This is a genomic window from Cerasicoccus maritimus, assembly GCA_031296935.1.
In the GTDB taxonomy this organism is placed as follows: domain Bacteria; phylum Verrucomicrobiota; class Verrucomicrobiia; order Opitutales; family Cerasicoccaceae; genus Cerasicoccus; species Cerasicoccus maritimus.
The window spans coordinates 1-230,686 of sequence record JAVDPD010000005.1 but is presented as its reverse complement, the minus strand read 5'-3'; the positions used below and the strand labels follow the sequence as shown (position 1 = coordinate 230,686).

Here is a 230,686-nt window from a genome sequence, read left to right as displayed (position 1 = left end):
AGGACGTTTCTCCGCCACTTCTGCATAATTTGCAAAGATTGTGCTAATATTCTGTTTACCAGCAGGGATGAGGAGTCTCTGTTGCGGTTAATTATTGTCATTGAAAAATCCAGCTGATACTCAATGGTGACAATCACATTACTAGGCAGGCATGAAGCTAAAAAATTTAGTAGCAATCATCATCGTTGGGTCGCTTGGTTACCTCGGCTACACGTATCTGGTGACGAACTTCAGTTCCGAGGCCATGGTTTACAAGCGCTACGCAGACGCCTTACTCGATGGCGAGCCGTCACGAATAAAGCAGCTCGTAACCGGGCAGGATGTGCTATTCCCCTTTCAAGCACGAGAGCAGCGTGAAGACTTCCTCAATGGCGAGGTGCGCTTTACATGGTATAATTTTAAAAACAAAGTCGTCTCGCCAGACGGCAACACCGTCACACTGACTGTGGTGCAGAATGTGCGCGTCGATCCTCCGGGCACGGATAGTTTCTATGGCAAAGAGGTGCGCTCGGATCGCCATGTAGTAACGCTGAAGAAATTTCAGTCTTCCTGGCAAATATCAAGTTTTGCTGATACGCCGACTGCTGAATTCAAGGCCGAGCAAAGCGCCAAACAATGACTTGGTTGCAGCAAAACCTGAAGATTGCTCTCGCGGCGATCGCTTTGGCCGCAGTTGCGTTAGTGTTCATTATTTCCGGTGAGTCAGGACCCGAAGCGGAAGTTTACGCCGTGCTGGACGAAATTTGCGACGGGATTTCCTACGACTCCCCCAAACCAAAATTATCCCAGCTAACCAGCGCCAAGGAACTCTCTGGACACTTTGTCGAAAGCCCGTATCTCGTCGCTTGGCCAGGCCAAGCCGCCGTCACCAACCGCGACGCCGTTACTGGCCTTTTCGTTTACCTGTTTTCCTACGCCACCGAAGCCAAAATTTCGATGTCGAGCCGACAAGCGACTATTGACGGCGACCGCGCCATCGTCACTGCCACCATCACGGGTAAGGCCACGGTTGGAGGCAGCTCAGAGAGACATTCCGGCCGATACCGCATTGCTCTGGAGAAAGTGGATGGCGATTGGCTCATCACCACCTCCGAACCCAGTAACTAACTACTGAGCGGCGATTTTACCCGCTTCAACTTGCACTTCAGCGTAAGACGGGGGCTTGTTGAAATAGAAGCTCAGCATACCAGAATTGCGGCCCACGTAGTCAATGCTCGTCGTGCCTAGAGGCTTGCCGTTAAAGCTTGTTTTAACCGTCATTGGGACGAAGACGCCATCGACGCGCTCATACTCCAGAAATTCCATGACCAGCGGCGCAGCGCCCTGTTCCGGGCGATATTGTCGGCGGTTTTCCAAGAAGGTGTAGGCGTCGATCCAGACATCCATAACGTCATCGTAGCGACTACTAACCAGCTGCACGTGATGCTCAGGCTCCCCTTCCTCATTCACCTCAATGCCCATATAGACCGGGGTAAAAGCGAAATCATCCGGGTCTTCAAATGGCGTGTAAAACCCGCTGGTCAGCAGGAAAAAGCGCACTTGCCGGTCGGTCAATTTCTGAGCGCCCAGCTCGGGCTTGCCAGAAACCCAGCGCCAGCCGTCCTCGCCATCAAAGACTTGGATCACCAAACCTGCGGGCGTTTCGACTGCATAACGTAGTTCCCCGCTCTCACGGGCAGTCAGTTCAAAGTTCTGCTTTTCGGAGCCAATGGCACTGGTTCCCTTCACCGTAATACTGCGAATATGCAGGTAGGCTGCTGCGTCCGCACGTGCCTCACGGTGACGCTGCTGCAAGTCTTGCAAGTCCTGAGATTGCTGCCCATAAGCAACGCTGGCCAACACCACAAAGAGCATAAACAGCGTTTTCAGCTTGGTGAATAATGGGATCATAAGGGAAATACCTCTACTCTAATGAGAATCACTTAGTAGGCAAAATAAATCACCTGCTTAAGCAAATATTAGGCCCAGGCAATTAACTGATGATGCCCGCTTACGCCTCGCCCAAATCCAGCGCAATTTTGTAGAGGAACGCATCACGCAGCGCTTCCAATGAAGCCTCGATGATGTCGTCTGATGCGCCCACGGTGCCCCAGATGTTGTCGCCGTCGGTGGACTCGATTTGCACGCGGACGATTGCCTTCGACGCCTTTTGGCCGTCCAGCACGCGCACTTTGAAGTCCGTCAAACGAACGTCGTGCACCTTCGGGAAATCCGTTTCCAGCGCCTTGCGGAGCGCGCCGTCGAGTGCGCCGACCGGGCCCGTCGCTTCGTCCACCACGTGGTAAACTTTCTCGCCGATATTGACCTTCATCGTCGCCTCGGCCGTCACGTCGTCTTTCCAGTCGCCGTATTCGTCGTTGAGCTTGAAGTTCTGGATCGTAAACGGCTCGTCCTTGCCATCGATGTAGCGGCGAATCAGCAGCTTGAATGACGCATCGGCGGCTTCGTATTCATAGCCGCGAAACTCGAGTTGCTTGAGCTCGTCGAGGAAGCTCTTCATCGCAGGCGACTTCGACTCTACATCGATGCCCATTTCGTGCGCCTTCATCATGATCGACGCGCGGCCCGACATGTCGGAGACGACCACGCGGGTGCGGTTGCCGATCAGCTCTGGCGCGATGTGCTCGTAGGAATGCTTCACCTTGTTGACCGCATCTGCGTGGACACCGCCCTTGTGGACAAAGGCCGAAGCGCCTACGTAGGGCTGCTTGCTGTCGTGGCGTTGGTTCGCGAGCTCGGCGGTAAAGAGGGACAAGTCGCGTAGGCGGCTGATGTGCTCACCGCAGGCCATCGGGTAGCCCATCTTGAGCGACAAGTTTGGGATGATGGTCGTCAAGTTGGCGTTGCCAATGCGCTCGCCGTAACCGTTCATCGTGCCTTGCACCATTGTGGCACCGGCTTCGACGCCCGCCAGAGAAACCGCGACGCCCAAACCGGCGTCGTTATGGCAATGCATGCCAATGCGGGTGTTCGGAAAATGCTTCACGACACGGCCTACGATCTCATTGACCTCGCCAACGAGTGTGCCGCCGTTGGTGTCGCACAAAGTCAGGAACGACGCGCCGCCGCGTTGGGCCGCTTCCAGAGTCGATAACGCGAACTCGGGGTTGTCCTTAAAGCCGTCGAAAAAGTGCTCGGCGTCGTAAACAACCTCACGGCCATTATCAACGAGATAGCGGGTCGTGTCCTCGATCATGCGGAGGTTTTCATCCGCCGTTGTGCGCAGAACTTCGGTTACGTGCATGAGCCAGGTTTTGCCGAAAAAAGTCACCACCGGGGTCTCCGCTTCGAGGAGCAGCTTGACCTGCGGGTCTTCCTCCACGGCCACATTCGCGCGGCGGGTCGAGCCAAACGCCGCCACCTTGGCGTGCTTAAACTGGACCCTTCGCACCTGCTCGAAAAACGCCATGTCCCGCGGGTTGGAGCCCGGCCAACCGCCTTCGATGTAATCAATGCCAAACGAATCCAGTTTCTCCGCCAAGCGCACTTTGGAGCTTACGGTAAAGGAGATGCCCTCGCCCTGCGTGCCGTCGCGCAAGGTCGTGTCATACATGAAAACGTTGGATTTTTCGGTGCTCATCTTTCGGGAAAAACGGAGCATTGTGCCAGATTCCCCGCCCGCGCCAAGTCTGAATTGGTCTTTCCAAGCGGGTAAACGCATGGCGTTCGCATATGGTTCCATGGCCGGCATCTTGCGTGAGCGCGAGAATCATTTGTCCTATAAAGGCATGTCGTTGACACTACCCCCATGCCGCAGCAGCGGCTCGCGTTACGCCCTTATTTTCCTCGGTTACGGTCTGCTGTTTTCCGCTCAGGCTCAAAGCAATTGGAAGAGCTGGCAGCGGGAGCACGGGCTAGTGGGAGTGTCCGAGCAAGCCATCGTTCCCGGCGCAAAACACAGCGCCTTGATGCAATACTTTCTCGACGAAAATCCACAAAGCACCGCATCGAGCAAACACCCCCGCGGCGCATTTCAAGCAGACGGTAATCTCTCGATCAGCTTTGATGCCTCCCGTGACTTCGTGCCCGATGACCTCTTCGTCCAATTCTACACGACGACCGATTTGACCAACGGCGATTGGGCGGCGCAGCCCTACTCCTTCAGCGCTTCAGAAGACGCCCCCGGCCGATGGAGCCAGACGTTTTCCGCCGACGTTGGCGCGATTAGCGGGCCCATTTTTTATCGGCTGGGCGTTACGCGCGACCCCAGCGACGCCGAAGTCACACCGATTGAAAACCAGACAATCGCGGTCAACAGCGGCGCGCTCAGCCTCCCCTTTTCGATTGAAAACCTGGATTCAAGCGCTACGGGATTCGCCATCTCCGCAACCTCCGGCAACGCGACGCTTTTTCCGGAAACATCGATCAGCATCAGCGGCTCGAGTCCAAATTTCACCCTCAACCTGGCGTCTCCAAACAGCATCGGCATTGCGCTGTTTGAGCTGACGATCACCGACGGCGCGCAAACAGCCAAGCACAGTTTCAGCGTCACGGTGGCAGGCGGTTTGGGCGAGCAACCCGACGGCTACGACATCATTCTGGTCTGGGGGCAATCCAACGAACGCGGCGTCGATGGCGCCATCGACCTCGAGCTCGACACCGACCCAACAGGCCGCATTCAGCAGTTTGCGCTCTCAGGCGAAAACAGCGGAAGCATCATCGACATCGACGACGGCACGATCTACACGCCCATCGCATCGGGCGCCGTCGTGGGCCCTGGCTTCTCGTTCGCCAAGGCTTATGCCGAGACCTTGGCCGCCAACCGCAAGGTGCTGATCGTGCCCGTGTGCGTGGGTGGCACCAGCTACATTGGCAACCCACGCTGGAACCCCTATGGCGACGGCATTGATGAAAATGGCGACTTGTATCTGCTGGCCATTTCCGCCGTCAATGACGCCCTGGCGGCCGCGCAGGCGATCTACCCGGACAGCTGCGTGGTGGGCTTCTACGGCGGCCCCGGTGAGAACGATGCCGGCGCACAAACGTATGCGGATTTCATCGACCGCCACACCGAAGTTATTCGTAGCTTTCGCCAGCAAATAACCGGCGCGGGCAACGCCTGGGCGATCAAGTCCGGCATGGTGCCCGAGTGGGCGCTGTCTGGTGCCTACGGCCGATTGATACTCGACGCCGCGCAGGTTCGTGCCGAGGAAATCCTGCCTTACTACGCGTTTTCCGAAGGCGTCGCCGGCTACCAATACGTCAATGAAAACGATGTGCTCGAAAGCATCCACTACAACGCTGGGGGCAACCGCCTGAAGGGCGCCAACGCCGCAGCGCTGGTCCCCATTGCCAAGAGTCGCAGCACGCCCGTTGACTTCCCCGCAGACGTCTATTCCGGCATCGGCGCGGCTAACGCCACTGACATTGCGCGGCCTGAGTTGGCCGTCGGCCTGCGGCGTTTGGTCAAGGGCTACACCGGCCCCGCGCTCAACCTGCGCAACGACGCCACCGGCGAGACCAGAGACATCTTTTTTCAAGCCAACGGCGAACTGGACGCCAAAAGCATCGAACTCCTTTCGGGCTCCAACCACACCTACATCACGCGCCTGTATGACCAGAGCGGGCATGGCCGCGACCTCACGGCGCCAACCGCCGCACTGCAATCGCAGTTTACGAGTTCGGGGGCCTTGTTTTTCAAAGGTCGGCGTCCGGCCTTTAACCGCGATAAACGCACCGGCTTCTACGCGTGCGCAGACTATGATTCGCCGGCCTTCGCCACGGTCATTGGCCGCATTCCGCTGCGCAACTGCGTGGCGCTCGGCACGAATTCGATCATGCTTTATCGACCCGGAGGCGGCAACCTGGCGATGATGCCCGGTGGCCAGCAAATCATAAACGACTTTGGCGAAAACTACGTGGCAATTGCTGCCGACGCCGCCACTCAGCGCATCTGGGTCGACGGCGTGAGCCAAACGCTGCAAAGCGCATCCACGAGCTCCTACGGCGGCAGCGGCATCTCCTTCATGGCTTTAAACAGTGACGGCACGAAGCCCGTCCGCGGCGAATTTTCCGAGCTCGCCCTCTGGGGAGACGGGCTCACCGAAGCGGAGATTACCCGCATCAACGAAACGCTCGCCGCCTACACCGCCTGGAACTCAATCGAATCCTCCGCCGCCGAGTAGCAGCCCGTGCCGCTAACGCGCGGGAGTAGCGCAATGCACGAAGCCCCTTTATGAAGTGCGCCAGTCCTCTGGCGCTTTCGCATGGAACAATGCCGATACGAACCTGCTCCGTTTGCGCAAAATGCTAAAAGCGCCAGAGGGCTGGCGCACTCCATATCGCAAATTCGCGCACGGTCATTTTTTCGCTTTTCATTCTTCCTCCCAGCGGCCCGCAGGGGGGGGCCGGGGGGGGGGGTAAACCGCCAATATTATTTATCAAAGAACACAGCTCCGCCCGCCTGTTTCGCGGACGACGAAACAAGAGCGGATGAACGCGCCGTTGTGTCGCGCGCAGTGGACGGCGTCGAAAAAATGCGTCAGTCGGGCGCGACCTTAGATTAGGCCAACGCATGGCTGACTATTGTTTTCGACGGCGTCCTAACGCCATTGCCCGGAACGCAAGCTGGCATAATCGGGCGGGAAGTTGGGCTACGCTGAAACGTCGACTCGCGGTCGACACCTCAGGCGGCATTAAAATCTACGGGCGTCGACAGCGCGTCAGTTCGCTACGCTGACTGGGGCTTGCGGCGCAAAACGACGTTTGCCGCTCCACACATTGCCCTGCTGCCGAATAGGCCCGGTTGACGATTCCAACTGCCCGCGCGCGAACGAATGCGTTCCTGGCGGCATTGGCTGGACTCACCACACACTACGGCGGGCGGCGGCTTTCGGTGGGTGGATGTAATGAAGGGTTCATGCCCATCATATTACCAAATCTCCCCTGCCCCGCCAATGACTCAGCTGGCTACACAGGCTCAGTTGGTTCAATTGGCTCAGCGGGGCACTTTTTCGGCACTGCGGCGCATTTCTGGCGCCACTGAAAGCCACTCACTAATAGTGAGAGCCACTGACTATTAAAAATTCGTGCTATGTGGCACCGAAAAGGCCCTCATTCGCCCTCAAATCGAACTGCCTCAAAAACTTTTCCCCTAATAGATTTGCGGCTTTGCGCATTGGTGTGAACCAGCCTCCATCTCTGCGTGTTATCAAAATAGGAAGATCGCGAAGATCAGGCAGCCATCGATTCAAGCGATTCAACTCCCCCTCTGCGCCTCGGGAAATGTAAAAAAATCATAAGACCACAAAGCTGATTGGTCCCATTTCTCAAAACGATTTGCTTATGAGCCTGCCAAGGCATAAGCGTTCATTCTCGGCGCAAGGAACCATACTACGCATTTTGATGCCTGCAAATTTCATTCACTAGGGAGTGTTTTCAAATTAAAGTTGTTGATGGAACGAGGGAAAATGAATGCAACGCTAGGCGGCTTGAGCGAAGCGCACTGGAAGTGCGTGAGTGAAAAGCCAACGCCGCGACCTTTCATTTTGACCGTTCAGGCTCCGGATGGCTTTTTCCCATCAGCTTCGTTGTCTTTTGGCCGAAAGGCTTCCAGCCTATTCGACCTCAGACGCCTCGCTGACTGAAAAAATCCATGCCGCCATCAACAACTTTAATTTGAAAACAGTCCATAGAACCAGTTGTCGCCCGCGCCCAGCTTTTTTTAAATGAGCACATCCCTAGTAGCCATAACCCTCATAAAGGATGAGGGTGACATCATTTTGGCCTCACTCCAAAACCTGTATAACTTCGGCATCAGGTTGTTTGCGATTATGGACAATGACTCCAGCGATGCGACCTTGGATCAGGTCCATAAGTTCCGGCGTCTGCATGACGACGCCAGCGTGTTGATCGTCCAGGATTTCAAGCAGAGCTATCTGCAATCGATGAAGGTCACGGCTTTAGCGCAAATGGCCATCGACTACTTTTCGGCGACCCACGTCTACCCCTTTGATGCGGATGAATTCCTCCAGCCCGTAAACAACTCTGCCTTGCAGTGCCCAGATTTGCTTGCAGAGATGGATAACGACGCGGTTTCCCTGCGCTGGAGGACCTGTATCGTGTGCGACGAAGGCGTCGTTTACCAGTGTTGCAATTGTTCAAACTACAAGAAGACATTGGTCCGTTGGAGCCCCGAATTAACGATCAACTCGGGCAACCACAGCGCCACCCTCGAGTACACTGACTGGCGCGGGCGCATCAAGCGCAAGGAGTGCGAAGGCAAAGAGCTGAGCAATTATGAAGTGCTCCATATTCCAGTGAGGAGCGCCGACCAACTGCGGTCGAAAATCTTGAATGGCGCCCCCGCGAACTTCGTCAATCGCCACGCAGGCATCGGTATCCATTGGACGGCTCTGCATGATCTCTATTTGCAAAATGGGGAAACGTTCTTCCAAGACTTTTTCGACCTGCTGCTACGGGGCGAAGAAAGCGAACTCGCCGCGTATTGCGCTGAGCAAGGCGTCCAGCGAGATAACCTGTGCTACTTCAATGACTATTTTCTGCCACGGCACGCCGCGAATTTGACAATAGCCTTAGGCGCTGAACTCGCTAGGTAGTGTTTTCAAATTAAAGTTGTTGATGGGACGAGGGAAAATGAATGCAGCGCAAGGCGGCATTGATTGAGCGGGCTGGAAGCCCGTGAGTGAAATGCCAACGCCGCGACCTTCCAATCTGGCCCCAAGCCTTTAACCGAGCCATTTCCGTTGCATGGCGGACAAAAGCTCATCTATGATCCGCTCAAACACATGATCGAAACTGACGACCTGAATCCGATGATTAACAGCGCATTCCTGCTGGGGGTGCGTGGTTCACGTATGCCCGAGGGCGAAGCAGAGACGCTGCTCGAAGAGCTCGAAGAACTCGTCTCCAACCTAAACATCGGCGTCGCAGTCAAAAAGGTCGTCAAAGTCCGTGAGCCCAACGCCGCGTTTCTGCTGGGCTCGGGCAAGGTGCAGGAAATTGCCGAGGAGATTAAAGCCCGCGGCTGCGATTCCCTCATCTTCGACGAACCACTCTCGGCTGGCCAACAGCGTAACTGGGAGAAAGAGCTCGGCGGCAAAATCCTCGTGATCGACCGCCAGGAAATCATTTTGGACATCTTCAACAGCCGCGCGACCACCAAGGAAGCCTCGCTCCAAGTCGAGCTCGCGCGCCTGGAGTATGAGCTGCCGCGCATGAAGCGAGCGTGGAGCCACCTGGACCGTCAGCGTGGCGGCGGCGCCGTGCAGCGTGACGCGGGTGAAACGCAGCTCGAAATGGACCAACGGATCATCCGCACGCGCATTTCCCGTCTCAAAAAAGAGCTGACGGAAGTCCTCCAGCACCGCGAAGTGCAGCGCAAAAAACGCCAGCGCGTGCCACTGCCCACGGCATCGATTGTCGGCTACACCAATGCCGGTAAATCCAGCCTGCTCAACCGCGTGACGCTGTCCGACGTGATGGCGGAAGATAAGCTTTTTGCGACGCTCGATCCCACAACACGGCGCGCTGATCTGCCCAACGGCCAGACCCTGCTCATGACCGACACCGTGGGCTTCATCCGCCGCCTGCCCCACCGCCTCGTCGAGGCCTTTAAGGCAACGCTGGAAGAAGCCGTCGTGGCGACATTTCTCATCCACGTGCTCGACGCCTCCAGCCCGGATGTCGCCAAGCATTACGAGACCACGATGAACGTCCTCAAAGAACTGCACGCCGACGAAAAAACGATCATCACCGTCTTCAACAAGATCGACATGGTCGAAGATCGCATGGAGCTCGCCATGCTGCGCCACGATTATCCGGGCGCTTTGTTCATCAGCGTGAAGACCGGCGAAGGCCTCGATCAACTGCTGGACAAATGCCAGGAGTGCATCGGCGAATGGGGCGAAAATGTGGAGCTGCTCATCCCCCACGATCGCTACGACCTCGTGAACAAGCTTCACGAAGCTGGCGCCATTACGAACAAGGAAGTCCAGGACGACGGCGTTTACATCGAGGGCACGGTACCGCAACGGCTGCTTGACCCGGTTAAACCATTTTTAATAAATGGCAGGACGCTTGCTTAGCTCTTACGATGAAAATTCGCCACGCTCTCCTGCTTCTCCTCGCCACGCTCCCACTGGCCGGCTTCCGTACGATCTCGCCAGAGGAACGCGCCAAGGAAATCGTCCAACGCGCCGAAGGCCACTTTTCGATTCAGGAATACGCGGAGCTCTATCGCTACGTGCGCATCACCAACGAAGGGCAGGTATTCGAAGGCAAGATGCTCATCATTTTCCGCTACCAACCGGGCGAAATCAACGGCGTCTTCCGGCTCATTCCCGATGGCGACAACCAGGGCGTGACGCTCCTGAGCAAGCAGGTGGCCAATCAACTGCCGCAGCTGACTTTCTACGATAAGAATAAAAACACCGGCGGCGCAGTCGCCCTGAAAGATGTCCGCCAAAAACTTGGCGATACGGACTGGTATTTCGAAGGCATTTACGACGATGATCACAACCCCTGGTATTACCAAAAGCTCGACTCCAGCTACTACCGTGGCAGCCCGGTGGACGTGATCCAGTCGCGCTACCGCGAGCCGGAGATGCGCGACGCCGTGGGCTACGACTACCGCCGCATCTACATCCGGCAGAAAGACGAGCAGCCGATGTCCATCGAGTTTTTCGACTTTTCCGGTCAACTGGTCTATGCCGTGGACATCCTGAGCAACGAGCACTTTGAATTTCAAGGCGAGCAAAAGTCGCGCGCCAAGCAAATCCAGCTCATTGATTATCAAGCCGGCTCCACCACCGTGCTGACCCGTATCCGCAGCAACTGGAATCCGCAGCTGCCCGACGAAATTTTCGAACTCGATTTCGCTGACGACTGGAATGCGGACACCGACCGCCAAGTCACTTCCAAGCTCCTGCGCGATCTGCCCGAAGCGCATTACTAACCCCCTGCCCCATGCGCCCATCATCCGGCGAAATCATCTCTCGTGGCCTGACCGGCGCTTGCCCGAAGTGTGGTCGGCGGGGACTTTTCCGCCACTGGTTCCGCCTCCAGGACGCCTGCACCCATTGTGGGCTCAAGCTGGGCAAGGAAGACGGTTTTTACCTCGGCACGACCTCCATTGGCTACGTGCTCGCGATCCTCATCGTGCTGATCCCTGTATGCGTTCTGGTCGCATTGGACTGGATCGGTGTGTGGACCGGCGTGGCGATCGGCATCTTGGGCAGCCTCTTTCTGGTGGCTGCTATGTACCCCATCATGCTCTGTGCGCTGATCACGGTTTACTACCTCTGTAAACCGCAGGAGCTCGACGATTCAGCTGAGTAGTTGCGTGCCTCACAAGGGGCTTGTGACAGTAACAAGATCGCATTTCTTCTTTCTGGAGAAATTCCCACCTAGTCTGCGCGTTTAACCACCTCGTTAACCCCCCAACGGCGCTCATTGCCGTGGGTTTAGCCGTATCGTAACCCTATGAAGCAAGTCGCTGCGGAAGACAAAGTTCCGCTTTCCCAGAAAATCGCCTATTCATCCGCCGCCCCCATCGACTGGTGGTCCGTTGGCTTGGCTACGGGTGTCCTCTGGATGCCGATTTGGAACATTGCCTACGGCGTGAGCCCCGCGATTCTCGGGATCATCTTGCTGATTTACCGTGGCTGGGATGCGATTGCGGACCCCGTTATGGGGAACATTTCGGACAACACACGCACGCGCTGGGGCCGCCGCCGTCCGTATATTTTCGTGGGCGCCATTTTCACGGCGCTGCTGGTGCCAGTGCTCTGGAATCCGCCAGAATTCGTCCAAAACTGGACGCCCAATTTACCCTTCCTCGGCGTCGACCATCAGATCAGCGGGCTCGTGATTTACTTGACGGTGGTCGGGCTGCTGCTCTTCACCGCGTTCACGGTTTGGGCGATGCCCTACTACAGCCTCATGCTGGAAATGACGCCCGACTACGACGAGCGCACCCATGTGGCGGGCTATCGCGCCGCCGTCACCAAGCTCGGGGTGTTTGTGGGCGGTTGGGTCCTCGCAATTGCGTCGCTGGATTACTTTATCGACCCGGCAACGGGCGAGCCTGACGTCAAGGCAGGCATGGGCATGGTGAGCTATGGCTTGGCCGCGCTGGTCTTGATCCTCGGTATATTGCCGGCTATTTTCGTTAAAGAACGCTACTACAAGAAAGAGGCCGCGCAGCAGGAGAAAGTGCCCTTCTGGAAAGGCGTTAAGGAGACCATTAAGATCAAGCCGTTCTGGCTGCTCTGCGGCTTCATCTTCCTGTTCATGTTCGGCAACGGCGTCGTGAGTAAGTTGGGCATCTACTTGAACATTTACCTGATCAACGACGGCGAGCTGCAGAAGTCGTTCATCATCGAAGGCTGGAAAGCAACGGTTTCCGCCACGGTTGGCATTTGCACGATTCCGATTTGGACCTGGATTTGCGAGAAGTTCGACAAGAAGTGGGCGATGTTCATCATCCTCATTTCGGGCTTCATCGGCGCGGGGCTCAACTACGTGTGCCTCCAGCCCGCCTACCCGTATCTTCAGTTGGTCCCGGTCGCGTTCAATGCCGGTGTCCTCGGCGCCATGTGGCTCATCGTGCCCTCGATGCAGGCCGACATCGTCGACTACGACGAACGCACCACGCATCAACGTCGCGAAGGCAGCATCAACTCCATCTTCTCCTGGTTCCTGAAAATGGCGTTCACGCTGTCAGCCGGGGTGTCGGGCTTCATCATCGAAGCGACGGGCTTCGACGTCAACGTCGGCAGCGAACAACCGCCCGAAGTGCTGACGCGTATGCTGCTGTTTTTCGTGCTGATCCCCCTCGCGTTCTGGGGCGTCTCGGCATGGCTGATGTGGATCTACCCGCTCAACCGCGAGAAGATGCACGCCATCCGCACGGAGCTGGAAGACCGCCGCGGCAAGCTTTAGACGCGCTTTTCAGAGTTGGTTGACCGACGCCTCTTAGGCGTTAAATAGAGAATATGCCTCAGGCATTATTTTCCGTTGCGCTAAGCGCCTGAGGCGCAAACTATTGATCCCAATGAAGAACGCTGTGATTTTTCTCTGCGTCGCTGGCATTGCGGCGTTGGCTGCATGGCTGCTGATGGGTAAGCGCTCATCGGATGTTGAGCCATTGCCGGCAGCGCCAGTCGTTGAAGCGGCCCCCGTTGAAACTGGTCCTACGCAAGCAGACCTCGACGCCGCCGAAAAACACGCCCAAGAGGAAATTGCCCGCGCCCAGGAGGCCACCCGCTTAGCCGAGCTCGCCGCAGCCCGCATGGACGCCGAGCGCACTGCCCGTATCGAAGAGCTCAACACCCGCCTGGCCAAGGAAGCCAAAGCCCGCGAAAGCGCCGAGCTAGCCGCCGAAAATATGCGCATCAAGATGGCCCGCCTCGAAAAAGAGCGCGCCGAAATGCGCGAACAAGAGGCCCAGCTAGCCGCCCGCGCTGCCGAGGCCGAAAAAAGCACGCAAGCCAGCCAAGCCCTCGTCCGCGAGATGGAGCGCCGCCAGGCCGAGCTCGAGCGCCGCAACGCCGAGATCGAAATGCTTTCCCAAAAGACCGAAGCCCTCGAGTCGCAGTCCGACTCGATCAAGCAACGGCAGATTGAAATCGAAGAAGCCATCATGGCCGCCGGCGGCGATATCACCATCCCCGGCTACAAGATCTGGTCTCCCAACTACCGCCCCTACGGCTTCAAAGAGTAGCGGACGAAGGACGACGATTCAGCCATTTAATGGTCGCCTCGCACGCGCATAAGTCTTTTTTCACGGCATGCATTTGGTGCGCATAGTGCAGCTACTACAGATGGGCCGTAGCAAGGAGGCCGAGGAGATCGCGCGGGACTGGGTCGTCAACGAACCCAACAACCCGGAGACCTTCTATTGGCTTGCGCGCTGCCTGCTCAATCAAAACCGCGGCAAGGAAGCCATGCCCACCATCGACGCCGCTCTGGCCCTGGAGTCCATGGACGCGCGCTTCCACAACATCCGCGCCGAGGCCCTCTACGTGACCGGCAAGCACCGCGCCGCCCTCAAGGCGCTGGAGACCGCCATCGAGCTCGATCCGGACGACGAGGACAACCTCATCCTCATGGGCTACATTCAGCTCAAGCTTAGCCAACGCCCCAAGGCTCTGGAGTCCGTCAACCGCGCCCTCGCCCTCAATCCGCAAAGCACCCGCGCCTTGCAGTTGCGCGCCGCCATCCTCGCGCGCATGAATAAAAAAGACGCCGCTGCAGCCGACATGCAGCAGGTCCTCGCGGCCGACGCGGACGACGATGGCGCCCACCTGACCCAGGGCTGGAACTGCCTCCTCGGCGGCTCCTATCAGCAGGCCAGCATACACTTTGCCGAGGCCCTCCGCATCGACCCAACCAACGAAGGCGCGCGCCAGGGGCTGCTTCAAACGTTCAAGGCCCGCAGCTTTGTTTACCGCATTCTGTTCGGGTTCCTGCTGTGGTACGCCAAGCTGCCGACCATGGGGCAAATCGCGTTTCTCGGCGGCTTCATTTTCTTTGGCGACGAGATCCCCCTGCTCCTGGGCAAACTCACCAACTCATCGACGGTTTACATCCTCGCGGATTTCTCGATCACGGTATTCCTCATTCTGCTGCTGGCCAAGGACGCCATCTTCAACCTCGTGATCTACTGCGATGCCTCGACCCGTATTGCGCTGAGTGACTTGGAAAAGCGCGGCGTATTTTGGTCAAGTTGGTTTCTGGTTGGCATAGCCGGCTTTGCGGTCGCACGCCTGCTGACCGGCGATTATCTGTTTGTGACGCACTCTTTGGCCGCCGCGCTGGCCGCAGGCATTGTGTCCGATATTTACGAGCTGCAATTCGCACAAAGCCGCCGCAAAGCCTGGATCAGCGTCCTCGCCGTGTGTGCGCTGAGTGCGTTTTTCACGGTGGGTTATTACCTGGGCATGCCAGAAGCGCGCACCTTCGTTTCCATGAGTTTTCTGGCGATGATCCTGGTGGCCTTCCGCATCAACCACCTCCGCGATCAGGAGTGAGCGCGCACTCCGTTATAGAGAACTGCTCCTCCAGTTTCGTCGAGGTGAAGAAATGGAATTTCGACCACGAAGACGCTCTCCAACGAAGGTTAATTGAGTTTTTAGACGCCCTCTAAGAGAGCGTTTTTTGTGCCCGAGCGTCACACCCCGAAAAAGCCTACGTAGGAAACTTGAAAAAACCTACGTAGGAAACTCGCAAAAGCCTATACGGTTGTTTCCCAAAAGCCTACGTAGGAAACTCGAAAAGAACCGCTCGGTTCTTTCCCCAGTACAGCATCGATTGTCGACCAAGTACAGCCACTGTTGTTGCTTCAGTACAGCAGCGGTTCTTTTTGAGAACACTGGTGTGGGTTTTGCGAAAAAGCCAACGTCGCTAGTAGGGAAAGACACCCGGTTCGAGCCTTATTTCGTCGAGATGAAGAAATGATATTTTGGCCCCGAAGACGCTCTCCGGCGAAGACCAATTGAGTTTTTAGACGCCCTCTTAGGCCAGTTCATGCAATATGCGGGTAGAAACGCGGTTCGGTGATTTCCCCTTGGAGAACATCGCGCAACACTTGACTGAGTTGAGATATCGACTGCGGCTTCTTGATGATCACGCTAACGCCGGCCTCCCTGGCTTTCTCAAGAGTCAAAGTGCTTGAGTAGCCAGTCGCAATGATGATCTTTTGCTGCGGCAATCGAATGTGAATCTCTTTCGCCAGCTCAAGCCCCGTCATGCGAGGCATGGTCTGATCGGTGATGATCAAGTCAAAGGGATTCGCCGCATTCATGACCACGCTGAGCGCCTCAATCGAATCGGAGCACAACTCGACCTCATACCCCAAGTCTGAGAGCATTTCGCGACCGAGCAGGAGCAGCGTCATCTCATCGTCGACCAATAAAACGCGCTCGCCCTGGCCGGGCAAATCGAGCATAGGGGCGCTCTTCATTTCTGCCCCCCCACAATCGACGATGGGGAAAAAGCAGGAGAATGTCGTCCCGACGCCGACCTCGCTCTCCACTTTGATCGCGCCATGACTTTGCTGCACGATGCCATGAACGGTCGACAGCCCAAGGCCGGTGCCTTTGCCCTGTTCTTTCGTCGTGAAAAATGGCTCAAAGATACGCTCTTTGACGCTTGGCGGAATGCCCGCACCGGTGTCGCTCACTGAAAGGCACAGGTAGGCGCCAGGCGGTATATTCATCGGCAGAGACACCTCTTCCAAAGTAAGATCCACCTTCTTTAGCTCGACGGATAAAGTCCCTAAGCGCTCTTCAAGCGCATGAAACGCATTCGTCCCGAGATTGAGGATAATCTGCTGAATGTGGTCCGGACAGATTTCGATTTGCGAGCGAGTATCCTGTATATCCAGCTGGACGTTGATCGTGGTGGGAATGGTTGCCCGGAGTAAATCCGTGCTTTCCCGAACCATTTCCGCAGGCTGTATGCGGTAGCGCACGTCCGTATGCTTACGCGAGAAAGTGAGGATTTTATCAATCAAACTGGTCGCCCGCTCGGAGGATGAAACAACCCGCTCCAAATAGTCTCGGCTGGCTTGATCACCGGCGCGCCGCAACGCCAACTCAGAGAAGCCGCGAATCGCGCCCATGATGTTATTAAAGTCATGGGCGATCCCTCCGGCCAGTGTCCCAATGGCTTCCATTTTCTGCGCCTGCATGAGCTGCTGCTCCAAGTCTTTGTGCTTAGTTAGGTCAGTAAAAACAAAGATGCTGCTGCATTTCCCCACGCCATCATCTTCATACGAATAGGCATGCACGCCCAGCCAGATGTGTTGTCCCTTGATTTTCAGCTCAAATTGCGATTCCGCATTCTTGCCCAGTGCAATCTGGCGGAAACAGTCCTGGATCTGACTGGCCCCATCCCGGGAGACTAAATCCATGAGCTGCAGGGACATGATTTCTTTGGCTGTGCGATTAAATAGGCTCAAGGTCACTTCGTTCCAATAAATGATCTCATGGTCGGGATTGCAGACGACGATCGCGGAGTGCAGCCGGGAAAGAATTTCGGCGTCTCTTTTGAGCAAGACCTCATTTTTTTTACGCTCGGTGATATCACGCACGACTGCGACCAGATAGGGTTGATCCAGATCAACGTAGCTCACGCTCACTTCAACCGGAAATGCCTCGCCCGATTTCTTGACGTGGACTTCAGTCAGCGTCCGAAACAGCCCTCGCCGATAGGCGCTCTTCAAATCATGCATCCGCTGACGCCACTCATCGTCGGTGAGGGACTCTTCAACATCATGAATGCGCAGATTCCTGATTTCCTCCAATGTATAGCCCAGCCGTTCCAGTCCGGTCTTATTCATGTCGAGGAAGTGGCCATCTTCATCGAGTATTTCCAACGCGTCAGAAGAGTGGTCAATAAGTGTGCGGAATAGCCGTAGTTCCAGGTTGTTGTGCTTACTCTGTGTAATATCGCGCAAGGTTACCAAATAAGCTGGCGCCCTATTCCATTTAATTTCAGACGAAAAAACTTCCAAGTGGCATCTCGACCCATCCTGGCGCTGGATTTGGATCTCCTGGTCGCTATTGCGGACGATTCCCTGCGGCGCGCGTTTGCCCACGAGATCCGCCAAAGAGATCCCCAGCATCGTTTGGAATTTGGGATTCGCGCAAAGCACGGTGTTCTTTTGATCGAGAATCACCACGCCATCCGTAAATGACTTAAAAAGCTGGCAAATAAGATTCTCCAGGCTACCTAGCGGCTGCCCCCCTTCATCCGTAACCTCGGCTTCGTCGCTTTCAGACTGGCACTGATAAGCCATTGCCCGCTGAATCTCAGACCTCAATTGCGCCTCACTGTATGCGCCTTTGCTCAGGTAGGCTCGCTTCTCGCTGCCGATGGCGCGCATTGCCGCTTCCGCTTCCCCAGGCTCAACCAGTATGACAATGGGAATCTGCAACGGCGTCAGGGCTTCCCGGTCTGCCTGGCTGGCAAGTTTCCAGAGGTCGAAGTCTAGCACGACAACATCAGATGAATCATGCTCAATGGTCCTGAGCGCATCAGCCAATGTTTCTGCCACCTCAATCTCAATCAGAGAAGGCTCAAATTCCAGCAACGCTCGCTGTATCCCGCTGCGCTCTGAAGTCCGATCAACCAGGAGTAATATTCTTACTATCGAAACATAATCTTCCCCGTGCTTTAGCATGATTTAAGAATAATGGACGGCCCGACAAAGACAAGTGTATATGAAGCATATTGCCCTTAATCATATCATGAATTAGCGCACCCAAACACTGCCAGATTCCACACATTGCATGAACGTAGATCATGCGCTGGCGGTCAGTCAGTATTTGCGCGCATCATCACGCGAAAGCCCCTCTACTAAAGGCGCACAGCGGCATTAATAACGCCATTACAATCGGACTTCGGCACGAATGCGGTGTGGTTTATGCAGCATCACACGCGCTATGAAGGTAATGGAATCAACATATGGAGAACTTTCGGGAGTGGTCAATTCCCTGAGCTACCCGGACGGTAGCCCCAAGTCGTGCATCTTGAACAAAGAGAACCGCATTCAGACTCCAGTCGGCGAAATCATCCCCAAATACCGTGAGGCGGAGTTTGGCGAACGCCAGAAGAAGCACCGCAGCTCGCTGAGCTTTTATCCAAGCGGCCAACTCAAGAGCGCCGCGCTCGATCAAGCCATGCCGCTGCAAACGCCGATGGGCGAATTTAAAGCGGAGTTCGTCACCTTTTTCGAAGACGGCAAGATCAACCGCCTGTTCCCGCTCAATGGGCAGATCGATGGCTTTTGGTCGGAGCAGCAGGAAGGCCAGCTCGCCGAAGTGCTCGATTTTGATCTGCCGGTGGGCAAGTTTAGCGCAAAAATCATCAGCCTGAACTTCTATCCGAGCGGCGCGCTGAAATCCCTGACCCTCTGGCCGGGCGAACGCATCCGTATCGAAACGCCGGTTGGCCCGATGAATGTCCGCACGGGCTTCTCTCTCTACGAAAACGGCGCTGTGCGCTCGGTCGAGCCCTCGGGCATGGCGGAGCTCATTACGCCCATTGGCATCATTCAAGCCTCCGACCCGGAAATGCTCGGCATGAACGCGGATCAGAATTCTGTGCAGTTCAGCCCGGAGGGCGCCCTGCTCTCGCTGAAAACGGTCCACACCGGCATCTGCGTAGCGTCCGAAGAAGGCGAAACCTACACCAACATCGAGCCCTACGAAGCAGCCAGCCTGATCGACATCGAGCAAATGCGCACCGTGCCGATGCAGATCGATTTTAGCGAAACAGAGATCACCATCACGGCCAAGGAAGTGCATCGCTTCGACATCGACACGCACAACTTCCAGTCATTCGAGCGCCAGCGCGTGCTCCGCGAATGCTGCGGCGGTGGTTGTGGCGGTGGCGAATGCGGCGGTTGCTCCGGCGGCGAAGACTGTTGCCAAAATTAATGCGTAGCGGCGCTTGTGGCTGGTCGAGCCCAAGCGCCGTTTAGTCAGCAAATGCCGTCGATTAAAACGGTCGCGGGCCTAGCCGTTTTCTTCGGCTTCGGCCTCGATGCGCTCGATGTACTCGCTGACGTTACAGGTCAGCAAACGACTGCCCTTGGGGCTGATTTCCAGCACCTTGGTCACTACGGGGTCGAGGAAGTCACGGTCGTGGCTCACGAGGATCATCGTTCCCGGGAAGAGCTTAATCGCGTCCTGGAGCACTTCCTTACTGCGGATGTCCAAGTGGTTAGTCGGCTCGTCAAGAATGATGAAATTCGCAGGCTTCATGAGCATCTTGGCGAGGGCCACACGGTTGCGCTCACCACCGGAAAGCACGCTAATTGACTTCTGCTGTGCCTGCCCGCTGAAGAGCATCGCGCCGAGCGCCGCACGCGGATTCGCGTCCGGGTTCGTCGCGTGATCGATCGATTTTTCGACTTCTTCCTGCACGGTGTTTTTCGGGTCGAGTTCCTCGGCCTGTTGCTGCGCGAAGTAACCGGTGACGGTGTTCACGCCGCGATCGATTTCGCCGGATTCAATCGGCTCTACGCCGGCAAGAATACGCGCCAGGGTGGACTTACCGGCACCGTTCACGCCGACCACTGCAATGCGGTCGCCGCGGTCGATACGAAGGCTCAGGCCCTTGAAGACTTTGATGTCGCCGTAGGACTTAAAGATGTCGTGGATCTCGACCACCTTTTGGCTCGCGGCCGGCGGCTCAGGGAAGCGGAAGAACATCTTCTTCTCCTCGCGCTCGACTTCGACGCGCTCAATCTTGTCGAGCTGCTTCAGGCGGCTTTGCACCATGCTCGCCTTCTTTTGGTTGGAGCGGAAGCGGTTGATGAATTCCTTCTGGCGGGCGATGTCCTTCTTCTGGTTGTCCGCCTTCTTGCGCTGCGTGGCAAGGCGCTGAGCGGACTGCTCCATGTAGAAATCGTAATTGCCCTTGTAGGTGTTCAGGTTGCCGAACTTGAGCTCGTAGGTGTAGTTCGTAACAGCGTTCAAAAACGCCTTGTCGTGCGAAATCACCATCAGCGCGCCGTGGTAGCCGATCAGGTATTTTTCGAGCCAGTTCTGCGAAATGATGTCCAGGTGGTTAGTCGGTTCGTCCAGCAGCAGGAGCGACGGCTTTTTGAGCAATAGCTTGGCCAGCGCGATTCGCATTTGCCAACCGCCGGAGAACTCATCGGTCTGGCGAGCCATGTCGGCCATCGAAAAACCAAGCCCTTGGAGCACGCGCTCGATCTGGGACTTCATCTTGGCTGGCTCGGCCTCTTCGAGCTGTTGCTCCCACTCGCCAATGGCGTCGATCAGGTCGTAGTAAGCCGGGTCCTCGGTGTCCATCGTGTACATCTGCTCTTCGGCTTCGCTGATCTTATCCTGCAGCTTGAGCACGTCGGCAAACGCCGTTTCGACTTCCTCGTAAAGCGTCTTGCCCTTGGCCTCAATGCCGTCCTGCGGCAGGTAGCCGAGGGACACGTAACCGGGCTTTTCGATCTGGCCGCCGTCGAATTCCGTCTGACCAAGGAGCACCTTGATAAAGGTGGATTTGCCCGAGCCATTCACCCCGACCAGGGCAATGCGGTCGCGGGTTCCGATAGTGGCGTTAACTTCGTTGAAAATGACTTTCTCGCCGTATGCGAGTTTGAGATCGTTGAGGACAATCATGGCTGCTGCTTTACGTTTTGGAGCAAGCAGACTGTCAGCTTTCCACGCTCTGGCCAGCGTAGAATTAAGTAATTTCCGCCGCCAGCTCCTCGCAATTTCGGCTACTAAAAGACCCGCATTGACGAATCAATGCGGGCCAGTGGCATTATCCACCCATTGGATAACTCCGGAAATGAAACTTAGAGGACGTCTAAAAACTCAATTGACCTTCGCCGGAGGGCGTCTTCGAGGTCAAAATTCCGTTTCTTCACCTCGACGAAACTGGTTTCGCCTCGCTTCAGAAGCCGAAATTTTTCCTCTCGAATACATCTCGCCGACTCGATCAGACTTTTTAGACGCCCTCTTAGAAACTCGCGCCAAACTGGATGCCCAGCACCGTCGCATTGCTGATGTTGCCCGTGCCGCCCGGGTTGATGACGTATTGCAAGTCAGGCTGAATGTAGGCCGAGTCAGTCACCGCGATGCGGTAGCCGACTTCGAGCACCATCTCGTTGTCCACGCTGCTGCCCCCGGCGGAGACAAGCGAATCCGAGTAGTCGTCACTGAACTGACCATAGGTGAAGAACGTCACGAGGCGGTCGTCGGGACGATTCGGCAGCAGGCCCTTGTAGTGCGCGCCGAAGCTGGACTGGATCGGCATGATCGCCACATCTTCCTGGTCGGTGTAGGCAAAGGTCAGGAACAGCGTCAGCCCCTCGTCGCGGTCCGGCGATTCGCGATAGACCTGGTAATCCACGCCGCCATAAAAGCGGGTAAATTCGTCCGTCGTATTCGTGCTGCCAAACTGCGGCATGTCGAAAGCAAAGGTCTGGTTGAGGCCGGCGAACAAACGGAACGGCTTGCCGTCGAGCTCGGGCGTCCAGTCGTATTGCGCGAAGATCGAAACGCCATCGCCGCTATCGATGCTGAAGTCGATGCCGTGGTTGCTAGGATCCCACATTTCCTGAGTCAGTTGGAAGAGGCCGAGGCGGAAGGTGTGCTCGTCGTCCACAATTCCCTGCACGCGCCCGCCCCAAACGGCGAACGGATACGAGGTCATCACGCCGTCGAACAGCACGGCGCGGATCTGCCCGTTGACGGCGTTGTTCAGCGAGTAGCTGTAAAACGGCGAGCCCACGAAGTCGTCCGTCGCCGTCATGCGCCCCGCCTTGAAAGACAGGTCGCCATCGAAGAAGGTCTTCTCCGCCGTCACGTTGTAGAGGAACGTCGTCTGTCCGCCTACGAGCTGCATAACGCTGTATTGGCTGCCAACCGCGGGGGTGATGTCGCTACCGTGGCGGTCAATGGCCGAGATCTGGAAGTTCCAGTTTTCCCATCCGGCGAGCTTCTCCATATCGAGCTGCATGCCAGCAAACAAGTCGCCCGCGTAGTTAGTTTCACTGCGAATGCCGCCCGAGACATTCGACGCAATGATGGCATTATAATAAGCAAAGAGCTCGACACCGTCGTCGTATAATTCAGTGCGAAGCCCTCCCCAATTGCCGGTCAGACGGTCGTGGTATTGATATGGGTCGTAATCTTCGTAGGCATTCAGCGTCAGCGCCGAAGAAACAGTGATGGAGACAGCACAAGCTAATGTAAACGTTTTCATTTGAGGGTATATTTTTGGAGTTAATTGGGGGTTGGCTCGCCAAGTTAATGAACTCGGCGAGCAAAAGTTTTTTAGGCGGCAGTCGCTTTGCTAACAGGATCAGTATTGGCGACGCGTGCTGGACGCTTTGCGATGCAAAGTGCCAGCGTCGACACCGCTGTGCCGGCGACAATTGCGCCAAGATAAGCGGCCACGTGGTTGATCGCATTCGGGATCACGAGGACAAAAATGCCGCCGTGCGGAACCATCAATTGACAGCCGAGATACATCGACAAGCCGCCCGTTACCGCAGCGCCCAACACCATGCAGGGGATCACGCGCAGTGGGTCCGCCGCCGCGTAGGGAATCGCCCCTTCCGTGATGAAAGATAGCCCGAGCAAGCCAGTCGCTTTCGAGGCTTCGCGCTCTTCCTTGGAGAAGCGATCGCGGACAATATTTGCGGCCAGTGCACAGGCCATCGGAGGCACCATGCCGGCCGCCATCACTGCTGCCATCGGTCCGTAAATCTCAGCCGACAAGAGTCCGATCGAGAACGTGTAAGCCGCCTTGTTGACCGGGCCACCCATGTCGAAGGCCATCATGCCGCCGAGGATCAAGCCCATCGTAAGCGCACTGCCTTGCTGCATGCCGCCCAGCCAAGTGGACATCGTTTCGAGGATCACTTTTACCGGCGGCCCGATCACGTAAATCATCGACAGGCCGACGATCAGCGAGCTCAGTAGCGGTAAGATTAGCACCGGTTTCAAGCCCTCCAAACTCTCGGGCAGCTTGATGCTTTTATTGAGCCACAGCGCGAGGTAGCCGGCAAAGAAACCCGCGGCCAAACCGCCCAGGAAACCCGAGCCAACTTGCACTGCGAGCATCCCGCCAACGAGACCCGGAGTCAGCCCCGGTCGGTCGGCGATGGAAAATGCAATGTAGCCCGCGAGGATCGGAATGAACAACGCGAAGGCCGACGATCCGCCAATCTGCATCAACGCCCAGCCCAGCGAGCCTTCATCATCGCCCGCATAAACACCGCCAATCGCAAAGGCCAACGCAATGGATAAACCACCGGCCACCACGAGCGGCAGCATGTGCGAAACACCCGTCATCAAATGCTTGTAGGCGCCCTTGCGCGGCTTGCGCGCTGGCGTCTTTACGCTCGAACTTTGCGATGCAGAGTATTCCAATGCGAGCGCTTCTTTGATGAGCCCAACGCTGTCTTTAATCGCGGCCTTGGTGCCGGTTTCAAGCAGACGCTTGCCAGCGAAACGCGCGGTTTCCACGTTGGCGTCGGCGGCGACAATCACCGCGTCAGCGCGCGCAATTTCGTCTTCGGTCAGTTCGTTCTTCGCACCGACAGAGCCGCGCGTTTCGACCTTCATTTCGTAGCCGAGTTCTTTCGCGGCGCGGAGCAATGCCTCGGCCGCCATGAAGGTGTGCGCAATGCCGGTCGGGCACGAAGTCACGCCAACCAAAAACTTTTTCGCGGGCACCTGCGCTGTCGTCGCATCTTTAACCGGCGCTGCTGTGCGGGCATGCGAAGGAGCCGCTTTGCGCAAAACTTGCGCGGTCTCGCGGGCGAGGTTTGCCAGGCTCACCGTGGTCAGCGGCGCGCCGAGATCGGTGCTGATTTCAGGGCTGTAAGGCGCGGCGAGCACCACGGCAGACGGGCGCTCGGATTGCTCGGCGAAGACTTCCGCCGGGTCGCGCTCATCGAACACCACGGTGACGTTGAGTTCGTTTTGCGCTGCTTCGGATTCCACCGCCGCCGCCGCCAATCGGGCGACCGGAGATTTCTCCGAAGATTGCAGGATAACCAGAATTGAATTCATGAGGTAAGGAGTTGGGGTTGAGGGGTTGTGATTAATTAAAAACTTGGGCAGCCTTGGATTCAAAGGCGGTCAACGGCTGCACGCTGATGAGGCGCATCTGATCTTCGAGTTCGTCGTGAGACGGCAGGTGTGGCGTCAGCGACTCCAGGCGATTCCAGGCAAACACCGTTGCCAGGCGCGCGCAGTCGGCGGGCGATGCGTTGGCCATGAGGCCCTTTAAAAATCCGGCGAGCAGCGAGTCACCCGCGCCAACAGTGCTGACTACTTTTGCATGCGGCGCACTGGCCATCAGGCGGGCGTTCGGCGTAAGGAACAAGGCGCCTTCCCCGCCCATCGAGACGACGAGATTCGGAATCTTCGAGCGCTGCAGCTCTTGCGCCGCGTCCATCGCTTCGCGGTAGTTGCTCAAGTCGGCGTTTAAATATTCCGCCAGTTCGTCGCGGTTGGGCTTGGCCAAATCGACGCCTTCATCGAGCGCAACGCGCAGGGCTTCGCCACTGGTGTCCACCGCGATGCGGCTACCCGCGCAGCGGAGCGCCTTAATGATTTCGCGGACGTATTCTGGCTCTACACCAGGCGGCAAACTACCAGCCAAAACAAACCAGCGACCGGACAGCGCGATCTTCCGCAGGCGGTCGAGCAAGCGGTCTTGATGCGCTTGGTCGATGATCGGCCCGGGCAGGTTGACGTCGGTATTTTCATCGGCCTGCGTGTCGACAATTTTGATGCCGGTGCGAGTCGCTCCCTGCACGCGAATGAAGTGGTCGTGCAGGCGATGTTTGCGAAAATGGCTTTCAAAAATGTCAACGTTCGCAAGGCCAAGAAAGCCCGTCACCGCGGCGACTGTTCCGCTAAGCGAAAGCATAGTCGCGACGTTGACGCCTTTGCCCCCTGTTTGCAGATGCGACTCCGAGGCGCGGTTGACTTGGCCTACTTGCAAGTCGCGCACGAAGACGGTTTGGTCGATCGCCGGATTGAGCGTGATGGTGGTGATGTCAGATAAATTCATGGTCGGGTAGAGTTGAGCGTTTTAAGTGATCGGGAGCAGGCGCACGGCGACGGCATCTTCTTGCTCAAGCGCGCGCTTAGCCAGCTGCTGCAAGTCGTGGAAGTTTCCGTGACGGAGTTTTTCCTTGATCGCAGGCACTGTCGCAGGCGGCATGCTGAGCTCGTCGACTCCGAGCCCGGCGAGGATTTGCGCGCCGAGCGGATCGGCTGCGACACCACCACAAACGCCAATCCATTTGTCTTCCGCATGTGCGGCTTCGGCGGCTTGGCGGATAAGACGCAGCACGACCGGATGCAGGCTGTCCGCGCGCTTGGCGAGCAGCGGATGGGTACGGTCGACGGCCAGCGCGTATTGCGTGAGGTCGTTCGTGCCCACCGAGAAAAAGTCAGCAACCTTGGCCAGCTCCGTCGCCATGATCACGGCGGACGGCACTTCGATCATCACGCCCAAATCAATGCGCGGGCCATCGACTTCCTTGCGCACGGCTTCGGCAATGTTGCGGATGCGGCGGAAGTCATTGGACGTCGCGATCATCGGGAAAAGCAGCTTGATCGGGCCATGCTTGGCGGCGCGATATACTGCGCGCAGTTGCGTCTTGATAATGTCTGGGCGGGCCAAGCCGATGCGGATGCCACGCAGTCCGAGAAAGGACAAATCGCGCTCGCTCAAACCGAGGTAATCCACCGGCTTATCGCCGCCGATGTCGATTGTGCGGAGCACCATCGGCAGACCGCCAAGGGCGTCCACCATCGCGCGGTAGCATTCGTATTGTTCGTCTTCACTCGGCGCGTGCTCGCGGTCGAGGAAGAGAAATTCCGTGCGGACCAGCCCCACGCCTTCGGCTCCAGCTTGGACGGCTTCTTCGGCTTCAGCGACGCGGGCAATGTTTGCCACAACTTCCGTGCGCATGCCGTCTTGCGTGATAGCCGGCTTAAAGCGATCCGTCCACGCGCGTTGACGCTGCGCATCGAGCGTTTTGATCACTTCGTTGGCGCTCGTGACATCTTCTTCGGTCGGGTGAAGAATCATCCGCGCGCCCGAGGCGTCGAGGACCACTTTGTCTTCCGCCGCAACTTGCTCAAGCGGCCAACCGCAGGCCACGACCATCGGAATGCCGAGCGAACGGGCCACGATGGCGGAGTGCGCATTGGGACTGCCTTCGCGTAGGCAGATGCCGCAAATTTTCGAGCGCGAAAGCTGCGCGGCTTCGGACGGTTCGAGGTCGTCAGCGATGAGGATCGACGGCGTCGTGAGGCTCGCCAACGAAACTTCTTCGGCACCGGACAAGATGCGGCTCACGCGGCGGCCGGCGTCTTTCAAATCAATGCTACGCTGGGCGAGGTGCTTGTCCGCGAGAGACTCAAGTTGGGAAACTTTTTTCGCGAGCACGGTGTTCCAAGCCTGAAGCGCATCGACGCGTTCATTGATCTGCGCGGAAGCTTCAGTCAGCAAAATCTCATCGCTGAGCATCGTGGCGTGCGCTTCGAAAAGATTGCGCTGCACCTTGTTCATCGAAGCGTCTTCAGATAGCTCGCGGAGCGTTTCCTCGGCGCTGGCAATGGCGGCTTTCAAGGCGTCCCGTTCGGACGCCACATCGCCGCGCTTGCGCTCGGACGGCGCGGCCGAAAGCTGGCTCCACAGAAAGGCCGGACCAACCGCGATTCCGGGTGCCGCCATCGTGCCAGTAATCACTTGCGCGTGGCTCAGGTCGGCAGGCTTCCAATCGACCGACGGGCCCTCGTCTTCGACGGCTTCCTGCGGCTCGTCGTTGATGATTTCCACGAGGCGCTTGAGCTGGCGCAAGTGGTCGTCGGCAAAAGGAGAATCCGAGCGGATCTCGATGTCGCTGCCAGCGCGAATGCCCAGGCCCACGATGCTCATTGCGCTGCGGGCGTCGGCTTCGCGGCCATTGGCGACCAGGCGAATGTCGCCGTCCATGCGCTCGGTGGCTTCGGCAATCTGGCTCGCCGGGCGCAGGTGGAAACCACGCGGATTGCTGAACGGCACGATGATGCGCTCGCCATCAAAATTGTCATCCGAGAAGCGCGCGTTCCCCTGCGCTCCGACGGAAATCGCGCGGATAATATCCTGCGGGTCATTAGTATTGGCGAGGTGCTCGGCGAGGACTTCATCTGAAGTAATCGTGGTGATGCGGCCGAGCAGGCTGATGTGCTCATCGCTCTTGGCGGCGATGCCGAAGATGAGCTTGGCGCGCTCGCCGTCCTTCCACGGCACGCCGGCGGGAACCTGGATCAGGACCACGTGGGTGTCGTTGATCAGGTGCGCCTCCTGCGGGCGACCATGCGGGATGGCCACGCCGTTGCCGAGGTAGGTGTTGGCAGTGCGCTCACGGGCGAGCATGCTGTCCGAGTAGTTGGCCTGGACGGCACCCTGCTCGTGAAGGAGTTGCGCAACGGCGCGGATCGCAGCGTCACGCGAGTCAAAGGATTCGCCCAGGCGAATGTCAGCGGGAGATAAATCAAGCATGGGAGATGGGACGGGGGTTGAGGGTAACGCGAACATCATGTAAACGATTTCATACAAACATCAGGGAAACATCAAGAAAAATCGCCTACCGATGCCCAAAACTAACTAAACCGCGCACAATTAAGCGTTTACATTTCAAGAAACAGGCAATATTCATGTTAACGTTTTCACGAATTCGTAATTTTTCCCTATTTTCTGAATATGGCTAGCATCAAAGATGTCGCACAGCGCGCCGGCGTTTCCATCGCCACCGTCTCGCGCATGATGTCGAACAAAACTTTCGTCAAAGAAGAAACCCGCGAGCGCATCCAAGTCGCGATTGACGAGCTCAACTACCGCCCCAATCGCGTGGCCCAACGCCTGCGCGACAGCCAATCCCACATCTTGGCACTGATCGTCTCGGACATCCAGAATCCGTTTTTCAGCGAGCTCGCGCGCGCAGTGGAGACGCTTGCTCGGACGCGCGGCTACAGCGTCTTCATCTGCAACACCGACGAAGATCCTGTGCTGGAGGAGCGCTACCTCGAGCTGATGAGCCAGGAGCAAGTCGCCGGGGTGATCATCTCCCCTTCCCGCAAGGCCGCGCCCAAGCTAAAAGCGCTGCATAAGCTGAACATCCCCATTGTCTCCGTGGACCGGCGCGCTGGCGATGAGTTCGACACGGTATTGATCGATAACACCGAGGCCGCGCAACGACTGACCGAGCACGTCATCGCCGGCGGCCATCAAAAGATTGCCGGGCTATATGGCGAAAACAGCTTCACGGCGGAAGAACGCTTAGTCGGCTTCCAGGAAGCCTTGGCCGCGCACAATCTTTCGGCGCATGAAGTCCGCCGCTGCCCAGCGTTTGAAAACGAAGGCTACGATGCCGCGCTCGCTATGCTTTCGTCCAGCAACCCGCCCGATGCGCTCATCTGCAGCAGCGCGCTGCTCGCCACCGGTGCCTATCGTGCGGTTCAGAAACTAGGGCTCAACATCCCGGATGAAGTCGGCTTTGCCTGCTTCGACGATCCGGTGTGGACGCGCTGCGTGAACCCAGCCGTGACCGTCATTCGCCAGCCCACGCGTCATATCGGCGAGACCGCGGCGGAGCTCTTGCTCAAACGCATAGAGGAGCCCAGCCGCAGCGCATCGCTGATTCGACTGCAAGGCGAGCTTGTGCCGCGAGAATCAGTTCGCGAGCCCGTCGCGTAAGCAATTCAGCTCACTTGCCGGTGGCCTGCGCCAACTGCGCGCTGATTTCTGAGCACCAGGCGGAAAACGCCTCCGTGACTCGGGGAATGCTGGTGCCACCGGTCGGATCGCTCTCGATATCCGCTCCGAAATCGTTGTCCGCAAACTGCGCCAGGAGCTCCCCAGATTCGTTGGAAAACTCGACCTTGGTCTTGACCTTATCGACGAACATGCTGGTGCCCGCGACCTGTAATTGTCGTCGCATCAAGTCTGGATTCATGCCAACTCCTGCGCCCGGACCATAGGAGTTTGAAATATCGGCCGGATTGTTGCTCATCGGGTTAAAGTCTGGCGCTTTACTGATGATCTGAGAGATTGCCACCTTCGCGGTGAGGGTCTTCTCGCCAGGAGCATCGGCCAGCTGCAGTACGTTGCCGATTTGCGATTTGAAGGCCTGCTCGAAGGCAAACTCCAGCGCCTCAACGTCGGATGCGTTTTCAGCAGTCACCCCACTGGCAGGCATGGCGGTCACTGACGCCAAATAGACCGAATCGTAGCCCTTGAGCGCACTCGCATCCTTAATGGTGAAGTCTCCGGCATCACCGAGGGATGTCGTGACGAAGCCAGTCGGCGTAGAGTTTACAGCTTGTTGGCTGCAACCAGCCAACGCCCATGCGCCAAAAGCGACGCCGAAGTAGAGAAGTGTTTTCATAGAAGCCGGTAGATAAGCACCAGCATGACGCCTACTAGTAGCGACGTCAAATGCCATTTGGGGCCAAATGGCAGCATGACGCAGGTTGACAGCGGGCATGGAATCGTCTGTGATCCCCTGCTTTTTCTGAAACGTAAAATCCCAAAAATACCATGAAAGCCCAGATGACTCCGCTCGAAGAGCTGCGGCACAGCGCGTCCCACGTGTTGGCCACGGCAATCCTGCGTCTCTTCCCAGAGACGAAACTCGACATTGGGCCTCCTACCGAAACCGGATTTTACTACGACATCGATCTCGACCAAAAACTGACGGCGGAAGACCTCGAAAAAATCGAGGCCGAGATGAAGAAGGTCATCAAGGAAAACCAGAAGTTTGAGCGCCAGGAAGTCTCCCGCGAAGAAGCCATTGAGATCATCAAGGGCTGCGGACAAGAGCGCTACAAGCTCGGCCGCCTCGACGACATCCCAGAGGGCGAAGCGATTTCCTTCTACCGCAACGGCGAGTTCATCGACCTCTGCGCGGGCTCCCACGTCAACTACACGAAGAAGATTAAGGCTTTCAAGCTACTCTCCATCGCTGGCGCCTACCACCGCGGCGACGAGAAAAACAAGCAGCTCCAGCGTATTTACGGAACGGCTTTCGCCAGCAAGGATGAGCTGGCCAACTACCTAGAAGCGCTTGAGCAAGCCAAGGCCCGCGACCACCGCAAGATCGGCCGCGACCAGCGCCTGTTTGTCATCGATGAAGACGTCGGCCAGGGCCTGATTCTCTGGACGCCCAATGGCTCGATTCTCCGCCAGGAGCTGCAAAACTTTATTGGCGAGGAACTCCGCAAGCAGGGCTACAGCCAGGTCTTCACGCCGCACATCGGCAAGCTGGGGCTCTACAAGACCTCGGGCCACTTCCCGTATTATAAGGAGTCCCAATTCCCGGCGATTCCGATGCCCGACGAGCTTGAGCAGGTCGCCCACGAAGGCTGCGGCTGCGCCGAGCTCACCGCTCGCCTCGAAGCCGTGGCCCCGCATTTCCGCGACGACCTCAACGAGCGCGTTGGCTCAGAAGCCATTGGCGAAGACCGCGTCATGGACCCGACCAAGCTGTTGGACGGCTTCATGCTCAAGCCGATGAATTGCCCGCATCACATTAAGATCTTTGCCTCGCAGCCGCACTCCTACCGCGATTTGCCGGTCCGCCTGGCTGAGTTTGGTACCGTTTACCGCTGGGAGCAGTCCGGCGAGCTCAACGGCATGACCCGCGTGCGCGGCTTTACTCAGGACGACGCCCACCTCTTCTGCACCGAAGATCAGGTCGCGAATGAAGTGCAAGGCTGTCTGGCGCTGGTAAAGACCGTCCTCAACACCTTGGGCATGCAGGACTACCGCGTGCGCGTCGGCCTGCGCGATAAGGATTCCGGCAAATACACCGGCGACAGCGCCGTGTGGGACAAGGCTGAAGAAGCTTGCCGCAACGCCGCCCGCACCCTCGACGTCCCCTTCACCGAAGAGGCCGGCGAAGCTGCATTCTACGGCCCGAAGATCGACTTCGTGGTCAAGGACGTCATCGGCCGCGAGTGGCAGCTGGGCACCGTTCAAGTGGACTACAACCTGCCTGTCCGCTTCGACCTGAGCTACATTGGCCCGGACAACAAACCGCACCGCCCGGTGATGATCCACCGTGCGCCGTTTGGCTCCATGGAGCGCTTCTGTGGCGTGCTCATCGAGCACTTCGCGGGCAACTTCCCGCTATGGCTCTCGCCGGAGCAAATCCGCGTGCTGCCGATCTCGGACAAGTCCGCCGACTACGCCAACGAGCTCCTCGCCAAGCTAACTGCCGCTGGCATCCGCGCTACGGTCGACCGCCACGACGAGAAGTTTGGCGCCAAGGTCCGCCGTGCGGAAATGGATAAAGTCCCGGTCATGTTCGTCTGCGGCGAGAAGGAAGCCGAAGCCGGCAACGTGTCGATCCGCTCGCGCATCGGCAAGAGCATCGAAGGCACATTCTCAGCCGACGAGGCCATTGCCAAGATCACGGCCAACGTCGAAGCCAAGGCCCTGCCCGAAGGCATGTAATTGACGCAATTTTTTCAAAGCCTCCAGTTAGCCACTGGGGGCTTTTTCGTGGGTAAGCCCGCAAATGGCGAGTATGTAGGTTTTTGATTCGCCTCTACTGGGCACAAAAACTCGCAGAAAAATAGGGCAAATAGTCACTCATAAAAAGTTGACCCAATCTTCGAATAACATAACTTATGCCCAATGCGAAAACTCCTACTAACAATTTCTTTATTTATCGCGGGTAACCTTCCTGCCGCTATTGTTCTCAATATGACCGAGGTCGGTGGTGATGTGGTGATGACGATGAGCGGGCAACTGAACTTGCTCGGGCTCACGTCGTCAGGAAGCGGCTCATTTAATGCCGTCGTGGACCCATCGTCACTGGAGCTAAGAACCGTATCTACGGTAAGCGAGTTTTACAGCGGGATTAGCGGGCCAGGCGACATTGGCACAGGAGGAGCGACACTCGCGACATCGGGCGTCGGCGATGCCTTCGGCATCTACACCCCCTCTAGTGAATTTGAAGTGCCGAGCGGCTACGTGAGCAATACATTCATTTCTTCGACAACCACTTGGTCAGCAACAACGGTGGCTGCGCTTGGGGTAACGCCCGGCATCTATGTTTGGACAACGCCCGGTAATCTCGACTCGGTCACTTTAAACGTTAGCGCAGCGTCGGTCATTCCCGAACCATCGACCTACATTGCGCTGGCTGGCTTCGCAGGCTTGGGCTGCATGCTCCTCTACCGTAAGCGCCGTGCATCGAAATCTGCCGACTGCAAAAGTTAGTCGCTTGCAATATTTTCCAAAGCCCTCGGTTAATCGCCGGGGGCTTTTTTGCGCCTGCCTAATGATGCATCAGCCGACGGAAGCCACGCTTGAGGCAGCTCCAGCGATGGAAGTGCTCGGCCTCCTCGGGGTCCAGGCATTGCAAACCGGAGTGGAAGCTGAGCTCGGCAAGTGATATCAGAAGTGCTCCTGAAAAGAGCTTCGAAAGAAAACTGATTTCCGGAATCCACCACGGCAGCGGTGCCAAAAGCCAAAGCGTCGTCGAAACGGCGATCAGGCAATAGCCCGCCAATCCTTGCCTCCAACTGCTTTGTTTCTCAACCACACCTCAGAACTTAACCCATCCTACCGCCAGCGTCAACGCTTTCCCCGAAACATGCAGATGCTTGCCAAAACCAGTTCATCCCGCTAAAGAAATCACCATGTCTCCCTCCCCCACCCGCCTCAGTCTTCTATTCATCAGCTTAGTCATTTTCAGCGCCTCGCTGCATGCGCGTATAGGTGAGAGCCGCTCCACGGTCGAACGCCGCGTCACCAGCGACAATCGTGGTATCATTATCGATGACGAAGATTTGATGCGCCACTACCTCAACCAAGCCAAGTTCAAAAACGCGCTCATGGGCATGAATGACCGAGGCGAAATGGCCGTCCACGAGAACCTGGATTTGACCGTGGGCGTTTACTACAAAGTCGTGGGCGATGATCGTGCATTTGAAAGCCAATTGATCCAGAAAAGTGGACGCCATGCGGGCCAACCGGTCAACAACCCCGCTGGCTGGTTGTATTTCGTGGTTTATCACAAGGGGAAGTCCGTTCTGGAAGCCTATCGCCACATTGGGGGCATCACCGAAGCGGAAGTAAACGGCCTGCTCGCGCGCAATCAGGAAAGCAGCAACTGGGCACGTGGCAAGCTACCCGAAGACCAATACCCAGACAAGGATTACAAGCCATTCCTCCCGCAAAACTTCTACCGAGCCGACGGTAAAGTCCTCGCCAATCAGGATGGCGACACGCTAACCGTCTTCATGCTTGAGGTCGACCGACATCTCAGCAAAACCAAGCAAGAGCGCGAATCGGAAGACGCCCCCGACAGTCTGGCGGGCTTTTAAAGGGCGCTTCAAAAGCGTCTCCATCCGGCGACATTTTGGACTGCCCACCAAAAGCAAACCGGGCACAGAAGGCCGCACCCCTCGAAAATAGGGTATATATTTTGCCTAAACCCTTGTTTACCCGTTGTTTATTTTTGACAAGCACCCGCCAATCGTGCCTAGATCGGTCGTGCTGAACTTTTTCTCTAACGATATCGGGATTGACCTGGGAACGGCAAACTCCCTCGTATTCGTCCGCGACAAGGGCATTGTCCTTCGCGAGCCTTCCGTCGTCGCTGTTTATAACAACACGAAAAAAGTCCGCGCCGTCGGTATTGAAGCGAAGCGCATGCTGGGGAGAACCCCGGGCAACATCACGGCCCTGCGCCCCATGAAAGACGGCGTCATCGCCGACTTCGAGATCACCGAGGCCATGCTGCGCCACTTCATCACGAAGGTCGCGCACAACACCAAATTTGTCCCGCCACGCGTGGTCATCGCCGTCCCAAGCGGCATCACGGAAGTTGAGCGCCGCGCGGTGAAGGAATCCGCCATCCATGCGGGTGCCCGTGAAGTGCTTCTGCTAGAAGAGCCGATGGCTGCCGCAATTGGCGTTGGTTTGCCGATTGAAGAACCGGCCGCCAACATGATTGTGGACATCGGCGGCGGCACCACGGAAGTAGCGATTATTTCTTTGGCCGGTGTGGTCTTTACCCGCTCCCTCCGCGTGGGTGGCGACGAGATGGACAACGCCATCATTGCCTACATGAAGCGCGCCTACAACCTGATGATTGGTGAGCGCACGGCGGAAGAAATCAAAATCCGCGTCGGCTCGGCCTACCCGCTCGAGGAAGAGCTAACCATGGAGGTGAAAGGCCGCGACTCCGTAGCCGGCCTGCCGAAGACTTTGCACATCACCTCGCAGGAAATTCGCGAAGCGTTGGCCGATGTGTTCAACTCGATTATCGAAGTGGTCCGCTCCGCGCTGGAGCGCTGCCCACCGGAACTTTCTGCCGACCTCGTCGACCGCGGCATCGTGCTCGCTGGCGGCGGCTCCATGATCCGCAACCTGGACAAGCTCATTAGCGAAGCCACGGGCCTGCCCGTGATCCTCGCCGAAGACCCACTGTCCGCCGTGGCCAATGGCACGGGAATTGTGTTGCAGGACCTGAGCTGGTGGTTGCGTGATTCGGCCTAGCTGAACCTCGCAAAGATTAAAGGAAAAAGGAAAAAGATTAAAGGGCTTGAGAACTCTAGGGAGTGTTTTCAAATTAAAGTTGTTGATGGGACGAGGGAAAATGAATGCAGCGCCAGGCGGCTTGAGCGAAGCGCACTGGAAGTGCGTGAGTAAAAAGCCAACGCCGCGACCTTTCATTTTAACCGTTCAGGCTCCGGATGGCTTTTTCCCATCAGCTTCGTTGTCTTCTGGCCGAAAGGCTTCCAGCCTATTCGACCTCAGACGCCTCGCTGACTGAAAAAATCCATGCCGCCATCAACAACTTTAATTTGAAAACAGTCCCTAGCCTTCTTCCGCTGACTATTGGCATTATTTGAATGTCCATATAGGCGAGTATCCTATCGGCATCATGATAAAATCATTTTCCTTTAATCTTTTCCCTTTTTCCTCTCCTGAATGAAACTCCTTCGCCAGCTAAAGCCGATCTTGCTGCTTTTGATTTTTCTGGCGATCTGGACGCTGACGCCGGTAGTGGTGAAGCGCTTCACGCAGGATGCGTTCTACGAGTTTCAGGCGCCAATGATCGCCGTGCAGGGCTACGTGAAGGACCTACAAACCTACTGGTCGCTGCGCACCCGCTCGAAAAACGACCTTATTGAAGCCGGACGCGACCTTTCACGCCTCAATTCCCGCTACCAAATCGCCCAGCAGGAAAACCTCACGCAAGAAGCTGAAATCGCACGTCTGGAAAGCTTGCTGGAACTCCCCTCCCGCCCCGAATTTCGCTACGAAGTCGCCCGCGTGGCCCAGCGCGACATATCCGCCTGGTGGCATCAGGTGATCATTCGCAAGGGCGAGAATTACAACATCCCGGTCGGCGCGGCGGTCATTTACAACGGCGGCGTTGTTGGCCGCGTGCGCGAAGTCCATGCCTACACCGCGACCGTCGAGCTCGTCAGCAGCCCGGGGTTTCGCATGGCGGCCAACGTAGTGGGAGAGGCCGCGCCGGTCACCTACATTGGCGTCGTCAACCCGCCCTTCAGCCCGCCGCGCGGTGAGGCGCTCAATGTCCCGCCGACCATTAACGTGACCCCCACCGAGCCGCGCAAGTTGGTCTCATCCGAGCTGGGCGGCATTTTCCCGGCAGGCTTGACCATTGGCGAAATCACCGCGCTTGAGCCGGGGTCCGATGGCTACTTTCAAAAAGGGTCCGTGCGCCTGAGCCCGCAACTGTCAGCCCTGCGCGAAGTGGCGATTGTTATCCCATTTGGACAAGAGCTCGCCATCGAGCGCGCCGAGATGGAGGAGTCGGGTGGAATTTGACCTGCGCTGGCCACTGTTTTTGATCTGCAATTTGCTGCTGATCATTCTGCTGCGCATGGTCAACGATGCGGCCTCAGTGGCCGGTTTTTATATCTGCCTGCCGGCGCTACTCGTCCTGCTGCCCGCGCTTCACACCCCACCACGCTGGGGGCTCCTGCTCTGCTTTGCCACCGCCCTGTTTTATCAAGCACCCTACGGCGGTCCGGCCATGCCCTACCTGATCATCCTAGGCACCGGCTACGTGATTTTTCGAAATTTCAGCAGCCAACTGAGGCGCTTTCGCCGTTTCCAACTGCTCACGACCATTGCGCTGCTCAATGTCCTCCTGGTCTTTGTGCAGGGCATCCTACTGGCACCAGACCTGGCAATCGGCAAATACTACACCGAGCGCATACTTGTCGACGCCCTGATCTCCGCTCTGCTCATCTATCCCGTGGGCAACTGGTTCGTAGAGCTGCAATACAGCCTCATGCACATCTTCGGCTCCGACCCCCACTCCGACGCCCCTCCCCAATAACCCAGCCTCCGGCTGGACCGGTAGATTTTGCTGTGCAAAATGGGGGGACGGCGTTGGCCCTCAGAGCAGCTTTTTCTGCTTATCCATCGCTTCCGCTAGACTTTCGGCAGGAAGTCGTCGAGGTCGTCATCATCCGTGGAAGCCGCAGGATTCGGATTCGACTCCATGTCGAAATCGTCGTCCATCCCGATGTCCGACATGATGTCCTCATCGGTCGATTCGGCGGCAGACTCTGCAAGCTTCTTCAGTTTGGCCATTTCCTCGTCGTCTTCCACTGAGGCCGGCTTTGGCTTGGCGGCGGCGGCTTCCTCAGCTTTTTTGCGGATGTCCAACGCTTCCTGCTCCTTGAGGCGCTCTTCGTCCTCGTGATGCTTCTCTTGCTGCTTTTTAGCAACTTCCTGGTCGGCGGCGGAAATATCGGGCGGCACCGTGCTAACCGCTTCCAGAATAGTGGTCGTGCCCTCAGTTACCTTGAGCATCGAATCCTGGTGCAGCGTATACATCCCGGTCGCCATCGCGATGCGTTTGAGGTCGGCTGTTTCGCGGCCTTCGTTAATCGCGCGAACGAGGTCCTCACTGTTTTGCATGAGCTCGTGAATACCAACACGGCCCTTCATCCCATTGCCACCGCAGGCTTTACAACCACTTTCCGAGGCGCGGAAAATCGGGTGCGGTTCCCAGTCGGGCATGGCGCGCATCATGATCTCCAGCTCGTTGCCCTCGGGCATGTATTCTTCCTTACAACTTTTGCAGACGCGGCGCATCAGACGCTGGGCGCAAACCACGAGCAGCGAGGCGGAGATCATGAACGGCTCGATCTCCATGTCTGTGAAACGAGCCACCGTGGACGGCGCGTCATTGGTGTGGAGCGTGGAGAGGAGCAAGTGACCGGTGAGCGCGGCCTCCACAGCGATTTCCGCCGTTTCCTGGTCACGAATTTCCCCCACCAGAATGATGTCGGGGTCCATACGCAAATAGGCGCGCAAGGCACGGGCAAAGGTCAGCCCGATCTGCTTGTGCATTTGCATTTGGTTGATACCCGGGATGGTGTATTCGATCGGGTCTTCCGCCGTCTGGATGTTGATATCCGGTGTGGCAATTTCACGCAAAGCGGAGAACAGCGTCATCGACTTACCCGAACCGGTAGGGCCGCAGTGCAGAATCATCCCATAAGGCTGGCGGATACAGTCGCGGTATTTGGCCAGGTTATAATCCGAAAAGCCCAGTGCGGTGATCGGCAAGGCGCTCTTCGTCTTATCGAGAATACGCATGACGATCTTTTCGCCAAAGTTCATCGGGCCGGTCGCAACACGCAGGTCGATATCGATGTTTTTCTTCGTGTATTTTTTAAAGACGATACGGCCGTCTTGCGGAAGTCGCTTTTCGGCAATATCCAGCTCAGACATAATCTTGTAGCGCGCGCTCAGGGCGCCGGCTACCTGTTTGGGCAAACGCAGCTTTTCCTGGCAAACACCATCAATGCGGTAGCGCACGATCAGGTCATTCTCCTGCGGCTCCACGTGGATGTCGGACGCGCCCAGCACGTAGGCGTCTTCCACAATGCGGTTAGCCAAGGTAATGATCGGCGCAGAATCCTCGTCTTCGAGGTCACCGCCGCCAGCCCCGGTCGGATCGCCACCGGATTCAAATTCGGCCCCAATCACGTCGACCAGACCAGAGATTTCCTCGTCATCGGAGGTCTTCATTTCCGGCGCGGCGGCGCTCTTGAAATACTCGCCCATCAGGTCGTTGATCAACGACTCCGGCGCGACCATCACCTCTTCCAAATGCAGCTCGGACTCCCGCTCAAACTCCTCACGCGAGTGATAGTCGTAGGGATTGATCATCACCGCCGCGACACTGGTCGGGGTCAACTTCTTGGTCGGCACCACGCCCGTTTTCTTGATCAGGTCTTCGCCCACGACTTCGAGCAGCTTCTCGTCAAGCTCGAGCTCCATCTTGTCGAGCACGAGACGCGAGTCGGTAAACTTGGCAATGTACATTGCCAGCTTCTCGTCCGGCATCTCGTACTTCGGATCGATGAGGCGCTGGATGAGCGGCGCGGTGTATTCGGCAACTTCTTCGAGCACCTTTAAATCATCGCGACGGAACTCCGGGTGGATCGCGTCGGGCTCCTTGTTGAGCACCTGGATCGCGCCAATACACTTGCTGCCAATCAAGGGCACGGTGACCATCGAATTCACGTCAAAGCCGGTGTTTTTGGCCATATTGAACATTGGCCGCGTGTTCTCCTTGGACAGCGAGAAAAACGCCGGCTCACCGCGTTCGATTACCTTGCCAACGATGCCGGTGCCCACTGGCAGTTCCAGCTCTTTGAGCTTCTTTTCCTTCTCGTTAAATTCCTGCTCCTTGGCCTTATTATCGCCCCAAAGCGAGGGCGAATAATACACGTGCTTGAAGCGAATCTTGCTCCCCTGCACCAAGTAAAATGTCATCGACTGAGCCTGGAGCAGCTCCACAATTTTGCTCGAAGTAAGCTCGATCACGTCATCGACGTCGTCCGGTTGCGGCTCCTTATTGGAGATAATTTTCAGCAGTAGTGTACGACGCAGCGGTGCAGAGAGTTCAGTATCAGCCATAGCAGGTAAGAATTTTGAACCGGATTGTAACTGTGCATAAGCGTATGGCAATCGGTTATTTCAGAGCGTGAATCAGTTGGCCCACGGCAAACACATCGCCCGCCCAAAAGCAAAATTGCCCTTCTCAGGGGGCCGGGGGGGGGGGTAAAACCACCTTGTAATAATATCAAAGAACACTGCCCTACCCGCCCGCTCGCCGGAACGAGGCGCAGGTGGGCGCTGGCAGCTCAGGGGCCACCGGCTGGAGCAACGCAAATACGTCTGCTCACACGTCTGACGCTGCGTTGGGCAGGCTGGCATAGGGCGTCCGGCGAGGAGTTGGTTTGCGGCAACATTGGGCGTCGGGCGCCGGGTACTTCACACCTACCCGGCGGCGAATGGGCCCGTTGACGCAAGTCTCACACGCTGGCGACTCGAAAGCCCCCGCATGGCGTCGACTGGGATACCTCGGCGTGCTGGCTAAGGCGGATGGTGCTGGATGGGGAAGTTCATAAGTGTGTAGGTGGGTAAAGTGTATAAGTGTTCAAGTTGGAGTGGAAAGGTGGGGCGCAGTCTCTAGACAAGCAGCCGCAGAGGAGTGGCATTTGCCGACGGCAAATCAATCGGTCCAGCGGGACGCTGGTGATCAATAAAACACTACGACTCTCGTCCTCATTCGCCAAACATAAAGTGAACGCGTGAGCATTTTAATAGTGAGTAGCTCTCACTATTAACTCGAGCTGGCCATCAACGACTTACACATACGAAACACTCATAACGTGAATGAATCTCATTTTCGACTTTCCTTATGAGATTCATTCGCCATGCTGATCGACATGCCAGTAACTGAAGACGCAATTTCTGCAGCCGAGGCCGACTACGCCGAGCTGCTCGCCAACACCCAATCCTTGATCCTCGCCACCGGCGGAGCGTCCCCCACCCCGGAGTCCTCCTACGTGCCGCATGTGCGCGACGCCCAGGGCAACTTCTACGTGTTCGTCAGCGAAATGGCGCGCCACACGATCAACCTGCGCGGCGGCAACACCGCTAGCGTCATGTTGATCGAAGACGAGTCCGCCGCCAAACAGATCTTTGCCCGCCGCCGCGCCACTTACACCGTGAAGCCTGAAGAGCTCCCACGCGACAGCGAGGAATGCAAAGTCCAGATCGATGCCTTCCGCGAAAAATTCGGCGGCATGATCGACATGCTCGCCGGCATGAATGACTTCCACATGATTCGCCTCGTACCCACCAGTGGCCGCGTGGTGCTCGGTTTTGCAGCCGCCTTCCGCGTGACCGGTGAGAACTGGGATAAGCTGGAGCAGCGTGTCGCCACGGGTTCCAAGGGCCACGGCTAAACACAAAGCCGTAGAGCGCCACGTTTTCGCTTAAGTCATCACAAAAAGACTGGGCGCCCGATGCTTTTTGCTGAAAGATCAGCATCGTGCAATTTTTGAAGCGATTTGAAGCCGACATTACACTCGGACTGCCTGAAGCCACGAAGAGCTTTGCCTTATTCAAGGCCAAGAAATGGGATGAACTAGCATCCCTGCTTGAGCCCTTGCATCCAGAGCAACAAATCCTTTGTTGCGACACCATTTGCCAAAAGTCGTTCGATGCCGCTCCAGGCATAAAGGCCTTCCACCAGTCTGCCCCAAACAACCCTACGGCAAATGTAGTCACAGCCTATACACTGAGCCGTCTGGCCATGGATGCGCGAGGTGGAGCCCGTGCACAAGACACCTCCAATAAGCAATACGAGAATTACTACCAGCGCTTTTACGAAACGCGGGAATTCATCGATCACGCAACAGAAGTTGCCCCAAACAGTCCCCTCCCTGCCTATGCGTTGATACTGGGCTGTGAGCCATACGGCATCGGCTTACAGGACGTCTTCGAACTCCATCGGCAAATGCACACCGTGTGCCCGGACTTCCTTACGGGCAGCATCGCACTACTCACTTTAGCCTGCGAAAAGTGGTTTGGCAGCCATGACATCATGTTCGAGATTGCACGGGATTTAGCCGCGCAAACTGAAGACTTCCCATTCGGCGTAACCCTCATCGCCGCCGCCCACATCGAGCGCTGGCTGCATTATGCCGCATTTGAAAACAATCAATACGCAGCGGATGCTTATCTGAAATCGCCTGCCGTCCGTGAAGAGTTAGAAGCTGCCTTCGCGCAAGCAATGCCGCTCAGCCAAGAAGTAGACTCGTGGCAAAACACTTGTTTCTACAACCACTTCGCTATGGCCTTCTATCTGGTCAACGATGCGCCTAAGGCTGCCGGGCTCCTCAAACTGATTCAAAACCGCATTACGATACGCCCTTGGTGCTACTATAACGCCGATCACGTCAAGTGTGCCTTGGATATTCGTCAGCAACTAGGCCTTAAGCGACGCCCCTAGCAATCTACCACGGCTTAACAAGTTAGGGTTGACCGTTAGAGCGGTCCAAGCCAAAGGTGTAATCAAAGAAGATTTAAATCATCTCTGTATGCCCTCGATAGCCCCCGTCAAACTTCGCTGCGCCCATCAATACGCCCCACTTGGCCTGGAAAATGGTCAAGTGGCTTTCAGTTGGCAAGTTCAAGCCTTAAGCCGTAACGCCGCACAATCTGCGTGGCAACTGCAGGTCGCGCCAGCCAATGCATCCTTCGACGCCTGCGTCTGGGACTCCGGAAAAACCACAGGCGCGGACCAGCTTCACATCCAATACGCGGGCGAAGCGCTAGAAGCGCATCAACACTACCAGTGGCGCCTAAAACTGTGGGGCGCTGATGGCGACGAAAGCGACTGGTGCGAGCCTGCTTATTTCGCGATGGGCATCCTCGACCGCGCGGAGTGGAAGCGCGCCAAGTGGATTCGCCACTTCCAGGGCAGCCTGCGCGCATGCCCGCATTTTCGGCGCGAGTTCGCCGTCGAAGGCGAGATCGTGGACGCGCGACTTTACGCGACGGCCAAGGGGCTCGTGGAGTTTGAAATCAACGGCCAAAACGTCACTGGCAACAAATTCCTGCCTGGCTGGACAGACTACAGCATCCGCCTACCCAGCCATTGTTTTGACGTCACTGCGCTTGTGCAAAACGGCGACAACGCCATTGCCTGCACGTTGGCCGAAGGCTGGTATCGCGGCGAAATGACTTGGGAGCACCGTCGCACCAACTGGGGCGCCGAACTCGAAGCGCTGGCCATGCTCCGTCTGGAGCGCGCCGATGGCTCCGTGGAGTGGGTCTGCACCGACGAATCCTGGGTTAGCGCCCCCGGCCCAATCCTTGCGGCCAGTATGCTCAACGGCGAAACCTACGACGCCAATTTACAGCTCAAGGGCTGGAGCCAACCCGGTTTTCAAACCATCAAGCGCACCTACCCCGTCCGCGCCAAAGACGTCGCAGATGAATTAATCGAGCACCATCGCGGTGTGCCCGTCACCGAGCAATACGAGTTCCAGCCCGTGAAACGCTGGCAGCAAAGCCCGGGTAAATGGATCTTTGACCTCGGCCAAAATTTCTCCGGCTACGTCCGCCTGAAAGCCGACATCCCGGGCGGCACGGTCATTCGTCTGCGCTTCGCGGAAGTCCTCACGCCAGACAAGGAAATCTACGTCGACAACCTGCGCACCGCGCTCGCGACCGATACCTACATCGCTGCCGACGACGGTGAAGTTACCTGGACGCCGAAGTTTACCTTCCACGGTTTCCAATACGTCGAGCTCAGCGGCTTCCCCGGCGAACCGCCGGAAGACGTCATCACCGGCGTTTTCGTGGGCAGCTTTTGCCCCGAGGCGGGCAAACTCCGTTGCAGCAACCCCATGCTGGAAAAGCTCGCCAGCAACGCCGTGTGGACCCAGCGCTCGAACTACCTCGAAGCCCCAACCGACTGCCCACAGCGCGACGAGCGCCTCGGCTGGACGGGTGATGCCCAAGCCTACCTGCGCACCGCGATTGCCTTCCACGATGTGGCGGCGTTTTTCGACAAGTGGCTCCAAGATCTGGAGGACGCCTGCGAGCCCGATGGCCGCGCGCCAATGGTCGCCCCCACCGGCTGCCGTGCCGAAGGCAAAAAGCTGATCCCTTCGCCGAACGGCGGCACCGCTGAGGCCGCTTGGGGCGACGCGACCACCATTTGCCCCACGACCATTTACAAGTGCTACGGTGACCAACGCGTGCTCGAAAAGCACTACGGAATGATGACGCGCTACGTCGACTTCTACCGCCGCACCACCGCGCCGGGCACGAAGATCCGCTACGGCTATCCCTTGGATAAGCTGCCGAATGGCGAAACGGTTGACACCCCCACGCTCTTCGGTGACTGGCTAAACGTCAACTCCGACACCGCTGGCGAAATCATCCGCACCGCTTTTTACGCCGAGAGCGTGCGCTGTTGCTGCATTGCCGCCTACGTGCTCGGCAAAGCGGAGGAAGCCGAAACGTTCTCCAAGGAATGGGAGGCAATACGCGCTGATTTCCAACGCGAATTCCGCACCACCGATGGCCGCATTATAGGCCGCTCCAAAGCCATCGAATCACAGACCGGCTACCTGCTCGCGCTCCAATTTGACTTGCTTGAGGAAGACCAACGCCCAGCCGCCGTCAAGCACCTCGTGGCCAACATCCGCGCACACGACACGCACTTAACGACGGGCTTTGTCGGCCTCCCCTACCTGCTACCGGTGCTGTCGCGCTTCGGCCAAACCGAGCTTTGCTACGAGCTATTGCTCAAGCAGGACTACCCGAGCTGGGGCTACGAGATCGCCCACGGCGCCACGTCGATCTGGGAACGCTGGAACGGCTACCACGACAAGGATGGCCCCGGCGACCCCAACATGAACAGCTACGCGCACTATGCCTACGGCGCCGTCTGCGAATGGCTCTTCTCCGACATGGCGGGCATCGATCTGCTCGAGCCAGCCTTTGCCAAGATCCGCATTCGCCCGCGCGTAGGCGGCGGGCTGACCTCGGCTGGCGCGACTCACGAATGCGTGCGCGGCGTCATCCGCAGCGACTGGCAACTTGACGGCGATACGTTCACGCTCGAAGTCGAAATCCCGGGCAACGCCACGGCGGAAATCCACTTGCCGACAACAGACGCCAGCAGCGTCACCAAAGGCGATACCGCCGTCCCAACCACGGAATCCGATGAGCCGGGCTACCGGATGCTAACCGTGGGCGCCGGCAGCTACGTCTTCCAGTGTCAATTCGGTTAAGCGCAAATTCAGCGCTTAGTCGAACACCACGGTCTTGTTATTATAAACGAGGATGCGGTGCTCGAGCTGCCAGCGGATGGCCTGGGCGAAAACCGCCTTTTCCAAGTCCTTGCCGCGGCGAATGAGATCCTTCGGGCCGTTGCGATGCGTCACGCGGGCCACGTCCTGCGCAATGATCGGGCCTTCGTCGAGGTCGGCTGTGGCAAAGTGCGCCGTAGCGCCGATCAGTTTCACGCCGCGCTCGTAGGCTTGGTGGTAGGGACGCCCGCCCGCAAAGGCCGGCAAAAAGCTGTGGTGGATGTTGATGACCGGGCAGCCGATGTTCGCCAGGAAACTCTGCGAGAGCACTTGCATGTAGCGCGCCATCACGACGAGCTCCACGCCCGCTTCCTGCATAATGCGAATTTGCTCGGCCTCGGCCTCGGCCTTGTTAGCCTTGGTCACGGGCACATGGTGAAACGGCAGGCCGTAAGACGCGGCGGCGTCAGCCAGCTCCTCGTGATTCGACACCACAACGACTGCTTGCCCCGGAAATTCGCCCGAACGAAAACGCAGCGCAATGTCGTGGAAGCAGTGATCGATCTTCGAGACCATGATGCCCACGCGCTGACATTCGTTGCCCAGCGAGATATTGCACGACATGCCGAGCTCCTGCCGCGCGTATTGGGCAAACGCCTGGCCCTCGGCCTCGGCATCATTGCCCTCAGCCGGCATCCAGACCACACGCTGAAAGAAGACGCTCGCTTCGTCGTCCCGATGTTGGTCGGCGTGTCGAATATTTCCGCCACGTGCAAAGATCCAGCTCGCGACGTTGGCGACGATACCGGGTTTGTCCGCGCCAAAAAGCAAGGCGGTGATTGGGTTGTCAGATGTGCTGCTGGCCATGATGCAAGCTAGCTATAAAAGCAATCTGGGCGTGGGCTTAAAGACTTTTTATTCGTTCAAACATAAGCCTAATTGATATTCCAAGCAACAGACTTTGATATAGGAAATTACACTCAGAACTCATGGGATTTGTAAAATCCCCGTAAAGGAAAACGCCAGACTAGAATCCTATTGCCAATATGCGATGGATTTGCCCCTGCCTCGTCATAAGGCAAGGACCCCAGTGCCGAAAGTATGAATCTGTAAGGACTAAGTTTAGCCATGCAGAGTCGGAATTTTTTTGATTAAATTTACAACATAACAAACTACCCGTTATGAATGGCACATTTTCCCACTTACTTTCATGCAGTCGCTACTTGATGGCAATTCTGGCCATTAGCACTTTTTCTACAACCGCCCAAGCTGACACCAACGAACATCTACCCATCAAAAATGAACAAGGCCAAGTGGTCGGTGCCATCATCGAACCGCTCAAAACCGAGGCCAACGTTGCTCCCTCGGTGATGATTAAGCTCAATGACGGCACTCAAAGAGCCCTCCTTGCCAGCTCCCTGCAACGGGTAGGCGATGCCTACATTCTCCATCCTGTCAGCACCCCAAAGAGTGAAACCGACGAGGCCATGAACGCCGCCTTCGAAGTCCGCTCGATGACAATGGTGCTCATCATGCAAAGCCACGAGGACACAAAGTTACTCAGTGACATCTCCAACTTGGCCTATGACGTAAAGGACAACAAACTCTACCTCGTTGGCGACTTACCGAACACCTACGGCCTTGAGCGCTTACTCGACGTGACCTCCGAGCTCTGCGAGTTCGAAATCGTGCCGAACATCACAATCAAACCCGCAGAAGCGCGCAGCTAGAGCATCTTTTTACATTTAGCTTGGCTGATCACAGGCCGCAGTAGTTTTTTCGTGTTCAGCAAGGCGGCTTGAGCGCGGTAGGCTGGAAGCCTGTGACCGAAATACCAACGCCGCTGGCGTGGAAAAGTGCTCGGTTACACGCTTGGGGCCAGATTAGGCCAAGCTAAATGAAAAACGCTCTAGCCAGCCACCGATTTACGACAAACGCAGCCGGTTCGCCAACGCTGCGTTTTTTTGTGCAAAAAAGAGTTTGACGCAGTGAACATTAATCTAATACTCATTTGCACAACACAGGAACCACCATGAAAAAACTTACCACCCGTCAGCACGAAATTCTCGGTTTTATTCAACAACAATTCCGCGAGCAGAGCTATTGGCCCAGCATCCGCGAAATCCAGGAACACTTTGGCTTCAAGAGCACCAACGCCGTAATGGGGCACCTCCGCGCCCTTGAGCGCAAGGGCTACATCAGCCGCGCTCCCGGCCAGGCTCGCACCTTCCGCGTCACCTATGACGACGGCACCAACAAGCCCGTTTTCGCCAAGGACGTAGTGGACATTCCGATTTTTGGCACCATCGCCGCCGGCTACCCGGAAGGTGTGGAGTCCGCCGGTGAAATCGGTCGCCTTCAGCTCGATATTTCCACCGCCGGCGTCCGCCGCAACAAGCGTGCCTTCGCACTCAAAGTCCGTGGCGAAAGCATGATCGACGCCGGTATTTTCGATGGCGACGTGGTCGTCCTCGAGCCCGGTCTGCCAAAGGATGGTGACATCGTGGCTGCCCTGATTGACAACGAAACCACGCTCAAGCGCTTCGTGCAGTCCACTGGTCGCGCCCCCTACCTGAAGGCGGAAAACGTCGACTACCCGGAGCTGCATCCCGTTGCCGAGTTGGTCATCCAGGGCATCGCCAAGGCTGTCGTTCGCAGCCTCTAGCACACCGCGCTGATGGCAGAGATCAGTCCGCTGGAGCAGCGCATCGGTCATCAATTCCGCGACCCCGCCTTGCTTACACAGGCGTTGACGCATTCGTCGCGCCTGCAAGATGAGCCGGAAGCCATTGACAACCAGCGCCTTGAGTTTCTGGGCGATTCGGTGCTCGGTGTCTTCCTGGCGGAGGCGCTGTATCAAGCCTATCCCGACGAGCGCGAGGGCCACTTGGCCCGCGCCAAGTCGATCTTGGCCAAAGGCGACTTCCTGGCGCAGCTGGCCCGCGAGCTGGACCTCCCCCCCCTCCTCCGCATGAGCGAGGCCGAACGCTCGATGGATGGTCACCTCCGCGACGCCGCGCTAGAAGACGCGTTTGAAGCGCTCATCGGCGCCGTCTATCTAGACAGCGATTTCCCGACCACGCGCACCTGCCTGCAAGGGCTCTACGGTGACCTCCCCACCCGCCTCGAAAAACGCCTCGCGCACGACAACCCCAAAGGCCGACTCCAGGAATGGACGCAGGCCCAAGGCCAGGAACAGCCGATCTACACAATCGTCAACGAAACTGGCCCTGGCCACGCCCGCGAGTTCACCGCCGAAGTCGCCGTTGCTGGTGAAGTCCAAGGCTCCGGCCAGGGTGCGAGCAAAAAAGAAGCTGAAGAAGTCGCCGCCCGCAGCGCGATCAAGCAGCTAGGGATTTAAGAATTTCGCGGGCTAAAATTGCCTTTCGCCGGAAAACCTCTTTGTTGGAGCGTTTTCCCGCCCCGAACTGCTACCCAATTAATCCATGAAACCCGTCGTCCTGCCAACCGACGCCGATGTCCGCCTTTTGTACGGGGTGGCTGGTCCGGCAGTGCCAGTGGTCAGCGTGGAAGCCTTGGCCAGCAAGCCCAAGGCCCCCACCGGCATCGCGATTCTCGTTGGCCAAGTCGGGCGCACGCTCGAAGCCTGGGCCGAGGACCTCGAGTTTTTCTATCGCCGCAAATTTCCCCAAGCCAAGCTGCGCGTGCTAGCATTGCCGCGTCTGGGCGACGTCGAGGAGGACGACGCCCGCGCCTTCGAGCTCCATTGCGACCGCCTCGCCGCGCTGGCGGCGCTCGTCGAAGCCAAGCCGGATGAGCTCGTCTGCCTCGCCGTTCACCCCGCGGCGTTGATGCAGCCCCTCCCCCCTCCGAAGAAGTTGAGCACCGTGTCCGTGCGCCTGAAAGTCGGCGAGCAGCTTGATTTCCAAGGCCTCGTGGATCAGCTCAACGGCGAGCTTGGCTACGACTCCGAGGCCATTTGCGAAACCCCCGGCCAGTTCGCCGTCCGTGGCGGCTTGATCGACATCTACCCGCTCAACGCCACCGCCCCCCTGCGCATTGATTTCTTTGGCGACGAGATCGAGTCGATCCATGAGTTTGACCCGACAAGCCAACGCTCGACGGATAAAGTCAAAGAAGCCTTCCTTTCCCCCGCGATCGAGGTGGATACTACCCAGTCCGCCACACTGATCGACTACCTGCCCAAGCGCGTCACCTGGCTCATTCGCGAGCCGGCGGAGCTCGCCGAAAGTGAGCCCGAGTTTTTTCAATATCCGGAAAACATCCCCCCCCCTTCGCGCAACCTCAAGCACCTGATGGACGCCCGCGCGGGCAAGCCGGACAAGTGGATCGTCCTGAGCGAAATTGAGATCTCGCCGCCCCTCCTCGGACCAAAACCAAAGAAAGAGGAAATCCTCAGCGAATCGCTGGAGCACTACGCGACCTTTGCCGAGACCACCCAGATGGGTGCCATTCGACACGAGTCCGAGCAGCGTTCGCGGCGTGATTTCTTGCGGCAGATCCTCGCTTGGCAAGAGGCTGGCCACCGCACAATTTTCATCCTCAAAACCAGTGCCGAAGAACGCCGTCTCCGCGAAATGCTGGAGGAAGATCCCTCCGGCCGCAAGCTGGAGGCCGAGTGCACCATCGGCACGCTGAGCGAGGGTTTCCGCCTGACCTCCCCCCAACGGCGCGAGGTATTTGTGACCGAGGCCGAGCTCTTTGGCCGCAAGCGCATCCGTGTGGGGCGCCGCCAGCGCAAGATGCCGCACCGGCAGGCCGTCGATCAGGCGCTCGACTTCTCCGAGCTCGCCGACGGCGACTACCTTGTCCACCTGCAGAACGGCGTGTGCTTGTTCCGCGGTTTGCAAAAGCTGAAGGTTGGCGGGCGCGAGGAAGAAGTCATCTCGCTGGAGTTCGACGAGGGCGTCACCGTCCACCTGCGCCTGCACGAGAGTCATTTGCTCAGCCGCTACGTCGGCCTGACCAAAATGACGCCCAAGCTCGGCAAACTCGGCAGCAACCAGTGGTCGAAAGCCCGCGCCGCCGCCGAACGCGCCACACTGGACTTCGCCGGCGAGCTGCTCCGCCTTCAGGCCGAGCGCGAAACCAACCCCGGCCACGCCTGCTCCCCCGACCACCCCTGGCTGCGCGATTTCGAAGACTCGTTTATCCACGAGGAAACCGTCGACCAAAAGCAGGCTATCGAGGACGCCAAGCGCGACCTTGAGCGCGCGCTGCCGATGGACCGACTCGTCTGCGGTGACGTCGGTTTCGGCAAGACCGAGGTGGCCATCCGCACCGCCTTCAAGATGGCGCTCGAGGGCAAGCAAGTCGCGATGCTCATTCCGACGACGGTGCTTTGCCAGCAGCATTTCCAGACCTTCCGCGACCGCTTTGCAAACTACCCCGTGACCATCGAAATGCTGTCACGTTTTCGCACGCCGCAGCAAAAGCGCGAGATTCTCAAGCAGCTCAAGGAAGGCAAGATCGACATGATCATCGGCACCCACGCCCTGCTCGGTAAGGACGTGAAATACAAGGACCTCGGCCTGCTGATTATCGACGAAGAGCACCGGTTTGGTGTGCGGCAAAAGGAGTCGCTCAAGCAGCTCAAGCGCAGCGTCGATGTGCTGACAATGAGCGCCACACCGATCCCCCGCACCCTGTATTTTGCGCTGGTGGGCGCCCGTGATTTGAGCGTGATCGAGACCGCCCCCCGTGACCGTCGGCCGATCGAAACCCTTGTCAAAAGCTACGACCCGCAGCTCGTCAGAACCGCCATCGAGCGCGAGATCGAACGCGGCGGGCAGGTTTTCTATCTGCACAATCAGGTGCAGACCATCGAGACCGTCGCCAACCATCTGCGCAAGATGTTGCCCAAGCTGAGCATTGGCGTCGGCCACGGGCAGATGTCCGAACGTGGCTTGGAAAAAGTGATGACCGAGTTTGTTGGCGGGCGCTACGATGTGCTCGTCTGCACGACGATTATTGAAAACGGCCTCGATATCCCGAACTGCAATACGATCATTATCGAAGGTGCCGACCGCTTCGGCTTGAGCCAACTTTACCAGCTACGTGGGCGCGTCGGCCGCTTCAACCGGCAGGCGTATTGCTACCTGCTGCTCCACCGCCACAGCCGCCTGCTCGATCTCGCCCGCAAACGCCTGGGTGCGATCCGGCAGTTTAACCAGCTCGGTGCCGGATTCCGCATCGCCATGCGCGACCTGGAGCTCCGCGGCGCGGGCAATTTGATCGGCCTCAAGCAGCACGGCCACATCGCCAACGTCGGCTTCGACCTCTACTGCCAGCTCTTGCGCCAGAGCATTGCCCGCCTCAAGGGCGACGACCATGCCGCCGTCATCCGCGCCAATGTGAAACTGGATTTCGTCTTGGTTGGCCGTTATCTCGGCGAAACCGGCGAAACGGAGGTCAAAATCGGCTACGACGCGTTGAAAAAAGTCGACCGCGACAAGGATGCGGTGCCCAAAGTCGAGGCCTTCCTGCCCGAAAACTACCTGCACGAAGCCCGCCTGAGGATCGATTTTTACCGCCGCCTCGCCCTCGCCTCCAGCCAGAAAGCCGTTCGCGAGATTGGCGACGAGCTGAAAGATCGCTTTGGCAAACCGCCAGAAGAGGTCGCAACCTTGCTTTTATTGACGGAAATTCGCGTTTGCGCTGAACGTTGCGGCATTTCCTCGGTCGAAAGCGATGGAAACAAACTAAAATGCAAACGCGCCAACAGCGGCGGCCCAGACTTTCTAATGGTCGGCAAGCGTTTTCCCCGCTTGACCGCCAAGGGCGCCACAACCAGAATGCGCGAAATTTTGACATTCCTGAAACGACAGGAACCAAAACAGATATGACGAAATACCTGCTCATCACCCTTTCATTAATCTTGGCGCTGAACGCCCAGGCCCAACTCAAGGAGGACTGGGACATCCAATACACCAACGGCATTGCCGCCCAGGTGAATGATGAGATTATCACGCTGGAAGCCCTGCGCAAGGAGGTCGCCCCGCTAGTGCCGGAAGTCCGCCGCAGCTCACGCACTCGCATGGAGTTCGACCGCAACATCCAGCAGATCACCAGTGAAATTCTGCAGAACATGATCGACCAGATCCTGATCATCGCGGAGTTCAACGAAAAGGGCTACCTGATCCCCCAATCCTACCTCGACAACGAGTACGACGACCACATTACCAAGGAATTTAACGGCAACCGATCGGAGTTTCTCGAATATCTCCGCCTACAGGGCAAAACGGACCTCCAGTTCCGCGAAGAGCTGCGCGACCGCATCATCGTTGGCTACATGCGCAGCCAGATGCTGAAGTCCCAAACCGAAGTCAGCCCCCAGAAGATTCAGGAGTATTATGAGAAGAACAAGAGCCAGTTCTTTGAAGACGAAGGCGTCAAGCTGCGCATGATCACGCTCATGCCGATCACCGGCGAAAGCGAAGACTTGATGCAGCAGCAGGCCGCGACCATCATGGAGCAACTGGCGCAAGGTGCTGATTTTGCTGAGCTGGCCACCAAATACAGCCAAGATATGAACGCCGCTAATGGCGGTGACTGGGGCTGGCGCGAATACACCGACCTCCGCGACGAGCTGGGTAATGCTGCGCGCCAACTATCAACCGGTCAGTATAGCCAACCTATTGACCTTGATGGCGTGATCTACATCGTCAAGGTTGACGAAAAGCGTGAATCCGGCGTCAAGCAGCTGGCAGCGGTCCGCCAGGAGATTGAGCAAGCGATTACCAACCGCCTCGCCCGCCAAGCGCAAGAACGCTGGCTCGAGCGCCTCCGCAAAAAGGCCTACATCAAGTTCTTCCTCCGCGAGGCCGGCCCAAGCCCGAAAAATGACGATGGCCCCGTCCAAATGAACATCGGCAAGCAGGAAGCAGAGCCTTCGTCCATCGCGCCGATGCCCTGGGAAGCTGCGCCTAGCAACGACCCAGTGCCAGTACAAGAGACTGAACACGCTCGCGAGCAGATGCCAGCGCGCGGCCCGAGACAGTAAGGCTTTCTTTTTAACGAAACAAAAAAGCCGTCCCGATGTGGGACGGCTTTTGTTTTAAATGATTATGGCGAGTTAGCCGACTGCGGCTTCTTGCTCGAAGAACAAGGCGTCGTCGCGAACCACAACCTTGATCGGCTCGCCGCGCTTGACCTCCTCCCGGAGGATCGCTTCGGCCAGCGGGTCTTCCAAGTGACGCTCGACTGCGCGACGCAGCGGACGCGCGCCGTATTTCTCGTCCCAGCCCCGCTCGATCAGGAAGTCCTTCGCTTCGTCGGTGATCACGAACGAGATGTCGTGGTCCTTCAGACGAACGCTGACCTTCTTGAGCTCGAGGTCGACGATCTTGGTCATGTTTTCCTTGGTCAGCTGGCGGAAGATCACGATCTCCGTCAGGCGGTTCAGGAACTCCGGCTTAAAGGCCTTCTTCGTTTCGTCGAGAATCTTGTCCTTGATGCGCTCGAAGTCGCGGGCGTCGTCCAGTCCGATATCGAAGCCCATCGACGTGTTCTTCTGGAGCACATCGGCGCCAACGTTCGACGTCATGATGAGGATCGTATTGCGGAAGTCCACCGTGCGGCCAAGGCTGTCGGTCAAGCGACCATCTTCCAAGACCTGGAGGAGAATTTGAGCGACATCCGGGTGCGCCTTTTCGATTTCGTCAAAGAGGATCACGCAGTAAGGCTTGCGGCGGACTTGCTCGGTCAGCTGACCACCTTCTTCGTATCCGACGTAACCGGGAGGCGAACCAATCAGGCGGCTGAGCGCGAACTTCTCCATGTATTCAGACATGTCGATTTGAATCAGCGCTTCCTGGTCGCCAAACATCTTTTCGGCAAGCATCTTGGCCAAGTGTGTCTTACCCACACCTGTCGGCCCGAGGAACATGAACGAACCAATCGGACGACGTGGATCCTTGAGGTCGGCGCGTGAGCGGCGGAGCGCCTTCGCAATGACCTTGGTGGCTTCGTCCTGGCCGATAATGTATTCCTGCAGTTCCCCTTCGAGCCCAAGCAGCTTTTGGGTTTCGGTCTGCTCCATGCGGGAGAGCGGGATGCCCGTCCAGTCGGAAACGACCGCGCACATTTGCTCTTCGTCGACCATGATGACCTGCTCTTCACGGCTGGTCTTCCAGTCTTCGATCATCTGCTCGCGCTTGGCGCGCAGTTGCTTTTCCTGGTCGCGGAACTTCGCGGCCTGTTCGAAATGCTGCTTACTGATCGCGTCTTCCTTCTGGGCGCAGACTTCGTCAATCTTGCCTGCGAGGTCTTCGATTTCCGGCGGGCGATTGAGCGAGTCAATGCGGGCGCGGGAACCGGCTTCGTCGAGGACGTCGATTGCCTTGTCCGGCAGGAAGCGGGACGTGATGTAGCGATCGGAAAGCTTCACGGCATATTCGAGCGCGGCGTCGGTGAAGGTCACCTTGTGGTGGTCTTCATACTTGCCGCGGATGCCCTTGAGGATCTGGAGAGTGTCTTCCATGTTCGGCGCTTCCACCTTCACGGATTGGAAACGACGATCCAGCGCGCTATCCTTCTCGATATACTTGCGGTATTCCGCCAGCGTGGTCGCGCCGATGCACTGCAGCTCGCCGCGGCTCAGGGCCGGCTTGAAAATGTTGGAAGCGTCCATCGCCCCCTCAGCGGCACCAGCGCCCACGATCGTGTGGAGCTCGTCGATGAAGATGATGATGTTCTTCGCGCGGCGAATTTCGTCCATGACCGCCTTGATGCGCTCTTCGAACTGGCCACGGTATTTCGTGCCCGCAACCATCAGTGCGAGGTCGAGGGTGATCACCCGCTTGTCGGCCAGAATTTCCGGCACAACGCCCGAGGCGATCTCCATGGCCAAGCCTTCGACGATCGCAGTCTTACCGACACCGGCTTCCCCGATCAACACCGGGTTATTCTTGGTGCGGCGGCAAAGGATCTGGATGACGCGGCGAATTTCCTTTTTACGGCCGATAACCGGGTCCATCTCGCCATTCTTGGCCAGCTCGGTCAGGTCGCGACCAAAGGCCTTGAGCGCCGGCGTCTTGACTTCCTTCTTGTCGTCGCTCGAACCACCGCTTGCGCCTGCGGGCTGCGGTCCACCGAGCGGCGCATCTTCGGATTCGCCAGAAAAATTAGGATCGAGTTCGGACAGGATTTCGTTGCGGCAACGCTCGATATCCACATCCAGGCTCTTCAAAACGCGGGCGGCTACGCCCTCGCCTTCCCGCAGCAGCCCCAGCAGGATGTGCTCAGTGCCGATGTAGGAATGATTCAGGGATTTGGCCTCTTTGCCGGCTAGGGCGAGGACCTTTTTCACACGCGGCGTGTAGGGAATGCTGCCCGTGGGCTTGCTTTCCGGACCGGTGCCAACTTGCTTCTCAACGGCCGCACGCACGGTGTCGAGGTCGAGCCCCATTTTCTGTAGGACGTTGACTGCTACCCCTTGGCCAAGGTTGATCAGACCGAGCAGTAAATGCTCCGTTCCGACGTAATTATGGTGAAACCGGTCTGCCTCCTTGCGTGCGAGGGCTAGGACCTGTTGGGCTCGTGGGGTGAAATTATTCATTGGCTCCATTCAGTTATCAGTTCCTTGGTGTTTGTTAATTACTTAAAATCATGAAAATGCCAGCTTGTCAAAATTGAGAGGCGGCATTCGGACAGTTTCTTCCCGCAACATCCGAGCACGGGCAATATCCCGCCCCTCGCTGTCGATGTTCTCCCGCGCCGCAAATTGAATGTGCCCCGGTTGACATTCGAGGAACAACCGGTCCACTTGCGCCCGCTGCTCACTCGGCAATAGACCGAGGTCGACCGCCAGACGTATGAGCGAGAGAAAATTCATAGCTTCACTTGAGCTTAAAACGTGCCCATGCTGCAGAATTCCGAAGGCACGGCCAATTTTATCCGCCAATTTGAGCGGTTCATTTTCCACGAGGCGCAGGCGCGCGTTGATTTCCTGCTCCTTAATCGTCTCGATGACGCTGCCCAAACGGCGAATGATGTCGGCCTCGCTTTCGCCCAGCGTTTGCTGATTGGAAATCTGAAAAAGACTGCCCGAAGCGTCCGATCCCTCACCAAACAAGCCACGCACGACCATGCCCAGTTGGTTGACCGCACGGACGACTTTTTCCATCTGGCTGGCCAGGACCAGGCCCGGGAGGTGCATCATCACCGAAGCCCGCAATCCCGTTCCCACATTGGTTGGGCAGGCGGTCAGGTAGCCAATTTCTTCGGAAAAGGCGTAGTCGAGTTGGCCCTCCAGGCTGGTGTCAATTGCGTCGATCGCTTCCCAAATATCATTGAAATGATACCCAGACCGGAGCACCTGAATGCGCAGGTGATCTTCTTCATTGATCATGATCGCGACTGCCTGATCCGGGCTGACAACCACGCCGGAACCCACGCCGTGAGCGGACAGCTCGCGGCTGATCAAGTGACGCTCGACCAAGACCTGCTTTTCGAGATCAGAAAGATTTTCAATTTCGAGCACTGCGCCACGCTGCATGGCGTCGAGTGAGGCAATTGCCTGCTCACATGCGGTCAACACGTCCCGCCGCTGCGCCGTTTTGGCCCACCCGGGAAATGGGTGCCCCTGCAGGTTGCGCGCCAGTCGCACGCGGGTGCTGATGACGACTTCCTGCGGCGGTTCGGCCGCATGGGTCAGTTCGCTTTTGCCATCAATGAGCGGTTGTATCTGCATATTTGCGTAAAAAGTTCTGGGCATCGGGGTGGCTGCGCTTCACAGAAGCACATGCGGAAAAAAAGAACAAGTTGGTGAGAGAAAACTCTCTGCTAACCATGAGAGAAATTAGTCGATTCCGGGCTGCTTTGCAAGGCTTTCAGCTCGTCACGCAATTTCGCCGCTTCCTCGTAATTCTCGCTTTCCACCGCAGACTGAAGCGCCTCTTCGGTCTCGCGGACTTTGCGTTGAAAGAGGATGCGTGACACCAAACCATGAGGAAATTTCCCGTTGTGATGCGTGCCACGGTGCATTTTAGCCAGCATCGGCTCGATGAAGTCCTCTAACGACGTGTAACAATCCGGGCAGCCAAGACGACCTAGTTTCTTAAAGTTCTTCGGGCTGAAACCGCAGCTCGGACACTCCGAAACGGCGCTTTGATTACCCGAGAAAGATTCCTCATCACCGGAAGACAGCAAATCCGCCAGCGAGAATCCAGCTGGGTCTGTCACGCCTTTCTGGTGCGGGCAATCTTCACAAAAATCCAGCTTCTTAATCTCGTTGTTGACTATTTGGGTCAGGTGGATGGTGGCCGGCTTTTGGCAGTGACTACAATCTGGGGGCTTTGCCATGTGAAATTCCTCTAAATTCAATTGACGATAGTGTAACTTATCGGCGCCTTTAGGAAAGGCCTTAGCATAACATGCACCAACTCACTGCCGCTCGTCAATAAGCGCCAGCACAAAGTCGATCGTCACCGCCGCCTTGCCGTCAATTTTCACCGATCCGCGCATGAAATTAAAGCCACGGGTCTCTTCCTTGAAAATCGCTTCAATTTCCACCGTGTCACCCGGTTTGACCATGCGCTTAAAGCGGGCGTCCTGGATGCGGGAGAGCACCGGTGTCTTGCCGGTCAGATCCACGCCATTGGCTTCAAGGCGCTTGGCCAGGTAGATGGCACCTGTTTGGAGTACGGATTCACACAAGATCACACCGGGGGTGATCGGGTTCCCCGGGTAATGGCCTTCGTAGAAGTTTTCTTCGGCGCGCCAGGTGCGGCGGCAAATTCCCCGATCTTCGGAGAGCTCAACAATTTCGTCGACAAAGAGAAATGGCGGACGGTGCGGTATGGTACGGAGAATTTCTTCCATGACCGCCATTTATTCGCCCCTCGCCCCGATATTGCAACGGCAATTAGCGTTAATTATCTCTCTCCAACACAAGAAAACGCCCCACTCGTTTGAGCGGGGCGCTGGAGTATAGAAAATCTTAGAGGGCGTCTAAAAAGTCTGATCGAGTCGGCGAGATGTATTCGAGAGGCAAAATTTCGGCTTCTGAATCGAGGCGAAACCAGTTTCGTCGAGATGAAGAAATGATATTTTCACCTCGAAGACGCACTCCGGCGAAGACCACTTGAGTTTTTAGACGCCCTCTTAAAGGACTACTGCTTGCCGTCGGGATCGCCCAGATCGGGGATCGACTGCAGTGCGCCAGCTTCACCCCACTGAGCGAGCTTGCCATTCACGAAGTAAACCAGGTAGCTCGGCTTGTTCTTGTCGCCTGTGTAGCGCCAGCCGGTGACCTTCTTGCCTTCCTTGTTGAGCGAGTTGGCCACGACATCGTAGTCGTCGCCCATTTCCTCGGAGACCTGATCGGGACTCATCCCGAACTTCAGGGCCTTAACGCCGCCTGAGCTGCTCGCGCAGGCAGAGAGAAATAACGAAAGGAACAATAAGGTAATGATTCGCTTCATGCCGCTAAACGTAACCGCACAACATTCAGTGACAAGCAAGTATTTGCAGCGTGAGCCAGATTATACCCTACGATCTTCCGTAGAAGGACACTTTGATTTTACCTCCCACGAGCACAGAACAACAAGGCCGCCGACATCGCCAAACATAATGATTGACGCACATTTAATATTTATTACATTAAGACAATTTCCTCCCATTCTGCCCTCCCCCTAGTATCCCATGAGAAGTAGCCCAGCATTGCCCCAACGTCGCGGCTTCGCACTTGTCATCGCCCTGATTTTAATGGCGATGATGGTGCTGCTAATGACAAGCCTGACCACCCTGACCAGCGTAGAACTGTCCACCACCAGTCAGAATGTAAAAGAGGCCCAGACCCGTGAAGTCACGCGATTTGCGTTACTTGAAGCGATGGGCGAGGCCCAGCAATTTCTGGGACCCGATGCACGCATCAGCGCACGCCATGCAATTTACGACGCCGATCCATCGACACCGGAGCTGGAGTCCCTGAGCAACCAATGGCTGACCGCCATCTGGGACGCATCTCATCCGGACCGCCTCCCTCGCACCCTGATCAGCGGCAATGACCAGACTGCGTTCAACCCGGCTACGGATACCGCCTACCCCAGCGAATACCTAAATCCACTCAGCAGCGCCCTCGCCTCCCCGGATAGTGACGACTCTATCGCCATGATTTACGAAGACACACAAAATCCTGCCAACGATGTCTATGCGCCCAAAGAATCGATTATCAATGCAGACGGCGTGTTAACGGGCCGCTTCGCATGGGCCATTATCGATGAAGGCGTAAAAGCCAATTTAAGCGTCCACACTTCCGCCGATGCGCCGAGCGAGCTTCCCCCGCTCGCCAACCAAGCCCTCGTGTCTCCTGTAACGACCGGCATCGAGCTACTTCCCGGCCTATCTGCTTTAACCATGGACACCGAAGACCGCGCCTCGGTTGAACGTGCCTTCGACATGGCCGTGCTCGAAACCTTGTCACCCGCAGACAGTTCCCTCGCAGCCGACAACTTTCACCACGCTACTTTTAAGAGCGCAGGCGTCCTCTCCAAAACAACTCAAGATGCCGACACCGGCCTTTGGGGCGGCCTAAAATTTGACCTGACCAATGCACTCAGCGCCGATGGCTTGGATGCCACGCTGAGCGGCGAAAGCATTTTTCCGGCCGCGACCAGCCGAGTCGGTGACGACGGCGGACCGTTGTGGGAGCAACTGCATGCCTGGGTCAACCTCGCCCCCTCCAACGGCCTGGCCAACGCCGACGCCACCTACACGCCGATTCCCTATGCAGGCGACACACCGGGCATCACACCCGTGCTGACGCTCGTCCAGCTCCACGTCAACGTGCTGGTGCTGGAAGAACCCACCGCCAACCAATATGCGATCTGGTATTTCCTGCAACCCGCCTTCGTACTCTGGAACCCCTACGACGCCGAGATCGACGCCAGCTCATTCATTGTCGACTCCCAGCTTTCCAACAGCGGCGCACAGGAGCTCAAGTGGCTGCACCGCGTGGAGTGGAGCCCGCATTCCGGCTCCAGCGAACCGCCGATAAACTTTCCGACGAGCGGTGTTACCAAAGACGGCCAGACCTATCAATATATCGGCCTCGATACCCCCGCCTACGGACGCATGGCGTTCAAGCTGAACCTCAATTCCAACCTGCAACCGGGCGAAGCAATCGTCTTCACGCCCCTCACGCCGGACCAGATCATCACCGACGCCACGGCACCCCTCGACCTCTATCCGGGCTATCGCGGCGGCTTCTCCTTCGCATTCAAAGTCCCCAACTCGACCATGACGGTTGATCCCGCGCAGCACGAGTTAACCGCCATCCAAACCATTTCTGAACAACGCGTTTCGGGCGTCGTTCGACTCGCGCGCAATGCAAGCGAGCTTGGCAGTCAACCGCTGCAACACATCGAGCGCCTCAACGCCTCGGGCTTCAATTCCAGCAGCCGCTGGAACCGGCTTTACGCGACTGGCACTCAATTATTGACCTACGGATCGCTCGGCTCGACAACCGGACCACTGATCGAAGACATCCCCGCCAACTTTTCTTACCGCGCCGGCCAGAAGTTCGCGCAAAGTCGGCTTGAAGAACACGAGGCCACCAGCACTTCCGACGCCGAGTATTTCCGCATTCAATGGCTGGAGGACTACAACCCCACCGCACCCTACTCTGGACGTTCGCCGCTGGAGTATGAAGTGGGCTCCAGCAGCAATGGCGGCACGGGTGATAATCCATCCTGGATCGCCGACTTCTTTTACACGACTGAGCTCGCTGCAGCACCCGACGATGCGGAGATACCCAGCAGCGGGGACAACGCCTTTGTAGGCTTCACGGACGACGCCTCCGGCAGCCTCAGCGCTCCGCTCTTTCACCTGCCTCGATCCAGCCGCGAATTTCACTCAATTGGCGACCTGCGGCACGCGCGCCTTGGGTTGGCTCGCAACTACACTCAGGCCCAACAATACTGGAAGTGGAGCAACACGACGTCTGCATATGCCATCGGCAGCAGCAGCGCGAGCCCTTACCTCGAACCCGACACCGTTTACCGCGACCAGTGGCCGGACTTCAGCAGCCCGGATTCCGGGCCACCCGTTTACTATGACCTGCCTTGGAACCTGAACAACGCTCTCTGGGACGACTACTTTTTCTCGACCGTCACGGAGAGCGATGTCCGCGCCGATGGCTACTTGGCCGAGAACCAACGAATATACGCCAAAACGGACCACACCGACGCGAACCTGGACTTCGCCGCCAACGCCGCAGGCGAGCTTTACGTGCATGGCGCCTTCAACGTCAATTCAACCTCGGTTGAGGCATGGAAAGCCCTGCTCGCCGCGAACTTTGGCGCGGAGGTCGCCATTGCCGATGGCTCCAGTGAAACCTACTCCGATCAAGCCCCCTATCTCCGCCATCCCTATCCGCAGAGCAGCGAAGTCGATGGGGAATCGACCAGCCTCCCCGAAGACACCGAAGCCTACAACGGCTACCGCACGCTCAACACCAACGAAATTGATGCGCTCGCCGAGGCCATTGTTAAACAGGTCAAAACCAGGGGGCCATTCACCTCGCTGGCAGAGTTCGTTAACCGCGCCCCGAACCCCACCAGCCACCTTGGCCGCACCATTGCATCGCCGGAAACCTGGCAAGCCAAGGGCGCGCTCCAAGCCGCCATTGATGAGTCCGGCATCAACGACTATTTCTATGATCTCAATGACGCCAGCGACGGCGACGACGACACCTACGCCTACAGCGTCGAAGCCCCCGAAGACCTGTACGAAGACTACATCACGAGCACCCGGTATTTCCGTGAATTCAATCGCGACGCCATGCAGGGCGCTTTTGCGGCCAACGCGGCTGGCTACCTGACTCAGGGCGATTTGCTGGCATCACTTGGCAGCCAGTTGACCGTGCGCTCCGACACCTTCCGCATCCGCGTTTGGGCCGAGTCGTTCAGCCCACTGGGCGAGAGCAATGGCGAGGCTTGGGCCGAAGCAGTGATTCAACGCACCCCCAACAAACTCGACCCAACCGAAGACATCACCACTGGCGACCCCACCGATGGGCAGGGCCGTCGCTTCATCATCACCAGCTTCCGCTGGCTAGACTCTCCCCAGATTCCCTAACGAAACATGATCCGCACGACGATCCTTTGCCTAACTTGGCTCATTGCCTGGTCCGGCCTATCGGCCCAGGAGGCGCCGCCTGCCATCAACTGCAAGATCAGCCTTTACCTGGTCGGCGGCAAAGCCAAGGGCGCGCAAGCAGTTGCCCAAGGCGCCACCCGCAAAGCGGAAAAGCTCTACTACTTTTCGGCTGGCGAGGCCCATGAAGTCACCGTCCGATCCGGCCAGCGAACGCGGGCGTTTCAATACACGGGGCCACCCGATTTTAAACTCTACCGCCTCACCGGCGTGGGCACCGACGGCCTACCTACCTACTCAGTGGCAGCGTCTATTTCCCTCAAACCTGGTGAACAGCACACGCTGCTCACACTGCTCGAACAAGGCGCGCGCTACGCACTGCTGCCCGTTGATCTTAGTCGCGCTGCTCAGGAACGCGACACCGCGCTGATGCTCAACCTCGGCAACCTCACGATTGCGTGCCTCGCCGGCGACCAGAAGTTTACCCTGAAGCCACTTGAGTCCAAGCAAGTGCCGCTCCGGCCGGTCGGCTCGGACTTGCAATTTGAGATCAAATGCGCCGCCCAATTGAAGGACGACTGGACCATCGTTTACTCCGGTTCACAAACCGTTCGTAAAGACAGCCACTACGTCTTCCTGCTTCTCCCCGAAGACGACGGCAGCGTTTACCGCGTCATCCGATTCCGCGTGTAACGAGACGCGCTAATCGATCCGCTTAAGCGTGAAAAAGCGGTTGCCGCCCAAGGCACCGTAGTCCCGATCTGGAATTTTAACGAAGTATCCCTTGGGATGAAACTTTGGCTGGTTGGTCATCCAGGCGTAGGAGCCACCCGTTACCGGAATCGAGCCGATGTATGTCAAGCTCCCAAAGCGATCAACAACACGCAGGGTTCCGGCAAAGTATTGATTGCTAATTTCGACAGCGTAGTTGAGCAAACGTGCAAAGCGCCCCGGCTTCCCCTGCCGCGCGATGTTTTCCAAGTAATCAATACGCTCGTGCACACGTGACTCCATAGCCAACGTCCCGGCAGCATCACGGAAAAAGCCATCAACTTGCCCACGCTGCCCGCCAGCCGTGATCACATCCAAAATATTGGACGAATTGGTGTCCGCGACCTGCATGCGCGTATATGGCTTGGGCAATTGAACGCTGCGCGCATGCAACGTTAGCAAAATCGCCTCCATAGCCGCCTTGGAGTCTGCTTCAGACCGATACCCGAACTCCCCGGGAAAGGGTGCCTCATTGATCAATAAACGCGCAACGTAGCCTTGCGGTGAATGATCAGGCGGCAAGTCCACCGCCCCCAATACTGGCAGCCCCCCGATCAGGACGCTAGCCAACAACAGCAGCTTCCATCTAATTGCAGCAGTGAACATGACGATAATATGCCCACACAGCGCCTTTATCGCAAGCGCAGACAACACAAGACGCTATCAAGACTGCCTCCCTACCCAACTAATCACCGGGCCCGCGACTTCTCGTATTCCGCCTCAATCGCCCTACGAATCCGCCCCATGTTCAGCCCAACTATCACTTCCTCACCGATGATAAAAGCAGGGCCACGAGTTAAATTGTATTTCTGCATTATATCACGACCACGACTGGATTTAAAGGCGTCGTAAACCACATAGTGGAAATCTTGTGCCGTCAGAAAACGCTTAACCTCAGGAGTCTGCTCAATATTCTCTGACACAACGACGATCACACGCACATGATGCTTCGCTTCTTCGTAGTGCTGCAAGGAACCTCTCTCACTTGCCTGATTCTGCTGCCATTGCTCCACCGTCGCTTGGCTTTCCGAATCCAAGCGAGCGACCGGAAAGGTAAATCGCTGCTGGTCAGGCAGGCGGATGATTTCCACGCACGCGTCTTTCACCGACAAAATACGACACGTCAATGAGCGTCCATCAACATCCCTTAACACTACTTCGCCAGACTCCGCTTGGTGCCCAAAACCCTGAAGCCAATTTGGCTCACCATCGGACGATTCCTCTCCTCCACTATCCAGTAGAGAATCTAATACAATACCATGATAACGCATGAGCCCAAAGCCTGCCAATGCGAAGACAACGATTAAGAAAATCCATTTCACGCAAAGCATAATCCCCATGTGAAATCAAAAAGCGAGCAACAACTACATCAAACTTATCACAATCCAAATTTATTAATATAAATCATTAATACCCGCGCGATTAGTCTTACGAATATCACCTAATAAATATTCTAATCCACCAACGGCACATAAGGTATTGTCCCCACCTCTACAACCTACCTACGGTAAATCCCTTAATACTTATCGCACCTCCAACAAACGCAAATAACCTGCGATAGACAACTGCCTGAAAGCTTCATCATACAGCGCACCATGATTACCATAAAACATTGTCAACAAGCATATTAGGATTCCTAACCCCAAATGTCTTTTCAAGCATTCATACAGGGGCAACACTCTCGGGAAACATACAATCCGGCAGTATTTAAAAATATTAAATATACTAAGCCAGCGCATCAATCTAAACATTTTAGCACGCATCAATTAGATTAGGCTACTAACCCTATATACCATAAGCCTCTGCCTCAATACACTCATACATCTCTAAATGTATTTTTTTTGAATTTTTTTCTTAAGCTTCGATTAAAACGCACGTTCTAAAGCTATGTGAATGAGTAGTTGATGCTTAGTTCCAATCAGGAACATGAACAGTTTATTCTGCCTATCCACAAACCCGAACTAATAACACACGCTAACAATATTAATAATGAAAGAAGTAGATCTCAACCCATTAACCGATATTAAGGGATTCATTGGCGCATGCCTCGTAGACTCCGATAGTGGCATGGTCCTCGGCATGGTCGGCGGCGGCGCACTGAACCTCGAAGCAGCCGCAGCAGGCAACACCGAAGTAGTGAAAGCAAAGCGCGCTACGATGGAATCGCTCGGCTTGGACGACAGCATTGAAGACATCCTCATCACCCTGGGAACGCAATATCACATCCTGCGCCCCTTGGCTTCAAACGAAGCAATCTTCCTCTACGTGGCAATGAACCGTGCCCAAGCCAACTTGGCTATGGCCCGCATCTCCCTCTCCACCTTCGAAAAGAAGATCAAGCTTTAAACTCCAACCGTTACTGCACACCTTGCTCAAGCAAGGTGTGCTATTAACATGCCAAACGACGAATTATACGCGCAGTTCATCGAAAAAACTGCCTGCCAACATTTTGTGGTCTATCGTAGGGATACCACTCCACTCCTCATGCTTCCCTACAAGCGCGACCACCGTGGTATGTCGAAGTTTATCAAAAACTTCAAGAAACTCGTGGCTCGCATACCGGATGCTGACGCACAAGACGGCGAACTCGAAGAAGTTGTCATCACTTGGGGCGAAAGTTACTACATCGCTCGCTTTTTCCCTGATGCAACCTCCGTGATCGCAGTTTTTCCTAAAGATATTAATCTCGGACTGGCCATTAACAGATTTAACAAGATCTGCCTAACGGTTCACGCCGATTTTATACCCGTCTAAAGAGAATCCCATGAAAGTAGGCATTGTTCAACTACCGGGCGCCTCTGGTGATCGAGATATGCTCCATGCGCTCATCAGCCATCTACATGTACGCGCACGGCTCTTCTCACACAAATGTTCGAGCTTTGCCGGGGCAGATGCAGTCATCATACCTGGAGGCGCATCTTTTGGCGATTACCTGCGCGCTGGTGCCATTGCAAAGTCCACCCCAATAATCAAAGCGGTCAAGGAGTTTGCAGCCAACGGTGGTCCAGTGCTAGGCATTGGCAATGGCTTCCAAGTTCTTTGCGAAGCCAGCCTTCTGCCTGGGGCTTTCACCGAAAACAATTCACGGGAACACCACTATGGGAACCAGACGCTGACCGTCGAAGACTCGACCAAAAATTTTAATAAAAACCGTTTGGGCGATAACATCTCCCTCCCGGTATCACATCGATTTGGGCGATACTGGGTCGATGATAAAAAGTTGGATTCCATGCAGTCCAACAACCAAATCATGTTTCGTTATGTGAATAATCCTAATGGCTCTGTAGGTGACATTGCCGCTATTCGCAATGCCGAACAAAACGTATTTGGGATGATGCCACATCCAGAGGCTGCCGTTGAAGAATCAGTCCATAACACAACTATCGGCGCTCGAATTTTAAGTGCATTCCTGAAACAACCTCGCGTTGAGCCCCAAAGACCTCAGCTAGACCCCGCTGTCCAGGGTGAAGTTGAGAAAATGCTGATTCACTGCGCCTCAGAAATGACACTGGATAGCATCCACGCCTACCTCCCCCAACAAGAGTTACTGCTTTCGATCAATGGTCAAAGAACTATGCAAAGCAGCGAACCAGATGAAGGTATCGGCGCTTATTTACACAAGCTCTACGCGCAGTCCAGTGGCGAAAACCCACAGAGCATGGCAACCACTATGGCGGAGCATTATGTGGTTACCGATGTTGGTCCTAAGCTCTCACTCATGACCGTGTCCACACGCAAGAAAGTTGCTTTGGTTCGCCTCATGAAAGAAGTCGAAACACTGAACGGTAACTTATCCAAACTTCTGGATTAGGCCACTTCGATGCGTTATCAATAAGTGGTTTATCGTGCCTCTGAGAGGGCGTCTAATAACTCAAGTGGTCTTCGCCGGAGAGCGTCTTCGAGGTCAAAATACCATTTCTTCATCTCGACGAAACTGGTTTCGCCTCGATTCAGAAGCCGAAATTTTGCCTCTCGAATACATCTCGCCGACTTGATCAGACTTTTTAGACGCCCTCTGAGAAAATTGACGCCACTGCTTTAAAGCTCTGCCTCCTGTTCTCACATCTGTAATTGCTCACCTTGCTGTTTTGACAGATCGCGGTATTCGGCTTGCACAACCTCTTCGCCAAACTTGCGCTCCAATCGGCGCATAATGAAGTGGCCGAGCGCCATCTCCTGATAAAAGCCCGTGAAGTAGGTGTTGATAATCGCCCCGCCAACGGCCCCAATTGCGGGCACCATGATGGCGGCGGCCTTATCCGTAACCGTGATGCTGAAGCGCTCGGCAATCTTCGCAATAAACCGCGTCAGCGGCGGTGAGGCTGCATCGAGCACGCCGTTTTGCGCGGCATACTGCGCGGCGTCGCTCACCCGCTGAGCCAGCATCGCGCGAATGGCCAAATAGCTCGCATCAGAGCTCTCCTTCTTGTTGCCCAACGCAAAAACCTCGATGCACGCCAGCCGCGCTTCGGCGTTGTTTAAATCCTCGCCCTGACTGCGGGCGACATCGGCTATCGAGCGCAGCATGATGGTCGTCGAAATCGGTAATTCGACTGGCAGCGACGCCCAACCAAACGCACCCCCCACCCCGCCAGTCGTGGCGGTCGCGAGCTTGTGGATCGTGTTGCGCGCTGTGGCGACGCGGTCTTTTTCCAGCGTCTTCAGCGCCACATCCAGCGCCGCGCGCAGCGCTTTGTCCGTCGCGCCAACGATCACGCCATGCGCCTTGTCGGGCAGCATTTCGAGCCCCTTTTCGATGGGCGCGCCGAGGATATTCACCAGCTGATTGGTAAAGCTCGTCTTCTCCAAAATACGGTGCGCCATGCGCAGATCGGCATGGTCTTGCTCGCTCCAAAGCGGCGCATCCATCGGCGGTAGCAGCGGGTCATCCATAGGCGAAAAGACAGTGACGCGGCAGTATTTGTTCCCAATCGCGGATATACGGTAGTTTCAGCAGATCAACTATCGGACGCCTCATGTACAATTGTCGCCCGACACAACAATCAAAGACGCCCGACATGCTAACCAACTTTCGGACGACATTTGAGAAAAAGACGCCCGACATACTGACTAACTTTCGGGCGACATTTTTGCAGCTGAAGCGAATCCCCCTTCAAAAAGTCATTTAACCAGGACCAATGCCCTCCCCAAGAAAACGTAGAGGAGTCTCAAGAAGTGAAGCGCGGAGCGCGTAACTGAATTGAGACCTCCGGCTGGTTGGACTTTTGGGAGTTAGCGATAATCATCGCCATTCCTTAACCGAAATTAGTGCAAATGCGAAAACTACGCATAACTCTCCCATTAGCGTCACGAGCAATAGTATGAATCGCTGCCATGCAGGATGATTTTCTCCGGTCTTTTCATTCTTTTTTGTGATGCGCCACGACCAGATACTAAACAACAAAACTGGCAGAAGCATGAATATGGCTAGTGCATAATTCAATTCTCTCATTAGGAAGCTGACGAAGCCGCACATCACAGCAAAGGCCATCCAGCCGCCGAAATACTCTAGCCAAAATTTCATTTTTTCATTCGCCCAACCAAGCTTCTAACCACTACACCGGCTTCTCGCCGCTGGCCATGATCGTCTCAAAAAACGGGTCCTGTTCTTCGCGGGAGACCACGTTGACCTGCACGCCGCCAAAACCGGTTTCCTTCAGCCAGTGGTAGAGCGTGTTTTCGGAAAAGCCGAGCCAGCGGTCGGCATACAGCTCGTGGGCCTTTTCAAACTGGTGCTCCTTCAAGTCGAGGATCACCAAGCGGCCGCCGGGCTTCAATATACGGTAAGCCTCGGCAATCGCGCGTGAGGGCTTTTCGGCATGATGAAGCGCCTGGCTCAGCAGCGCGAGCTCCACGCTGTTGTCTTCCAGCGGGACGGTCTCGATGTCGCCAAGCTTGTAATAAAGGTTGTCGATGCCATTCTTGGCGGCCAGTTCGGTGCCGACCTCCACCATGCGAGGCGAGTTGTCGATGCAGTAAACCGCCTCCGCCCGCTGGGCGAGCAGCTGCGACAGCACGCCCTCCCCGGCTCCGAGGTCCGCGATCTTGATCCGCGGTGTCAAGTGCAGCAGGAAGTGCCCAATCGCCTCCCAGGAACGCCCCGGGCAGTAGTTGCGGCCCAGGCGACCGGCAACTTGGTTGAAATACTCCTCCGATGCGCGGCGCCGGCGGTCGAGCACGCGCTCGAGATTTTTGGCGTCCTCGGCAAACTCCGGCTCACCCTTGGCGGCTTCGTAGGAGGCGTCGATCAGGCGCTCGGTCGTCGCGCCGATGTCTTCGCTCAGCGAGTAAAACGTCTTCTTGCCCTCCTTGCGGTCTGTGAGCAAACCACCTTGCCGCAGCAGCGCGAGGTGCGACGAAATGCGCGACTGCCCCATATCGAGCAGCTCCTGGAGCTCGGCCACGGACAACTCCTCCCTGCGCAGCAGTTGAATCAACCGCAGGCGCGTCGGATCGGCGAGAAGCTTTAGCGTATCCCAGGAAGGCATGATCAATTATCAAAGTTCAGTTTCCAGTTATCAATTTTCAATGGATAGGCAACTGATAATGGAAAACTGAAAATCGATAATTGATAATTACCAACGGCTTACAGTTCGCGGCCGGATTCGACCCAGCGCTCGAGGCCTTCGATGGTCCACTGGACGGAGTTGCCGTCGATCTCGGTGGTAACCGTCGTGCCCACGCCCTTGCCCAGCAGAGCTTGGCCCAGCGGAGTCTTGTAGGACAGGATGTTCTTCTCCGGCAGGGAGTCAAAGGCACCCAGAATGGCGTATTCTTCGGACTGGTCGTTGCTGTTGCTGAGCTTGACGATCGAGCCAACGCCCACGGCGTCAGTGCCAGCATCGGTGAAGTCGGTGACGCGTGCGCGGCCGAGATCGCGCTCGAGGTTGGCCTTGCGGGCCATGAGCGTGTCCTGGTCCTGACGGGCCATCTTGTATTCCGAGTTTTCCTTCAAGTCGCCGTGTTCGCGGGCAACCGCGATGGCTTCCTTGTTTTCCGGAATCTTCTTCTCGATGAGGTCGCGGAGTTCGGCGTTGAGCGCATCGTAGCTCTTCTGAGAAACGATAAGGTCTTCGACCTTCTCAGGCTGCGAACCGGAGATGAGCGTCTGGATGCTCGGGAAGGACTTGATGAAGCGGGCCAGCAGCGACTTCTTGGTAAGGTCTTCGAAGCCCTGGTTGAGCAACAGACCTTGCGCCAAGTCGCGTGCTTCTTCTTCGCTCGCATCGGCCAGCATGTCGGTGATCAGCTCCTTGTCGTCGGACAGGATGTCGCCCAGCGGGATGCGGCGGGTGCCGGTGTTTTGCAGCGCTTCGACGTCGATTGCGTAAAGGACGTTGTTGAGGAAGCGTGGGCTGATGAGGCCCTCAACCAGCTTGCGGAACTTGCGGCTGTTACGGTTCTTAATGATCCACAGGAGAACCGGTCCACGCAGGTTTTGCTCGCGGAGCCAGCGCTTGAAGTGATCGGCGACCATTTGCTCGCAGTCGCGCTCTACCAGGAAGGAAATGGTTTCGCTGGTCATCTTGCCCTCGGAGTTGCGCAGGATGTCGATGACGACGGTCTGCCAAGTGTCCGGGTAAGTGCGGGAAAGCAGGTCGAGGAAACGCTTCTGGTAACCGGTCGGGATTTCCGAAGCGAGCTCATTGAGGTCTTCGGTTTCCATGATGAGCGACTTGGAGGTCGGCTCGATGGTTTCCGGGTCGGCGTCGAGGTGGCGGGCCAGGTCGTTACGGACCCAAACGCCGTGCAGACGCTCGGCTTGGCTCAGGCCGTGGGAGGCCTTTTTCACCGCTTCGGTGAGGTGCTCGAAAATGTTCGGCAGGTCGGATTCGACCTCGTTCACATTTTCCGAAATCTGGTAAAGCTTTTCGGCGAGGAGGATCTTCTTCTTGGGCTGCTTGAGCACGTAGAAGTCTTCCAAAATTTCCTGCTCGGGCTTGAGCGGCTCTTCACGCAGCACGTAAGGGTCGATCTTGCGGGATGGCGTCTGGATGCGCGGGTCCTTGACGAGCACCTTCTTGGTCTGCGTCCACCACTTCTTGAACTTGGTGGGGCCGAGGAGACGGGAAAGGATCAGCTCGAGCTCGGTCGGGCCGGCTTCCTGGTCAGGCAGGCGGGAAAGGATTTCAACAATCAGATCGCCGGGACGCTTCTTAATCATCTCCTCAATGACGTCCGGCTCGGTGCGGCGACGCACGAGGATGTTATCGGGCTCAAGGATCTCCAGCTTATCAACGCAGAATGCGGGGGCCATCAGGTGGCCTTCTTTTCCGTCTTCGAAGTCGATGATGAGCTTGGCTTCCGCTTCTTCATAGCCCTTGATGACGCCAAAGCCGAATGAACGGTGCATGCAGAATGCGCCGGCTTGCATAGCTTCCAGCTTGTCGCGAGATCCAGCCAACTTAGGCTGCTTTTGGATGAGCAAATCGATTGCTTCTTGGTTCATGGGATTATTAAGTGATCTGAAATGAGGCACTCTTCGAACTCTTCAAATCGCTCGACCAAGGTCGACCAATCAAAAAAGAAACACGGCGCGTCCACGGATGGCTGGGCCTTGGCAGTCGCGCTGTGTGAAAAGTTTGCCTCGCGCCCCAACCAGAAGGCCGACGCGCTGTTGAATAATTTGTCTGGCGCTATTTCGTCTGAGGAAAGGCGCCGTTGTCAACGCTTGTTTTACGGAGCGATGCGACATAATCGCTTGATAAACCACCTCTTGGACACCCTCATCGAGCGCCCACCCCGCCCCCAACTCCGCGCAATGTTGGCCGTCGCCCTCGCCGAATGGCTCGAAAACATTGCCGCCGGTGCCCACATTCCCAAGCTCAAGAAATCCAAAAAAGATGACGACGGCCTGCCCTCGGCCATTTTCTTTCCCGGGCTCGAAGACGATGACACCCTGCCCAAAATTGCCGACTTCACCGTCGAGCGCGTCAAAAAGGCCCTCACGCCCGGCGAGGCCAAGTTTGCCAACGCCATTCTCCGCCGCTGCCGCACGCTCATGGAGGAAGTCGCCAACAGCGGCTCGCTCGGCCTACGCTCCAGCCACCCGGACTGGCTTGTCCGCCGCTGGATCGCCGAGCACGGCTCCGAGTGGACCGAGAAAACGCTGCTCTATAATCAAATCGCCGCCGAGCCCGCGCTCCGCTGGCGCGCCAAGTCCCCTGCCCCCGTCGACTGGCTGCCGATGACGCTCGACGCGCTCGTCGAATGCACAGAGAGCGATGCCCCGCTGTTTTCGCTGTCCGTGCCGCCGCTCTTTTACCACCTCGGCGAAAACGCACCGTGGTCCGTAGCCCTGGAAAAGCTCAACTCCGGCGAAGCCTATGCTCAGGACCCCGCCACCTGGCTGGCGCCCGCGCTGGCCGACGTCCAACCCGGCGAAGCCGTCTTCGACCTCTGCGCCGCGCCCGGCGGCAAGGCGAGCTACCTGATCGAAGCCCTCGGCGATGACCCCGCTGGCGCGCTCGTGCTCCTCGACCAGCCCGGCAAGCGCATTGACCAGCTCGATGAAAATCTCCGCAAGTGGTCCGGCGAAGGCATCGACGGCCCCGAGCTCCACCTCGTCGCGCTCGACCTCTTCGAAGCGCTGCCCGATGAATTTGGCGCTTACAACTGCGTGCTCCTCGACGCCCCCTGCTCGAACACGGGCGTCATCCGCCGCCGCCCCGACGTCAAAACCCGCCTGGCCCCGCGTGACCTCGCCCAATGCGCCGAGCTACAGCTAAAGCTCCTGACCAAGGCCGCGGAATTCGTCGCCGACGGCGGCCGCCTGATCTACAGCACCTGCTCCCTAGAGCCCGAGGAAAACAGCGGCGTGGTCGAGGCCTTCCTCGAAGCCAACACCGAATGGAAAGTCACCGCCACCGCCCAATCCACCCCTGGCGACACCGCCTTCGACGGCGCCACGGTGTTCCGCCTGGAGCGAGAGTGATTGGCTGAAACGCTTTGAAGCCCATAATCAGAGGAATCAGCATTCGCAGCCCAAACGCCAGGAGCCCTGGGGCTGTCATTGAACTGTTTTCCGCTGCTCAATAAACCTGCGGCACAAACATGCTTTTGGGCACTGGATGGCGCTGATAGTTCGCATTGTGCACGCGCTCGGGCAAGATAATCTCCTCCTTCTCCACACGCTCATAGGGCACTTGTTGAAGCAGGTGGCTGATGCAGTTCAAGCGCGCGCGCTTCTTGTCAATGGCGGCCACGACATTCCATGGCGCGAAGTCGAAATTCGTGCGCGAAAAGGTCTCTTCCTTGGCCGCGGTGTAGTCCTCCCAGCGGATGCGTGACTGCAAATCCATCGGGCTAAGCTTCCATTGTTTCAGTGGGTCTGTTATGCGGCATTGGAAGCGGAACTCCTGCTCCTCATCGGTGATCGAAAACCAGTATTTGATCAACTTAATGCCGGAGTTGACCAGCATTTCCTCGAAGTGCGGCACGTCGTTAAAAAACTGCGCAACGTCCTCTTCCTCACAGAAGCCCATGACGCGCTCCACGCCACTGCGGTTATACCAACTGCGGTCAAAGAGCACCATCTCGCCCGCTGCGGGCAAATGCGGCACATAACGCTGGAAATACCACTGGGTCTTCTCACGCTCGGTCGGCGCTGGCAATGCCACGGTGCGGCAAATGCGGGGATTTGTGCGCTGGGTGATGCGCTTGATCACGCCGCCTTTCCCAGCCGCATCGCGCCCTTCGAAAATCACCACGAGCTTGTATTTATTGGCGACAACCCAATCCTGCATCCGCACGAGCTCGATTTGCAGGCGACGCAGCTCCTTAAAATACAACTGCCGGAAACGCGCACGCTCCTCAGCGCTTGGGAGCGGTTTGCCGACTTTCCCCGCGTGCTGCTCCTCAAACAGATCCTCGAGGTCATATTCCATTTCCTCCTCAAGGTCGTTGAAGATCTCTTCCTCTAATCGAGCCCGGAATTCATCATCCTGTGCCGCGTATTGGATCACGCGCTGGAGTTCGTCTTCGGTCGGTGGCTGGTAGGCGTATTCGTCAGGCATGGCTAGTCGGTTGGCGATTTGGTCCATTGATAAGCAGAACTGAATAAACGTCAAAGCCTACTCATGTGGCAATTCTGCAACACAGCTACACAACGACACCAAACGACATCTGAAAAGCCCTCCTTGGGGGGCTGAGGGGGGGGGTAAGATCGCCCTCGTATCAAGTATCAAAGAACAAGATTCCCGCCCGCTCGCCGCAAATACGGCGCAGGTGGGGGTAATGCAGCTCAGGGGCCACATTAGTCACGTCGATGCTGCGCTGGGCAGGCTGGCATAGAGCGTCCGGCGAGGAGTAGTTTGCGGCAATCTTGGGCGTCGGGCACTGGGCATTTTACACCTACCCAGTGGCGAATGGGCCCGTTGACGCAACGCTCACCCGCAGGCGACTCGAAAGCCCCCGCATGGCGTCGACTGGGATACCTCGGCGTGCTGGCTATGGCGGATGCTGGTGGATGGGGAAGTTCATTGGTGTATAGGTGGGTAAAGTGGATAGGTTTGGGAGCTACGAGGGGTAGCTGGGAGTTGGAGTGGCCGGAGCGCGAAGCTTCAGCGAGTGCTGCGTTTGATGAGCCTGATTCAGAGGGGCAGCATAAACACTCGCTGAAGCTTCGCGTTCCGGCACTGAGGCAGCGCGAGCAGCCAATCAAGTGATCAATAAAACACTATCTTATCCGGTCGCATTCGCCAACCAAAAAGTGAACACACGAGCATTTTAATAGTGAGTGGCTCTCGCTATTAACGCGTGTTGGACAGCAACGACTTACACACCTCAAAAACCACATTTTGCGCCGCCCTCGATGTACCCGCGCACAAAAAAGCCTCCGGTGGAACCGGAGGCTTCGGAAAATATGTAAAGCGCGCTGGGTTGACAGCTGGGTTGCTTACACCCAGTCGCGGGTGCGCCAGCTGAGGGATTGGGCAAGATCCGCCGCAAAGAACGGACCACGGTAGATCATACCGGTGTAAACCTGAATCATCTTGGCGCCAGCGTCGAAGAATGCGCCGGCCGTGCACTCATCGTGAATGCCGCCTACGCCAATGATCGGCAGCTTGTCGCCAACGCTGCGGTAGATGTAATTGACCACGTCGATTGAGCGCTGGTGAATCGGCAGGCCGCTGAGACCGCCGGTCTCATCCTTTTCACCCAGATCGATTGGGCGCGCGATGAGCGTATTGGTGGCGATAATGCCATCTGCGCCAACTTCGAGCGCGCTTTCCAGCACGTCGTCGATTTCGCGGTAGGACAGATCTGGGGCGATTTTCACGAGGATCGGGATACGCCCCTTGCCCAACTTGCGCGCACGTTCGCGGTCGGCGTCGATCACAGCGCCTACCAGCTCGGTCAAGTGCTTGCGCTGCTGAAGCTTGCGTAAGTCCTGCGTATTGGGGCTGCTCACGTTGATCGCAAAATAGTCAGCGTAGTCGGCCAGCTTTTCGTAGGAGGCCAGGTAGTCGCCCACGGCCTGATCGATGGGCGTCACGCGGCTTTTGCCAATGTTGATGCCCAGGGGAATGCGTCGTTTGCGGCTGGAGGGGGCTTTGGAAAGTCGCTTGGCCACGGCCTCAGCGCCATCGTTGGGGAAGCCCATGCGATTGATAACCGCCTCATGCTCCGGATAGCGGAATACGCGGGGCTTCTGGTTACCTGGCTGATCAAGCTTGGTGACGGTGCCAATTTCCACGTGACCAAAACCAAGCGCCGCCATAGCCGGCCAACAATGTGCATTTTTGTCAAATCCGGCAGCCAAGCCCACGGGATTAGGAAAAGTCAGGCCAAAAAGTTCTAAAGGCTCAGTGTGCGCGGGCCGATTATACTTCTCCATCAGGCGGAGGGCCGGGCCCATGCCGGAAAGCATGCGCAGCCAGCCAATGGCGCGCTCGTGCACTTCCTCAGGGTCACTACGGAATAAATAGGGTCGGACAACTGTCTCGTATAAAGCTCCCATAATTTTTAGATAGCTGGTTCTTACTCGTTAAAAACGCTCTAGAAAAAACCCCCAACTGTCCACTTTTAACTTGGAAAGCAAAAAATATCTCCATCAATCCTTGACGACGAGTGAAACTCTCTCAACGTGCATTCACTAACTACAATAAAAGCAGCCCTAGTTATCACGAAAAACGTTTCCCAAGAACAACATGCCAAAATCAGCTCCAAAACTTGAGTGGTGCATCGTCCGACTGGGCGAAGACATGAACTGGTGGGTCGAAGAAATCAGCGACGAAATCCACTGGGATGTCGATGGTCTCAGCATTATTGACCCGCGTCAGATCGGACACCTCATGGACTTGCTCGACCCCCTGCGCGACTACGACTTCCAAGCTTCTGTATTCGAAGACGCCTTCTTCAAGTTCCGCATCGATAAAAAATTGGACGACCAGCGCCTACGCCTGGTGCGCACCAATGAAAGCCTCTTCGAGTCCGAAGAACTCCTCTTCGCACTTCCCGACGTGATCGACGAAGAAAAAGGCCCCTACGCCGACTGCATCGACCACGTCACCAACATGCGCGTGAAACTCCTGAACGACCTCATCGAGTTCGAGCAGAAGTTCACCGTGGAAGAACTCGAAGACGACCTGCGCGAAGAGCAGAACGCTGACTTCATGGAAGGCCGCGCCATCCACGTGTTCCGCGAGCTACTCGACATCCTCGAATTCGTGCCGGATGGCTACGAGCTCGACGGCGATGAAGACTCCACCTCCAGCAAGGAAGACGACATCGAAGAATCCTTCCCCGACCTCGACGAAGAAGACGAAAAGATCGAAGAGGACGAAACCATGAAGTGGGACGAGGACGAAGACGACGAGGAAAGCGAAGGCGAGGAAGGCTACGACGAAGACGGCGACGACCTCGGCGATGATGAAGACGACGAGGACGAAGAAGAGGAGGAAGAAAAGCCTGCTCGCAAGTCCCGCAAGAAGTAACGCTTCTCCGCAAACACCTTTTTAAAAACAAACGCCGCCCTGGAGCTTTCCAAGGCGGCGTTTTTGTGTGTGTTTAAGAACGTCTTCTACTCTGCAGGCTTAACATCCGCAACCGGCGCAGCAACCGGCTGCTTCACCACCACGGGTGCCGGCAGAGCCTCCGCCTCGACCGTGGCGTCCCACTCGTAGGTGAGCCACCACAACGCCGCGCCCACCACCAGTGCGCCAATCCCAAAGCGTGTCCAGAAACGGCGACGACGCGTGCGGCCGTCTTCGCTCAGGTAGGCGTATTCCACGCGCGTGGAGCCCTTGGGGAACTTGCCCACATGCGTCAGGCCGTGCGCGAGCTTGAGATTAATGCGCATGCGGCCGTTGATGGCCCAGCCTGATGCTTCGAGCATCATGCCAATGTCCCGCGCGCGCAGCTTGAAAAAGCCGAGCAGCACCGACGGAGCGACAACAAAAAAGATAATCAGCACCGCAGTGTAGATAAAGTAAACGTCGGGCAACTCCTTGACCTGCTGCGCGATGTAAGCGAACGACGACGACAAGGCCGCAATCGCCACACCGCCGCCAGCCAGCATTCCGCCCATACCCATGCCGCCGCCGCTATTGCTGCTCTGCTTGGCATCGACCTCAGGCGGAGGTTTCGCAGTCACGTTTTTATCCATCTCGGTCATCGTGCCAGTGATTTCCTTTTCGATGGCTTTCTGGCGAGACTGCGTGATTTTCTCGATCTGCGAGGTAATCAGGTCGCCGATCGCCTTAAACGGCGCCCAGGCGGATTCACGCAGGCTGATGGGGTTCACGATGACCTTGGTGACCTTCGCGTCCCAGTCGCGGCCCTTGCGGTCGTAGAACACCGCATTTTTACCCACGCTCATGCGGCCAGCGCTGCGGCTCGTCACCGCGGCGCAGACATGGATCGGCGCCGGCTGATCCTTGCGCTTCGCTTCCAGGTAAATCAGAAAAATGCCGGACTTTTCGGCAATAACCGGGTGCGCCTTCATGTCGAGCACCTCGACGCACATGGTTAACTCGCAACCGTCAATGATCAATGAGCCAGTCTGGAAAATGGCCTGCTTCTCCATGTCGTAAAACTCCGGGAAGCTGACGATATTCTGTAGCAAGCGGAAGAGATTGCAGTGGTAGCGCAAGAGCTTCTCCACCTCCTCCACGGACTTGATTTCGCCCGCGAGCGCGGAATCAACCTGAATCAGCGCTTCGATGGCCTGCTTTTCGGGACCGCCGAGAATGGCACCCAAGCGCGCGGCGCCGAGCTTTTCCACTGCCCCGCCCTTCTTGGCGTTGATCCACGCTTCGTAGGCGGCGAGCTTGCCCAGCAGCGTAGCCCAGTCTTCCACGGTCAGCACATCGCGCTCACCGATGAGGGGCGTCACCGCGCGCATTTTCAGCGCGAGCAAGGCGTCGGCATAAGCCGGATTCACGCCCTTGGTTAAAGGCAGGTCGGAGTCGGCCGTCACATGCGCCAGCGGCAGGCCGAGCATGACTTCACGCAGACTGCCTTCGTCACGCTTGCCGCCGTCGGTCAGGTCGCTGTCGCGGAAGTTAATAAACGTCACCGCACGCGCGTCAAAGGCCGCAATACGTCGCTGGGCAAAGAACTCCTCCACCTTGCTGCGCAGCGCCTGGATCGCGCCGTAGGCCGCCGGGGTGTCCGCGCCAAGGGGGAATATCGCCGCATCGCGCTCGGGCAAGTCCAACACCGGCGCAGGTTTGACTTCGGGCGCGTCTTCAAGCGCAGCCTCGGCCTCGGCGCCTTTGTCGATGGCGTCTTCGAGCGACAGCGGCGTCTCCTCCTGCACCGGCGGCACGTAGCCCGGCTGGTGAATTTTATCTGCCGGATAGCCCTGCACCCACCAATCGAGAAAATCCTGCGCGGCTTGGTAAAACGCATTAACCTTGTCCGTCGTCACACCGACATCGCCGCTGAGGTCAGCCTCGCCGCCCATAGCCGCAATGATGTCGCGAATGACTTGCTTGGTCTCGTCTTTCTCAGCCGCGTTTTCCGGGATAACGCCGTCGCCGTTGCTCTTGACCTGAGAGAAAATGCCGCTGCGGTCGAGTGCGTTGGCCAAGGTAATTCTATCATCTTCCGGACGCCCAAGGTTCGACAAAATGCGCTGAGCGGACTTGAGCAGCGCGGCGCCTTTTTCGCTGTCGGCATTGAGCTGCTTGAGCTCGATCCAGTCGCGGCCTTCAGTCACGGTTGAGTAGTCGGCCAGCACATCCGTAAACCACCGGATCGCCTCCTTGATTTCCGGCGGACGGATGCGGCCATCGCCATCGAAGTCAAACAACTTAAGCGTGTTCTCGTCGATATCCAGCCCCTTAACCGGGCAACTGGAGGCCACCCACAAAGTCTCATCCAAATCCAGTACGAGGCGGATGTCTTCGGCCTTTTCCAGGCATAGCTGATTGAATCCCCCGGCCTTGAAAAACCGTAGCACAGTGTCGTTCGATGCAGTCTCCACACCTCATACTGTGCTCGAAATCAGCATTTTAACAAGTTTTTATGAAAACTTGGCCAGTGCTGCGATTGACACTGCGGGGGGACCTCTTGTTAACTAAGACTGCACATGAAGCGAAACCGCCAGCAAACTGAAAAGCGCATCGTCGACGCCGCAATAGGCCTGTTGGCTGAGGAAGGTTTTCAGAGTTTCGGCGTCAACGCCGTGGCCGCGCGCGCCGGAGTGGACAAGGTTTTGATCTATCGCTACTTCTCCGGACTCGATGGCTTGCTGGAGTTCATTGGCAAGACTGAGGTGCTCTTTCCCTCCGCCGCCGCGATGCTCGACAGCGACCTACCCAGCTTCTACCGCAACTTCTGCCGCGCCCTCGCCGACAACCCGCTCGGCGCCTGCGTGCAAAACTGGGAACGCGTCGCAGACAACCCGCTCACGCAATCCTACCGCCGCCAGCGTGATCAATTTTGGCAGGACGCCCGTGAGCTGCTCAAGCCACAAGACGACGCCGCGGCGTCCCTACTGAGCCTGCTCGCCGCCGTGCCGCTGGGCAGCATTGAGGCAGCCGATGTCACGCCGCTTCTCGCCGCCTCGGCTTTCGATCCGGTCGAAGCACCGCCTGCCCCTGCCGTCGAATCCACCGAAGCTGAACGCCTCGCAGATAATTTGCTGTAGGCCTGCAAAAAGATTCGGCACGACGAAATTATTTTCGTGCGCAGACTTGCACTATTCCGATTTCTGGCAAATGGTGCAGGCTTATGCCTTTCCCCGATGCCCAGACCATCCGCCTGCGCGGTGCCCGCCAAAACAATTTGCAGGGCGTAGACCTCGATTTGCCCCTCGGCAAGCTGATCTGCGTTACGGGCCTCAGTGGCGCGGGGAAAAGCTCGCTCGTGTTCGACACGCTGCACGCCGAGGGCCAGCGCCGCTACGTCGAAACGTTCTCGCCCTACACGCGGCAGTTCCTCGAAATGCTCGACCGCCCCAAGGTCGACTCGATTGAAAACATCCGCCCGTCGATCGCGATTCGTCAAAGCAACACCGTTAAGACTTCGCGCTCGACCGTCGGCACAATGACCGAGCTTTGTGACTATTTCAAAGTCTGGTTCGGCCAGGTCAGTCAGCTCATCGACCCGGCCACCGGCAAGCCCATCCACGACGACAACCCGCAGAGCATTTGGCGCACCGCGCATAAGGAGCACGCCAACGAAAGCGCGCTCGTGATGTTTGAAATCACGCGCCCGGGCAAGCTCAAGTGGAAGCAGATCCTCGACTCAATTTCCGGCCAGGGCTTCACCCGCGTGCTCCACGATGGCGCGGTGGTGCGCGTTAATGAAATTGACGCCGCCAAGGTCCCGGACAACGCCGCCATCGCGGTGATTGTCGACAAGGTGAAGCTCGCCAGCAATCAGCGCGCGCGCTTCATCGACGCCGCGACCACGGCGCTGAAGTTCGGCCAAGGCCAGTTGCTACTAGCAGTCCTGGAAGACGATGCGCCGACCACGATCGAGCGCTACACCGAGGGCCTGCATTCGCCCGCGACCGGTCAGACCTTCAGCCCCGCAACGGCAAATCTGTTTTCCTTCAACTCACCCGTCGGCGCGTGCCCGCGTTGCCGGGGCTTTGGCCGCGTCATCGAGATCGACTACCGCCTCGTCGTGCCCGACGAAACGCTCACTCTGGCCGAAGGCGCGATCAAGCCGTTCCAAGGCGAAGTTTACAGCGAGTCCCTGCGCGACCTCAAAAAAGCCGCCAAGCAATACGGCGTGCCGATGGATGTGCCGTGGCGCGAACTCAGCGACGAGCACCGCGCATTCGTGCTCGAAGGCGAGTCCGGCTATGGCGAAGGCGACCGCGAATGGCCCAAGGCCTGGTACGGCGTGAAGCGCTTTTTCGCGTGGCTCGAAGGCAACACCTACAAGATGCACGTGCGCGTTTTCCTGTCGCGCTTCCGCAGCTACACCGAGTGCCCTGACTGCCACGGCTCGCGTCTCGTCCCCGAGGCGCTCAACTGGAAATGGCGCGGCCACACACTGCCCGAACTTTACCAGATGCCCATTGGCGAGCTCCACGCGCTGATCCAAGACGCGCCTGCGCTCGACGACGAATACAAGCCCGCGAAGCTTGCGCTGGACAACATCCTCACGCGCCTGAATTACCTGACGCAAGTCGGCCTCGAATACCTGACGCTCGACCGCACCAGCCGCACCCTGTCCGGCGGCGAAGCCCAGCGCGTCAACCTCACGTCCTGCCTTGGCGCATCGCTGGTCGACACGTTGTTCGTGCTCGATGAGCCGTCCATCGGCCTGCACGCGCGCGACATCGACCGCCTCGTCCGCATCCTGCGCAACTTGACCGAGCAAGGGAACACCGTGGTCGTCGTCGAGCACGACGAGTCCGTGATGCGCGCGGCGGACTGGCTCGTGGAGATCGGCCCGCAGCCCGGCAGCGGCGGCGGCCGCGTGGTCTATGCCGGCCCGGCGAAGCAAATTGCGACGGCCAGGGAAAGCATCACCGGCCAATACCTTTCCGGCACGGAGACGATTACGCCGCCAACTTTGCGTCGCAAAGTAACCAAGAAGCAACCGGCGCTCGCGATCAAAGGCGCGTGCAAGCACAACCTCGACAAGGTCAATGTGCGGATTCCTCTGAGCCGCTTCGTCGCGCTGACCGGTGTTTCCGGCTCGGGCAAATCTACGCTCATCGACAACGTCATCCACCAGGGCGTGTTAACTTTGCGTGGCAAAGTAAGTGAGAACCCTGCCGCTGTGAAGAGCATCACCGGCGAGGAATTGTTTGGCGACATTGTGCTCGTCGATCAGTCGCCCGTCAGCAAGACACCGCGCTCCAACCCCGCGTTGTTTGCCGACGCGTGGGACGGCATTCGCAACCTTTTTGCCAGCACCGAGCAGGCGCGGCAGGACGGCCTGACCGCCTCGCATTTTTCTTTCAACTCCGGCCAGGGCCGCTGCGAGCATTGCCAAGGCCTCGGCTTCGAGCGCGTGGAAATGCAGTTCCTGTCCGACGTTTACGTGCCCTGCCCCATCTGTGAATCCAAGCGTTTCAAGCCGGAGATTCTCGCCGTGCGCTGGAAGGAAAAATCCGTCGACCAAGTGCTCGCGCTCACGGTCCACGACGCGCGCGCATTTTTCAAAGGCCAGAAGAAGATAGAGAGCAAGCTCGCCGCGCTAACCGATGTGGGCCTCGGCTACCTGCCGCTCGGCCAGCCGCTCAACACGCTCTCCGGTGGTGAGTCACAGCGCCTGAAGCTCGTGAAATACCTGAGCGGCTTCGATGAGAAAAAGGAGCTGCCCGCGCTGCTCCTGCTCGACGAACCGACCACCGGTCTGCATCGCGACGACGTGAAACGCCTGATCGCCGTGCTGCAAAAACTCGTCGACCACGGTCACAGCCTCGTGGTGATCGAGCACCAGCTGGACATGATTCTCGCCGCGGACTGGCTGATCGAGATGGGGCCCGGCGCCGGCGATAAAGGCGGCCAGGTCGTCTTCGAAGGCACGCCGCCGCAAGCCGCGAAGAAGAAAACCGAGACTGCACACTACCTGCGCGAGGCGCTGGATGGCAGCGACAAGATCATCGACTTTGCAGTGCAAAGTAATGCGCTCGAAGCCGCCGAATCCACGCCGACCACGCGCAGCGAAACGTCGGTCATTGTGTCTGGCGCGCGTGAGCACAACCTGCGCAACCTGGACGTGAAGATTCCGCATGGCGTGTTCAACGTGGTGACGGGCGTTTCCGGCTCGGGCAAATCGTCGCTCGCGTTCGACATTATTTTTGCCGAAGGCCAGCGCCGCTTTCTCGAATCCATGTCGTCCTATGCGCGGCAGTTCGTGGAGCAGTTGCCGCGGCCCGACATCGATGACTTGCGCGGCATTCCGCCGACGGTCGCCATCGAGCAGCGCATCACGCGCGGCACGCGTAAATCCACCGTGGCAACGATCACCGAAGTTGCTCAATACCTGCGCCTGCTTTACGCGAAGGTCGGCATCCAGCACAGCCCGACGACCGGCGAACCCGTGGCCGCGCAAAGCCTGGCCTCGATCAAAAAGCGCCTGGCGACAGCAGTGAAATCCCCCGAAGCAAAGAAGGCGAAATCGCTTTACCTCTGCGCGCCACTGATTCGTTCGCGCAAGGGTCACCATCAGCCGCTGGCCAACTGGGCCGAGGACCACGGCTACGAGTTGCTGCGCTGCGACGGCCAGTTGGTAGAGGTCGCGAAGTTTGAAAAGCTCGACCGCTACCGCGAGCACGACATCGAGCTCGCGCTGGATTTGGGCAAAGAGAAGGGAGATGCGAGAAGGGAGAAGGCAGAAGCGTATTTGGGCGAGGCGCTGAAGCTCGGCAAAGGCTCGTGCTTTTTGCTGACCAACGGCGGCGAGATTTTGGCTTGGTTTTCGACCAGCCGCACCGATCCGGCAACGGGCGAAGCGTTCCCCGAGCTGGACCCGAAGCACTTCTCTTGGAACTCGCCCAAGGGCTGGTGCGAGACCTGCCGCGGTCATGGCATGATCCACGATTGGATGCTCGACCACGAAGACTACGAAGAAATTCCGGACGACGTCGAAGGTGGGTCGGAGTGCCCCGATTGTCATGGCGAGCGCTTGAGCTCGATTGCGCGCGCGGTGCGTGTGCCGGTCAAAAAGTCGGCGCTGAAGAAGTTTGTCGACGGCGATGCGGAGAACATTTCTTTGCCCGCGCTGCTGGCGCTACCGCCCTCGGCCTTGTTGGCGATTTTGGACAACCTGAAGCTCGATGCGCGCGGTAAAAAAATCGCGGCGGAGATCGTGCCCGAGGTGACCGAGCGCCTGAAGTTCATGGACCGCGTGGGCTTGAGTTACCTGACGCTCGATCGCGCGACGGCGACCTTGTCTGGCGGCGAGGCGCAGCGCATTCGCTTGGCGGCGCAGCTGGGCTCGAATCTGGCGGGCGTACTCTACGTGCTCGACGAGCCGTCGATCGGCCTGCATGCGCGCGACAACGACGACTTGATCAAATCGCTGCATCAGTTGCGCGACAACGGCAACACGCTGCTCGTGGTGGAGCATGACGACGAGACGATGCGCGCGGCGGACAACATTATCGACCTCGGGCCCGGCGCCGGGGTCAACGGCGGACGACTGCTCGCGCAGGGTGACTACCAAACGATCACCAAGGCCGAGGAAAGTTTGACCGGCCGCCTGCTCCGCGACGGCATTCCGCACCCGCTGCGTGGCAGCTATCGCAAGCTGCCGAAGAAGTGGAGCCCGCGCTCCCGCGCCAAGGAGCCAAGTTGGCTGGTGCTGCGCGATCCGAATTTGCGCAACCTCAAGGGCGGCGAGTTGCGGCTGCCGTTGGAGCGTCTGATCATGGTGTCCGGCGTTTCCGGCGCGGGCAAAAGTACGATGATGCGCGACCTGCTGCACCCGGCGGTCGACGCCGCCATCGCTGCGAACAAGCGCAAGCTCACACCGAAAGATTTGACCAAGAAGTCGTCCCTCGCCGCGACCCCCGATGCGTTTACCGAGCTGTTCGACGGCAACGCGTTCCGCAAGGTGATCGAGGTCGACCAGGCGCCGATTGGCAAGACGCCGCGCTCGACACCGGCGACTTACATTGGCGCATTCGACATTATTCGCGACGTGTTTGCGACGCTGCCCGAGGCGAAGATGCGCGGCCTCACGCCCGGCGCGTTTTCGTTTAACACCAAGGGCGGCCGCTGCGAGACTTGCAAGGGCGCGGGGCGGATTAAGCTGGAGATGGCGTTTCTGCCGAACAGCTACCAGCCCTGCGACGAATGCGGCGGGCTGCGCTATGGCAAGGAGCTGCTCGACTTGCGTTGGAACGGAAAAAACATTGCCGACGTGCTCGACATGACCTTCGAGGAAGCCGCAGAGTTTTTTGATTTTCATTCGCGCCTCGGCGACCTGATGAAGCTCATGGTCGAAACCGGTTTGGGCTACCTGACGCTCGGCCAAAGCAGCCCCACCCTGTCCGGCGGCGAAGCGCAGCGCTTGAAGCTCGTCAGCGAATTGGCGGCGGGCTTACCGAGCTTTAAGGAGAAGTCGCGCAACATCCTGCGGCGTAATTTATACATCCTCGAAGAGCCGACGATTGGCCTGCATTTGAGCGACTGCCAGCGACTGATCGAGCTACTGCATCGGCTCGTGGATCAGCGCCACACGGTGATCGTGATTGAGCACAACCTGGACCTGATTGCTGAGGCGGACTACGCCGTTGAGATCGGACCGCAGGGCGGCGAAGGCGGCGGCAAAATCCTTTACCAAGGCGAAGTTAAGGGGCTTGCGGCGCAGGCGAATTCCCCGACAGCGCCTTACCTGAAGACCTTGGTATGCGGGTGATCGCAAAGGCGTAGGAATCGGCAATCATGTTGCCCTCGGCATCATACGCCGCGATCTTGAACTTGCCGCGGGTAGCCTTTTCAGACTTGGGCATAACGGTGATCGTGTAGTCCGCCATGTCGGTTTCTGCTGGCGCAAGAGTGACGTCAAAATCAGCGGGCGCATCGCCAACCAATTTTACGTCAGCCTGAATTCCCTCCCCGAGCACGACTTGGAATTGCTTGGCTTCAAGCGGCTCCTGGCCAAGGCTCCAAAATAGCACGCGCGGCTTAAGCGTCATGACTTCGGGGATGGTGATTTTTAAGTTTAGCGTGAGGCGCTTGGGCTCACCATCAGTCATCACGGAAATGGATTTCTTTTGTAGGCCAGTGCGTGCATCAAAGCTGAAGACGGCCTCGATCTCGCCGGACTCGCCGGGAGCGTAGGTTTTCTTGGGCAGCTTGGGCACGGTGCATCCGCAGCTAGACTTGGCTTGCAGAATCGTGATGGCCGTGTCGCCCGTGTTTTTAAACGGGAACTTCGCGACGAATTCCTTTTCGCCGGTCTTCGCCGTGCCGCCATCGACGCGCGTGGTTTCAAAAACGAGTTCCGCGCGCAAAGTTAGCGCGGCAAGTAAAAGGAAAATGATGCTTATGTGCTTCATGCGGTATGAGTCTGTGGTTTTCGATCCAATAAACAGATCGCCACGATTGCTGCAAGAAGGAAGATGTCTTGTATCAATGTGTATGTCACCGAGCTACCGCCGGTGCCGGTGCAGCCACACTCGATGTCGAGACCACGCACGAGGGCGGTGATCAACGCCACGATGAACACCAGCAGCATGCCGCCGATCCAGAGCAACCCGCCGCAACGTAGCTTGGGCCAAATAAGCGCTGCGCCCGCCAAGACCTCCAGCCACGGTAGAAACATTGCCACGAGCCACGCCAGCTCAGCGCCGACGAGTTGGTAGTTGAGGATCGATTCAAAAAAATCGACCGGCGCGGCGATCTTGCCGACACCCGCGTAAATGAAAAATCCACCAAGCGCGACCGCGAGGATGTGCGCAATAAGCTTCATCGCAGCGTAAACTCCTCCCAGGCCTGAATGCCGCCTTGCAGCCAGTAAATGTTGTCCGTCGCCAGATCGGCGCGGAGCTTTTCCGCCGTTTCACGGCTCAGCGCGCAGCCTTCGCCGTCGCAATAGACCACGATGTCCTGCTCGGGTGACCAGACAGTGAGCAGTTCTCCGAGGCCGATGTCCCAATCTTGCAGGGAGACGTTCACCGCGCCTTCGATGTGGCCGACATGGTATTGGTCGACATTACGGGCATCGACCCACAGAACTGCGCCCAAGCCAGCAACGTCTTCCGGAGTGCGCATCCAGGCGTCCTGTATGAGCTCTATGGGCTCGGGCCGCTCGTTGGTCAGGTAGCTACCCGCCGCCCCCACCAGCGCGAGGACCAGAATGAGCAGGGTTTGCATCCACCAGGACATCGAGGTAACGCTGCCCGAAATTATTGATCATGCAAGCGCCGTTCGCATAAATCGCTTGCGCCGCCGCGTGTTTGCCCTGATGAATGTTTGGTTTCCCATGCCAGAGCCTGAAGCCATACGTTTACAAAAATACCTGTCCGAGCAGGGTTATTGCTCGCGCCGCAAGGCCGAAACCCTGATCGAGGAAGGCGTTGTGACCATCAACGGCAAGCTCGCCCAGCTGGGCGACAAGGTCGTGACCGGCAAAGACGTCGTCAAAGTCGAGGGCCAGCGAGTTAATGCGCGCAAAATCAAGCGCTGGGTGCTGCTCCTGAACAAGCCCAAGGGCTACATCTGCAGCCATAGTGACCCGCATAACTCGAAGACGATTTATCAGTTGCTGCCGCCCGAGCTCGCGAGCGACAAACTGATCTGCTGCGGCCGTCTCGACAAAGAAAGCGAAGGCATGCTGATCCTAACCTCCGACGGTGACCTCGCCCAGCGCATCACCCACCCTTCCGGCGGCGTCGTAAAGCGCTACCGTGTAAAGCTGAGTCGTAACTTTGACACCGAGCTGATTCCCAAGCTGATCAAGGGCGTGCGCCGCGATGGCGAAATGCTACAGGCCAAAAAGATCGTCATGGCCACCAAGGGTCAGGACCTGGGCCGCAGGTTGGAAGTCCACCTGGAGCAAGGCCGCAAGCGCGAGATTCGCCGCATGTTCGAAGCTTTTGGCTACTTCGTGGACAAGCTGGAGCGCTTCCAAATGGGTAATTTACCCATGAAGGGCATCCCCCGCGGCGGCATTCGCGAGATCACAAAAAAGGAATTGGACTTTCTCTTTTCAAAATAGTTGTTAGACTGAATCACAATGATTTCTATGACCCGCTTGATGATTTTCGTTGGCGCACTGATTGCGTCGATGGCCGCCCATGCCCAAGACAAGATGATGAACATCTACCTCGAGCCGGACATCAACGGCACGGTGTATTTCCAGGAGAGCATGAGCGATCTCAACAAGCTGGAGCCACGCCCACTATTGGACGGAACTGGCGCTGGCCAGGGCTGGATGTTCGTCCAATTTCCGGGCAAATACGTGGGCTACGTTCCGGCAGCTGATGTGTCGGGCAAGAGCGTCCGCAACGGCTCCAAGGCCTTCCTTCGCCCCGACGCCGCCAGCCCCGTGCTCGCCGTGATCCTTGATGGCGACGAAGCCCAAGTCTCCAATGTCAGCGGCAACTGGGCTACGGTTTATTTTCAGGGCGAAGCGCCCGCCTACTTCCGTATGGATTCCACCGGCCCGGCCAGTGTTGCCGCAGTCGCCCCGGCAGCCACCATTGGCAGTGTCCCCTCCGCCAGCCAGTCTACTCCCGCCGGTTCTCCGCCTGTTTTGCAGGAAGTGAAGATGCAGGAAACGGCGATCAGCGCGCCCGTCACCGCAGGCATTCGCCCGATGTCACAAAGCGTAGCACGCTACGTGCAAGGCCGGTTTGAACGCATCTCGAAGTGGGACAGCCTCTTTGGCTCGGATTACAGCTACCGCCTGATCGACGCCAACGACGACACCATCGCCTACGTGAACGTCGACGACACCATCATCTTTGGTAAGCTAGAGAGCTACTTCGGCGAACAAGTTGAAATACAAGGCGTCCTCAAGCGCATTAAGGGCGGCGTCCCGATCGAGATCACAGCGAATAATATTCGCGTACTGCGGTAAGCGACCGCCCACTGCGGGCAAGTAAGTTGCCCTGATTTTGGTTGAGCATCTGGAGCCTTTGTACGGGCATCATCGAGTTCGCGTGAACAGGTTTACGGACTCAAATTGCCAAAATTCGGAATCGCGCTGGGCCTGCCTGCGCCTGTGTGATCTCCTTACTGACTCGCCAGATCGTATCTACAGTCCATTGACCTTCGTCAGAATACATTGGCACACATACCCTAGGGCAATAATCTGGCAATTAGTCTGCTGCTCTTTGAATCTTATAAGAGACATAAACTACTGTTTCATCTGAATTCGCTTTAGGACGCAGAACGACTGCAATCTGATCAAATTTTCGCAAACTGCGATGTTGCGGGAATATATCACCCGCAAAGTGATTCTCAGATGGTTTTACTGCGCCATGATCTCTCATTTAGAAATCTTAAAACATGCTCAAAAAAGAGCACGATGGAGAATCGTTGCCCTGTCTTTTCTGGGTGGGCACACAGCAATTGTCGCCCAGACATTGACCCATTCCACGGGTTTCACGACGGACACTTCGGATTCCACCAAATACACCGCAACTCTGCCCGCTGATGCGAGCTCGCCTACCCTCCCCGGTTATGTGATGCTGGAAGCCGATGGCTCCAGTGATCTGATCGAGCTCCAGATCGACTTGCTGGCCAACGTCGACTTCAATCCCGCGACGCCTTTTTATGGGTCACTGTTTCAATTCTCGACCGAACTGGGCACGCCAACGGACATCACTACCAGGCATCCTTTGGTCGTCAATAGTCATGGCTCTCTCAGCGTTTCCAACATACAGGCCCCCGATGACCCAACAACGATCGGCAATGCCGCCATTCTCGCACTCGGTCGGCCAAACGGAAATGCGAACGGAATAGGCTCGGATGTCGTTGTATCAGTAGCGAATGACATCACGGTGAATGGCGTCGGAACGGGAAGTCCCGAGGCGGGGAATGATCCTGTCACGCTGTCTCCATCCGCACTGCGTACCGCGCAACTGAGCGGCGTTACTGCGGTTTCCTGGGGACTACAGGATTCCGGCAACGAGTCCAACACGGTTACCAGCGCCACCGTTACCGTAAACACGGACGAATCAACCAACATCACCGTGACCCAAAGCAGTCCTTCCGTCATTACTGCAGGTATTTCCGCGTCCTCCGCTTCCGGACCTGGAACCAAAGACTATGGCACAGACGACAATGGTTTCCACAAGGTTGCAGTCAGTCATGCTGGAGACATCACGGTGAATGCGCAAACGGGCGTAGGCATTTTCGCGAACACCACCGGATCGCAGTACCCGAGTGAAAGCGCATCCACAGCAGTCGGCGGCGACGTCGCCGTCGAGCTCAGAGAATCTGCCTCAATCACGACTCAAGGCGTAGGCATATTCGCTTTGAGTGAGGTCTCACCGGTTACGGATAAGAGTGCGACGCCTATTCATGGCGGTGATGTTCTGATCGACTTGGGTGAAAATTCCTCAATCACTGCGGGCAATTCAGAGGGTGGTTCCACGTTGGCGGTTGGCGTGCTCGGCGTCAGCGCTGCGGCCAACCAGCTCATCAACCCGTTTTCCGAGAACACAGAAACCATCGACGCCAAGGGCGATGGCACGGGCGGCGCAGTCGACATCATCAACAGCGGCAGCATTACCAGCTATGGCGCGACTTCAGCGGGCATTGCCGCGCTGAGCATCGGCGGCGCCAGTGTCATCACCTCCTCGAACCCGGGTTCTGACAACAACAGTTATCTGGGGAGCAATGGCGAATTCAGAGGGGGCGGTGGTCAGGTGACCGTGGAGAATAAATCGAGCGGCGTGATTGCCACCCAAGGCCTGGCGGCGCATGGCATTGTTGCGCTCAGTAGCGCCAGTGGCGGCTTGCTCAACAACCTGCAGGAAGCCAATCGCACAGACCCCGATAATCCGACTGGCCTAACCATTGGCAACGGGCCCGACGAGGACTCCGGCATCGGCCACGACGGCGGCAGTGTATCCGTCATCAATAATGGCGTGATCACCACGGGCGATTCCTCGATTCCCACGGGCGACGGCAACAACGGCTCCCAGGCATCCGTCGCGATTCTCGCCCAATCCATTGGCGGTGGCGGCGGCAGCGCTGGCAATAAATCTTCGCTGTTCGTGGGCGACCAAGGTGGCGCTGGCGGCAGCGGCGGAGCGGTTAACGTAACGACCCAATCTGGCAGCGTCCTGACCACGAACGACGTCAACTCGGTGGGCATTCTGGCTCAATCCATTGGCGGCGGTGGCGGCAATGGGGGCAATGCCGAAGGCTTCTTTGTGGATGTCGGTGGCGCAGGAGGCAGCGGCGGCGCGGGTGGCAGTATTACATTTTCGGTGGATGGTTCGATCTCCACCAAGTCAGATCACTCCGGCGGCTTGATCGTCCAGTCCGTTGGCGGCGGTGGCGGTCATGGCGGCGGCGCCACGGATTACACACCTATATTGCCACTTGGCGTCGGCGTTGGCGGCAGTGGCGGCACCGGCGGGGATGGTGGATTCATTGGCGATACTGGAAACTTAGCTGAGACCGCGGCGATCCAGGCAGGTGCCACGATTACAACGCTGGGCGACAACTCTCCGGGCGCCACGGTCCAAAGCATTGGTGGAGGCGGAGGCACTGGCGGCGCGGCGAGCAGCTGGGATGTTGCCTTAGGCCTCGCCATCGCAATCGCAGTTGGTGGCGATGGCGGCGGCGGCGGCGATGGTGGCGATGTAGGGCTCGTAAACGCAGGAAACATCACGACCGGCCGAGAAGTTTTGGACCCAATTTTAGGGATACTTTTAGACGATGGTGCCGACTCGATCGGAGCACTGGTCCAATCCATTGGTGGCGGCGGCGGGCACGGAGGCTCCGCATCGGCAAGGGCACTCGCCGTCATGGCCGTCGTTGATGATGCCCCACCAATCGCAGTCTCGGTTGCCGTGGGCAAGGGAGGCGATGGCGGAGGCGGCGGCGATGGCGGCGTAGCCTCATTTGGCAACGAAGGGTCAATCACAACATGGGGAGATGGCGCGCATGGAGCCCTCGTGCAAAGTATTGGCGGCGGAGGAGGAAACGGCGGTGATTCCAAAGCTTTCGCTGTGGCTCTCGCGAAAAAGGCAATCAGCGTTACGATGTCGATCAGCCATGGCGGCAGCGCCGGCGCCGGCGGAAACGGGGACTACGCCCATGCGACCCTCGAATCAACGTCGTCGATTACGACCTACGGTGAAAATGCCTCTGGCCTCGTTGTCCAATCCATTGGCGGCGGCGGCGGCAATGGCGGACTCGGCAACGCGAAATCCCAAAACATTGACCCAGGCGGCAAGAAAGGCGCGGCCGACCCATACACATTAAACCTGGCGCTTGGCGGAAGTGGAGGCAGCGGCGGGCATGGCGGCGATGTCACCATCGACAGCGCAGGCGTCATCAGCACGGACGGCATTGGCTCCAAGGGGATTCTGGCTCAGTCGATCGGGGGTGGCGGCGGCAACGCGGGAGGCGGCCTTGTTGGGGGCCACTACATCGAGGGAAATGTCACCAACTATACCCTCCAAATGGCAATTGGCGCCTCCGGTGGTGACGGTGGTAATGGCGAAACGGTGACGGTTAATAACAGCGCCAACATTCAAACAATGGACGGCGACTCAACCGCCATCCTGGCCCAGTCGATTGGCGGCGGAGGCGGCGTCGGCGGCAACGCTCAAATCCAACAAGCCACCTTCAAGCAGCAGTCCTACAGCTCGGCCATCGCAGTTGGCGGCTCAGGCGGAGTTGCTGGTCATGGCGGGGACGTAACCGTGAGCAGCGTCAACAACATTGCCACCTCAGGTGATCGTTCCTACGGCATTTTGGCGCATTCCATTGGGGGTGGTGGTGGCGTAGGCGGAGCAGCCGCCGCCTACTCAACGAGCGGAGAGAGCAAGGGGCAGAGCTTTAGCATTAATATCGGAGTCGGCGGCAATGGCGGTGCTGGCGCGGATGGCGGAACCGTCAATACGATCGTGAGTGAAGCTCCAGTCACAACGGGCGGTTACGCAGCTCATGGCGTCATCGCGCAATCGATTGGCGGCGGCGGCGGCATTGGCGGTGACGCCACACTCGACACCGCAAGTCTGCTCAACCTTGGTTTTGTCGAAGCATCAGGCTATGCAGACGCAGGTAAGGGAGGCACCGTTGAGGTTTATCAGAACGATAGCGTTACGACCACCGGACACAACAGCTACGGCATTTTGGCGCAGTCCATCGGCGGAGGTGGCGGCATTGCCACTCAAGGCTCGGATGTCGAGGCATTCAACTTCAGTGAATCCTTGGCGCCGTCGATTGGGTTAACTTTTGGCATCTACACCAGCAACGATAGCAGTGACCCAACGACGAATGGCGGCGGCGCCACCACGGTCAATTTGAATGTTGCGTCCACGGACCCGAGCTTTCCGGCGCTTTCACTGAATAACCACACCTCGACCCAGGGAGATTGGTCCGTCGGAGTGTTGGCCCAATCCATCGGCGCGGGTGGCGGCAAGGGAGACACCATCTCCGGAACCAATTCCAACGCGATCCCAACGCTCGACATCGCATTGGGCTCACCCATGGGCCACGGTGCTGGCAATACGGTGACCATCAATACTGGAACCGCGCACGTCAGCACTGGGGCGAATGACAGCGGCTATGGCGCCTACGGCATACTGGCCCAATCCATCGGAGGAGGCGGCGGCATGGCCAGCGATGGCTCCAGCGCCGCCACAGGCTCCATCCAGTTGGGTGCAGGGAGCAACGAACACTCTCGAGATGGCGGCGCCGTTAATCTAAGCGCCGATCTGCTCACGGTGGAAACGCAGGGCACAGCCGCTCACGGCATCATTCTTCAGTCAATCGGCGGCGGTGGTGGTGTTGCCGGAACAGGTGCCACGCGGGATTTCGCCGGCAGTCTGGATGGCGTCGACGCCCCCGATATCACTCTCGGTGGCACGTACACGCATGGGGCCGGCCAGGCAATCAGCATGGCTGAGGGTCAGGGCCATGTCTTGGTGACGACCAGCGGAGACAATGCCTTTGGTTTTGTCGCCCAAAGCATTGGCAGCGGCGGCGGCATCGTCACAACCAAGCAAACGGGAGGCGAGATCACTGTGGGCGCCACCGTTAACTCCGGCGACGACGACTCAAGCGAGCGCGGAGGCGGCGACATTGGCAGCCTGGATACTCCCTTTACCTTCAGCGAAGTCAGCCGGATCTCCACCTCAGGAACTGGGTCGCATGGTGTTGTCCTTCAAACCATTGGCGGCGGGGGCGGCATTGCGAACCCGGACTCCAGCGGCGGCATCAATACGAACCCGGACAAGCGCACCGCATCGACAAATGGTTATGGCGGCTCCATTAACCTAAGCCTTGAGGGGGAAATAGCGACTTCCGGCGATGGCGCGTATGGCGTCGTTGCTCAGGTGATCGGCGGCGGGGGCGGTCTGTTTGAAAACTATGCGGGAAGCACCGGTGGCGCGAATTCGTCGTCGGATGGCGCCAATAACGGGACCTTGAACATCTCGGTCGGCAGCGATGCCAAGGTCTCGACCAGTGGCGCGAACACCAACGCCATTTTCGCGCAAAACGTCGCGGGCAACGGCAATCCCGGAAACATCATCACCATGGAAATCAGGGGCTCGGTCACCAGTGAAAATGGAACAGCCATCCACGCTCATGGCGGCAAGGACACTGGGGTCGACGACACGATCAGCACCGTCTCGATTTACCACGGTGGCGAAGTTACCAGTCGGCTCGATCATAACGCCATCCACTTGCAAGGCGTCCAAGGCACCGAAGTTTACCAAATCACGAACACTGGGACCATCACGGGCGGCGTTCTCATGGAAAACGTAGAAGCGAACAGCAACTTCTTCAATTCCGCCAGTGGGATCTTTAACTCCGGTGAAACGGTCACCGCCTTGATGGAGGATTACGGCGTCCTGGCGATCGGCGGCACAGACAACATACTGCAGACCGTCATGGGAGAGAACTACGCGCAAAACGATGGAGCCCTCCTGAAATTTGACGTCACTTCCCTGACCTCCTTCGACCAGCTGAGCTTCGGCGAAGCCTATGGCACTTTCGAGGGAGGCATCGAGATCAGCTTGCTCGATCAGCAATTGCATGCGGGCGACGAGTTAACGCTCATCACCGCTTCTACGGGCATTACTGCAAACTCGTTCCAGGGGGAATTCTACACCACCAATGCCTCATTCCTCAATGTGCCCAATGGCATGCTATTGGAGCTCTTTCCACGGAATGGAGCGCTGATACTCGAGGTCATCGCAGTTCCTGAACCCGGACACGCCGCCCTACTCGCCTCATTGGCGGCTCTCTTTTACATCGTTAAAATGCGTAGGCGAGCACGTTGAGCCCTGCGCATCAAACGCGGCGTCATGATCGAATAATGTGGTAAAGCAGGAGCCTCGAACTCCACCATCCTTTTAACCAAAACCAGCACACTTCGGGCCTTTTGCGTATGCGTGATATCGGCCGCAAACGTAGATAAAATGGGCTCTATTATAATTTGGTTACTGTCCCGGCAGATTTGATTATGATCACGCGAAATTACTTCAATTAGCGGAACTAATTTATTTAAAAGTGCAATATTAAAAGTTCGAATACAATGACAAAATACCTAGTCTGAAGCCTGATCTACTAACGAAGGGAGGCACTGAGCCGGAGGGATAAAAACTCCGCTGATGGTCGCCCTATTCTACAAATCAGGACATATGAATACAGGGTTAGGCAACAACGTGGCGTCCGAAGACGCCGTAAGCTCAGGTTCCTCCTCGCCGTGGCGGGGTTTCACGCCAGGTGACTGGACGGACAGCATCGACGTCCGTGACTTCATCCAAAAGAACCACGCTCCTTATCTCGAAGGAGACGATTTTCTCTGCGGTCCGACCGATCGCACCCTCAAGCTCTGGGATGAGCTGAAGGACCTGCTCGCCCAAGAACGCGCCGCTGGCGGCGTGCTCGACGCTGACGACAAAGTCGTGGGCAAGGTGGACTCGCATGGCGCTGGCTACATCGACCAGTCGCTCGAACAGATCGTCGGTCTGCAGACGGACAAGCCGCTCAAGCGCGCGCTCCTGCCCTACGGCGGCCTCCGCGTCGCCGCCAAGGCTCTGCAAGCGCACCATCGGGAAATGGCCCCCGAAACGGCCGACATTTTCCTCAAGCATCGCAAGACGCATAACGACGGCGTGTTCGACGCCTACACCGATGACATCCGCGCCGCCCGTAGCGCTGGCATCGTCACCGGCCTGCCGGACGGCTATGGCCGCGGCCGCATCATCGGCGACTACCGCCGCGTTGCGCTTTACGGCGTGGACCGCCTGATCGCCGAGAAGAACAAGATCCTCGACGAAATGCAGAACGAGGAGTTCACCGAAGAGTGGGTCCGCGAGCGTGAAGAAATCGTCGACCAAACCCGCGCGCTGGAAGCCCTCAAGACGATGGCCGCCGCCTACGGTTGCGACATTGCCAAGCCCGCGCAAAACGGCCGTGAAGCCGTCCAGTGGACTTACTTCGGCTACCTCGGCGCAGTCAAGGAACAGAACGGCGCGGCGATGTCCTTTGGCCGCACCTCCACTTTCTTCGACATCTACTTCGAGCGCGACCTCGAAGAAGGCAAGATCAACGAAGCCGGCATCCAGGAAATCATCGACCACCTGGTCATGAAGATGCGCATCGTGCGCTTCATCCGCACCGCTGACTACGACGAGTTGTTCTCCGGCGACCCGACCTGGGTCACCGAAAGCATCGGCGGCGTTGGCGAAGATGGCCGCCCGCTCGTCAGCAAGTGCAGCTTCCGCATGCTCCACACCCTGCGTAACCTCGGCCCCTCGCCGGAGCCGAACCTGACCGTCCTCTGGGCCGACAAGCTGCCACAGCCGTTCAAGGATTTCTGCGCGAAGATCTCCATCGAAACCAGCTCGATCCAATACGAGAACGACGACCTCATGCGCCCATACTGGGGTGACGACTACGGCATCGCCTGCTGCGTCTCCGCTATGCGCATTGGCAAGCAAATGCAGTTCTTCGGCGCCCGCGCCAACCTCGCCAAGGCCATGCTATACGCGATCAATGGCGGCGTGGACGAAAAGAGCGGCAAGCAGGTTGCCCCGGCATTCGACGCCTTCAAGGGCGAGTACCTCGAATACGACGAGCTCATGGCCCGCTTCGACAAGATGATGGACTGGCTCGCCAAGACTTACGTCAAGGCGCTGAACATCATCCATTACATGCACGACAAGTATTGCCCCGAGCACCTGATGATGTCGCTGCATGACCGCACAATCTTCCGCACCATGGCTTGCGGCATCGCGGGCCTCTCCGTCGCTGCTGACTCGCTGTCCGCCGTTAAGTATGCCAAGGTCAAAGTCGTCCGCAACGAAGACGGCCTAGCCTGCGATTACCAAGTCGAAGGCGAATACCCGGCTTACGGCAACAACGACGACCGCGCGGACGACATCGCCTGCAAGCTCGTTGAAACCTTCATGGACAAGATTCGCGAGCAGCCGACCTACCGCAACTCGGTGCCGACTCAGTCGATCCTGACCATCACGTCCAACGTCGTTTACGGCAAGAAGACCGGCAACACTCCGGACGGCCGCAAGGCTGGTGAGCCCTTCGCACCGGGCGCCAACCCGATGCACGGCCGCGACCGCAACGGCGCCATCGCCTCGATGTCCTCCGTCGCCAAGCTGCCTTACGATCAGAGTCAGGACGGCATTTCCTACACCTTCTCCATCGTTCCCAAGGCATTGGGCAAGGACGACGGCGAGCGCGTAAACAACCTCGTTGACCTGCTGGATGGCTACTTCACCAACAAGGGCCACCACATCAACGTGAACGTGTTCGACCGCGAAACCCTCCAGGACGCCATGGACCACCCGGAGAAGTATCCGCAACTGACCGTGCGCGTGTCGGGCTACGCCGTGAACTTCATCAAGCTCACGCGAGAGCAACAGATCGACCTCATCAACCGGACCTTCCACGGAGCATTCTAACCGCAGGCGACTGTGTCCCGAAAGGAGGCAGACATGTATGCGAACTGCAGTTTCACCAATGCGGCCGCGACCGAGCTAACCATGCCCGGCGCGGTCCCGGGACCTCACACCGAGGGCGTCGTCGAGACTATCGAGACTTGCGGCGCCGTCGATGGCCCGGGCCTACGGTATGTGGTCTTTACGCGTGGCTGCCCGCTGCGCTGCCAGTATTGCCACAACCCGGAAACCCAGGGCAAACCAAAGGGTGACATCACCACGGCGGAGAAGGTCTTGGCCGACGTTAAGCGCTACAAGGCGTTTATCAAGCGGGGCGGTTTGACGATCAGTGGCGGCGAGCCGCTGATGCAGCCGGCGTTCGTGCACGCGATCTTCAAGGGAGCCAAAGAGGCCGGGATCCACACGGCGCTCGACACCTCGGGCTTCCTGGGCGCGCGCGCATCCGATGAACTCTTGAAGCACGTGGACCTCGTCCTGCTCGACATAAAGAGCGGGCTTTCATCCACGTATAAAGACGTCACCGGCGTGCAGCTTTCGCCGACTTTAGACTTTGCCCAGCGGCTCGATGCCCTGGGTAAATCTATGTGGATCCGCTTTGTGCTCGTGCCCGGCCTGACCGACAGCGCGCGCAACATCGAGGCGGTAGCCAAGTTTGTTGCCAAACTCAAACTGGTGGACCGGGTGGAGATCCTGCCCTTCCACAAAATGGGCGAGCACAAATACGAACACGCCGGCCTGACCTACAACCTGTCCAACACACCGACTCCCACCCGGGAGCAGGTCGAAACCGCCCGGGCCATCTTCGCCCGGCATGGGGTTGAGGCACGCTAAGGTAAACAGGCTCACCAACAGTTTCCTCACTGGAGGGCGATGCTCCGCCATCGCCGCCGCCAATTGATCAAATTGGGTAGGGACGGTTGCCCTCAACCGTCCGGTTTCATCAAATAGGCCACTGATGCGAGGCGGACGGTTGAGGGCAACCGTCCCTACCTTTTCGAGATGGATTATACCGGCGATGACAGAGCATCGCCCTCCAGTTGACGAATCCAAGAAACACAGCTAATTCCACACTTTCTGGAAAAGGCGTTATTCCTGCTGATAAACGTTTAGAAATCAAAATGGATAAGATCAAAAACCGTTGGCTCATTGCCGCATCGACGATGGGGGTGCACGTCTCCATTGGCAGCGTTTACGCCTACAGTGTGTTCAAGAAACCGCTGTTGGAGACCGTTGGCTGGCAGCCGTCGCAGACGGCGTGGTCGTTCAGCATCGCGATCCTCGTGCTTGGGCTATCGGCGTCGTTCCTCGGCGTGAAAGTCGAGAAAATGGGCCCGCGGCTCAGCGGTCAGATCGCGGCGGTGTTTTACGGGATCGGGCTGATCCTGGCCGGCGTCGCCGTGCAGCAGGCGCAGATCTGGATGTTCTATCTGGGCTACGGCGTCATCGCGGGCATCGGCCTCGGCATTGGCTACATTTGCCCCGTCTCAACGCTGGTTAAATGGTTCCCCGACCGACGCGGGCTTGCGACTGGCTTGGCCGTGATGGGCTTTGGCTTCGGCGCGCTCTTTGCCAGCAAGATCTTTGTCCTGCTGATTCACAGCTTCGGCATCCCGGCAACGTTCATCGGCGCCGGCATCACCTACTTCGTCATCATGATGGCTTCTTCGCGCTACCTCGCGCCGCCTCCCGAAGGCTGGGCGCCGGCGGGCATGGACTCTGCATCGCAAAGTAAGAAGAAGAAAGTCGTCCGCGAAGACCCCGTGCAGCTCACCGCGAAAGAAGCCCTGCGCACGCGCCGCTTTTATTTCCTGTGGTCGATGCTGTTCATCAACATCACCTGCGGCATCGCGGTGATCTCGACCGCCTCACCGATGTCCCAACAAATAGCGGGCCTCTCGCCGGAAGCCGCCGCAACGATGGTCGGCCTAATGGGGCTCTTTAACGGACTCGGCCGCATCGGCTGGTCCGCGCTGAGCGATTACCTCGGCCGCGCGGGCGTGTTTGGCATATTCTGCGTGCTGCAGTTCGGCATCTTCTTTGCCCTGCCCCAGATTTCGCAGCCAATCCTTTTCCAAGCCGCGGTGTGCGTGATCATTTCATGCTACGGCGGCGGCTTCGCGCTGATGCCCGCCTTCATCGGCGATGTGTTCGGCGTCAAGCAGCTCTCGGCCATCCTCGGTAACCTGCTCACGGCCTGGGCCGCAGCGGGCGTAGTCGGCCCGATGCTCAGCGCCTTCGTCTATGAAAAGACGCAGAGCTACGCAATCAGCCTCTACATCTTCGGCGGCGCCTTCGTGGTCGCCTTCGCCCTGGCGCTCATCGTCGCCTGGGAATCCAAGCGCCTGCGCCAAACGGCGGAACTGGGCGTGCTCAAGCCAGCCGAGGCGACGGCGTAAGCGGAAACTTCATCGGCGGACTTGTTTAACAAGACGCTACAACTTCAAGCCAACTGTGATAGCTTAAGCATTCCGTCTTCTAAAGATTTCGATATTCGACTTCACATATTCGTGTGTTCTATCAATGAAATCGAGATTGTGCCAAAGGCTTTGACTATCTTCTCCGTGAAAGTATTTCGCATCAAGCCTCTCAAATGCAGCCTGTAGCTCTTCTCTTCTAGCTTCATCTAGAAAGCCATCGTATTGGTTCGAAGCTTCCGGCTCATTCGGGTATCCAAATTCTACGAGAGTGGAACGAACCTCACGTAGTGCCCTGAACGCGAGGGATTCCTTCATCTGTGATAAAGCTGCAAGCGCACGATCAAAGGTATCGAAATGTCCATTAAAATACATCGATGTAAAGCCGCTACCCGTATCCAGTAAAAACTCGCCAACATCGCGAACAACAATTTCCTCTTCATACAGCTCACTCGACGCAACGTCGTAGTATTGTGGCATCTGTCCGCAGAAATCGATGACGAATTGGTAAGCTCCAACTTCGAGCATCTTATCAATGTCATATTGAATAGTCCTTGGTCCGACATGCGAATCGAGATACTCTTTCAACGCAAGATGACCTTCATTATCGGCCCATTCTTGGTAATTATCAATAACAGGCAATCCGTAGGATATCAGTAAAATAAGTATATCTGGGCGCCCCGCGCATTGTGCGGCATATCCAACTTTCTTCTGCCACTCCTTCGTTTCGGGGATTACTGCTCCATTATCGAATAGAAACTCAATAAATTCTTTGTGTCCGTGCCCAATAGCTCGGCAGAGAACACTCGATAGCTGATGTGGCTGCAACCGCCCCGTTTTCGGTTGAACGAAATTAGGGTTAGCGCCTTCAGCAATCAATTCTTTCGCTCTCTCGATGTCACCATCCTTAGCATTCAAGAACAACGCCCAGTCTTTTTGGAACTGATTCATTTCAAAACAGTAGCATTTTAATTCCCACCAAAAAACAAATAATCAAACACAAAATGGTGCATATTCATTATCGCACAATGACTTTGCGAAACGCTTCGTCAAGATTTCGAGGCGACGACACCACATGGCAACGACTTCGCCTTAGCACTGGCGATGTTAAGGTTTAGCACAGGCGCTGTCATTACTTAGCACAGGCTGTGCTATGCCGAAGCACTGCCGGTGTCATTCCTTAGCACTGGCGCGGAGCAAGCTGAAGCCTGCTGTCCCTTTGCCGGATTCTGAATGTGCTGATCAGTTCTTGAATTATCCAACGAGCGAACGGATCATCTACTAGAAAGGAATTCCGCTTGTTCTCAATCGCGCCTCCCCGGAAGAGACAGTGACGATCTTTGACTTGATTTCAGCGATCTAAACCTCTGGGGGTAGCAGTAAAAACGCACGGACTCGGTAGAGTTCATGCGTTTCAGGAAATTGTCGGCTGCTTTGTGCTTAGAACGGCACGTCTTCGTCGAAGTCGTCTTCTTTCGTAGGTGCCGCCTTGGTTTGGCGTGGTGGGGGCGCTGAACGTTCGTAGCCACCTTCTCCTCCGCCGGAATTTTCGCCATCTCGGCCACCGACAAATTTGAAGCTCTCGCAAACCACCATGAGCTTACTGCGCTTTTCGCCCTGAGGCGTTTCCCATTTGTCTTGGCGCAGACGGCCTTCCACCAGGATTGGGCTGCCTTTGCCCAGGTATTTCGAAATGACTTCAGCGCTACGGCCAAAGGAATCAATGTCGACATAAGCCACTTCCTCGCGCTGTTCACCTTCCTTGGTGGTGAATTGACGATTCACCGCAATGGTAAACTTACAAATGGACATGCCGCCCGGCGTGACCCGCATCTCGGGTTCGGCGACGAGGTTGCCCATGAGGATGACTTTATTAAACGAGGCCATAAGCTGAGAATCTGCGGAAGCCTGGCGGGAGTCAAGAATGACCCCGCCAGACTCGCAAAATTTAGCTTAGATGCTTTGGACGAGGATGCGATTGACGGTCTTGTCCAAACGGAACTTCTCCTGCATTTGAGCGGGAATTTCCGGGCCAGCCTCGATCTCGTAGTTCACGTAAACGCCACTTGGCATGCGGCGGTCGGTCACGCGGATGAAATCCTGGGAGCCTTTGTTGTCAACCTTGGTGACGGTGGCGCCAAGGCTGGTAATGGCTTCGCTGATGCTTTCGATGAGCGTCTCGATCGACTCGGTGTAGTTACGGGTGTCGAGGATGAAGTTTGCGCGGTAGCGCTTAGTTGCTGTCTGACTCATTTTTCGGAGTTGGTGGAATTCTGGTGTTAATTCGGTTCATCGCGACTGTGGTCCCCTGCTCGACCAGCATTTTGAGGCCGTTGAGGTAGTCCGGAATGCGCGACTGGATAACGTTATTTTCTTCTGAAGTGAACTTGCCAAGGACCCAATTGGTTAATTGTCCTTTGTGAGGGTTGCCCCCAATGCCGATTCGGTAGCGGACAAAGCCGTTGCCGAGATGCTGGAGCAAGCTGGCGACGCCGTTGTGGCCGCCGTTGCTGCCTTTGACGGACACTTTGCAGCGCCCGAGATCCAGATTGATCTCATCGTAAATGACAACTACCGAATCCACCGGAGCCTTCAGGTAACGCATGGCCGCGCCGACGGCGACGCCACTGTTGTTCATGAAGGTTTCGGGTTTTACCAGTAGGATCGAATCGCCAGCAAAATTGATTTTAGCGGTTTGCGCCTGCAGTTTTTTCTGCATTTTCCACTCGCCGCCGCACTTTTCCGCTAAGCAATCTACGACTTGAAAACCGACATTGTGCCTTGTGCCTCGATACTCCGTCCCGGGGTTTCCCAGTCCGGCGATGACAGTTACGGCCATTTTGGCAAAGAACAGAAAACGGAACCAGCGTGCTGCGCCGATTCCGTTGTGTTTAAAGGTTATTCAGCGGCTGCTGCTTCCTCGGTTGCTTCTTCGGTAGCGGTGCGCTCGGCCTTCGCCGGCTCGCCTACCGAGACGATCACCATGTCCGGCTCACCGTCGTAGGTGACACCTTCGAGCGTGGGCAGGTTTTCGAGGTGGATCGCATCGCCAACATTCAGCGTGGAAATGTCAATTTCAACGTATTCCGGGATGTGACGCGGCATGCAGTGAACCTGCACTTCGTGGATAGCGTGTTCCAGAACGCCGCCGTTCTTCACGCCGATGGACTCACCTTTAAGGTGGACCGGGATGTGGGCGTGAATCAGCTGGCCGGCAACCACTTCGAGGAAGTCGATGTGGCGGAAACGGTCGGTAAGCGGATCGCGCTGCGTTTCGTGGATGAGTGCGTTGATGCTCTCGTTTTCGTCGATCTTGAGGGTGATGACGGCGGTGGAACCCGCAACTTCGCGCAGCAGCATATGGAAATCACGCTCAGCGACCGCGAGATTGCGGTTGCCGCTCGTGCCGTAGATGACTGCAGGGATCTGGCCCTGTGCGCGCAGGCGGCGTGAATTACCACGGCCGATGCCCTCACGTTTTTGTACGGACAGGAGGTATTCGCTCATGTGTATCGGTATTTTAGTTTTTCAGTGTTGTCCGCGACTGAATAGTGCGGAATCGAGTCAAAGAATCAGGTTGGGCGATAATGGCAATCAAAACTTTTCACTTATTCGGGCGCCTTAACGCAGATCAGTAATCACACGCGCCATGTGTATTAAATATACTAAACAAATGTAACAAAAATCGAACTTGACCTTATGTGACACATATGTGACATTCGTAACATGGAATTCACACAAGGACTTAATGTTGTCATTTACGGAATGGGCTGCGTTGTACTGGCAGCTCTCGCAATGGATATGTGGCTTGAGTTTCGCTGGAGTCGTCAGGCACAGAGCATGCACGCGAAAACGCCGCAGGAAAAGTAACGTCGCTCACTCTACTTCACCTTTCAGTTTGACCGTAAACCACGCCTTTGAACGTTAGAGGTTTGTGGAATCAGCTATTCACCTGCTGCGAGTAGCTCAATTGGGACTATGGAGCCTACAAGCCAGTTCATTCACTTGCCTGATGACGGCATGTTGGGCCGGCATGCTTTGCTGAGTAGTTACTAGCTGATGCGAAAATTCTTCGCATCTGACGATTTGGCAGCAGACTTGGGCAGTAAACCACGCTCACGTTTACGCGCCAAAGCTCTTTGCAGGGTCTGTTGGCACTCCGAAGCAGAAATTTCTGCACCGAAAAAACGTGAAAGCCAGTTGTACACGATTTCAGGCTCCATTTCGTGCATTCGGGTTGGCTGCTCACAAACACGGTCAAAAGCGTCCACGACCGCTTGAGCAATCACCCGAACCATCGTCCTCGATACCTCTGAGCTTCGTTCTTCAATCAAAACGTCACTCGCGTCGGTCATCGGAAATTCTTCGAATACATTCTGGTAAATGGAAGCAGCGTTAAGTTCTTCGACCTCAGTGCGTGGAAAAAAATGAGCCATGAGCGTCCACGGATGAATATCTTCTGGCGCATCATTAAGTCCTCGCGAATCAGTACGCAAGATCACCGTAGGAATATCCGCGAACTTGGCTGTCATAAATTCAACAACTGCACCCGCTTCTATTTCGGCCCCGTCAAAATTAAACAGTGCCAGATCGCATTCCAATAAATTGAGAAGCTTTTGGTCTCGCACTTGCCGCAATGATTTGCATCGAGCTGGGAAATTCTGCGGCAGTACGCTGCAATATCTTTGGTCGGACAGTTCCGAAATGGCTTCTGCCAACATAGCATTGCCCATGAGGTCTTTGTGTGTAAAAAGATCCCCAGCAAAGTAGATGTTCAACGTTGGTTCAGTCGAATTCATTAAGAGTGTATACAATCTGCGCGCTTGCCGAAAAGAAACTCTAAACAGTCAAATTCAGCAATTTCATTCAATATCGACCACATCTGTGCATCACTTTAGCAAAAAAATCCACTTTTTTTATTAGCCAATGTTAAATCGCAGAGAATTCCTGGAAGCCATCGGCGTCTCTGGCGCCGTACTCACACTAGGCTTTGGTGGCCTGCAAAAGCTGATGGCCGACGGCAGTGTGACGCCTTCAGCGGGCTTCGGCCCTCTCCTGCCCGATCCTAACAAGGTGCTCGATTTGCCCAAAGGTTTCACCTATCGGATCATTTCACAAACTGGCAAGCCAATGGCCGACGGCCTACTGTCTCCGGGCAAGCAGGACGGCATGGCGGCTTTCCCTGGTCCGCATGGCCGCGTGATACTCATCCGAAACCATGAGAACGAATACCCCTGGCGCCCGCTCGGACCGTTTGGTCTGCTCAATGAGCGCTATGCGGAAATCGACCACAGCAAGCTTTATGATGTACGCCAAAACAACATGCCGTGCATCGGCGGCTGCTCGATTTTGGTTTACAATCCGAAAAGTGGCCAAGTCGAAAAGGAATTCATGCGACTACTGGGCACGGAGCGCAATTGCGCGGGCGGCCCGACCCCTTGGGGCACTTGGATTACTTGCGAGGAAAGCTCGGTTAAGGCTGGCGATGGTTACAAGCAAGATCACGGCTACGCCTTTGAAGTCAGCGCCACCCTGACTCCCGAGCTCGAGCAAGCCAAGCCGCTTAAGGCAATGGGACGCTTTCGTCGCGAGGCAATCGCAGTCGATCCAGCCACTAGCATCGTTTACCAAACTGAGGACCTGGGCGACGCCAGCCTCTACCGCTTTGTGCCGGACAAGCCAGAGAAACTCGACTCCGGCAAACTCCAAGCTCTCGTGATCAAGGGTGGTCCGGCTGATACTCGCAACAACCCGGGCGGCAGCACGCAATTTCCGCTCAACAAAAGCTTCGAAGTGGATTGGGTGGACTTAGATGACGTCGAAGCGCCGCAGGACGACTTGCGTTTCCGCGCACAAAAGCAAGGTGCCGCGATTTTTGCCCGGACCGAAGGCATTTGGACGGGTGACGACGAAATCTACTTTGCCTGCACCACGGGCGGCCCCCAGATGTTTGGCCAAATCTTCCGTCTCGTGCCGGGGCGCGGTGAAAAGCCAGACACGTTGGAGCTATTCATCGAGTCCCACGACTCCGACCTCATGCAGAACGCGGATAACCTCGTAGTTGCGCCCTGGGGCGATGTCATCATCTGCGAAGACTCCAATGCGCCACATAAACGCCTGGTCGGAGTGACGCCGAAGGGCGAAATCTACCACCTCGCTAAGTGTATGTATAACAGCTCGGAGCTGGCTGGTGCGTGTTTCTCACCCGACGGTAAAACGCTGTTTTTCAACATCCAAAACGCCCCGGGCCTGACGATTGCCATGACTGGCCCTTGGCCAACCGCTTAATTAACTGCTTGTCCTGCGACTGGCTCCGCCCCGCCTTGTGGGTAGAGGAGCATCCGGTCGTGCACGAGCAGGATGATGTCCTGGCGACCATCATTGGTGAAGTCGCCAATGATGACCTCTCGCGGCTCCAGCGGGGCGCCCTTGCGGCCACCGTAGTGGATATCTTCCTCAAAGACGTTGAAATGCAAGGCGCTCTGCCACGTATCCGGGGCAACATATTTGATGACCTCAAGGACGTTATTTTGCCCATCGATAAGCACAAACTCCGGGCCGTTTTCGCCATTGAGCTCACCTACGGCAATCTGGTTATAAACAATGTCATCCAAGTCAGATTCGTAGGTGGAGAGATTTTGCAGTGCCTGCCACGGCTGCTGTATCGAGGTGCGCAGGATTGCATTCTTGCCGAGTAGCACGAGATCGCCGCCTGTTGCATCGCTCGGCAAAATGCCCAAGGGCGCGAAGTCGCCAAACTCGACTGAGCGTGCATAGCGATAGATGCCGGAGTCATCGCGGCTTAGGATTTGAAATTCCTTGGAACGAGTATCAAACAGAAGCAGCTCGGCTACGCCGTCGCCATCCACATCGCGCAGGTGCGGGATCGAGAGGTTGTCATTGCCGGACCGGGAGTTGAATTGATCCAGCACCGTGCGGCGTTTTTCGGAGTCCAAATAAACGGCGCGCACAAAGCCGTTGGAGGTAATTAAGAGTTCGTCAAGGCCGTCGCCATTGACGTCGCCCAATCCGGTATCGGCCAAATTCACTTCGCGCAAACCGTCGATCTCGTAAACTGCTTTGCCACGTTCGTCCTCGGGTAGGCTTTCCAACTGGTCGAGGTCGATGTAGCGCGCCGCATAGCGCGGGAAGGTGATCAGCAAGTCCTGGGAACCATTTTGGTCCAGATCCGCCAACATCAAGCCCGATGGCGGCCGACGCATTCCGTCCAGCTCGATTGCCACGTCGACAACCCAGGTGCCGTCTTTCTGCGAAAGCAGCGAGAGCTTTTGTTGGCTGTTGTCGCTGGAAATAAGAATCAACTGCTGGCGCTCGGGAGCCCAGGCAATCTTGACCGGATCACCCGCCACACCAATGACCTGAGGAAAGACAAAACGATCACCGTTCCAATGGGTCAGGCCAATCACGCCCTCGTCGGAACTGAGCGCGAACAGCTCCGACTTGCCGTCGCCATTGATGTCGGCCGCCGCCAGGGATTCCACGCCACGGAATGAAGGGAACGACTCGGGCGCAAGCCAGCCGCCTCCGGGCTTACCTTGTAGCTGCCAGATTTGCGCATTGGCGGAGTCTGCCACGACCATGTCGAGCAAGCCGTCGCCATTGAAATCGCCCCAGGCATACGCATCTGCCGCAGCCGCCTCTGCGCTCGTCGAGTAATATTCCATCGGCCAGTCATCGCCGTTTTCCAGACTGGCAGCCTGAAGTTGCTCAACGCGCAAACGGCCCGTACGGGGCTCGATTAAAACTAATTCCGGGTCCTCACCCTTGGGGTCAACCCAAGCGATACTCGGCGTGGTGGCGTCGAGGCGGTATGCTTGCTCCGCGCCTAGGCCTGAGCCCGGCTGCCATTCGATAATGCGCAACGCACGCGAAGACCCAGGTGCCCGATAGCTGAAGCGCAGCGGTAAGTCTTTGTTCGCGGGCAGCACCTCCAAGTCCATGGCGTTAGCTTCCAGACGGTAAGTTTCATGCAATTTGATTGGCGTCGCGTTTTCATCGAAGGCAAAGACCATCAGTCGGTTTTTGGTTAACGCCACCAACTCCAGGCCATCGTAGCGATCTGACAGCTCCACGAGCTGCAACGTGGTCTTCCAAGGTAGCGCATCGACGCCATCGTACTCACGCTTTTCAGACCAGTCGCCGTCATCTAGCTGAGCCACAGCAACGAGTGGCTCGTCCTTGCTGGTAAAAATAACGTCCGTCTGGCCATCGCCGGTCACGTCCCCCAGGGCCAGGTCAAACATTGCAATGCCGCTCGTGACGCCTTCGACCTCAAAACGCGTGTCCTCCAAGACTGGCTCCCAACGATTGCGGCGGATGCTTTGTGTCTGACTGTCGACTTCGCCCGGAGCTCGTTGGTAGTAAATTTCGATGCGGGCGCGGTCGTTGTTGATGACGCCGATGTCTAGCTTGCCATCGCCATCAACGTCGTCTTGAGCCAAGGCGCGCACGCTCCAATCGATCTTAGTGACTTCTGGGCCAGTCAACCGAATTGGGTTAGTCTCGAATTCATTGGCGAGTGCGGCGCTGCTAATGAGCAGAAATGCTGTGAGGTATCGCATGATTGCTTAAGGATTTTTCGGCAGGACTCGGGCGCGGGTGATTTGTGCGTCTTCCAGGATGTAGCCGGCAGAAAGAATAAAATACGGCATGTCGGCGCCGCTGAATTCCGGAATATCAAGCTCGATGCCTTTCCCTAAGTTGTCCGCTACTTCCTCCCGGTAAATTGCCATGACTTGCTCCATTGCCGACCCGAGGTTAAAATAAGCACACTCAACTGGGTTTGGCGGCATGTCGGCGAGCGCATCCACCATGTAGCTTTGATTCCACAATCCGCCGTCCGACTCCCTCAGTCGATAGAGCGTGCGTTCCAGCAAATCGACCGACCCAATCGCCACAAACAAATGATTGTCCACCAACGCGTAGCCAAAGGGCGGATCTTCCTGGTTCACCTGGGCAGGAACCATGATGGACATGTCCAGGAATGGACGCTCGGTAAACATTTCGGCGCCGGGCATGAAAGTCTCTGCCAGTCCCTTAACCGCTCCTTGGAAGGCCTGCGGATCGCGGATTGGAATTGCGAAAATCTTATTTTCCCTGTCCTTTTCGTCGCCCTCATTCGCGTCCTCCTTCCAAACGGTGAATGAGGCAAATTGGTCGCCAAAATTGTTCAACAAGGCTTCGCGTAAATCTAGGCCGGTCTGCTGGCGTAGGTTGTCTAACTGGAGCTGAAACATCGCGCCGAAGTTCGGGCTCATGTCGTTGAGGATGGATTCCAGAGCGGCAAAGGCTTCACTGAAATCAATCATCGTCACGTTCGCGCCAGCAACTTCCTCCGGGACCCAATGCGGCAGGCGCAACGGGTCCGGACTGTAGGCCAACAGCTCGAGTATGCCTTTGCGCTCATCGTAAAGCACACCGAACGTGGACTGTAGATTGTCACTCTTGTAATCGAGCGAAGCAAAGGCGGCATGCAGGTTATCAACAGCCAAACTGTTCCACAGCGACTCCAAGGTCACCCCAAGCGGATTGAGCGGGATGTCGCCCATGTCAGACTGGAAATAGCTGCGAAGCATGTCGACTCCTACGCGCAAGTTGCCGTATGCACGGGCTTGTGCTTCGCCGCAAATATCCATGCTACGGAGGAAATCTTCGGTGCTGCCTAAGCCATCACGGCGGGTGTCGAGAATGGAGTCGACTGTGTTTTTGAGGAGTTCCAGCGAGGTCGTCTCGATTGCGTAACCATCGACTAACGTCCAATATTCCGGCATCCATTCTTCCTCAGGTGCTTCAACCAATTCTTCGGTATACAGCGTAATGCCAGCGTATGGTTCTTCTACGAGCAGCACTTCGTCACTAGGCAAATCACGGTCACAGATCTGAAGGAATTTCAACGCCTCAATATCCCCGGAGAACTCTGCTATCAGCACAATCTCGGGCTCCATGTCATTGGCTTCATCCATCCCCACCACTGCGCCACAGATTCGTCCGGTAAGGACTTCGTCCAAGCTATCGAACGACAGCGCATTGCCACTGGGCAAAGTAAAACGCTGGCCATCGCCGGTTTCAAAAGGCTCCTCAAGCTGCGTGGTCCATTCAGCACGCTGTTTCTCAGTGACAAATTCGCTCAGACGACCTTGCTCCAACTCGCTTACCAAGCCCTTAAAGTCATCCAGCGACAAGCTGAACAGCGTGGTATCGGGCAAATAATTCTCGAGGTAATCTTTCGCGTGAGCGGCGCACACGCAAACGAGCGCGGCTATGATACAGAAGTAAGTCTTAAGCATGCTCCTTAATTTTCCTCCGAGGTGGGAGGCTTGTTGTAGCGGAAACCGGTGTTTGGATGTCGTGGATCAAAGGCAAAGGCATCACGATTCTCGAGAAAGAATTTGAGCACGTTAGCCGGAATCGCAAACGCGAGCCCCTCGGCGCCCATAGCAACGACCTTCATGTTGTTCACGCCAACGACTTCACCGCGCATATTAAAGAGCGGACCGCCAGAATTGCCGGGGCTGATCTCAGTCGTGGTTTGGACAAACACCCGGCCGCCGATTGGACGATTGCGGTTGCTGACGATGCCTTGCGAAACGGTGCGGTCGAGGCCCAGTGGCGCGCCGATAGCAAATACGGATTGCCCCTGCTTCAAATCATTGGACTCACCGAGAGGCACCGCCGCGAGCGATTGCCCATCGGGCAGGTCGATCTTGAGCAGCGCCAGATCCGCGCCCGGGTTACTCGCGACGATTTTCACGTCGTCGTGTTGCTCGCGTTTTAAAGACTCCCCCTCCTGCTTGAAAACAGTGACCGAAATATCGTGTTCACCGGCAATCACATGGTCATTAGTCACAATGTAGCCATCCGGATTGATGACGAATCCGCTACCCAGGCCAGTGGTGGTTCGAATCAACACAACGGACTCGCCGTAGCGGTTCACCCATTCGCCAACGGGAAGTGTTTCGCCCTGGGATATGGTTTGGAATATGCCTTGCGATAGCGTGGAGTCCGATTTAGGGGCGATGGCGTCTTCTAAATCGATGCCGATAATGTTGTCGCGCGGAATTTCCAGCACCGTAAAGCCGAGATCCACGTAAATGCTGGTTGGCCTTTCATAAACCACCGACCCGCTAACGGCATTACCTTCGCTCAGGTTGATCGTCGCGCGCTCGGCAAAGAGTGGCGCGCAAGCCAGCGCACACAGAGTAAGAGTGATAAACTTCACAATTTGTAGCTTAATGACTAATGGGTAACGCGCAAGAGCGCGTTGTTGCTAAAAAACTCCCTTCGACGTATTTAATTGGCGGTGCCTGTGCTTACTCGTCCAAAGTAAAGCCGACCTTGATCGTTACTTGCCAATGCGCGACTTGGTCGTTGTCGATGTGGCCGCGGGTTTCCACGACCTCAAACCAGCGCATGTTGCGGACAGATTTTGAGGCACGAGCAATCGCGTTTTTGATGGCTTCATCGCTCGAAACAGAAGACGAGCCAGTAAGTTCAATTTTCTTGTAGATATGGTCACTCGTAGGAACAACCTATCGCACAAACCAGTAATTGCCAAGTAATTGCCGCAGTTCACTCCGAAACTACTCAGCGCGCTTAACGAAGCGGTATGGCGCGGAAAGCCAAGGTTCGCCCGCGTAGCCAATACCAATGCGTGGAGTCCGCTCGACCTGCGCTTCGGCCAGCGAAGTCCCCTGCTCTATCCAAAGGCCTGATTCGATGGCTGCGGCTTTACCATCGAGCGACTTATCGATCAGCATGGCCTTGGTTAACCGTCCTGGGCCAATCATGGGACCAGCCCCACGAACTAAGACTGCGGCTGGAAAATCTTCTGGCCCGGTCACGATATTCAACAGCCAATGGACACCGTAGCAAAGATAGACATAGAACACGCCGGGCGGGCCAAACATCACGGCGTTGCGCGGGGTCTTGCCGCGACATGCGTGGCAAGCTTGATCGTCCTGACCGTCATAGGCCTCCACCTCGCAGAGCTCCCAGCGCAGAATTTCCCCACTAGGCAAACGGCGGCAGAGGTTCTGGCCCAAAAGTTCGCGCGCGACCGTAACGGTATCGCGCGCGAAAAAGTCAGGACCGAGAATGGTCTCTGTCGACACCGGGAATTAGCCTCCGAATATGCCGCGTTGGAACAAGCCCAGGACCACGGTCAGGATTACCAGCAGGCTGAGCATTACCTTGTGAAAAATGCCCACGGCGCCCGGCATCGGATAGGCTTGCTTAGCTTCATCACCCGGCAACGTAGGCTTCACAAAGAAGGCTTCGCGGATCCAACCAAAGTAGTAATAAATCGAAATCACCACCCCGATAATCGCGGCACCCAACAGCACGTAAAGTCCGGCTTGGAAGGCCGCGATGAAGATCAGCAGCTTACCGATGAAGCCAGCCAACGGCGGAATACCTGCCAGCGATCCCAATCCAATTGCCAAGACACCAGCGAGGAATGGCTGACGTTCGGCCAGCTTCTGGTAGTGCTCCAGCTCTTGGAATTCGTCGGCTGCGCCGGCGAGGTGGACCATGACGCCAAAGATGGCGAAGGACGCAAACAGGTAGGCGAACAGGTAGAAGATGATTGCCCAAGGTGCCAAGGACGCGCCTTGGGGATTCGTCATCGCGACGATGGCAATCAGCAGGTAACCCGCGTGAGCGATACCGGAGAGGCCAATCACGCGCTTCACGTTGCGTTGGCCGATGGCGGTTAAGTTACCAAAGAGAATGGTGATGATTGCGATTGCCGAGAGCAATGGCTGGGTCAGCGCAGTCAGGTGCGCGAACGGACCGATGATGAGGTTCATCAATACGAAGAATCCAGCTGCCTTGGAGGAAATTGCGAGGAATGCAGTGACCGGAGTCGGTGCGCCCTGATAAACATCGGGCACCCAAATCTGGAACGGCACGGCGCCAATCTTAAAGCAGATGCCGCAAATGACGAGCGTTGCACCGATCAGCACGAGCGGCTCATGGGCATTTTGCGCAATAAACTTACCGAGCTCAGTGAAGTTCATCGCGTCAGAAGTAGCCCCCTTAAGGGCCGGGTTGCTGGCCGCACCATAAAGCAGGACAATGCCGAACAGCAAAATAGCCGAGCTAAGTGCGCCGAGGATCAGGTATTTCAGGCCGGCTTCCAACGAGAAAGCGCTGTAGCGGCAGTAGGATACCAGCACATAGAAGCCGATGGTGACCGTTTCCAGGGCCACAAAGAGCATCACGAAGTTGCTGGATTGTACGAGCAGCATCATCGATGCGCTGACCAAAATAGTGACCAGGAAGAACTCCGAACGCGGGAGATTCTGGCGCGACAGGTAGCTGATCGCCAGATAGCACACGAGCGCCGAGCTCAGCACGAAGAACGCGCGCATGTAGCCCAAATACGGGCCGCTTTCAATCATACCGCCAAAGAGCGGGCCAGATGTGCCAACCTCACAGCCGCAACCAAGGACCAAAACACCAAGCAGGCCGAGTTGTGACGCGATGGCAAAGGTTGGGATGATACGCTTGCGCGTCGAAGGGAGGAAAAGATCCAGGCAGAGCACGAGAATCGCGATGCCGGCCATGACGAGCTCAGGCCAAATCGCGCCCCATTGATTCGTGGAAGCTAGTTCTTGAAAACCGTTGTAATTCATAGCGATTTCCCTCCTTCCTGTGCCGTCTCAGTTGCGTCGGCTTCAGCGAGTTGAAGGGTTGTCTCAGAAGTGGCTTCCGCTTTGGAAACCTTTAATTTGGAAGGCATGTGCACGTAAACCGGCTCGGTTTCCACCGTCTTTTCGATCGAGTTCGAAATCCCCATGGGCCAGAGTCCGATAAAGGCGAGCGTCACCAGAAGAATCGTAGCAGGAGCGCGCTCGGCTGGCGTGATGTCACCGATTTCGCGGTCGCCTAGAGATTCAGTAAAGCTCTTGGTTTGCGGGCCAAAGAAGATATTGGCTGCGGCGCGTAGCCCGTAGATAGCAGAAATCACTACGCCGAATACAGCGGGAGCAACGGCCCAAGCGTGGTTTTCCCACAGGGCGATGAACACTGTAAACTCACCCCAGAAATTCGCGAAGCCGGGCAATCCAATCGAGGCCATGCTGGCGGCGACAAACAAACCGGCGAGCACCGGAGCCTTGGGCCCAAGTCCGCCAATGGCCTTCATGTCGTAGGTGCCAGTGCGGTTGTAAACTGCAGTGGCGAGAACGAACATCAATGCAACAGATACGCCGTGCGCAAACATTAGCATGACCGCGCCACCGATGCCGACAATCGACATCGTAGCAATGCCAAGGAAAATGTAACCCATGTGCATCACGGAGCTGTAACCGATCATCAGCTTCAAGTCGCGCTGGGCGATGGTGACGAAGCCAATAACAACGATGTTGCCGAGGGCGAGCCAGACGATCCAATCATTCCAAGCCAAGGCGCCAAATGGCAGCAGCGGCACGGCGATTTGCACCAGTCCATAAAGACCGAACTTCTTGAGCACGCCGGCGTGGAGCATCGCGTTGGCAGTCGGCGCATTGGCGTAACCGCGTGGAGCCCAGGAGTGGAATGGGAACAGCGACACCAAAATGCCGAAGCCAAAGAGCAACAGCGCGAAGATGTTGTTCTGAGCAATGGCGGAAATGCCATTCGCGCTTAAGTATTCCTGGAGGCCGATGAGGCTAAAGCCCGTGGCGGCGTCCCAGCCAGTCTGGCCGTAAAGCGCAATCAGGCCAAGCAGCGAAAGCATGGCACCGAGCGTCAGGTAAACCGTCATTTCCATGGCGGCTGCGCGGCGCCCTTCCCCGCCCCAGATGCCGATCATGATGAAGGTCGGGATGAGGGCCAATTCGTGGAAGAAATAGAAGAAGAAGATGTCAATCGAGCAGAAGACGCCCATCAAGCCGGACTGCATAACGAGCAGTAGGCCCATGTAAACGTGCAGGCGCTCCGCTTGAGAATACATCGCATGAATCCCGGCAGCCAGCCCCACAATACCCGCGAGCAAGTAGAGCGGCATGGAGATGCCATTGAGGCCGAGGAGCAAGGTGATGCCAACGCTTTCGCGCAAACCGAGGTCGCAGCCGCCAACGTATGCAAAGCCGTTGAGGAGATCGGTTTGGGAATCGAACTTCATCCACAAGTAGACGGAGATGACCGCCGGAAGCATGAAGCCGATGGCTGAAATCAGGCGAACGCCAGACTTGCCCAGTGATTTGCCGAAAAAGAGCACCACCGCCGCTGAAAGCGGGATGAAAATCGACAGAAGCAGCAAATTAAAATCAGTAAACATGACTTACAGCAATCCGAGGGCGAATGCGCCGAAGAAAATAACGCCAGCCAGGAACCAGTAGACGTATCCGTGAATGTTTCCTACGTGGAGGGAACGCGAAACCATGCCAAAGAGGCCGGCCACACCCGCTGTTCCGCAAACCAGTAGTCCAGAAATAAGAAGGTTATCCAAAACGGCCAGGAGGTTGGCGAAGCGCTCTTGAACATGCGCGACGTAGTAGTCGTAAACGTCATCAAACCAGCCATGCTTTTCCAGAGCCGCGTAAAGCCCCGGCGCCTTGACTTGCAATTTGTCCGTTTTCGGCCCCAAGCCGTAGAAAAGATAAGTGAAAACAAAGCCAAGCAGCATCACGCCAAGGGTCACGCCTTCGAGCATCGTGCCTTGCTCCGTCGCTTCGACTGCGTGGTGCGCGGCCGTGTAGCCACCGCCGTAACCGTGATGCGGCCCATGCGCGTGGTCTTCCGCTTCTGCCTGCTGGCCGTAGCCATCCATCATGAAGACGGTGGTGTCGGTCGGCAGCATGGCGGTCATTTCACCGTCGGCCCACTTGAAGTCGAGGCTCTTGCTGGCGAACCAACCGGCGCCAAGCGAAAGCGCGCAGCCCAGAACGATCAGCGGTACGGTCATCAGCAAGCTGGACTCGTGGGCGTGCTCAGCCTTTTCGCTGTTCGGCTTGCCGAGGAAGACCACGAAGAACATGCGGCCCATGTAGAGCGCGGTGGTCAGTGCGGCGACGAGCGTCAGGCCGTAAACCCAGTAATAGGTGGTGTGGCCGGTTTCAACGCCCAAGCCATAGGCGGCGTTGATGATCGTGTCTTTACTGTAGTAACCCGCGAAGAACGGAACCGCTGAAATCGAGAGCGCGGCGATAAGGAATGCCGTGCCGGTAATCGGCATCTTCTTGTAGAGTCCGCCCATTTTGAACATGTCCTGCTCGTGGTGGCAGGCGTGAATCACCGAACCGGAGCAAAGGAACAAAGTTGCCTTGAAGCAGGCGTGCATGGCCATGTGCATAATGGCGAGGCCGGGGAAGCCGAGGCCCAGCGCCGTGCCCATGTAACCAAGGTGCGAAAGCGTCGAATAAGCCAACGACTTCTTGATGTCGCTTTGGCCGAGCGCCCAGAAACCTGCGAGCATCGACATAGCGGCGCAGATCCACATGACCACTTCCAGCACTTCCGGCGTGAGCAGGAAGAAGATGCGGACCATGAAGTAAACACCGGCCGCGACCATCGTGGCAGCGTGGATGAGCGCGGAAACCGGAGTCGGGCCCGCCATCGCGTCCGTCAGCCAGACTTGCAGCGGGAATTGCGCGCTTTTACCGAGGAAGCCACACATCAAGAGTAGCCCAATGCCGGTCACAGCGTGCTTTTCGCCGCTGGCGATGAGCTCGTTGATCTCGTAGAAATCAGCGGTGCCGAAATAGTGGTAAGCCCAGGCGATGCCGACGAGGAAACCGAAGTCACCCACGCGGTTGACGATGAATGCCTTCTTCGATGCGGCGGCGGCGAAATCCTTGTCCCAATAGTGGGCGATCAACATGTAGGAGCTGAAGCCAACCAGCTCCCAGAATATGAAGATCATAAACAGGTTGCTGGACAGGACGATGCCGAGCATCGAGAACATGAAGATCGACAGGCCACCGAAGAAGCGACCCTTGTTTTTGTCGTCATCCATGTAACCCACGCTGAAGACGTGGATGAAGAATCCAATGAAGGCCACGACGGCGAGCATTGTCGCGCTTTCGTGGGTGAAGTAATAGCCGATGTCGATCTGGTAGCTGCCGAACTTGAGCCAGGTGTAGCTGTATTCGGCGCCGCCTAGGGCCTGGCCATCCCATCCGAAGATGATGATGAACGAAACCACGGCAATGCCCAGCGCCGCCAGGACGGAGAGCCCGGCCGCGACGTATCCGCCACGACGCAGGAACAGCGCGATGAGCCCCGCTGAAACCAGCGGTATCAACAATAAGACGTTAAAAAGTGCGAGCGTATCCATTTGCAGCGTTGTCCGGTCAGTTTCTCAGCTCGGCGAGTTCTTCGACCATGACGGTCTGGCGTTTGCGATAAAGAGCCACGATGATTGCGAGCCCCACGGCGACTTCTGCCGCAGCTACCGCAATGATGAAGAAGACAAACAAGTTGCCGTCCATCGAATTGTGGTAGCGCGAAAAAGCGACGAGCGCGAGGTTCACGGCGTTGAGCATCAATTCCAGGCACATGTAGATGACCAGGGTGTTGCGGCGCAGGATCACGCCGAAGAACCCGATGGCAAACAACAGGCCGGAGACAAAAAGGTATGCGTTTAGCGAAACAGTCATGACTTGGCGACCTTCTGTTTGGCGGGCTCATCGCCCGAAGCGTCGATCTTCTTGCTCAATACAATGACGCCGATCATGGCGATGAGGAGCAGGAAGCCCGTCACCTGGAATGGCAGCATGTATTTAGTGAAGAGGCCGTAGCCAAAGGACCGCGATGCGGTGGTGAAAGGAATGTTTTCCGCGGTCGCGTTTTGCGGCATCTCAGTGATCGCGGGCAACTCAGTGGACGGGGCTGCGCTCGGACCGAAAGTAACGTAGGCCAAGCCGGAAATCAGCATGAGGCCGCCAACCGTTGCCGCCACGATCGTGAGACGATCCGGGCGAACGGAGCGCGCCTTGTCTGCGTCGAGCAGCATGACGATGAACAGGAAGAGCACCATCACCGCACCGGCGTAAACCAGCACTTGCAGCGCCGCCAGGAAGTATGCCTCTAACAACAGGAAGAGACACGCCATACCGACGAAACTCAGGATCATGAACATGGCCCCGTTGACGGCGTTGCGGCTCACGGTGACCAGGAATGCGGAGAGCACCGTGAGCGCGGAAAACAGGAAGAAGAGAAAGTCAGCCATTGGCAAAAAATGAAGCTAAAGAGAAGCGCCGAACATAAAAGCTTAAAGCTCGGAATTTCTAGTGGTGGCCTCCAGCGGCGACCTTTTCCTCCGCCTCTTTTTTCCTGTCCCACTTGTAGTGTTGGTCAGGCAGCGTGCCGCCAAGCTCGTAAAGCTTGGCTTTGTGATAAACCAGCTCCTCGCGGGAGTAACCGGAAACCGAATAGATGTCTTGCAGGAAGATCGCCTCTTCAGGGCAAACTTCCTGGCACATGCCGCAGTAAATGCAGCGCAGCATGTTGATTTCAAAATCTTTGGGTCGCTTTTCGACGTGCGCGTTTTCGTCGCTGTCGTCGATGTCTCCGGGAGTGATGCGGATCGCTTTCGGCGGACAAACAAACTCACAGAGTTGGCAGGATACGCACTTTTCGCGGCCATTGGGGTCACGAACGAGCGTGGGGACGCCGCGGTAGTTGTCCGGAATCGTCGGGCGTTCCTCCGGATATTGCAGCGTGACCTTCGGGCGCAGCATGTTGTCGAGGGTGATTTTCAGTCCCCCGAGGACCTGCGGCATGTAGGTCTTTTCCCAGAAATTGAGTGGTGATCGATCGACTACTTTAACAGCCATGGTAATTCCTTGGTTATTCGACGATAGCCGGGGTTTGGTCAATTGCGAAGGCGATGTCCCACAGACCGATGATGATGGCGTAGGCCACCACGCAGATCAGCGCGCCGGGCACGAGGTATTTCCAGCCGAGGGTCATGACTTGGTCGTAGCGGAAGCGCGGCAGCGTCCAGCGAACCCACATGAACAGGAAGACGAAGAACAACGTCTTTCCGATGAAGTAAATGACGCTCAGCGGGCCACCCAGCCAGTTGGGCATCAGCGCCCACGGATCGGACAGCCAGTGAAGGCTTTCGATGCCGAAGTCCGGCAAGAAGTTCCAGCCACCGAGGAAGAGGATCGTGAAGACCGCCGAACCGATGACCATGTGCGCGTATTCACCGACGAAGAACAAACCAAACTTGAACGAACCGTACTCGGTGTGAAAACCACCAACGAGCTCGGTTTCGCTCTCGGGCATGTCGAAAGGCAAGCGGTTGGTTTCCGCATAAAGCGAAACCAAGAAGATGAAGGCCGGAATCGGCATCCATACGCCAAGCCACATGCCTTGCTGCGACTCGACGATGTTGAAAAGCGATAGACCAGCGAGGCCGGAGTTCGGACCATTAGCCCAGATCAAAACCGGCAGGATGCTCATGCCCATTGCAAGCTCGTAAGAGATCATCTGCGCCGAGGAGCGAATGCCGCCGAAATATGGATACTTCGAGTTGGCCGCCCAGCCGCCGATCACAATGCCGTAAACGCCGAGTGAACCGAATGCCAGGATGAAGAGAATGCCGATGTCGACATTGGCCAGAATAATCGGCTTAACGACGTCTCCGTCCATGTATTGACCAACCGGCAGCACGACCATGGTGGTCAAGGCCGGAACCAGCGCGATACAGGGAGCGAGGCAGTAATAAAGCTTGTTTACGTGGCCGGGCAGCGGGTCTTCCTTGAAGAGGAACTTCACACCGTCGGCCAACGGTTGCCAGATGCCGAGCTTGACGAGCTGCGGCCCCAATACCGGGATCGCAGAAATGCCCGGCAGCGCGGTGCGGTTCGGCCCCACGCGGCCTTGAATCCAGGATGCCACCTTGCGCTCGCCCAAGACTGAGTAAGCGGCCAAGGACATGATCACCGCGACAAACAGTAGCGCGAAGATGACTTTGATGACGATGTCGAGAAGGAGTGAGTCCATGGCTTAGTGGGCTGAGCTTTCAGCTCCGGCTGGTTCGGCGGCAGGCTCGTAGTGCCAGCCCTTTTCTTCCACGAATGGAAGCTGGGCAAAAGCTGAGCTGTCGAGTTCAAGACCAGTGGCGGGAATTTTGGCAAACTCCACGCCGGCAAATTGTTCAATCGCGAGCCCCATCTCACGCCACAGCATTGGGTTGCTCGGCGCGGTGTAGGCGTCGCCCTTGATTTCGCTGATAATGCGGGCGAGCAACGCGGTGGTCGGCAGGAGGCCAGCAGGTCCGGGTACGCATTGGGCAAACTTCTGCAAGCGGAACTGCTGGTTGACGAACGAACCTGAGCGCTCGAACACCGTCAGCGTCGGAATTAACACGCGGGCAATGTCGGTGGTATCGTTGCGGTGCGAGCCCAGGTAAATGATGTTGGCCTTCTTGAGAAGATCCGGACCAATGCCAGCCTTCACGAGATCTTCGCCAAAGCACACTATGGTTTTCACTTCGCCCTTTTCGAGCTGGTCGCGAAGCGCGTGCAGGTGCGTTTCTGGCAAAGTCTTGAGCAGGCCGGTCAACAGACCACCACGCAAGTTCGGGGTCTTGTCCTTGGAAATCAGGCGGTCATCGCCCTCCCCTTGGTGGTAAACAAAATGAACGGCACCGGGCTCGACTTCCGCCAGCTTGCGGAGCATCCACTGCTCTTCCACGCTCATTTGGCCGGAGCCAACGTAAGCAACCGGGCCAACGCTCATCAGCTCGCGAACGCGCTGTGTCGCTTCGCCGATGCTGGCCCTGTTGCCATCCACACGGAAGCTCTTCATGCGGTTTTCGGCTTCAACCTGATGATAAAGCGCGCGACCGGTGTCAGCCATCCACGTGTCATTGACCAAGTCATTGCGACGCGGTGTGATGCGGTAGATGACGCCTTCACGAGACCAGACTTCGGTGTTTACACCAGCGCTGGACTCGGTGCAGATGCTCGGCGTCGGCTTCAGGAACCACACGCGCATCTTGAAACGGAAGTCCGTGCTGGTCAGCGCGCCAACCGGGCAAAGGTCGACCGTGTTGAGCGAGTAATTACTGTCCAGCTGAGTGCCGGGGAAGCAGGTCAAGGTGTTGTAGCTGCCGCGCTCGGTGAAGCCGAGGACCGGATTTTCGTCGATCTCGTCGCAGAAGCGAACGCAACGGGAGCAGAGGATGCAGCGCTCGTCGTCGAGCGTAACCCGCGGCCCGAGCTTGGTGCGCTTGGGCTTCACGTTTTTCTCTTCCACATAGCGGCTAAAGCCACGGCCGTAATCGGTGGCAAATTCCTGAAGTCGGCACTCACCGGCTTGGTCGCAAATCGGGCAGTCCAGCGGGTGGTTAACCAGAAGGAATTCCATGACGCCTTCGCGACATTCCTTGGTCAGGTCCGACTTGGTTTTGAGGTGCAGACCGGGCATCGTCTTGGATGCGCAGGCGATCGCCGGCTTCGGCATCCAGCCGATCTTTTGCACGCCGTCATCGTCGAGCACGGGTTCACCCGTGGCGCGGTCGCGCATCGGCATGCCCATTTCCACGAGGCACATGCGGCAGTTGCCCGCCACGGAAAGCTTCGGGTGGTAGCAATAGTGAGGGATCTCCACCCCGACACTCTCGCACGCGTCCACGAGATTCATCCCGTTCGGCACGCTGTGCTCGTTGCCGTCGATGTTAATCGTCACCAAATTGGTTTCGCTGTCAGCCATGAGAAAATCAGATCAGAGGGAAGCCTGCGGCATTATAACGCTCACCGTTGGCCTGTTTCTTAATCTTGTCGAGATATTCGTCTTTAAACTTCGGAACGGCGCTCTGGACGGGCCAGGCGGCGGCTTCACCGTGGGCGCAAATCGTGCGACCGGCAATCTGATCGGCAATATCGAGCAGGAGCGGCACGTCTTCTTCGCGGGCTTTGCCATCGGTCATGCGCTTGGAAAGCTTGTGCATCCACAAGGATCCTTCGCGGCAAGGCGTGCACTGGCCGCAAGACTCGTGGGCGTAGAAAGCGTTGATGTTCGCCATCGCTTCGAGCATGTCCGTGGAGTCGTCCATGATCATCGCGCCGCCAGTGGAAAGCGCGGTGCCACAAAGGCCCATGCTAACCGAGTCCAGCGGGATGTCTTCAACACCCCAGTCGTAGTCTTCGCCGGAGTTCGGGTGCTTGCCCTTCCAGCGCTCGCCCCACTTGAGGATCTTCATCGAAAGACCACCGGGGATGACCGCCTTGAACTTGCGACCGGGCAGCGGGCCACCGCAGCCGTCGTAAAGAATTTCGCCGAGGGTGTGTGCGCCGGCTTCGATTTCGAAATAGCCGGGCTTTTGCACGAGACCGCTGACGCCGATGATGTGCGTGCCGCTGTCGCCCTTAACGCCGATTTCCGCAAACTTCTTGCCACCAAGCTCGATAATGTGGCGGACCCAGCAGAGCGTTTCAACGTTGTTCACGATCGTCGGGCACATGTAGAGGCCGAGTGCTGCCGGGAAGTAAGGCGGCTTAATGCGCGGGTAGCCACGCTTGCCTTCGAGCGATTCGATCAGGCCGGTTTCTTCACCGCAAATGTATGCGCCACCGCCACGGTGGACAACGAGGTCGCAGGAGTAACCAGAACCCAGGATGTCGTCGCCGAGGAAATTCTTAGCGCGAGCTTCTTCAATGGCCTTCTCCAAAATGCGCGCGCCGTTAATGAATTCGCCGCGGATGTAGATGAAGGCCTGCTTCGCGCCAATGGCGAAGGCGGAAATCATCATGCCTTCAATCAGTTGGTGCGGGTCCTGATAAATCAGCTGGCGGTCCTTGTAGGTGCCGGGCTCTGATTCGTCCGCATTGCAAACGAGGTAGATCGGCTTGCCGGACTTGAAGTCGAGGAACTTCCACTTCATGCCGGTCGGGAAGCCTGCGCCACCACGGCCTCGGAGGCCGGAGTCGAGCACTTCTTGGCGGAGATCTTCGGGCTTGGCTTGAACGGCCTTTTTCAGGATCTCATAGCCGCCGTTCTTAATGTAGCATTCGATGTCGTTCGAGTAGCCTTCCTCGTCGACATGCTTGTAAATCATTCTGCGTTGAGTAATCGCCATGACTTCAGTCAGTAGTTTCCGGGTTAGCCCTTGAATGCGGGGTGCGCGACGCCGTCTGGCGCTTCGTCGACCGCTTCGCCTTCGGCCATGCGTTTAATTTTATCGATCAGCGTGTCAGTCGCCTCGTCGGGCGTGACGTTTTCATAGAGCTTGTCATCGACCTGCACCACCGGCGCGTAACCGCAGTCCGCAATGCACTCCACGAACTCAATGGTGAACTTGCCGTCAATCGAGGTTTCGCCGCGCTTGCAGTCGAGTGCTGATTCGAGCTTCTCGCAGGTCTTGTAGGAGCCCTTCAGTGCGCATGACAAGGTGCGGCAGACTTTGACGTGGACTTTGCCGATCGGTTCACGGCGGAACATCGGGTAGAAAGTCACGACTTCCCAAACCTGCATCGGCTGGATGTCCAAGCGCTGAGCAATCCACTCGACGGACTCCTTGGACAGGTAGCCCTTCTCCTCCTGTATCAGGTGGCACAGCGGCATCGTGCAGCTGCGCTTGTCCGGATAGCGCGGAATCAGCTTGTCGATTTTTTCAGTCGTTTCTGCGGAAAGTTCCATGGATGAAAATCAAAATTCAAAATACAAAATTCAAAACGGATGTGGTTCAATGTGCTTTTTGCGCTGCACATCCTTAATTCTGAATTCTTATCGATCGCATTCCCCCATCACGAAGTCGAGGCTGCCTAGGATAACCGGCACGTCACTCATCATGTGGCCCGGGCAGAGGTGCTCGAGGATGCTGAGCGAACAGAAGGAAGGACCGCGAATCTTCAAACGATACGGCACGCCCCCACCCTTGCTGTGGATGAAGAACGCCAAAACACCCTTCGGGTTTTCAGCTTCAAAGTAAACTTCGCCCGCCGGAATCTGAGGACCCTCGGTGACGATCATGAAGTTCTGAATCAGCTCTTCCATGCTCGTGAGGACCTTGTCCTTCTGCGGCTTGAAGATCTTTTTCGCTTCGTCGTTGTACCAGAGGCCATCGGGCATCTTGGCAATCGCCTGCTGGACGATGCGAATGCTTTGGCGCAGCTCTTCCATGCGGACCAGATAACGGTCGTAGCAGTCGCCGGCGGACCCGATCGGCACATCGAAATCATAGTTTTCGTATCCGCAATAAGGTTGGGCCTTGCGGATATCAAGGTCATGGCCAGATGCGCGCAGGTTGGCGCCGGTGAGGCCCCAGGCCAAGGCGTCTTCCTTGGAGATGATGCCGATATCACGCGTGCGATCCATGAAGATGCGGTTACGCGTAAGGAGCTTGTCCAGCTCGTCAACCACCGGGATCAGCTGGTTACAGAAGTGATTGACGCGGCCCATCCAGCCATCGGGCATATCGCGGGTCAGGCCTCCGATGCGCGTGTAGCTGGTGGTGAAGCGGGCACCGGTCAGTTCTTCAAAGAGCGTGTAAAGCTTTTCGCGCTCGGTGAAGGTATACATGAACGTGGTCAGCGCGCCAGTGTCCATGCCGTAAACGCCTAGTCCCAACAAGTGGGAGGAGATACGGGCCAGCTCGCAGCAAATAATGCGGATTGCCTTGCAGCGCTCCGGCACATCGATGCCAGCGAGGCGCTCAACCGCGATGGCGTAAGCCACGTTATTGGCGAGCGGCGCCAGGTAGTCGAGGCGGTCCGTGTAAGGCACGAACTGGTTGTAGGTCATGTTCTCGGCAAGCTTTTCGTCGCCGCGATGCAGATAACCAATCACCGGGTCACAACCGGAAATGATGTCGCCGTCGAGCTTCAGCTTGAGACGCAGCACGCCGTGAGTCGCCGGGTGAGACGGGCCCATGTTAAGGACCATTTCTTCGCCGCGAAGCTCATCCTTGTCGTATTGAGCAGCGCGTCCGGCGATGTCGCCGTAGGAAATTTCAGTTTCGCTAGCCATCTTAGTCGTTGTTTGGCTTGGGTTTCTCTTCGTTCCAGCTTTGGTCAGCAGCGCGAGGCTCGCGCTTGGACATGGCGCCAGTTTGCGGAGCGTGGAATGGACCGCCCATCATCGGAGCGGGAATCACCTTGGCACCGCCAGCAGCCTCGGCCACGTCAGCAGCGGGGAATTCCGTTTCGATGCCTGCCAGCGGGAACTCCTTGCGGAGCGGGAAATACGGATAGTCGTCCCACATGAGAATGCGGCGCAGGTCCGGGTGGCCCTTGTAGCGAATGCCGAGCAGGTCATACGTCTCGCGCTCATGCCAATTGGCGGCTGGGTAAAGCTTAGCCAGCGTAGGCAGCTCGGGCTCGACGTCGTCCTCGCAGTCTGCCGCGATGCGGATGTAATTATGCTTCGTGGAGCTGGCAAAGTGGTAGATACCGGTGAAGCGCGGTGAGACGTCCTCGGACCAGTCAATCGCCGTGACGTCCATGAGCAGGTCGAACCCCTGTTCGTTGCGCAGCCATTCGGCGACGCTGAGCAGGAGGTCCGCCGGCACATTGGCCGCCGGGATATCTAGCGACTCACGTTGAGTCGACCCTTCAAATTTTTTGATCAGTTCTTCGACTAGCGCGGATTCCATATCGCAGTCAGCTATGTTAGTTCCGTTGAACGCTTACGCGTGGGCGGGAGCCGTCGTGGTTTTCTTTTCGGGAGCTTTGTGCATGTCCCGATCCAACAGATTTTTCACTGATGGTTCGCGTTGAATTTTGTCCTGAATCTTAATCATGCCGTCAAGCAGTGCTTCGGGACGTGGAGGGCAACCGCTGATGTAGACATCCACCGGCACGATGCGGTCGACGCCTTGCAGCACAGCGTAAGAGCGATACATGCCGCCAGAGGACGCGCAAGCGCCCATAGCGACCACCCACTTCGGCTCGGCCATTTGGTCGTAAATGCGACGCACCACCTCTGCCATTTTGTAGGTTACCGTTCCGGAAACGATCATGCAGTCCGCCTGACGTGGCGAAAAACGCATGACTTCCATGCCGAAACGGCTGATGTCGAAACGGGAACCGCCCGCGGCCATGAGCTCGATAGCACAGCAGGCCAAGCCCATAGGCATGGGCCAAACCGAGTGCTTGCGAATCCAGTTGATTGCCGTGTCCAGCTTGGTGACGACAAGGTCCCCTTCGATCTTGCTGTTGTAGGCGAAATTGTTCTCCGTAGCCATATTCTTAGGTGGTTAAAGATGGGTTCTCGGCTGGACGCAAACGAAAATATGACGAGACCGATTCTCAAATAGTAAAGGTTCCATAAATTTTGAAAAATGAAGCTACGATTGGGCCATTTTTCAACCTCAAGCCATTATTAACTGAATTCTCTAGCCGCCATAGGCCGAAGACGCTTGATGGCGAACTCGACCGCCACAGCCAGCGAAATCTTGTGCTCACGCAGCTTCGGGAGGCAGAATGCCAGTTCGTTCCGTTCTTCTGCAGTTGCATTGAAACAGCCTTCACCCTTCTTATTTAAAGGTTCGGAAGGCTGGAGCGAAGCCACGGCAGCAGTAGTGGATTCTTTCTCACGCGGTGCCCTTCATTTCAAAACCGCTGCGATACTTGTATTGCGAACTGATGCCCTGTGTCTGGTCTTTGCGAGCGTTGTATTAGCGGAGGAACGCAGAGAGGCCCTGATAGAGTTCAGCCATCGTCTCGTATCTGCCCGGTTTAGCACCTTGAATCATGGGACAGCACATGGCACATAACACCCGAAAGCATCCAAATCCTCAAACTAACATCAGGCAATAAGCACCCCGCAACCCGGTTAAATACTCAACCTCGCCATCCTTAAAGCAGTGCTATGGGATGGCCGATGACCTTAATCTCTAATTTCTTTGCCGCTTCTTTGCACTGCGTTACCCCCGGTGTTTGACGATGAACCTTTTTTAAGACCTGCTGGCTTGCCTTCGTAGAGCAGCTTACCGCCATTGACGCCCCCACCCGGCCCAAGTTCGATCACCCAGTCCGCCAGGCGAATCACATCGCTGTGGTGCTCGATCAAGATAATGGTGTTGCCCGCTTCACGCAGCTGAAAAAGCAGGTCGAGCAGCTTTTGCACGTCTTCCCAATGCAGACCCGTGGTCGGCTCGTCGAGGAGGTAAAGCGTCTCACCTTGCTGACGTTTGGCCAGCTCCAGCGACAGCTTGATGCGCTGTGCCTCACCGCCAGACAAGGTGTTGGCCGACTGCCCCAGCTTCACGTAGCCCAGGCCCACGGCCGACAGCGTTTGCAGGCGCTCGTGTATCTTGGGAATGTTTTTAAAGAGCGCCATCGCCTCATCGACGGTCATCTCGAGCGCCTCCGCGATGTTCACGCCCTTGAAGCGCACCTCCAGCGTCTCGCGGTTGTAGCGCTGGCCGTGGCAGCTCGGGCACTCCACAAACACATCGCCCAGGAACTGCATATCCAGCTTGATCTGACCATCGCCCTGACACCGCTCACAGCGCCCGCCGCGCACGTTGAAGCTAAACCGACTCGCCTTGTAACCGCGTACCTTCGATAGCGGGGCCTTCGCATACAAGTCGCGCAGGTGGTCGAAAATCTTGGTGTAAGTCGCAGGATTCGAGCGCGGGCTGCGGCCAATCGGCGACTGGTCCACGCGGATCACGCTCTTGAAATGATCCAGCCCGTCGATGCCGTCATGCGCGCCGGGGATTTGCTTCGCTCCATTGAGCTTCCATGACGCGGCCTTGGCAAGAATACCATTCACCAGCGTGCTCTTGCCCGAGCCGGACACGCCGCAAACGACAGTCAACAGCTTCAGCGGAAAGCCCACATTGAGCCCCTGCAAATTGTGCTCCCGCGCATTGAGCACGGTCAGGCGCCCGTAGTCAGCGTTGCGGTCCTTGACGTCCTTCATCAGCTTGCGCTGGCCGGACAGGTACGGGCCAGTGCGCGACTTCGGGTGCGTCTCGCATTCCTTGGGCGTCCCCTCAAATATGATTTCCCCACCATGCGCGCCGGCACCGGGCCCGAGCTCGATCAACCAGTCCGCCTGACGTATCGTGGCCTCATCGTGCTCGACAACCACCACCGCATTGCCGCGGTTACGCATGTCGAGCATGGTCTGGATCAGCTTTTCATTGTCATAGGGATGCAGGCCAATGCTTGGCTCATCGAGCACGTAGCAAACGCCAACCAGCCCCATCCCCAGTTGCGTCGCCAAGCGCACGCGCTGCGCTTCACCACCAGACAACGTTGCGTAGGAGCGGTCGAGGGTCATGTAATTGAGCCCAACTTCTTCAAGAAACCCAAGGCGCTGCTCCAAGCCGATCAACGCCTCACGCGCCGACTTCAGACGCTCATCGCCGAGCAAGCTTTGCGATACAAAGTCATGCGCATCGTGAATACTTTGCGATAGAAAGTCAGTGAAGCGTTTGCCGTTCACCAGCACATTGCGCGCCCGGGCATTGAGCCGCTGTCCATGGCAGCTCGGGCACTCGGACGCCACTTGATACGCCATCAGCCGCGCGCGCAGACCATCGCTGGACGTCTCGCGGCGTATGTCGTCGAGCAGGTCCATGACGCCATTCCAAGGCAAGGCTTCGGGCGAGGAATTGCCCTTCTTGAGCTTAAAGCTGAACAGCCGGTCGCCGGTCCCGCCGAGGATTTCCGTGCGCGTTTCGTGCGGCAGTTCTTCCCAAGATACATTCGGATCGAAGGGCATTTGCTCGGCCAGCTGCTTGAGGATGGCGTTGTGCTTAATGATCATCGCCTTGGAACCCAGGCGCAGCGGCTTGATCGCGCCCTTCTTCACGGACTTCGTCGGGTCAGGCACCAGCAGTTGCTCATTAAATTGGCGCGTCTGCCCCACCCCACCGCAGGTTTCGCAAGCGCCCTCAGGATGGTTCCACGAGAAGTGGCGCGGCGTGAGCGGATCATAAACCACGCCCGACTTCGAGCCCGCCAACGCGCGGCTCAGGCGAATTTCTTTCCACGGCGCATCACGGTTCTCCTGCGCCAAAACCAGCGCGCGATCTTTGCCCTCGTGGAAGGTCAGTTCCAGCGAGTCGGCAATGCGTGAACGCTGGTCTTCGCGCAAAACGATGCGGTCGACGATGACCTCCAGCTCCAGCTCGCCGGGCTGGCTGGGGAACTTCTCCGCATCATTCAGCTCGTAAATCGTCCCCGCAATGCGCACGCGCTGGAAGCCCTTTTGGCGCAGGTGGGGAATCTCTTCACGGATCACCGAAGCGCGGGCCGTCATCAGCGGCGCGAGCAGCATGAGGCGCGAGTTATCGGGCTCCTGATAAACGCGGCGGATGCAGTCATCGAGCGAACGGCGTTCGATTTTGCCACCATCGATGGGGTCAAATTGTTCGCCGCAAACGGACCACAACAGGCGTGCATAGTCGGCGATTTCGGTGACCGTCGCCACCGTGCTGCGGGGGTTCGCGCCGGCGGCCGCGCGTTGCTCAATCGCCACCACGGGCGACAAGCCATGAATGAAGTCCACCTCCGGCCGCTTCACCTGCTCCAGTAGCTGGCGGGCGCGCGTGGAGAGGCTTTCCACATACTTCCGATAACCCTCGGCGTAGAGCGTATCAAAGGCCAGCGAGGACTTGCCCGATCCGCTCACGCCCGTGACGACCACCAGCTTGTCGCGCGGAATCCGTAGCTCCAAATTGCGGAGATTGTGTTCGCGCGCGCCTTTGATGTGGATGTCCATAAGCCGCGTATCGTTGGGGCTCTCAGCGGCCATGTCGAGCGTTTGCGTGCGGGGAAAGTCGGGGCGAAAAGGTCCGATTAGGGTTGCCAGCCAAGGGTTTGCGGGATTGACTATTAATTAAGAATGAAACCCATCATATACATCAAACCAGGCTGCCCCTGGTGCAATGAGGCACTCGCTTACTTTCAACAACACGGTGTCGACTTGGATGTGCGCGATGTAACCCGCAGCCGCAGCAACATGCAGCGGATGATCGAAATCAGCGGCCAATCGCTCACGCCGACCTTCGAATACGGCGACTTCGTGGTGGCGGATTTTAGCGTGGATGAATTCGTTGACGAAGTCGCGGAAGAACCCGAAGTGCGCCGTCGCCTCGGCCTCGCCGACCACCTGGAAGACGATTGAGCCCGTGTTGCAGCTATAATCCCACGCCAAACTTATAATTGGCGCCTAAGGATTTGGCGGGTAGTATCGTGTCAAAAGTTAACACACGACACGACACGATGCCATGAGTCTATTTTGGGAATTCTATCAACAAAACGAAATCAATACTGCAAGAGGCGAAGCAAATATCGCCAGCGGTAAAGCTGAGAGAGCCAAGAACAAAGCCCAAGAATTTGAGCGAAAGCATGTTCGTCAGGCGCTCGCCTCTCAAGCCATGTGGGAGCTCATTCGCGAACGCTTCGATCTGACCGACCAAGACCTGACTGACCGCATGCTGGAAATTGACCTGCGGGACGGCGTAGCGGACGGAAAGATGACCCAGCGCATAGTCGAGTGTCCAAGCTGCAGACGAAATTCTAACTCCAGCCGAGCAAGCTGCATCTACTGCGGTTCAATCCTTCCCAAGGAACATGTGTTTCAATAAGCGCCATTTACCATCGTTTCACGGTCGGCATTACGGACTCGCCAACTATCAGATCTGACTGTCTATTACCAACAAGCTATGCCTGACGATACTCCATCGGTCACCAAACGACTGCTCTCGCCCACTCAACGTAACATCGTCGGCGCGGGTTTAACCGTGCTCGCGGGGGTGATCGTGCTCGGCGCGATCTATGGGCTTTTCCTGCTCATGCGCAGCTTCGTCAACACCTTCAGCGACGTGTTGCTGCCCGTGGCGCTGGCGGCGATCCTCGCCACCCTGCTCCGCCCGATCGTCAATTTCTTTGAGACCAAACTGAAACTTAGCCGTGCCAAAAGCATCGGCCTGCTCTTTGCGTTGGTCATTCTGGCAATGGCGGCCCTCGCATCCTACGCGGCCCCGCTCATTTTCAAACAAAGCATCGAGCTGATTGACAGCGCTCCCACGCTGGCTAGCAACGTCATCAATTATGCCTCGGAAAATGCGCCCTGGCTTAAGGACTGGATCGCCGAAAAAACCGGCGGTGAGTCCATCGATGTGTTGATCAAAAACTTCGTGGCCGAGCACAGCTCCAGCATCAAAACCGCAGTCGAGCAAACCCTCAAAACGCTAGGCACCGCCGGCGGCATTCTCATTGGATTGTTCGCCAAGATCGCCGCCTACGCCGTGGTCCCCGTCTATCTCTTTTACTTGCTCGACAGCCAACGCGACAAGTGGCGCGACATCGAATCGCAGCTCTCGTTCATCGATCAAAAATGGCGCGACGACATCATGTTTCTGATCAAGCAGTTCGTGGACATCCTGGTGTCGTTTTTCCGCGGGCAAATCCTGATCGGCATGATCCTCTCGGTGCTATTTGCCATCGGCTTTGGCCTGAGCGGACTGAAGTTCGCGATCCTGCTCGGCATCATGGTCGGCCTCGGAAACATCGTCCCTTACCTCGGCACGATCCTCGGCGTCGGTGTCGTGCTGCCGCTGGCGTTCTTTCAAACTGGCGGCGGCTGGCCAACGGTCGGCTTCTGCGTGCTGACTTTCGCGGTCGTGCAAGTCGTCCAAGACTACGTGCTCACGCCGAAAATCATGGGCGACAAAACCGGCATGGGCCCAATGCTCATCATCTTCTCGATCTTCTTTTGGGGCACCGCGCTGGGCGGCATCCTGGGCATGATTATGGCCATCCCGCTGACCGCGTTCTTCCTCGTTTTCTGGCGCTTGGCGCGCGAGAAGTATCTGCCCAAGCTGATGAATTCCCTGAAGGCGGATGAGCAAACTGCCTAGCTGACGCACGGCCCTGCCCGTTCCCTGCTCGCTTCAGCCAATAGCCGATGAGTTCGGTTCCCAAACGGGAACCGACGCCAAGATGTCTGTTTTTACCTCTCCAGGATACACAGCAAAGATCGGAAAATTAGGGGACAAGCTTGCCGCCTGGGTCCTTATTGCTGCTTCAATTTCCTCTTGAGCGTATCGTGCTGAAAAGTGAATCAGAATGAGCGCCTCCAATTGAAGCTTAGAGGCCGCGCGCAATACTTGAGGCAAATTGGAATGGGAACTACGCGCGGTCTCAGGCTCTAAAAAAGTCGCCTCATGGATCAAAATCCGAACTCCATCCCAGTGCTCTGACTCCAGCTCCGGCGCATCACCGGAATAGCCAATGAGCTTCTCTGTCCGCACCTCTGTGATCGCCTCCTCCCCTTGGGCCGCACGCAGTTCCGCTATTTCCCGACCTGGAAGATTGCGATATTCAGTCTTCAACGTTCGACGCTGAGAACAGATGGTGTAGTCAAGTGCTTTGCAGAGATCTCCAGCAATGACGTGATTCGACTTCCGAGCTTCAACCGAAAACTCGCCCTTCAAGTTCACCACTGCGTCCGCCTGAAGGCCGGTCCATGTTGCGGCACCGGATTGTGGATCGAATTTCGCAAAAAAATCTTTCAGTGCCGGAAAAGAACCGCAGTCCTGCGGAAAGTAAATCGCCGGTATGCCATCACGCGCATTTAATTGATTGAGCTGCAACAACCCGCAGATGTGATCGCGGTCAGCATGCGTCACGAAGACATGCCGAACCTTGCGGCTCTTTTGTCCCAAGCATGCACTGACCCCATCTCCCGCATCCAGCAAGACACCGAAATTCTCAATAAAAACCCATGTCGCGAAGAGCGCAGTCGAAGAGGCTGTAATAATTAGACGCATGTCGTGATTAAGAATACATTTTAGTGAAACTGGCAAAGCAAACTTTCAGACGCCTCGCCGACGATAAGTATTTGCCCAAGCCGATGAATCCCTGAAGGCGGATGAGGAAGCGGCGGCGACGCTTGGTCGCTCAGTAGGCGATACTTAAGGTGCTCCAGAGGCTTGAAACTCGCCGACTTTTCATACTGAAATTATGGCAGATAGCGAGCTTGGAGGCAAGCAAGAGAGCACTATTTGATTACTTTGCCAAAGATTAACTGGCTCCAAAAATCACATACGGAATGCCAATCAGTCGACAGCCAACTCTCCAAGATGTGTGCTTTGAAAACGATACTGTCCAAGTAGAAAACGACGAGCGCTGCCAGAAAAACAACTAACATTGCGAACTGTGCAGAACGCCAATGCAGAACTGGCTTAGCTACGGCTTCCATCAGTCCTTGACCGGGTAACTCCCCAGCCACTTCACGAGCGGGCAGCCGGCCTTCAGCTCGGTGACGGCGGCTTGGACCGCTTCGTCCTCCCAGTGGCCATCGATGTCGATGTAGAACAAGTAGTCCCAGGCCTTGCGGCGGCTGAGACGAGATTCAATTTTAGTCATGTTGATGCCGCGTGAGCTGAAGGGCTTAATCGCATTTTCCAGGGCACCGGGCTCGTCGTTGATCGATAAAATGAGACTCGTGCGGTCGTGGCCGGTGCCGCCGCCAACGGGTTCGCGGCCAAGGACAATGAAACGCGTCACGCTTATTGCGACATCTTGGATGTTTCGCTTGATCACGGGCACGCCGTAGCGCTCGGAGGCCAACTCGCTCGCTAACGCCGCCACGCCCTCGGTTTCGCCAGCCAGCTTAACTGCCTGGGCGGTGCTGTCGGCATCGACTTGCTTGGCATGCGGCAGATGGCGCGCCAACCAGTCGCGGCATTGCGCAAGGGCCTGGTCTTTGGAGTGCACTTCCTTGATGTCCTCCAGCGCGGAGTTGGAGATCAGGCAATGCTCGATGGGCAGGAAAATTTGATTAATGATCGTCAGATCGGTCTCCGCGAGCATGTCCATCGAGTGGCTGACGACGCCGCCAGTGGAGTTCTCAATCGGGACCACACCGTGATGCGCCTCGCCCTTTTCGACGGCGGCAAACACATCGGGGATCGTCGCCAGCGGTACATATTTGGGCTGAGCCCCGAAATTCTTGCGCGCGGCCTGCTCGGTGTAGGTCGCCTCTGGTCCGAGGTAGGCAATGGTCAGCGGCTCTTCCAGCGCGATCATCGCGGAGATGATTTCGCGGTAAATGGCGCGCATGCCAGCCTCGGAGAGCGGCCCGGTGTTGACATCGCTCAGCTTGCGCATGAGCGCTTCCTCGCGACCCGGGTGATAGATCGGCAGCCCCGCCTCTTGCTTTACGCGCGCGACTTCGTGCGCCAGGCGGAAACGTTCGTTCAGCTTGGCGATGATTTCGCGGTCGATAGCGTCGATTTTATCACGGACGGGATTGAGATCCATGCGGGAACGATAAGCGGTCCGCGCTCCGGGGAAAGGGAAAAATATAACCTTCTATTCGACGCCTGATTCCGCCCTCTACTTCGACCGCAGTGCCTTGAGCTTTTCGTAGGCTTGGAGCGCGCGGTTACGGCCACGCTTGTGGTCGACGATGGGTGCCGGGTAATCGCGGCCAATCACCACGCGATTTAACTGGTCGAATCCGGCCTCCCAGGGCTCGTGGATCACCTTCGTTTCCACGAGGCGCAGCTCGGGCACCCATTCGCGCACGTAATCGCCGTTGGGGTCAAATTTCTGCCCCTGCAAGATCGGATTGAACACCCGGAAGTATGGCGCGGCGTCCGCGCCACAACCTGCGCTCCACTGCCAGCCTTGCGTGTTGTTGGCGAGGTCGGCGTCGACGAGCGTATCCCAGAACCAGCGTGCGCCTTCCTGCCACGGAATCAGCAGGTGCTTCACGAGGATCGAGGCCACGATCATGCGCACGCGGTTGTGCATCCAGCCAGTGGCCCAGAGTTGGCGCATGCCGGCGTCGACAATCGGGTAGCCAGTCTCGCCCTTTTGCCAGGCGCGGAGGAGCTGCTCGTCCATCTCCCACGGAAAGTGGTTAAACTCCGGGCGCAAGGCATCAGTTGGCGTGTGTGGAAAGTGAAACATCAGGTGATGCGAAAACTCGCGCCAACCAACCTCGGACAAAAACTTTTTGCCGCCTTTGACGCCAGTCGAATCATGTTTGTCAAACGCGGCAAAGACTTCGCGCGGACCAATCTGCCCGAAGTGCAAGTATGGCGAGAGGCGCGAGGTGCCGTCCATATCCGGACGGTCACGATCACTCACATAGCCCGAAGCGCCGCTGGCAGCGAGCTTGCCTAGACGTTGGCGTGCGGCAGTGCTCGTGGGCGTCCAGAAATCGTAGAAGCCGGAGTCCCATTTAATCGTTGGTAGGAGTTCCAGCTCATCCAGCTCCAGCGACGCGGGTTGCTCGCTAAGCGGCCTGGCTTGGCGGTGATCCACGCTGACGGGCGGCACAATATCCTGTTTGAGGCAATGCTTCCAATACGGCGTAAAAACCTGAAACGGCTTACCTGACTGGTTCTTGATTTTCCAGGGCTCGAAGAGCAGCGATGCATTGAAGCTTTCGACCTCGAAGCCATCGGCGGTCAGCGTTTCCTTGATCTGCGTGTCGCGCTTGATGACATCCGGCTCATAGCGACGATTCCAGTAAACGGCGTCGGCGCGCGTATCTTGGAGCAGTTGCTTGAGTTCGGCGCCGGTCTGACCGCGGCGAATAATCAACCGCAAGTCGTAGTCGGCCAGTTGATCGGCGAGGTCCTTGAGCGCATGGTACAGCCACCATTTGGTCGCACCGCCAAAAGACCACTGCCCCTCGCCTTTTTCATCGCAGATAAATACCGGCACGATCGGCCCGCCACGCTCGATAGCGGCTTGTAGGGCTGGGTTATCGTGAATGCGTAGATCCTGGCGAAACCAAACCAGGCAGGGAGCGGTAGAAGAATCGGGCACAGTTCAGTAAATGAACTCACAGCCAATGTGCAAACGGCAGTGCAAGAATATTTGCTAATGCACTTGCTTGAACCAGATCAGCCAAGCTGCAACGAGCCCTAAGATTACCCCACCTAATGCTAATAGCAGGGGCACCTTACTTTTTCTCTCCTTCCGTACACGCCGGATATTTGTTCTTTCGTACTTAGCAGCTCTCACTATTGCCATGCTATATTACCTCAGACAACGAGCAAATTAAAAAGGTTCATCGTCGAACGCGGGGGCTAATGTAGTGCAAAGATACTAGCAGCCTGTCGGATTTGATGGCCTAGCTTTGCTGAAGTTGATTTGCTGTTTTGATGGATTTTGTGATGGTAGATCGGGAAACGCCTCTTTTGTTACCGGTTGATATGCGTGAGTGGGTTGCTGAGGACGACCCGGTGCATTTCATCTTGGAGGCGGTTGATCGCGTTGACTTGAGCGCTTTCAAGATAAAGCGCACGCGAGCGGGCAAGTCGCAGTATCCGCCGCGGATGCTGTTGGCGCTGCTGATTTACAGTTACAGCCACGGATTGTTCGGTTCCCGCCGTATCGAGCGCGCGACCTACCGGGACGTTTGCGTGCGTTACCTGACGGGCGACACGCACCCGGACCACGACACCATTTGCGCTTTTCGTCGTGAAAACCACGCGGCCTTCACGGCGTGTTTTCTTGAGGTGTTGCTTTTGGCGCGCGAGTTGAAGCTGTTCAAGCTGGGCACGGTCGCCATCGATGGCACGCACGTGAGGGCCAACGCGAGCAAGGACCGCAACGTCACCTACGAACGGGCCCGGCAGCTCGAAACGCGCCTGAGCGCGGACATCGAGGCGCTTTGCGCCCGGGCCGAGCAGGCCGACAACACGGAAGTGGACGAGCGCCTGCCGTCGGAGATTGCCCGTCGCCAAGCCCTGCGCGAGCAGATGGATGCGGCCCAGCGGACCCTGCAAGCACGGGCCAAAGAGCGCGCCGCCGCCCAGCGCCCGGCCTACGAAGCCAAAGTCCAGGCGCACCAAAAGCGTAATGGCAAGGGCCGTCGTCCCGAGCCGCCGGACGACCAACCTGCCTCCGGCGAACAAACCAACCTGACCGATCCGGATTCGCGCCTGATGCGCAAAGGCAAAAGCAGCGCGGTGACGCAAAGCTACAACGCCCAGGCCAGCGTTGACCCCACTTCAATGAATGGAGATTGATCTATTAACCTTGTTTTGGAAAGCCTACAGCCCGTAGCCACATCGTATTCTCAAACTCAAATCATCTTCTTTTGAGGTAAGAGCCTGAGGGAGTGGTGCTTTGTAAGCATGCATTCTACGATAAATCACGATGAACCTTAAAAAAGAGGCGCCCAATGGACGCCTCTTTAAATTGATAAAACTGCCCTTCTAGCAAAAAGGGAACGACGATGATTAGTTAATCCGCTGCTCCATGTAGCGGGCCAGCTCGATCAACACCGTGTTGTTACCGCCGAGCTGCTCGAAGCGCTTAATCGCCTCTTCGGTGTGCTCGTGGGCCTTGGCGCGAGATGCCTCCAAGCCGTAGAGCGCCGGGTAAGTCATCTTGTTGTTCTCTTCGTCCGCGCCCACGGGCTTGCCCATCGTTTCGGCGTCGGAAGTTGCATCCAGAATGTCATCGATGATTTGGAATGCCAAACCGATGTGCTTGCCCGCTTCGCGCATGATGGCCACATTTTCGGCGGACGCGCCCGTGAGGCGATAGCCCATCGTCAGCGAAGTGGTGATCAGTGCGCCGGTTTTGTTCAGGTGAATGAACTCCAGCCGGTCCGCAGTCGGCTCGTCGCGCTCACCAAGGAGGTCTTCCATTTGGCCGCCGATGAGCTTCTCGCTGCCAGCGGCGTCACCGAGGTCGTGTACCAGATCGACGGCGAGTTGCGGATCGTAGCGATACTTGTCGGCCAGAATCCAGAGCGCGTAGGTCAGCAGGGCATCACCAGCAAGCAGCGCGGTTTCTTCGTCGAACTGCTTGTGGCAGGTCGGGCGACCACGGCGCAGATCGGAGTCGTCCATGCAAGGCAAGTCGTCGTGGATCAGGCTGTAGGTGTGCATGCATTCCATTGCCACGCAAGCGGACATCGGATCATTCTTCGACTCAAAAAGCTCATATGCCGCGAGGATCAAACAGGGGCGCAAACGCTTGCCACCAGCCAACACACTGTAGCGCATGGCTTCGTGGAGCACTGCCGGGCGGACGCTGGCAGCGGGGGTGAGTTCGTCGAGTGCTTTTTCGACGCGTTCGCGGTATTCGTTTACTGTTGCTTTGAAATCCATGGGCGTGAGAATCAGGGCGTAAAAACCGGCAGATATGGCAAGCATTGAAACTATTGGCGAGCGCATTTTTACGGAACACGACAGCTGGAAGAAGCTGTTGATCGGCGGAGCGCTGTGTTTAACCATCATTGGACTCCCCTTGGCGTTCGGCTATCTCTTTGCCTACGCCTTCATGCTGCGCCGTGACGCGAGCGCCGCCCTCCCCGATTGGGACAACTGGCAGCGCATGTTCATGGTCGGCCTCCACGGGCTGGCAGTCTTCATTGCCTGGGTGGGCATTCCGCTCGTGCTGGCGGTCCTGATCACCTGGCTTTTCGGCATGGTCCCTGGCTCGTTTCTGGACATTTTCTCCTGGCTCGCACGATCGGCAGCATTCGTCGTCGGCCTACCGATGTTTTGCTCCGCGTTGATCCTCTACCAGCGCACCCAAAACTTCGCTTCGCTGGCCGATGTGGAGAATATCTTTGCGCCGGTTGAAGCCAATTGGAAGAAGCTGCTCATCCCCAGCATTGCCTGGGTTGGCCTCATGGCCATTGGCCTGCCGCTACTGCCGTTTACCTTTTTTCTTGGCATGGTGCTGTTCGTGGCTTACGCGATTCCGCTGCTTTCTCATTCAAACGGAGAAGCGCCGAAGTTGTAAACGAATCAGATCATGCCGACATACGATTACCATTGTGCCGCCTGCGACACAGAATTTGAGCACTTTCAGTCCATGAAGGACGACCCGCTGAGCGATTGTCCCCTCTGCAATAAGAAGGGCAAAGTGAAGCGTCAGATCAGCTCGGGAGCAGGCATTATCTTCAAAGGCAGCGGCTTTTACGAAACCGACTACAAGAAAAAGTCGGGCAGTAAGTCCAGCGATAGCCCCAAATCGGACTCCAAAAAGGAAACCAAGTCCGAGAGCAAGAAGAGCGACGCCAAGAAAGACTAAGCTGGCTCGAATTGCCGCAGGAACTCTGTGCGCCAATAGTAGTGATCGAGGAGGCTTGGATCATCTTCGCCCAAGAGCTTTTTGGCCAAATAAAGCGCCTCAACTGATGCCAGCCCACGAGTGGGGTCCTCGGCAATCTTACTGACGCGCGGGTAAGCCGTGCGCACCTCCATTGGCAGCGTGCGTAGGATTGGCTCGCCCTGCACGGATGTCATCAACTGCGGCAAGAGCCGCCAGGTGGAATCCAGCAAAAGCAGCGGATGCCCGGCGTCATCCGGCGATATCACCGGCGCGTCGATCGCCAGCAGAATGTAGCCCGTGGCGTCAAAGGTGAAGCGGTCGTGCGCCTTATGGAATTCCAAGTCTGGACGCCCACGCAGCGGCTCCAGCGAGCACTTGCTCAACCGCTCTTTCGGGTGCCGAATGATGGTCACGGGCGTGCTCATGGGACGAGGATCTTGCGGCGCAAATCCCTGGCCTCTTCGTTTTCGGGCTCCAGCAGAATGGAGCGCTCCACGGCCATGAGCGCCTGCGAACGCGAGTCCGGCGAGTAATTCAAATACACCGCGTAGTAATACCAAACATCGGAACGATTGGGCGCGACAAGCGTCGCCTGCTGATAAAATTCGCCTGCTTCACCCAGTTTTGCCTGCTCGGCCAAGGCATTGCCGAGATTGATCCATGCCAATGGAAGTTCGGGACAAACTTCGATTGCCTGGCGCGCATAGCCTTCTGCCTCTTCCCCGTATCGTTCGCCTTGCCCCGGATGCAACAACTCCTGCGCGGCCACCGCATAACTGAGGTCCGACCAAGCATCAGCATGATCCGGCGTTTCCTCCACGGCGAGTTGCAGCAGCTCAATCATCTCGGCGTAAAACGCCTCATCCTGCTTATATTGGCTCACATTCTGGTCGAATTGGCTCACCATTTCGCGGCCATTGTAAGCATAGAAATAACCGGAATAAATCGGCAGGGCCAACAGCGGGATCAGCAACGCCAAACCGCCCCCCAGCACGAGGATTCCCGTCTGCCAACCTCCTGACCGTGGAATCGTCAGTCGATCTCCAGGCAGGCATTTACAAATTAAGCCAAGGTAGAAGAAGAAAAGCATCATTAGCGCCGGAGTTTTCAGGTGGAACTCCAGCAGCAAATGCGCGCAAAACATCAGCAGTCCCATTCCCAAGGCACCGAGTATAAACCGGTGCGTGGGCGTTCGCAGGCTATGCTTGCGGCTGTTGCCACTCACCTTCACCACGACTGGTTGGCGCATCCACTCACAAAGCGCCTTAAACACAATCCAGCCCACGGCGCCCCAAAACAAGAGGAAGCCCACGGCCCCCTGATCCGCCAGCATTTCCAGGTAATCATTATGCGCATGGATGGGGTTGCGGTTAAAGCCTTCGGGCCGCTGATCTTCAAACAGCACGCCGTAGCCGCCAACTCCGTTTCCAATCAACGGCGCATCCAAGAACTGCGCCCACGCCGCCTGCCACATCACGGGGCGACTGCTCTCGCCGCCTACATCGATGGACTGCGTGATGCGGTCCTGAAACTGCGGATTAAAAGCATAAAGCATCCCCAACGTGCTCACAAAAAGCCCGCCGAGCAACAGCCAGTACATGACCATCGTGCGCAGCTTCGCCTGCACCACCAACGGCAGAAGAAAAATCCCCACGGCAGTCAGCATCAAAGCCCCACGCGACATCGATAAGAACACCGCGCCAATCGCAATGATCCCGGCACAGACGAAGAAAGCCCGCGCCATGCCAGTGAATCGGCGGCTGAATCCGGCCACCAGCATCGGGAACCCGACCATCATCATGAAGCCCGCGTAAGCATTGGGCGCTCCAAAGAATCCGGATGCGCGGCCCAGATATTCTCCGGGCAAACTCACACGATTCAGCACACTGGCGAATGGATCGAAAAGCTTGGGTAACCATTCGGGCCGGTAAAAAAACTGCATGATGCCAATCGCGACACCGAGAATGACGATACTCACGAGCGCAATCATCACGAACCAAACGTGATTCTTCGTGCGGAAATTCTGCACCGCCAACCAAAAAATTGTCACACCCTGAATGAGATTCAGCAGCTCTGCGCGCCCCCGCCATTCAAAGGGACTCCACAGCAGCAGGTTCGCCGCCGTGTAGATCAGCGCCGGCATGAAGATGAAACCAAGGGGATTGATCTTAACCGCCTCACGAAAGTTACCGGCTAATAGCCCCATAGTATGCAGCGCAATCGCTAGACCACAAATGCCAATTGACAGCAGCATTGTATCCGGTTGCGAGCCACCCAATTGATAACACAGCACAAACAGCCAAGCACAGACGCACAGCGTTATGGCCCAATCGAGAAAATTGGCCAAGGTCAGTTCGCCAAATACGGCAACCTTATGGTGTTTCGAATAACGCGCCGCCATGCGGGGTCAGCTAAGTGTTTCGGGGAATGAATTAAACAGCTCATGCTTATGCGAGCGCGCTAAATGCTCGCAAACCTAAAAAACATGTCTTTTGCTCCTATCCACCATGACACCCAAAGAAGTTATCGCTCTGGCTCAGGCCCAAGACGTTAAAATGGTCGACTTGAAGTTCTGCGACCTACATGGCGCTTGGCAGCATTTTACGATCCCCGTCAAACAGCTCACCGAAGAACTATTCGAAGAAGGCCTCGGGTTCGACGGCTCTTCGATCAGAGGCTGGAAGACCATCGAAGCCTCGGATATGCTCGTTATCCCAGATGCCACCACGGCCTGGATGGACCCCTTCACCGAAATGGCGACCCTTAGCCTGCTCTGCGATATCGAGGAGCCCATCACCCGCGAGCCCTATGAACGCTCCCCCCGGGGCGTAGCGAAAAAGGCCGAGCAATACCTGCTCTCCACCGGCATTGCCGACACCGCCTATTTCGGCCCGGAAGCCGAGTTCTTCATTTTTGACGACGTCCGCTACGGCGGTGCCAACAACGAAGCGTTCTACCGCGTCGACTCCGATGAAGGCGCTTGGAACACTGGTCGCGAAGAATTCCCAAACCTTGCGTACAAGATTCGCCCCAAGGAAGGCTACCTGCCCGTTTCTCCGGCCGACAAAGGCATGGACATCCGCAACGAAATGGTCGCCGTCATGATGGAGCTTGGGCTCGAAGTCGAGGCTCAGCACCACGAAGTCGCCACCGGCGGCCAAGCCGAGATCGACCTCAAATTCGACACCTTGCTCAAAATGGCCGACATGATGTGCACCTACAAATATGTCGTGCGCAACGTCGCTGCCCGCCGCGGAAAGACCGCCACCTTCATGCCGAAGCCGCTCTTCAGCGACAACGGCTCGGGCATGCACACCCACCAGTCCCTCTGGAAAAACGACAAACCGCTCATGTCGGGCGAGGGCTACGCCAACCTGTCTCAAAACGCGCTGTATTACATCGGCGGCTTGCTCAAGCACGCCCCTGCCCTCTGCGCAATCACCAACCCGACAACGAATTCCTACAAGCGCCTCGCGCCGGGCTTTGAAGCGCCCGTCATGCTGGCCTACTCCGCGCGCAACCGCTCTGCGATCTGCCGCATCCCGACCTATTCCAACAGCCCGAAATCCATCCGCGTCGAGTTCCGCAGCCCGGACCCCGCGGCGAATCCCTACCTGGCCTTCTCTGCGCTGCTCATGGCCGGCCTCGACGGCATCGAGAACAAAATCGATCCGGGCGAAGCGATGGACAAAAATCTCTACGACCTGCCGCCGGAAATCGCTGCCAACGTTGCCCGCGTTCCCGGCAGCCTCGGCGAGGCGCTGGACGCCCTCCGCAACGATCACGAATTCTTACTGAAGGGCGAAGTCTTCACCGCTGATTTTATTAAGAACTATATCTCAGTAAAGCAGGCTGAGCACGACGCGATTCGCTTGCGTCCGCACCCACATGAGTTTAGTATGTATTTTGACGTGTAACCAGTTAGCTTATTATTCATCATCCATTACTGGCGCGCTTCTACCAGAAACAATATCATCATGACTAACACCAATGCCATTGAGGGCGGCGCTGAGCTGCTGCGCCGCCATGCGCTATTTCATAAAATAAATGATGCAGCTCTGGAGCGTTTCCTCAACGTTCTAAAAGTCGAGAAATACCAAAGTGGCGACGCCATCATCCGCGAGGGTGAGACCGGCAACCGCCTTTACATGATCTCCTCGGGCCGCGTGGTCATCGAGAAGAAAGTCTTCAACAAGGAAGCCATCACCTCCGAGCGCATTGCCGTGCTGCAAAAGGGTGAAACCTTTGGTGAAATGGAGTTGGTCGACACCCAACCGCGCTCGGCCACCGTGCGCGCGCTGGAAGACACAACTTGTCTTTCGCTCTCCAGCGAAGATCTCCACTACGCGACCGAAGACGACGTCATGACCTTCTCTCAGGTGGTTATGAACCTCGCCCGCGAAATCAGCCTACGCCTCCGCAACACCGATGTCTGGCTAGCCGGCTCGCTGTTCAGCATCCGCCAGCGAGATTAGCGCATCGAAGAATTCCTCCTTCAGCATTTCGAAAAGGCCGTCCCAATGGACGGTCTTCTTTTTTTTGGTTCATCATCATTTACCGGGGAATGCATGTTTAATCTAAAGGAAGAAGTATTCTGTATCCCTGTAACCGTGTGCCAGGACAGATCCAGGCGCTCGGCGATATGCTTGATCGGCAGTATCCGGCATATCGCTTTGACGTAGCGCACCAAGCGATCCGTCATGCGTTGGAGCTTGGAAAGCCAGCTGATCTGCTCACGACGACGCCCTCAATTCGGGCAATCGACCCGACCTACCGGGAGCTCCAGTGTCAGCCGACTATCCAATAGATCGAAATCGCGGATTCGACGCTCAACCCTCTCATGGATCTGCGACACCTCTGACCACAACCGCTACAAAACGCCACCCCCTCAGGCTCTAATCTCACCAGAAGATGCTTCTGGCTGAGAAAACGGTACGACTGCAGAATGTAGCCTCTCCAAAACAGGGAGAATAAATCAATTTTCATTCATTGAAGCGGGGTTGAAGCTGGATGGCTAGTGTCAGAACTTTATCTCTAGCTTCTTCACCGCTTCTTTGCACGACATTCGCCCGTATTTGACGATGAACCTTAAAATGGACTTAGACGACATTCCAAGAAGGCATCTAAAAAGTCTGATCGAGTTGGCGAGGTGTTTTCGAGAGGCAATATTTCGGCTTCTGAATCGAGGCAAATCCAGTTTCGCTGAAGTGAAGAAATGATATTTTCCCCTTGAAGACGTTTTCAGGCGAAAATCACTTGAGTTTTTAGACGTCCTCTAGGATTTTCTGCTTCGCATAAAACCTGCCGGGATTAAGCTGAAACACCATGTCACACGCGCATCATGATCATGGCGGCCACTCGCATGAGGGCCATTCGCATTCCGCCAAAGGCATTCCCAAGCAACGCCTGCTCCAGGCACTGGGCATCAGCCTGATCATCACTGCTGCGCAGATCATCGGTGGAATCATCTCCGGCAGCTTGGCCCTGATGTCCGACGCGCTCCACACCGCCACCGACGCCGTAGCCCTGCTCGCCAGCTTCATCGCGGTCAAACTCGGTGAAAAGCCCGGCACGCCAAAGCACACCTTTGGCCTCAAACGAGCGGAAATCGTGGCTGCCGCCATGAACGCGGGCGTCCTGATCGGTATCAGCCTGTGGCTGCTTTACGAAGCAGCCATGCGCTTCATCCACCCGGAAGAGGTCAAGGCGAGCTGGATGATTGGCGTGGCATTCGTTGGCCTCGTCGCAAACATAATCAACGCCATTCTCCTGCAAAAGGGTGCCAAGGATAACATCAACATGCGCTCGGCCTACCTCCACGTCCTCAGCGACGCGGTCGTCAGCGTCGGCGTGATTCTGGGTGGGGTGGCAATCATCGTCTGGGGCGAAGGCGTCAAGTGGATCGATCCGCTGCTAACCGTCATCATTTCCCTTTGGCTGATCAAAGAAAGCTGGGGCATCGTCGAGGAGTCCATCCGCATCATCATGATGGGCACGCCGCCCAACATCGACGTGCAGGAGGTAGCGGACTCGATCAAAGGCATCGCGGCCGTCCGCGATACCCACCACGTCCACATCTGGTCACTCAATGACCAAACAATCCATTTCGAAGCCCACATCGACGTCGACGACCGCCTCGTCAGCGAATGCAATTGCCTCGTCGACGAGATCGAAGACCTCCTCCACGACAACTACGAGATCACCCACGTCACGCTTCAATTTGAAAGCGGCCGCTGCGACTCCCCCACCCTGATCCGCGTGACGGACTCGCACTAAAATGAGCTGGCCCCGTAATGTTGGACAGGTTGCTATCACCAGTTAAATTCTAGCAACCCATGAAGAAGAGATGTAAATTCACCTCGGAGTTTAAGGGGTATACCTTTTCTCGGTTAAATTGAGATATTGAGCACGATACTTGCTTTAGTGTCTTTGGCGCAGACTTATCCGATGCGCAGATGTCGGTGGTCCGGGCCGCGCGTCAGGCGGACTCTATTCCGCAGAAGGCGCGGATATTGACCAAGGGCGGCATTGGCGCTGATATGCGGCGCACGCTCATGGAGAATGGCTTCGTCTGCTTCGTGGCCGGCACGCTGGTCATGACGGATCAGGGGGCCCTGCCCATTGAGTCGATCGAACCTGGCATGTATGTGCTCAGCCGCTATGACAATGAAACGGGTGAGCTCGTTTGGGCGCCAGTGGTCGAGCGCTACGAGCATGAGACCGAGCAGCTGTGCACGCTGACGCTTGAATCATGGGATGGCCTTCAGAGCACGGTGACCACCACAGCCGAGCATCCATTCTTTGTGGATGACTTTGGCTGGACCGATGCCGCCCTGATTCCATTCGGCAGCGAGCTGCGCCTGGAGGATGGTTCGACGGCGACGCTGGTCGAGCGCCAGCTTAGCGCCGCGCCCGAGGGCGCCAGTATCCCAGTCTACAACCTGGAAGTGGCCGAGACGCACACCTACTTCGTATGCCTGCCAGAAGGCGACGAGCTGTTATGGGTGCATAATCAATGTGCGGGAGCGGATGCCTCAAAACAAGGAGGGAACTCTCAATTAACAAATGATGCCATAGCTTATTTGCACGACATCGAAGCTCAGACTGGATTAAGAGTTCACGCGAAACAACGAGCTATCTTGGCAAACGATCTTCGTCAAAATAGTTATTCTCGATTGTCTAAAGAAGCAGGGGAAACACATAGGCTGGAATTTAGCCGAACTAAAAATAAATTGATTAAAGAATGGGAAGCTGAAACAGGACAAGTGTGGCCTACCTATGCGGACGATCTTTTTAATGATGAAGGAAAACTCTTGAGAAAAGCTGGGGATTATTATGATGGCCATCACATAATTGAAAATGTGTATGGAGGCCCACATACTTGGTGGAATATACATCCGGCTAGATTCCCAGATCAGCACCAGGGCGGGCTCCATCGTTCACTTAAAAAAGGTGGTGTAGTTAGGCGTATATTTAAGAAATAAAGGAAAACGATCATGTTTGATTATACTAAAGAAAAGCAAATCGTAGATGAAATAGGTGGCTCGTTGAGAAAATTGAAAAAACAAGAGCTAGATGATATCAAGGGCGAGCATCAAGGGGTTCCGGAGGACTATTTAGACTTCATCGGAGAGATTGGCTCAGGTGATATATACGACGGAGGATACAAAATCTATGATGGATTAGTTAAGCCTTCGAGTATTTATGATGAAGATACGGCAGAGGATCTTGAAGGCGTCTTATTTTTTGGAGATGACTACCAAGGTTATTGTGTTGGTTTTGATGTTAATGATGACTGGAAAGTCGTGGAATACGATTCAAGTTTAGGCGAGCTTGATGTTATCGCAGAATCATTTTCTGAATTTATTAAAGCAAAATTAGCTCGAATTAAGTCTGTATTAGATGGGTAATCGCGACCTAATCCTCCGCAACCAAACCACTGCGGCACATCTGCTGCCAGATACGTTCGCATCCTCTCCGCGCTACGCTTGTGCGAGTTCGAGCGAATCTGTCATCAGCTCTGCAGTCCTCGGCCCGGCTGAGGCGCCTTTGCCTGTGGTAAGCTAGAGTTCTGCAAGGTGGCAAGGGGTCGAACGTAGAAAATAGAATCTCCCTTTTACCTCTCCGTATTTTGAGGACAGTTATTAACTATGCATAAGACAAGAAGGTCCAAGGGGGTCAGGCTTTTCGGATTGATATTTTTCGTCTATGCTGAAGTCTTATTTTCATGCCACGAGCGCCACGTGTAGAATTTCCTGGAGCCCGTTATCATGTGATCAATCGGGGGAACTACCGGCAGGATCTCTTTACGAAACACAAGACGGGGGCGGCATTCGAGAAGACTTTGTTTGAAGCTTGTAGGCGGTTTGGTTGGCGGGTTCATGCTTATGTGTTGATGTCGAATCATTATCATTTGGCGCTGGAGACTCCGGAGCCGAATCTGTCGATGGTATGCAGTGGCTGCAGGGGTCGTTCGCAAATCGGTTCAATCATTTCATCAAGACGCCAGGTCACGTCTTCCAAAGTCGCTACAAGGCGCTGGTGGTTGAGCCGGGGCCGTCGCTGTTGCGGGTCGTCAATTACATTCATCTGAATCCGGTCCGAGCGAATTTGTGTGAGCTCAAGGCGTTGAAGGGGTATGAGCTGTCGAGCTTTCCGAAGTTTTTCGAGCCGGATCGTTGGCCGCATTTGACGAGCGAAACCTGGCTGGGGCAGAGTGGTGATTGGTCGCCGGACAAGGCGGGGATGCGGCGTTACCAGAAGCAGTTGGAGTTGGCCGAAGTGGGGCGACCTGCTGAGCGTGAGGTTTATCCCGGGAGAAAAGCCTACTTAGGAAAATCGCAAAAGCCTACGTAGGAAACTGGCCAAAGCCTATACGGTTGTTTCCGAAAAGCCTACGTAGGAAACTCGAAAAGAACCGCTCGGTTCTTTCCCCAGTACAGCATCGGTTATCGAGCAAGTACAGCCACTGTTGTTGCTTCAGTACAGCAGCGGTTCTTTTTGAAAACACAGGTGTGGGAATTGAAAAGCACCCTGGATGGCATCACTGAACGTCAAAAAGCTGGTTGATGATTTCGTCGCAGAGTTCCACTTCGGGAAAAGCCAAAGGGGCAAATGTGAATGGCGCTAAGATTTGGTTCCCAAACGTTTTTCATTTCAGTCTTCTAGAGAGAGCTACGACCTTCTGTGTTCTTGGTTTGGTGAGGAACTGGTATCCCCTTTGGCTCTTCGTTTGACTGCTCTGGATTCAGAGCGGTTTGGCCGAACCGGAATCGGATCGGTTCCAATGCAGCGTAGCAGTTCACTGATGGCGGCTTTGCGTTTGGTTTGATTGGAAGGCGTTGGCGATAACCGGGGCAAAACGGCATGCAGCGGCGCGCGTTCCAGTAGGGCATCGCGTGTTTCATGGAGTGGAGAACAGCGGCGCGGGTTTTCATGCGGCTTGACATGTGCGCATTGGGCACTATCCGGCAACCTAATAAGGCACAACCCTAACGGTATAGGCGTTTTCATTTACCCACCGACGGAAGTTTCATTAATCTGATCTGCGCTGTTGACATTGGCCTAACACATAACAAACGTGTTATGCAATTCGGGCGTCCGCTTGGTCAGCCGTTATGTCATCCTCCCCTTCTCTTAAACCCAATCCTACCGAACTATGCTTCGATTTCCCTCCCTGCCAGGGCATATTTCCGGGCTCTGCGCTGCGCTGGTGGCGCTTTGCGCGAGCACTGCCTCTGCTGACGTGATCGCGCTCGATCTGACCGACGGCTTCAACTACGACGCCTACATCTCCGAGGCTGAGGCCGATCATGCCTTCCTCTATAACCCACCTGGTGACTGGAATCTCGGCGGCCGCATGGTCCACCAAGTCTTCGGCGAGCACTCTCCCGGCACCGGCAGCAGTCGCACCTACGCTTGGGACGACCAGACCACCTCCGGCCTGCCTGCGAGTGGCGCGCTGACCACCAGCTACGGCACATTTCAACTGAGTACAGCGCTCGACGCCGAGCCTGGCGGCGGCTTCGTCCTACCATCGGTTGGCATTACGCCGAGCCAGCCGATCGCGTCGAATGCGGTCCGCGCTTATCGTCCACATACCGGTAGCACGGGCAACCCGCTGGCCATTGCCTCGATGGACTTGCCCGTTGCGCAGCAGGGTTTTTACGATAGCTGCAATTTCCTCGTCTCCGGCAACGACCGCAAAGTGTACATCTACGCGGACTACGATGACGGCTTGGGTGGCGTTGACTCAGAGCTGATTTACGAGTCCCTCGGCACGCCCAAAACTACCAGCGAAACTGGTTTCCCCGAGCCCAATAGCGGCGGCACGCCGGACAATCCCGATGTGGTTGCCGCGCTGACCATGAGCGAATACTGGAGCCAGATGAGCAATTACTCGCTCATCCGCTCGGGCACGGCGACGATGTGGACCTTTGATGATCCTCTCCCGCTCGATGGTACCAAAAAGCTGATCGGCTTCACCCTGGCCATTCACGACAGCGATAGCTGGCAAACTCGCGAAGCCGTCATCTATGCGGCGGCGGCGAACTCCGTGGAAACGGCAATCTATGTCGACGCCAACAGCGGCGATGACACGACGGGCGACGGCTCTAGCGGCAACCCTTACGAGACGCTGCAACATGTCCTCGACAACGTCGTGACCGGTGGCGAAACCGTGGCCCTGCGCGACGGCTCCTATGGCGACATTTTCCTCAACGAAGGTGGCGACATTTTCAGCGACTGGGTAACGATTAAAGCCGCTCCAGGCGCCTCGCCTGAGTTGGATAATTTTACGGTTGCTGGGCCTGGCGGGCCGTCCGACCAGACGGGTGGTTACAACGCCTACATCCGCCTTGAAGGCCTCATCTTGCGTAATGGCTGGCAGTGCGATGGCGGCAAGCACTGGGGACTCTACAACTGCCTCGTCGAGCGCTTTGGTCCGTGGACCGGCAGTGTGGCCAATATTGAAAAGACCGCCGTTAGTTTCCGCAATGGCACGGACATCACTATCGAAGGCTGCGAGATCACCAACACCGGCACGGCGATCTCCGGTCGCGGCCACGACATCCTTGTGCGCGGCAACTACATCCACGACGGCACGCATGACGGCATCCGCGTGATCGGCTGGTGGAATGCGCTCGTCGAAGACAACATCATTTGCCGCTTCGATGACGGCGTCACCGATGCGCAAGAGCCGACTTGGTCCCGCCACTGTGACCTCATTCACATCTTCATTCCCGGCCCCGGCAACCCCGGCATGGAGAACAACGGCGTCACTTTCCGCTACAACGTGCTCTTCGATTCCGAGGCGCAGGGCGTGCAGTTTAACAACTACTACGCCTCCAGTTTGCGGAATAAAAACATCACCTTCGAATACAACGTCTTCGGCCCGACGCAGGCTAACCTTTTCAACAATGCCGACGGCGTGGATAACCTCGTCTTCCGCAACAACACGGTGGCCTACATTCCCAGCGGTCGCACCTTTGGCCTGCATGGCGTGCAATGGCCGATGGATAACCATAGTGTCCGCATCGGCCCATCGACCGGCGTGGAAATTTACAATAACAACCTCGCCCGCATCAGCATCGATGCCAATGCGCAAGTGGATTTGTTCGACTGGAATATCCTCCAGGAAACGCCCAACCCGCTGCCGTCCGGCGTCGATGACAAGCGTGCCTTTGGGCGCTTTACCCAAGTCGGCGTGGACTACGAGCTCGTCAATGCGGCGGACTTCGATGGGGCCTTGCAATCAACCAGCCCGTCCATCAACGCTGCCACGCTGGCCTTCGCGCCGAGCGCTTTGCCGGGTGAAGATTTGGCCGGCACTTTGATCGACCTGCGCCCGGACATCGGTGCCTGGGAAGAGCCGGGCAACTCACCCTCCGCCGAGCCAACGCCAACCATCGTAAACGACACGAAAACCATCTTTGTGGATGACTTCGAGGACGGCCATTACAACGACGTTGACGATTGGCTGAACACCACCGCGACGCAGGGCCTCAGCTGGTATCGCCCGAGCGGTTACGACACGTTTAAGCCTTACGTGCAAATGAGCACCCACCTGAGCCGCCAGGCGCTCTATGAGCCAAACGGCGTTAGCGGGCAGACCAAGAACGCGTGGCTTATCTCCGAGCAAGGCGACGACTGGCAGGAGTACGACCTACAGTTCACCGCCTTCAATGCTTACATCGCGATTGGCTCCGGCGTCACCGTGCTGACCATCGATGAGGACAACTGCTACTGGATCGATATCAGCCGCGACAACGGTCGGCTGATCCGCCGACTCGGCGCTGTGGAAACCGTCCTCGCGACGGACTCCGATATCGAGCTGCCGCACAGTGGCTCGCGCGACTACTTGGTCACGGTGCGTCAGAGCGGTAGCGGTATCACGATCGAGGTTGATGCGGATAACGATAGCTCCGTCGACTTCTCCTACACCGACACGGACTCCACGGCCTTGTCGACCTTTACCGCAGGGGGCATCGGTATCCATACGGAAAATACCAACGTCCATCAAAAGGTCCACTACGATGACTTCCGCGTCGACGTGGTCACCTTCGCCCCTTAACCACCATCACCACACTGCTTTGGGTCGAGTCGAAGAGGTCAAGAGCCTCACTCGTTGGCTCGGCGAGCAACGCTTCATGGCCATCTACGCACACTGAACCTCGGCTCAAGGTATAGATACCGTATAATCATATGAAAAAAGGACATCGCAGCACTGAACAGATCATCCGCATTCTTCGCACCAGTGAAGGGATGAAAGTGGGAGAGGCCTGCCGAGAGCATGGCATGAGCACCGAGACTTATTATTGCTGGAAAATCGAAGGAGTCGAACGTGGAATTAGAACATAGTTGCGCATGAGTATTTAAAATCTGCACTCACCCCTTGACGTGTGATCCTTGACTCGTGATTGCCCCTTTAACTTGCGCGTCAGCCCCCCCCTACTTGACGAAGTATCGCTGCCCCTTACCAGGAGCGTTGACGACTCTTCGACTCAGCCGAGTTAGGATTTACCACAACCAAGGGATAGGATTCACGTGGCCACTGTCATGCCAAATCTCGCTTAAACTGAGATGGCGGATACCAGCATCAAAGCGCCCCCCTGCCATTCTCATTGGCCGTAGTATGTTTACTCCGCCGCAAGCATTGCTAACGCGTGGAGGCTTCGACGGAGTGGAATTCCAGGAAGCTTTTGAGGCCCTCGGGCGTCAGGTAATTCTTAAGCAGGCGTTGGTCTGACTTTGTCAAATCGACCACGATCAGGCCGTCCAGGCAGTTGCCGAAGTCGGCATCGACATTGAACGAAAGCAATGTGCCGTTGAGCTTCAAGTAATGCTTAAGGAGGACCGGCACGCCCTTCTGATCTTGCTCGATTTCGGAGATCAGCGCCGATACATCATCGATGCTGCGCACGGAAGAAAGCATCGCATTCTTTTCACTCGCGCCGATCTTCTTGCCTCCGCGCGGCGGGTGCTTGGCCTTCACGTAGTTGACCAGCTCATCGTGCATCTTGCTCTTTTTCAGGAACTTCACCATGAGGTCCTTTGAAACAGCGTTGTATTCCTGGCTAATGCTCACCGGCCCAAACAAAGTGCGGTATTCTGGGTGGCGCACCACAAAAAGACCGATACCACGCCAAATCAACGACAGCGAGGCGTGCTTCTTTTGGTAGTCAACCGCAATGAACGAGCGGCCAACTTCCAGCGCGGGGCCCAGCTTTTCGAAGAACTCCGGTTTAAACTTAAAGAGCGAAGCGGTATAGAGCCCCTGGCGACCATGCGTGAGCAAGATCTCTTCGGTCATGCCGATGCGATAAGACCCTACAATGGCTTGCGCCCCGGCATCCCACATAAAGAGGTGGCGGTAATGCAGGTCGTAGCGGTCGAGGTCGGTCGACTCGCCCGTACCCTCTCCGACCACGCGGAATGTGCGCTCGCGCAAACGGCCAAGCTCTTCTAGGACTTCGGGGATTTGCTCGGCATGCGCGCAGTAAACTTGGAAGTCGCCGTGTTCCGTGAGGAGGCAATCATCGGGGAGACCAGCGATCTCGGCGGCGAGCACCTCGGGCGGTGCCGAGGGATCGATCTCCTTCATGGGCGTTTCACGCTTCGGCAAACGCGGGAAGGAGAATCGTCGGCGCGGCTTTTGGTCAGCCTCTCGCTTGGCCAAAATATACGTCTTCACGCGCAGGAAATCCATCATGGCCTGCGGCGTGGGAAAATCCTTCATTTGGCGGTAAGTGATCGGCGCACCGATGCGCAGCCGGACCACGCTGTCCGACTGCTTGGCCAGCTCACGCGTTAATGAAGCAGTCCGCAGCAAGGGGTGAATCATCCCAGCGACTTGGAACGCCCAACTGTTGTGCCCCTCAAAATACAGCGGCACGACGGTCGCTTGAGATTTCTCAATAATGCGGGCCGTGTTATCCAACCAAAGCGGATCGGTAATTTGGCGGGTTTTCCACTGCCAATGCGATACCGTACCAGACGGGAAAGTGCCCAGGCAGCCACCGTCCTTGAGGTGCCGGATCGTCTCCTTGAGCGCGGCAAAATTACTCCGCGCCGCCTCGGGTCCACCAAAGGGGTCCACCGCAATCATCCACGGTTGAATCTCGGACATCTTGGTCAGCAGGTAATTGGCGAGAAGCTTGGAATCGTCACGCAGACTCGTCAACAGCGCACCAAAGACCACGCCGTCAACCATGCCAAACGGGTGGTTGCTGACGACCAGCGTCGGCCCATCTTTTGGGATTTTAGCCAGGTCCTCATCGCTGACTTCGTAGGCGACATTCAGCGCCCGGAGCGCCCGCTCGTAGAAATTGATCGTCGAATGATCGTCCACGACCCGCTGGTAGTAGTTATTGAGCGCGGAGATGCCCAGAAAGTCGTCCAGCGGTTTGCCACCCAGCTCATATAGCTTGAGCTGCCACCCCGAGAGGGACTCCCGGACATCAATAAGCTGCTTCGACGGATCAGAGGGCATAAAGTAGTGGACTCTAAGTTTCCACTTAGACGCCACAAGCACTAAAGTGTGCCATGAAATGTCGGCAAAATCAATTTATGTATTCAGTCCAGATAGAAGCCTGAGAGCACTGGATCATTAGTTTCGCCACCAACGTTGATCAGAGATTGGCCTACGAAGTCTTTTCCGAGGGCCAATCTGCCGGGCCATCGATGATGTGAATGTCTCGTTGGGGGAACGGAATGCGAATGCCAGCCTTTTGCATCGCCTCGTAAATCCCCTGCTGTAGGTCACCCGTAACGCCAAGGCGATTATCCAACGTGCCAAGATACGCAAATGCCAGAAAGTCCATTGAGCTATCGCCAAACTGCTTAAAGTAGGCTGCTGGCGCGGGGTCTTTGAGCACCCGCGGATCTTTGGAAATGACATCGAGCAGCAGCTCTTTGACTTTGGTGATATCCGATCCATAGGCCACACCGACATTCAGCGTCAAGCGAGTCAGGGTATCACTGAGGGTCCAGTTGGTCAGTTGCCCGGTCACAAACTCCTTATTTGGCACGATAAGCTCCCGGCGGTCCCATTCCATCACAGTAGTTCCCCGCATTTGAATGCGCGTCACCTTGCCCGTGGTGTTGCCGATGGTAATGATGTCGCCAACGCGGATCGGTCGCTCAAACAAGAGGATAATGCCCGCCACAAGGTTGCCAAAAATCTCCTGCATACCGAAGCCCAAGCCCACGGAAATCGCCGCGACCAACCACTGAATATTGCCCCATTCGATGAGCAGAATTTTGCTCGCCCAAATGACGCCTATCACGACCACTACGTAAGCAATCAATGTCGAAAATGCGTGGCGGCTGCCAGGGTCGATCGATGCGATACGTCGCAAAATGAGTATCTCGAAAAGCCGTGGTAAACTTCGCGCCAGTAAGACCGTTGTAACGATGCAGAGGATGAGCATCCCCCCCTGCCCCAGAGTCAGAAACGGTTCTTCGTTGAAGCTCAGAAGCGGATAGGAGCCGAGCTTGCGCAGCGAGGGAAAGGCGTCGGCCCAAATGGCGCTCACGCCGAGAAAAATCGCCAGCAATTGCACAAAGCCCACGACTTGACGGGTCGACTCATCCAGATCGAAATCGTATTTTTCCTGCGATGCGGTAATCTGGCCCGCTGCCAATTCTTCTCGCTCCTGCTGATGCGCCTTCCATTGCTGAATCTCCAGATACAGTTCCGCCAGACCCTTGACAATGATGATCAGCGCCATCAGCCAAAGCGTGCGGAACGTGTGCCCCCAGAGCATCACGGCGCCCAGCATGTAACCGCTGACGACCAAGACGCACAGAAACAGCTGCCAAACCATGAAGAAGAGATAAATGCCCCAGCGCAGCGACGGAGTGCGCGTCCAAATCGTATCGCGGCGCGTAAATATCCCTTGCTTTGGCGAGAAGACGGTGTGCAACGCAAACAGCGATAAAAAGAACGACGGCAGGAGCACGACACGGGAGCCCGTCAGCGTATCCTGAAACTGCGCATAGTTATCCAACAGGATCGAAGCGAATGCACAGATCAGCGCAGGCAACAGAAAGTTCTTCACCGCCAGGTTAATCCGCACACACACAAACCGCGGCCAGCGCAAATGGTTCTGTGCAAGGTTGTTCGGCTTCGTAATACGGTAGAGCAGCATCAAGAAGAACGTGGCCGTGGCAATCGAATGCGCCGTGTATTCCAGTGCCGAAGAAAGGCTGCCATTCAGCTTGGGATCATCCAGCACCCAAGCCAATAGATGCAGCATCACCAACGGCAAAATAGCGATGTATGACTCGAAAACAGTCAGGCGCAGCGTCCGCCCAAACTTGTTGATGCTCGCCGGCAAGATACGTTCATCTCGCGTCCGCTTTGCCCAATAGCGAGTAACCACGACCACCCCACCAACAATGACCAGGAAGATGAGAGTCCGGATCACTGGCCCCCGCACAATCACGTCCAGCAGCGAGGTAAACTCGGTTAGCGCGCTGCTCACCAAGCCCGGCAGCGAGGTCACATCGTGCGCCGACATGACATCGCGGCTTGGAATCCAGAGAATGTTTTCCGAAGCGTAATCACGGAAATCTTCGGTCGCCTGCATTGTGGCCAGGATCTCGGAGTCCGTCGCCAGCAAGGCCTCAAAGTAGCTATTGGCATCCTTGCGCAAGCCTTCAACTATTTCGCGATTTTGCTGTAGCAGATCCTCCAGCATCTCCAGCTTTTCATTCTTCCCCAGCCAAGCGCGTTCCTCATCAGTCAGCTCGATGCCCAATGCCTCAAACTGCTGCAAGGGAGTCAACTGGTTGCTGAAGTCCTGAGGCAAATCATAGAGCTCCAGCTGGGTCGCGCGGACTTCTTCTTCCAAATGATCCTGCTCGTCCTCAAGCTCGCTCAGGTGCGGCAGGCGGCGCAACTCCTTCAGCATGATCGCCGCCGCAGTCTGGGAAAAGCCCGAGATGCTGACGCGTTCCTGGATTTCGCTCAGTTGCTTCTTAATCCACTCGGACTGCTGCTGGTAATACTTGTAGCGGTGGCTAATGCGATCGAGGTATTGATTCAGATCCTTGCGCCGTTGGAGCAGGCTTTCGTTCTTTTCCGCCAACGCTTTTAGCGCAGGAGATTTCATGGCGGCCGCATGCGTGGCCTCCCGCATTGCAGCCTCCTGCTTTTTAAGGTCCTCAGCACGCAATTTCTTCAAATTGCTCGTCAGCAGATCACTGCGCGCCATCAACGCGGTCTGCCTAGTCTTGGCAATCTCCAACTCTTTATTGAGCGAATCCTTGCGCGCATCGGTGGTTGTAATGGAAAACTCTAAAAACGCAGCCTCAGCCTCTGCCCGCTGCAACTTGGCCTTCGTGAGCATTCCCTCGGCACCAGCTTCCGTAGTCGTCGATTTTAAATCATTGATTGTGCTCTTCAGCTCATTCAAGCGCTGCGTTTGCTCCAAGCGACGTTGCGGCGCATTGGACTGCATCCCGCTTAATTCTTTAACGCGCCCATTAACCTCAGCCAATTGTGGTGCCAGAGCCTTGATGGCCAGTTCGTTATCTTCGGTCGTCGTCGGCAACGGCGAATCCGTGAGGGTCGCAGCTTCTTGTTTTGCCTTGGCCAGATCGTCCACATACGTGGTTTTCGCCGTGCTGCTTTTCTTGAGTTTGGCCAACTTGTCCTGCCAATCCTTCTCTTCGTTGAGCAGATCCAGCGCGGATTGCAGGTCATTGTATTCGCGCGAGGCTGGTGCGTCAGCCGTCGGCTCGGGGAGTTTTGCCAGCCCGGTTTTAACGTCCTCAATGGACAGCTCATTCGAATCAGCGGTGACGATTGTATCCGCAGTTGAATCCGCGCCATCGGCATCATCTGGAGCCTTTGTTTCCTTAGGCTGCTGGGCAGTCGCAACCAACTGCTCCACCATCGCCGCGCCTTGCGCAGGCACCGAGTTTGGCGATAAACACAGCAGACCCCAGATCGCCCAAACCCAAAGCATCCGTAAACCGCAGCAGTATAAATGACCTAACAGCCCACAAGTCATCGAGATAGGTTAGAGCGAACGATCCGCCTTTGGCAAACCTAGAGCTAATCAATATTAGGCTGTAGGATTCAATACACATAACGTGCTTGGGCTCCGCGTCCATACTGGGTAATCTGAAGGTAGTCTACGTTTCAACGAACCACCCACAGCCCCACCGCCATTTGCGCACTGCTGCGCAAATCCATCGGTCCAGCGGGACGCTGGTTAGCTGGCCAAGCCGGCCTTGAGCTTGCGGAGTTCCTCGGCCTTGGCCTTGTTGTCCGCGAGGGTCTGCTTCACACCGTCGATGACTTCAGCCGGGGCGTTGTTCACGAACTTGTCGTTCATGAGCTTGTTTTCCGCGCCCTTGATCGCCTTGTCCAAGCCAACGAGCTGCTTGTCGATCTTCGCGATTTCCGCTTCGACGTCCACACTACCCGCGAGGTCCAGGTAAAGCGTGCCGAGCTGCGACACCACGGCCGGCATGTTCTGCACGTCATCGCGGTGCTCGATCGCGCCAGCGCCGGCGAGCTTGCGGAGCTTCGACAGGTGCGAATCGACCACCACCTTGTCGCCCTCGTCGGCGACGAGGAAGAAGGTTACGTCGTTCTTCGCGGCCAAGGAGTATTGGGCCTTGAGCGCACGCGCCTGGTTGACGAAGTCTTGCAACTTTGCGACTTCCGCAATGGCGGCTGCATCCAAGGTTACCCCGGCAGCGGAAAGCTGCGCGCGGAGGTCGCTGGCGGTCGGAATCTTCGTCTCGTGGATGAAGCCTTCGCCAAAGCCCAGTGTCGACCAAAGCTCTTCAGTGATGAAGGGCGTGATCGGGTGCAGCATCTGGATCACGCTGCGCAAGCAGAGGTCCTGAATCGCCAGGCAGTTGCCGCGCAGCTCGTCGGACTGCGCCTTGGACTTCGACACCTCCACATACCAGTCGCAGAAGTCATTCCAGAAGAAGTTGTAAAGCGTGTCCGTCGTGCGGTTGAACTCGTAGGTCTCGAACGACGCGTCGTAGCCAGCCAACGCGTCGAGGAGCTTGGCGAGGATCGCGTGGTCGTCGGCGTCGAACTTCTCGAACTCCAAGCGGCCAATGATCTGCTCAAGGTAGGGACGGTTGCCCTCAACCGTCCGTGTTTCATCCTGCTGGCCATCCGACGTGGCGGACGATTGAGGGCAATCGTCCCTACCCTCCTGCATCAGCCGGAAGCGGCAGGCGTTCCACAGCTTGTTGCAGAAGTTACGGCCCAGCTGGATGCGGTCTTCGGAGAAGAGAATGTCCGCGCCCTTGGGAGCGATCATCAGCATGCCGAGGCGTAGGCCGTCCGCGCCGAACTTCTCAATGAGGTCCAGCGGGTCCGGGCTATTGCCCAGCGACTTCGACATCTTGCGCCCCTGCGCGTCACGGATGATGCCATTGAAAATAACGTTCTTAAACGGCACTTCGCCCATGAACTCAAGGCCCGCCATGATCATGCGCGCCACCCAGAAGAAGATGATGTCCGGACCAGTCGCGAGGGCTTGGGTTGGGTACCAGAACTTTAATTCCGGACCAATTTTAAAGGCACCATCAACATAATCAGCTCGGCGCTGATATGCTTGCGAGTTGCGATCTGTAGGATCGCCTAATGGCAGATTTGGATCAACATCTGCTAACTTAAGATTCTTCCAACCAAACACACCGAACGGCCACAACCAGCTGCTCGCCCAGGTGTCGAGGACGTCGTCTTCCTGCTCCCAGTTTTCGGGGTCGCTGGGGCCGTCGACGCCGACAAATACCTTGGTCGGGTCCTTGAGGTCTTCGTCGCTCAATGCGTTGCGGTCGATGCCCTTCGCATACCAAACGGGGATGCGGTGGCCCCACCAGAGCTGACGCGAGATGCACCAGTCCTGGATATTTTCCAGCCAGTGGAGATAGGTCTTCGTCCAGCGCTCCGGGTAGAACTTGATCTTGCCGTCGCGGACCACCTGCTTGGCTTCCTCGATCTTCGGATACTTCATCCACCATTGATCACTCAGGCGCGGCTCGATCGGCACATCGGCGCGCTCGGAGAAGCCGACGTTGTTCTCGTACTTCTCGCGGTCGACGAGTAGGCCCATTTCCTCGAGGATATTCGCTGCGAGCTTCCGAGCTTCAAAGCGGTCCTTGCCGTGGAGCTCCGGGCATTCCGGGCAGTTGATCTTGCCGTCCGGCGTGAGCACGTCGATGACCTCGAGGTTGTGGCGCTGGCCGATCTCGAAGTCCGCGCGGTCGTGCGCCGGGGTGACCTTCAGCACGCCGGTGCCGAATTCCAGATCGACGTGTTCGTCGAGGACAAAGGGGATCTTTGCTTCCGGGAATGGGCGGATCACGTGCAGGCCATGCAAGTGCTTGTAGCGCTCGTCGTTCGGGTTGATTGCCACGGCGGTGTCGCCCATGAGGGTCTCCGGGCGCGTGGTGGAAATCTCAACAAACTCGCCTGGACGCTCGGCGATGGCATACTTCATTTTGAAGAGCGTCGCCTTTTGCGGCTTCATGATCACCTCTTCGTCCGAAAGCGCGGTGAGGCTCTTCGGGCACCAGTTGACCATGCGCTTGCCGCGGTAAATGTGGCCCTTGTGGTAGAGCTCCACGAATGCGGTCAGCACGGCGCGGGAGTAACCGTCGTCCAACGTGTGGACGGTGCGGTCCCAGTCGCAGGAGGCACCCAGCTTGCGGAGCTGCTTGAGGATGATGCCGCCATGCTCGTCGCGCCATTGCTTGGCTTCTTCGATGAAGGCTTCGCGACCGAGGTCCCACTTGGTCTTACCCTGCTCGCGGAGCTTCTTCTCAACGCGGGTTTGCGTGGCGATGCCGGCGTGGTCCGTGCCCGGGACCCACACCGCAGCCTTGCCCTGCTGGCGCGCGCGGCGCGTCAGGATGTCCTGAATGGTGTTATTCAGGATGTGGCCCATATGGAGCACGCCCGTTACGTTGGGCGGCGGGATGACGATGCTATGAGCTTCGGGTGACACAGCGCCGCCCTCCGTCTCCGATGCAACTGGAAGTTGCCCCTTAAAGCACCCGGATTCTTCCCACTGGGCGTACCACTTTTCTTCTACTGCATTAGGTTCGTAAGCTTTGGCTAGGTCGGACATGGCTCAAAATAAAACGGCCAAGTGTGGCGGTCCCCGCGCTCGGGGCAAGCGCGCAATTTCGCCGACAGCTAAAGATACCTACACCGCCTCAGCCTAGACGTAGGCGCTCGTCATCCGGCGCCAATAATAGCCGCGGTGCGCTTCTTCGTTCCAGGTGTGGAGGTTGTGCGAAATACCCTTTTTGCGCAGCGTGGTGCTGAAGGCGATGTTGTGCTTATAGAAGGCGTCATCGCGGCCAATGACGATTTGGATGTCCATGCGGCGCATGGCCTCAAGGATGTTGTGGTCCGTCAACTTCGGGATGAAGTGCGCCGGCGTGTGGTAGTAAACATCCTGGTCGTAGTAGCCATCGAATAGGTCGCGGAAACCGTTCATGTGCTGGGTCAGGTCGAAACGACCGCTGAACGAGCACAGTTTGCAGAACAGATGCGGGTGGCGGAACGCGATGTTCGAGGCGTGATAGGCGCCGAGGCTGCAACCAAAGGAAATAACGGGCGTGCCCGGGTTTTTGTGCTCCATGAGCGGGAACACCTCTTCGAGGATGTATTGCTCGTATTTAATGTGCCGCTCGATGCGGCCACGCGGCTCGGCCCACCAGCAGTAGAAGCTCTCACCATCGATCGAATCCACGCAATAAACCTGCAAATGACCGGCAGCGATTTTGTCGCGCAGACGGTCGATAATCCGCAGGTCCTCGTATTGGTAAAAGGTGCCGCCAGCGGTCGGGAACATCAAGATCTTCGTGCCCGCGTGCCCAAAGACGAGTAGCTCCATATCGCGCTCCAGACGCGGGCTGCGCCACTTGTGGTATTCCCGCTTGATGGGTGGCCGCGTATCGACTGGCTCCGCTTCGGGACGCTTCTTCACGCCCTTGGCGGGCGCTTTTTGAGTCGTTCGTTTGGCTCGGACGGAGGGCTTGCTTTTGGTGGCCTTGGCGGATGTTTTCATGCGCAGTTTAGTAGTCAGGTGGTGGTCGGTTAAGGTTGTTTAAATGTCTTTAAAAAAGGCGCCAATTTCGGCGAGGACTTCTTGGTTTTGCTTGGCTTCGCCCCGGTATTCGAAGTGCCCGGCGTCGAGCACGTAGAGCTCCTTTGGGCCGGCGAGCGCATTGTAAACCGAGAACTGGCCTGGTGGGCAGACACTCGGATCGAACAGCGCGCAGGCGCAGTGGACCGGGATCTTGATGTGCGTTGCAGAGATGGAAGAATCGTAGTACGGCAAGGTCCGCTCGGCGACCCACGGGTGCTTTGCATGAAACGTGCGCACCGACTCGCCGCTGCCCAAACCGTGACATTTTAGACGGATCGGATGGTGGCCAAAAGTCGGCACGCGCAGGTGAGCCTTGCTGATGCGCTTATCCCAAGGCAAAGCCAGCGAGCCGATGCCGCCGCCGAAGCTCCCGCCGAGGTAGCCCACATGCCCCTCCACTTGCGGGAACAGGTTCAGCAGCGCCGTAACCGCGAGCCAAGTGTCCTCCACGCAGCCGCGAATCACGTATTTATCGCGCTTGTCAATGTCGTGCAAGACATGCCACTGCGGTTCAGGCGAGATAGGTGGATTCAGGCTGCGGTCGCGTTGACCACGCATGCAGGGATAAAAAATCGCCGATTCCGGCAGCGGGTAATGCGTATCGCCCGCGCCCCGGCCACCATAACCATGCCCCACGACAAATCCGCGGCGCACCGGGCCTTTGGCTGGCACGGTCATCCAGCCGCCAATTTTTATGCCGCCCGTGGAGCGGTAGGTTAAGTCGTAAATGCGCCAGCCATTCTCCACTCTGCCAGTGTCCGTCACGGTAGCCTTGGGCTCGACCTTCATCGCCTCGCGGTAGGCGTTTTGCCAAAACTCGGCAAAGCCAGGGGGCTCAGGCGGAGGAGTAATTTCCAGCAAAGTCTCCAACGTATAACCATACGTCGGGTCGAACGGAAAGGGATGTTTCGTGGGAACCATGTCGTCGGAGACTAAAATGACGCCAAGAATCGCCTCCTTGGCAAGTCAAACGCCCAGCTAAAGCAAATATGCTACCAGAACGTCAAATATCCATGAAAAATTTTAATGCCCCAGCGTCCCGCTGGACCGTCGGATGCCCTGCATCCGGATTTGCCGGTTGGCAAATGGCCACTCCTGCGCTGCGGTTTGTCCTGAAACAGAGCAACCTTATTCAGATCAATCGTCTATTTGCCCACTGGGCAAATCCAGATGCACGGCATCTGCCGGTCCAGCCGGAGGCTGGGTTTTTCCTTTAATCTTTTTCATTTTTCCTTTGTCCTCATTCCATGAGCCACTCCTCGTTGATCCTTACCCTCAGTGGACGTGACCAGCCCGGCCTGGTTGAGCGTCTGGCCCGTGTCATCGCCGAGCACGGCGGCAATTGGGAGCAATCCCGCATGGCGCACTTAGCCCAGCGTTTCGTTGGCCTGCTGGAAGTCCTGGTGCCCAGTGAAAAAGCCGCTTCGCTCTGCGACGCCCTGCGCGAAATCCCCGAGCTCGAGCTGACCATGCACGTGGAAGAATCGCCGTCCCAAGCGGCCGGCGCCCACTTCAGTCTGGAGCTGCTAGGCGGCGACCAACCTGGCATCGTGCAAAAAATCAGCCGCGCGCTGGCCGTTGCCTGCGTCAATATCGAGGAGCTGACCACCGCCACCGAGGCCGCGCCTGACTCTGGCGCCCTGCTCTTCCGCGCCAAAATGCGCCTCAGCGGCGGCGGCGAAAACGCCGAAGCCGAAATCCAGGCCGAGCTCGAATCCATCGCCGCCGACATGATGGTGGACCTAACGCTTGCGCGTTAGGAGATTAAAGTTTAATGGAAAAAGATTAAAGTCCAGCGAGGCGTGGGCGAGAAACGCGACGCACAAGGCTTCTTTTTGAAATGCGCAAGCCCCCTGGCGCTTTCGAATGGAATAAGGCTGCCGAGAACCTTATCCGCTTGCGCAAAATGCTAAAGCGCCAGAGGGCTGGCGCACTCCATATCGCAAATTCGCGCTACCACTTTTTCCTTTAATCTTTTTCCTTTTTCCTCCCCAACAGGGGGCCAGGGGGGGTAAAACCCACGAAATTATTTATCAAAGAACACAGCTCCGCCTGCCTGCTCGCCGTGCAGCGCAGCAAGAGGGGATGATCGCGCCGTTGTGTCGCGCGCTTCAACGTCGTCATGGCGTTGGCAAGACTGGCATAACGCGGCTTAACGATGGCCGTCGCGGCGACGCGGCGAATTAAAACCATCGGGGCGTCGAGCGCTGGCATGCTGTCACCAAACCAACGACGAATGGGCCCCAATACACGGTTCCAAAGTTAAACGGCGACGAAATGCCTCCGCTCATGATGACTCGACTAGCCCCGCGCTAAGGCGGGCGGCGGCTTTCGGTCGGAGGTTGAAATAATGGGTTCATGCCCACCATTTTATCAAACATCCCCTGCCCCGCCAATGGCTGTGTGGGCTACACAGGCTCAGTGGGCTCAGTTGGCTCGGTGGGGCACCTTTCTGGCATTATGTCGAATTTCCGGCGCCACTCAGAGCTGCTCACTACTAGTGAGAGCTAGTCACTATTAAAGATTCGTGCTAACTAATAGCGACGACGCCCTCATCCGCCCCAAAACGGACAAACCAAAAAATCTTTTCCAAAAAATCTTCGTTCCTTCGCGATTTTGCGTGAAACACCCTCCACTCCAGCGCATTTTTTTAACAGGAAGATCGGAAAGCCAGCGAATTGAGGAAATACTCACGTAATTCACACACACCCTTGTCCCTCTGCGTCTCTGCGCCTCTGCGGGATAAATTCAGCACGTTATTTTGTCCCGCAGGGGCGCAGAGATCATAACGATGAGCAGAACTCTTCTTTCGCGGGAATAAATAACGCACCGAGCACTTATAAGCTCAGGCGCAGGCCGTCGTAGGCGAGGTAGACATTTTCGGGCATTTTGGCGGCCCAAGTCTCGTGGTCGATGTGGAAAGTAAAGTGCGTTAAGTAGGACGCCGGGGCACCCATTTCAACCGCCACTTGCATCGCCTGCGGGGTGGACATGTGGGTCGGGTGCTCCTTCGGACGCAAGCCGTCGAGCACGACCACATCTGCCCCGGCGGCGAGCTCGCGCGCGGCAGGCGGCACCGAGTGGCAGTCGTTGTAATACGCAAACTTCTTGCCCGACGATTTTTCCTCAAAGACGAGACCCAGCGTCTGCATGCCGCCATGCGGCAGGAGCGCGTGAGAGACGGTGCCGCCCGGCGTTTCGAGTACGGCGGGCATATCGGCCAGACGGAAGGCCGCGTAACCCTTGCTGGCCGGCGTTTCGCCGATGGCGTACGGGTAAATTTGCCGGATGCGGGCCAGCCCGATCTCGGTGCTGTAAACGGGCATCGCCGTGCCGCCCAGCTGATCGCAAAACCGGCGCAGGTCGTCCATGCCCTGAATGTGGTCGGCGTGGGGATGTGTGAGGATGAAGTCGTCGATCCACTCGATCTGGTTGCGGATGCACTGCAGGCGAAACTCAGGCGAGGCGTCGACCTGCACGTGGTGACCGTCCATGACGACATGGATGCTGCTGCGGGTGCGCCAGTTTTTGGGGTTGGACATGTCGCAACCCTCGCTGTTATGCGCAATCATGGGCACCCCCTGAGATGTGCCCGTTCCTAGAAAAATGACCTCCATCAAGAGGGATTAAAGGCCCATGCGGACAATATGCGCAAAGCATTTTTCGTGAAGATTGACTCACGCTCCGCCACATGCGTAACGTCGCAGGCATGGGAGAAACTTCGCGCTTCATCGTCATCACCGGCATCACCCGCGGCCTGGGCCGCGCCTTGGCCGATTTTTACCTGGCGCAAGGGCATCGGGTCGCCGGGTGCGGCACGAACGAATCCCTATTAGAGCAACTCCAATGCAAACATGGACCGGCAGAAAACTATGCCCGCGTCGACGTAACCAACGCCCAGCAAGTCGAAAATTGGGCCCAACAATTAATCGACCGCAACGGCAGTCCTGACCTCCTGATCTGCAACGCTGGCATGATGAATCAGCACGGCGATGTGGCCGAAATTCCCGTCACCCATTGGGAGCAAATGCTGAGCCTCAATGTGATGGGCGTGGTCCACACACTCAGGTCCTTTGTGCCCGCGATGAAAGAGCGCCAACGCGGCGTCATCACCGCGTTTACCTCCGCTGCCGGACATCGCGGGTATCCGAAGATTGCCCCTTACTGCGCCACGAAACACGCGGTGGAGGGCATCCTGAAATCACTCTCGCTGGAACTGCCTGAAACGATGGCCAGTGTGCCTGTCCAACCCGGCGTGATCGACACAGACCTGCTGCGCGGGCACTATGGCGAGCGTTCGCGGGCGCAGGCTTCGCCCGAACGCTGGGCGGCCGTCGCGGCGCCATTCCTGCTCAACCTTGGGCCCACCGACAACGGCCAATCCCTCCGCATCGAGGGCTATTAAACTTTTTCGCTGCCACCCATGCCCGCTACGCCGCCCACCTTGCCCCACGAGGCCGAAGCCTTTGCCGCTTCGCTGCTCAGCTGGTATCGGGAGAACTACCGCCCCCTGCCCTGGCGGGAGCAGCCCTCGCTCTACCGCACAGTGGTGTCCGAGCTGATGTGTCAGCAAACGCAAATCGCCACCGCCCTGCCCTACTTTGCCCGCTGGATGGCGCAGTTGCCAGACTTTGAGGCGCTGGCCAATGCGTCTGAGGAAACCGTGGTCAAGCTCTGGGAAGGCCTCGGCTATTACTCCCGCGCACGAAATCTGCACAAGCTGGCCAAGCAGTGGGTCGCCGCCGATCCCAAGCCGCAATCCGCCGCCGAGTGGCGCGCCTACCCGGGCGTCGGCCCCTACACCGCGGCCGCGATTGCGAGCATAACCTTTGGCGAAAAAAGCGCCGTCGTCGATGGCAACGTCGTCCGCATTTTGGCGCGGCTGACCAATGACCAGCGCGAGTTTTCCAACGGCGGCAAGGCCGTGAAGTCGTTCACCACGCTGGCGGATTTGCTCATCGAATACGCGACGCACGCCGGCGATCACAATCAGGCCATGATGGAGCTGGGCGCCACGGTTTGCACGAAAGCCAACCCCCAGTGCCTGCTCTGCCCGGTGCGCACATTTTGCTCCGTCAACCGCGCGGGCGACCCCGCTCAACTGCCGCGCATCGCGAAAAAGCAGGTTATCCAGCGCCGGGTGGACCGCGTGTTTTTGGTCAACGACGGCTGCCTGCTCTTGCACCAGATTCCCACCACCGCGCGCCGCCTGGCTGGCATGTGCGAGCTGCCGCCCGCGGAGCTACTGGAGACGACCTACCCGGCCGAGCTCATCATGACGCGCCGCCGAGGTATCGCCAATGAGCGCATTGAAGAGCGGTTTTTGAGCGTTAATTGGACCCGCGACCTGGAAAAGCTGGTCGGTGCTGAGGCCACACTTTTTTGGCAACCGCTGGACGAGCTGGACGACGTCACCCTGACCGGCCCCCACCGTAAATGGCTGGCGGAGTTGTTCAAGCAATGCCTGTAATCAAGCGCTGGCGGAGAGCCCAGCCCTACTTCTAATAGACCCGAGGGGCAAAACTTCTACTTGCGGTTCAAGTAATCCGACCCTAATTTCCAATCAGCTGCATTGCTTGTTCAGTTACCCAGAGAGAAATTGCCATGACTTACATTCATCGCCTTCGTGGCGCTGTCGGCCAGCAGATTAAACGATGTCTGCTCTTCGCGGGCTTGTTGATTGGGGTAACGCTCCACGCTGCCCAGCCTGTAGCCAGCCAGCAGATTGACGAAATTCTGGCGAAGTATTGGAAAAGCCAAAAGGTCAAGGGCGCGCCCATCGTCGATGACGAAATTTACCTGCGCCGCGCGTATCTGACCATCGTTGGACGCATCCCCAGCTACGAAGAAGCGACGACCTGGCTCGCGGATGAATCCTCCGACAAACGCCGCACGCTCGTCGATGAGCTCGTGGTCTCAGAGGGCTTTGTGAGCCATCAATTTAACCTGTGGGCCGACGCCTTGCGCATCCGCACGACGGGCCGTGAGGGCAACGTCAGCGGCGGCAAGTATTTCGTCCCCTGGCTGAAAAACCAGCTCCGCGCCAATAAACCCTACGATGAGTGGGTCCGCGAAATCCTCGCTGCTGAAGGCGCGCCCTGGGACAACCCCGCGAGCTCCTATTACCTACGCGACCAGGGCATGCCGCTGGATAACATGGCGCTGACCATGCAGGTCTTTCTTGGCACGCAAATGCAGTGCGCGCAGTGCCACAACCACCCAACCGACGTCTGGACGCGCCGCGATTTTTACGAGATGGCCGCCTTCCGCTACGCCATCGACACCCGTCTCGGCTACAACGATTTGGACGAACTTGAGCCCGTGCTCAAGGTGCTGCGCGAGCGCGACGCCGAGGCCCAGGTCGACAACGAGAAAAAGAAGAAGCGCAACGTCAACGACCTCCTCAACCCCGCCGGTCGCGACCTTTTCCGATCCATGCTCTGGCAGACCAGTCAGAAGAACCGCACGCTCAAATACCCGCACGATTATCAATACGACGACGTGAAGGCCAAGAGCGTTGTGGAGCCACACACCATCTTTGGCGAAACGCCGGACACCATAGACCTCAAGGGAAAGGCCCGCGCCGAATATTACGCCGAGTGGGTCACCTCGCCAGACAACCCACGCTTCACGCTCGTCATTGCGAATCGACTTTGGAAGTCCGCTATGGGCCGCGGCGTGATTGAGCCCATTGATGACATTCGCGTGGACTCGAAGTCAACCGTGCCCGGCCTGGCCGAAGCGTTGACCGAGCTCATGCGCCAGAGCGATTACGACGTGCGCAAATTCTACACCGCCATTTTGAAGACGGAGTTTTTCCAACGCGAAGCCGTGGTGCTCGATCCGGAAAAACCAGAGGCCTACAAATACACGGGCCCTGTGTTGCGTCGGCTGAGCGCCGAGCAGCTCTGGGACAGCTACGTTGTCTTGCTCAAGCCGGAAGTCGATGACGTGCCTGCGGACTACGCGAACGAAATTCCCCCGCCGCCAGGCCCCGTCCAGCTCATTGCCACTTTCACCCCCGATCAGCTCGCGGATTACCTGGCCAGCGCTGAAAAGGCTTGGCGCGAACGCAACGATGCGCGCACGGCGTTTTATAAAATCCGCAACGATCCCGCCATGCGCGACACCGAGGAATACAAGCAACTTCAGCAGGCCCACAAAGATGCCGACAAGAAGTGGCGCTCCTACTCCAACGTCTCCGACTCCATGAGCATGATGGGGGTCATGGACGATATGGCTGACGACCAACCGAAGCCGAAAAACAAGGGTAAGAAGCTTAAGTGGTGGGAAAAAAATCTCGACCGCGCCGCCGATTTAAAAAGCCCGGAATACGTCGACCACTGGCTGCGCATCTTCGGCCAAAGCGACCGTGATCTGGTAGATAACGCGGACGACTCATCGACCATTAATCAGGCGCTGTTGTTGCTCAACTCCAACCAGACCAACCTCATCCTCGCCGATAATTCCGACCCGGTGCAGCGCGTTAAAAAAGAAAAAGACCCGGCCAAAGCTGCGGAGATTTTAACCCTCGGTTTCCTCACCCGCTACCCGAACGAAAAGGAGAGCGCCTACGTGACAACCCAGTGGGAAGCCGATCCGAAAAAGACGCGCGAACGCCTGGCCTGGGCAATGGTCAACACGCAGGAATTTCTCTTCATCCAATGACTTAGGAACCGCATGGACGACGATCTCAAGAAACTCGATGACCTCTCCCGCCGCAAGTTCCTGAACTACACCGCGCGCGCATTGCTCGGCGTGGGACTCGCCTCGACCACCGGCGCACCGCTATGGGCCAACGTCATGTCGCCAACCAAGGGTCGCCCGAATGCACGCAACGTGATTTACATTTACCTCGCCGGCGGCATGAGCCACCTGGACACCTTTGACCCCAAGCCACAAGCCGACTCCCAATACGGCCCGGTGAACGTCATCCCAACGAACGTTGCCGGCATCCAGCTCAGCGAGTGGTTGCCCGGCTTGGCGCAGCGCGCAAACCATTTGGCGATCATCCGCTCGATGACGTCCACCCAGGGTGCCCACGAGTCGGGCACGTATTTCATGCGGACCAGCTATGCGCCGCGTGGCACGATCCAGCATCCCGGCCTCGGCGCGTGGCTCATGAGCATGTCCGGCAAGACAAACACCACCCTGCCGGGCAATGTCCGCATCGGCGGCAGCGCGCAGCTCCCCGGCCGCGAAGGCTTTCTCGAAAAACGCTACGCGCCGCTCTTTGTCGGCAACCCCGACAAGGGCCTCAATCACATCAAGCAACATGGCCGCGTGAGTGACGAAGAGATGCAGGAGCGCCTAGAGCTCGCGCAGCTCATGGACCTGAGTTTTCACCAGAAATACAACAGCAAGCAGATCACCTCCTACGGCGACATGTATGACGAGGCGATCAAGCTCATGACGAGTCAAGACCTCGACGCCTTCAACCTGCGTAAGGAGCCCGGGCACGTCCGCGAACGCTACGGCAACTCGCAGTTTGGCAAAGGTTGCCTGCTGGCCCGACGCCTTGTGGAAAGCGGCGTGCGCTACGTGGAGGTCAACCGCGGCGGCTGGGACACCCACAACGACAACCACCGTCAAGTCGAGGTGCTGGCCTATGAAATTGACCAAGTGCTCTCGGCACTCGTTGATGATCTTTACTGGCGTGGTCTGCTGGACGAAACACTCGTCGTCGTGGCCACGGAGTTTGGCCGCAGCCCGGGCATCAACCGCAATCAGGGACGCGACCACCACCCTGCGGCGTTCTCCACGCTGCTGATTGGCGGCGGCGTGCAGGGCGGGCAAGTCTTCGGCGCCACCGACGAACGTGGCGGCGAAGTGGCGGAAAAAGCAGTGACCATTCCCGACTTCAACGCCACCATTGCCTACTCGCTTGGGCTGCCGATCGAGCAGGTGGTGATGTCGCCCAGCGGCCGTCCATTTACCCTGGCTGACAAGGGTGAACCGCTGCGAATGCTGTTTTAAGGCAGCTAATTTGCAGGCTCGCCACCGTTGCTAAACCGCGCCTAAGATACGGTTTATCATGTTCGACTGGAATACCTATGGCGCACTTCACCTGGTGCTACTTCATGTGCCGATTGGGCTCTTTGTGGGCATCCTCGCGCTTGAGGTAGGGCTCAACCGCGAGAAACATCAGGAGACCTACGACACCGCGATGGGCGTCCTGCTGCCGCTCTGTCTGCTGACCAGCATTCTGACCGTGCGCTTCGGCTATGCGCTCGCTGAAACCGACTACAATTGGGAGGACGTGGCCGACCACCGCCAGTTTGGCCTCAGCTATGTTTATCTTTTGGGCACGGCCACGCTTTGCTTCTGGTGGAATCGCTGGCGGGAAAACAATGCAGCCAAGGGTCTCTATGCCGTCTTCCTTAGCTTTTCCTTCATCGCGCTAATCCTGACCGGACACTCCGGTGCCACCCTCACCCACGGCCCAGCGGTGCTCGACGACGCCCTGCCGTTTCTCAAGGATAACCGCCGCGCAATCGAAGAGCAAAACTCTGCAACGCAAAGCGACTCTGCGAAACAAAGTAACACCGCGCCCGCTAATCCATTCACCACCGAAGCCTACGCGATTCTTGATGCACATTGCATTGAGTGTCATGGTCTCAACAAACGCAAGGGCGGCTACCGCATCGATGTGCCGCGCCTCGCCCGCGCCGGCGGCGACAGCCATAAGCCGGGCATCGTCCCGGGCAAGCCCGACGAGAGCGAGCTGATCATCCGCGCCGAACTGCCCAAGGGCGAAGAAGGCGCGATGCCACCCGGCAAGCGCGCCCCCCTCACACCGGAGCAGCTGGCGGTGCTCCGGTCATGGATCGAAGCTGGCGGCCAGTTCCCCGGTGAAGCGACGAAAACCGAAGCCAAGCTTGACCCCAAAACCGTGAAGCAGCTAGACGCTCTACGCGACTTAGGCGCGGCAGCCGACTTCACTCCCTGGGGCGACGGCACGGTCCTCGTGAACCTGAGCCAAATGGAATCGCCAGACTGGAAACTTTGTCATACAAAGTTAAAGCCCCTCGCAGGTAAGCTTGTGTGGCTCAATGCCGCGAACCAGAAGTGGCAGCCCGAGTTCTATGCACAGCTAAAGAATTTTCCGCAGCTCCAGCGCCTGCATTTGGAAAACAGCAACGTGACTGACGCCGACCTCGCCAAGCTCGCAATGTTGAAGGACCTAAGCTACTTGAACCTGAGCAGCACAAAGATCACCGAATCCGGTTTGAAAACCGCGCTCGCCCTCCCTGCCTTGACCGAGCTTTACGTGCACGGTATCGACGTTACGCCGAAGGCGCTCAACGAGCTGCGCGCCCAGCATGACGCGGTGGACATCGCGGGACTCTCCGTGAAGGAATTCCCGAAGGAAGAAAAGAAGTAGAAACGTCCGTTACTCGCCGGCCTGCGCGTTGTAGAGTTTGCGGTAAAGGCCATCGTGCGCCAGTAATTCCTGGTGCGTGCCGCGGTCGATAATTTGGCCTTTCTCGAACACGAGGATTTCATCGGCACGTTGAATCGAGCTGAAGCGATGGGCAATTACAATGACCGTCTTTTGCTCGGAGAGCTTCTCCATCGCCAGCTGAATGTAGCGCTCGCTTTCGGCGTCGAGCGCCGAGGTAGCTTCGTCGAGAATCAGAATCGACGAGTGCTTGAGAAACGCGCGCGCCAGGGCGATACGTTGACGCTGGCCGCCGCTCAACCGAGCGCCACTGGGCCCAACCTGGGTTTCATAGCCTTCGGGCATGCTGAGAATGAAGTCATGCGCAAAAGCATTGCGCGCCGCAGCCTCGATCATCTCAGGCGTTGCCTCCGGGTTGCCCACCGCGATGTTGCCGCGGATGGAGTCATTGAACAGCACCGGGCTTTGCGCCACGACCGAGATCTGCTCACGCAAGTCGAACTGCGTCACGTCACGCACATCGACGCCTTCCACACAGACCTTGCCGTCGACCACATCATAGTAGCGGAGCACGAGGTTTGCAAAGGTCGTCTTGCCGGCACCACTGGGCCCCACCAACGCGTAGGTTTTACCCGGTGCCAAGTCCACCGATACATTGCGCAGAACGGATTCATCGCGATAGGCAAACGAGACGTTCTCAAAGCTCACGCGGCCTTGCAGCGAAGCGGGAAACTTGACCGGCGACTCAGGGTCGCGGATCAGCTCGTCTTCCTCCAAAATGTGCTCAATGCGCTCCAGGCTTGCGAGGCCGGTTTGCAGGCTGTTGTTCAGGCGGCCCAGTCGCTTGATCGGCTCGTAGCACATGTAGAGCGCCGCGAGCAGCGCGGTAAAGGCACCTTCATCGATCTGACTTTGATACGTGTAATACAGGCCCGCGCCAATGCCGAGTGCGCCGATAAATTCAATGATCGGCGACATCATCGTGTTGTATTTGGCCATCTTCATGTAGCCCTTGGACACGCGTTTGGCGGACTCTTCGAAGCGCGCGTTTTCGCGGTCCTCCAGGTTGTAAGCGCGGATTTCCTGCGTGCCTTCGAGGTTCTCCAAAATACGGTTTGTCGCCTCCCCCAGCTCCGCCTGGAGATCACGGGCTTTGCGCTTCAGCTTCGTGCCGATCAAACGCACCGGCACGATACAGAGCGGAATCGCCAGCATGAAAATCAACAGATAAGTAACCTGGCTATGCTTAAACGAAAGATAGCCCAGAACCCCAATTGCGCCCACCAGAGTCGCCGGCTGTTTGACGATTTCCTGCGTTGCGAGAATGACCGTTTGCTGCACCTGGTTGGAATCCGTCATCGAGCGCGAAACGAGTTCGCCAGCAGGATTGTTGTGGTAAAAGCTCAGCGGCAAACGCTGCAATTTCGCAAACAGCCGGATGCGCAGTTTTTCCAAAACCGTCTGTCCGCAAAAAGCCAACAAGTAGTTACTGTAGAAAGTCGATGCCCCGCGGGCACCCATGATCGCAGCCGGCAGCAAGCAGTAGAAAATCAAGTCACCGGAACTCAAATCATACCCCGCAAAAACCACGGGCACAACCTTGGCCAACATAAAGGGGATGCCCGCGCCACTGAGCGCGCCAGCCACCAAACCGAGAATAATAGCCAGGATTAACTCGCCAATGACGGGTTTGAGCAAAGGAAAATACGGCTTAAAGCGTCGAAGTGATTTCATGCTAATTTCGTACGGGCTTATCGACGAGAAACCGGCAAGCGTATGGCGAAGAGCAAGGTAAGTGCAAGCGTGAGAATTAAAGGCGCAATGCCATTGGTGAGCCCTCCACTGGCAAACACCCAGCGTAGAGGATCGATGTGCATGTCGATCGCCTTCTGGTAAATGAGCATCACAAACACGATGCCAATGTGTAAACCGATCGGTGCCCAGAGCGAGCGTGCCCTTAAATAAAGCACGCAAAACAAAGCGCCCAGCGAGGTGTAGTTAGCGAATTCAATGAAGTTAAAATTCAGAAACGCGCCGACTGAATTTAAGCCCGCGATTTGTAAACTGGAGATCAAACCGGGGTTCGCATTAGGGCCCGCCAGGAATGCGCCCGGCGCCCTGAAGTGCAGGTAGGCGTAGATGAACGACGCGAGGAAAATCGCAACTCCTGGCTTAAAGGCGGTGTAAAACAAGCGGAAGATCAGGCTGCGAAACAGGATCTCTTCAATCAGTCCAATCAGCAGCGCACTCACCGCCGCGCCACCAATAATCTCCAACCAGCGCCCTAGCCCATCGACATCGCGTGGATGGAAATACGTAAAGGACATTTGCAGCATGTAAAGGAACCCCGCCAGCGCGCCGCCCAGCACCAACGCCCACATGAACCAACGCAGGCTCCCCGGCCGATCTTTTAAATCATTTGCGGAGAGAAAGCCACCGGAACGCCCGGCCAGCCCGGTGACTACCATCAGCCACGGCAGGAAAATCAAAATTGGAATGTAGCGACAGCGGTCCACAAACTTGTCGAATGACCGTGTGACCAACCATGCACAGATCCCATCTGGATTACTCTCGCCGCACCATGCCACCAGCCCGTAGGCCAACGACCCCGTCAATCCGGCAAAGAGCATCGCGCCAAAGTAGATCGCGAAAAACAATCCAATGCCGCGCTTGCTGTAGCGATCAGGCGACAGCCCAAAGAGCATGAACTGGCGGTCCCGCTCAAGCATTCGTGGGTGCCTCCTTTAAAAGTTCTCGCAAAGCTTCCGCCACTTTCTCCGGCGTAACTTGGCTGATATCGCCACCACCTGTCGGCGCACACCCCGGCGGCTGAAGCAAGACCTTCGGCCCATCGAAGCATGGCCCCGTGCGAATCGGGTTTGTCGGCCCGAAGACCACGATCACCGGAACACCCAACGCATTGGCCAGGTGCATGCCGCCGGTGTCATTCGTGACCAAAACGCGGCAGCTCAACAGCTCGGAAGCGTATTCGATGAGGTTGGTTTCGCCCGCCCGGTTGAGGACACTTTGCGATGCAAAGCTTTCGGCGACCTGGTCTGTAATCGCGCGGTCGTTCTTGGTACCAAACAGCGTAAAGTGCTCTTCTGGGAATTGCTCAATCAGCGCACGCCACTGCTCGACCGGCCAGCGTTTGGCCGGCTCGTTCTCCGTGCCGCAAATCAAGCCAATCGTCTGCCTACCGCCAGCGGGAACCTTAAAATCGCCACCCAGTTCATCGGCTTTAAACGGAGCGAAGTCCGGCTTTTTATTTAAGCCAAACTCGGCCAGAAATTGTCGCCAAAGCTCGGTCTGGTGGACCGTTGCTTCGTCGAAATCCGTCGGCAGTTCCCAGTGATGGGTGAGAAACGGGCGTGGCTTACCTTTGCGCAAAATGCCAAAACGCTGCGGCGCACCAATGCGCTTGGCCTCGCGGTCGCCACGAAAGGAATTCGTCAGCAGGATCTGCGTATCAGGATACTCCAGCGCCAGCCCTTTGAAAAATGCGCGCTCTCCGGCGGAACCTTTGTCCGGCAAAGTAATCAACCGGTCGCCGACAGGAAATGCCTCCAGCAGCGGCTTGAACTGCTTGCGCGCCAGCAGTGTGATCTCCGCGTCCGGGCGCCCTTGGCGAATCGCGCGCAGCAGCGGCATGGCCATAATCACGTCTCCCAGCCAATTCGGCAGGCGGACCCAGATGCGCGTGCCCTTGGGAATCTTGTCCCAACCGCGCCAATACAGTTCGTCTTCCAACGAGTTGCGGCGATGCTTGAGCTGGAGGCGGCGGTCCCACTGGTCCTGCGTGCGCCAGCGGTCATGCAGCCAGAGCCAGTCGTTTTGAAAACCGGTGTCCGTGCGCAGCTTTTTTTCCAGCCAGTCGTTGGCCATGAAAATGCCGTCGACCGACTCCCTGACCTTACTCAGCTCTTCGAGGCGGATGACCCCGCGCCAAAAGCCGGTGCGCTCGGTCCACACCGCGCCGACCCGCGCCTTAAAACGCGCTGCGAGCATGCCGGGCAATTCCGTGGACGAGCAGACCCGCCCCATGAAGGTGCTCAGCGCGCCGATATTGCCCGCATTTTGGTCAAATAAAATCGTGACCGCCTTTTTCTCCCGCGCCATCTGGATGGCCTCCGCAAAGCCCTCCTTGCGCGACAGCAAGCGCATCCCAAAACGCTGCCGTGTGCGCAACACCCAGTCCTCTAGCGGTGCCTGCTTGAGTGGACGGTAAATCGTGCCCACTTGCGGCACGGTCTTGGACAACGCGGGCAGCAGCGTGAGGCTCTCCATCAGGCAGAGATGCGGGACCACGATGATAGCGGGCTCCGGGTTTTCCGCATTTTGATCAATCGTCCGCTCGAAGTCGGGATCGAGCGTGAAGCGCTCCAAGAGCTGCTCCAGTGAATAGTGCGGCGAGACAAGAACAAAGAGCGCCATCTCCACTGTCCGCCGGCAGCTCGTACGCCCGATCTCGCGGCGCTCGGCCTCGGTCTTTTCCGGGAAGCAATGGTGCAGGTTGGAAAGCAAGCTGCGGCGGCGCTTCGTGGGCAGAAAATAGAGTAAATCCCCAAAGGCCACAGCCATTGCCCGCGAGAAAACCTCCGGGCTTCGAGCCAGGATCAGGCCAAGAATATGAATGAGCTTGATTGCCACAGGGATGTGCCAGCGACTACAGCCAATCGCGCTTAGCTTGGCAAGCGTTGGGTTGCGTCAAAAATGTCACCCGCGGCAATCCGCGCAGACGCCGTAAAGCTCTAGCCGGTGGGATAGATCATCATATCCCAACCGGCGGGCAGCGGCCTCAAACGGCGCAATCGCGCAGGTGTCCAAGCAGTCGATGTTTCCACATTTTCGGCAAATCACATGGTGATGATGGCCGTGCTCGGCGTCGATCAACTCATAGAGGGCCTTGCCGTGCTCATCACGAACCACCTGCACGACACCGATCTCCTCAAAGGCATCCAGGCAGCGATATAGCGTCACGAGGTCGAAGCTTTTACGGCCCAGTTTACCATGAATGGCCTCAATCGACATCGGTTGCCCAGCGTCAAACAGAACGCTAGTCAGGCGCTTCCGCGTACCGGTCACGCGCATGCCGTGGTCCCGTAATTTCTCGAGGACGCTGTCGACGTTCGCAACGTGATGATGATGGTGGTGATCTGACACGGCGCAAAGATTACCGCCCCAGCCACGTCCGTGGCAAGCACGAGACGCATCAGGAAATGGCCTGCACCCTGCAGAATGACCAGTTGGCGTAAACCCCGCCGCAGACCGCCACATGTCGGCGGTCGTATTCACGGATCAACCGGCGCAGACTCGCGCTGCCCATCTGGCTTTGGCGCACCGCACCCACGCCATGCAAACTGCGCATCAAATCGAGCGCGTTCTTATAAACAATGCAGCGGTCTTCCGCCTCAAAGCGCTCCACCTGCCAACCAGCGTCCTCAAACGCCGCCCGCCAGTGATCGGCGCTAAACCACGTCAGCGGCGCCGCGACCTCGCCCTGTAATGCGCGCAATTCTTTCAGCGTCGGCTCCACGTAAAAACCATGCAGCATGCGCGCGCCCTTCGGCAGCTTACTCCGCCACAGGCGCAAAATTTCCACCGGGTCCGGACACCACTGCATCATACTGGAGGAGACCACGTAATCCACGGATGCATCCATGCCAAAACCGGTCCAGGCGTCACCCACCTGCCATTCGGCTTCCGGCGCGGCCTGACGGCCCTGCTCCACCATGCGCGGCGCAACGTCCACTGCGGTCAGGTGGTTAAAATTAGGAGCCGCGCGGCGGGTAAACATCCCCTCGCCCGCGCCATACTCCAACGCATGGCAATGAGAGCTCACAGACGGGTCCAGCCACTCGGCCAACCAATCCGCCATATCGCGCTGCACATGGGCGTGCTGCGCGTAGCAATGTGCTCGCTCGTCAAAACGCATCATATCGCGACCTCCTCAAGCAGTTCGGAAAAATCATGGCCGGCGTCCGGCAGGATCACCAACTCGGGCCACAGTTGCTGTAACTGCGCCGCATCCAGCAACGCATCGCGCTCGCCCAGACAGGCATGCACGTGCTCCCAGCGCCAGTAATCAACGCCCGGCGCGGCAAGCTGCTCGATGCCCCAGATCAAATCATCGACGTCATAAGGCGGCATCACATCAACCGAAGCCTTCAAGCCCGCCGTTTGGTAAAAGTCATTTAGCGCATCAATCGGATCACGGAGCAACCAACGCAGCAGCACGCTCAAACGCCGACCATCCACGCGCCCGCCTTTCAAAGCCTCCGCCTTGAAGTCCAGGATCGGCGCCAGCAGCATTGTTGGCAATTTCGGCAGATTGGCTTGCTCACGCAAAAGCAACAAAGCCCCCAACGAATACCCGCCCAAGCGCTTAACGTCGCCAGCTTCGAGCAGCGTCTTTAACTTTGCGATACAAAGCTTACCTGGGTAAAGTACCGTGTGCTCAAACTCCGGCCAACGCGCAGCAAAGACTTGCTGCTGCATTTCAGCGCTCAAGCCCCAGCCGCCAATCCACAACCATTCCTTCATGACTGCGCCTCCTCCAACGACTCGACGAGGCGGGTTAAGTCACTATCAGACAGCTTTGTACTCAGCGAGATTCGCAAGCGGCTGCTGTTTGCTGGCACGGTCGGCGGGCGCACTGCGCCGACCTTGAAGCCTTTGCCTAAGAGGCTTTCCGCCGCGCGCATCGTGGCATTCGCATCGCCGATGACCACGGGTAGAATCGGCGAGTCACCATCCGGCGCAGCAATCGCGGCCCGCACTTCACGCGAACGCTGACGCCACTGCGCGCGCTCTGCGCTCATGGATTGTGCAACATCCACGGCGGCAATCGCCGCCGCTGCGCTCGCGGGCGCAAGGTAAGTGGAGTAAATAAACTCGCCGCCAAAATTAATCAGGTAGTCCCGTAAACTTGCTTTGCGAAACAAAGTAAACGCGCCCATCGAGCCAAGGCCCTTGCCCAAGGTCCCGACGAAAACATCGACATCCACCGTCACGCCGGTTTCTTCCACCAGTCCGCTGCCGCGCTCGCCGTACCAACCCACAGCATGCGCTTCATCGACAATCCACACAAAGCCGTAGCGTGCCTTCAGCTCCGCCATCGCGTTGAGGTCAGGGTAATCCCCGTCCATCGAGAACACCGACTCCGTTACGACAAACACCGTGCGTTCGCCATCGGCATGCTGCGCCAGCAGCTCCGCCAAGTGATCGACATCCAAGTGACGGTAACGCTGCAATCGCGCACCCGAGCGCAGGACGCCTTCCACCATGCTGGCGTGAATCAAGCGGTCGGCGAGAACGATGTCGCCCTTTTGCGGCAGGCGTCCGAGCACGGATTGATTCGCTGCGTAGCCGGAATTCCAAACGAGACCACATTCAAAGCCCGCCCACGCAGCCAGCTTTTGCTCCAGCTCGGCGTGCACTGCGGTGTAGCCCGAGATGAGCGGGGAAGCCGTCGCCGACGCCCCCCACTTCGCCAAAGCTTGCTGCCCGGCCGCGATGACCGCCGGATGTTGCGAGAGCCGCAGGTAGTCGTTGTTCGACAAATCAAGGATGCCCGTCTCAGCACTGCGCGCCTTGAGCGAACGCCGCAAGCCCTGCGTATCGCGCTCAGCCAACGCAGTGTCCACGCGATCCCAAAAGCTGCTCACCACGTCAACCATGACGCCTCCAGTCTGCGCGGCAAATCCACGCCGTAGTCTTGCACTGCCCACAGTGGAAAAGCCAACTGCTCCAGCACGTCGTTATTGACGATGCGGATGTCGTTCGGCGTATCCGGCTGAGCCTCGTTGAGCCACCAACCGGCCTTCAACCCCTTGGCACCTGCATAGTGCGCGAGCAGGCGCGCCTGGTTAATTGCGCCTAAGCGATCCTGCACGACAAGCACGACGTAATCCGCCTTGATCGCCAAGGCAAAGTCCGCCCAATCGCGCGGCGTGGACCCGCCTTCCAAAGGAACGCAGAGGCCACCGGCACCCTCTACGATGCGCCAGTCGCAGTCTGGCAATTTATCAATTTCACGTACGAGTTCATCAAAGCAGAGTTCCGCACCGTCCTCACGCGCGGCCTCCACCGGAGCCATTGGCTTGGTGAAGCGCCGCAAAGTGTGGACCGAAGCTTTGCCGGGCAAAGTTGCTTTGTCCTGCAAAGCTTGATGGACGAATTCCGCGTCACCATGACCACCGGCTTCGATACCGGTTTCCACGGGCTTCACCTTCTGCACAGTCGCCCCCTGCCCGACCAACAAGCGGGCAATGGCGGCGGACACCCACGTCTTGCCGACGCCGGTATCGTTTGCGCTGATGAGGACCGTGGGCATGGTGCGTTAGGCTTTCGCGGTTTCTACTTCGGCTTCGTGATCGTGACCGCATTCGCCTTCGCAGGCATGCGCCCAGGAGCTTGCGCCTTCTTCGAGGTGCTCGGCAAAAGGATCTTCGTGCGTGTGGCCTTCTGCATCGGCTGCAGCGTGGATCTTACGTGCGTCGTCCGGGTTCAACGCATGCAAGCCCAGCTTGTCGAGGAGCTGACGGTCATCCGTCGCATTCGGGTTCGCGGTGGTGAGGAGCTTGTCGCCGAGGAAGATGCTGTTTGCGCCAGCGAGGTAGCACAGCGCCTGCATTTCGTCGTTCATTTCGGTACGTCCGGCGGACAGGCGAACCATCGCCTTCGGCATGATGATGCGCGCGGTGGCGATCATGCGGACGAATTCAAAGCTATCGACAAACTTCTGATCTTCGAGCGGCGTGCCCTTCACGGCGACGAGCGCATTGATCGGCACGGAATCCGGCTGCGGGCTCATGCTGGCAAGCTCAAGCAAGAGCTTCAGGCGGTCTTCGATGGATTCGCCCATGCCGAGGATGCCGCCACTGCAGACTTCCATACCGGCGTCGCGGACGTTTTGAATCGTCTGCAAGCGGTCGTCGTAGCTGCGGGTCGTGATGATCTTGCAATAATACTCTCGCGAGGTGTCGAGGTTGTGGTTGTAAACGTCGCAGCCGGCTTCCTTGAGGCGCATGGCTTGAGCGGCGTCGAGCATGCCAAGGGTGCAGCACACTTCGAGGCCGATGTCCTTCACGCCCTTGACCGTCTCGATGATGTTGTCGAACTGCTTGGTGTTATAAACGCGGCGCCAGGCAGCACCCATGCAGAAGCGCGATGCGCCGCCGTCCTTGGCCGCCTGCGCGTCCTTGAGAATCATGGGGGTGTCGAGCAGCACTTCGGGCTCCACAAAAGTTTGGTTGTGCGCGGACTGCGGGCAGTAGGCGCAATCTTCCGAGCAACGGCCGGTCTTGATCGACTTGAGCGTGCAAAGCTGCACGCCCGCCGGGTCCTGATACTTCTGGTGCACCTGCTGGGCGCGAAAAATCAGCGTGGTGATCGGCAGGTTGTAGATGTCGCGTATTTCGTCGAGTGTCATGGTATTGTTGGTTTGATGACGGTTGGTGTTGGTTAAAGGTAAGCTTTGTCCTGCAAAGTTTCCAGGAGCGCGGCTTTCAAGAAATTCAGTTCGTCGGCGGAGATGACCAGCGGCGGGACGATTAAAATGCTGTCGCCCAACGCACGCAGGAGAACACCTTGTTCGCGCAACGCGATGCAGAAATGCATGCCGCGACGCAAGGTGCGGTCGCCCGCCGGAAGGTCCAGCGAGCTCGCAAGCCCGCGTTGACGCAGGACAAAGGTGTCTGGCAGCGCTTCGCGCAGGTCGCGGAAAAATTGTTCGAAATTGGCAATGGTCTCAGCAAGTGCGCCGCTTGTCATCATGGCTTCGAGCTTTTCGATGTTCTTCAGCGCGACGACGCAGCCCAGCGGGTTGCCAGTGAACGTGTGGCCGTGGAAGAATGCCTTGAACTCGCCGTATTCGCCGAGGAAGGCTTCGTAAATTTCCTCGCTGGTCACAGTCGCCGCGAGTGGCAGGTAACCGGCAGTTAGCCCCTTGGCCAGACAGTAGAAGTCCGGCGTCACGCCCTCGGATTCACCCACGAGCATCGGACCCAGGCGACCAAAGCCGACGAAGACTTCGTCTAAAATCAAATGCACGCCGTGCGCGCGGCAGCGTTTTTGCACCTCGGCGAGGTAGCCCTTCGGCTGGAGCAGCATGCCGCCCGCGCCCTGCACCCAAGGCTCCAGGATTACGGCTGCGACTTCGTTGCCAAAGTTCGCCAAGTGGGCATCGAGCGCCGCGAGGGATTCCGCCATATCGCTCGCAAAAACTTCTCCACCAAACTCCTCACAAGTCGGCGCGGGAATGCGCTCCACTGGGAACTTCCACGGGTCAAAGCGCTCGTGAAAAATACCCGAGTCGCCGACCGACATCGTGCCGAAGGTGTCGCCGTGGTAGGCATTGTATAGACCGATGACACGCTTGCGCTGTGGCTGGCCGACGAGCTGGAAATATTGGAACGACAACTTTAGCGCAATCTCGACCGCGTTGGAGCCGTTGTCCGAATAAAACACGCGGTCCAGGCCGGTGAGCTCGCAAAGCTTATCGGCGAGGAGAGCGCCGGGCTCGTGGCCGAGACCCAAGTAAGTCGAGTGCGCCATTTTGCCGAGCTGCTCGATGATGGCGTTGTTCAAATCCGCATCCTGATGACCGTGGACGTTTGTCCAGATCGAGGCATTGGCGTCGAGGTAGCGCTTGCCCTCAACATCGGTCAGCCAACACCCTTCCCCACTGGCAATCTGCACGCGGGGGTGGCTGGTATACTCCTGCATTTGCGCGAATGGATGCCAGCAGCGCGCCACGTCTAACGCGTCGACGGACGTGGCTTCTGAATGCGCGGATTGGAGCTCAGCTGACATATTCATTAACCTTATACATTTCAAATATAGGATTAGTTTTGCTTTTGTTAAGCAAAAAGAACAACTGCATTAACAAAAAGTTTCCGACTTCTAGCAAGACGGAATCAAGAATATGTCAAAGTGTTGTATTTCAGCGAATTATTACTCGCAATTGCCGTCACAAACGACACGCACGCGCAGGCTGACCTGCTTGACCGAATAGCCCATTTGCTTGATGAGCAGACGCTCGCGCAAGATCAGGCAATCGTCGTGCAGCGGAATGGTCTTTCCACAATCATCGCAGACCAAGTAGGCTTGGGTATCCACTCCGGAGCCGACCTCGTATTGCTGCTTGTCGCTGGCACCGTCGATTTCGCGCACCAGATCGCATTCCACGAGCACGTTGATCGTCCGGTAAACAGTCGCCAGAGAAATCTGATCATCAACTTGCCGCGCGCTGGCCAAGAGCTCTTCGGCATTAAACGCCCCTGCCTGCTCCAACACTGACTGCACAATTACGCGTCGAGGCGTGGTGATGCGATGCCCGGATTTTTTAAGCAGGTTTTCCCACTCGTCGAGCTGCGTCTCCAAAGCTATTTGTGCTGATTCCGGCATGGCTAGGCAACATGGTTTCGAAACTCGAATGATAGCTCAATCGGCCGGGTGTGCGTCATCGTATCCAGACAGACACGCTCCAAAACGCTCTCACAGAGTTGATCCAAATCAGGCGCATCCAAGTAGAGCGGAAAACTCCCTGAATGTGCGTCACCAGCGCGAATCGAGACCTCGATATGCTCTTCCATCCAGCATTTTAAAGGCTCAAGTGCGGCCTGCGAATGTGCGTCCGAAACGTGCAGCAGCTTGAAAAAGCATTGCACGCATTGCCCGGGCGACGACGCGGTTTGCGTCATCCCGTAAAGATCCAGCACACTATCGGCCGCCTTCTTGAAAGGCTGACAGAGCGGTCGGACCACGGATTCCGGCAAGGTGGGCTCTGTTGCTTCGCTTCTCATGAGCAATAAAAATACGCGACTGCGACTCATTCGCAAGCAGGAAATTCACAAAAGCTGCATTTGTCATATTCATTAGACAAACGCCCCGAATACATTAGCCTACAATTAATATACTCGCGCAAGTGCCTGCCAGTATCGGTAGCTCTGCGCATTATCCGAGGTAAGCCGGAAGATTAAATCACCGAATACATCAACGGCTTCGAAGTAACTGAAACCTTGATCGCCATTGCGATGAAGACCGATCCAGTATTGCGCCACAGCACGCGTATTGAGCCGCATTGCACGCCCTTCCCCACCAACAAATACCCATCCATCATGGATTCTTTCCAGTGAGCAAGGCTTTAGCGGGACTCCGAGACAACCAAAGCCTCCACTGGCCGTCAGCACGATTTCCTGCTCTTCCTCAATTGCCTCCGCAATTACGGCCGTCGCCAAGTAATCATCACCATCAAAGCCCATCTCGAATTCCACCGAGCTACGTCCCGCATAAAACGGCGCGCTCCAGACATCAGCCTGCGTCAACGTGTCGGCAGCCGCTGCGTGTCTGGCCTGATCCATCGGCTGTAGCTCAGCTAACCGTCGCCAGTCTCCGAACTCCTCTCCCGACACGCAACGCAGGTGGTAAGTCTGCGTTAATTCACGCCATGCCATGCGGTCGGAATCCGGCGTCAACGCGACACGAAAGATGGCATTACGGTTTTCATCGAAGAACTCTACTCCCATCATCGCGCCACAGTCGCAGGCCTGCTCATGGGTCATATACGCATATCGCCAGCGATCAAAATGGAGCGTCATAGAGGCGTCTGCGGACAGTCCCCGCAAAAAGCCACCTCCAATTTTCAAGTCGGGCAGCGAACCTGAATACCCCAAAATGCAATGCCGATTACGCGCAAAGCAAAGTACAGGGCCGACGGTATTAGCCGCTTCCAGAAGCCCCTCCGGCGCACAGTAAAGCTCGCACACATGCAAGAGCTCAGAGCGCGTGCGCGTGACTGCGTCCTGCGGTTGCTGGCCGCTTAACCGATTGGCAGACTGCGGCTTCTTATGCATCTTGCCCGACTGGATGGTTGGCCTCAAAGAAACGTGCAACCCACGCGTCGAAGCCATCGTCAAAATCGACATCCAACTCCACGCGATCTGCCAGGGGCTTCGCGCCTCCCTGTTTCAAAGCGTCATCCAAGCGACGACCGCACCCGCAAAAGTCGTCGTAAGCGCTGTCTCCCAAGGCTACCACGTAATACTCCAAGTGGTTGACCGGGACCTTCTGCTCGTAAAGCGCCTCACAGAATTCGATGGCGTCATCGGGCGGCTCACCGTCTCCCCAGGTGGAGAATATCAGCACCACACGCTTCACTTCGGCAAACCGCGACAGCTCCCAATCCTCGGCCGCATTCAGCGTGTGCTTGACACTTCTGGCATCGCATTCATCAGAAAATCGCTCTGCGAGATCCTGCGCGTTGCCCGTTACTGTGCCGTAAATAATGTGAGTGGTGTTTTCGTCGGGACTCGTAATCATTATATTTAGACTGAGTCTCATTTTCTCAAAATAAGTCAAGCCCTCTTTGAAAATTTCGTATATTTATCTCCCCTCGTTCATCTTAGTTTACGGTAAAACGTCCGTCGATACATTGTTGAAAACCCGTCACACCGATCAGGGCCACGCGGAGGAAACATTCGGTTGGGGTTTTCTTTTCATTCCAGGCAAAACCAGTATTCGCCCTACTTATTAGGCATAGGCGACAACAAATTTATAGCTAATCTGACATTGCGCCTAACGGAAAATGTTTTAAGCCTGAATCATGATCTCCCCCGCGATCGATTTCTCATCCCTCGAAGAACAATTTAAAGGCAAGTTGAACACTGGCGAAATGATGCGTCGGCTGTATTCAACCGACGCTTCCGAATACCAGGAAATGCCCGCTGCTGTGGCCTTTCCGGAGGCTGAGAGCGACATCCCCACGCTGATAAATTTTGTCGGCGAAAACGGCCTTTCGCTCATCCCTCGTACAGCTGGAACCTCGCTCGCCGGGCAGGTGGTAGGCAACGGCATTGTCGTCGATCTAGGGCGACTCAATGCGATCAAAAAAATTGATGGGGCACAACGCCGCGTCGTCGTCCAGCCGGGCGTTGTCCGCAACGAGCTAAATCAGGCGATTCACAGCCACGGTATGCTCTTCGGGCCGGAGACTTCCACGGCCAACCGCGCGATGATTGGAGGCATGGTCGGCAACAATTCCTGTGGCTCCAATAGCGTCGTCTACGCCAGCACGCGAGAGCACCTGATCTCCTGCCGCGGCTTCTTGAGCGATGGCAGCGAAGTTTCGCTCCACGCACTGACGCCCGACGAGTTTAACGCCAAGTGCGAGGGCGATTCGCTCGAGGCCTCGATCTACCGAGAGTGCCGCGACCTGCTCGGCGACGCGCAAAACCGCGCAACCATTGCCGAGCGTTTCCCCAAGTCCAGCATCCCGCGCCGCAACACCGGCTACGCGCTGGACATGCTGATGGACGCCAATGTGTTTGACCCGAATTCCGACAAGCCCTTCAACCTCTGCCAGCTCATTGCCGGCAGTGAGGGCACACTCTTCATCGGCGTTGAATTCGAGATCGACTGCAATCCCCTGCCACCGCCCCACAGCGCGCTTGTCGTGGGCCATTTTGAGACGGTGCTGGAGTCCTTGAATTCCGTGAGCCTCGCGCTGGCGGAGAAGCCGTTCGCTGTTGAGCTGATCGACCGCAACATTCTCGAGGCCACCAAGCGCAATCGCGAGCAGTTGCAGAACCGTTTCTTCGTCGAGGGCGATCCTGGCGCGATCCTCGTTGTCGACATCCGCCGCGAAACCGAAGACGAAGTCAACCGCGCCATCGAGCACCTGATCAACAACCTGAAGTTTGCTAAACTCGGCTATGCCTACCCGGTCCTCCGTGGGGCAGACCAAGCCAAGGTGTGGGAACTGCGCCGTGCCGGTCAAGGCCTGATGAGCAACATCCCTGGCGACGCCAAGCCCCGCGAAGTCGTGGAAGACACCGCTGTCGACGTGCGCGACCTGCCCGCATATATCGCGGAGTTCGATGAGATCATGCGCGAGAAGCACGGCATTGACTGCGTTTACTACGCGCACGCCGGCTCGGGTGAGCTCCACACGCGCCCAATGTTCAATCTCAAGACCGAAGACGGCATGCAGAAGTTTCGCGGCGTCGCCGAAGACATCGCAGCTCTCGTTCGCAAATACAACGGCTCACTCAGCGGCGAACACGGCGACGGGCGTTTGCGCGGTGAGTTCATTCCTCTGATGGTCGGCGAAGAATGCTACGCGATGATGAAGCGCGTGAAGGCTGCCTTCGACCCGCAGAATATTTTTAATCCGGGCAAGATTGTCGACACGCCGCCGATGGACAGCGCGCTCCGCTACGGCCCGGACAAGCCTTACCCGGAGTATGAAACCATTTTCGACTTCTCGGATATCCACGGCTTCCTCCACGCCGCCGAGCAATGCAACGGCTCCGGCGACTGCCGCAAAAGCGTCCAGGCCGGTGGCACCATGTGCCCGAGCTACATGGCTACCAAGCATGAGAAGGACACCACCCGCGCCCGTGCGAACATCCTCCGCCAAACCATTACCGAGGGTCCGCAAAACGCCAAAGCCGCCTTTGGCAACAAGGACGCGAAGGAAGTGCTCGACCTTTGCCTGTCATGCAAAGGCTGCAAATCCGAGTGCCCGAGCAATGTGGACATGGCCAAGCTCAAGGCCGAGTTCATGCAACATTACTACGACATCCACGGCGCGCCACAGCGCTCGAAGATGATTGCGAAATACGTGCAAAGCCAGAAGCTCGCGCGACTAGCGCCTTGGGCTTGGAACGCGCTGTTTGGCACGGAAAGCATTCGCAAGACGATCAACTTCCTCGTTGGCTTCCACCCGGATCGCACGATCCCGCTCATGCCGAAGCAGACGCTCAAGACGTGGTTCAAGAAACACACGCCACACGCCAACGCTGGCAAGGTTGGCGAAGTCTGGCTATTTAATGATGAATTCACCAACTACGGCGATCCGCACGTCGGCATTAAGACCGTCGAGCTGTTGGAGCGCCTCGGCTACAAGGTCGATCTAGCGCCCGTCGAAGAAAGCGGCCGCACTTGGTTGTCGAAAGGATTCGTCCGCCACGCCCAGGAGCTCATCAACCACAACACCGATACTTTGCATGGCAAAGTAACCGCGCAAAAGCCGATGCTCGGCATCGAGCCGTCGGCCATCCTTACCTTCCGCGACGAAGCCGTTGACCTCGCTTATGGTGACCGCAAAGCCAGCGCCAAGGCGACCGCCGAGCACTGCTTTACGTTTGAGGAATTCATGGTCCGCGAGTTCGACGCCGACCGGATCAAGGACACTGAATTCACCGACGAGCAACGCACCGTGCGCCTGCATGGCCACTGCTTCCAGAAGGCGCTCGTCGGCGTGCAGCCATCGCTCAAGGCGCTCACACTGCCGAAAAATTTCGCCGTGGTGCTGATCCCCAGCGGCTGCTGCGGCATGGCGGGTTCGTTTGGCTACGAGCACGAGCATTATCAGGTTTCCATGAAGGTGGCCGAACTCGCGCTCTTGCCAGCCGTTCGCGCCGCGGACGAAGGCGACATCATTGCGGCTGCCGGCACGTCCTGCCGTCACCAAATCCACGACGGTGCCCAGAAGACTGCGCTCCATCCGGCCGAAATCCTGCACGCGGCATTGAGGAATTAACTTTGCGATGCAAAGCGAATCCCCGTGCATGCTTTGCATTGCAAAGCGTTTAAGTTTACACCTAGAGATAACATGAAGTTGCCGGGTTGAGCAAGTGCTGGACCCGGCAACTTCATGTTATCTCTAAAAAAAGAACTCGTCGAACTCGGCCAGTAACCGTTGCGCGTTTTTTCGGTGTGGCGGCGAGAGGGCTTCGTCCTGCGCCGCTTCGCGGATGAGGAGTTCGTAGCTGTCGCGATCAGCAGGATCGGCGTCGGCAATGAAATTTTGCGCGATCCAGGTGGGGCTAAGCTCTTCTGGGTAAAGGTGGAAAGATATCCGGATGATGGCCTCGGCGGTCTCCTCCGTAAAATGACAACGACGCTGAAGCAGGCGCACCTCGCGCTCGAATTCCTCCTCTGATGTGAGCGGCGTGATCATCGCCACGATAGCCGCTGCCAACACCAGGACGCGCGTGCGTTTGTTGTCGCGATTTTTCGGCGGTTTACGCCAGAAGAGTTGAAAGCTGTCCATGAAGCCCGCCTGCTGTAGGAACTCGTCAAACTCCACTTCGCGTTCGACCTCCGGCAATGCTTCCCCCGACTCCATACGGTTGGCGATTCGCGCCCGGCGGGTCGCGAACAAATGCGTCGGCCCTGAGCGGTGCCCCACCAGATCGCCCATCAGCGGATGCTTCATTGCCGCAGCCTGCTTGTGGTCCGGCAGTATGGAAAACAGGAACGCGCGGACTGCCTTGCCATTATGCGTACGCCGCACCACGCCCTTGAGCCGCGCAAAGGCCGCACGACCATCTTCCAAGCTCGTGCGCTCCTCCCGATAAAGATCCACTACCCAGCGTTGATAAGCGCTCAGATTAGCGCCGACCAGCAGCTCCTCAATCTGCTCGGCAACCTCCCGTTGGTCGAGATACAGCTCCCAGCTCAGGCACAGATAAAAACAAATAAGCCGCAGTCGGAGTTCTTTATCGTCCCCGAGCTGCGACCAAAAGATTGCCTTTGCCGTGAGCATGCAGGTAGCTAAGCGCGCGCAGACAGCACGGCGCTTTCGTAGTCCTTGATGACAGACATCGCCTGCCAATCAGTCGGCGTGTTATTGCGAGCGCAGAACTCATTCCACACCACGCTCCAAGGCATTGCCTTGTTGACTTCGTGCAGCATGAGGCGAGTGGAGAAATCACCAGACTGCTCGGCGGCGCGCAGCTTTTCCTGCGGCTCAAGAAGCGCCAGGAGGAGACTCTTCTGCGCGGCGCGCGTACCAATCGTCCACGCCGCAATGCGGTTAATGGACGCATCGAAAAAGTCGAGACCGATGTGGGTGCGCGGGAGTGCGTCGCAGCGCACCAGCTCTTGCATGATGGCCTGCGTCTGGTCGTCGAACAGCACCACGTGGTCACTGTCCCAACGCACACCGCGGGAGACGTGGAGCAGCAGCTCGGGCACGTAAAGCAGGACGGAGGAAATCTTGTCGGCGATGCCTTCGGTTGGGTGGAAGTGGCCGGCGTCGAGGCAAAGCGCGGTCTGATTCTTCATGGCATAGCCCATGTAGAACTCGTGCGATCCGACCACGAAGCTTTCCGAGCCAATACCGAACAGCTTGCATTCGACGGCGTCAATGTTGTGCGCCGGGTCGAGCTTTTCAGCGAGCACGGAGTCGAGGCTCTGCTGCAGGCGGACGCGGAAGCTCTGGCGGTCAGCCGGGAGGTCCTTCATGCCGTCCGGCACCCAGATGTTGGTGACTGCGGCGCTGCCCAGTTGCTTGCCCATTTCGGCTGCGATCAGGCGGCTGCGCTTGCAGTGCTCGATCCAAAATTCGCGGATGCCGTCGTCGGGCGAGCTTAGGGTCAGGCCATCGTCCGCGTTGGGGTGGGAGAAGCAGCTTGGGTTGAAATCCATGCCGATACCCTGCTCTTTGCAGAAATCAATCCAGCCCTGAAAATGCTTCACTTCGATCTGGTCACGATCGATTTTTTCGCCGCCAAAATCGCCATAGATGGCGTGCAAATTGAGGCGATGGTTACCCGGAAGCAGCGTCAACACCTTGGCGATGTCTTGCTGTAACTCGTCAATGGAGCGCGCCTTGCCCGGGTAGTTGCCCGTCACGGCCAGGCCACTGCCCAGCTCGCCATCTCCGCCTTCAAAACCTCCGACATCGTCGCCCTGCCAGCAGTGGAGCGAAATCGGGGTCGAAGCCATGACTTCGAGCGCTTTTTCTACATCAACGCCAAGCTCGGCGTAGGATTCCTTTACTTTTTCGAACATATCGGGGTTTGGGTCGGGAGTTAAGATAGCAGCCTTTTTAGCTAGGCGCTAGTCTGGAATTATTGAAGAAAAACGAGGCATTCTGCAAGCAATACTCCACAAAACGCGCAATTTCTTTCAAAATCTGTCATCACGAATCTTTTTAAAGGCCGAAAACTCCGTTGCCAAGCCTTATCGCATCACACAAACTATGATGATTCCCGCATTACAATCCTAGCCGCCATTGTCATGAAAACCGTACTCATCGCCCTACTCTTTTCGACCACGGCCTTCGCCCAGAGTCATCTCTCGCCACACTTCCCCGCCGGCGCCACGGACCTCGTACCGATGAAGATGAATCGCACGCAGCCAACAAACTACCTGCCAGCGAACACAGCCAAGCTTTCAGGTTACTTCACGGAGCCCACTCAGCCAAACAGTGTGCAAAGCTACCCATCGCAACAGCCAATCCGTTTCCTGATCGAAGAACCTGTTTACACGCCCGACAACCAGATCGAATCGCGTTGGGTTCCGAACCAGGAGATGGCGCGGCTGTTGAAATTTCGGGGTCCAAACAACTACCTTTTCTAGACGCATAATTGGCTCGTCCACCGCGAGTTACGCAGTCAAGTTTTTGGAAAATTTGAACAAGCCGCGGCTTGGGGTTGTCGAAGGGGCTTAGTTGAGCTAGCCTCTTCTTTTTAACTCGTGAAGGTTGTCCATCATTACAGGCATGGGAACCCCCGGATGGGGGTTTTTTACGTAGTGGCAGTGTTGCTTTTTGGCGTGCTGGCCAGTGGCTTGGCATGGCGACAACTGGTCATGCACCAGGAATACCGAGAGCGCGAAGAACGCCAAAGCCAACGGCGCATCATCCAGCCCGGCCCCCGCGGCAACATCTACGACTACTCCGGCAAAATTCTCGTTGGCAACCGCCCGCGCTTCTCAGCCGTGGTTTACCTCGAAGAGCTCCGCAGCGAATTCCACAAAGAATACGTCCGTATCAAACGCGAACTGGAAGACGCCCACGACGCCTCGGGCTCAGAGGAAAAATTCACCTTCGACTGGGAGGAGATCCTTTGGCAGGCGCGCGAAAATGTGCTCCAGAAATACCTGGATGAAATCAATGACATCATCGGCACCAACAATCAGCTGAGCCGCCGGGACATCCGCCGCCACTTTGGCGAACGCCTGCTCATGCCGTTTGAGCTGTTCAGCGATTTGACGGAGGAGCAATATGCGCGCCTCATTGAGCAGCTCCCGCTCGGCTCCGTTATTGGCATTTACACAGACACCACACGCTACTATCCGCATGGCCCGGCCGCAGCCCACGTCCTTGGCTACGTGCGAGGTAGTTGGCAGATTCCACCGGCCGATCTACCCGGAGAAAACCTACGCACCTACAGCTATAAGAGCGAAGTCGGCATCAATGGGCTCGAAAAAGAATTCAACGAGGTGCTCCAGGGCGAGAGTGGCGGCGAGGTTCACCGCGTGGATAATTTCCAATACCAGTTCGGCGATCCCATTGCCCAAAAGAACGCCAAGCAAGGCGAGTCCATCCAAACCACGCTCGACATCGATCTTCAGCTTGCGGCGGAAAAGGCCCTCGGCGACCGCACCGGCGCCGTCGCAGCGATCATGGTGGAAACCGGCGAGGTGCTCGTGCTCGCCAGCAGCCCCGGCTACGATCTCAACGACTTCAGCCCCCGCCTCACCCAGGAAACCGTCGACGAGATCAATGAGAAAGGCGCCTGGGTCAGCCGCGCCACCAAGGGCCTCTACCCGCCCGGCTCTACCTTTAAATTGCTGACCTCCGTCGCCGGCATGCGCGCTGGCACGCTCGACCCGGATGAGCAGGTGAAGGGCGGCTCGTATTTCCGCGTCGGCAACCGGCTGTTCCCCGAGCACAACGGCGGCCCTTACTACAATATCGATCTGCCCATGGCCATCGAGAAGAGCTCCAACGTTTACTACTACGACCAAGGAATCCGCGCGGGCATTGATAACATTTCCGCCGAAGCCCGCCGCTTTGGCTTCGACACACCACTCGGCTTGGAGTTGCCCTTTCCTCAAACCCGCATGCTCATCCCTGACAAAGAATGGAGCCGCAGAGTCCGTGGCTACGGCTGGCGCCCAGGCGACACTGCCAACGTCGCAATTGGCCAGGGCGACTTGCTCGTTACCCCCCTCCACGTGGCTGCCTTTACCGCTTCCCTCGCCCGCCGCGAAACCCGCACCGACCTGACGTTGATCAAGCGCCAGCCTGGCGAAGTCATCGACCACGGCGGCGAGCCCATCGGCATCAGCGATTACGAATACAACAAAATCCTCGAAGGCATGGAGCGTGTCGTCGGCCCGCGCGGCACCGGTCGCTACGCCATGATTGACGGCATCCGCATCGCTGGCAAAACCGGCACCGCGCAGGTTAAACGCCCCTCCGGCAAAATCACGCTGGCTTGGTTCGCCGGCTTTGCGCCAATTGAAAATCCGCAAATCGCCATCGCGGTCATCGTCGAGGGCACGTCTTCCACCGACCACTACGCCGGCGGCTCGACCGCTGCGCCCGTGGCCCGCGCCGTGATGAAGGAGTTCTTCAAGGAGCGCGCCGCCGATGAGCTGCTCTCCATGCAGCCCTAACTCGCGATGAATTGGAAGTGCACTTGCGCCTACGATGGCAACGGCCTCAATGGATGGCAAAGCCAGCCCGGCGGCAACACCGTCCAGGACTTCATCGAGATGCGCTTGGAGCAGATTTTCAAGACGCCCTTGCGCATCCACGGCAGCGGGCGCACCGACGCCGGGGTCCACGCCAAAGCCCAGGTTTTCCACTTTAAAGCCGACTGGGATCACGGCGCTGACAAGCTGGAACGCGCATTCCGCAGCGGCCTACCCGCCGGCATTCAAGTCTATCGCGTGCAGGAGGCGGCGGACGACTTCCATGCCCGTTTTTCCGCCACCGGCAAGCGCTACGCCTACCGCCTATTTGAGGGCTGGGCCCGCCCGTGGGAAGCCCGCTATTGCTGGGAGCTCGGACGCCGCCGCCTGGATCAATTTGCCATGAACGCCGCCGCCGCGCAGCTCCTTGGCCAGCACGACTTCACGGCCTTCAGCGCCAACCGGGGCGACGGCTCGGAGGACAACCCCGTCAAGGATCTGCGCATGCTGGAGGTCCGCCGCAAAGGCGCGACATTGACCCTCGTCACCGAAGGCAGCGGCTACCTTTACAAGATGGTGCGCAGCCTCGCAGGCACGTTGGTCGAGGTCGGCTTAGGCAAGCTCACCCCGCAGGAAGTCCGCGAAATTTTAGAGAGCCGCCAGCGCACGAACCGAGTCGCCACTGCACCTGCCAAGGGCCTCTGGCTGGAGCGGGTTTATTATGGGGAAGCGGCAGTAGAGCCCGCTGAGTGATTTAGATTGCGACAGATTAATCGCGCTGATTTATCCCTAAACATGTTGTTACGGTTCATCTCGATTGCTGGTCTAGGTCTGCTTGCGGCGACTACGACACTCGGCGCTAAAAGCACCTACGAAAACTGGACGTCGTCATCGGGAACTTCATTGGAAGGACGTTTCATCGGCAAGACCGAGAGCTCAAGCACCTCCGAAACCTACTGGATCGTTGACCGCAAAGGCGCCCTGTATCCGCTCTCAGCCCAACAATTCAGTCCTGAAAGTTTGACCCGCGCCAAGACCCTCAGCCAAGCTAAAGCATCACTCCCGGAACCACACGATTACAACGGCATCGTCTCTGAAATGGATGACGCGGAATCGAGGCGAGTCGCTGGTATCATCGCCGCAAGTTTTTTCAAGGTGGCAAGCTACTCCGATACGCGAGTCCGCGATTTCATGGAGCTGCTGACGAACGAAATCCATGAACAATTTCCCGACCAGCCCACAATTCTATACGAGATTGTCGATCCGGAATACGAGAGCCGCGACATCAATGTAAGTGTGCGTGGCATGCATGGCGATCTCGTGCTCGAATTCATGCTTGGCTCTGTTGAACTCACCTACTGGCTGGACAACGGTAGACTCATGGTCGGCAGCCATCAAGACCGAGACAAGGCGCTGAAGTAAGCGCGTCTCCTTAGAAAAACTCCGGTCCAGCGGGACGCTGGCTGGCTAGCCTTTCCAGACTTTCTTCTCCGGCACGGGCAGCCCACGCGCTTCGAAGGCGGTGCGGAAATGAAGCTTCGCGAAGTCGCCGAGGCGAGCGTCGCCGAACTTCTTAACGATCTCCTTGGCCTGGTCCTTGACCTTCTTGCTAGCGCCTTTGGCGAGGGTCATGTCGGCGTCCTTGGAGAGCGCGGCCATGCGGCGCACGTATTCCGCGCGGGCGCAAATCGACGCTGCCGCCACGACCGGATCGGACTCCGCCTTCGTGCGCATTTGCAGGTCAAATTCGGTCGCCGCATAGTGGTCCTTGGTCAACGCGCGCTGCACAAGCGGTTGCTTGGAAAACTGGTCAAGCAAGCCCCAGGGGACCTTCTTTTCGTCGAGCGCGGCTTCAAGGCACTTGGCGTGTTGCCAAGCCAGTAGGCGATTTAAATTACTACCAAACTTCGCGTAGAGCTCGTTGTATTTCGCCATGCGCAGGCACATGCGCTTCACGACGACGCCCTTGGTCTCGCAGATGATTTTATCGAGCTTGAGGATGGCTTTGTCGCTGGTGATTTTCTTCGAATCCTGAATCCCCTTTTCGCGCCACTCGTTGACCATGTCACCCGTAGCGATGACGCAGCAGGAAACCAGCGGCCCAAACAAGTCGCCCTTGCCGGATTCGTCGAGGCCAGCGTGGTCGGTGAACCACTCGGGATTGTTGACCTCGTCGTAGCCCATTTGGGGATCGTGGGTGATCTCGCCTTCGAGCACAAACGTCACCCAATCCTCGGTCTTCTTGCCCTGCACGACGAGCTTGCCCGACTCGTAGCCGACGATGTTCACCTTGTCGCCCTTGTAGCCAAAGTAGGCATAGTCGACGGCATAAAATTCCCACAAACGCTTCTCGCACCACTCCTTCACGAGCATCATTTGCTCGTCGGTGATTTTGATCGTGTAGAGCGTCTTCTTCTTTGGGCCTTCGTCTTCGAGGTCTTGCTGCTTCTTGCGCTTGGGCATGGGTGAGGAGGAAAAAGTAAAAAGGAAAAAGATTAAAGGAGAAAGCTACGGAATGAAACGAAATCCGGTTCGAAGGCAATGTTTGCTCAAACCACCACGTCGGAGTCCGCAATTGCACAGTGTGCAAATCTAACGGTCCAGCGGGACGCTGGCTCAACCCCGCTTAACGAACCGCTTCAGCAGCTTCAAAATCTCGGCGCTGTCTTCGAACTTCAGGCCCACCAGGATCGCGAAATACATACCCGCGCCGACCGGGATGATCACCCCGCAGCTCACGAACGCCGCATGCTTGCCCGGTCCCATGATCATGTAAATCATTGTCAACAGCGACAATGCCACGGCCGCCATGCCGATCGAGGCCAGCAGAATTTTCCCTGCTGCTTTCCACAGACGAATGCCCGCCAGCTCCGGCCGCTTTTTCACGATCCCCCGCCCCAGGCACACGGCAAACGCGAGTGAGGACAGTAAATTACCCAGCGCAAGGCCCTTGGCACCCAGCGGAATCATCAACGCCGCGCCGCAGCCCGCGTTGATCAAAAACGCCAAGAATGCGAATTTGACCGGCGTCTTCGTGTCCTTAAACGCGTGGAAACCGCGCGTCATAAACGTGCTCACGGCAAAGAGCGGCATCGCCCCGGCCAAGATCATCAGCAGCGGACTCGTCAGCGATACATCGCCTGCGCTGAAGCGCCCCCACTGGAACAGGGTTGCGATGATCGGCTCGCTCAGCACGATCAGCCCCACGGCGGCGGGAGCCGTCAGTGCGAGGGTCATTCGTAGACCATGCCCATAGCTTTCCACCAGACCATCGCGGTCTTCCGCGGCGGCCATGAGGCTCATTTGCGGGAAAATCACCGTCGCAATGGCCACGGCAAAGATGCCCATCGGCAGCTCGACGAGGCGGTTCGCGTAATTAAGCGTCGTCGTGGCGGTGTCATCGAGCCCGAAGGCGAGCACACGCGAGACGAGGATATTGATCTGCAAAATCGCCGCCCCCCAGAGCCCGGGGATAAAGAGCCGCTTCAGCTCGTCCATGCCCTCCACCGGGCCGCGCTCCAGCCGCGGGCGCCAGCCTTCGCGCCACAGAGCCCACATGGCCGTCAGCAACTGCATCGCGCCGCCCACGAGTACGCCGACACCAAGCAGGAAAACGAGCTCGTCCTTCGGCAGCTTCATCTGCAAGCCGCCGATGAGCAGCGCGGCAATGATGCCGATATTCAGCAGCACGTTGGACAAGGCCGGCACGGCAAAACGGTTGCGCACATTGAGCACCGCGCCGAGGATCGCTGTCAGGCAAATGATCGGCATGTAGGGCATCATCAGGATGCTCAGGCGCGCGCCCAGGGTCCACTGCTCAGCAATGGGCTTGGCGGCAAAGTTATCCGCCCCGTAAAGGTGCAGCAGCACGAGGTCCGCCCCATAGAAGCCGAGGCATAGCAGCACGGTCAGGCCGATGGTCAAAACCGCCAACCGCAACAAAATTTGATTCACGAATCGGAATGCCCGCGCGTCGTCCCCGTCCTTGGTGTGATCGGAGAGCACCGGCACGAAGGCTGAGGTTAAGGCCCCCTCACCGAACATCCGGCGAAACAGGTTGGGCAGCATGAATGCGAAAATAAACGCATTGCTCGCCAGCGAAACTCCCAGAAACGCCGCCGTCAGCGCATCCCGCAGCAGCCCGAGCACACGGGAGCCCATCACACTAATGGAGACGGTTATCATGCTTTTTAAGCGCTGCGACATGTTGGCTTTTAGTTTGCTTAGTAACGGGAGTTGTCTTTTCTGTAAGGCGACTACTCAATTTCACAAGTCATTCCCCGACAACCTGAAACTTTCACGATGTCTCTGATCAATCGCTTATCCATTCGCCTTCAAAATCACCCCAAGCGCCTCGTCTACGCCGAAGGCGCCGACCCGCGCATTATCCAAGCCGCCCGCCTCTATGTAAATCGCGGCCTTGGCGTGCCGATTCTACTGGGCGAACGTGCGGTGATCAAACAACGCGCCGAGCAGCTCGACATCAAGCTCGACGGCATCCGCATCATCGACCCGTCCGACAGCGAGGAGATGGCCGACTTCGTCATCAAGTTTCAGGGCCTGCGCCGATTCCGTGGTTTCAACGAACAGGAGGCCCGCGACTACCTGCTGAACACCTCCTATTTCGCCACCATGATGCTGGCCACCGGCTCGGCCGACGCACTGGTCTCCGGCGCCACCGCCACGGCCTCCAGCGCCCTACGCCCACTCTTCCGCATCATCCCGATGCAAAAGGGCGTGGAAACGGCGTCCTCCATTCTCATCCTCGAAAAGGAAGACGCCCGCATCGGCATCGACGGCGCCCTGTTCCTCTCGGACTGCGGTGTTATCCCTGACCCGAATCAGGACCAGTTGGCGGACATGGCCATCACCACCGCCCTCCTAGCCAAGCACCTCACCAACGAGCCGCCTCGCGTGGCCATGCTCAGCTTTGCCTCCAAGAAGGAAGGCACTAAGAACCCATCGCTTCTCAAGATGAAGTCCGCCACCGCGCTGGCCCGTGACAAGGCCCGCACACTAGGCATCGATGTGGACATCGACGGCGAAATTCAGGTGGACGCCGCCCTCGTGCCCGGTGTTGCCGAGCAAAAAGGCATTAAGAGCAGCGTCGCCGGGAAGTCCAACGTGCTCATTTTCCCGGACCTTAATTCGGGTAACATCGCCGCCAAGCTCTCGCAAATCGTCGCCGACTGCCGCGCCTATGGCCAGATCATCACCGGCCTGTCCAAGCCCGCTGCGGAAATCTCCCGTGGTGCAAGCGCGCACGACATTTTTGGGGCATCGGTCATCGTCGCCGCCCAAGCCGTCGACCCGAAGTATCTCTTCCCGATGGATTGATCCGCCCGCCGAGCCAATTCGTTTAAACCTTTAAGAGACGCGTCCCCCATATGCCGCCGAGAAAGACCAAAAACACCATCACCGCCAAGCCGTTTGCGGGTGACGAAGACCTCGCCACCATGCTGACCTCGCCGCGCAACAGCACCACAAAGCGCATCTTCGTGGCCGCCACGCGACAGAATGATGGTAAGACCACCAGCTGCCTCGGCCTCTACGGCGCCATGCGCACGCGCACGCCCGACGTCGGCTTCATCAAGCCCGTCGGCCAGCGCTTCGTGGAAAAAGACGGTCACAAGGTCGACGAAGACTCCGTGCTGCTCGACGCGATTTACGACGTACGCATCCCGATCGACGCCATGAGCCCAGTCGCGGTCGACGGCACCTTTACCCGCCGCTTCCTCGACAACCCGGACGAAAACCTGCCCATATTGCAGGACCGCATTTGCCGCGCATTCGACCGCGCCGCCTACGAGAAGGAAGTCTGCATCATCGAAGGTAGCGGCCACGCCGGTGTCGGCGCGGTGTTCGACCTCTCCAACGCCCAGGTAGCCAAGCTACTCGGCGCCAAGGCGATCATCGTCGCCCAGGGCGGCATTGGTCGTCCCGTGGACGAAATTGCGATCAACAAGTCGCTCTTCGACAAGCACGGCGTGGAAGTGATCGGCGCGATTCTGAACAAGGTCCTACCGGACAAGATCGACACGGTGCGCACCTACGCGGGCGAAGGCCTCCGCCGCCTCGGCGTGCCGCTGCTCGGCGTGCTCCCGATGGCCAAGCAGCTAGCCGCGCCGAACCTTTCTCAAATCGTCGAGGAAATCAGCGGCCGCTGGATCAATGGCCGCGAACAAGCCGCCAACGAGCGTATCCTGCGCGTCGTCATCGGCGCCATGACCGCGAAGGGCGTCATCGATTACCTCCAGCCCGGCGTGCTGATCATCACCCCCGGCGACCGCGACGACATCATTTTCTCCGCCATCGCCAGCGCCGGCATCTCCGGCAAAAAGGTGGTCAGCGGCATCATTTTGACGCGCAACATCCTCCCCCACCCCAAGCTCATGGAGATGCTCGCGCAAACGAACATCCCCTGCGTCATTTGCAGTGAGGAAAGCTACACCGTCGCGAGCCGCATCAACGCAATGACCGTCAAGACCCAGCCGCAAGACACCGACAAGATCCCGATCATCCGCAACTTGATTTTGGACCACGTCGACATCGACGCGATCTGGAACGCGTTTTAAGGGATTAGCCACAGAAGGCACAAAAGCGCGCAAATTTGCTTTTGTGTTTTCTGCGCCTTTTTGCGGCTATCATTAGATGACTCCGAAAATTAAAATCTGCGGACTAACGCGCTGGACAGATGTTAGCGGCGTACTCGATCTCGGCGCCGATTATTGCGGGGTGATCGTGTATCCGAAGTCACCGCGCGCGGTGACGCGTGATCAGGCATGGGACCTCTGCCAGCGCATTCCCGCCGGCAAACGCGTGATGGTCGATGTCAACACCGGCGCCGACGAGCTCGAAGGTTGGGCCGACTGCGGCTTTGACCATTTTCAGATCCACTGCGACATCGATGTGAGCCTCGCCACCCTTGCAGCGTGGAGCGGCCTCGTCGGCAAAGATCGCCTGTGGCTCGCGCCAAAGATTCCGCCGGGTCGTTCTTTTCCACAGGAGATATTGGAGTTTGCCGACACCATCCTCGTCGACGCCTACCACAAGGATAAATACGGCGGCAGCGGCCAAACCGGCAACTGGGATCAGTTTGCCGACTGGGCGGCCATGTACTCGCATAAGCGCTTCATCCTCGCCGGCGGTCTGACTCCGGACAACGCGCTCGAAGCCCTGCAAGCCAGCGGCGCGGAAACCATGGACTTCAATAGCGGCGTCGAGGCATCGCCCGGCATCAAGGACCCGGCCAAACTCAAGGCCCTCTTCGAGGCCCTCCGGGGTTAGCGAGCAATGAGCCTCGTTGACGCCATTTACCGCAAACGGTCTGGTGACAAAGACGGCTACTCGCTCTTCAGTCCGCGCCTGCTCCTCACCAAGCTCCAGAATTGGCTGCTCCTGCTAGAGCACGCTCATTGTGCCGCAGCGCGAAGCCCTCGCCCTGCTGCCACGGCCATCTGCTTTTCCGCGTTGATTTCCGTGGCCGACGCGATCATGGCGTACGGGCTCGAAGAAGTGACCGAGTAGCTCAGTTTAGACTGGCTCGAAGATCACCTTGGTGATGTCCGGCTCTCCCTTGGGCAGACTCTCCGGCGCAAACAACGCGGCGGGGATCGACATATTCAGCGCCGCGCCGGTCACCCGGAAACGCGTTTTGTCGCCGCTTCGTTCATCGATCAGGTCGATTTCCTTCACGATGTACTGGTCTTCAATTTCCTTGAAGCCGCCGACATCCAACGTGCGCAGGCGCTTGCCTTCGGTGTCATACATTTTGGCGGACAGCGGGGCGTTGAAACTCGCGTCGATGGCCAGCTCGACGGCGGCCAGATCCGGCATGCGCTCGGCAACATCACCCGGAGCGTAAAAGGTAAAGAAGTGTGCCGGACGCCCACGCGCGAGGCGCGTCGACTTCGTGTATTCATAGACGTCCCAATGCGCGAACGGCATCACGAAGTCATACGGCGTGTAATTCATTTCCGGGAAGAAGGGCTCGCCCTGCTCTTCCTTGCTCAGCTCCACGGCCTTACCATCGCGCAGCTTCCACACGCGTGGCTCAGCGCCGCCCTGCACGATGTATTCGCGGGTCTTGGTTGCGCGCTTGCCCTTGGGCCAAACCGACACACGGTTCAGCGGGCCTTGCTCATTCCACGTGCCCCACATGATGCCCTGGTAAACGACATCCTTCGCGCGCGCTGGTTGGTGGACCAGATCAAACAGGAAAATAAAATCTCCGCGCAAACGCTGATGGCGGAAGGATTCAATGATCTCGCGCCCTTCTTCCTGGTCGATTGTATCAACCGGCTGGGGACCACGAGCGCGCTCACCAGGCTTCTGGGCAAAGGCCAAAGGAGCCAGGAACGCAAGCGTCAGGGTAATGATTGCCAATCGCATAAATTACGGCATTTCGCCGGGCAATGCAGACAAGCTTACTGCGCTTTTGTTTCGGTCGATTCGGTGGCCGGGGTAACTTCTGTCGCGGCCTTTTTGGCATCAGCAGCAGTCGATTCTACCTGCTCGGCGGCTGCTTCGGTTTGCGCGGCCGTCTCTTCGCTGGGTTTCACTTCGATGCTGTCCTCGGTCACGATCATCGTGCCCTGGTCGGTGGAAACGGTCGTGGTCGCGGTTTGCTCACCGTTTTGCTGAGCGGTGGCGGACCAATCCATACCCTGCGGCAGACTCACTAGCGGCTTGGTTTCTTCCTGGGCGGGCTCGGTACCCGGAGCGGCGATTTCAACCGGTAACGTGTTGGCCGGGCCGCCTTCTTCGGCAACAGCCAAGTTGCCCAGGTAAAGGCCGAAGCAAAGGATAAAAAACGCGACTGCACCGATGATGGTGCCCTTAGTCAATACATTGCCCGCGCCAGCGCCCAAAGCGGATTCTGCAGCACCGCCACCCATGGCGGATCCCATGCCAGCACTGCTCGCGCGTTGCATCAGGATAATCAATATTAAATAGCCGCTGACGAGGATCAGCAGAAGGGTCAAAAGGCCAAAAATAATTGCACTCATATCGGAGTTATTCGGGAAAACCGCGCAACATGAGCCTTCTCACCAGCAGTTTCAAGGTTTTTTATCAATACTATATGCCGATACACTCACCTGTAGGGTGAGAGGTATATAAATGACGAACAGCTAGCTACAGATTAGGGCACTTCAATTAGCCTCCCATGAGACAAACTTGTGGCAGTCTCTTGCTCAGGCTCCACGTTGCCTCACAACAGCTCGCACCGGGCAAGCTAGCCCGATATCATCTCCGTACTACCGCGTACAACCAATTCATGCTTGAAGCGCTGAGTTTTGGCTTCCGGCAAGTCACCCTCCTCACGATATTCAAAAAGATACCGGCAACAAGCAGTGACCATTTCTTCGATTGGTATGCTCATGGTCGTGATATCCGCATGGCTGGAATACGGATCGTTGTCATAACCAGTAATCATGACATCGCCGGGAACTTGAAAACCACTTCGGTGCAAATAGGTCATGAGACGCGAAGCGGCAGAATCCGACCAACAACTCACTACTGGCACCTGCCCCTTAGCCTTCGACTCGCGTAAAAAATCAAAGAACTCTTCCTTCTCTGATGAGTCGTCTTTCAGCGCAGACTCGAAAATCACCATCGAGTCGCCCTCTGCAAGATTTTCCTGGGTAAACTTCTTGAAAGCCTTCTCTCGCCCACCAGATACCTTTGTACGCGTTACATTGGACAACATGACCATCCGACGGCTGCCAACTTCTTCGTAAAGGTATTTCAGGATGATTTTCATCGAAGCTTCATCGTTATCTGCGGCTTGGAAAAGCCCATCCATCTTGGGAACCTTCCGCCGAATCAAGCCCACCGCAACACCATTGCTCAAGAGCTGGCTAATGTAGTTCTTATAATCCCCATTGGGACAGAAAACCACCAGCCCCTTGCAACCTAACGAGTAAATGCCACCGCTTTTGCTAGGATCGAGGCGGCGAGTGATATCCTCCTCGGCAAAAAGCTTACAGTCATAGTCTCGGTTGGACGCAATCGCACGAAAAGTCGACACCGCGCGATTATAAAAACCATCGTGCATACAGCCGGCCTCAGGCAGCACAATACCAATCGAGCGTGTGGTCATACGTCGCGCTGCCGATACGTTGCCCAACAAATCGTAATTTAACTCACGAGCGACCTGACGCACTTTCTCACTGGTCGCCTCACTGATGTCGCCCTTGTTGTTCAGCACGGAGGAAACCGTGTAAATGGAATAACCTGACGCTTGAGCAACGTCGCGAATGGTAGCTCTTCGTTTATTTTTCATGTACTACTAGGCTAACTAACAACATAGAATCACCTAACAGAACAACCGTATTTTTTCCTAAATTGTTAAATTCTTGAGACGCCCCAGCATTACAGGTGTGATGTTCATTTAACAACTGGCACCGTGCCACCAGCGTCATGTTGATATCCCACAGTGCACAATATTCCAATCCGTGGTCAAATAAATCCACCTGCCGATCCAACTCCTCGTGCAAGTGCTGCTCAAATCGGCGTAATACCATTATTGAAAGTAGCGACCTGCCCCAACAACCACAAATCTCCAATAGACCAAGCAGCTACCAACTGCTCGACAGACTCAACTTTTAAAGGTAACGGTAAAAGCCGACAGGCTGTTTGAGCAGACTCACTGCAACATTCATTGAGCCATTAACCGCTGTATGCGATTTATGCCGCGCCGACGACCTCCATCCGTACGCCCGAGAGGTCATATTGTCGGCGGTTGGCTTGCTCCGTGACCTCTCTTAATTCATCACGCATGGTCGCCATCTCGGCCTTTATTTGATTAAAACCCTGGATGCCCGACAATTGCTGTTGCAGACGCTGAATCGACTCGATGATCGATCCATAATGCTCCTCACAAACAGCCAAGCGTCGTTCCAGCTCAGCATAGCCTGCATCCGCTTGAGTGTCGTTTTGCTTAGCCACAGTTTTCTGAGGCGGTGTGGGCGGCTCAGCCACACGGAAAAACGAGGTGTGGCCCTTGCTCGGCATTTTCAACCCTGGGCGCACCGCGATCTTACGCCACTTGAAAACTGGCTCTACCGGATCATCTTGGTGGCAAATCGCGAAGACTGCATCTGGGCGCAACTTGACCGATTCCTCGATCATGCTCAGCGACATTAGCCGGTCAACAGCCTGTCCATTATGAGCAAGGCGCCAAGCATCGCGCCGATTGTGACACTCCATTTCCCGTCGCAGGGAGGCAAATGATACATACTTCTTCATAGTGCAGATAAGAAGCGTCGTCAGCGAAAATTATTCCCTAGAAACAAAGGGATACACCTAAACCCAGCCAAATCGGAACCCAGTATTAGCCAAGGGCCAGCGCAACGGATTCATTTTAACTACACAGAGCACAGAGGACGCAGAAATCTTGTAAAGCACAGCCACAAAGGAATTAAGAAAACGGCACACCTGGTATATCAGCAATCCGTGGCGGAAACATTTCACTCTGTGCTCTCTGCGTCCTCCGTGTTCTCTGCGGTTATTGAAAAACCTCGCGCCGGAGACTTCCCTAGCCTACGCCCACGCCCATGTGGTCGCCCATACGGGCGTAGAGCTCGCGGCCCGCGGCGGTGTGCTCCAGGAGATCTGCGTCGAGCTTGACGGTACCGGGCTCAAAGAGTGTCAACGTGCTGGAGCCGCCAAAAGCAAAATAGCCCTTCTCGCCACCCTTCTTGGTCCACTGGCCAGATACGTGGGTTTGCCGGATCGTGCCGACGCAGGTCGCGCCAACTTCGATCAGCGCAATGTCGCCAAAGTCGTCGCTGTGCAGCAGCGTAACTTCGCGCTTATTCGTCCAGAAAATATCGAGGCGCTGGCGCAGGGCCACGGGGTTAACCGAATACAGAGGGCCGGGAATTTTACGCGGCGTCTGGCGCGGGTGATCCGGCACGCCAGCGGCAGGAAAATGGAAACGGTGGTAGTCCACCGGGCATAGGCGGGAGAGCACCAGCGCGCCGCCGCGGAATTGCGCCCCCAGCTTTTGGTCATCGAGCAAGGCGTCGATGTCGAAGCTCTGCCCCTTCACGAAAACCTGATCGATCTGCGACGAGTCCTGCCAGCCGAGGTGGCGACCATCGGCGGGAAACACCACGCTGTTAGGCTGGTCGTCGATGGGCCGCGCCTCGTCCTTTAGCTGGCGCGTGAAGAAGTCGTTGAAGCACTCGTAGTAATCCGGTGGGCGGAGGAAGTCCGCGGCGTCGAGGCCGTATTCTTTAATAAATGGGAAAACCTTGGCAGCGCTGGCCTTGCGGTTCATTTTCCAGCCATACCAGCGGGAGAAGAGCGCGCGCTTGGCGGCGAGCTCCACAGTCAGCTTGCCGAGCGGCGTGCCGTAAGCCCAGGCCAGCCAAGCCTCGCCAAAGACCTGCTCGGTCTCGATTTGTCCAGTGTAGCGGTTGTAGAATTCGATGGGCTCCATGTCGCGCAAACCAGTATGGCTACGGGCTCGGCAGACGGAAATCAACCACGATCGGTCAACCAATGTTCCGTGCTGCAAGACCGCGTCGCAATCAGGGATATTACGCCGAGAATGTAAAATCTGACCGCAGGTGCAAAAAATCCGTTTTTCCGCTTGCCGGGGTGGCGGGTGAGGTCTTTTGTCTGCCGGTTAATGTCAAGTGACCCGAAGCCCGCAGTTCTCGCCTTGGAAGATGGATCCGTCTTCCGCGGCAAAGCCTTTGGAGCCGCCCGCACTGTTGTGGGCGAAGCCGTGTTTAACACGTCGATGACCGGCTATCAGGAAATCCTCACGGATCCCTCCTACTTCGCGCAAATCGTCACCATGACGGCCGTGCAAATCGGCAACTATGGCATCTGCCCGGACGACGAAGAATCTGACGGCCCGAAGGCCTCCGGTTTCGTCGTGCGCGACCTGAGCCCGGTGGTCAGCAACTGGCGCAGCGTGGAGTCCCTGCCGGACTACCTGACGCGCCACAACATCCCCGGCCTGTCCGGCGTGGATACCCGTGCAATCACCAAGCGCCTCCGCGTGGCCGGTGCTATGAACGCCTGCCTCTCCACCGAGGGCCTCACCGACTGCGAAGCTATCGAGCGCGCCCGCGAGTGGAGCGGCCTAGTTGGCGTGGACTACGTTAAGGCCGTGACCTCCAAGGAAGCCTACCAGTTTGAGCCCAACACTGACCGCAAGCCGTTCACCGTGCCCGGCACCACGCTCTACCCGGACCCAAGCCAGGAGAAGGTATACAAGGTCGCCGCAATCGACTTCGGCGCCAAGCGCTCGATTTTCCGCAAACTCCGCATGCACGGCTTCGACGTTTGGGTACTGCCCGCCGACGCCAGCCCGGAGCAAATCCGCGAGCTCAACCCGGACGGCCTCTTCCTCAGCAATGGCCCGGGTGACCCGGCCGCCGTTACCTACGCGCATGAAACCGTCGCCAAGGTCATGGAAGACTACCCGACCTTTGGCATCTGCTTCGGCCATCAGGTCATCACACACGCCCTAGGCGCGCCGACCTACAAGCTGAAATTTGGTCACCGTGGCGGCAATCAGCCGGTTAAGAATCTCGAAACGGGTGCTGTCGCCATCACCGCGCAAAACCACGGCTTTGCCGCCAAGCGCGAAGACCTGGAAGCCCGTGGCGCGGTCGTGACGGAAATCAACCTGAACGACGACACCGTCGAAGGCCTTCGCCACAAAGATCTGCCCGTGTTCAGCGTGCAATATCACCCGGAAGCAGCCCCAGGTCCGAACGATGCCGACCCGCTCTTTGCTGACTTCTACAAGCTGGTTGCCAAGGTAAAGGGCTAAACCTCCAGGCAAACTTTTTGCCACGAAGGGCACGGAGATAAGGAGTAATTTATGACTCCATGCCTCCGTGCCCTTCGTGTTTAATGAGCAACTCCCGTCCCTGCCGATCCATTAATCGACTCCATTCATGAGTCTAATTCATCATAAAAAGGGTTCTACAGGAATCTTGCTTGCTATTGATAAAATAATGTCACAAATTCGACGTCACCCCGTTGCACGTCCCATCCCCGCAGGTTTGTTAGCAAGCCCGCATGTTTGAATTTTCCTGGCAGATATTAATCGCGTTCCTGATTGGAGCGCTCGTTTCGGCTGCCTGCGTTTGGGCGGTATTCAGTAGCAAAATCACGCGTGAAATCGCCCGCCGCAAAGAAGAGGTCGAGCAGGCCCAACGCTCCGCTGACGAATCCACACGCCTGACTAAGCTTGAACTCCTTGAAGAGCAGCAAAAGCGCCGCAAGGAGCTCGAAACCGAGATAGACGAGCGCGAAGAAATTATTCGCCAGCGTGAAACCGCCTCCCTCGAAAAAGAGACGCAAGTCATCAACCGGGAAGACCGACAAGTCGCCTCCAGCAAGCGACTTGCCGAAGAAATGCGCCGCGTCAAACGTTACCGCGATGCCTACCGATACCGCCTCCGCAAGCTGACCGGCATGCCCAAAGAAGATGCTCTCGAAGCCTGGCGTGAAGAAATTCGCAACAGCGATGACGAAGTCGCCAAGGAGATCAAGCGCGAGGTTATACTGGAGAGCGAGCAGGCTTACCGCGCCGAAGCACAGCGCATTTTGATCGACGTCATGCAGCGCATCACGGCGACCCCGCCCAATGAGATCAGCGCCACCCTCGTCGACCTGCCCAATGAGGACATGAAGGGCCGCCTGATCGGCCGCGAAGGCCGCAACATCCGCGCCATCGAATCCTGCACCGGCGTCACATTGATGATTGATGAAACGCCCGGCACGCTGCTCGTTTCGTCGTTCGACCCGGTCCGCCGCGAGATTGCCCGCATTGCGCTGGAGAGACTGATCAAAGACGGCCGCATCCACCCGGTTTCCATCGAAGACACCGTCACCCAGGTTCGAGACGAGCTCAAAGACAGCGTTATCGAGCTGGGCGAACGTTCGCTGCTCAAACTGCGTTTGCACGGCGTGCATCCGGAAATCGTCTCCCTGCTGGGCAAGCTCCACTATCGACTTTCGAACAACCAAAACACGCTGGAGCACTCCATCGAAGTGGCGTATTTCTGCTCCCTGCTGGCGTCCGAACTAGGGCTCGATCCCGACCTCGCCAAGCGCTGCGGCCTCTTTCACGACCTCGGCAAGGCCATCGACCACGACTACGAAGGCAGCCACGCCTCCAGCGCCGCGATGCTCCTCAAGCGCTATGGTGAGGACGAACGCGTCGTCAACGCCGTGGCCGCCTCGCACGACGAAGTCGCTCCCACCAGTGTTTACGCCGGCCTCCTTCGCGTGGCTGACGCCCTTTCCGCCAGCCGCCCCGGCGCCCGCGCCAACGCCCTCGAAGGCTATCTTCAGCGCGTCCGCAGCCTGGAAGACATCGCACGCGAAATGGACGGCGTCTATGAGGCCTATGCGGTGCAAGCAGGCAAGGAAATCCGCGTGATCGTGGAGCCCGACCACATGGATGACCAGGAGGCACGCCGCCTCGCCCGCAGCATTCGTCGCCGCATCGAAGACGAGCTACAGTATCCGGGCACGATCAAGGTGACCGTCATCCGGGAATCACGCTTCGTGGAAACGGCGAAGTAAATTCTTTAACGTTTAGGGTTTCCACCAGTTGATATTGCAGATAGGTTGATTCGTTTAGAAACCTGCTATGAAAACTTGGAATGAAGAAAAGGCGGTCGCCATTGAGGCCGTTATCGCCGCCAGTAAGCTTTGTGAAAATGTGCGCCAAAAACTAGGCGCTGGCGACTCCGCCCAAAAGGAAGATCGCTCCCCGGTCACCATTGCGGACTACGGCTCGCAAGCCGTAATCCTCGCCGCGCTCGCCAAGAGCTTCCCGTCTGACCCAATCGTTGCCGAAGAAGACGCCGCTGAACTCTCAGGCGACGCCCAGACCGAGCTGCGCAACAAGGTCGTGGCCGAAGTTCAGGTGATCGACCCAAGCGCCAACGAAACAAGCGTTATCGAAGCCATTGACCGCGGCAACTACGGTGGCAAGGACGGACGGTTCTGGACGCTCGATCCCATCGACGGCACCAAGGGCTTCCTCCGCAAAGATCAGTACGCAGTCGCGCTGGCGCTAATCGAAGACGGCGAAGTCGTCTTTAGCGTGCTCGGCTGCCCCGCGCTGCCCCACATGCTCGACTTGCCCACCGGCCCGATCGGCTGCCTACTCGTTGCCCAAAAGGGCCACGGTGCCGAAATTTACGACATGACTGGTAAGATGATTTCCGGCGCTGTGGTGGACGATAATTTCAACCCTGCCCTGGCCAAGATTTGTGAGTCCGTCGAAAGCGGCCACTCCAAGCACGATTGGGCTGCCGCCATTGCGGAAAAGCTCGGAGTGACCACGGAATCGGTCCGCATGGACAGCCAATGCAAGTACGCCGCAGTTGCGCGGGGTGATGCATCCGTTTACCTGCGCCTGCCCACTCGCCCAGGCTATCAAGAGAAGATTTGGGACCACGCGGCGGGTATGCTCGCCGTGCAGGAAGCTGGTGGCAAGGTGACCGACATCCACGGCCAGCCACTTGACTTCGGCCAGGGCCAAACGCTCAGCCTGAACCAAGGAGTCGTGGCCACCAATTTGCACGTCCACGATTTTGTTATCCAAGCCATCGCAGAAACCAAGGATGAATTCGCTCCCCAGTAGCCTCAGCGACACATTACAAACTGGCCTCCCGGTCTCCATCCCACTCTGGGAAGATGGCGCTCCCTTCGCGGGCGATGCCCTCCCCGGACTGCCTCGGCTCACGGTTTACCTGCCTAGCGAAGAGCATCGCACTGGCCAAGCCATAGTCGTCTGCCCCGGCGGCGGCTATTGCATGCTCTCTATCGCAAAAGAAGGCCATCGCGTCGCGCGCTTCTTGAGCAGCAACGGCATTCTGGCGGCCGTTTTAGAATACCGCTACGCGCCGTACACGCACCCCGTTCCACTGCTCGACGCCCAGCGCGCCATCCGCCTCGTGCGCCACCACGCCAGTGACTGGTGCGTGAACCCGTCGCAAGTCGGCATCCTCGGCTTCTCCGCCGGCGGCCACCTGACCGCCTGCGCTGCCACGCTGCCCGCCATTACCGAAGGTCTCAAAGGCGATGCAATTGACCAACTCGACTGCCGCCCTGATTTCGCCGCACCGATCTACGCCGTGGTGTCCATTTTCGAGCCCTATGCCCACCTCGGTTCGCGCCAAAATTTACTTGGTGATAAAGCTGACGATATGGCGCTCATTGAAAAGCTTTCGCCAGAGCGACACGTCTGCGAGAGCACACCGCCTTGTTTCCTGATGCACACCAGTGAAGACCCCGTGGTCGTGCCAGAACACAGCATCGCGTTCTATCAGGCCCTGCTCCGCCACAACGTCCCGGCTGAGCTGCACATCTACGAAAAAGGCCCACATGGCATCGGCCTAGAGCAGAGCCACCCCTGGGGCCCTGCCTTACTGAGCTGGCTTCAGAATAGGTTGTAAAGGCCAGCAGACATGCAATATTGCCACCGCCGCTTAAGTGTGTTTATCTATTTACACTCTTAACCACTGCGAAAGGCTGCTGCATGGACGACAATTCAAAGGAAATTCAAGTTAAACTATCACCGGTTGCATCCATTGTGGTGTTGGTCGTCATCGGGCTCATCGGCGGCGGCATTTATCTGGTGAAGCCTGAGTTGCTTCACAAGCTCCCGATTACCACAAACCTGAAAGGCGGCAGTCTCGATACGCTGACCAAGGAAAATTACTTACCCCAAATCGAGAGCAGTCTGAAGCTCATGCTCAGGGGCCAGTTGCTCACCCAACTCGCCAATAGTGGGGCTTCACAGGCCGAATTCGACGCGCTGAGTGAGATAAAAATTGTTTCGATTAGCGCAGAGCCCATAGGCTACTTCAAGAGTGAAAACGCATTCTGGATGGAAAAAGACCTGCGTACGGTTAAAATCAAAGTGCGTTTCACCGCAGGCGGCAAATCCTACAATGCAAATGGCGACTTCACTGTCTCAGGCGCCAGTGACCGTATCAGCCTCGGCTCAGTAAAGGTCATCTAGCCCGAAACTGCATTCGAGATTGGCAGTAGGCGTTTGGAAGAAACAGTCCGCCATCGACCACGTCGAGGGCTACATAACCGTAGCTCCAAGCGCACTTGCTCTGCCATAGCTTGTGCGGGCGATGTCCTTTTAAACGTCCAGACGCGACACAAGTTTGCAGTAGCCCATTACCACGCACCTCAGCTGCTTTTTAAGCCTGCAACAACAGTTTTGTATCCAGAGCTGACATGAAGTTTCCGGGTTGAGCAAGCACTGGACCCCGCAACTTCATGCTATCCCTAAAGCTATGGCCAAAATGAATTTCAAGCTGCTGCGTAGCTTGCCCTGAGGTATTCCAACGAGATACCACGCGACCTTGCCTGATGAATGCCTGCACATCCTCGTCATAATCAACCAACTTGGAGTAAGCAGTTGGCCCTAAATAATTTATGCGATGCAGACGCTCTATAAATGGTAGCAAAAAGCCCCACCGAAATCGGTGGGGCGTAAGATAAAATACATTTTCTCCAGCAGAAACTACTTTTTCCGGCGACGATGAATTAACGCTGCGCCCAATACACAGAAACCAGCAGTCAACGCTACCGTTGATGGTTCGGGCACCGTTACGGTAAACGAATCCATCTTTACAGCTGTAGTTCCAGGACCTTCAATAAAGAATCCGAAATTTGTAATATTTCCTGTTGGGAATGCGATGGATGCTTCCTCAAGAGTCTGCGACGAGATAGAGATTGGATCCCCACTGTTAGCAGTGAAATCCATGATTCGCCACATCGAAGTATCTTGCTCGAAGTCCAATGAAAAATATGTCCACGTATTATCAACACCAACAAAAGTCGAATCAGTAACCAACCAGACGGAGCCAACCTGCACTGCTAGCCGGAAATTGCGGTTATTATTTTCGGTGTACCAGCTAAATGATGTATTATTGGGGCTGATTTCTCCGAATACAGCTTGCTCAGCGGCACCCGCAGTATAGAGGGAACCGGATGATGACGTCACATACATAAAAATTGCACCGGTTTCATAGGGGGAAGTTGCTGTAATTGAGGAATTGATGTTTCCCCCGTAGCTAACTGGCTCCCCTTCAGGACTCGTTGGAGCACTAGCAAAATCCTGCAAAGAATTGCCGAATTGAGCACCAAGTGTTAAATTACTGTTCCCTCCGTTGTAAGACTCCCAGCCAGCCGCAGTGGCATTCGCGTTCGTGGACGTACTAGTCCAATCAAAAGTCTGACGGTAAACGATAGTCTGAGCTTGCAGTTCAGCAGCCGTGCTAATTGTCGCGCAAGCAACAAGGATTCCAATATAGGATTTTGTAGGTATCATGATGTTGGGATATAGTTTTAGGGTTAAAGATCGTTCAAGGTTTTGGTAATGTATTCATACTCAGCCTTGAAGCTGTTCCGCATTCCAAACTTGGTGCTCTAAAGGATTACTCAGATATCTATGAACTTGGTTAGGGGGTTTGAGTGAAATGAAAGAACTAAAGAGCACAATAATCAGTAGACTTTCATGCCACGCCAGTATTTCACTTCACCACCATATTGGGAATGTTCTCATTCCGACACAAGTATTAAATTTCATATTTTTTATCCCCTACTCAAATGCGACACCAATGCCTACATCCATGAGCCAAGCCACCAGTAGAAAACCGATCTACATATTCCCTTAACAACTGGACGGCAGGATGCGGCGAACCGAGGATATGAGGCTATTTTACAGAAAATCAGTAGCGAAAATGCCTTCACTTCCCTCAAACCCAATCCTCACCGGCATGCATCCAGATCCAACGATATGCCGTGTTGGGAACAAATTCTACCTCGCAACGAGCAGCTTTGGTCAATTTCCGGGTGTACCGCTTTATGAGAGCGAAAACCTGCAAGAATGGAAGTTCCTAAGACACATCTTATCGCGGCCCTCACAGTTACCCTTTCAGCATGCTCAAAACTTTATCACTGGAGGAATCTTTGCGCCCACGATTCGCCACGATGGAAAACGCTTCTATTTAATCACGACCAACATAGACAATGGCGGGCACTTCATAGTAACCACTGAAAATCCCGCAGACGAATGGTCAGAGCCAATCTGGATCGACCCCATCCACCAGGGAGGCATCGATCCCTCACTTACATTTTTAAAGGATGGCCGAACTTTATTTCAAGCCACGGCCGCTGCCGAGCTAGGCGAAGAGCCGGGGTTAATTCAATTCGAAATAGACCCTCTGAGCGGCAAAGGGTTAACTGAGCGAAAGAATATATCCTCAGGATTTGGCGGCAAAGCAGTCGAAGGACCACATATTTTCTTCCGTGGCGAATTTTGGTACCTGCTCGCTGCCGAAGGAGGAACCGAATCCAACCACCGAGTAACCATTGGGCGCTCAGCTTCACCGTGGGGACCGTTCACTGCGTGCCCTGACAACCCAATATTTACCCATGCTGGCATAGAGTCTCCGATTCAAAATACCGGCCATGCAGATATGGTCAGCGACCAAGCGGGCAATTGGTGGATGGTCTTCCTGGGAGTCCGCACGATTGGCTACCCACCTGTACATATATGTGGGCGAGAGACCTTCATTGCACCCGTAAAATGGGAAAATGATTGGCCAGTGGTGAACCACGCAGCTCCTGTGAGTGAATCGACACTCGCTCAGCGCGGCGGATCAGATTTAGATTGGATGGACGACTTTAGTAGCACTCAGCTAGGGCATCGCTGGGTCACAATTGCATCAACCTACCAAAAGGCCACTGAAATTGCTCCTGGAGTCGGATTCATACTAAAGGCGCTTTCCACTAGCCTATCAGCGAGTGGTCCCATCGGATTTCTTGGCACACGACTCACCGAAAGATCAATTCGCTGTAGTTTAACCATAAGCTCTGTATCCATTAATTCTGAGGGCGGAATCTGCGTCTACATGAATAAGGATGGATATTATTCATTAGGAATCAGAAGGAGTAATGATCAATCTTTTGTGCGCTTTACAAAACGCATTCTAGACATGGTTACTGTAGTTGAAACTCCGATCGAGCTTTCGGAGAATTACCACTTCCAAGTGGTCCTGACGGCAGAAGGCGACCCTTGGTCAGCCGACTCCAGCAGCTTCATCTTCAATGTCGCAACAGAAGATGGGGTATTTACCGAAATTGGTCGCGGCATTTCCCGCCTACTCTCAACCGAAGTTATTGGCGGATTCAGTGGCTTACTCATCGGACCCTATTGCCTATCCGCCCAGAAAAATGCGTCGATGACTCTAAAACACTTCGCATACATGAACACTCAGCCTCAGGAAACATAAGGGGATTCTGAAAAATAGCAGACTTCCAATTTCACTTTTCTCTTTATTTCACTAGCACATGGGAATATTCCCGAACTATGGGAAAAACTTCAAAGAAACAGTCAAAGCAAGCAAACCATCTCTCACCGCACGTAAAACGACCAACCATTTTTGATCTGGAGCGCCACACTGGTTTTTCCCGAAGCACGATCTCGCGAGCATTCAGCCAAGATGCATCGATTAAGGATGATACGCGGAGTAAAATATTAAAGGCTGCAAACGAAATCGGCTATTCCCTACACCCGGGAGCCCGAATGATCCGCGCTCAGCGCGCCTATCGCTGGGGCCTGTTGCTCCCCCATCTGGAAAATCCTGAGTACGCGCAACTCGTAGAATGCTTTGACGCAGAAGCACGACGTGCAGGCACCCATTTGGTACTCGGATTAACCCATTATGATTCGGAAGTGGAATCAGCATTTCTCCGACACTGGGCTGCTGGTGAAGCCGATGGCGTCATAACTGACGTTGTTTCATGGGAGCAAAACAAACCGTTATTTGAAAACCTTCTTGCCAGGCGCTACCCATTTCTCGTGCTTTATGCCGCGCCTAAAGGACTGCCCGTAATTAAAAAAGATAGCTATGATAGTTTCTGCCTAGGATTAAGGCATTTGCTCGATTTAGGACACAAGCGCATTGCATTTGTCGGACTTGATGAACCTGGTAGTGAGCACTCCAACGCACATCGGGCCTACATCAATACACTCAAAGAATACCAAATTGATTTTGATGAGTCATTGATGGTCAAAGGCCCAAACAACCGCACCGCAGGCATTGATGCCTGGAAGCAATTACAGGCCTTGGGCAAGAACGCGCCCACTGCCATCATGACGTTCAATGATATTATTGCTACGGGCGTCTGGATCGCAGTCCACTCACAAGGCCTGTCAATACCCAAAGATATCTCATTGATTGGCAATGACGACATCCCAGAAGCTCGATTAATGGGCATCACATCTGTCAGTTATGATCGAATCGCTCTGGCAAAACAGGCAATTGGACTACTTGAGCAAATGCGCTCGACCCCCGAAACCAAACCGCAAGAACTCAAAATGAAAACAGAGCTCATCATGCGCGGTTCGATCGGACCACCCAAAAAGTTAGCTCATTAGAGACACATTCAACTAGAGCTTCGTTTTGCTCAAAAAACGAAGCTGGCTGACGGCGCCCATGCCATCAGCCAGCTTCCTGCTGTGTGTGTTTTCTGCTACTCCTATCTTATCCAACTTGGCTAACCGTGCTACTACTACTTAATACACGGCCAGCTTCTGGATAAATGTATCTGCTCCCTGCTCCTGATTGGCTACTGATACGCAACCAATTATTTGCACAACGATGTAAACCCCACCTTTAAGCCGTAGTTAATGAATTATTCGTCATGTCGCGGATGAAGGCGGCTACCGATAATGAAAGCGCGGCTCCGCATAAGCGAATTTGGTTGAGCCCCGCTCAAATCATACATTAGATTAGCCAAGCAATGCCTAAAGCACCCCTATCTCCCATTGGACTCAAGCGCCGTGATTTTCTGAAATTTGGGCCCGCTGCCGCCGCAACTTTCGCCATCGGCACGCAAAACAGCACGACTGCCGCCAGTGATTCCGCCACCACTATGTTTAAAAAACGCCCCAACATTGTCTTTGTTTTTAGCGACGAACACCGCTGGCAAAGCCTCCCCTTTACCGAGATGCCCGAGTGCGTCGCGCCCAACATGACCAAGCTCGCGCAGCAAGGCACACGCTTCGACAACTGCTGCGCGACCGCTCCCGTGTGCACGCCATTTCGCGGCATCCTGATCACCGGGCAGTGGCCACACCAAAGCGGCTACATCAGCAACGACACCGTGCAGCGTACCGACGCCATCGGCGTCAGCTCACCGACCATCGCTCACATGTTTAAGGACGCTGGCTACAAGACAGGCTACGTCGGCAAGTGGCACCTGAAAAACTCGACCTGCCAGCACGCCGGTTTCGACACCTTCAAACACTGGCTCTACGGCGACGAGCATTGGGAAACCGAGGTGCGCGACATCCCGTCGGGCGAGGCGTTTAAGACCGTCACCGGCTACAACGCGATCGGCATGACCGATCAGGCGATCGACTTCGTTAATGAAAACGCGGACGGCGACCAGCCGTTCATGCTCATGCTCTCGCTCAACCCGCCACACTGGCGCTGGGATGACTCGCCCGAGGAGTTTTACAACCTCTACCCGGACGACAACCTGCCCTACCGCCCCAACGTCGAGGACAAACAGAAGCACACGCCCAAACAGCACGAATTTTACCGGCACTACCACGGCCACATCAGCGCGGTTGACCGCGAGCTGGGCCGCATGATGGATGCGCTCGACGCCGCCGGCATTGCCGACGACACCATCCTCATTTACACCAGCGACCACGGCAGCTCCTTCGGCTCTAACGGCGTTTACAACAAGGGCAACCCCTACGACGAGGCCGTGCGCGTGCCGTTCATTGTCCGCTGGCCGGGCAAGGTTTCCGCCGGCGCCATTGCCGACCACAACCTGGGCACCATCGACCTCGTGCCCACGCTTTGCGGGCTTGCGGGCTTCGAGGCCGCCGAGCATTGCGCCGGGCAGGACTTCACCAAGGCCTTCCTCGGCCAACCCGGTGCCCCCGACCCGGAATCGCAGTTTTTGGCCATCAATAATTTCAAGCGCAACTACTACCGCTCGCGCCTCATGGACAACGAACGCACGGCGTTTAACCCCTTCCGCGCCGTCCGTGGCAAGCGCTACACCTTCGCCGTGGACCGCTTTGGCGACTGGTTCCTTTACGACAACAAAGCCGACCCGTTCCAGCTCAAGAACCTCGCCGACGACCCCGCCTACGCGAAGGTGCGCGACCAGATGGCTGCTGAGCTCGACGCCTGGCTTGCCAAAGCCGAAGATCCGTTTATCGACGAAGCCTGGCGCGGTAAAGACCACGGCGAGCGCATCCGTATGCAAAACGAATATTACTCGCTGGAGGACTCCTTCGGCCAGTGGGAGCAGCTGAAAAATGACGCCCTCGCACCCTACCTCGCCCAGGCCAACGCCGAGCAAACCACCAAGCTCGAAGCACTCGGCAACGAGATTTTCGACCTGTCCTGGTTCGGCCAATGGAAGGCGCTCGATTACGAGTTAACCGCCAAACGCCGTGGCACAGACCTGACCGAAACCCAACTACTAGCCAAGCAAGCCGAGTTCACTGAGCAAACCCAAACCCGCCTCGCCGCCGGAGCCTCCAAGATCCTTGGCTAGCGCAGCGGCGATTCTAGGGCAAAATCCGGATAAAAGGCCAGAGCCACTGCCCCACCGAGCCAACTGAGCCAATTCTGTAAAGCCTACTCGGTTGTTTCCTAAAAGCCTACCCGGTTGTTTTTGAAAAGCCTTAGTAGGAAACTCGAAAAAGCCTACTCGGTTGTTTGAGCAACAACCGCACGGTTATTGAGTCAACACAGCCTCGGTTCTTGCTCTAATAACCGCACTGTTCTTTCCGAGAAACCTATGCGGTTGTTTTTGAAAACACAGGGGTGGGTTTTTGGGCGTTAATGTGTTGTCAACCGCCCCCTCTAGCAGCAATAACACCCACAATCAGATATCATCTCTTATTTCCAATCCTTGACGAGAATAGATGAATGCCAATATACGTAGCAGGAACTCTTGAATCCCTATGCCTAGAAAAACTTCAAACTTCATACAAGATGACTATCGGAAGGCGTTTTTCCCCTTAGAGAGCAACATCTTTTATGGAGTGCACGGTGCTGTCCAATTAACAAACTTCATCAATACAGAGATCTTCAAGAGCACCGGTCAAGGACTAGCGTTCCTAAGATCTCCTGTGGCATTCGCATTAAAAGACAAGCTTCATATAAGAAGAGTAATCCAGCTAGATCCAATTAGCAATTACTTCCTATATGACTTCGTCAACAACAACAGAAATCACTTCTCCTCACAGCAGTTACCAAACAGATTTTTCTATGGCTACACCTTTTCGAATGGATCGCCAGTACCATCATTTTCTTCATACCATGATTTTAGACGGAAAAAGTATGAACTGAAGGACAGCTATGAATACTTCATCAAGGTTGATATCTCCAATTGCTTCAATTCTTTCTACCATCACGACATCACAAGCTTTTTCAAAGGAAAACTAGGCGTTACCGAGGGCAATAAATTAGGTAAGTTCTTACGAGAAATAAACGGAGGAGAATCAATAAACTTTTTCCCACAAGGTGTCTTCCCTGCGAAAGCCCTTGGCAATCAGTTTCTGACTTTTATAGATCGAAGCAGAGAATTTCGGTCAGAAGTAATACTTAGATTCTTGGATGATATCTACTTTTTCTCTGACAATCTAAATACTCTCGAAAAAGACATTTTCACTTTACAGCACTTATTAGCAAATAAGAACCTTTTTTTAAACTCACAGAAGACAAAGATTGGCTCTAAAGAATCTGATTTCGACGAAAAGAAATTAGACGACATAAAGATACAGCTCCTACAAAAGCGAGAACTAGGAGAAGACTCCGATGAAAATGAAGAGTTCTCTGAAGATGAAGAAGAGGAAGATCAGGAAAAGCTAACAGCAGAAGAAAAAGAGTATCTCATAAGCTTGTCAAACGACCCTAAAGTAGAAGAAGAAGATGTCGAATTAGCACTTTCCTTACTAAAGGAGGACCCTGAATCAATCCCTGCCCTAGCAGAGAAAGTAGTAGCTGAGTTCCCCAATTTAGCCAAAAACCTATACAGGGTATTCGAACGCATTCCGGTTCCAGAAGACTATATCCATCTCTTTCGAGACAAATTAAAGGAACCAGAAATACATCAATTTGAACTGTTTTGGTTAACCAAAACAGTTCAAACCTACTTCACATGGAACAGCAAAAAAGCTGACCTACTTATTGACATCTACAACCACCCGAGTGCCACAAATGTGGTAAGGGCAAAGATTGTGGAAGACGAAGAGCTAGGTTACGGTTTCCAAGATTTAAAAGAAAATTGCATTAAAAACGGGGACGCTTCGTTGGAAGTATTTTCATCAATCTCAGGCCTGAAGAGTATGGAAAAGGGCAGAAGAAATCAAATGCTTAAATATGCTGCTCATCAAGGTCCTATGCACAAAATACTCTGTGGAATCTGCTCTAGCCAATAAGATGTCCCCACCCCGCGTGATAAAAAATATTGGAACCGGAAGTGATAGCATATTTCATAATCTGAAAACCGCCGCTTCCTGATCTGATGTTTCGACAACCCGAATGGTTCTTCCTGCTGCCCGTGCTTGTATTTCTGGGATGGTATGCGCGTGGGCTGAAACTTTGGCGGCCGCTGCGGGCGATCTGTCTCGTGCTGGCGACCGTCTTCCTTGCCGATCCGCAGTGGAGGCTGCTCAAGCCCGGGCTCGACCTGTGGGTGCTCGTTGACCAGTCGGACTCCGCGCAGGACGTCCTCGGGCCGCGCCTGACTGAGTGGGAGGCGCTCGTTCGCGACAGCCGCGGGCCGGACGACACCTTGCACTTCGTGGACTTCGCGCGCGGGGCGACCGAGCGCACGTCCAATATCGCCCGCTTCGAGGATTCTTTTGACCAAACCAACCTCGCCACCGCGCTGCGCCTGGCCGAGGCCCGCCGCGCCAGCGACCGCGCCGCCCGCGTGCTCGTGCTCAGCGACGGCTACAGCACCGAGCCGCTCACCGACGCCGCCAAGAGCCTGCAAGATGCCGGCGTACCCGTCGACTACCGCCTCGCCGTTTACGACGCCACGGCGGACTTCCAAGTCGAGCGCCTGGAGATGCCCAACCGCATGCTCACGGCCGAGCCGTTTTTGATCGAGCTCGTGGTCACCGGCCCGGTGGGCGGGGCGACGGATTACCGCATCGAGCGCGATGGCCAAACCGTGGCTAAAGGCGTCGTCAGCACCGAGGAAGGCCGTGGGCGCATTCGCCTGAAAGACCGCATTTCCACGCCCGGCACCTTCCGCTACACGGCCATCCTCAGCAACACGCAGGACCCCCGCCCCGGCAACAACACCGCCGAGCGCTGGATCGAGATTGCCGGCGGCCGCCACATCATACTCGTCACGCGCTACCCGAACGACCCCGTCGCCCAGACGCTGCGGCGGCTCGGCTTCCAGGTCCACGTAATCGACAACCCGCGCAACTTCCACGAAGGCCAGCTGACCAATGCGCAGGCCGTGATTTTTAACGACGTCCCCGCCTACGAGCTGCCTGGCGAAACGCTCAAGGCCATCGACTTTTACGTGCGCGCGCAGGGTGGCGGCTTCGTCATGCTGGGCGGCAAGTTCAGCTTTGGCTCGGGCGGTTATTTTGAGTCGCCGCTCGACGAGATCCTACCCGTGAGCATGGAGCTGAAGGACGAGCACCGGAAGCTCGCCGTAGCCATGGCCGTGGTGGTCGACCGCTCCGGCAGCATGGGCGCCACCGTCCCCGGCGGCATGACCAAGATGGACCTCGCCAACTCCGGCGTCGCCGAGGCCGCGCGCCTCTTGGGCCCGAGCGATATGCTCACGGTGTTCGCCGTCGACAGCGAGCCCCACGTCGTCGTGCCGCTAACCATGGTCGGGCCGAACCTGGCGACGATCGAACAACGCGTGCGCAGCATCCAAAGCATGGGCGGCGGCATCTTCGTCTACACCGGGCTCAAGGCCGCGTGGAACGAGCTGCAAAAGGCCAGCGTCGGCCAAAAGCACATCATTCTCTTTTCCGATGCGGCGGACTCCGAGGAGCCCGGCCAATACAAATCCCTGCTCGCGGAGATGGTCAACGAGGGCGCCACGGTCAGCGTGATCGGCATGGGCACACCCAGCGACTCCGACGCCGCGTTTATCGAAGACGTCGCCAAGCGAGGTAATGGCCGTATCTTCTTCAACGCCGACCCCGCGAGCCTGCCCGCCGTCTTCGCGCAGGAAACCGTGGCCGTCGCGCGCTCGGCGTTTATCGAGGAAGCCATCGGCGTCGAGCCGACCGCCGGCTGGTTGCAGATCGCCGCGAGCACGCTCGACTGGCCTGCGCATTTCGACGGCTACAACCTGAGTTATTTGAAAGACGGCGCGACCGCTGCCGCCCTCACCCGCGACGAATATCAAGCGCCGCTGCTCGCGTTTTGGAATCGCGGCTCGGGCCGCTCGGCGGCAGTGTCCTTTGCGGCCGCGGGCAAGTTCAGCGAGGCCACGCGTAACTGGCCGGCCTACGGCGACTTCATGCAAACGCTAACCCGCTGGCTGATCGGCGACGACCTGCCCAAGGGCCTCGGCCTTTCGACCAATTTACAGGGCAACGAGCTGACGCTGGATTTCTTCTACGACGACACGCATGCGGACCTGCCCGAAGGCGGCATGCCCACCCTGCTCTACACTGCGCAAGGCGTCGACGCCGCGCAGACCGCCACCTGGGAGCGCATCGAGCCCGGCCTCTTTCGCGCCAAGCTCACGCTCGACTACGGGCAGTCGTATCGCGGCGCGGTGCAAGTCGGGGAGCACGCCATGCCCTTCGGGCCCATCATTGCGGGCGAGAACATCGAGTGGCAGATCAACCCCACCGCTCTGGACGACCTCAAGCAGCTCAGCGCGCGCACCGGCGGCGAAGAGCGCGTGAACCTTGCCGAGGCCTGGACCTCTCCCGACACCGACGCCAAACAAAGCCTGCGCCTGTGGGTGCTGTTCGCCTTGGCGCCCTTGTTCCTGCTGGAGGTTGCGCAATCGCGCCTCGGCTTCTGGCCCAAGCTCAACGCCGACGAACTCTTCGCGCACAAGCAGGCGGGGTGATGAGATGGCGCAGTTTTTGAACAGAAGTTAGCAAAGAAAGCAAAGCCATCAGCATGGGAAATTGGTTAACTTCTGTTCAAAAATACGCCTGCCTCAAACAGCTCAGATGCAACGGGACGTTGCCCCTTGGTTGACATGCCTCAAGCTGGAATCCATTGTCCTCATTCCACATTCCGACCTCCGTATTCCGCATTCCGCAATCCGCATTCCCAAAAACCTTCCCCCATATGAAAAAGCTCAAACGCAAACTACGCTACGGTATGATCGGTGGTGGCCGCGACGCCTTTATTGGCGCGGTGCACCGCATGGCTGCGAACCTCGACGGCCAGATGGAGCTCGTTGCCGGTTGCTTCTCCAGTGATCCCGAACGCTCCCTGCTCTCTGGCCAGGACCTGTATATTGACCCCGCCCGCGTCTATGCCTCCTACGAAGAGATGGCCAAGATCGAAGCCGCCAAGCCCGCCGAAGAGCGCCTGGACTTCGTATCGATCGTCACCCCAAATTTCATGCATTTCCCCGTCGCGAAGTGCTTCCTGCAGGCCGGCTTCAATGTGATTTGCGACAAGCCAATGACCTTCGATCTCAAGGAGGCCAAGGCGCTCAAGAAGATCGTTGCCAAGTCGGGCAAGGTATTTGCCCTCACGCACAACTACACCGGCTACCCAATGGTCAAGGAAGCCCGCGACATGGTGAAAAAGGGCAAGCTCGGCGACATCCTGAAAATCGTCGCCGAATACCCGCAGGACTGGCTCCTCTCCGCCCTCGAAGCCGACGACCAAAAGCAGGCCGCCTGGCGGACCGACCCCAAGCGCGCTGGCGCCAGCTGTGCCGTGGGCGACATCGGCACCCACGCCGAAAACCTCGCGCACTACATCACCGGGCTCGAGATCGACGCCATCATGGCTGAGTTTACGAGCTTTGTCCCCGGGCGCACACTTGAGGACGACGGCAACATGCTCCTCCGCTACAAGGGCGGCGCCAAGGGCGTGCTCTACGCTTCCCAGATTTCCGCCGGCGAGGAAAACGCGCTCAGCATCCGCGTATACGGCACGAAGGCCTCGATCGAGTGGCATCAGGAAAACCCGACCGACCTCATCGTCAAGTATCCCGGCAAGCCCCGCGAGGTGCTCAAGCGCGGCCAGGGCTATCTCTCCAAGGCAGCACAAAATGCCTGCCGCACGCCCCCCGGCCACCCGGAGGCGTTCCTCGAAGCCTTTGCGAACATTTACCGCGCCGCCAGCGAAGCCATTGCCGACGAAGTCCTCGGCAAGTATCCCCGCAAGAGCGGCTACGACATCGTCACCGTGGACGACGGCCTCTACGGCATGGCCTTCATTGACACCTGCGTGAAATCCGCCCAAGCCAACAAGTGGATCAAATTCCCGAAGCTGTAACCAATGGTCAATTCTCGGGTTTCAATGATCTAATTCCTAAGGTAGGGCGCAGTCTCCAGACAAGCCGCCACGCCGTGCAGGCCAGTAGCAAAAAGAGCGAAACTACTCCAACTGCGGCTTGTCTAGAGACTGCGCCCTACCATTTTTTCCCATGCGCCGCATCGCAACATTGCTGCTCACGCTGATCCCGCTCGCCCTTTGCGCGCAGGACGACGCTGTAGAGCCCGAAAACCTCGACGCCACACCCCGCTTCGTCTTCGAGGGCGACGTGGACTACGTCGACCCAGTGCTACGCGCAGACATCGGCCCGCCGAGAGTGCTATCGGGGACGATGAAATTAGGAAACGTATCAATTGGCGGAGGACTTTCCGACGCGGAATTCACCCTCGATAGAAATTATGTCATCTCAGATCAGGGCTTTCTCGCGAGCGAACTACTACGAGAAGGACCACATACCATTCTATTTAACGGTGACGAAAAGGAGAAAGATGACAAAATCATCTTCCGAATACCTTTCGATAGCGAGGGGCTTAAATGTGGCTACCAAGCAGCTCTTTTGATCATCGAGTTGTTCGATGGCGATGGCGACATGATCAGTGAGGATCAGGTTGTGAGAACGGTGCCGAGCTTTGAAGAAGCCACTTTCGCGCTATTCTACGTCAATCCCGAAACCGGCGAAGAGGCCAAAGCTACCGGCACGATAACCATGTTCGCCAACCTCGATGCCGACGTGACCGCAGAAGAGGATTACCAGCAGCTCGAAGCGCTGATCCTTGAGCTCGATACTCTGCTTGAGGCCAAGCAAGCAGAAGCCGCCGAGCTACAAAAACTACTCGACACCCAGGCGGCCGAGCTCAAGCGCCGCGACGCGATCATTGCCGAATTTCAGGCCAACCAAAAGAAACTCATCGCTGAAAACGAGCAGCTTCGCTCCGGCGAAGAATTCAAGCGCATGCAGGAGTCCAACGCCGAGCTGCGCGCGCAGTTGGCAAACACTCAGGGTGCCCGCGAGTTCTCCGCGGCTTCCGTTGCCCAAATGAGTGTCCGCCAGCAAATGCTCGCCGAGGACAATGCCGAGCTGGCCGAGAGCAATGCCGCGCTCCGCAAGCAATTAGCCGACACCCTGGCCGAAGTCAGCAACCTGCGCGGCCGCCAAGAGCTGCTCACCCGCCAGGGCGAAAAGCAATTCGAGTATGATCTCCCACCACTGCCCGAAACCGCGGAAGCCAAGCAGCAGAATTTACCGCTGGCCTCGGTCAGCAATTCGAAGGCCGCCAGCACTACGGCTTCCCGCGAAACGCCTCCCCCGCCCCCCGCCCAAATGACTCTTCAGGAAATGGCGCTGGCCGCAGCCCAGCAAGCTGATGCGGATTCATCCGACGAGCCCGGGGAGGCAGCAACCGCGCGTCAGGATAAGATTCCACCAGGCCAAGTTTCCGATGACCTGAAACCAACCGCTGTCGTCAATCCCGATGAGGCGAAGGGCACCTGGAGCTTTGCGCTGCCAATGGTCGCGGCAACGCCGAATGAGTCGGCAGCCGCTGCTCCTGCCCCCAAGGCGGAGCCTGCGCGAGAAGAAGAATCCAGCAGTCGAATTGAACGTCGCGGCCCGCGCCGTTAGAGATAACATGAAGTTGCCGGGCCCAGCACTTGCTCAACCCGGCAACTTCATGTTATCTCTCGCTTTGGTAATTAGATGTTCGCCTTTTCCTCGGCCGCGGCAAGCTTGGCCTGCTTACGTTCGTGCTTGGCTTGTAGATGCTCATCGCGGTCGATACTTTCTTGCAGGAGCCACGCAGCCAGCCCACCGATGGCCGCAAAGATCGGCAACATCGCCATCGCACGACGGTAGGCATCGACCGAGTAATGGCCGTTAGCCCCAAGCTGCTCCGTGCCCACCGACCAGTCGAGCACCACACCGAACAACGCCATGCCCAAGCCGCCGAGCAGCATGACCATCATGTTGGTCACGGCAATGGACGTGCCGCTGTATTCGCGCGGGTTGTGCTCCACGGCGACTACGAAGCCGATCACCTGCGGGCAGGAAACGAGGCCGATGACCAGCATCAGCGCATAGACGCTCCACATGCTCATCGAGGTGAAAATGAGCAACAGGCCGGTCCCGGCAACCGTCAGCGCGGAAGACGCCCCAAGTAGCAAGCGCCGGTGCCCGAGGTGCTCCGAGAGCCAGCCCACCGCAGGGCCGCCGATCAACCAACCCACGTAAAGCATCGACACCGCTCCCGAAGCCGCGACCTTGCTTTCACCCGTGAGCGACATGATATATTGCACGCCCCACAGTGCGCCAATGACCGACAGCGGCATGTAGAGCGCCGAGGTAACGATGCTGGTGAGCCACGTTTGCGGGTTGAGCACGACGATCTTCAGGCCATGCAATGCGCCCTTCTTTTTCACCTTCGGCTTAGCCTCCTTGTGCGGAGGATGATGCGGCACGATGACGAAGATTAAGATCATCACGAACAGACCAAAAAAGCCGGCGTCCTTCATCGTGATCCGCCAGCCAAAGTCGTTCACCACTTCGGCAATGCCAGCGTTGCCCACAATGGCGCCCAGCATGCCGAGTGAAGTCGTCAGACCGGACAACAACGCCAGACGGTGACGCGGGAACCACTCGGCCGCCAAATACATCGTGCCGACAAAGGCGAAGGCCGAGCCAAATCCCTGGCAAAGACGTGCCAGACCGAGCATGATATCGCTATGGCCGGACATCACCATAATGCAGCCGATCGCGCACAGGAAGCAGGCCGGCACGAGGATAGTTTTAGCACTAAAGCGGTCAAGCGCCGGCCCGACGACTAGCTGCATCGGCGCGTAAATATAGAAGTAAACGCCCAACACGCCCCCCAAGGCACCTGCAGTTAAATGAAAGGATGCTTGCAGCTCCGCCTCCATCACCGATGGCGCCACCCGCACAAAAAATTCGTAGAGGTAGAATAGCGCCGCCGTACCCCAAACCAACCACGCCCGCAGTCCGCCCGGGCCTTCTACCTGACTCTCATCGCTTGAAAAACCACCCATTTTCTGAAGGCTAACACCTATGCGCGAAGTCGCGAGCTAAGAAGAAGCTTTTCAGCAGAAAACTGTCCACCAAAGTCTACTTCTACTGATGACCTAGAGGCCGACAATGTTGAAGAGCACAGCGAAAATTGCGTCGGCGATAATGATCAGCGTGATGCCCGTAACAACCGCTGAGGTCGTCGCCTGCCCAACAGCCGCCGAGCTGCTACCACATTGCATACCACGCATACAGCCAGCGCCGGCCACTATCACGCCGATGACGACTGACTTGATGATGCCCGTGGAGAAATTCGCGAGATCAATCGCCCCAACAGTGCGGTTGATGAATTGCGACACCGTAACGTCCAACATGCTCGTGCCAATGATCAAGCCACCCAGAATACCAATCAAGTCCGCAAAAAGCACGAGCATCGGCATCATGCAGCACAGGGCCAACATTCGCGGCAGGACCAGGAAATCCATCGGCGAAAGGCCGAGGGTTTTGAGGGCGTCAATTTCCTCGGATACCTTCATGCTGCCGAGTGACGCCGCAAATGCCGCGCCCGTGCGACCACACATGATGATGCCCGTCATGATGGCGCCCATTTCGCGGACCATCGCCAAGCCCACCAAGTCGGCCACGTAGATATCCGCACCGAATTTCTGGAGCTGGACCGCACCGACGAAGGCCAGAATCACGCCGACCAGAAAATTAATTAGCAATACAATCGGCAGCGCTTCAGCTCCGGTTTGCTGCATGACCACCCAGAGATCCACCCAACGAAAACGGGCCTTCCCTCGCAGAAAGCGCAGGAACGAGAGCATGGACTCACCGATAAATTCAGTAGTCTCCATGATCTCTCCGCCAAAGGCGATTGTGGCGTTGCCTAGCCTGGTCAGGAAAGATTCACGCTTCGCATCCCGGCCCGTGCCTTCTTTTTTTGGCACTGCGGTGGCCAGCTTTAAAAGGCCCTCAGCGCCATCAGGCAAACCCGACAGATCGAGCTCGGTCTTGGTCAACTTCGCCAGATCGCCCACCTTCTGGAGGAAGGTCATCAGCGCGGTGTCCCAGCCAGATACCTGGCTGGATTCAAACGCCAGCTTCGCTGGCGGTTTACCTTCGGAGAAACAGCTTTCGACTTCTGAGAAATCGGGGATCTTCGAACCAAACTTCCACTCGCCAGCCAACGCCAAAACCAGGGCGCCTGCTTCGCGTCGTAAATCCAAAGTAGCTGTAGCCTGACTTTCAGCCATGTTCCCAGCTGATCTTGTTGGTAACGCGGCATTTGCCAATCTCTTTTGTCCGTTTAGGGCAAAATACAATTTGCGGACAAAAAATCCCGCTGGCGATATACCAGCGGGATTCGTTTAAACTAATGCTTGGTCTAAGGTAGGCCTTAGATAGCGCCTTCGCCCTTTTCGTCGGTGCGGATGCGAACGGATTCTTCGATCGGAATGACGAAGATCTTGCCATCACCAATTTTGCCGGTCTTGGCAGCCTTGGCGATGGTTTCAACCGTCTTTTCAGCGATGTCCGACGGTACAGCGATGTCGACCATGACCTTCGGGAGGAAGTCCACGGTGTATTCGCTGCCGCGATAGATCTCGGTGTGGCCCTTTTGGCGACCGAAACCCTTAACCTCGGTGACGGTCATGCCTTCGATGCCGATTTCCGAGAGCGCTTCCTTCACTTCTTCAAGTTTGAAGGGCTTGATAATGGCTTTTACGAGTTTCATAACTAATTCGTATTGTAGATTATTCAGTTATTGGCTGTTGAATCAAGTAGAGACTCAAACCATTACTTGATGTCGGGAGCAAACTGCGGGTATGCTTCCTGGCCGTGCTCGCCAATGTCGAGACCTTCGGCTTCTTCCTCTTCGCTGACACGAATGCCAATGGTAGCCTTGATGATACCAAAGACGATGAAGGAGAAGATCAGAGCGAAGACAGAGATCGAGATGGTGCCGATGAACTGCCAAGCGATGCTCGCGCCGCCCCAGATACCAACTACGATCGTACCGAAGTTACCGCAGATACCGTGAACAGAGATAGCGCCAACCGGGTCGTCGATCTTGAGCTTGTCGAAAAAGAGAACCGAGAAAACGCAGATAATACCAGCCAACAGGCCTACGATGATGGACCAGAACGGCGAGATTGCGTCAGCGCCAGCGGTGATGCCAACGAGGCCAGCCAAGATACCATTAAGAGCCATGGAAAGGTCCGGTTTTTTCAGCACAATCCAAGAAGTGAACATGGCGCCAAGACCACCTGCGCAAGCTGCAAGAGCTGTGGTGCAGAATACGAGAGACACTAGATAAGGGTCAGCATTCAGAACAGAACCACCATTGAAACCAAACCAGCCGAGGAACAGCAGGAAGACACCAATGGTTGCAAGGGGCATGGAGTGGCCGAGGATCGGCTTGATTTTACCGTTTTCAAGGTATTTGCCCTTACGAGCACCGAGCAGAATGGCGCAAGCGAGCGCGGCATATCCACCGAAGGCGTGAACCAGCGAGGAACCAGCGAAGTCATAGAAGCCGTTCTCGGAGAGCCAGCCACCACCCCACTGCCAGGAGCCAGTGATCGGGTATGCAAACATTACGAGTAAAGTAGCAAAAATCATGAAGCTGGAGAGCTTCACGCGCTCAGCAACGGCACCGGAAACGATTGTTGCGGCAGTTGCAGCAAACATTGCCTGGAAGATGAAATCGGTGTACCAAGTGTAATCAGCATACTCGGATGACATGAGTTCCATAGTTGGATCCACGTCAAACCAGCTACCCATGGCAAAGAAGCCGCCAATGGTCCATGCATCCCCTGGATACATTGCGTTAAAGCCCCAAATAGCATAAGTAAGCGTGCCCATGCAGATGATAAACACGTTCTTAAACAAGATGTTAACCGTGTTTTTGCTCTGCGTTAAGCCAGCCTCAAGCGTCGAGAAGCCTAGGTGCATTGTAAACACCAAAGCTGCCGAGATGAGAAGCCAGAGATTACTGATGGTGAAGAAGCTAGCGCCTTGTGCTTCCATGAAGAGAGCATATGCATCATCGAAAGATGCGGGTGCTTCTTCGGTCACTGAAGCGACAACTTCTTCTACCACTTCATCCTGCGCAAAAGCGCCGGACACACCAAAGAAGGAGAGTCCGAGCATAAGCATCAGGAATTTCAGGAGTCTGAGTTTCATGATCATAGTATAGTTTGTTGGATTGAGAATTTTTCCGTGGAATAACCGGAGTTTTCTGAGAGGCGCCTTCAAGAGCACCCATCATGCCAATTTATGCCCCCCATAGATGGGATAATCCTCAAAAACGACCTGCCAGTCGCATAAAACCTATGAACCAAACTGGTGCATTTGGATGAAAATATTTCATCCAAAGTCTAGGCATTGGTTAAAAATACACGTATCTCTCGTATCATTTGTGCAACAATAGCGAGGATTTCTACAATAATTGCCATTTTTTCACCTCGTAACCATGAAACTGAGGGCTACTCCTTGGGCACCAAGTGCATAATTTTAACCACACAGACTCATTGTATTTACCTAGGGCACTTACCTACACGCCAAGCATCTCAATTCAGGACACTTCGCTTAACCTCCCATGAGCGAGACGAGAGCGATTATGATTTTGAGCGGCGTTACGCAGTTAGAGACAGGGCTTACTGCCCAGCCATCAAACTGAGCGCCTTAACTGCCTTTTAATGAGTTGCGCAATCTCGCCTTATTCGAAGGTAGTCCTAGCAGCCCGTCGGATTTGATGGCCTAGCTTTGCTGAAGTTGATTTGCTGTTTTGATGGATTTTGTGATAGTAGA

The 230,686-nt window shown here is 56.9% G+C and carries 180 protein-coding genes and 1 pseudogene; 87 read left to right on the top strand and 94 right to left on the bottom strand.

Annotation, left to right across the window (positions count from 1 at the left end):
* Nucleotides 1-151 precede the first annotated feature (151 nt).
* Together RBB62_RS05275 and RBB62_RS05270 are read left to right on the top strand one after the other, a co-directional pair.
* Entirely contained in the window at nt 152-619 is a 468-nt protein-coding gene (locus RBB62_RS05275; RefSeq protein ID WP_309397687.1) for a hypothetical protein, read from the top strand.
* Nucleotides 616-1,107, top strand: a complete 492-nt coding sequence (locus tag RBB62_RS05270; RefSeq protein ID WP_309397686.1) for a nuclear transport factor 2 family protein — start codon at nt 616-618, stop codon at nt 1,105-1,107. Before RBB62_RS05275 ends, RBB62_RS05270 begins: the two co-directional genes overlap by 4 nt.
* On the opposite strand, the gene RBB62_RS05265 is transcribed toward RBB62_RS05270, so the two are convergent.
* Nucleotides 1,108-1,890 (bottom strand): hypothetical protein, encoded by a 783-nt coding sequence (locus RBB62_RS05265; protein WP_309397685.1) that lies wholly within the window; start codon nt 1,888-1,890, stop codon nt 1,108-1,110. It lies immediately after the preceding gene.
* 100 nt (nt 1,891-1,990) lie between these two features.
* Nucleotides 1,991-3,580, bottom strand: a complete 1,590-nt coding sequence (cimA, locus tag RBB62_RS05260; RefSeq protein WP_309397684.1) for a citramalate synthase — start codon at nt 3,578-3,580, stop codon at nt 1,991-1,993.
* A 79-nt stretch (nt 3,581-3,659) separates the two neighbouring features.
* Here cimA and RBB62_RS05255 point away from each other — a divergent pair, with 79 nt between their 5' ends.
* The 8 genes from RBB62_RS05255 to RBB62_RS05220 all read left to right on the top strand — a co-directional run bounded on the left by RBB62_RS05255 (nt 3,660) and on the right by RBB62_RS05220 (nt 14,993).
* Complete coding sequence (locus RBB62_RS05255) at nt 3,660-6,125, top strand: sialate O-acetylesterase (protein WP_309397683.1); 2,466 nt, start codon at nt 3,660-3,662, stop codon at nt 6,123-6,125.
* A gap of 1,542 nt (nt 6,126-7,667) precedes the next feature.
* The gene (locus tag RBB62_RS05250; RefSeq protein ID WP_309397682.1) at nt 7,668-8,558 is read left to right on the top strand and encodes a glycosyltransferase family 2 protein; all 891 of its coding nucleotides are present in this window, start codon (nt 7,668-7,670) and stop codon (nt 8,556-8,558) included.
* Nucleotides 8,559-8,747: 189 nt separating this feature from the next.
* Nucleotides 8,748-10,046 carry a GTPase HflX gene (gene hflX / locus RBB62_RS05245; protein WP_309397681.1) on the top strand — a complete coding sequence of 433 codons (1,299 nt, stop codon included), beginning with the start codon at nt 8,748-8,750 and terminating at the stop codon, nt 10,044-10,046.
* Nucleotides 10,047-10,054: 8 nt separating this feature from the next.
* Entirely contained in the window at nt 10,055-10,915 is an 861-nt protein-coding gene (locus tag RBB62_RS05240; protein ID WP_309397680.1) for an outer membrane lipoprotein-sorting protein, read from the top strand.
* 11 nt (nt 10,916-10,926) lie between these two features.
* Nucleotides 10,927-11,298 (top strand): DUF983 domain-containing protein, encoded by a 372-nt coding sequence (locus RBB62_RS05235; RefSeq protein WP_309397679.1) that lies wholly within the window; start codon nt 10,927-10,929, stop codon nt 11,296-11,298.
* Between the two features lie 144 nt (nt 11,299-11,442).
* The gene (locus tag RBB62_RS05230; protein WP_309397678.1) at nt 11,443-12,903 is read left to right on the top strand and encodes an MFS transporter; all 1,461 of its coding nucleotides are present in this window, start codon (nt 11,443-11,445) and stop codon (nt 12,901-12,903) included.
* A 112-nt stretch (nt 12,904-13,015) separates the two neighbouring features.
* Nucleotides 13,016-13,684, top strand: a complete 669-nt coding sequence (locus RBB62_RS05225; RefSeq protein ID WP_309397677.1) for a hypothetical protein — start codon at nt 13,016-13,018, stop codon at nt 13,682-13,684.
* A 67-nt stretch (nt 13,685-13,751) separates the two neighbouring features.
* Entirely contained in the window at nt 13,752-14,993 is a 1,242-nt protein-coding gene (locus RBB62_RS05220; RefSeq protein ID WP_309397676.1) for a tetratricopeptide repeat protein, read from the top strand.
* A 494-nt stretch (nt 14,994-15,487) separates the two neighbouring features.
* Here RBB62_RS05220 and RBB62_RS05215 read toward each other — a convergent pair whose 3' ends face one another.
* Complete coding sequence (locus RBB62_RS05215; protein WP_309397675.1) at nt 15,488-18,148, bottom strand: PAS domain S-box protein; 2,661 nt, start codon at nt 18,146-18,148, stop codon at nt 15,488-15,490.
* 271 nt (nt 18,149-18,419) lie between these two features.
* On the opposite strand from RBB62_RS05215, the gene RBB62_RS05210 reads away from it, so the two are divergent.
* Complete coding sequence (locus RBB62_RS05210; protein WP_309397674.1) at nt 18,420-19,406, top strand: hypothetical protein; 987 nt, start codon at nt 18,420-18,422, stop codon at nt 19,404-19,406.
* 78 nt (nt 19,407-19,484) lie between these two features.
* On the opposite strand, the gene RBB62_RS05205 is transcribed toward RBB62_RS05210, so the two are convergent.
* The 5 genes from RBB62_RS05205 to ptsP form a co-directional block, all read right to left on the bottom strand.
* Nucleotides 19,485-21,113 carry an ABC-F family ATP-binding cassette domain-containing protein gene (locus tag RBB62_RS05205; RefSeq protein ID WP_309397673.1) on the bottom strand — a complete coding sequence of 543 codons (1,629 nt, stop codon included), beginning with the start codon at nt 21,111-21,113 and terminating at the stop codon, nt 19,485-19,487.
* A 343-nt stretch (nt 21,114-21,456) separates the two neighbouring features.
* Nucleotides 21,457-22,704 (bottom strand): carbohydrate porin, encoded by a 1,248-nt coding sequence (locus tag RBB62_RS05200; RefSeq protein ID WP_309397672.1) that lies wholly within the window; start codon nt 22,702-22,704, stop codon nt 21,457-21,459.
* A gap of 71 nt (nt 22,705-22,775) precedes the next feature.
* Nucleotides 22,776-24,521, bottom strand: a complete 1,746-nt coding sequence (locus RBB62_RS05195) for a PTS fructose transporter subunit IIC (RefSeq protein WP_309397671.1) — start codon at nt 24,519-24,521, stop codon at nt 22,776-22,778.
* A 31-nt stretch (nt 24,522-24,552) separates the two neighbouring features.
* Nucleotides 24,553-25,530, bottom strand: coding sequence for a 1-phosphofructokinase (gene pfkB / locus RBB62_RS05190; RefSeq protein WP_309397670.1), 978 nt, complete (start codon nt 25,528-25,530; stop codon nt 24,553-24,555).
* Nucleotides 25,531-25,551: 21 nt separating this feature from the next.
* Complete coding sequence (gene ptsP, locus RBB62_RS05185; RefSeq protein WP_309397669.1) at nt 25,552-28,017, bottom strand: phosphoenolpyruvate--protein phosphotransferase; 2,466 nt, start codon at nt 28,015-28,017, stop codon at nt 25,552-25,554.
* Nucleotides 28,018-28,218: 201 nt separating this feature from the next.
* Between ptsP and RBB62_RS05180 the strand changes: the two genes are divergently transcribed.
* Nucleotides 28,219-29,211 carry a LacI family DNA-binding transcriptional regulator gene (locus RBB62_RS05180; protein WP_309397668.1) on the top strand — a complete coding sequence of 331 codons (993 nt, stop codon included), beginning with the start codon at nt 28,219-28,221 and terminating at the stop codon, nt 29,209-29,211.
* Between the two features lie 10 nt (nt 29,212-29,221).
* Here the strand turns inward: RBB62_RS05180 and RBB62_RS05175 are convergent, their stop codons facing one another.
* A complete protein-coding gene (locus RBB62_RS05175; RefSeq protein WP_309397667.1) occupies nt 29,222-29,902 on the bottom strand; it encodes a DUF3313 family protein in 681 nt (226 codons plus the stop codon).
* Between the two features lie 152 nt (nt 29,903-30,054).
* On the opposite strand from RBB62_RS05175, the gene thrS reads away from it, so the two are divergent.
* The 6 genes from thrS (at nt 30,055) to RBB62_RS05145 (ending at nt 36,847) form a co-directional block, all read left to right on the top strand.
* Nucleotides 30,055-31,971, top strand: a complete 1,917-nt coding sequence (gene thrS, locus RBB62_RS05170; RefSeq protein ID WP_309397666.1) for a threonine--tRNA ligase — start codon at nt 30,055-30,057, stop codon at nt 31,969-31,971.
* Nucleotides 31,972-32,154: 183 nt separating this feature from the next.
* Nucleotides 32,155-32,742 carry a PEP-CTERM sorting domain-containing protein gene (locus RBB62_RS05165; RefSeq protein ID WP_309397665.1) on the top strand — a complete coding sequence of 196 codons (588 nt, stop codon included), beginning with the start codon at nt 32,155-32,157 and terminating at the stop codon, nt 32,740-32,742.
* A gap of 422 nt (nt 32,743-33,164) precedes the next feature.
* A complete protein-coding gene (locus RBB62_RS05160) occupies nt 33,165-33,851 on the top strand; it encodes a hypothetical protein (protein ID WP_309397664.1) in 687 nt (228 codons plus the stop codon).
* A gap of 154 nt (nt 33,852-34,005) precedes the next feature.
* Entirely contained in the window at nt 34,006-35,028 is a 1,023-nt protein-coding gene (locus RBB62_RS05155; protein WP_269537462.1) for a rod shape-determining protein, read from the top strand.
* 435 nt (nt 35,029-35,463) lie between these two features.
* On the top strand, nt 35,464-36,330 hold the full coding sequence (gene mreC / locus RBB62_RS05150; protein WP_309397663.1) for a rod shape-determining protein MreC: 867 nt from the start codon (nt 35,464-35,466) through the stop codon (nt 36,328-36,330).
* Between the two features lie 31 nt (nt 36,331-36,361).
* Nucleotides 36,362-36,847, top strand: coding sequence for a hypothetical protein (locus RBB62_RS05145; protein ID WP_309397662.1), 486 nt, complete (start codon nt 36,362-36,364; stop codon nt 36,845-36,847).
* Between the two features lie 95 nt (nt 36,848-36,942).
* Here RBB62_RS05145 and RBB62_RS05140 read toward each other — a convergent pair whose 3' ends face one another.
* Nucleotides 36,943-39,447: an ATPase, T2SS/T4P/T4SS family gene (locus RBB62_RS05140; protein WP_309397661.1), complete on the bottom strand. Its 2,505-nt coding sequence runs from the start codon at nt 39,445-39,447 to the stop codon at nt 36,943-36,945.
* A gap of 815 nt (nt 39,448-40,262) precedes the next feature.
* Between RBB62_RS05140 and RBB62_RS05135 the strand changes: the two genes are divergently transcribed.
* The 3 genes from RBB62_RS05135 (at nt 40,263) to RBB62_RS05125 (ending at nt 44,630) form a co-directional block, all read left to right on the top strand.
* A complete protein-coding gene (locus tag RBB62_RS05135) occupies nt 40,263-40,784 on the top strand; it encodes a HugZ family pyridoxamine 5'-phosphate oxidase (RefSeq protein ID WP_309397660.1) in 522 nt (173 codons plus the stop codon).
* Between the two features lie 95 nt (nt 40,785-40,879).
* Nucleotides 40,880-41,833: a hypothetical protein gene (locus RBB62_RS05130; protein ID WP_309397659.1), complete on the top strand. Its 954-nt coding sequence runs from the start codon at nt 40,880-40,882 to the stop codon at nt 41,831-41,833.
* Nucleotides 41,834-41,921: 88 nt separating this feature from the next.
* On the top strand, nt 41,922-44,630 hold the full coding sequence (locus tag RBB62_RS05125; RefSeq protein ID WP_309397658.1) for a family 78 glycoside hydrolase catalytic domain: 2,709 nt from the start codon (nt 41,922-41,924) through the stop codon (nt 44,628-44,630).
* Nucleotides 44,631-44,645: 15 nt separating this feature from the next.
* Here the strand turns inward: RBB62_RS05125 and purU are convergent, their stop codons facing one another.
* Nucleotides 44,646-45,515, bottom strand: a complete 870-nt coding sequence (purU, locus tag RBB62_RS05120) for a formyltetrahydrofolate deformylase (protein WP_309397657.1) — start codon at nt 45,513-45,515, stop codon at nt 44,646-44,648.
* A 359-nt stretch (nt 45,516-45,874) separates the two neighbouring features.
* Here purU and RBB62_RS05115 point away from each other — a divergent pair, with 359 nt between their 5' ends.
* From RBB62_RS05115 to RBB62_RS05095, 5 genes are all read left to right on the top strand, one after another.
* Complete coding sequence (locus RBB62_RS05115; RefSeq protein WP_309397656.1) at nt 45,875-46,378, top strand: hypothetical protein; 504 nt, start codon at nt 45,875-45,877, stop codon at nt 46,376-46,378.
* A 302-nt stretch (nt 46,379-46,680) separates the two neighbouring features.
* Entirely contained in the window at nt 46,681-47,313 is a 633-nt protein-coding gene (lexA, locus tag RBB62_RS05110; RefSeq protein WP_309397655.1) for a transcriptional repressor LexA, read from the top strand.
* A gap of 12 nt (nt 47,314-47,325) precedes the next feature.
* Nucleotides 47,326-48,009 (top strand): ribonuclease III, encoded by a 684-nt coding sequence (rnc, locus tag RBB62_RS05105; RefSeq protein WP_309397654.1) that lies wholly within the window; start codon nt 47,326-47,328, stop codon nt 48,007-48,009.
* A gap of 85 nt (nt 48,010-48,094) precedes the next feature.
* The gene (mfd, locus tag RBB62_RS05100; protein WP_309397653.1) at nt 48,095-51,475 is read left to right on the top strand and encodes a transcription-repair coupling factor; all 3,381 of its coding nucleotides are present in this window, start codon (nt 48,095-48,097) and stop codon (nt 51,473-51,475) included.
* Nucleotides 51,472-52,632: a peptidylprolyl isomerase gene (locus tag RBB62_RS05095; RefSeq protein WP_309397652.1), complete on the top strand. Its 1,161-nt coding sequence runs from the start codon at nt 51,472-51,474 to the stop codon at nt 52,630-52,632. The genes mfd and RBB62_RS05095 overlap by 4 nt, the downstream gene beginning before the upstream one ends.
* Nucleotides 52,633-52,704: 72 nt before the next feature.
* On the opposite strand, the gene RBB62_RS05090 is transcribed toward RBB62_RS05095, so the two are convergent.
* From RBB62_RS05090 to RBB62_RS05070, 5 genes are all read right to left on the bottom strand, one after another.
* Nucleotides 52,705-55,197: an ATP-dependent Clp protease ATP-binding subunit gene (locus RBB62_RS05090; protein WP_343219068.1), complete on the bottom strand. Its 2,493-nt coding sequence runs from the start codon at nt 55,195-55,197 to the stop codon at nt 52,705-52,707.
* A gap of 39 nt (nt 55,198-55,236) precedes the next feature.
* On the bottom strand, nt 55,237-56,322 hold the full coding sequence (locus tag RBB62_RS05085; RefSeq protein ID WP_309397650.1) for a protein arginine kinase: 1,086 nt from the start codon (nt 56,320-56,322) through the stop codon (nt 55,237-55,239).
* 92 nt (nt 56,323-56,414) lie between these two features.
* The gene (locus tag RBB62_RS05080) at nt 56,415-56,933 is read right to left on the bottom strand and encodes a UvrB/UvrC motif-containing protein (RefSeq protein ID WP_309397649.1); all 519 of its coding nucleotides are present in this window, start codon (nt 56,931-56,933) and stop codon (nt 56,415-56,417) included.
* An 81-nt stretch (nt 56,934-57,014) separates the two neighbouring features.
* Nucleotides 57,015-57,452 carry a 3-hydroxyacyl-ACP dehydratase FabZ family protein gene (locus RBB62_RS05075; RefSeq protein WP_309397648.1) on the bottom strand — a complete coding sequence of 146 codons (438 nt, stop codon included), beginning with the start codon at nt 57,450-57,452 and terminating at the stop codon, nt 57,015-57,017.
* A gap of 290 nt (nt 57,453-57,742) precedes the next feature.
* Nucleotides 57,743-58,054 (bottom strand): hypothetical protein, encoded by a 312-nt coding sequence (locus RBB62_RS05070; protein ID WP_309397647.1) that lies wholly within the window; start codon nt 58,052-58,054, stop codon nt 57,743-57,745.
* A gap of 220 nt (nt 58,055-58,274) precedes the next feature.
* Between RBB62_RS05070 and RBB62_RS05065 the strand changes: the two genes are divergently transcribed.
* Complete coding sequence (locus RBB62_RS05065; protein WP_309397646.1) at nt 58,275-61,709, top strand: hypothetical protein; 3,435 nt, start codon at nt 58,275-58,277, stop codon at nt 61,707-61,709.
* A 6-nt stretch (nt 61,710-61,715) separates the two neighbouring features.
* The gene (locus RBB62_RS05060) at nt 61,716-62,420 is read left to right on the top strand and encodes a hypothetical protein (protein WP_309397645.1); all 705 of its coding nucleotides are present in this window, start codon (nt 61,716-61,718) and stop codon (nt 62,418-62,420) included.
* A 9-nt stretch (nt 62,421-62,429) separates the two neighbouring features.
* Here RBB62_RS05060 and RBB62_RS05055 read toward each other — a convergent pair whose 3' ends face one another.
* Nucleotides 62,430-63,104, bottom strand: a complete 675-nt coding sequence (locus RBB62_RS05055; protein ID WP_309397644.1) for a hypothetical protein — start codon at nt 63,102-63,104, stop codon at nt 62,430-62,432.
* Between the two features lie 83 nt (nt 63,105-63,187).
* A complete protein-coding gene (locus RBB62_RS05050; protein ID WP_309397643.1) occupies nt 63,188-63,820 on the bottom strand; it encodes a hypothetical protein in 633 nt (210 codons plus the stop codon).
* Nucleotides 63,821-64,487: 667 nt separating this feature from the next.
* Here RBB62_RS05050 and RBB62_RS05045 point away from each other — a divergent pair.
* The 3 genes from RBB62_RS05045 to purQ are packed head-to-tail and all read left to right on the top strand — an operon-like array spanning nt 64,488 to nt 66,309.
* Nucleotides 64,488-64,844: a hypothetical protein gene (locus RBB62_RS05045; RefSeq protein WP_309397642.1), complete on the top strand. Its 357-nt coding sequence runs from the start codon at nt 64,488-64,490 to the stop codon at nt 64,842-64,844.
* A gap of 48 nt (nt 64,845-64,892) precedes the next feature.
* The gene (locus RBB62_RS05040) at nt 64,893-65,252 is read left to right on the top strand and encodes a hypothetical protein (protein WP_309397641.1); all 360 of its coding nucleotides are present in this window, start codon (nt 64,893-64,895) and stop codon (nt 65,250-65,252) included.
* Between the two features lie 10 nt (nt 65,253-65,262).
* The gene (gene purQ / locus RBB62_RS05035) at nt 65,263-66,309 is read left to right on the top strand and encodes a phosphoribosylformylglycinamidine synthase subunit PurQ (protein ID WP_309397640.1); all 1,047 of its coding nucleotides are present in this window, start codon (nt 65,263-65,265) and stop codon (nt 66,307-66,309) included.
* Nucleotides 66,310-66,557: 248 nt separating this feature from the next.
* On the opposite strand, the gene RBB62_RS05030 is transcribed toward purQ, so the two are convergent.
* From RBB62_RS05030 to RBB62_RS05020, 3 genes are all read right to left on the bottom strand, one after another.
* Complete coding sequence (locus RBB62_RS05030) at nt 66,558-67,391, bottom strand: EcsC family protein (protein ID WP_309397639.1); 834 nt, start codon at nt 67,389-67,391, stop codon at nt 66,558-66,560.
* A 662-nt stretch (nt 67,392-68,053) separates the two neighbouring features.
* Nucleotides 68,054-68,989 carry an ArsR/SmtB family transcription factor gene (locus RBB62_RS05025; protein WP_343219071.1) on the bottom strand — a complete coding sequence of 312 codons (936 nt, stop codon included), beginning with the start codon at nt 68,987-68,989 and terminating at the stop codon, nt 68,054-68,056.
* Nucleotides 68,990-69,084: 95 nt separating this feature from the next.
* Nucleotides 69,085-70,947: a GreA/GreB family elongation factor gene (locus tag RBB62_RS05020; protein ID WP_309397637.1), complete on the bottom strand. Its 1,863-nt coding sequence runs from the start codon at nt 70,945-70,947 to the stop codon at nt 69,085-69,087.
* A 21-nt stretch (nt 70,948-70,968) separates the two neighbouring features.
* Here RBB62_RS05020 and RBB62_RS05015 point away from each other — a divergent pair, with 21 nt between their 5' ends.
* A complete protein-coding gene (locus RBB62_RS05015) occupies nt 70,969-72,432 on the top strand; it encodes an RsmB/NOP family class I SAM-dependent RNA methyltransferase (RefSeq protein ID WP_309397636.1) in 1,464 nt (487 codons plus the stop codon).
* A 97-nt stretch (nt 72,433-72,529) separates the two neighbouring features.
* Here the strand turns inward: RBB62_RS05015 and ppk2 are convergent, their stop codons facing one another.
* Nucleotides 72,530-73,384: a polyphosphate kinase 2 gene (gene ppk2 / locus RBB62_RS05010; protein ID WP_343219070.1), complete on the bottom strand. Its 855-nt coding sequence runs from the start codon at nt 73,382-73,384 to the stop codon at nt 72,530-72,532.
* 1,010 nt (nt 73,385-74,394) lie between these two features.
* Nucleotides 74,395-75,459 (bottom strand): quinone-dependent dihydroorotate dehydrogenase, encoded by a 1,065-nt coding sequence (locus RBB62_RS05005; protein WP_309397634.1) that lies wholly within the window; start codon nt 75,457-75,459, stop codon nt 74,395-74,397.
* Between the two features lie 190 nt (nt 75,460-75,649).
* Between RBB62_RS05005 and RBB62_RS05000 the strand changes: the two genes are divergently transcribed.
* Complete coding sequence (locus tag RBB62_RS05000) at nt 75,650-76,435, top strand: hypothetical protein (protein WP_309397633.1); 786 nt, start codon at nt 75,650-75,652, stop codon at nt 76,433-76,435.
* 86 nt (nt 76,436-76,521) lie between these two features.
* Here RBB62_RS05000 and RBB62_RS04995 read toward each other — a convergent pair whose 3' ends face one another.
* A complete protein-coding gene (locus RBB62_RS04995) occupies nt 76,522-78,906 on the bottom strand; it encodes a hypothetical protein (protein ID WP_309397632.1) in 2,385 nt (794 codons plus the stop codon).
* 129 nt (nt 78,907-79,035) lie between these two features.
* Here RBB62_RS04995 and RBB62_RS04990 point away from each other — a divergent pair, with 129 nt between their 5' ends.
* Both RBB62_RS04990 and uvrA (RBB62_RS04985) read left to right on the top strand, forming a co-directional pair.
* On the top strand, nt 79,036-79,596 hold the full coding sequence (locus tag RBB62_RS04990; protein WP_309397631.1) for a TetR/AcrR family transcriptional regulator: 561 nt from the start codon (nt 79,036-79,038) through the stop codon (nt 79,594-79,596).
* A gap of 83 nt (nt 79,597-79,679) precedes the next feature.
* Nucleotides 79,680-85,280 (top strand): excinuclease ABC subunit UvrA, encoded by a 5,601-nt coding sequence (uvrA, locus tag RBB62_RS04985; protein WP_309397630.1) that lies wholly within the window; start codon nt 79,680-79,682, stop codon nt 85,278-85,280.
* On the opposite strand, the gene RBB62_RS04980 is transcribed toward uvrA (RBB62_RS04985), so the two are convergent.
* The 3 genes from RBB62_RS04980 to RBB62_RS04970 are packed head-to-tail and all read right to left on the bottom strand — an operon-like array spanning nt 85,213 to nt 86,740.
* Nucleotides 85,213-85,923 carry a DUF1573 domain-containing protein gene (locus RBB62_RS04980; protein WP_309397629.1) on the bottom strand — a complete coding sequence of 237 codons (711 nt, stop codon included), beginning with the start codon at nt 85,921-85,923 and terminating at the stop codon, nt 85,213-85,215. The genes uvrA (RBB62_RS04985) and RBB62_RS04980 overlap by 68 nt on opposite strands.
* Nucleotides 85,920-86,336 carry a MauE/DoxX family redox-associated membrane protein gene (locus tag RBB62_RS04975; RefSeq protein ID WP_309397628.1) on the bottom strand — a complete coding sequence of 139 codons (417 nt, stop codon included), beginning with the start codon at nt 86,334-86,336 and terminating at the stop codon, nt 85,920-85,922. The genes RBB62_RS04980 and RBB62_RS04975 overlap by 4 nt, the downstream gene beginning before the upstream one ends.
* Nucleotides 86,333-86,740: a rhodanese-like domain-containing protein gene (locus RBB62_RS04970; protein WP_309397627.1), complete on the bottom strand. Its 408-nt coding sequence runs from the start codon at nt 86,738-86,740 to the stop codon at nt 86,333-86,335. Before RBB62_RS04970 ends, RBB62_RS04975 begins: the two co-directional genes overlap by 4 nt.
* Between RBB62_RS04970 and RBB62_RS04965 the strand changes: the two genes are divergently transcribed.
* The 6 genes from RBB62_RS04965 (at nt 86,724) to RBB62_RS04940 (ending at nt 99,884) form a co-directional block, all read left to right on the top strand.
* Complete coding sequence (locus RBB62_RS04965) at nt 86,724-87,584, top strand: pseudouridine synthase (RefSeq protein WP_309397626.1); 861 nt, start codon at nt 86,724-86,726, stop codon at nt 87,582-87,584. The two genes, RBB62_RS04970 and RBB62_RS04965, sit on opposite strands and share 17 nt — an antisense overlap.
* Nucleotides 87,585-87,602: 18 nt before the next feature.
* Nucleotides 87,603-88,448 (top strand): SH3 domain-containing protein, encoded by an 846-nt coding sequence (locus RBB62_RS04960; RefSeq protein WP_309397625.1) that lies wholly within the window; start codon nt 87,603-87,605, stop codon nt 88,446-88,448.
* A 508-nt stretch (nt 88,449-88,956) separates the two neighbouring features.
* Entirely contained in the window at nt 88,957-94,845 is a 5,889-nt protein-coding gene (locus RBB62_RS04955; RefSeq protein ID WP_309397624.1) for a beta strand repeat-containing protein, read from the top strand.
* A 360-nt stretch (nt 94,846-95,205) separates the two neighbouring features.
* Entirely contained in the window at nt 95,206-97,491 is a 2,286-nt protein-coding gene (gene pflB, locus RBB62_RS04950) for a formate C-acetyltransferase (RefSeq protein ID WP_343219067.1), read from the top strand.
* Nucleotides 97,492-97,524: 33 nt separating this feature from the next.
* Entirely contained in the window at nt 97,525-98,319 is a 795-nt protein-coding gene (gene pflA, locus RBB62_RS04945) for a pyruvate formate-lyase-activating protein (RefSeq protein WP_309397622.1), read from the top strand.
* A 287-nt stretch (nt 98,320-98,606) separates the two neighbouring features.
* The gene (locus tag RBB62_RS04940) at nt 98,607-99,884 is read left to right on the top strand and encodes an L-lactate MFS transporter (RefSeq protein WP_309397621.1); all 1,278 of its coding nucleotides are present in this window, start codon (nt 98,607-98,609) and stop codon (nt 99,882-99,884) included.
* A gap of 63 nt (nt 99,885-99,947) precedes the next feature.
* On the opposite strand, the gene RBB62_RS04935 is transcribed toward RBB62_RS04940, so the two are convergent.
* The 5 genes from RBB62_RS04935 to RBB62_RS04915 all read right to left on the bottom strand — a co-directional run bounded on the left by RBB62_RS04935 (nt 99,948) and on the right by RBB62_RS04915 (nt 103,409).
* Nucleotides 99,948-100,853 carry an ankyrin repeat domain-containing protein gene (locus RBB62_RS04935; RefSeq protein WP_309397620.1) on the bottom strand — a complete coding sequence of 302 codons (906 nt, stop codon included), beginning with the start codon at nt 100,851-100,853 and terminating at the stop codon, nt 99,948-99,950.
* A gap of 489 nt (nt 100,854-101,342) precedes the next feature.
* Nucleotides 101,343-101,789 carry a single-stranded DNA-binding protein gene (locus RBB62_RS04930; protein ID WP_309397619.1) on the bottom strand — a complete coding sequence of 149 codons (447 nt, stop codon included), beginning with the start codon at nt 101,787-101,789 and terminating at the stop codon, nt 101,343-101,345.
* A gap of 66 nt (nt 101,790-101,855) precedes the next feature.
* Nucleotides 101,856-102,155, bottom strand: coding sequence for a 30S ribosomal protein S6 (locus tag RBB62_RS04925; protein WP_309397618.1), 300 nt, complete (start codon nt 102,153-102,155; stop codon nt 101,856-101,858).
* Complete coding sequence (gene pth, locus RBB62_RS04920) at nt 102,136-102,741, bottom strand: aminoacyl-tRNA hydrolase (RefSeq protein WP_309397617.1); 606 nt, start codon at nt 102,739-102,741, stop codon at nt 102,136-102,138. Before pth ends, RBB62_RS04925 begins: the two co-directional genes overlap by 20 nt.
* A 59-nt stretch (nt 102,742-102,800) precedes the next feature.
* Entirely contained in the window at nt 102,801-103,409 is a 609-nt protein-coding gene (locus RBB62_RS04915; RefSeq protein WP_309397616.1) for a 50S ribosomal protein L25, read from the bottom strand.
* Between the two features lie 219 nt (nt 103,410-103,628).
* On the opposite strand from RBB62_RS04915, the gene RBB62_RS04910 reads away from it, so the two are divergent.
* Nucleotides 103,629-103,772, top strand: a complete 144-nt coding sequence (locus RBB62_RS04910) for a hypothetical protein (RefSeq protein ID WP_309397615.1) — start codon at nt 103,629-103,631, stop codon at nt 103,770-103,772.
* 182 nt (nt 103,773-103,954) lie between these two features.
* On the opposite strand, the gene RBB62_RS04905 is transcribed toward RBB62_RS04910, so the two are convergent.
* Entirely contained in the window at nt 103,955-104,701 is a 747-nt protein-coding gene (locus RBB62_RS04905; protein WP_309397614.1) for a hypothetical protein, read from the bottom strand.
* A gap of 127 nt (nt 104,702-104,828) precedes the next feature.
* Between RBB62_RS04905 and RBB62_RS04900 the strand changes: the two genes are divergently transcribed.
* Nucleotides 104,829-106,190: an alkaline phosphatase PhoX gene (locus RBB62_RS04900; protein WP_309397613.1), complete on the top strand. Its 1,362-nt coding sequence runs from the start codon at nt 104,829-104,831 to the stop codon at nt 106,188-106,190.
* Here RBB62_RS04900 and RBB62_RS04895 read toward each other — a convergent pair.
* The 19 genes from RBB62_RS04895 to uvrA (RBB62_RS04805) all read right to left on the bottom strand — a co-directional run bounded on the left by RBB62_RS04895 (nt 106,187) and on the right by uvrA (RBB62_RS04805) (nt 129,572).
* A complete protein-coding gene (locus RBB62_RS04895) occupies nt 106,187-108,484 on the bottom strand; it encodes an FG-GAP repeat domain-containing protein (protein ID WP_309397612.1) in 2,298 nt (765 codons plus the stop codon). The genes RBB62_RS04900 and RBB62_RS04895 overlap by 4 nt on opposite strands.
* Before the next feature lie 6 nt (nt 108,485-108,490).
* Nucleotides 108,491-110,209, bottom strand: coding sequence for a hypothetical protein (locus tag RBB62_RS04890; RefSeq protein WP_309397611.1), 1,719 nt, complete (start codon nt 110,207-110,209; stop codon nt 108,491-108,493).
* A 5-nt stretch (nt 110,210-110,214) separates the two neighbouring features.
* Nucleotides 110,215-111,141 carry a S1C family serine protease gene (locus RBB62_RS04885; protein ID WP_309397610.1) on the bottom strand — a complete coding sequence of 309 codons (927 nt, stop codon included), beginning with the start codon at nt 111,139-111,141 and terminating at the stop codon, nt 110,215-110,217.
* A gap of 91 nt (nt 111,142-111,232) precedes the next feature.
* Nucleotides 111,233-111,430 carry a dodecin gene (locus RBB62_RS04880; protein WP_343219069.1) on the bottom strand — a complete coding sequence of 66 codons (198 nt, stop codon included), beginning with the start codon at nt 111,428-111,430 and terminating at the stop codon, nt 111,233-111,235.
* A gap of 72 nt (nt 111,431-111,502) precedes the next feature.
* Nucleotides 111,503-112,033, bottom strand: coding sequence for a DNA-3-methyladenine glycosylase (locus tag RBB62_RS04875; RefSeq protein ID WP_309397609.1), 531 nt, complete (start codon nt 112,031-112,033; stop codon nt 111,503-111,505).
* A 6-nt stretch (nt 112,034-112,039) separates the two neighbouring features.
* Complete coding sequence (locus RBB62_RS04870; RefSeq protein ID WP_309397608.1) at nt 112,040-113,557, bottom strand: NADH-quinone oxidoreductase subunit N; 1,518 nt, start codon at nt 113,555-113,557, stop codon at nt 112,040-112,042.
* Nucleotides 113,554-115,185: a complex I subunit 4 family protein gene (locus tag RBB62_RS04865; RefSeq protein ID WP_309397607.1), complete on the bottom strand. Its 1,632-nt coding sequence runs from the start codon at nt 115,183-115,185 to the stop codon at nt 113,554-113,556. Before RBB62_RS04865 ends, RBB62_RS04870 begins: the two co-directional genes overlap by 4 nt.
* Nucleotides 115,186-115,188: 3 nt before the next feature.
* Entirely contained in the window at nt 115,189-117,183 is a 1,995-nt protein-coding gene (locus RBB62_RS04860; RefSeq protein ID WP_309397606.1) for an NADH-quinone oxidoreductase subunit 5 family protein, read from the bottom strand.
* Nucleotides 117,184-117,199: 16 nt separating this feature from the next.
* Nucleotides 117,200-117,505 (bottom strand): NADH-quinone oxidoreductase subunit NuoK, encoded by a 306-nt coding sequence (gene nuoK / locus RBB62_RS04855; RefSeq protein WP_309397605.1) that lies wholly within the window; start codon nt 117,503-117,505, stop codon nt 117,200-117,202.
* Entirely contained in the window at nt 117,502-117,987 is a 486-nt protein-coding gene (locus tag RBB62_RS04850) for an NADH-quinone oxidoreductase subunit J family protein (RefSeq protein ID WP_425499884.1), read from the bottom strand. Before RBB62_RS04850 ends, nuoK begins: the two co-directional genes overlap by 4 nt.
* A 148-nt stretch (nt 117,988-118,135) precedes the next feature.
* Entirely contained in the window at nt 118,136-118,684 is a 549-nt protein-coding gene (locus RBB62_RS04845; protein ID WP_309397603.1) for a NuoI/complex I 23 kDa subunit family protein, read from the bottom strand.
* 13 nt (nt 118,685-118,697) lie between these two features.
* Entirely contained in the window at nt 118,698-119,861 is a 1,164-nt protein-coding gene (locus RBB62_RS04840) for a complex I subunit 1/NuoH family protein (protein WP_309397602.1), read from the bottom strand.
* A gap of 3 nt (nt 119,862-119,864) precedes the next feature.
* Complete coding sequence (locus RBB62_RS04835; RefSeq protein WP_309397601.1) at nt 119,865-121,574, bottom strand: NADH-quinone oxidoreductase subunit G; 1,710 nt, start codon at nt 121,572-121,574, stop codon at nt 119,865-119,867.
* Nucleotides 121,575-121,581: 7 nt separating this feature from the next.
* Nucleotides 121,582-122,919 (bottom strand): NADH-quinone oxidoreductase subunit NuoF, encoded by a 1,338-nt coding sequence (gene nuoF, locus RBB62_RS04830; RefSeq protein WP_309397600.1) that lies wholly within the window; start codon nt 122,917-122,919, stop codon nt 121,582-121,584.
* Nucleotides 122,920-122,963: 44 nt separating this feature from the next.
* On the bottom strand, nt 122,964-123,500 hold the full coding sequence (locus RBB62_RS04825; protein WP_309397599.1) for an NADH-quinone oxidoreductase subunit NuoE family protein: 537 nt from the start codon (nt 123,498-123,500) through the stop codon (nt 122,964-122,966).
* An 87-nt stretch (nt 123,501-123,587) separates the two neighbouring features.
* A complete protein-coding gene (gene nuoD, locus RBB62_RS04820) occupies nt 123,588-124,829 on the bottom strand; it encodes an NADH dehydrogenase (quinone) subunit D (protein WP_309397598.1) in 1,242 nt (413 codons plus the stop codon).
* 1 nt (nt 124,830) lies between these two features.
* On the bottom strand, nt 124,831-125,454 hold the full coding sequence (locus RBB62_RS04815; RefSeq protein ID WP_309397597.1) for an NADH-quinone oxidoreductase subunit C: 624 nt from the start codon (nt 125,452-125,454) through the stop codon (nt 124,831-124,833).
* Between the two features lie 33 nt (nt 125,455-125,487).
* Entirely contained in the window at nt 125,488-126,045 is a 558-nt protein-coding gene (nuoB, locus tag RBB62_RS04810) for an NADH-quinone oxidoreductase subunit NuoB (protein ID WP_309397596.1), read from the bottom strand.
* Nucleotides 126,046-126,689: 644 nt separating this feature from the next.
* Complete coding sequence (uvrA, locus tag RBB62_RS04805) at nt 126,690-129,572, bottom strand: excinuclease ABC subunit UvrA (protein ID WP_309397595.1); 2,883 nt, start codon at nt 129,570-129,572, stop codon at nt 126,690-126,692.
* Between the two features lie 90 nt (nt 129,573-129,662).
* Between uvrA (RBB62_RS04805) and RBB62_RS04800 the strand changes: the two genes are divergently transcribed.
* The 3 genes from RBB62_RS04800 to RBB62_RS04790 all read left to right on the top strand — a co-directional run bounded on the left by RBB62_RS04800 (nt 129,663) and on the right by RBB62_RS04790 (nt 131,682).
* Entirely contained in the window at nt 129,663-129,944 is a 282-nt protein-coding gene (locus tag RBB62_RS04800) for a glutaredoxin family protein (RefSeq protein ID WP_309397594.1), read from the top strand.
* Between the two features lie 103 nt (nt 129,945-130,047).
* On the top strand, nt 130,048-130,407 hold the full coding sequence (locus tag RBB62_RS04795) for a hypothetical protein (protein WP_309397592.1): 360 nt from the start codon (nt 130,048-130,050) through the stop codon (nt 130,405-130,407).
* A gap of 78 nt (nt 130,408-130,485) precedes the next feature.
* On the top strand, nt 130,486-131,682 hold the full coding sequence (locus RBB62_RS04790) for an AI-2E family transporter (protein ID WP_309397589.1): 1,197 nt from the start codon (nt 130,486-130,488) through the stop codon (nt 131,680-131,682).
* 33 nt (nt 131,683-131,715) lie between these two features.
* Here RBB62_RS04790 and RBB62_RS04785 read toward each other — a convergent pair whose 3' ends face one another.
* From RBB62_RS04785 to RBB62_RS04775, 3 genes are all read right to left on the bottom strand, one after another.
* Complete coding sequence (locus tag RBB62_RS04785) at nt 131,716-132,594, bottom strand: MBL fold metallo-hydrolase (protein WP_309397588.1); 879 nt, start codon at nt 132,592-132,594, stop codon at nt 131,716-131,718.
* A 430-nt stretch (nt 132,595-133,024) separates the two neighbouring features.
* Nucleotides 133,025-134,089, bottom strand: a complete 1,065-nt coding sequence (gene pheA / locus RBB62_RS04780; protein ID WP_309397586.1) for a prephenate dehydratase — start codon at nt 134,087-134,089, stop codon at nt 133,025-133,027.
* A 75-nt stretch (nt 134,090-134,164) separates the two neighbouring features.
* The gene (locus tag RBB62_RS04775; RefSeq protein ID WP_309397584.1) at nt 134,165-135,610 is read right to left on the bottom strand and encodes a cryptochrome/photolyase family protein; all 1,446 of its coding nucleotides are present in this window, start codon (nt 135,608-135,610) and stop codon (nt 134,165-134,167) included.
* 389 nt (nt 135,611-135,999) lie between these two features.
* Between RBB62_RS04775 and RBB62_RS04770 the strand changes: the two genes are divergently transcribed.
* Complete coding sequence (locus tag RBB62_RS04770) at nt 136,000-136,818, top strand: transposase (RefSeq protein ID WP_309397582.1); 819 nt, start codon at nt 136,000-136,002, stop codon at nt 136,816-136,818.
* A gap of 213 nt (nt 136,819-137,031) precedes the next feature.
* Here RBB62_RS04770 and RBB62_RS04765 read toward each other — a convergent pair whose 3' ends face one another.
* Nucleotides 137,032-137,910, bottom strand: a complete 879-nt coding sequence (locus tag RBB62_RS04765) for a polyprenyl synthetase family protein (RefSeq protein WP_309397580.1) — start codon at nt 137,908-137,910, stop codon at nt 137,032-137,034.
* A gap of 34 nt (nt 137,911-137,944) precedes the next feature.
* On the opposite strand from RBB62_RS04765, the gene RBB62_RS04760 reads away from it, so the two are divergent.
* Together RBB62_RS04760 and RBB62_RS04755 are read left to right on the top strand one after the other, a co-directional pair.
* The gene (locus tag RBB62_RS04760; protein WP_309397578.1) at nt 137,945-138,550 is read left to right on the top strand and encodes a DUF4013 domain-containing protein; all 606 of its coding nucleotides are present in this window, start codon (nt 137,945-137,947) and stop codon (nt 138,548-138,550) included.
* A 12-nt stretch (nt 138,551-138,562) separates the two neighbouring features.
* The gene (locus RBB62_RS04755; protein WP_309397576.1) at nt 138,563-138,841 is read left to right on the top strand and encodes an FmdB family zinc ribbon protein; all 279 of its coding nucleotides are present in this window, start codon (nt 138,563-138,565) and stop codon (nt 138,839-138,841) included.
* Here RBB62_RS04755 and RBB62_RS04750 read toward each other — a convergent pair.
* Nucleotides 138,838-139,287: a hypothetical protein gene (locus RBB62_RS04750; RefSeq protein ID WP_309397574.1), complete on the bottom strand. Its 450-nt coding sequence runs from the start codon at nt 139,285-139,287 to the stop codon at nt 138,838-138,840. The genes RBB62_RS04755 and RBB62_RS04750 overlap by 4 nt on opposite strands.
* Nucleotides 139,284-141,068: an O-antigen ligase family protein gene (locus RBB62_RS04745; RefSeq protein ID WP_309397572.1), complete on the bottom strand. Its 1,785-nt coding sequence runs from the start codon at nt 141,066-141,068 to the stop codon at nt 139,284-139,286. The genes RBB62_RS04750 and RBB62_RS04745 overlap by 4 nt, the downstream gene beginning before the upstream one ends.
* A gap of 301 nt (nt 141,069-141,369) precedes the next feature.
* Here RBB62_RS04745 and glnA point away from each other — a divergent pair, with 301 nt between their 5' ends.
* The gene (gene glnA / locus RBB62_RS04740; RefSeq protein ID WP_309397570.1) at nt 141,370-142,779 is read left to right on the top strand and encodes a type I glutamate--ammonia ligase; all 1,410 of its coding nucleotides are present in this window, start codon (nt 141,370-141,372) and stop codon (nt 142,777-142,779) included.
* Between the two features lie 60 nt (nt 142,780-142,839).
* On the top strand, nt 142,840-143,337 hold the full coding sequence (locus tag RBB62_RS04735; protein ID WP_309397568.1) for a cyclic nucleotide-binding domain-containing protein: 498 nt from the start codon (nt 142,840-142,842) through the stop codon (nt 143,335-143,337).
* A 20-nt stretch (nt 143,338-143,357) separates the two neighbouring features.
* Here the strand turns inward: RBB62_RS04735 and RBB62_RS20260 are convergent, their stop codons facing one another.
* Nucleotides 143,358-143,564 (bottom strand): transposase family protein, encoded by a 207-nt coding sequence (locus tag RBB62_RS20260; RefSeq protein ID WP_425499883.1) that lies wholly within the window; start codon nt 143,562-143,564, stop codon nt 143,358-143,360.
* On the opposite strand from RBB62_RS20260, the gene RBB62_RS04730 reads away from it, so the two are divergent.
* From RBB62_RS04730 to RBB62_RS20255, 8 genes and pseudogenes are all read left to right on the top strand, one after another.
* The gene (locus tag RBB62_RS04730) at nt 143,475-143,669 is read left to right on the top strand and encodes a hypothetical protein (protein ID WP_309397566.1); all 195 of its coding nucleotides are present in this window, start codon (nt 143,475-143,477) and stop codon (nt 143,667-143,669) included. The genes RBB62_RS20260 and RBB62_RS04730 overlap by 90 nt on opposite strands.
* Nucleotides 143,670-144,187: 518 nt before the next feature.
* Entirely contained in the window at nt 144,188-145,138 is a 951-nt protein-coding gene (locus RBB62_RS04725; protein ID WP_309397564.1) for a cation diffusion facilitator family transporter, read from the top strand.
* A gap of 179 nt (nt 145,139-145,317) precedes the next feature.
* Nucleotides 145,318-146,346: a polymorphic toxin-type HINT domain-containing protein gene (locus RBB62_RS04720; protein WP_309397563.1), complete on the top strand. Its 1,029-nt coding sequence runs from the start codon at nt 145,318-145,320 to the stop codon at nt 146,344-146,346.
* 12 nt (nt 146,347-146,358) lie between these two features.
* Nucleotides 146,359-146,772: an SMI1/KNR4 family protein gene (locus RBB62_RS04715; protein ID WP_309397562.1), complete on the top strand. Its 414-nt coding sequence runs from the start codon at nt 146,359-146,361 to the stop codon at nt 146,770-146,772.
* A gap of 317 nt (nt 146,773-147,089) precedes the next feature.
* Nucleotides 147,090-147,296 (top strand): annotated as a pseudogene (locus RBB62_RS20200) (transposase); the annotation flags it as partial.
* Between the two features lie 17 nt (nt 147,297-147,313).
* Nucleotides 147,314-147,718 (top strand): hypothetical protein, encoded by a 405-nt coding sequence (locus RBB62_RS04710; RefSeq protein ID WP_309397561.1) that lies wholly within the window; start codon nt 147,314-147,316, stop codon nt 147,716-147,718.
* Nucleotides 147,719-148,520: 802 nt separating this feature from the next.
* Nucleotides 148,521-151,433 carry a right-handed parallel beta-helix repeat-containing protein gene (locus RBB62_RS04705; protein ID WP_309397559.1) on the top strand — a complete coding sequence of 971 codons (2,913 nt, stop codon included), beginning with the start codon at nt 148,521-148,523 and terminating at the stop codon, nt 151,431-151,433.
* A gap of 131 nt (nt 151,434-151,564) precedes the next feature.
* Complete coding sequence (locus RBB62_RS20255; RefSeq protein WP_425499882.1) at nt 151,565-151,720, top strand: transposase; 156 nt, start codon at nt 151,565-151,567, stop codon at nt 151,718-151,720.
* A gap of 298 nt (nt 151,721-152,018) precedes the next feature.
* On the opposite strand, the gene RBB62_RS04700 is transcribed toward RBB62_RS20255, so the two are convergent.
* From RBB62_RS04700 to RBB62_RS04680, 5 genes are all read right to left on the bottom strand, one after another.
* Entirely contained in the window at nt 152,019-153,851 is a 1,833-nt protein-coding gene (locus tag RBB62_RS04700) for a bifunctional lysophospholipid acyltransferase family protein/GNAT family N-acetyltransferase (protein ID WP_309397557.1), read from the bottom strand.
* Between the two features lie 151 nt (nt 153,852-154,002).
* On the bottom strand, nt 154,003-157,284 hold the full coding sequence (locus RBB62_RS04695) for a mechanosensitive ion channel domain-containing protein (RefSeq protein ID WP_309397555.1): 3,282 nt from the start codon (nt 157,282-157,284) through the stop codon (nt 154,003-154,005).
* A gap of 300 nt (nt 157,285-157,584) precedes the next feature.
* Entirely contained in the window at nt 157,585-160,473 is a 2,889-nt protein-coding gene (locus tag RBB62_RS04690) for a valine--tRNA ligase (protein ID WP_309397553.1), read from the bottom strand.
* Between the two features lie 93 nt (nt 160,474-160,566).
* Complete coding sequence (locus tag RBB62_RS04685; RefSeq protein WP_309397551.1) at nt 160,567-161,421, bottom strand: esterase family protein; 855 nt, start codon at nt 161,419-161,421, stop codon at nt 160,567-160,569.
* 39 nt (nt 161,422-161,460) lie between these two features.
* The gene (locus tag RBB62_RS04680) at nt 161,461-162,423 is read right to left on the bottom strand and encodes an acetylxylan esterase (RefSeq protein WP_309397549.1); all 963 of its coding nucleotides are present in this window, start codon (nt 162,421-162,423) and stop codon (nt 161,461-161,463) included.
* 92 nt (nt 162,424-162,515) lie between these two features.
* Between RBB62_RS04680 and RBB62_RS04675 the strand changes: the two genes are divergently transcribed.
* Nucleotides 162,516-162,719 carry a hypothetical protein gene (locus tag RBB62_RS04675; protein ID WP_309397547.1) on the top strand — a complete coding sequence of 68 codons (204 nt, stop codon included), beginning with the start codon at nt 162,516-162,518 and terminating at the stop codon, nt 162,717-162,719.
* Nucleotides 162,720-162,749: 30 nt separating this feature from the next.
* Entirely contained in the window at nt 162,750-163,262 is a 513-nt protein-coding gene (locus RBB62_RS04670) for a glycine cleavage system transcriptional repressor (RefSeq protein ID WP_309397545.1), read from the top strand.
* Between the two features lie 208 nt (nt 163,263-163,470).
* Here RBB62_RS04670 and RBB62_RS04665 read toward each other — a convergent pair whose 3' ends face one another.
* Nucleotides 163,471-163,716: a hypothetical protein gene (locus tag RBB62_RS04665; RefSeq protein ID WP_309397543.1), complete on the bottom strand. Its 246-nt coding sequence runs from the start codon at nt 163,714-163,716 to the stop codon at nt 163,471-163,473.
* 623 nt (nt 163,717-164,339) lie between these two features.
* Nucleotides 164,340-165,044, bottom strand: a complete 705-nt coding sequence (locus RBB62_RS04660) for an MBL fold metallo-hydrolase (RefSeq protein ID WP_309397541.1) — start codon at nt 165,042-165,044, stop codon at nt 164,340-164,342.
* A 149-nt stretch (nt 165,045-165,193) separates the two neighbouring features.
* Here RBB62_RS04660 and RBB62_RS04655 point away from each other — a divergent pair, with 149 nt between their 5' ends.
* The 5 genes from RBB62_RS04655 to RBB62_RS04635 all read left to right on the top strand — a co-directional run bounded on the left by RBB62_RS04655 (nt 165,194) and on the right by RBB62_RS04635 (nt 171,886).
* Nucleotides 165,194-165,907: an SDR family oxidoreductase gene (locus tag RBB62_RS04655; protein ID WP_309397539.1), complete on the top strand. Its 714-nt coding sequence runs from the start codon at nt 165,194-165,196 to the stop codon at nt 165,905-165,907.
* 18 nt (nt 165,908-165,925) lie between these two features.
* Nucleotides 165,926-166,972, top strand: coding sequence for an A/G-specific adenine glycosylase (locus RBB62_RS04650; protein WP_309397537.1), 1,047 nt, complete (start codon nt 165,926-165,928; stop codon nt 166,970-166,972).
* A gap of 134 nt (nt 166,973-167,106) precedes the next feature.
* Nucleotides 167,107-169,170, top strand: a complete 2,064-nt coding sequence (locus RBB62_RS04645; RefSeq protein ID WP_309397535.1) for a DUF1549 domain-containing protein — start codon at nt 167,107-167,109, stop codon at nt 169,168-169,170.
* 12 nt (nt 169,171-169,182) lie between these two features.
* Nucleotides 169,183-170,478 carry a DUF1501 domain-containing protein gene (locus RBB62_RS04640; RefSeq protein WP_309397533.1) on the top strand — a complete coding sequence of 432 codons (1,296 nt, stop codon included), beginning with the start codon at nt 169,183-169,185 and terminating at the stop codon, nt 170,476-170,478.
* 58 nt (nt 170,479-170,536) lie between these two features.
* On the top strand, nt 170,537-171,886 hold the full coding sequence (locus RBB62_RS04635; RefSeq protein ID WP_309397531.1) for a c-type cytochrome domain-containing protein: 1,350 nt from the start codon (nt 170,537-170,539) through the stop codon (nt 171,884-171,886).
* Nucleotides 171,887-171,895: 9 nt separating this feature from the next.
* Here RBB62_RS04635 and RBB62_RS04630 read toward each other — a convergent pair whose 3' ends face one another.
* The 14 genes from RBB62_RS04630 to RBB62_RS04565 all read right to left on the bottom strand — a co-directional run bounded on the left by RBB62_RS04630 (nt 171,896) and on the right by RBB62_RS04565 (nt 185,227).
* Nucleotides 171,896-173,638: an ABC transporter ATP-binding protein gene (locus RBB62_RS04630; RefSeq protein WP_309397529.1), complete on the bottom strand. Its 1,743-nt coding sequence runs from the start codon at nt 173,636-173,638 to the stop codon at nt 171,896-171,898.
* 17 nt (nt 173,639-173,655) lie between these two features.
* Entirely contained in the window at nt 173,656-174,633 is a 978-nt protein-coding gene (locus RBB62_RS04625) for a CPBP family intramembrane glutamic endopeptidase (RefSeq protein WP_309397527.1), read from the bottom strand.
* Complete coding sequence (locus tag RBB62_RS04620; RefSeq protein ID WP_309397525.1) at nt 174,626-176,554, bottom strand: LpxL/LpxP family acyltransferase; 1,929 nt, start codon at nt 176,552-176,554, stop codon at nt 174,626-174,628. Before RBB62_RS04620 ends, RBB62_RS04625 begins: the two co-directional genes overlap by 8 nt.
* A 66-nt stretch (nt 176,555-176,620) precedes the next feature.
* Entirely contained in the window at nt 176,621-177,067 is a 447-nt protein-coding gene (locus RBB62_RS04615; protein WP_309397522.1) for a Fur family transcriptional regulator, read from the bottom strand.
* Between the two features lie 49 nt (nt 177,068-177,116).
* Nucleotides 177,117-177,842: a methyltransferase domain-containing protein gene (locus RBB62_RS04610; protein ID WP_309397520.1), complete on the bottom strand. Its 726-nt coding sequence runs from the start codon at nt 177,840-177,842 to the stop codon at nt 177,117-177,119.
* Complete coding sequence (locus RBB62_RS04605) at nt 177,839-178,447, bottom strand: hypothetical protein (protein WP_309397518.1); 609 nt, start codon at nt 178,445-178,447, stop codon at nt 177,839-177,841. Before RBB62_RS04605 ends, RBB62_RS04610 begins: the two co-directional genes overlap by 4 nt.
* The gene (locus RBB62_RS04600) at nt 178,444-179,634 is read right to left on the bottom strand and encodes an aminotransferase class I/II-fold pyridoxal phosphate-dependent enzyme (RefSeq protein ID WP_309397516.1); all 1,191 of its coding nucleotides are present in this window, start codon (nt 179,632-179,634) and stop codon (nt 178,444-178,446) included. Before RBB62_RS04600 ends, RBB62_RS04605 begins: the two co-directional genes overlap by 4 nt.
* On the bottom strand, nt 179,568-180,239 hold the full coding sequence (bioD, locus tag RBB62_RS04595) for a dethiobiotin synthase (protein ID WP_309397515.1): 672 nt from the start codon (nt 180,237-180,239) through the stop codon (nt 179,568-179,570). Before bioD ends, RBB62_RS04600 begins: the two co-directional genes overlap by 67 nt.
* Nucleotides 180,240-180,245: 6 nt before the next feature.
* Nucleotides 180,246-181,337: a biotin synthase BioB gene (bioB, locus tag RBB62_RS04590; RefSeq protein WP_309397513.1), complete on the bottom strand. Its 1,092-nt coding sequence runs from the start codon at nt 181,335-181,337 to the stop codon at nt 180,246-180,248.
* Nucleotides 181,338-181,369: 32 nt separating this feature from the next.
* Complete coding sequence (gene bioA / locus RBB62_RS04585; RefSeq protein ID WP_309397511.1) at nt 181,370-182,719, bottom strand: adenosylmethionine--8-amino-7-oxononanoate transaminase; 1,350 nt, start codon at nt 182,717-182,719, stop codon at nt 181,370-181,372.
* Between the two features lie 141 nt (nt 182,720-182,860).
* Entirely contained in the window at nt 182,861-183,313 is a 453-nt protein-coding gene (locus tag RBB62_RS04580) for a Fur family transcriptional regulator (RefSeq protein ID WP_309397509.1), read from the bottom strand.
* Between the two features lie 2 nt (nt 183,314-183,315).
* Nucleotides 183,316-183,711, bottom strand: a complete 396-nt coding sequence (locus tag RBB62_RS04575) for a hypothetical protein (RefSeq protein ID WP_309397507.1) — start codon at nt 183,709-183,711, stop codon at nt 183,316-183,318.
* A gap of 105 nt (nt 183,712-183,816) precedes the next feature.
* Complete coding sequence (locus tag RBB62_RS04570) at nt 183,817-184,761, bottom strand: ChuX/HutX family heme-like substrate-binding protein (RefSeq protein ID WP_309397505.1); 945 nt, start codon at nt 184,759-184,761, stop codon at nt 183,817-183,819.
* On the bottom strand, nt 184,754-185,227 hold the full coding sequence (locus RBB62_RS04565; RefSeq protein WP_309397503.1) for a flavodoxin domain-containing protein: 474 nt from the start codon (nt 185,225-185,227) through the stop codon (nt 184,754-184,756). The genes RBB62_RS04570 and RBB62_RS04565 overlap by 8 nt, the downstream gene beginning before the upstream one ends.
* Nucleotides 185,228-185,510: 283 nt before the next feature.
* Here RBB62_RS04565 and RBB62_RS04560 point away from each other — a divergent pair, with 283 nt between their 5' ends.
* Nucleotides 185,511-188,450 carry an FAD-binding and (Fe-S)-binding domain-containing protein gene (locus RBB62_RS04560; protein WP_309397501.1) on the top strand — a complete coding sequence of 980 codons (2,940 nt, stop codon included), beginning with the start codon at nt 185,511-185,513 and terminating at the stop codon, nt 188,448-188,450.
* A gap of 123 nt (nt 188,451-188,573) precedes the next feature.
* Here the strand turns inward: RBB62_RS04560 and RBB62_RS04555 are convergent, their stop codons facing one another.
* Both RBB62_RS04555 and RBB62_RS04550 read right to left on the bottom strand, forming a co-directional pair.
* Nucleotides 188,574-189,458: a hypothetical protein gene (locus tag RBB62_RS04555; protein ID WP_309397499.1), complete on the bottom strand. Its 885-nt coding sequence runs from the start codon at nt 189,456-189,458 to the stop codon at nt 188,574-188,576.
* 8 nt (nt 189,459-189,466) lie between these two features.
* Nucleotides 189,467-190,708 carry an L-rhamnose isomerase gene (locus tag RBB62_RS04550; RefSeq protein ID WP_309397497.1) on the bottom strand — a complete coding sequence of 414 codons (1,242 nt, stop codon included), beginning with the start codon at nt 190,706-190,708 and terminating at the stop codon, nt 189,467-189,469.
* 228 nt (nt 190,709-190,936) lie between these two features.
* Here RBB62_RS04550 and RBB62_RS04545 point away from each other — a divergent pair, with 228 nt between their 5' ends.
* The 4 genes from RBB62_RS04545 (at nt 190,937) to RBB62_RS04530 (ending at nt 194,764) form a co-directional block, all read left to right on the top strand.
* Nucleotides 190,937-191,278 carry a hypothetical protein gene (locus RBB62_RS04545; protein WP_309397495.1) on the top strand — a complete coding sequence of 114 codons (342 nt, stop codon included), beginning with the start codon at nt 190,937-190,939 and terminating at the stop codon, nt 191,276-191,278.
* A gap of 174 nt (nt 191,279-191,452) precedes the next feature.
* A complete protein-coding gene (locus tag RBB62_RS04540; RefSeq protein ID WP_309397493.1) occupies nt 191,453-193,324 on the top strand; it encodes a penicillin-binding transpeptidase domain-containing protein in 1,872 nt (623 codons plus the stop codon).
* A 6-nt stretch (nt 193,325-193,330) separates the two neighbouring features.
* The gene (gene truA, locus RBB62_RS04535) at nt 193,331-194,095 is read left to right on the top strand and encodes a tRNA pseudouridine(38-40) synthase TruA (protein WP_309397491.1); all 765 of its coding nucleotides are present in this window, start codon (nt 193,331-193,333) and stop codon (nt 194,093-194,095) included.
* A 42-nt stretch (nt 194,096-194,137) separates the two neighbouring features.
* Nucleotides 194,138-194,764 carry a hypothetical protein gene (locus RBB62_RS04530; protein ID WP_309397489.1) on the top strand — a complete coding sequence of 209 codons (627 nt, stop codon included), beginning with the start codon at nt 194,138-194,140 and terminating at the stop codon, nt 194,762-194,764.
* Nucleotides 194,765-194,809: 45 nt separating this feature from the next.
* On the opposite strand, the gene rnhC is transcribed toward RBB62_RS04530, so the two are convergent.
* The gene (gene rnhC, locus RBB62_RS04525; RefSeq protein WP_309397487.1) at nt 194,810-195,805 is read right to left on the bottom strand and encodes a ribonuclease HIII; all 996 of its coding nucleotides are present in this window, start codon (nt 195,803-195,805) and stop codon (nt 194,810-194,812) included.
* Nucleotides 195,806-195,958: 153 nt separating this feature from the next.
* Nucleotides 195,959-197,548 (bottom strand): murein biosynthesis integral membrane protein MurJ, encoded by a 1,590-nt coding sequence (gene murJ, locus RBB62_RS04520; protein ID WP_309397485.1) that lies wholly within the window; start codon nt 197,546-197,548, stop codon nt 195,959-195,961.
* A gap of 96 nt (nt 197,549-197,644) precedes the next feature.
* Between murJ and RBB62_RS04515 the strand changes: the two genes are divergently transcribed.
* From RBB62_RS04515 to RBB62_RS04500, 4 genes are all read left to right on the top strand, one after another.
* A complete protein-coding gene (locus tag RBB62_RS04515) occupies nt 197,645-198,679 on the top strand; it encodes a phosphate acyltransferase (RefSeq protein ID WP_309397483.1) in 1,035 nt (344 codons plus the stop codon).
* A gap of 50 nt (nt 198,680-198,729) precedes the next feature.
* The gene (locus RBB62_RS04510) at nt 198,730-199,917 is read left to right on the top strand and encodes a phosphotransacetylase family protein (protein WP_309397481.1); all 1,188 of its coding nucleotides are present in this window, start codon (nt 198,730-198,732) and stop codon (nt 199,915-199,917) included.
* 76 nt (nt 199,918-199,993) lie between these two features.
* Nucleotides 199,994-200,629 (top strand): phosphoribosylanthranilate isomerase, encoded by a 636-nt coding sequence (locus RBB62_RS04505; RefSeq protein WP_309397479.1) that lies wholly within the window; start codon nt 199,994-199,996, stop codon nt 200,627-200,629.
* A gap of 6 nt (nt 200,630-200,635) precedes the next feature.
* The gene (locus RBB62_RS04500) at nt 200,636-200,869 is read left to right on the top strand and encodes a hypothetical protein (RefSeq protein ID WP_309397477.1); all 234 of its coding nucleotides are present in this window, start codon (nt 200,636-200,638) and stop codon (nt 200,867-200,869) included.
* A 6-nt stretch (nt 200,870-200,875) separates the two neighbouring features.
* On the opposite strand, the gene RBB62_RS04495 is transcribed toward RBB62_RS04500, so the two are convergent.
* From RBB62_RS04495 to RBB62_RS04475, 5 genes are all read right to left on the bottom strand, one after another.
* Nucleotides 200,876-201,733, bottom strand: a complete 858-nt coding sequence (locus tag RBB62_RS04495) for an outer membrane lipoprotein-sorting protein (RefSeq protein ID WP_309397475.1) — start codon at nt 201,731-201,733, stop codon at nt 200,876-200,878.
* Between the two features lie 35 nt (nt 201,734-201,768).
* The gene (gene secG, locus RBB62_RS04490) at nt 201,769-202,350 is read right to left on the bottom strand and encodes a preprotein translocase subunit SecG (RefSeq protein ID WP_309397474.1); all 582 of its coding nucleotides are present in this window, start codon (nt 202,348-202,350) and stop codon (nt 201,769-201,771) included.
* Nucleotides 202,351-202,577: 227 nt separating this feature from the next.
* Nucleotides 202,578-203,627: a LacI family DNA-binding transcriptional regulator gene (locus tag RBB62_RS04485; RefSeq protein ID WP_309397473.1), complete on the bottom strand. Its 1,050-nt coding sequence runs from the start codon at nt 203,625-203,627 to the stop codon at nt 202,578-202,580.
* A gap of 404 nt (nt 203,628-204,031) precedes the next feature.
* Nucleotides 204,032-204,592: a hypothetical protein gene (locus tag RBB62_RS04480; RefSeq protein ID WP_309397471.1), complete on the bottom strand. Its 561-nt coding sequence runs from the start codon at nt 204,590-204,592 to the stop codon at nt 204,032-204,034.
* A gap of 289 nt (nt 204,593-204,881) precedes the next feature.
* Complete coding sequence (locus RBB62_RS04475) at nt 204,882-205,790, bottom strand: phosphatidylserine decarboxylase (RefSeq protein ID WP_309397469.1); 909 nt, start codon at nt 205,788-205,790, stop codon at nt 204,882-204,884.
* Nucleotides 205,791-205,982: 192 nt separating this feature from the next.
* Here RBB62_RS04475 and carA point away from each other — a divergent pair, with 192 nt between their 5' ends.
* The 5 genes from carA to RBB62_RS04450 all read left to right on the top strand — a co-directional run bounded on the left by carA (nt 205,983) and on the right by RBB62_RS04450 (nt 211,358).
* Complete coding sequence (gene carA, locus RBB62_RS04470) at nt 205,983-207,140, top strand: glutamine-hydrolyzing carbamoyl-phosphate synthase small subunit (RefSeq protein ID WP_309397467.1); 1,158 nt, start codon at nt 205,983-205,985, stop codon at nt 207,138-207,140.
* Nucleotides 207,141-207,391: 251 nt separating this feature from the next.
* A complete protein-coding gene (gene rny, locus RBB62_RS04465) occupies nt 207,392-208,906 on the top strand; it encodes a ribonuclease Y (RefSeq protein ID WP_309397464.1) in 1,515 nt (504 codons plus the stop codon).
* Between the two features lie 67 nt (nt 208,907-208,973).
* A complete protein-coding gene (locus RBB62_RS04460; protein WP_309397462.1) occupies nt 208,974-209,975 on the top strand; it encodes a 3'(2'),5'-bisphosphate nucleotidase in 1,002 nt (333 codons plus the stop codon).
* On the top strand, nt 209,956-210,789 hold the full coding sequence (locus RBB62_RS04455) for an alpha/beta hydrolase (RefSeq protein WP_309397460.1): 834 nt from the start codon (nt 209,956-209,958) through the stop codon (nt 210,787-210,789). Before RBB62_RS04460 ends, RBB62_RS04455 begins: the two co-directional genes overlap by 20 nt.
* 83 nt (nt 210,790-210,872) lie before the next feature.
* The gene (locus tag RBB62_RS04450) at nt 210,873-211,358 is read left to right on the top strand and encodes a hypothetical protein (protein WP_309397458.1); all 486 of its coding nucleotides are present in this window, start codon (nt 210,873-210,875) and stop codon (nt 211,356-211,358) included.
* 516 nt (nt 211,359-211,874) lie between these two features.
* Here RBB62_RS04450 and RBB62_RS04445 read toward each other — a convergent pair.
* Nucleotides 211,875-212,684: a PEP-CTERM sorting domain-containing protein gene (locus RBB62_RS04445; protein ID WP_309397456.1), complete on the bottom strand. Its 810-nt coding sequence runs from the start codon at nt 212,682-212,684 to the stop codon at nt 211,875-211,877.
* Nucleotides 212,685-213,096: 412 nt separating this feature from the next.
* Between RBB62_RS04445 and RBB62_RS04440 the strand changes: the two genes are divergently transcribed.
* The 7 genes from RBB62_RS04440 to RBB62_RS04410 all read left to right on the top strand — a co-directional run bounded on the left by RBB62_RS04440 (nt 213,097) and on the right by RBB62_RS04410 (nt 225,475).
* Nucleotides 213,097-214,650, top strand: a complete 1,554-nt coding sequence (locus RBB62_RS04440) for a glycoside hydrolase family 43 protein (RefSeq protein WP_309397454.1) — start codon at nt 213,097-213,099, stop codon at nt 214,648-214,650.
* A 77-nt stretch (nt 214,651-214,727) separates the two neighbouring features.
* On the top strand, nt 214,728-215,798 hold the full coding sequence (locus tag RBB62_RS04435; protein WP_309397452.1) for a LacI family DNA-binding transcriptional regulator: 1,071 nt from the start codon (nt 214,728-214,730) through the stop codon (nt 215,796-215,798).
* 365 nt (nt 215,799-216,163) lie between these two features.
* Nucleotides 216,164-217,942 (top strand): sulfatase family protein, encoded by a 1,779-nt coding sequence (locus RBB62_RS04430; protein ID WP_309397450.1) that lies wholly within the window; start codon nt 216,164-216,166, stop codon nt 217,940-217,942.
* A 412-nt stretch (nt 217,943-218,354) separates the two neighbouring features.
* A complete protein-coding gene (locus RBB62_RS04425) occupies nt 218,355-219,833 on the top strand; it encodes a reverse transcriptase domain-containing protein (protein ID WP_309397448.1) in 1,479 nt (492 codons plus the stop codon).
* A gap of 86 nt (nt 219,834-219,919) precedes the next feature.
* Complete coding sequence (locus RBB62_RS04420) at nt 219,920-222,460, top strand: VWA domain-containing protein (protein ID WP_309397446.1); 2,541 nt, start codon at nt 219,920-219,922, stop codon at nt 222,458-222,460.
* A 227-nt stretch (nt 222,461-222,687) separates the two neighbouring features.
* Nucleotides 222,688-223,854: a Gfo/Idh/MocA family protein gene (locus RBB62_RS04415; RefSeq protein ID WP_309397444.1), complete on the top strand. Its 1,167-nt coding sequence runs from the start codon at nt 222,688-222,690 to the stop codon at nt 223,852-223,854.
* 151 nt (nt 223,855-224,005) lie between these two features.
* Nucleotides 224,006-225,475, top strand: coding sequence for a hypothetical protein (locus RBB62_RS04410; RefSeq protein WP_309397442.1), 1,470 nt, complete (start codon nt 224,006-224,008; stop codon nt 225,473-225,475).
* Nucleotides 225,476-225,546: 71 nt separating this feature from the next.
* On the opposite strand, the gene RBB62_RS04405 is transcribed toward RBB62_RS04410, so the two are convergent.
* From RBB62_RS04405 to RBB62_RS04390, 4 genes are all read right to left on the bottom strand, one after another.
* Nucleotides 225,547-226,893 (bottom strand): MFS transporter, encoded by a 1,347-nt coding sequence (locus RBB62_RS04405; protein WP_309397440.1) that lies wholly within the window; start codon nt 226,891-226,893, stop codon nt 225,547-225,549.
* Nucleotides 226,894-226,986: 93 nt separating this feature from the next.
* Entirely contained in the window at nt 226,987-228,126 is a 1,140-nt protein-coding gene (locus tag RBB62_RS04400; protein ID WP_309397438.1) for an MlaE family ABC transporter permease, read from the bottom strand.
* A 143-nt stretch (nt 228,127-228,269) separates the two neighbouring features.
* Entirely contained in the window at nt 228,270-228,608 is a 339-nt protein-coding gene (locus RBB62_RS04395) for a P-II family nitrogen regulator (protein ID WP_309381142.1), read from the bottom strand.
* A gap of 62 nt (nt 228,609-228,670) precedes the next feature.
* Nucleotides 228,671-230,065: an ammonium transporter gene (locus RBB62_RS04390; protein ID WP_343219066.1), complete on the bottom strand. Its 1,395-nt coding sequence runs from the start codon at nt 230,063-230,065 to the stop codon at nt 228,671-228,673.
* Nucleotides 230,066-230,686 lie beyond the last annotated feature (621 nt).

Bases quoted from the DNA above. Each gene is read 5' to 3' on its own strand.
- RBB62_RS05135 (WP_309397660.1), top strand. From the start codon at position 40,263: ATGCCAGTAACTGAAGACGCAATTTCTGCAGCCGAGGCCGACTACGCC.
- RBB62_RS05195 (WP_309397671.1), bottom strand. From the start codon at position 24,521: ATGAATTCAATTCTGGTTATCCTGCAATCTTCGGAGAAATCTCCGGTC.
- RBB62_RS04445 (WP_309397456.1), bottom strand. From the start codon at position 212,684: ATGATACCTACAAAATCCTATATTGGAATCCTTGTTGCTTGCGCGACA.
- RBB62_RS05045 (WP_309397642.1), top strand. From the start codon at position 64,488: ATGAAAGAAGTAGATCTCAACCCATTAACCGATATTAAGGGATTCATT.
- RBB62_RS20255 (WP_425499882.1), top strand. From the start codon at position 151,565: ATGAAAAAAGGACATCGCAGCACTGAACAGATCATCCGCATTCTTCGC.
- RBB62_RS04450 (WP_309397458.1), top strand. From the start codon at position 210,873: ATGGACGACAATTCAAAGGAAATTCAAGTTAAACTATCACCGGTTGCA.
- RBB62_RS04515 (WP_309397483.1), top strand. From the start codon at position 197,645: ATGTCTCTGATCAATCGCTTATCCATTCGCCTTCAAAATCACCCCAAG.
- RBB62_RS05205 (WP_309397673.1), bottom strand. From the start codon at position 21,113: ATGATTGTCCTCAACGATCTCAAACTCGCATACGGCGAGAAAGTCATT.
- RBB62_RS04900 (WP_309397613.1), top strand. From the start codon at position 104,829: ATGTTAAATCGCAGAGAATTCCTGGAAGCCATCGGCGTCTCTGGCGCC.
- RBB62_RS04640 (WP_309397533.1), top strand. From the start codon at position 169,183: ATGGACGACGATCTCAAGAAACTCGATGACCTCTCCCGCCGCAAGTTC.
- RBB62_RS04795 (WP_309397592.1), top strand. From the start codon at position 130,048: ATGAGTCTATTTTGGGAATTCTATCAACAAAACGAAATCAATACTGCA.
- RBB62_RS04980 (WP_309397629.1), bottom strand. From the start codon at position 85,923: ATGAAGCACATAAGCATCATTTTCCTTTTACTTGCCGCGCTAACTTTG.
- RBB62_RS05180 (WP_309397668.1), top strand. From the start codon at position 28,219: ATGGCTAGCATCAAAGATGTCGCACAGCGCGCCGGCGTTTCCATCGCC.
- mreC (WP_309397663.1), top strand. From the start codon at position 35,464: ATGAAACTCCTTCGCCAGCTAAAGCCGATCTTGCTGCTTTTGATTTTT.
- RBB62_RS05220 (WP_309397676.1), top strand. From the start codon at position 13,752: ATGCATTTGGTGCGCATAGTGCAGCTACTACAGATGGGCCGTAGCAAG.
- RBB62_RS05075 (WP_309397648.1), bottom strand. From the start codon at position 57,452: ATGGAAGAAATTCTCCGTACCATACCGCACCGTCCGCCATTTCTCTTT.
- RBB62_RS04505 (WP_309397479.1), top strand. From the start codon at position 199,994: ATGACTCCGAAAATTAAAATCTGCGGACTAACGCGCTGGACAGATGTT.
- bioA (WP_309397511.1), bottom strand. From the start codon at position 182,719: ATGTCAGCTGAGCTCCAATCCGCGCATTCAGAAGCCACGTCCGTCGAC.
- RBB62_RS05015 (WP_309397636.1), top strand. From the start codon at position 70,969: ATGAGGCACTCTTCGAACTCTTCAAATCGCTCGACCAAGGTCGACCAA.
- RBB62_RS05080 (WP_309397649.1), bottom strand. From the start codon at position 56,933: ATGGCAAAGCCCCCAGATTGTAGTCACTGCCAAAAGCCGGCCACCATC.
- RBB62_RS04410 (WP_309397442.1), top strand. From the start codon at position 224,006: ATGCGCCGCATCGCAACATTGCTGCTCACGCTGATCCCGCTCGCCCTT.
- RBB62_RS04915 (WP_309397616.1), bottom strand. From the start codon at position 103,409: ATGAGCGAATACCTCCTGTCCGTACAAAAACGTGAGGGCATCGGCCGT.
- cimA (WP_309397684.1), bottom strand. From the start codon at position 3,580: ATGAGCACCGAAAAATCCAACGTTTTCATGTATGACACGACCTTGCGC.
- carA (WP_309397467.1), top strand. From the start codon at position 205,983: ATGTCAAGTGACCCGAAGCCCGCAGTTCTCGCCTTGGAAGATGGATCC.
- RBB62_RS04935 (WP_309397620.1), bottom strand. From the start codon at position 100,853: ATGAATCAGTTCCAAAAAGACTGGGCGTTGTTCTTGAATGCTAAGGAT.
- RBB62_RS04425 (WP_309397448.1), top strand. From the start codon at position 218,355: ATGCCTAGAAAAACTTCAAACTTCATACAAGATGACTATCGGAAGGCG.
- RBB62_RS04770 (WP_309397582.1), top strand. From the start codon at position 136,000: ATGCGTGAGTGGGTTGCTGAGGACGACCCGGTGCATTTCATCTTGGAG.
- RBB62_RS04765 (WP_309397580.1), bottom strand. From the start codon at position 137,910: ATGGATTTCAAAGCAACAGTAAACGAATACCGCGAACGCGTCGAAAAA.
- RBB62_RS04655 (WP_309397539.1), top strand. From the start codon at position 165,194: ATGCGTAACGTCGCAGGCATGGGAGAAACTTCGCGCTTCATCGTCATC.
- RBB62_RS04710 (WP_309397561.1), top strand. From the start codon at position 147,314: ATGCAGTGGCTGCAGGGGTCGTTCGCAAATCGGTTCAATCATTTCATC.
- purU (WP_309397657.1), bottom strand. From the start codon at position 45,515: ATGGCCAGCAGCACATCTGACAACCCAATCACCGCCTTGCTTTTTGGC.
- RBB62_RS05235 (WP_309397679.1), top strand. From the start codon at position 10,927: ATGCGCCCATCATCCGGCGAAATCATCTCTCGTGGCCTGACCGGCGCT.
- RBB62_RS05085 (WP_309397650.1), bottom strand. From the start codon at position 56,322: ATGCAGATACAACCGCTCATTGATGGCAAAAGCGAACTGACCCATGCG.
- RBB62_RS04405 (WP_309397440.1), bottom strand. From the start codon at position 226,893: ATGGGTGGTTTTTCAAGCGATGAGAGTCAGGTAGAAGGCCCGGGCGGA.
- nuoB (WP_309397596.1), bottom strand. From the start codon at position 126,045: ATGGCTACGGAGAACAATTTCGCCTACAACAGCAAGATCGAAGGGGAC.
- RBB62_RS04975 (WP_309397628.1), bottom strand. From the start codon at position 86,336: ATGAAGCTTATTGCGCACATCCTCGCGGTCGCGCTTGGTGGATTTTTC.
- RBB62_RS04635 (WP_309397531.1), top strand. From the start codon at position 170,537: ATGTTCGACTGGAATACCTATGGCGCACTTCACCTGGTGCTACTTCAT.
- RBB62_RS20260 (WP_425499883.1), bottom strand. From the start codon at position 143,564: ATGACGGATCGCTTGGTGCGCTACGTCAAAGCGATATGCCGGATACTG.
- uvrA (WP_309397595.1), bottom strand. From the start codon at position 129,572: ATGGCCGCTGAGAGCCCCAACGATACGCGGCTTATGGACATCCACATC.
- RBB62_RS05040 (WP_309397641.1), top strand. From the start codon at position 64,893: ATGCCAAACGACGAATTATACGCGCAGTTCATCGAAAAAACTGCCTGC.
- RBB62_RS05160 (WP_309397664.1), top strand. From the start codon at position 33,165: ATGTCTCCCTCCCCCACCCGCCTCAGTCTTCTATTCATCAGCTTAGTC.
- RBB62_RS04850 (WP_425499884.1), bottom strand. From the start codon at position 117,987: ATGTTCATGATCCTGAGTTTCGTCGGTATGGCGTGTCTCTTCCTGTTG.
- mfd (WP_309397653.1), top strand. From the start codon at position 48,095: ATGAAACCCGTCGTCCTGCCAACCGACGCCGATGTCCGCCTTTTGTAC.
- bioB (WP_309397513.1), bottom strand. From the start codon at position 181,337: ATGACACTCGACGAAATACGCGACATCTACAACCTGCCGATCACCACG.
- RBB62_RS04845 (WP_309397603.1), bottom strand. From the start codon at position 118,684: ATGGCTGTTAAAGTAGTCGATCGATCACCACTCAATTTCTGGGAAAAG.
- RBB62_RS04785 (WP_309397588.1), bottom strand. From the start codon at position 132,594: ATGCGTCTAATTATTACAGCCTCTTCGACTGCGCTCTTCGCGACATGG.
- RBB62_RS04420 (WP_309397446.1), top strand. From the start codon at position 219,920: ATGTTTCGACAACCCGAATGGTTCTTCCTGCTGCCCGTGCTTGTATTT.
- RBB62_RS04690 (WP_309397553.1), bottom strand. From the start codon at position 160,473: ATGTCCGACCTAGCCAAAGCTTACGAACCTAATGCAGTAGAAGAAAAG.
- RBB62_RS05000 (WP_309397633.1), top strand. From the start codon at position 75,650: ATGCCAAAATCAGCTCCAAAACTTGAGTGGTGCATCGTCCGACTGGGC.
- RBB62_RS04415 (WP_309397444.1), top strand. From the start codon at position 222,688: ATGAAAAAGCTCAAACGCAAACTACGCTACGGTATGATCGGTGGTGGC.
- RBB62_RS04390 (WP_343219066.1), bottom strand. From the start codon at position 230,065: ATGATCATGAAACTCAGACTCCTGAAATTCCTGATGCTTATGCTCGGA.
- RBB62_RS05060 (WP_309397645.1), top strand. From the start codon at position 61,716: ATGATCCGCACGACGATCCTTTGCCTAACTTGGCTCATTGCCTGGTCC.
- RBB62_RS04815 (WP_309397597.1), bottom strand. From the start codon at position 125,454: ATGGAATCCGCGCTAGTCGAAGAACTGATCAAAAAATTTGAAGGGTCG.
- RBB62_RS04565 (WP_309397503.1), bottom strand. From the start codon at position 185,227: ATGATTACGAGTCCCGACGAAAACACCACTCACATTATTTACGGCACA.
- truA (WP_309397491.1), top strand. From the start codon at position 193,331: ATGAATTGGAAGTGCACTTGCGCCTACGATGGCAACGGCCTCAATGGA.
- thrS (WP_309397666.1), top strand. From the start codon at position 30,055: ATGAAAGCCCAGATGACTCCGCTCGAAGAGCTGCGGCACAGCGCGTCC.
- pfkB (WP_309397670.1), bottom strand. From the start codon at position 25,530: ATGAATTTATCTGACATCACCACCATCACGCTCAATCCGGCGATCGAC.
- rnc (WP_309397654.1), top strand. From the start codon at position 47,326: ATGGCAGAGATCAGTCCGCTGGAGCAGCGCATCGGTCATCAATTCCGC.
- RBB62_RS04745 (WP_309397572.1), bottom strand. From the start codon at position 141,068: ATGGGGCTATTAGCCGGTAACTTTCGTGAGGCGGTTAAGATCAATCCC.
- pflA (WP_309397622.1), top strand. From the start codon at position 97,525: ATGTATGCGAACTGCAGTTTCACCAATGCGGCCGCGACCGAGCTAACC.
- nuoF (WP_309397600.1), bottom strand. From the start codon at position 122,919: ATGATTTACAAGCATGTCGACGAGGAAGGCTACTCGAACGACATCGAA.
- RBB62_RS04645 (WP_309397535.1), top strand. From the start codon at position 167,107: ATGACTTACATTCATCGCCTTCGTGGCGCTGTCGGCCAGCAGATTAAA.
- RBB62_RS04665 (WP_309397543.1), bottom strand. From the start codon at position 163,716: ATGCCAGCGCTCGACGCCCCGATGGTTTTAATTCGCCGCGTCGCCGCG.
- RBB62_RS04705 (WP_309397559.1), top strand. From the start codon at position 148,521: ATGCTTCGATTTCCCTCCCTGCCAGGGCATATTTCCGGGCTCTGCGCT.
- pheA (WP_309397586.1), bottom strand. From the start codon at position 134,089: ATGGATCTCAATCCCGTCCGTGATAAAATCGACGCTATCGACCGCGAA.
- RBB62_RS04650 (WP_309397537.1), top strand. From the start codon at position 165,926: ATGCCCGCTACGCCGCCCACCTTGCCCCACGAGGCCGAAGCCTTTGCC.
- RBB62_RS04500 (WP_309397477.1), top strand. From the start codon at position 200,636: ATGAGCCTCGTTGACGCCATTTACCGCAAACGGTCTGGTGACAAAGAC.
- RBB62_RS05055 (WP_309397644.1), bottom strand. From the start codon at position 63,104: ATGTTCACTGCTGCAATTAGATGGAAGCTGCTGTTGTTGGCTAGCGTC.
- RBB62_RS04905 (WP_309397614.1), bottom strand. From the start codon at position 104,701: ATGAATTCGACTGAACCAACGTTGAACATCTACTTTGCTGGGGATCTT.
- RBB62_RS04720 (WP_309397563.1), top strand. From the start codon at position 145,318: ATGTCGGTGGTCCGGGCCGCGCGTCAGGCGGACTCTATTCCGCAGAAG.
- RBB62_RS04840 (WP_309397602.1), bottom strand. From the start codon at position 119,861: ATGGACTCACTCCTTCTCGACATCGTCATCAAAGTCATCTTCGCGCTA.
- RBB62_RS04825 (WP_309397599.1), bottom strand. From the start codon at position 123,500: ATGGAACTTTCCGCAGAAACGACTGAAAAAATCGACAAGCTGATTCCG.
- nuoK (WP_309397605.1), bottom strand. From the start codon at position 117,505: ATGACTGTTTCGCTAAACGCATACCTTTTTGTCTCCGGCCTGTTGTTT.
- RBB62_RS05215 (WP_309397675.1), bottom strand. From the start codon at position 18,148: ATGCTAAAGCACGGGGAAGATTATGTTTCGATAGTAAGAATATTACTC.
- RBB62_RS05115 (WP_309397656.1), top strand. From the start codon at position 45,875: ATGGCAATTCTGGCCATTAGCACTTTTTCTACAACCGCCCAAGCTGAC.
- RBB62_RS04910 (WP_309397615.1), top strand. From the start codon at position 103,629: ATGGAATTCACACAAGGACTTAATGTTGTCATTTACGGAATGGGCTGC.
- RBB62_RS05030 (WP_309397639.1), bottom strand. From the start codon at position 67,391: ATGGATGACCCGCTGCTACCGCCGATGGATGCGCCGCTTTGGAGCGAG.
- RBB62_RS05265 (WP_309397685.1), bottom strand. From the start codon at position 1,890: ATGATCCCATTATTCACCAAGCTGAAAACGCTGTTTATGCTCTTTGTG.
- purQ (WP_309397640.1), top strand. From the start codon at position 65,263: ATGAAAGTAGGCATTGTTCAACTACCGGGCGCCTCTGGTGATCGAGAT.
- RBB62_RS04580 (WP_309397509.1), bottom strand. From the start codon at position 183,313: ATGCCGGAATCAGCACAAATAGCTTTGGAGACGCAGCTCGACGAGTGG.
- RBB62_RS04440 (WP_309397454.1), top strand. From the start codon at position 213,097: ATGCCTTCACTTCCCTCAAACCCAATCCTCACCGGCATGCATCCAGAT.
- RBB62_RS04555 (WP_309397499.1), bottom strand. From the start codon at position 189,458: ATGCTCACGGCAAAGGCAATCTTTTGGTCGCAGCTCGGGGACGATAAA.
- RBB62_RS04790 (WP_309397589.1), top strand. From the start codon at position 130,486: ATGCCTGACGATACTCCATCGGTCACCAAACGACTGCTCTCGCCCACT.
- RBB62_RS04575 (WP_309397507.1), bottom strand. From the start codon at position 183,711: ATGAGAAGCGAAGCAACAGAGCCCACCTTGCCGGAATCCGTGGTCCGA.
- pflB (WP_343219067.1), top strand. From the start codon at position 95,206: ATGAATACAGGGTTAGGCAACAACGTGGCGTCCGAAGACGCCGTAAGC.
- RBB62_RS04925 (WP_309397618.1), bottom strand. From the start codon at position 102,155: ATGAGTCAGACAGCAACTAAGCGCTACCGCGCAAACTTCATCCTCGAC.
- nuoD (WP_309397598.1), bottom strand. From the start codon at position 124,829: ATGGCTAGCGAAACTGAAATTTCCTACGGCGACATCGCCGGACGCGCT.
- RBB62_RS04610 (WP_309397520.1), bottom strand. From the start codon at position 177,842: ATGATGCGTTTTGACGAGCGAGCACATTGCTACGCGCAGCACGCCCAT.
- RBB62_RS05065 (WP_309397646.1), top strand. From the start codon at position 58,275: ATGAGAAGTAGCCCAGCATTGCCCCAACGTCGCGGCTTCGCACTTGTC.
- RBB62_RS05270 (WP_309397686.1), top strand. From the start codon at position 616: ATGACTTGGTTGCAGCAAAACCTGAAGATTGCTCTCGCGGCGATCGCT.
- RBB62_RS04660 (WP_309397541.1), bottom strand. From the start codon at position 165,044: ATGTCCAACCCCAAAAACTGGCGCACCCGCAGCAGCATCCATGTCGTC.
- RBB62_RS04835 (WP_309397601.1), bottom strand. From the start codon at position 121,574: ATGGCTGACAGCGAAACCAATTTGGTGACGATTAACATCGACGGCAAC.
- RBB62_RS04510 (WP_309397481.1), top strand. From the start codon at position 198,730: ATGCCGCCGAGAAAGACCAAAAACACCATCACCGCCAAGCCGTTTGCG.
- RBB62_RS04430 (WP_309397450.1), top strand. From the start codon at position 216,164: ATGCCTAAAGCACCCCTATCTCCCATTGGACTCAAGCGCCGTGATTTT.
- RBB62_RS05200 (WP_309397672.1), bottom strand. From the start codon at position 22,704: ATGAAAACGTTTACATTAGCTTGTGCTGTCTCCATCACTGTTTCTTCG.
- RBB62_RS05230 (WP_309397678.1), top strand. From the start codon at position 11,443: ATGAAGCAAGTCGCTGCGGAAGACAAAGTTCCGCTTTCCCAGAAAATC.
- RBB62_RS04675 (WP_309397547.1), top strand. From the start codon at position 162,516: ATGAAAAATTTTAATGCCCCAGCGTCCCGCTGGACCGTCGGATGCCCT.
- RBB62_RS04670 (WP_309397545.1), top strand. From the start codon at position 162,750: ATGAGCCACTCCTCGTTGATCCTTACCCTCAGTGGACGTGACCAGCCC.
- RBB62_RS05070 (WP_309397647.1), bottom strand. From the start codon at position 58,054: ATGAAGCGAATCATTACCTTATTGTTCCTTTCGTTATTTCTCTCTGCC.
- RBB62_RS04685 (WP_309397551.1), bottom strand. From the start codon at position 161,421: ATGAAAACATCCGCCAAGGCCACCAAAAGCAAGCCCTCCGTCCGAGCC.
- RBB62_RS04870 (WP_309397608.1), bottom strand. From the start codon at position 113,557: ATGAATTACAACGGTTTTCAAGAACTAGCTTCCACGAATCAATGGGGC.
- RBB62_RS04545 (WP_309397495.1), top strand. From the start codon at position 190,937: ATGAAAACCGTACTCATCGCCCTACTCTTTTCGACCACGGCCTTCGCC.
- RBB62_RS05140 (WP_309397661.1), bottom strand. From the start codon at position 39,447: ATGGCTGATACTGAACTCTCTGCACCGCTGCGTCGTACACTACTGCTG.
- RBB62_RS05020 (WP_309397637.1), bottom strand. From the start codon at position 70,947: ATGAACCAAGAAGCAATCGATTTGCTCATCCAAAAGCAGCCTAAGTTG.
- glnA (WP_309397570.1), top strand. From the start codon at position 141,370: ATGACACCCAAAGAAGTTATCGCTCTGGCTCAGGCCCAAGACGTTAAA.
- RBB62_RS05275 (WP_309397687.1), top strand. From the start codon at position 152: ATGAAGCTAAAAAATTTAGTAGCAATCATCATCGTTGGGTCGCTTGGT.
- RBB62_RS04530 (WP_309397489.1), top strand. From the start codon at position 194,138: ATGTTGTTACGGTTCATCTCGATTGCTGGTCTAGGTCTGCTTGCGGCG.
- RBB62_RS04725 (WP_309397564.1), top strand. From the start codon at position 144,188: ATGTCACACGCGCATCATGATCATGGCGGCCACTCGCATGAGGGCCAT.
- RBB62_RS05175 (WP_309397667.1), bottom strand. From the start codon at position 29,902: ATGAAAACACTTCTCTACTTCGGCGTCGCTTTTGGCGCATGGGCGTTG.
- RBB62_RS04630 (WP_309397529.1), bottom strand. From the start codon at position 173,638: ATGAAATCACTTCGACGCTTTAAGCCGTATTTTCCTTTGCTCAAACCC.
- RBB62_RS04550 (WP_309397497.1), bottom strand. From the start codon at position 190,708: ATGTTCGAAAAAGTAAAGGAATCCTACGCCGAGCTTGGCGTTGATGTA.
- lexA (WP_309397655.1), top strand. From the start codon at position 46,681: ATGAAAAAACTTACCACCCGTCAGCACGAAATTCTCGGTTTTATTCAA.
- RBB62_RS04460 (WP_309397462.1), top strand. From the start codon at position 208,974: ATGAAAACTTGGAATGAAGAAAAGGCGGTCGCCATTGAGGCCGTTATC.
- RBB62_RS04940 (WP_309397621.1), top strand. From the start codon at position 98,607: ATGGATAAGATCAAAAACCGTTGGCTCATTGCCGCATCGACGATGGGG.
- RBB62_RS04965 (WP_309397626.1), top strand. From the start codon at position 86,724: ATGAGCAGGGTTTGCATCCACCAGGACATCGAGGTAACGCTGCCCGAA.
- RBB62_RS04625 (WP_309397527.1), bottom strand. From the start codon at position 174,633: ATGCTTGAGCGGGACCGCCAGTTCATGCTCTTTGGGCTGTCGCCTGAT.
- uvrA (WP_309397630.1), top strand. From the start codon at position 79,680: ATGCCTTTCCCCGATGCCCAGACCATCCGCCTGCGCGGTGCCCGCCAA.
- RBB62_RS04570 (WP_309397505.1), bottom strand. From the start codon at position 184,761: ATGCATAAGAAGCCGCAGTCTGCCAATCGGTTAAGCGGCCAGCAACCG.
- RBB62_RS04990 (WP_309397631.1), top strand. From the start codon at position 79,036: ATGAAGCGAAACCGCCAGCAAACTGAAAAGCGCATCGTCGACGCCGCA.
- murJ (WP_309397485.1), bottom strand. From the start codon at position 197,548: ATGTCGCAGCGCTTAAAAAGCATGATAACCGTCTCCATTAGTGTGATG.
- RBB62_RS05005 (WP_309397634.1), bottom strand. From the start codon at position 75,459: ATGGGAGCTTTATACGAGACAGTTGTCCGACCCTATTTATTCCGTAGT.
- RBB62_RS05090 (WP_343219068.1), bottom strand. From the start codon at position 55,197: ATGGAGCCAATGAATAATTTCACCCCACGAGCCCAACAGGTCCTAGCC.
- secG (WP_309397474.1), bottom strand. From the start codon at position 202,350: ATGAGTGCAATTATTTTTGGCCTTTTGACCCTTCTGCTGATCCTCGTC.
- RBB62_RS04800 (WP_309397594.1), top strand. From the start codon at position 129,663: ATGAAACCCATCATATACATCAAACCAGGCTGCCCCTGGTGCAATGAG.
- RBB62_RS04890 (WP_309397611.1), bottom strand. From the start codon at position 110,209: ATGCTTAAGACTTACTTCTGTATCATAGCCGCGCTCGTTTGCGTGTGC.
- RBB62_RS04970 (WP_309397627.1), bottom strand. From the start codon at position 86,740: ATGCAAACCCTGCTCATTCTGGTCCTCGCGCTGGTGGGGGCGGCGGGT.
- RBB62_RS05095 (WP_309397652.1), top strand. From the start codon at position 51,472: ATGACGAAATACCTGCTCATCACCCTTTCATTAATCTTGGCGCTGAAC.
- RBB62_RS04735 (WP_309397568.1), top strand. From the start codon at position 142,840: ATGACTAACACCAATGCCATTGAGGGCGGCGCTGAGCTGCTGCGCCGC.
- rny (WP_309397464.1), top strand. From the start codon at position 207,392: ATGTTTGAATTTTCCTGGCAGATATTAATCGCGTTCCTGATTGGAGCG.
- RBB62_RS04865 (WP_309397607.1), bottom strand. From the start codon at position 115,185: ATGTTTACTGATTTTAATTTGCTGCTTCTGTCGATTTTCATCCCGCTT.
- rnhC (WP_309397487.1), bottom strand. From the start codon at position 195,805: ATGCCCAAGCGCAAGAAGCAGCAAGACCTCGAAGACGAAGGCCCAAAG.
- RBB62_RS05225 (WP_309397677.1), top strand. From the start codon at position 13,016: ATGAAGAACGCTGTGATTTTTCTCTGCGTCGCTGGCATTGCGGCGTTG.
- RBB62_RS05210 (WP_309397674.1), top strand. From the start codon at position 18,420: ATGGAATCAACATATGGAGAACTTTCGGGAGTGGTCAATTCCCTGAGC.
- ppk2 (WP_343219070.1), bottom strand. From the start codon at position 73,384: ATGGAATATGACCTCGAGGATCTGTTTGAGGAGCAGCACGCGGGGAAA.
- RBB62_RS04755 (WP_309397576.1), top strand. From the start codon at position 138,563: ATGCCGACATACGATTACCATTGTGCCGCCTGCGACACAGAATTTGAG.
- RBB62_RS05255 (WP_309397683.1), top strand. From the start codon at position 3,660: ATGGCGTTCGCATATGGTTCCATGGCCGGCATCTTGCGTGAGCGCGAG.
- RBB62_RS05165 (WP_309397665.1), top strand. From the start codon at position 32,155: ATGCGAAAACTCCTACTAACAATTTCTTTATTTATCGCGGGTAACCTT.
- RBB62_RS04485 (WP_309397473.1), bottom strand. From the start codon at position 203,627: ATGAAAAATAAACGAAGAGCTACCATTCGCGACGTTGCTCAAGCGTCA.
- RBB62_RS04435 (WP_309397452.1), top strand. From the start codon at position 214,728: ATGGGAAAAACTTCAAAGAAACAGTCAAAGCAAGCAAACCATCTCTCA.
- RBB62_RS04495 (WP_309397475.1), bottom strand. From the start codon at position 201,733: ATGCGATTGGCAATCATTACCCTGACGCTTGCGTTCCTGGCTCCTTTG.
- RBB62_RS04680 (WP_309397549.1), bottom strand. From the start codon at position 162,423: ATGGTTCCCACGAAACATCCCTTTCCGTTCGACCCGACGTATGGTTAT.
- RBB62_RS04395 (WP_309381142.1), bottom strand. From the start codon at position 228,608: ATGAAACTCGTAAAAGCCATTATCAAGCCCTTCAAACTTGAAGAAGTG.
- RBB62_RS04960 (WP_309397625.1), top strand. From the start codon at position 87,603: ATGATTTCTATGACCCGCTTGATGATTTTCGTTGGCGCACTGATTGCG.
- RBB62_RS05250 (WP_309397682.1), top strand. From the start codon at position 7,668: ATGAGCACATCCCTAGTAGCCATAACCCTCATAAAGGATGAGGGTGAC.
- hflX (WP_309397681.1), top strand. From the start codon at position 8,748: ATGATCGAAACTGACGACCTGAATCCGATGATTAACAGCGCATTCCTG.
- RBB62_RS04750 (WP_309397574.1), bottom strand. From the start codon at position 139,287: ATGAGCACGCCCGTGACCATCATTCGGCACCCGAAAGAGCGGTTGAGC.
- RBB62_RS04895 (WP_309397612.1), bottom strand. From the start codon at position 108,484: ATGCGATACCTCACAGCATTTCTGCTCATTAGCAGCGCCGCACTCGCC.
- pth (WP_309397617.1), bottom strand. From the start codon at position 102,741: ATGGCCGTAACTGTCATCGCCGGACTGGGAAACCCCGGGACGGAGTAT.
- RBB62_RS04560 (WP_309397501.1), top strand. From the start codon at position 185,511: ATGATCTCCCCCGCGATCGATTTCTCATCCCTCGAAGAACAATTTAAA.
- RBB62_RS04700 (WP_309397557.1), bottom strand. From the start codon at position 153,851: ATGCCCTCTGATCCGTCGAAGCAGCTTATTGATGTCCGGGAGTCCCTC.
- RBB62_RS04930 (WP_309397619.1), bottom strand. From the start codon at position 101,789: ATGGCCTCGTTTAATAAAGTCATCCTCATGGGCAACCTCGTCGCCGAA.
- RBB62_RS04605 (WP_309397518.1), bottom strand. From the start codon at position 178,447: ATGAAGGAATGGTTGTGGATTGGCGGCTGGGGCTTGAGCGCTGAAATG.
- RBB62_RS04455 (WP_309397460.1), top strand. From the start codon at position 209,956: ATGAATTCGCTCCCCAGTAGCCTCAGCGACACATTACAAACTGGCCTC.
- RBB62_RS04715 (WP_309397562.1), top strand. From the start codon at position 146,359: ATGTTTGATTATACTAAAGAAAAGCAAATCGTAGATGAAATAGGTGGC.
- bioD (WP_309397515.1), bottom strand. From the start codon at position 180,239: ATGCCCACGGTCCTCATCAGCGCAAACGATACCGGCGTCGGCAAGACG.
- RBB62_RS05125 (WP_309397658.1), top strand. From the start codon at position 41,922: ATGCCCTCGATAGCCCCCGTCAAACTTCGCTGCGCCCATCAATACGCC.
- ptsP (WP_309397669.1), bottom strand. From the start codon at position 28,017: ATGCTTGATTTATCTCCCGCTGACATTCGCCTGGGCGAATCCTTTGAC.
- RBB62_RS05240 (WP_309397680.1), top strand. From the start codon at position 10,055: ATGAAAATTCGCCACGCTCTCCTGCTTCTCCTCGCCACGCTCCCACTG.
- RBB62_RS04860 (WP_309397606.1), bottom strand. From the start codon at position 117,183: ATGGATACGCTCGCACTTTTTAACGTCTTATTGTTGATACCGCTGGTT.
- RBB62_RS04480 (WP_309397471.1), bottom strand. From the start codon at position 204,592: ATGAAGAAGTATGTATCATTTGCCTCCCTGCGACGGGAAATGGAGTGT.
- RBB62_RS04475 (WP_309397469.1), bottom strand. From the start codon at position 205,790: ATGGAGCCCATCGAATTCTACAACCGCTACACTGGACAAATCGAGACC.
- RBB62_RS04400 (WP_309397438.1), bottom strand. From the start codon at position 228,126: ATGGCTGAAAGTCAGGCTACAGCTACTTTGGATTTACGACGCGAAGCA.
- RBB62_RS04760 (WP_309397578.1), top strand. From the start codon at position 137,945: ATGGCAAGCATTGAAACTATTGGCGAGCGCATTTTTACGGAACACGAC.